At 49.6% G+C, this 230,686-nt stretch carries 207 protein-coding genes, 4 pseudogenes, 1 CRISPR repeat array and 1 riboswitch (1 of these 213 cut by a window edge); of the genes and pseudogenes, 12 read left to right on the forward strand and 199 right to left on the reverse strand.

All coding sequences use genetic code 11. The features are described from left to right. The 6 genes from AC50Y5_RS22605 to AC50Y5_RS22630 all read right to left on the reverse strand — a co-directional run. Positions 1-13,116 (reverse strand): non-ribosomal peptide synthetase (locus AC50Y5_RS22605; RefSeq protein WP_494863887.1); only part of this gene is annotated, 13,116 nt, incomplete at its 3' end. A 680-nt stretch (positions 13,117-13,796) separates the two neighbouring features. Continuing rightward, positions 13,797-14,381, reverse strand: a complete 585-nt coding sequence (locus tag AC50Y5_RS22610; RefSeq protein ID WP_494863888.1) for a hypothetical protein — start codon at positions 14,379-14,381, stop codon at positions 13,797-13,799. A 118-nt stretch (positions 14,382-14,499) separates the two neighbouring features. Further along, a complete protein-coding gene (locus AC50Y5_RS22615; RefSeq protein ID WP_056037837.1) occupies positions 14,500-15,468 on the reverse strand; it encodes an EamA family transporter in 969 nt (322 codons plus the stop codon). Between the two features lie 273 nt (positions 15,469-15,741). Continuing rightward, positions 15,742-16,989 (reverse strand): MFS transporter, encoded by a 1,248-nt coding sequence (locus AC50Y5_RS22620; RefSeq protein ID WP_494863889.1) that lies wholly within the window; start codon positions 16,987-16,989, stop codon positions 15,742-15,744. A 137-nt stretch (positions 16,990-17,126) separates the two neighbouring features. Beyond that, complete coding sequence (locus tag AC50Y5_RS22625; RefSeq protein ID WP_063892601.1) at positions 17,127-17,576, reverse strand: GNAT family N-acetyltransferase; 450 nt, start codon at positions 17,574-17,576, stop codon at positions 17,127-17,129. Between the two features lie 34 nt (positions 17,577-17,610). Continuing rightward, positions 17,611-18,357 (reverse strand): RNA polymerase sigma factor, encoded by a 747-nt coding sequence (locus tag AC50Y5_RS22630; RefSeq protein ID WP_056037841.1) that lies wholly within the window; start codon positions 18,355-18,357, stop codon positions 17,611-17,613. Positions 18,358-18,548: 191 nt separating this feature from the next. On the opposite strand from AC50Y5_RS22630, the gene clpP reads away from it, so the two are divergent. After that, the gene (gene clpP / locus AC50Y5_RS22635; RefSeq protein WP_056037843.1) at positions 18,549-19,133 is read left to right on the forward strand and encodes an ATP-dependent Clp endopeptidase proteolytic subunit ClpP; all 585 of its coding nucleotides are present in this window, start codon (positions 18,549-18,551) and stop codon (positions 19,131-19,133) included. 426 nt (positions 19,134-19,559) lie between these two features. On the opposite strand, the gene AC50Y5_RS22640 is transcribed toward clpP, so the two are convergent. The 19 genes and pseudogenes from AC50Y5_RS22640 to AC50Y5_RS22730 all read right to left on the reverse strand — a co-directional run bounded on the left by AC50Y5_RS22640 (position 19,560) and on the right by AC50Y5_RS22730 (position 37,029). Then, entirely contained in the window at positions 19,560-20,072 is a 513-nt protein-coding gene (locus tag AC50Y5_RS22640) for an acyl-CoA thioesterase (protein ID WP_046233197.1), read from the reverse strand. Positions 20,073-20,142: 70 nt separating this feature from the next. Next, complete coding sequence (locus tag AC50Y5_RS22645; RefSeq protein ID WP_494863890.1) at positions 20,143-21,102, reverse strand: nucleoside hydrolase; 960 nt, start codon at positions 21,100-21,102, stop codon at positions 20,143-20,145. Positions 21,103-21,269: 167 nt separating this feature from the next. After that, positions 21,270-23,000: a biosynthetic-type acetolactate synthase large subunit gene (gene ilvB / locus AC50Y5_RS22650; protein ID WP_056037849.1), complete on the reverse strand. Its 1,731-nt coding sequence runs from the start codon at positions 22,998-23,000 to the stop codon at positions 21,270-21,272. 807 nt (positions 23,001-23,807) lie between these two features. Beyond that, positions 23,808-24,587, reverse strand: coding sequence for an ABC transporter ATP-binding protein (locus tag AC50Y5_RS22655; RefSeq protein ID WP_494863891.1), 780 nt, complete (start codon positions 24,585-24,587; stop codon positions 23,808-23,810). Between the two features lie 38 nt (positions 24,588-24,625). Next, the gene (locus tag AC50Y5_RS22660; protein ID WP_056039024.1) at positions 24,626-25,408 is read right to left on the reverse strand and encodes an ATP-binding cassette domain-containing protein; all 783 of its coding nucleotides are present in this window, start codon (positions 25,406-25,408) and stop codon (positions 24,626-24,628) included. A gap of 66 nt (positions 25,409-25,474) precedes the next feature. Next, the gene (nikC, locus tag AC50Y5_RS22665) at positions 25,475-26,344 is read right to left on the reverse strand and encodes a nickel transporter permease (RefSeq protein WP_056037855.1); all 870 of its coding nucleotides are present in this window, start codon (positions 26,342-26,344) and stop codon (positions 25,475-25,477) included. Further along, a complete protein-coding gene (gene nikB / locus AC50Y5_RS22670; RefSeq protein ID WP_200931652.1) occupies positions 26,341-27,282 on the reverse strand; it encodes a nickel ABC transporter permease in 942 nt (313 codons plus the stop codon). Before nikB ends, nikC begins: the two co-directional genes overlap by 4 nt. Positions 27,283-27,286: 4 nt before the next feature. Further along, a complete protein-coding gene (gene nikA / locus AC50Y5_RS22675) occupies positions 27,287-28,888 on the reverse strand; it encodes a nickel ABC transporter substrate-binding protein (RefSeq protein WP_494863892.1) in 1,602 nt (533 codons plus the stop codon). Positions 28,889-29,284: 396 nt separating this feature from the next. Continuing rightward, positions 29,285-29,791: a hypothetical protein gene (locus tag AC50Y5_RS22680; protein ID WP_056037863.1), complete on the reverse strand. Its 507-nt coding sequence runs from the start codon at positions 29,789-29,791 to the stop codon at positions 29,285-29,287. Then, positions 29,688-30,098 (reverse strand): YdeI/OmpD-associated family protein, encoded by a 411-nt coding sequence (locus AC50Y5_RS22685; protein WP_494864012.1) that lies wholly within the window; start codon positions 30,096-30,098, stop codon positions 29,688-29,690. Before AC50Y5_RS22685 ends, AC50Y5_RS22680 begins: the two co-directional genes overlap by 104 nt. Positions 30,099-30,128: 30 nt before the next feature. Beyond that, positions 30,129-30,284, reverse strand: a pseudogene (locus tag AC50Y5_RS22690) (IS110 family RNA-guided transposase); the annotation flags it as partial. A gap of 134 nt (positions 30,285-30,418) precedes the next feature. After that, positions 30,419-30,904: a MarR family transcriptional regulator gene (locus tag AC50Y5_RS22695; protein WP_056037865.1), complete on the reverse strand. Its 486-nt coding sequence runs from the start codon at positions 30,902-30,904 to the stop codon at positions 30,419-30,421. A 36-nt stretch (positions 30,905-30,940) separates the two neighbouring features. Further along, on the reverse strand, positions 30,941-31,855 hold the full coding sequence (locus AC50Y5_RS22700) for a DMT family transporter (protein WP_056037869.1): 915 nt from the start codon (positions 31,853-31,855) through the stop codon (positions 30,941-30,943). A 101-nt stretch (positions 31,856-31,956) separates the two neighbouring features. Continuing rightward, positions 31,957-33,456: a monooxygenase gene (locus AC50Y5_RS22705; RefSeq protein WP_056037873.1), complete on the reverse strand. Its 1,500-nt coding sequence runs from the start codon at positions 33,454-33,456 to the stop codon at positions 31,957-31,959. A 17-nt stretch (positions 33,457-33,473) separates the two neighbouring features. Next, positions 33,474-33,878: a RidA family protein gene (locus AC50Y5_RS22710; RefSeq protein WP_056037876.1), complete on the reverse strand. Its 405-nt coding sequence runs from the start codon at positions 33,876-33,878 to the stop codon at positions 33,474-33,476. Between the two features lie 494 nt (positions 33,879-34,372). Continuing rightward, positions 34,373-34,732 carry a hypothetical protein gene (locus AC50Y5_RS22715; protein WP_056037878.1) on the reverse strand — a complete coding sequence of 120 codons (360 nt, stop codon included), beginning with the start codon at positions 34,730-34,732 and terminating at the stop codon, positions 34,373-34,375. Beyond that, on the reverse strand, positions 34,732-35,058 hold the full coding sequence (locus tag AC50Y5_RS22720; protein WP_494863893.1) for a hypothetical protein: 327 nt from the start codon (positions 35,056-35,058) through the stop codon (positions 34,732-34,734). The genes AC50Y5_RS22715 and AC50Y5_RS22720 overlap by 1 nt, the downstream gene beginning before the upstream one ends. A 31-nt stretch (positions 35,059-35,089) precedes the next feature. Further along, positions 35,090-36,079, reverse strand: coding sequence for a carbon-nitrogen hydrolase family protein (locus AC50Y5_RS22725; RefSeq protein WP_056037884.1), 990 nt, complete (start codon positions 36,077-36,079; stop codon positions 35,090-35,092). A 170-nt stretch (positions 36,080-36,249) separates the two neighbouring features. Then, complete coding sequence (locus tag AC50Y5_RS22730) at positions 36,250-37,029, reverse strand: IclR family transcriptional regulator (protein ID WP_056037887.1); 780 nt, start codon at positions 37,027-37,029, stop codon at positions 36,250-36,252. Positions 37,030-37,310: 281 nt separating this feature from the next. On the opposite strand from AC50Y5_RS22730, the gene AC50Y5_RS22735 reads away from it, so the two are divergent. After that, a complete protein-coding gene (locus tag AC50Y5_RS22735) occupies positions 37,311-38,039 on the forward strand; it encodes an alpha/beta fold hydrolase (RefSeq protein ID WP_056037891.1) in 729 nt (242 codons plus the stop codon). Positions 38,040-38,380: 341 nt separating this feature from the next. Here the strand turns inward: AC50Y5_RS22735 and AC50Y5_RS22740 are convergent. Together AC50Y5_RS22740 and AC50Y5_RS22745 are read right to left on the reverse strand one after the other, a co-directional pair. Continuing rightward, positions 38,381-38,611 (reverse strand): annotated as a pseudogene (locus tag AC50Y5_RS22740) (metal-sensing transcriptional repressor); the annotation flags it as partial. After that, a pseudogene (locus tag AC50Y5_RS22745) lies at positions 38,578-38,673 on the reverse strand (IS30 family transposase); the annotation flags it as partial. The pseudogenes AC50Y5_RS22740 and AC50Y5_RS22745, both read right to left, overlap by 34 nt. A gap of 354 nt (positions 38,674-39,027) precedes the next feature. Here AC50Y5_RS22745 and AC50Y5_RS22750 point away from each other — a divergent pair. Both AC50Y5_RS22750 and AC50Y5_RS22755 read left to right on the forward strand, forming a co-directional pair. Then, positions 39,028-39,675, forward strand: coding sequence for a metal-dependent hydrolase (locus AC50Y5_RS22750; RefSeq protein ID WP_056037893.1), 648 nt, complete (start codon positions 39,028-39,030; stop codon positions 39,673-39,675). Between the two features lie 72 nt (positions 39,676-39,747). Then, complete coding sequence (locus AC50Y5_RS22755; RefSeq protein ID WP_494863894.1) at positions 39,748-40,287, forward strand: GNAT family N-acetyltransferase; 540 nt, start codon at positions 39,748-39,750, stop codon at positions 40,285-40,287. A 140-nt stretch (positions 40,288-40,427) separates the two neighbouring features. Here the strand turns inward: AC50Y5_RS22755 and AC50Y5_RS22760 are convergent, their stop codons facing one another. The 20 genes from AC50Y5_RS22760 to AC50Y5_RS22855 all read right to left on the reverse strand — a co-directional run bounded on the left by AC50Y5_RS22760 (position 40,428) and on the right by AC50Y5_RS22855 (position 60,597). Beyond that, entirely contained in the window at positions 40,428-40,970 is a 543-nt protein-coding gene (locus tag AC50Y5_RS22760; RefSeq protein WP_494863895.1) for a histidine phosphatase family protein, read from the reverse strand. Positions 40,971-40,998: 28 nt separating this feature from the next. Continuing rightward, complete coding sequence (locus AC50Y5_RS22765) at positions 40,999-41,769, reverse strand: metallophosphoesterase (RefSeq protein ID WP_494863896.1); 771 nt, start codon at positions 41,767-41,769, stop codon at positions 40,999-41,001. A gap of 251 nt (positions 41,770-42,020) precedes the next feature. Further along, positions 42,021-42,443 carry a VOC family protein gene (locus AC50Y5_RS22770; RefSeq protein ID WP_494863897.1) on the reverse strand — a complete coding sequence of 141 codons (423 nt, stop codon included), beginning with the start codon at positions 42,441-42,443 and terminating at the stop codon, positions 42,021-42,023. A gap of 86 nt (positions 42,444-42,529) precedes the next feature. Next, positions 42,530-44,752 carry a heavy metal translocating P-type ATPase gene (locus tag AC50Y5_RS22775; protein WP_494863898.1) on the reverse strand — a complete coding sequence of 741 codons (2,223 nt, stop codon included), beginning with the start codon at positions 44,750-44,752 and terminating at the stop codon, positions 42,530-42,532. A gap of 183 nt (positions 44,753-44,935) precedes the next feature. Then, entirely contained in the window at positions 44,936-45,445 is a 510-nt protein-coding gene (locus AC50Y5_RS22780; protein ID WP_056037910.1) for a GNAT family N-acetyltransferase, read from the reverse strand. A 33-nt stretch (positions 45,446-45,478) separates the two neighbouring features. Next, positions 45,479-45,844 carry an ArsR/SmtB family transcription factor gene (locus tag AC50Y5_RS22785; RefSeq protein ID WP_056037911.1) on the reverse strand — a complete coding sequence of 122 codons (366 nt, stop codon included), beginning with the start codon at positions 45,842-45,844 and terminating at the stop codon, positions 45,479-45,481. A gap of 145 nt (positions 45,845-45,989) precedes the next feature. Continuing rightward, entirely contained in the window at positions 45,990-46,664 is a 675-nt protein-coding gene (locus AC50Y5_RS22790) for a ThuA domain-containing protein (RefSeq protein ID WP_494863899.1), read from the reverse strand. 39 nt (positions 46,665-46,703) lie between these two features. After that, positions 46,704-47,756 (reverse strand): adenosine deaminase, encoded by a 1,053-nt coding sequence (add, locus tag AC50Y5_RS22795; RefSeq protein ID WP_056037918.1) that lies wholly within the window; start codon positions 47,754-47,756, stop codon positions 46,704-46,706. Between the two features lie 202 nt (positions 47,757-47,958). Then, positions 47,959-49,188, reverse strand: a complete 1,230-nt coding sequence (locus tag AC50Y5_RS22800; protein WP_494863900.1) for a pyridoxal-phosphate-dependent aminotransferase family protein — start codon at positions 49,186-49,188, stop codon at positions 47,959-47,961. A gap of 2 nt (positions 49,189-49,190) precedes the next feature. Then, entirely contained in the window at positions 49,191-50,441 is a 1,251-nt protein-coding gene (gene allC / locus AC50Y5_RS22805; RefSeq protein WP_494863901.1) for an allantoate deiminase, read from the reverse strand. A gap of 1 nt (position 50,442) precedes the next feature. Beyond that, the gene (locus AC50Y5_RS22810) at positions 50,443-51,882 is read right to left on the reverse strand and encodes an allantoinase (protein ID WP_494863902.1); all 1,440 of its coding nucleotides are present in this window, start codon (positions 51,880-51,882) and stop codon (positions 50,443-50,445) included. A gap of 30 nt (positions 51,883-51,912) precedes the next feature. After that, positions 51,913-52,284 carry a hydroxyisourate hydrolase gene (uraH, locus tag AC50Y5_RS22815; protein WP_056037929.1) on the reverse strand — a complete coding sequence of 124 codons (372 nt, stop codon included), beginning with the start codon at positions 52,282-52,284 and terminating at the stop codon, positions 51,913-51,915. Then, the gene (pucL, locus tag AC50Y5_RS22820) at positions 52,281-53,249 is read right to left on the reverse strand and encodes a factor-independent urate hydroxylase (RefSeq protein ID WP_494863903.1); all 969 of its coding nucleotides are present in this window, start codon (positions 53,247-53,249) and stop codon (positions 52,281-52,283) included. Before pucL ends, uraH begins: the two co-directional genes overlap by 4 nt. 51 nt (positions 53,250-53,300) lie before the next feature. After that, positions 53,301-53,795: a 2-oxo-4-hydroxy-4-carboxy-5-ureidoimidazoline decarboxylase gene (uraD, locus tag AC50Y5_RS22825; RefSeq protein ID WP_056037935.1), complete on the reverse strand. Its 495-nt coding sequence runs from the start codon at positions 53,793-53,795 to the stop codon at positions 53,301-53,303. Continuing rightward, on the reverse strand, positions 53,792-54,310 hold the full coding sequence (locus AC50Y5_RS22830) for a (2Fe-2S)-binding protein (RefSeq protein ID WP_494863904.1): 519 nt from the start codon (positions 54,308-54,310) through the stop codon (positions 53,792-53,794). The genes uraD and AC50Y5_RS22830 overlap by 4 nt, the downstream gene beginning before the upstream one ends. Beyond that, positions 54,307-56,589: a xanthine dehydrogenase subunit D gene (pucD, locus tag AC50Y5_RS22835; protein WP_494863905.1), complete on the reverse strand. Its 2,283-nt coding sequence runs from the start codon at positions 56,587-56,589 to the stop codon at positions 54,307-54,309. The genes AC50Y5_RS22830 and pucD overlap by 4 nt, the downstream gene beginning before the upstream one ends. Before the next feature lie 50 nt (positions 56,590-56,639). Next, a complete protein-coding gene (locus tag AC50Y5_RS22840) occupies positions 56,640-57,557 on the reverse strand; it encodes an FAD binding domain-containing protein (RefSeq protein ID WP_056037940.1) in 918 nt (305 codons plus the stop codon). Next, positions 57,544-58,197, reverse strand: coding sequence for a nucleotidyltransferase family protein (locus AC50Y5_RS22845; RefSeq protein WP_494864013.1), 654 nt, complete (start codon positions 58,195-58,197; stop codon positions 57,544-57,546). The genes AC50Y5_RS22840 and AC50Y5_RS22845 overlap by 14 nt, the downstream gene beginning before the upstream one ends. Continuing rightward, positions 58,079-59,200: an XdhC family protein gene (locus AC50Y5_RS22850; RefSeq protein ID WP_494864014.1), complete on the reverse strand. Its 1,122-nt coding sequence runs from the start codon at positions 59,198-59,200 to the stop codon at positions 58,079-58,081. The genes AC50Y5_RS22845 and AC50Y5_RS22850 overlap by 119 nt, the downstream gene beginning before the upstream one ends. Positions 59,201-59,271: 71 nt before the next feature. Continuing rightward, entirely contained in the window at positions 59,272-60,597 is a 1,326-nt protein-coding gene (locus AC50Y5_RS22855; protein ID WP_494863906.1) for a 5'-deoxyadenosine deaminase, read from the reverse strand. Positions 60,598-60,977: 380 nt separating this feature from the next. Here AC50Y5_RS22855 and AC50Y5_RS22860 point away from each other — a divergent pair, with 380 nt between their 5' ends. After that, positions 60,978-62,042: an NAD(P)/FAD-dependent oxidoreductase gene (locus tag AC50Y5_RS22860; RefSeq protein WP_235533216.1), complete on the forward strand. Its 1,065-nt coding sequence runs from the start codon at positions 60,978-60,980 to the stop codon at positions 62,040-62,042. Positions 62,043-62,238: 196 nt separating this feature from the next. Here the strand turns inward: AC50Y5_RS22860 and AC50Y5_RS22865 are convergent, their stop codons facing one another. The 17 genes from AC50Y5_RS22865 to AC50Y5_RS22945 all read right to left on the reverse strand — a co-directional run bounded on the left by AC50Y5_RS22865 (position 62,239) and on the right by AC50Y5_RS22945 (position 81,573). Continuing rightward, the gene (locus AC50Y5_RS22865) at positions 62,239-64,212 is read right to left on the reverse strand and encodes a copper amine oxidase N-terminal domain-containing protein (protein WP_494863907.1); all 1,974 of its coding nucleotides are present in this window, start codon (positions 64,210-64,212) and stop codon (positions 62,239-62,241) included. A gap of 110 nt (positions 64,213-64,322) precedes the next feature. Then, positions 64,323-65,732, reverse strand: coding sequence for an MDR family MFS transporter (locus AC50Y5_RS22870; protein ID WP_494863908.1), 1,410 nt, complete (start codon positions 65,730-65,732; stop codon positions 64,323-64,325). Positions 65,733-65,771: 39 nt separating this feature from the next. After that, positions 65,772-66,020: a hypothetical protein gene (locus AC50Y5_RS22875; protein ID WP_056037956.1), complete on the reverse strand. Its 249-nt coding sequence runs from the start codon at positions 66,018-66,020 to the stop codon at positions 65,772-65,774. A 321-nt stretch (positions 66,021-66,341) separates the two neighbouring features. Then, positions 66,342-67,745, reverse strand: a complete 1,404-nt coding sequence (locus tag AC50Y5_RS22880; protein WP_494863909.1) for a cobyrinic acid a,c-diamide synthase CobB — start codon at positions 67,743-67,745, stop codon at positions 66,342-66,344. A 157-nt stretch (positions 67,746-67,902) separates the two neighbouring features. Continuing rightward, complete coding sequence (locus AC50Y5_RS22885; RefSeq protein WP_056037960.1) at positions 67,903-69,036, reverse strand: cobalt-precorrin 5A hydrolase; 1,134 nt, start codon at positions 69,034-69,036, stop codon at positions 67,903-67,905. Further along, positions 69,033-69,812, reverse strand: a complete 780-nt coding sequence (gene cobM / locus AC50Y5_RS22890) for a precorrin-4 C(11)-methyltransferase (RefSeq protein WP_046233158.1) — start codon at positions 69,810-69,812, stop codon at positions 69,033-69,035. Before cobM ends, AC50Y5_RS22885 begins: the two co-directional genes overlap by 4 nt. After that, positions 69,809-70,519: a precorrin-2 C(20)-methyltransferase gene (gene cobI / locus AC50Y5_RS22895; RefSeq protein ID WP_046233157.1), complete on the reverse strand. Its 711-nt coding sequence runs from the start codon at positions 70,517-70,519 to the stop codon at positions 69,809-69,811. Before cobI ends, cobM begins: the two co-directional genes overlap by 4 nt. Then, positions 70,512-71,729, reverse strand: coding sequence for a precorrin-6y C5,15-methyltransferase (decarboxylating) subunit CbiE (cbiE, locus tag AC50Y5_RS22900; protein ID WP_494864015.1), 1,218 nt, complete (start codon positions 71,727-71,729; stop codon positions 70,512-70,514). The genes cobI and cbiE overlap by 8 nt, the downstream gene beginning before the upstream one ends. A gap of 72 nt (positions 71,730-71,801) precedes the next feature. Then, positions 71,802-72,893 (reverse strand): cobalt-precorrin-5B (C(1))-methyltransferase, encoded by a 1,092-nt coding sequence (locus AC50Y5_RS22905; protein WP_494863910.1) that lies wholly within the window; start codon positions 72,891-72,893, stop codon positions 71,802-71,804. Positions 72,894-72,898: 5 nt separating this feature from the next. Then, a complete protein-coding gene (locus tag AC50Y5_RS22910; RefSeq protein WP_056037965.1) occupies positions 72,899-73,549 on the reverse strand; it encodes a precorrin-8X methylmutase in 651 nt (216 codons plus the stop codon). A gap of 40 nt (positions 73,550-73,589) precedes the next feature. Further along, on the reverse strand, positions 73,590-74,357 hold the full coding sequence (cobK, locus tag AC50Y5_RS22915; protein ID WP_494863911.1) for a precorrin-6A reductase: 768 nt from the start codon (positions 74,355-74,357) through the stop codon (positions 73,590-73,592). Positions 74,358-74,360: 3 nt separating this feature from the next. Beyond that, positions 74,361-75,521 (reverse strand): sirohydrochlorin chelatase, encoded by a 1,161-nt coding sequence (locus AC50Y5_RS22920; protein ID WP_494863912.1) that lies wholly within the window; start codon positions 75,519-75,521, stop codon positions 74,361-74,363. Between the two features lie 24 nt (positions 75,522-75,545). Further along, on the reverse strand, positions 75,546-77,387 hold the full coding sequence (gene cobJ, locus AC50Y5_RS22925) for a precorrin-3B C(17)-methyltransferase (RefSeq protein WP_494863913.1): 1,842 nt from the start codon (positions 77,385-77,387) through the stop codon (positions 75,546-75,548). Between the two features lie 165 nt (positions 77,388-77,552). Next, positions 77,553-77,702, reverse strand: a riboswitch (cobalamin riboswitch). A 136-nt stretch (positions 77,703-77,838) separates the two neighbouring features. Next, complete coding sequence (locus tag AC50Y5_RS22930; RefSeq protein WP_046233152.1) at positions 77,839-78,108, reverse strand: hypothetical protein; 270 nt, start codon at positions 78,106-78,108, stop codon at positions 77,839-77,841. Positions 78,109-78,132: 24 nt separating this feature from the next. Then, positions 78,133-78,606: a DUF6376 family protein gene (locus AC50Y5_RS22935; RefSeq protein WP_056037975.1), complete on the reverse strand. Its 474-nt coding sequence runs from the start codon at positions 78,604-78,606 to the stop codon at positions 78,133-78,135. A 217-nt stretch (positions 78,607-78,823) separates the two neighbouring features. After that, a complete protein-coding gene (locus AC50Y5_RS22940; RefSeq protein WP_056037977.1) occupies positions 78,824-79,147 on the reverse strand; it encodes a hypothetical protein in 324 nt (107 codons plus the stop codon). A gap of 185 nt (positions 79,148-79,332) precedes the next feature. Next, entirely contained in the window at positions 79,333-81,573 is a 2,241-nt protein-coding gene (locus AC50Y5_RS22945; RefSeq protein ID WP_494863914.1) for an MMPL family transporter, read from the reverse strand. A gap of 135 nt (positions 81,574-81,708) precedes the next feature. Here AC50Y5_RS22945 and AC50Y5_RS22950 point away from each other — a divergent pair, with 135 nt between their 5' ends. Then, positions 81,709-82,323, forward strand: coding sequence for a TetR/AcrR family transcriptional regulator (locus AC50Y5_RS22950; protein ID WP_056037982.1), 615 nt, complete (start codon positions 81,709-81,711; stop codon positions 82,321-82,323). Positions 82,324-82,481: 158 nt separating this feature from the next. On the opposite strand, the gene AC50Y5_RS22955 is transcribed toward AC50Y5_RS22950, so the two are convergent. Next, the gene (locus tag AC50Y5_RS22955; protein ID WP_099520601.1) at positions 82,482-83,270 is read right to left on the reverse strand and encodes an undecaprenyl-diphosphate phosphatase; all 789 of its coding nucleotides are present in this window, start codon (positions 83,268-83,270) and stop codon (positions 82,482-82,484) included. Positions 83,271-83,477: 207 nt separating this feature from the next. On the opposite strand from AC50Y5_RS22955, the gene AC50Y5_RS22960 reads away from it, so the two are divergent. Then, entirely contained in the window at positions 83,478-84,011 is a 534-nt protein-coding gene (locus tag AC50Y5_RS22960; RefSeq protein WP_056037986.1) for a hypothetical protein, read from the forward strand. On the opposite strand, the gene AC50Y5_RS22965 is transcribed toward AC50Y5_RS22960, so the two are convergent. From AC50Y5_RS22965 to AC50Y5_RS23060, 20 genes are all read right to left on the reverse strand, one after another. Then, positions 84,006-85,292 carry a hemolysin family protein gene (locus AC50Y5_RS22965; protein WP_494863915.1) on the reverse strand — a complete coding sequence of 429 codons (1,287 nt, stop codon included), beginning with the start codon at positions 85,290-85,292 and terminating at the stop codon, positions 84,006-84,008. The two genes, AC50Y5_RS22960 and AC50Y5_RS22965, sit on opposite strands and share 6 nt — an antisense overlap. A 158-nt stretch (positions 85,293-85,450) precedes the next feature. Further along, positions 85,451-85,810, reverse strand: coding sequence for a Lin0512 family protein (locus AC50Y5_RS22970; protein ID WP_056039034.1), 360 nt, complete (start codon positions 85,808-85,810; stop codon positions 85,451-85,453). A 64-nt stretch (positions 85,811-85,874) separates the two neighbouring features. Next, entirely contained in the window at positions 85,875-87,017 is a 1,143-nt protein-coding gene (locus AC50Y5_RS22975) for a DUF3900 domain-containing protein (protein WP_081418922.1), read from the reverse strand. 2 nt (positions 87,018-87,019) lie between these two features. Further along, positions 87,020-88,126, reverse strand: a complete 1,107-nt coding sequence (locus AC50Y5_RS22980; protein ID WP_494863916.1) for a nitric oxide synthase oxygenase — start codon at positions 88,124-88,126, stop codon at positions 87,020-87,022. Positions 88,127-88,329: 203 nt separating this feature from the next. Further along, a complete protein-coding gene (locus tag AC50Y5_RS22985) occupies positions 88,330-88,782 on the reverse strand; it encodes a disulfide oxidoreductase (RefSeq protein WP_056037989.1) in 453 nt (150 codons plus the stop codon). A 32-nt stretch (positions 88,783-88,814) separates the two neighbouring features. Then, a complete protein-coding gene (locus AC50Y5_RS22990) occupies positions 88,815-89,507 on the reverse strand; it encodes a DsbA family protein (RefSeq protein ID WP_056037992.1) in 693 nt (230 codons plus the stop codon). Positions 89,508-89,614: 107 nt separating this feature from the next. After that, positions 89,615-91,714 (reverse strand): HelD family protein, encoded by a 2,100-nt coding sequence (locus AC50Y5_RS22995; RefSeq protein WP_494863917.1) that lies wholly within the window; start codon positions 91,712-91,714, stop codon positions 89,615-89,617. Positions 91,715-92,026: 312 nt separating this feature from the next. Further along, positions 92,027-92,320, reverse strand: a complete 294-nt coding sequence (locus AC50Y5_RS23000) for a DUF1294 domain-containing protein (protein WP_056037997.1) — start codon at positions 92,318-92,320, stop codon at positions 92,027-92,029. A 46-nt stretch (positions 92,321-92,366) separates the two neighbouring features. After that, the gene (gene hrpB / locus AC50Y5_RS23005) at positions 92,367-94,892 is read right to left on the reverse strand and encodes an ATP-dependent helicase HrpB (protein ID WP_494863918.1); all 2,526 of its coding nucleotides are present in this window, start codon (positions 94,890-94,892) and stop codon (positions 92,367-92,369) included. Positions 94,893-94,916: 24 nt separating this feature from the next. Next, positions 94,917-95,741, reverse strand: a complete 825-nt coding sequence (locus AC50Y5_RS23010) for a hypothetical protein (protein WP_056038003.1) — start codon at positions 95,739-95,741, stop codon at positions 94,917-94,919. A 66-nt stretch (positions 95,742-95,807) separates the two neighbouring features. Beyond that, a complete protein-coding gene (locus AC50Y5_RS23015; RefSeq protein ID WP_494863919.1) occupies positions 95,808-97,397 on the reverse strand; it encodes a cobyric acid synthase in 1,590 nt (529 codons plus the stop codon). Further along, positions 97,390-98,502, reverse strand: a complete 1,113-nt coding sequence (gene cobD / locus AC50Y5_RS23020; RefSeq protein ID WP_494863920.1) for a threonine-phosphate decarboxylase CobD — start codon at positions 98,500-98,502, stop codon at positions 97,390-97,392. The genes AC50Y5_RS23015 and cobD overlap by 8 nt, the downstream gene beginning before the upstream one ends. An 18-nt stretch (positions 98,503-98,520) precedes the next feature. Continuing rightward, positions 98,521-99,330, reverse strand: a complete 810-nt coding sequence (cobS, locus tag AC50Y5_RS23025) for an adenosylcobinamide-GDP ribazoletransferase (RefSeq protein ID WP_494863921.1) — start codon at positions 99,328-99,330, stop codon at positions 98,521-98,523. Continuing rightward, complete coding sequence (gene cbiB, locus AC50Y5_RS23030) at positions 99,312-100,292, reverse strand: adenosylcobinamide-phosphate synthase CbiB (RefSeq protein WP_494863922.1); 981 nt, start codon at positions 100,290-100,292, stop codon at positions 99,312-99,314. The genes cobS and cbiB overlap by 19 nt, the downstream gene beginning before the upstream one ends. Then, the gene (gene cobU / locus AC50Y5_RS23035; RefSeq protein WP_056038018.1) at positions 100,289-100,894 is read right to left on the reverse strand and encodes a bifunctional adenosylcobinamide kinase/adenosylcobinamide-phosphate guanylyltransferase; all 606 of its coding nucleotides are present in this window, start codon (positions 100,892-100,894) and stop codon (positions 100,289-100,291) included. The genes cbiB and cobU overlap by 4 nt, the downstream gene beginning before the upstream one ends. 11 nt (positions 100,895-100,905) lie before the next feature. Further along, positions 100,906-101,970, reverse strand: coding sequence for a nicotinate-nucleotide--dimethylbenzimidazole phosphoribosyltransferase (cobT, locus tag AC50Y5_RS23040; protein WP_494863923.1), 1,065 nt, complete (start codon positions 101,968-101,970; stop codon positions 100,906-100,908). Positions 101,971-101,974: 4 nt separating this feature from the next. Next, positions 101,975-102,775 (reverse strand): ABC transporter ATP-binding protein, encoded by an 801-nt coding sequence (locus tag AC50Y5_RS23045; RefSeq protein WP_056039046.1) that lies wholly within the window; start codon positions 102,773-102,775, stop codon positions 101,975-101,977. Between the two features lie 8 nt (positions 102,776-102,783). Beyond that, positions 102,784-103,818, reverse strand: coding sequence for a FecCD family ABC transporter permease (locus AC50Y5_RS23050; protein ID WP_494863924.1), 1,035 nt, complete (start codon positions 103,816-103,818; stop codon positions 102,784-102,786). Between the two features lie 3 nt (positions 103,819-103,821). Continuing rightward, positions 103,822-104,799: an ABC transporter substrate-binding protein gene (locus AC50Y5_RS23055; protein ID WP_235533217.1), complete on the reverse strand. Its 978-nt coding sequence runs from the start codon at positions 104,797-104,799 to the stop codon at positions 103,822-103,824. A gap of 193 nt (positions 104,800-104,992) precedes the next feature. Continuing rightward, on the reverse strand, positions 104,993-107,263 hold the full coding sequence (locus tag AC50Y5_RS23060) for a heavy metal translocating P-type ATPase (protein WP_494863925.1): 2,271 nt from the start codon (positions 107,261-107,263) through the stop codon (positions 104,993-104,995). Positions 107,264-107,737: 474 nt separating this feature from the next. Continuing rightward, positions 107,738-108,103: a CRISPR direct-repeat array (repeat unit 32 nt; unit sequence GTCGCACTCTATGTGAGTGCGTGGATTGAAAC). Between the two features lie 377 nt (positions 108,104-108,480). Here AC50Y5_RS23060 and AC50Y5_RS23065 point away from each other — a divergent pair. Continuing rightward, on the forward strand, positions 108,481-108,783 hold the full coding sequence (locus AC50Y5_RS23065) for a BLB8/JUQZ-1 family protein (RefSeq protein WP_155973307.1): 303 nt from the start codon (positions 108,481-108,483) through the stop codon (positions 108,781-108,783). Positions 108,784-108,981: 198 nt separating this feature from the next. Here the strand turns inward: AC50Y5_RS23065 and AC50Y5_RS23070 are convergent. The 10 genes and pseudogenes from AC50Y5_RS23070 to AC50Y5_RS23115 all read right to left on the reverse strand — a co-directional run. Next, positions 108,982-109,743: pseudogene (locus AC50Y5_RS23070) on the reverse strand (Rpn family recombination-promoting nuclease/putative transposase); the annotation flags it as partial. An 85-nt stretch (positions 109,744-109,828) separates the two neighbouring features. Continuing rightward, entirely contained in the window at positions 109,829-110,137 is a 309-nt protein-coding gene (locus tag AC50Y5_RS23075; protein WP_046233130.1) for a rhodanese-like domain-containing protein, read from the reverse strand. A 114-nt stretch (positions 110,138-110,251) separates the two neighbouring features. Continuing rightward, the gene (locus AC50Y5_RS23080) at positions 110,252-113,263 is read right to left on the reverse strand and encodes a VWA domain-containing protein (RefSeq protein WP_494864016.1); all 3,012 of its coding nucleotides are present in this window, start codon (positions 113,261-113,263) and stop codon (positions 110,252-110,254) included. Further along, complete coding sequence (locus AC50Y5_RS23085) at positions 113,253-115,238, reverse strand: VWA domain-containing protein (protein WP_494863926.1); 1,986 nt, start codon at positions 115,236-115,238, stop codon at positions 113,253-113,255. The genes AC50Y5_RS23080 and AC50Y5_RS23085 overlap by 11 nt, the downstream gene beginning before the upstream one ends. Before the next feature lie 59 nt (positions 115,239-115,297). After that, positions 115,298-116,335, reverse strand: a complete 1,038-nt coding sequence (locus AC50Y5_RS23090) for a DUF58 domain-containing protein (protein ID WP_494863927.1) — start codon at positions 116,333-116,335, stop codon at positions 115,298-115,300. Next, entirely contained in the window at positions 116,332-117,321 is a 990-nt protein-coding gene (locus AC50Y5_RS23095) for an AAA family ATPase (RefSeq protein ID WP_056038039.1), read from the reverse strand. The genes AC50Y5_RS23090 and AC50Y5_RS23095 overlap by 4 nt, the downstream gene beginning before the upstream one ends. A 16-nt stretch (positions 117,322-117,337) precedes the next feature. Next, positions 117,338-119,086: a DUF8809 domain-containing protein gene (locus tag AC50Y5_RS23100; RefSeq protein WP_494863928.1), complete on the reverse strand. Its 1,749-nt coding sequence runs from the start codon at positions 119,084-119,086 to the stop codon at positions 117,338-117,340. A 38-nt stretch (positions 119,087-119,124) separates the two neighbouring features. After that, positions 119,125-120,018, reverse strand: a complete 894-nt coding sequence (locus tag AC50Y5_RS23105; RefSeq protein WP_056038045.1) for an ABC transporter permease — start codon at positions 120,016-120,018, stop codon at positions 119,125-119,127. Next, complete coding sequence (locus AC50Y5_RS23110; RefSeq protein WP_494864017.1) at positions 120,015-120,947, reverse strand: ABC transporter ATP-binding protein; 933 nt, start codon at positions 120,945-120,947, stop codon at positions 120,015-120,017. Before AC50Y5_RS23110 ends, AC50Y5_RS23105 begins: the two co-directional genes overlap by 4 nt. Before the next feature lie 73 nt (positions 120,948-121,020). Next, positions 121,021-123,402 carry a DUF8725 domain-containing protein gene (locus AC50Y5_RS23115; protein WP_494863929.1) on the reverse strand — a complete coding sequence of 794 codons (2,382 nt, stop codon included), beginning with the start codon at positions 123,400-123,402 and terminating at the stop codon, positions 121,021-121,023. 359 nt (positions 123,403-123,761) lie between these two features. Here AC50Y5_RS23115 and AC50Y5_RS23120 point away from each other — a divergent pair, with 359 nt between their 5' ends. Then, entirely contained in the window at positions 123,762-124,967 is a 1,206-nt protein-coding gene (locus AC50Y5_RS23120) for an MFS transporter (protein WP_494863930.1), read from the forward strand. Positions 124,968-125,191: 224 nt separating this feature from the next. On the opposite strand, the gene AC50Y5_RS23125 is transcribed toward AC50Y5_RS23120, so the two are convergent. From AC50Y5_RS23125 to AC50Y5_RS23155, 7 genes are all read right to left on the reverse strand, one after another. Next, the gene (locus AC50Y5_RS23125) at positions 125,192-125,317 is read right to left on the reverse strand and encodes an S-layer homology domain-containing protein (RefSeq protein WP_155973309.1); all 126 of its coding nucleotides are present in this window, start codon (positions 125,315-125,317) and stop codon (positions 125,192-125,194) included. Between the two features lie 99 nt (positions 125,318-125,416). Further along, positions 125,417-125,599, reverse strand: coding sequence for an S-layer homology domain-containing protein (locus tag AC50Y5_RS23130; RefSeq protein WP_081418950.1), 183 nt, complete (start codon positions 125,597-125,599; stop codon positions 125,417-125,419). Then, complete coding sequence (locus AC50Y5_RS23135; protein ID WP_056038055.1) at positions 125,571-125,804, reverse strand: S-layer homology domain-containing protein; 234 nt, start codon at positions 125,802-125,804, stop codon at positions 125,571-125,573. Before AC50Y5_RS23135 ends, AC50Y5_RS23130 begins: the two co-directional genes overlap by 29 nt. A 46-nt stretch (positions 125,805-125,850) precedes the next feature. After that, a complete protein-coding gene (locus AC50Y5_RS23140; RefSeq protein WP_155973312.1) occupies positions 125,851-126,009 on the reverse strand; it encodes a hypothetical protein in 159 nt (52 codons plus the stop codon). A gap of 9 nt (positions 126,010-126,018) precedes the next feature. Continuing rightward, positions 126,019-126,312 (reverse strand): hypothetical protein, encoded by a 294-nt coding sequence (locus AC50Y5_RS23145; protein WP_494863931.1) that lies wholly within the window; start codon positions 126,310-126,312, stop codon positions 126,019-126,021. A gap of 550 nt (positions 126,313-126,862) precedes the next feature. Beyond that, on the reverse strand, positions 126,863-128,653 hold the full coding sequence (locus AC50Y5_RS23150; protein ID WP_494863932.1) for an ATP-binding cassette domain-containing protein: 1,791 nt from the start codon (positions 128,651-128,653) through the stop codon (positions 126,863-126,865). Further along, on the reverse strand, positions 128,650-129,519 hold the full coding sequence (locus tag AC50Y5_RS23155; protein ID WP_494863933.1) for an ATP-binding cassette domain-containing protein: 870 nt from the start codon (positions 129,517-129,519) through the stop codon (positions 128,650-128,652). Before AC50Y5_RS23155 ends, AC50Y5_RS23150 begins: the two co-directional genes overlap by 4 nt. A gap of 125 nt (positions 129,520-129,644) precedes the next feature. Here AC50Y5_RS23155 and AC50Y5_RS23160 point away from each other — a divergent pair, with 125 nt between their 5' ends. Further along, on the forward strand, positions 129,645-130,274 hold the full coding sequence (locus AC50Y5_RS23160) for a biotin transporter BioY (RefSeq protein WP_235533218.1): 630 nt from the start codon (positions 129,645-129,647) through the stop codon (positions 130,272-130,274). Positions 130,275-130,416: 142 nt separating this feature from the next. Here the strand turns inward: AC50Y5_RS23160 and AC50Y5_RS23165 are convergent, their stop codons facing one another. From AC50Y5_RS23165 to AC50Y5_RS23270, 22 genes are all read right to left on the reverse strand, one after another. After that, on the reverse strand, positions 130,417-130,908 hold the full coding sequence (locus AC50Y5_RS23165; protein ID WP_056038065.1) for a YlbF/YmcA family competence regulator: 492 nt from the start codon (positions 130,906-130,908) through the stop codon (positions 130,417-130,419). Between the two features lie 76 nt (positions 130,909-130,984). Next, on the reverse strand, positions 130,985-132,574 hold the full coding sequence (gene miaB / locus AC50Y5_RS23170; protein ID WP_056038068.1) for a tRNA (N6-isopentenyl adenosine(37)-C2)-methylthiotransferase MiaB: 1,590 nt from the start codon (positions 132,572-132,574) through the stop codon (positions 130,985-130,987). Positions 132,575-132,828: 254 nt separating this feature from the next. Continuing rightward, positions 132,829-133,404 (reverse strand): phosphate propanoyltransferase, encoded by a 576-nt coding sequence (locus AC50Y5_RS23175; protein WP_056038071.1) that lies wholly within the window; start codon positions 133,402-133,404, stop codon positions 132,829-132,831. 219 nt (positions 133,405-133,623) lie between these two features. Then, positions 133,624-133,884 (reverse strand): stage V sporulation protein S, encoded by a 261-nt coding sequence (locus AC50Y5_RS23180; RefSeq protein WP_025335291.1) that lies wholly within the window; start codon positions 133,882-133,884, stop codon positions 133,624-133,626. Between the two features lie 139 nt (positions 133,885-134,023). After that, positions 134,024-134,818, reverse strand: a complete 795-nt coding sequence (locus AC50Y5_RS23185) for a TIGR00282 family metallophosphoesterase (protein ID WP_494863934.1) — start codon at positions 134,816-134,818, stop codon at positions 134,024-134,026. A 77-nt stretch (positions 134,819-134,895) separates the two neighbouring features. Then, positions 134,896-136,437 (reverse strand): ribonuclease Y, encoded by a 1,542-nt coding sequence (rny, locus tag AC50Y5_RS23190; RefSeq protein ID WP_046230788.1) that lies wholly within the window; start codon positions 136,435-136,437, stop codon positions 134,896-134,898. 231 nt (positions 136,438-136,668) lie between these two features. Beyond that, positions 136,669-137,298: a RecX family transcriptional regulator gene (locus AC50Y5_RS23195; RefSeq protein ID WP_494863935.1), complete on the reverse strand. Its 630-nt coding sequence runs from the start codon at positions 137,296-137,298 to the stop codon at positions 136,669-136,671. Positions 137,299-137,417: 119 nt separating this feature from the next. Beyond that, positions 137,418-138,479, reverse strand: coding sequence for a recombinase RecA (recA, locus tag AC50Y5_RS23200; protein ID WP_056038078.1), 1,062 nt, complete (start codon positions 138,477-138,479; stop codon positions 137,418-137,420). A 260-nt stretch (positions 138,480-138,739) separates the two neighbouring features. After that, complete coding sequence (locus AC50Y5_RS23205; protein ID WP_056038082.1) at positions 138,740-139,987, reverse strand: competence/damage-inducible protein A; 1,248 nt, start codon at positions 139,985-139,987, stop codon at positions 138,740-138,742. Between the two features lie 158 nt (positions 139,988-140,145). Further along, a complete protein-coding gene (gene pgsA, locus AC50Y5_RS23210; RefSeq protein WP_056038085.1) occupies positions 140,146-140,721 on the reverse strand; it encodes a CDP-diacylglycerol--glycerol-3-phosphate 3-phosphatidyltransferase in 576 nt (191 codons plus the stop codon). A gap of 221 nt (positions 140,722-140,942) precedes the next feature. Beyond that, positions 140,943-141,434, reverse strand: a complete 492-nt coding sequence (locus AC50Y5_RS23215) for a YajQ family cyclic di-GMP-binding protein (RefSeq protein WP_046230783.1) — start codon at positions 141,432-141,434, stop codon at positions 140,943-140,945. Between the two features lie 37 nt (positions 141,435-141,471). Then, positions 141,472-142,371: a helix-turn-helix domain-containing protein gene (locus tag AC50Y5_RS23220; RefSeq protein ID WP_056038088.1), complete on the reverse strand. Its 900-nt coding sequence runs from the start codon at positions 142,369-142,371 to the stop codon at positions 141,472-141,474. 20 nt (positions 142,372-142,391) lie between these two features. Beyond that, positions 142,392-143,159, reverse strand: coding sequence for a DUF3388 domain-containing protein (locus AC50Y5_RS23225; protein ID WP_046230848.1), 768 nt, complete (start codon positions 143,157-143,159; stop codon positions 142,392-142,394). A 197-nt stretch (positions 143,160-143,356) separates the two neighbouring features. Further along, a complete protein-coding gene (locus AC50Y5_RS23230) occupies positions 143,357-143,608 on the reverse strand; it encodes a DUF3243 domain-containing protein (protein ID WP_056038091.1) in 252 nt (83 codons plus the stop codon). 106 nt (positions 143,609-143,714) lie between these two features. Further along, positions 143,715-144,443, reverse strand: coding sequence for an elongation factor P 5-aminopentanone reductase (gene ymfI, locus AC50Y5_RS23235; RefSeq protein WP_056039063.1), 729 nt, complete (start codon positions 144,441-144,443; stop codon positions 143,715-143,717). A gap of 14 nt (positions 144,444-144,457) precedes the next feature. Next, positions 144,458-145,744 (reverse strand): EF-P 5-aminopentanol modification-associated protein YfmH, encoded by a 1,287-nt coding sequence (gene yfmH, locus AC50Y5_RS23240; RefSeq protein ID WP_056038094.1) that lies wholly within the window; start codon positions 145,742-145,744, stop codon positions 144,458-144,460. 5 nt (positions 145,745-145,749) lie between these two features. Then, positions 145,750-147,024: an EF-P 5-aminopentanol modification-associated protein YfmF gene (gene yfmF, locus AC50Y5_RS23245; RefSeq protein ID WP_494863936.1), complete on the reverse strand. Its 1,275-nt coding sequence runs from the start codon at positions 147,022-147,024 to the stop codon at positions 145,750-145,752. 169 nt (positions 147,025-147,193) lie between these two features. Beyond that, positions 147,194-147,982: a spore cortex-lytic enzyme gene (gene sleB / locus AC50Y5_RS23250; RefSeq protein ID WP_056038100.1), complete on the reverse strand. Its 789-nt coding sequence runs from the start codon at positions 147,980-147,982 to the stop codon at positions 147,194-147,196. Positions 147,983-148,092: 110 nt separating this feature from the next. Beyond that, positions 148,093-150,918 (reverse strand): FtsK/SpoIIIE family DNA translocase, encoded by a 2,826-nt coding sequence (locus tag AC50Y5_RS23255; protein ID WP_494863937.1) that lies wholly within the window; start codon positions 150,916-150,918, stop codon positions 148,093-148,095. 87 nt (positions 150,919-151,005) lie between these two features. Then, entirely contained in the window at positions 151,006-151,224 is a 219-nt protein-coding gene (locus tag AC50Y5_RS23260; RefSeq protein WP_473759297.1) for a YlzJ-like family protein, read from the reverse strand. Next, positions 151,224-151,970, reverse strand: coding sequence for a ClpP family protease (locus AC50Y5_RS23265; protein WP_494863938.1), 747 nt, complete (start codon positions 151,968-151,970; stop codon positions 151,224-151,226). Before AC50Y5_RS23265 ends, AC50Y5_RS23260 begins: the two co-directional genes overlap by 1 nt. Positions 151,971-152,126: 156 nt before the next feature. Further along, positions 152,127-153,440, reverse strand: coding sequence for a molybdopterin molybdotransferase MoeA (locus AC50Y5_RS23270; RefSeq protein ID WP_494863939.1), 1,314 nt, complete (start codon positions 153,438-153,440; stop codon positions 152,127-152,129). 463 nt (positions 153,441-153,903) lie between these two features. Here AC50Y5_RS23270 and AC50Y5_RS23275 point away from each other — a divergent pair, with 463 nt between their 5' ends. After that, a complete protein-coding gene (locus tag AC50Y5_RS23275) occupies positions 153,904-155,145 on the forward strand; it encodes a nitrate/nitrite transporter (RefSeq protein WP_056038115.1) in 1,242 nt (413 codons plus the stop codon). A gap of 82 nt (positions 155,146-155,227) precedes the next feature. On the opposite strand, the gene AC50Y5_RS23280 is transcribed toward AC50Y5_RS23275, so the two are convergent. Next, complete coding sequence (locus AC50Y5_RS23280; protein WP_056038118.1) at positions 155,228-156,907, reverse strand: ribonuclease J; 1,680 nt, start codon at positions 156,905-156,907, stop codon at positions 155,228-155,230. Positions 156,908-157,034: 127 nt separating this feature from the next. On the opposite strand from AC50Y5_RS23280, the gene AC50Y5_RS23285 reads away from it, so the two are divergent. Then, positions 157,035-157,355 carry a hypothetical protein gene (locus tag AC50Y5_RS23285; protein WP_494863940.1) on the forward strand — a complete coding sequence of 107 codons (321 nt, stop codon included), beginning with the start codon at positions 157,035-157,037 and terminating at the stop codon, positions 157,353-157,355. A gap of 53 nt (positions 157,356-157,408) precedes the next feature. On the opposite strand, the gene dapA is transcribed toward AC50Y5_RS23285, so the two are convergent. The 74 genes from dapA to sucC all read right to left on the reverse strand — a co-directional run. Beyond that, a complete protein-coding gene (gene dapA / locus AC50Y5_RS23290) occupies positions 157,409-158,299 on the reverse strand; it encodes a 4-hydroxy-tetrahydrodipicolinate synthase (RefSeq protein WP_494863941.1) in 891 nt (296 codons plus the stop codon). 182 nt (positions 158,300-158,481) lie between these two features. Then, positions 158,482-159,693 carry an aspartate kinase gene (gene dapG, locus AC50Y5_RS23295; RefSeq protein WP_494863942.1) on the reverse strand — a complete coding sequence of 404 codons (1,212 nt, stop codon included), beginning with the start codon at positions 159,691-159,693 and terminating at the stop codon, positions 158,482-158,484. 67 nt (positions 159,694-159,760) lie between these two features. Next, positions 159,761-160,795 (reverse strand): aspartate-semialdehyde dehydrogenase, encoded by a 1,035-nt coding sequence (locus AC50Y5_RS23300; RefSeq protein WP_046230766.1) that lies wholly within the window; start codon positions 160,793-160,795, stop codon positions 159,761-159,763. Positions 160,796-160,842: 47 nt separating this feature from the next. Further along, positions 160,843-161,436, reverse strand: a complete 594-nt coding sequence (locus AC50Y5_RS23305) for a dipicolinate synthase subunit B (protein WP_046230765.1) — start codon at positions 161,434-161,436, stop codon at positions 160,843-160,845. Further along, on the reverse strand, positions 161,433-162,332 hold the full coding sequence (gene dpsA / locus AC50Y5_RS23310) for a dipicolinate synthase subunit DpsA (RefSeq protein WP_494863943.1): 900 nt from the start codon (positions 162,330-162,332) through the stop codon (positions 161,433-161,435). The genes AC50Y5_RS23305 and dpsA overlap by 4 nt, the downstream gene beginning before the upstream one ends. A gap of 103 nt (positions 162,333-162,435) precedes the next feature. Next, positions 162,436-162,879 (reverse strand): dUTP diphosphatase, encoded by a 444-nt coding sequence (gene dut, locus AC50Y5_RS23315; protein WP_056038128.1) that lies wholly within the window; start codon positions 162,877-162,879, stop codon positions 162,436-162,438. Then, positions 162,860-164,125 carry a M16 family metallopeptidase gene (locus AC50Y5_RS23320; RefSeq protein WP_494863944.1) on the reverse strand — a complete coding sequence of 422 codons (1,266 nt, stop codon included), beginning with the start codon at positions 164,123-164,125 and terminating at the stop codon, positions 162,860-162,862. The genes dut and AC50Y5_RS23320 overlap by 20 nt, the downstream gene beginning before the upstream one ends. Before the next feature lie 43 nt (positions 164,126-164,168). Then, a complete protein-coding gene (locus AC50Y5_RS23325) occupies positions 164,169-165,173 on the reverse strand; it encodes a polysaccharide deacetylase family protein (protein WP_056038133.1) in 1,005 nt (334 codons plus the stop codon). Positions 165,174-165,465: 292 nt separating this feature from the next. Further along, positions 165,466-167,547, reverse strand: a complete 2,082-nt coding sequence (pnp, locus tag AC50Y5_RS23330; RefSeq protein ID WP_494864018.1) for a polyribonucleotide nucleotidyltransferase — start codon at positions 167,545-167,547, stop codon at positions 165,466-165,468. A gap of 188 nt (positions 167,548-167,735) precedes the next feature. Beyond that, positions 167,736-168,005, reverse strand: coding sequence for a 30S ribosomal protein S15 (rpsO, locus tag AC50Y5_RS23335; RefSeq protein WP_046230760.1), 270 nt, complete (start codon positions 168,003-168,005; stop codon positions 167,736-167,738). A gap of 177 nt (positions 168,006-168,182) precedes the next feature. Next, entirely contained in the window at positions 168,183-169,124 is a 942-nt protein-coding gene (locus AC50Y5_RS23340; RefSeq protein WP_235533232.1) for a bifunctional riboflavin kinase/FAD synthetase, read from the reverse strand. A 61-nt stretch (positions 169,125-169,185) separates the two neighbouring features. Then, a complete protein-coding gene (gene truB / locus AC50Y5_RS23345; RefSeq protein WP_494863945.1) occupies positions 169,186-170,085 on the reverse strand; it encodes a tRNA pseudouridine(55) synthase TruB in 900 nt (299 codons plus the stop codon). Positions 170,086-170,088: 3 nt separating this feature from the next. Then, positions 170,089-171,078, reverse strand: a complete 990-nt coding sequence (locus tag AC50Y5_RS23350) for a DHH family phosphoesterase (RefSeq protein ID WP_494863946.1) — start codon at positions 171,076-171,078, stop codon at positions 170,089-170,091. Further along, on the reverse strand, positions 171,075-171,431 hold the full coding sequence (gene rbfA, locus AC50Y5_RS23355) for a 30S ribosome-binding factor RbfA (RefSeq protein ID WP_046230756.1): 357 nt from the start codon (positions 171,429-171,431) through the stop codon (positions 171,075-171,077). Before rbfA ends, AC50Y5_RS23350 begins: the two co-directional genes overlap by 4 nt. Before the next feature lie 7 nt (positions 171,432-171,438). After that, positions 171,439-174,006, reverse strand: a complete 2,568-nt coding sequence (gene infB / locus AC50Y5_RS23360) for a translation initiation factor IF-2 (RefSeq protein ID WP_235533233.1) — start codon at positions 174,004-174,006, stop codon at positions 171,439-171,441. Positions 174,007-174,046: 40 nt separating this feature from the next. Further along, positions 174,047-174,394 (reverse strand): L7Ae/L30e/S12e/Gadd45 family ribosomal protein, encoded by a 348-nt coding sequence (locus AC50Y5_RS23365; protein ID WP_056039066.1) that lies wholly within the window; start codon positions 174,392-174,394, stop codon positions 174,047-174,049. Next, positions 174,387-174,701 (reverse strand): RNase P modulator RnpM, encoded by a 315-nt coding sequence (gene rnpM, locus AC50Y5_RS23370; RefSeq protein ID WP_046230754.1) that lies wholly within the window; start codon positions 174,699-174,701, stop codon positions 174,387-174,389. The genes AC50Y5_RS23365 and rnpM overlap by 8 nt, the downstream gene beginning before the upstream one ends. A gap of 46 nt (positions 174,702-174,747) precedes the next feature. After that, entirely contained in the window at positions 174,748-175,851 is a 1,104-nt protein-coding gene (gene nusA, locus AC50Y5_RS23375; protein ID WP_056038147.1) for a transcription termination factor NusA, read from the reverse strand. Positions 175,852-175,988: 137 nt separating this feature from the next. Continuing rightward, the gene (gene rimP / locus AC50Y5_RS23380; protein ID WP_046230752.1) at positions 175,989-176,450 is read right to left on the reverse strand and encodes a ribosome maturation factor RimP; all 462 of its coding nucleotides are present in this window, start codon (positions 176,448-176,450) and stop codon (positions 175,989-175,991) included. A gap of 212 nt (positions 176,451-176,662) precedes the next feature. Next, on the reverse strand, positions 176,663-180,973 hold the full coding sequence (locus tag AC50Y5_RS23385; protein ID WP_494863947.1) for a PolC-type DNA polymerase III: 4,311 nt from the start codon (positions 180,971-180,973) through the stop codon (positions 176,663-176,665). Between the two features lie 503 nt (positions 180,974-181,476). Further along, positions 181,477-182,925: a proline--tRNA ligase gene (gene proS / locus AC50Y5_RS23390; protein WP_494863948.1), complete on the reverse strand. Its 1,449-nt coding sequence runs from the start codon at positions 182,923-182,925 to the stop codon at positions 181,477-181,479. 6 nt (positions 182,926-182,931) lie between these two features. Continuing rightward, on the reverse strand, positions 182,932-184,197 hold the full coding sequence (gene rseP / locus AC50Y5_RS23395) for an RIP metalloprotease RseP (protein WP_099520654.1): 1,266 nt from the start codon (positions 184,195-184,197) through the stop codon (positions 182,932-182,934). Between the two features lie 86 nt (positions 184,198-184,283). Beyond that, on the reverse strand, positions 184,284-185,423 hold the full coding sequence (locus AC50Y5_RS23400; RefSeq protein WP_056038161.1) for a 1-deoxy-D-xylulose-5-phosphate reductoisomerase: 1,140 nt from the start codon (positions 185,421-185,423) through the stop codon (positions 184,284-184,286). A 54-nt stretch (positions 185,424-185,477) separates the two neighbouring features. Then, the gene (locus AC50Y5_RS23405; RefSeq protein ID WP_494863949.1) at positions 185,478-186,272 is read right to left on the reverse strand and encodes a phosphatidate cytidylyltransferase; all 795 of its coding nucleotides are present in this window, start codon (positions 186,270-186,272) and stop codon (positions 185,478-185,480) included. A 28-nt stretch (positions 186,273-186,300) separates the two neighbouring features. Continuing rightward, positions 186,301-187,065 carry an undecaprenyl pyrophosphate synthase gene (gene uppS, locus AC50Y5_RS23410; RefSeq protein WP_056038167.1) on the reverse strand — a complete coding sequence of 255 codons (765 nt, stop codon included), beginning with the start codon at positions 187,063-187,065 and terminating at the stop codon, positions 186,301-186,303. Between the two features lie 157 nt (positions 187,066-187,222). Then, positions 187,223-187,777: a ribosome recycling factor gene (frr, locus tag AC50Y5_RS23415; RefSeq protein ID WP_056038169.1), complete on the reverse strand. Its 555-nt coding sequence runs from the start codon at positions 187,775-187,777 to the stop codon at positions 187,223-187,225. Continuing rightward, positions 187,777-188,505, reverse strand: coding sequence for a UMP kinase (pyrH, locus tag AC50Y5_RS23420; RefSeq protein WP_046230744.1), 729 nt, complete (start codon positions 188,503-188,505; stop codon positions 187,777-187,779). Before pyrH ends, frr begins: the two co-directional genes overlap by 1 nt. A 121-nt stretch (positions 188,506-188,626) precedes the next feature. Beyond that, entirely contained in the window at positions 188,627-189,277 is a 651-nt protein-coding gene (tsf, locus tag AC50Y5_RS23425) for a translation elongation factor Ts (protein WP_056038172.1), read from the reverse strand. Between the two features lie 112 nt (positions 189,278-189,389). Then, positions 189,390-190,088, reverse strand: a complete 699-nt coding sequence (gene rpsB / locus AC50Y5_RS23430; protein ID WP_046230742.1) for a 30S ribosomal protein S2 — start codon at positions 190,086-190,088, stop codon at positions 189,390-189,392. Between the two features lie 197 nt (positions 190,089-190,285). Next, positions 190,286-190,888: a hypothetical protein gene (locus AC50Y5_RS23435; RefSeq protein ID WP_494863950.1), complete on the reverse strand. Its 603-nt coding sequence runs from the start codon at positions 190,886-190,888 to the stop codon at positions 190,286-190,288. Further along, entirely contained in the window at positions 190,881-191,438 is a 558-nt protein-coding gene (locus AC50Y5_RS23440; RefSeq protein ID WP_494863951.1) for a hypothetical protein, read from the reverse strand. The genes AC50Y5_RS23435 and AC50Y5_RS23440 overlap by 8 nt, the downstream gene beginning before the upstream one ends. Positions 191,439-191,456: 18 nt before the next feature. Continuing rightward, a complete protein-coding gene (locus AC50Y5_RS23445; RefSeq protein ID WP_056038180.1) occupies positions 191,457-191,780 on the reverse strand; it encodes a hypothetical protein in 324 nt (107 codons plus the stop codon). A gap of 38 nt (positions 191,781-191,818) precedes the next feature. Beyond that, positions 191,819-193,225: a flagellar assembly protein A gene (locus AC50Y5_RS23450; RefSeq protein WP_056038182.1), complete on the reverse strand. Its 1,407-nt coding sequence runs from the start codon at positions 193,223-193,225 to the stop codon at positions 191,819-191,821. A gap of 14 nt (positions 193,226-193,239) precedes the next feature. Continuing rightward, positions 193,240-194,010, reverse strand: a complete 771-nt coding sequence (locus AC50Y5_RS23455) for a FliA/WhiG family RNA polymerase sigma factor (protein ID WP_046230737.1) — start codon at positions 194,008-194,010, stop codon at positions 193,240-193,242. A gap of 5 nt (positions 194,011-194,015) precedes the next feature. Next, the gene (locus AC50Y5_RS23460; protein WP_056038187.1) at positions 194,016-194,462 is read right to left on the reverse strand and encodes a hypothetical protein; all 447 of its coding nucleotides are present in this window, start codon (positions 194,460-194,462) and stop codon (positions 194,016-194,018) included. A gap of 6 nt (positions 194,463-194,468) precedes the next feature. Next, positions 194,469-194,963, reverse strand: a complete 495-nt coding sequence (locus AC50Y5_RS23465) for a chemotaxis protein CheD (RefSeq protein WP_056038189.1) — start codon at positions 194,961-194,963, stop codon at positions 194,469-194,471. Further along, a complete protein-coding gene (locus AC50Y5_RS23470; RefSeq protein WP_046230734.1) occupies positions 194,960-195,580 on the reverse strand; it encodes a chemotaxis protein CheC in 621 nt (206 codons plus the stop codon). Before AC50Y5_RS23470 ends, AC50Y5_RS23465 begins: the two co-directional genes overlap by 4 nt. Positions 195,581-195,582: 2 nt before the next feature. Continuing rightward, a complete protein-coding gene (locus tag AC50Y5_RS23475) occupies positions 195,583-196,044 on the reverse strand; it encodes a chemotaxis protein CheW (protein ID WP_056038192.1) in 462 nt (153 codons plus the stop codon). Between the two features lie 12 nt (positions 196,045-196,056). Beyond that, positions 196,057-198,150: a chemotaxis protein CheW gene (locus tag AC50Y5_RS23480; protein ID WP_494863952.1), complete on the reverse strand. Its 2,094-nt coding sequence runs from the start codon at positions 198,148-198,150 to the stop codon at positions 196,057-196,059. Positions 198,151-198,190: 40 nt separating this feature from the next. After that, positions 198,191-199,519, reverse strand: coding sequence for a protein-glutamate methylesterase/protein-glutamine glutaminase (locus tag AC50Y5_RS23485; RefSeq protein WP_494863953.1), 1,329 nt, complete (start codon positions 199,517-199,519; stop codon positions 198,191-198,193). A 26-nt stretch (positions 199,520-199,545) separates the two neighbouring features. Then, positions 199,546-200,418: a MinD/ParA family protein gene (locus tag AC50Y5_RS23490; protein ID WP_494863954.1), complete on the reverse strand. Its 873-nt coding sequence runs from the start codon at positions 200,416-200,418 to the stop codon at positions 199,546-199,548. Then, complete coding sequence (flhF, locus tag AC50Y5_RS23495; protein ID WP_056038204.1) at positions 200,411-201,637, reverse strand: flagellar biosynthesis GTPase FlhF; 1,227 nt, start codon at positions 201,635-201,637, stop codon at positions 200,411-200,413. The genes AC50Y5_RS23490 and flhF overlap by 8 nt, the downstream gene beginning before the upstream one ends. Then, positions 201,634-203,667, reverse strand: a complete 2,034-nt coding sequence (gene flhA / locus AC50Y5_RS23500; RefSeq protein WP_494863955.1) for a flagellar biosynthesis protein FlhA — start codon at positions 203,665-203,667, stop codon at positions 201,634-201,636. Before flhA ends, flhF begins: the two co-directional genes overlap by 4 nt. Positions 203,668-203,688: 21 nt before the next feature. Further along, positions 203,689-204,780, reverse strand: coding sequence for a flagellar biosynthesis protein FlhB (gene flhB / locus AC50Y5_RS23505; protein ID WP_056039068.1), 1,092 nt, complete (start codon positions 204,778-204,780; stop codon positions 203,689-203,691). A gap of 20 nt (positions 204,781-204,800) precedes the next feature. Further along, positions 204,801-205,589: a flagellar biosynthetic protein FliR gene (gene fliR, locus AC50Y5_RS23510; RefSeq protein ID WP_494863956.1), complete on the reverse strand. Its 789-nt coding sequence runs from the start codon at positions 205,587-205,589 to the stop codon at positions 204,801-204,803. A 15-nt stretch (positions 205,590-205,604) separates the two neighbouring features. Next, positions 205,605-205,874 (reverse strand): flagellar biosynthesis protein FliQ, encoded by a 270-nt coding sequence (gene fliQ / locus AC50Y5_RS23515; protein ID WP_056038213.1) that lies wholly within the window; start codon positions 205,872-205,874, stop codon positions 205,605-205,607. Between the two features lie 23 nt (positions 205,875-205,897). Further along, the gene (gene fliP, locus AC50Y5_RS23520) at positions 205,898-206,653 is read right to left on the reverse strand and encodes a flagellar type III secretion system pore protein FliP (protein WP_056039070.1); all 756 of its coding nucleotides are present in this window, start codon (positions 206,651-206,653) and stop codon (positions 205,898-205,900) included. Beyond that, on the reverse strand, positions 206,643-207,275 hold the full coding sequence (locus AC50Y5_RS23525) for a flagellar biosynthetic protein FliO (RefSeq protein WP_494863957.1): 633 nt from the start codon (positions 207,273-207,275) through the stop codon (positions 206,643-206,645). The genes fliP and AC50Y5_RS23525 overlap by 11 nt, the downstream gene beginning before the upstream one ends. Positions 207,276-207,287: 12 nt before the next feature. Beyond that, entirely contained in the window at positions 207,288-207,650 is a 363-nt protein-coding gene (locus tag AC50Y5_RS23530; protein ID WP_046230724.1) for a response regulator, read from the reverse strand. 22 nt (positions 207,651-207,672) lie between these two features. Next, positions 207,673-208,893 carry a flagellar motor switch phosphatase FliY gene (gene fliY / locus AC50Y5_RS23535; protein WP_056038219.1) on the reverse strand — a complete coding sequence of 407 codons (1,221 nt, stop codon included), beginning with the start codon at positions 208,891-208,893 and terminating at the stop codon, positions 207,673-207,675. Further along, complete coding sequence (fliM, locus tag AC50Y5_RS23540; protein ID WP_056038221.1) at positions 208,883-209,884, reverse strand: flagellar motor switch protein FliM; 1,002 nt, start codon at positions 209,882-209,884, stop codon at positions 208,883-208,885. The genes fliY and fliM overlap by 11 nt, the downstream gene beginning before the upstream one ends. 38 nt (positions 209,885-209,922) lie before the next feature. After that, a complete protein-coding gene (locus tag AC50Y5_RS23545; RefSeq protein WP_056038224.1) occupies positions 209,923-210,387 on the reverse strand; it encodes a flagellar basal body-associated FliL family protein in 465 nt (154 codons plus the stop codon). A 2-nt stretch (positions 210,388-210,389) separates the two neighbouring features. Beyond that, positions 210,390-210,611, reverse strand: a complete 222-nt coding sequence (locus tag AC50Y5_RS23550) for a flagellar FlbD family protein (protein WP_056038226.1) — start codon at positions 210,609-210,611, stop codon at positions 210,390-210,392. Positions 210,612-210,673: 62 nt separating this feature from the next. Beyond that, positions 210,674-211,492 carry a flagellar basal body rod protein FlgG gene (flgG, locus tag AC50Y5_RS23555; protein WP_056038230.1) on the reverse strand — a complete coding sequence of 273 codons (819 nt, stop codon included), beginning with the start codon at positions 211,490-211,492 and terminating at the stop codon, positions 210,674-210,676. A gap of 94 nt (positions 211,493-211,586) precedes the next feature. Then, positions 211,587-211,964 carry a TIGR02530 family flagellar biosynthesis protein gene (locus tag AC50Y5_RS23560; protein WP_056038235.1) on the reverse strand — a complete coding sequence of 126 codons (378 nt, stop codon included), beginning with the start codon at positions 211,962-211,964 and terminating at the stop codon, positions 211,587-211,589. Then, positions 211,961-212,509, reverse strand: a complete 549-nt coding sequence (locus tag AC50Y5_RS23565; RefSeq protein ID WP_063892604.1) for a flagellar hook capping FlgD N-terminal domain-containing protein — start codon at positions 212,507-212,509, stop codon at positions 211,961-211,963. Before AC50Y5_RS23565 ends, AC50Y5_RS23560 begins: the two co-directional genes overlap by 4 nt. 49 nt (positions 212,510-212,558) lie before the next feature. Further along, positions 212,559-213,959 (reverse strand): flagellar hook-length control protein FliK, encoded by a 1,401-nt coding sequence (locus AC50Y5_RS23570; RefSeq protein WP_494863958.1) that lies wholly within the window; start codon positions 213,957-213,959, stop codon positions 212,559-212,561. A 17-nt stretch (positions 213,960-213,976) separates the two neighbouring features. After that, positions 213,977-214,888, reverse strand: coding sequence for a MotE family protein (locus AC50Y5_RS23575; protein WP_056038241.1), 912 nt, complete (start codon positions 214,886-214,888; stop codon positions 213,977-213,979). Positions 214,889-214,927: 39 nt separating this feature from the next. Then, entirely contained in the window at positions 214,928-215,374 is a 447-nt protein-coding gene (fliJ, locus tag AC50Y5_RS23580) for a flagellar export protein FliJ (protein ID WP_056038243.1), read from the reverse strand. Positions 215,375-215,382: 8 nt separating this feature from the next. Further along, positions 215,383-216,708, reverse strand: a complete 1,326-nt coding sequence (gene fliI / locus AC50Y5_RS23585; protein ID WP_056038246.1) for a flagellar protein export ATPase FliI — start codon at positions 216,706-216,708, stop codon at positions 215,383-215,385. Further along, on the reverse strand, positions 216,698-217,546 hold the full coding sequence (locus AC50Y5_RS23590) for a FliH/SctL family protein (protein WP_327204929.1): 849 nt from the start codon (positions 217,544-217,546) through the stop codon (positions 216,698-216,700). Before AC50Y5_RS23590 ends, fliI begins: the two co-directional genes overlap by 11 nt. Then, positions 217,530-218,543, reverse strand: coding sequence for a flagellar motor switch protein FliG (gene fliG / locus AC50Y5_RS23595; RefSeq protein WP_046230712.1), 1,014 nt, complete (start codon positions 218,541-218,543; stop codon positions 217,530-217,532). The genes AC50Y5_RS23590 and fliG overlap by 17 nt, the downstream gene beginning before the upstream one ends. 11 nt (positions 218,544-218,554) lie before the next feature. Next, entirely contained in the window at positions 218,555-220,144 is a 1,590-nt protein-coding gene (gene fliF, locus AC50Y5_RS23600) for a flagellar basal-body MS-ring/collar protein FliF (protein WP_056038252.1), read from the reverse strand. A 45-nt stretch (positions 220,145-220,189) separates the two neighbouring features. Then, the gene (gene fliE, locus AC50Y5_RS23605) at positions 220,190-220,477 is read right to left on the reverse strand and encodes a flagellar hook-basal body complex protein FliE (protein ID WP_081418951.1); all 288 of its coding nucleotides are present in this window, start codon (positions 220,475-220,477) and stop codon (positions 220,190-220,192) included. 53 nt (positions 220,478-220,530) lie between these two features. After that, entirely contained in the window at positions 220,531-220,980 is a 450-nt protein-coding gene (gene flgC / locus AC50Y5_RS23610; protein WP_056038258.1) for a flagellar basal body rod protein FlgC, read from the reverse strand. 3 nt (positions 220,981-220,983) lie between these two features. Next, positions 220,984-221,391: a flagellar basal body rod protein FlgB gene (gene flgB, locus AC50Y5_RS23615; protein WP_056038261.1), complete on the reverse strand. Its 408-nt coding sequence runs from the start codon at positions 221,389-221,391 to the stop codon at positions 220,984-220,986. Positions 221,392-221,615: 224 nt separating this feature from the next. Continuing rightward, positions 221,616-222,386: a GTP-sensing pleiotropic transcriptional regulator CodY gene (codY, locus tag AC50Y5_RS23620; RefSeq protein ID WP_056038264.1), complete on the reverse strand. Its 771-nt coding sequence runs from the start codon at positions 222,384-222,386 to the stop codon at positions 221,616-221,618. Positions 222,387-222,413: 27 nt separating this feature from the next. Beyond that, positions 222,414-223,817: an ATP-dependent protease ATPase subunit HslU gene (gene hslU / locus AC50Y5_RS23625; protein WP_494863959.1), complete on the reverse strand. Its 1,404-nt coding sequence runs from the start codon at positions 223,815-223,817 to the stop codon at positions 222,414-222,416. 15 nt (positions 223,818-223,832) lie between these two features. After that, complete coding sequence (hslV, locus tag AC50Y5_RS23630) at positions 223,833-224,381, reverse strand: ATP-dependent protease subunit HslV (protein ID WP_056038270.1); 549 nt, start codon at positions 224,379-224,381, stop codon at positions 223,833-223,835. Between the two features lie 69 nt (positions 224,382-224,450). Then, entirely contained in the window at positions 224,451-225,791 is a 1,341-nt protein-coding gene (trmFO, locus tag AC50Y5_RS23635; RefSeq protein ID WP_056038273.1) for an FADH(2)-oxidizing methylenetetrahydrofolate--tRNA-(uracil(54)-C(5))-methyltransferase TrmFO, read from the reverse strand. Between the two features lie 168 nt (positions 225,792-225,959). Beyond that, positions 225,960-228,059, reverse strand: coding sequence for a type I DNA topoisomerase (topA, locus tag AC50Y5_RS23640; protein ID WP_056038277.1), 2,100 nt, complete (start codon positions 228,057-228,059; stop codon positions 225,960-225,962). A 27-nt stretch (positions 228,060-228,086) separates the two neighbouring features. Next, positions 228,087-229,208 carry a DNA-processing protein DprA gene (gene dprA / locus AC50Y5_RS23645; RefSeq protein WP_494863960.1) on the reverse strand — a complete coding sequence of 374 codons (1,122 nt, stop codon included), beginning with the start codon at positions 229,206-229,208 and terminating at the stop codon, positions 228,087-228,089. A gap of 163 nt (positions 229,209-229,371) precedes the next feature. Beyond that, positions 229,372-230,307 (reverse strand): succinate--CoA ligase subunit alpha, encoded by a 936-nt coding sequence (gene sucD, locus AC50Y5_RS23650; protein WP_056038283.1) that lies wholly within the window; start codon positions 230,305-230,307, stop codon positions 229,372-229,374. A gap of 38 nt (positions 230,308-230,345) precedes the next feature. Beyond that, a protein-coding gene (sucC, locus tag AC50Y5_RS23655; protein ID WP_430162054.1) for an ADP-forming succinate--CoA ligase subunit beta crosses the window boundary here: on the reverse strand, positions 230,346-230,686 show its 3' end. Its footprint extends 820 nt past the window's final position; the window shows 341 of its 1,161 coding nt (coding positions 821-1,161); its start codon lies off the right edge, out of view; it ends in the stop codon at positions 230,346-230,348.

Genomic DNA, 230,686 nt, shown 5'->3' on the forward strand with positions numbered 1-230,686 from the left:
GTAGCTTTGCTGCCAGACCGCATAATCTTTATACTGCAAACGCAGCGGCTTCAGTTCTTCTCCTCCGTACAGCTTCGTAAACTCCTGCACAAATATACTCATCGACGTGCCATCAGAAATAATATGATGCATATCGAACAATAGCAAATGATTCGCTTCGCCCATACGCACCACCGTCGTCCGCAGCAGCGGCGCTTCGCTGAGGTCAAACGGACGAAGGAAGGTACGAACGCGCTCCTGTGCTTCCTCCTCCGTCGCCTCCTCGTAAGTTACCGCGAACACGGGAGACGCCGCAATACGCTGCATCGGCTCCCCGTCAACTACTGCAAATCCTGTCCGCAGCGATTCGTGGCGGGCCACCAGCGCTTGCAGCGCCCTTTCCAGCCGCTGACGATCCAGCGGTCCCGACAGACGCAGAGCGGCTGGCATGTTATAACTAAGCTCCGCTCCCTCTAACTGCTGTAAAATGTACAGGCGCTTTTGCGCTGAGGACAGCGGATACGCCTCCTGAGCCTTCACAGGCACCAGCGCTTCAAATTCGCGCTCGTCGGCTATTTCTAGTACAGCCGCCAGGCCTTCGACCGTAGGCGAAAGGAATAACTGCCGCAGGGGAACCTCGGTCTCCAATACCTGATGAATGCGCGATACGAGCGTCATCGCTCGGAGCGAATGGCCGCCAAGCTCGAAGAAGTTGTCGCGAATGCCGACGCGCTCAAGCCCCAGCACCTCCTGCCACAGCAGAGCCAGCTTTGTTTCTACTTGCGTCCGTGGCGAGACGTAATCGCCTTCCGCCAATCTTTCCGTCGGCTTCGGCAGCGCTCTAAGGTCAATTTTTCCGTTACGCGTAACCGGCAGCTCTGCAAGCTGCACGAAATAGGCCGGTATCATATATTCCGGCAAGATCGTTCTAAGCGCTGCATGCAGCTCAGCAAAGGTATATTCACGCTCACCTGCCACATAAGCGCACAGTTCATTGCTGCCGCGTTCATCTTGCAGTGCAATTACAGCAGCTTCTCGAATCCCGTCCAACTCCAGCAGCTTGGTTTCGATCTCGCCCGGTTCGATTCGGTATCCTCTAATTTTAACCTGATGGTCGATACGGCCTAAATACTCAATGCTTCCGTCGGCCAGCCAGCGGGCCTTATCCCCCGTTCGGTACATCCGGGTTCCGGGTGACCATGGATTAGAAAGGAACTTCTCACTTGTCAAAGCAGGCTGATGCAGGTAACCTCTGCCGACACAAGCTCCCCCAATATACAGCTCGCCAGCTACGTTGATCGGTTGCAGCTGCCCCAGAGAATCGACAATATAAACAGACGAATTGCTAATCGGTCTACCAATCGGAGGCAGCGCAACCATCGGCTCTTTCGGTATTATCGTATACGTCGTAGCCACATGCGTCTCGGAAGGACCGTAATGATTGTGCAGCGTTACGCCCTGCTCTCGCAAAAATTGCTGTAGTGTATGACCAACAATTAGCGCCTCTCCCGCTGTAATCAAATGCTTCACGCACTTCGGCCATACCGATTCATAAGTCGGATCGTTCCAGACGAATTTGACAAACGACGAAGGCAGAAGCAAGGTCTGAATGCCTCGATCCTCCACATAACGGAAAAGCGCAGTTGCATTTTGGCGCATCTCCTCCTCGATCAAGTGCAGCGTTCCTCCGGCAAGCAAAGTCGAGAAAATTTCTTGATAGCTCACATCAAAGCTATACGAAGCATACTGCAACACATCCTTGTCAAACGGAATATAAGTATGCTCATATTGATGCATAATCAAGTTGATGAGGTTGCCGTGTTCAAGCATGACACCTTTCGGATTGCCTGTCGTACCCGATGTATAGATGACGTAGAGCAACCGGCTGCTTTCGGTCGCTGCCGGACTTTGAAGCTGCTCATGTGAAACCTCAATTGTATCGCTGAAGCTTATTGTCGCAAGAAGCTGCTCGATGATTCTCGTTTTGCTGCGATGGACAAGGCGATCATGCGTTTGGGCGGAATCCGAATCCACCAGTAGGCAAGAGACTTTAGAATCTTCCAGTATGAACGAAATTCGTTCCTCAGGGTAGGAAGGATCAAGCGGAAGGAAGGCCGCTCCCGTTTTCAAAATGCCAAGCAAACCGATAATCATTTTGGGAGAACGCTGAGCCATTAGCCCTACAATGCTTCCGTCTCCGATCTGCTCTTGTCGCAGAGCAGCAGCCATTTGATCCGATAAACGGTCAAGTTCCCCGTAAGTAAGCATGGTATCGCCAAATACGAGCGCAGCCGCTTCCGGTGTTTTCTCCGCCTGCTTATGGAATAACTGATGCACATTTGTGTCTTCGAGCTTCTTCACAGGCCCGTCCATCCACCGATGCAGAGTCATCAAATCTTGTTCATTAAGCAAGTTCGCCTTGCCGAGCATGACGTCCGGCTCAGCCACGGTATGCCGAAGCAATGCGATAAAATGATCTTTCCAACGTTCAATGGTACTCGCCTCAAACAGCGATGTTGCATACTCCAAGCTGCCGTGCAACTCATCTGCGGACTCGTTGACAAACAAAGACAAATCAAATTTTGCCGTCGGGTTTTCCATCGGGACAGGAATGATCTCGACATCTGACATATGCAGAACAGATCGTTTCATATTTTGCAGAGCGAACATCGCATCAAAGACCGGATTCCGGCTCACATCCCGGTGTTGAACGACTTGATCGACAATTTCCTCAAACGGGTAGTCCGCATGTTCAAACGCCGCCAAAGAAATTTGCTTGATTTCCTCCAAGTAGTCCCTGAATGTTTTGTCTACAGACGGCATTGATCTAATCGCTAACGTGTTCACGAACATCCCCATCATATCGGACAGGTCGACATGAGGACGACCGGCAATCGGCGTGCCCACGATAATGTCATCTTGACCTGAAATTTTCGCTAGGAACACGTTGTAAGCAGCAAGCAATACCATAAATAAAGTAGTCCCTGTGTCTTGCGCCAGTTGTTTTACATGGGTGCTCAATTTTGCATCTATGACAAAATCCAGCCGACTTCCCGCAAAGCTTTTTATAGCTGGACGGGGGAAATCCGACGGCAAATGAAGAATCGGGACATCACCGCCAAGCTGCTGCACCCAATATTCTTTTTGCTTGACATACGTTTCCGAGTGTTTGTTAGCTGCAAGCCATACCGCATAATCCTTGTAATGAAGGGATAACGGCTCTAAACGTTTGCCAGCGTACAGCCTTGTCATCTCCTCGATGAAAAGACTTATTGAAGTCCCATCGGAGATAATGTGATGCATATCAAACAGCAGCAGATGCTGCGTATCGGTCAGCTTCGTCAACTGAATGCGCAGCAGCGGAGCCAGGCCCAAATCGAAAGGACGCATAAACGCCCGAATCATTTCTTCTATTGGTCTGTCTCCCGCTTCCCGGTAAGACAAATTGAAATCAACCTCTGCGCTAATTTTTTGAACTGGCTCGCCATCAAGCATCTCAAAACTGGTCCGCAGCACTTCGTGGCGGGCGATAAGCTCCCTAAAAGCGCGTTCCAGTTGGGCAAACTCCACCCGTCCATTGAATAGCAGGGCCGCAGGCATGTTATAGCTCATTTCCGCACCTTCAAGCTGGTGCAGCACGTACATCCGCTTTTGCGCGGAAGACAGCGGATAGTAGTCACGCGGAGCGGAAGGCTGCAAGCCTTCAAACAGGTCTTTCGCTCCCTGTTCTACTCTGAGCGCCAGCGCTTCAAGAGTCGAAAAACGGAATATGTCACGAATCTCCACTCGCACATTCATCACTTGATGGATGTGCGAGGCCAGCGTCATCGCGCTTAGCGAGTGCCCTCCCCGTGCAAAAAAGTTATCTCGCGCTCCCACTTGCGACGTCTGCAATACATCCTCCCAAATTGCCGCTAGTTGAGCTTCCGTCGTTGTACGAGGAGCCACATATGGCGCAGTTGCCGCTGCATCGTATGCAGGCGCAGGCAATGCCGATCGATCCAGCTTCCCATTTCTCGTAAGCGGCAGTTCCGTAAGCCGAATGTAATACTCAGGAACCATATATACAGGCAGAGCTGTGCTCATCATATATCTCAATTTTGAAGGATCTAACATACCGTCGCTAACATAATAAGCGCAAAGCACTTCGTTTCCAGGTGTATCTTTCCGAATGACGACTGACGCTTGACGAATATCGGCGTGCACCAGCAGATGCGCTTCAATTTCGCCCAGTTCAATCCGGTATCCCCGAATTTTGACCTGCTGATCGATTCGGCCCATATATTCGAGGTTGCCATCAGGCAGCCAGCGCGCCAAATCCCCTGTTGCATACATGGTTTTACCTTCAATAAACGGATCAGACTTGAATTTTTCCTTCGTAAGCTCAGGCTGATTCCAGTAGCCTTTGGCTACACCGGCACCTCCGAGGTGCAGCTCTCCCGGTACGCCAACGGGAAGCATCTGACCGCCAGCGCCCAGCACGTAGGCTGTCGTTCCGCCAATCGACCGTCCGATCGGAATGCTCGTCATCCCGATCGTCTCACTGAGATGGAAAGCAGTCGAAAACGTAGTGTTCTCCGTCGGCCCGTATCCGTTCCATATCGTGATGGACGGGCTAGCCTTCTGAACAGCGTGAACAGGCTTCGGCAGCAATATTTCTCCACCCATGATCAAATGCTGAAGCCCAGCAAACATTCCCGCTTCCTCATTGGCCAAGTGGTGAAATAGCGATGTTGTCAAAAACATGACCGTAATGCCGTTTGCTGCAATAAAATGTCCTAATCGTCTCGCGCTCAGCAGTACGTCTTTTTCTACCGGGTACAGCGCTCCGCCATGAAGCAGCGCGCCAAAAATTTCAAATGTTGCCGCATCAAAGCTGACCGAGCCGGTCTGCGCATAACGATGATCGCTATGAAACGGCACATACCCGCCTCCTGTCACCAGGTTGACGACATTGCCGTGTGTGACCAGCACGCCTTTTGGACTGCCTGTTGTGCCAGAGGTGTACATAATATAGGCAGGATCATCGCTGCGGGTTTTACGGATCGTGCGCAATTCCCCGTTGTCCTCCAGACCTTCCTCCAGAAGCATATCAGCATCAAGCCTGATTACCGATCCCTCATACCGTTCCGGCACGCGCAAATCGCCAACAACAATCAGGCAGTCCGCACCGCAATCGTTCAATATATACATGTGACGGTCATCCGGAGCCTCCGGGTCCAAAGGTACGTAAGCGCCGCCCGCCTGCAAAATGCCCATGACTGCAACAACAAACTCGATGGAACGCTCAGCCAAAATGCCAACAGCCGCTTGAGGCAGCAGCCCTTTTCTAAATAGCTTCCCGGCTACAGCTAAGGACTGGCACTGCAACGCCTCGTACGTAAGCTGCCGCTCGCCGCATACAACGGCCAGTCGTTCAGGATGATGATGGACGATTTCTTGAAAACGCTCTGTAATAGACACTTGCATCACAGGCGACACAGGTAGCCCGCTATAGGCCATAAGCTGTTCATGTTGCTCTTGCTCACGAAGCAACCTCGCTTCGGCAAGCCGCGTATCCGGTTCAGCGACTACATGATGCAGCATGTCCGTAAAATAGCGGCACCAGCGCTCTATCGTTTCACGAGCAAACAATGCCGTGGAAAACTCCATGGAGCAGTAGTAGCCGTCCTGATGCTCGTTAACCTGAAGCGTGAGGTCAAACTTCGCCGATGTTTCGGCAAACGGATACGATTCTACGCTCAAGTCAGGTAGCGCAATGGGCAACAAATCGGTATTTTGCAGCACAAAAACGGCATCGAACAACGGATTGCGGCTCATATCCCGCTCTCTGACAACCTGATTTACAACATCCTCCAAAGGATAATCCCCATGCACTAAAGCATCCAGTGTCGTTTGCTTGATTTCCTCTAAAAATTGGGCAAAACCCTTTGGTCCTGAAGGGAATGTACGCAAAGGCAGCATATTAACAAACATCCCCATCATGGATGACAAATCTGCATGCGGACGTCCAGCAACAGGGGAACCAATGATGATCTCATCCTGGTTGGACAGCCGCGACAGGAACGTGCTGTACGCCGCCAGCAGCACCATGTACACAGTGGCCCCTTTATCCAGCGCGAGCTTTTGTACCGCCTCCGACAACGCATTGTCTAGCTTGAAATCGACTCGGTCCCCCGCAAAACTGCGCAATACCGGACGTGTGTAATCGGAAGGAAGATGCAGCACAGGCAATTTTCCGCCCATATGCTGGAGCCAGTAGCCCTCTTGCTCCATATACACGGCACTTTGGGCGTATTTCTGCTGCCATACGGCATAATCTTTGTACTGCAGCCGCAGCGGTTCCAATTTTTCTCCAGCATACAGTTTCGTAAATTCTTCTACAAAAATGCTCATTGACACGCCGTCAGAGATCATATGGTTCATGTCGAGCAGCACATAGTGCAGCTGTGCTTCCACGCGCACAACCTCCACGCGAAGCAAAGGAGCCTGTCCAAGATCGAATGGCCGTACAAACTCCGCGATTACGGCATCAAGCTGCTGCTGTTCCGCCTCCCGGTAGGCTGCGGCTATCTGCACATGCTCATGCACTTGCTGTACGGGCTCGTTGTCAATGAATGCAAAGGATGTTCGCAACGCGTCATGACGCAAAATGAGCTGCTGCAAGGAGGACTCAAAGCGTAATGGGTCCAGCATGCCTTCCATCCGCAGAACGGCGGGCATGTTGTAGCTGACTTCTGCTCCTTCCATTTGTTGCAGCACGAATAGCCTTTTTTGCACGCTCGTAAGCGGATAATAGTCCATCTGCGTCGCTAGCTCCAGAGCATCGAATATTTTCATCGACCTGGATGCGATCACTTCTGTCATCGACTCAACGGTCGGGTATTGGAACAGATCCCGCAGCGTAACGTCGGCCTGAAGCTCTTTTTGCATGCGAGCAACTACAAACGTGGCCTTTAACGAATGCCCGCCTCGTTCAAAGAAATCATCCCGAATCCCGATCGGACGTACGCCCAGCACTTCCTGCCACACTTCGATCATCTTTCGTTCTGCCTCGGATCTCGGAGCCAAGTAGCTGCCATCTTTGGTCAGATTGCTGCTGTCAGGAAGCGGAAGCGCTCGGCGGTCCAATTTGCCATTGGCAGTCAGCGGCATTTGCGGTATTTGAACAAAATAAGACGGCATCATATAAGACGGCAATGCCAAGCCAAGCAGCTGTCTTAATTCCTTCACTGCGTATTCCCGCTCCGCTACAAAATAAGCGCATAAACTGGCGTTGCCCTCTGATTCCTCGATCACAGTGACGGTTACCTCATTCATTTCTGGAAGCGTTAATAGATGCGCCTCAATGTCGCCGAGTTCAATCCGGTTCCCCCGAATTTTCACTTGATGATCCATTCGTCCCAAATACTCCAACGTGCCATCGGGCAACCACCGGCCCCAATCGCCTGTTCGGTACATACGTTCGCCCTTCACGAAAGGATCAGCCGTAAACTTGGATGCCGTCAATTCCTGTTGATTCATATAGCCCCGGGCCAAGCCGGCCCCGGCAATGCAAAGCTCGCCCGGTACACCGAGCGGATTCAGCATGCCTTGTGCATTCAAAATATAAACCCGCGCATTCGGTACGGGGCGCCCAATGGTTACAGCCGTCTCTTCCGTTAGTTCCACTGCTGTCGTCACGACGGTATTTTCGGTTGGACCGTATTCATTCATCAGCTGCATATCGGAATTCATAGCCTTCAGTCGACGAATTAAAGGCAGGCCAACCGCCTCGCCGGCTACTACCGCACTTCGCACCGAGCGCCAATCCTTATGCATCATGCTTTCCAGCATGGCAGAGTAGAAGCTCGGAGGGCTTTGCAAATGGGTAATTTGATGGTTCACGATCGCTTCGCGAATGGCTGAAGCATCTTTGCTGCCTTGATCACTCAAAATAACAACGGCTGCCCCTGAGACGATAGGCCCAAAAAAGTGAGTCACAAACGAATCAAAAATAAAAGGATTCAACATCAACGCTCTATCTTGCGGGCCAAACGAATAGTGGCGTTTTTTCCACTGTATCGTGTTCGCCAAGCTGCCGTGTTCAATCATAACGCCCTTAGACTTCCCTGTAGTACCCGATGTGTAGATGACATAGGCCAAGTGTTCTAGAGCGAACGAGCGTTTTACTTCCTTCACTGGGATCTGCCGTAGCGGGTGGTCCTCAAAATATAAAACAGAAATGTCCTGATGGAGTTCCGCTACGAGCGGCTCATACGTTCTGAACGTAAGCAGCACTTGAGGGAGGCTGTCCTCCAGCATATACCGGATGCGATCGATCGGAAATTCAGGATCGATCGGAAGGTAGGCACCCTCTGCTTTCAAGACCGCTAGTATGCCTACCGCCATTTCTAACGAACGATGAGTCATAACAGCGACAATCGTGTTCGCTCCCACTCCCTGCCTCCGCAGCTCAGCGCCGAGCTGCTCTGCCCACTCATTGAGTTGCCGGTAGCTCAGCTCGTCCTTTTCCAAAATGACCGCCGGTTGGTCTGGAGTTTCCACAGCTTGCTGCTCAAATAACGTTAGCACCGAGGTTGCTGGGCCATAGTTTTTCTTAGTCCCGGCAAATTGGCCTAACAGTTGCTCTCTTTCCTGACCCGTTACTATATCGTATGTCCCTAGCTTCGCATCCTGGGAGCGAGCAGCCTGAACCAGCAGCTCATGGAAGCAATCGCTCCAGCGTGTTATCGTACGATGTCCAAACAAAGCGGAGTCATACTCCCAACTCAATGAGAAGCTTTCCTCCCGCTCCGTCACGGTGAGCGTCAAATCAAACTTGGCGGCCGTATAATCCAATGCGTACGGAGTAACATGGACATTGGCCAGCTTAAACTCCTCGTGATCCGCATGCTCCACAACGAGCATCGCGTCAAAGAGCGGATTGCGACTTAGATCACGCTGCTGAACAATGCGCTGGGCCAATTCCTCAAACGGGTAATTCCCATGCTCAAACGCAGACAATGCCGTCTGCTTCACTTCTCGCAGATAGGCGGCAAACGTTTTGTCGCCTTCCGGGTACATGCGAAGCGCCAAGGTGTTGACAAACATACCTAACATGCCTGACAGATCCGCGTGCTGACGCCTTGCAACAGGCGTTCCGACAACGATCTCCTCTTGCCCGCTGATTCGCGACAACAGCGCGCTGTATGCTGCTAGCAGCACCATGTATACGGTGGCACCGTTCTTGCGAGCCAGCTCCCGGACCGCTGCTGCAAGCTCGCCCCGAAGCTCGGCGTCTACTCGGTTTCCTTTAAAACTGCGTACTGCCGGGCGAGGATCGTCGGTCGGCAGCTGAAGCACAGGCACGTCCCCGGCAAACTGATCCAGCCAATAGGCTTCCTGCTTGGCGTAATCTTGTGTGTACTTGTAGGCTTGCTGCCATACAGCGTAGTCTTTATATTGCAGCTGTAACGGCTCCAGCGTTTCTCCGGCATAAGATGCAGCTAGCTCTTCGGTCAAAATTTGCACAGAAATACCATCCGAGATAATATGATGCATATCAAACAAGAGCAGATGCCGTTGCTCCCCAATACGTACAATCTTTGCCCGCAGCAGCGGAGCCATGCCAAGGTCAAACGGCCGGATGAAAGTCGAAATTTGCTCGTATGCCTCTTTTTCCTCTGCTTCCTCATAAGGAAGGGAGAAGACAACCTGCTGATGCACATGCTGAACAGGCTCTCCATCTACAACTGTAAATGAAGTGCGCAAAGCGTCGTGCCGAGCAATAAGGACGCCCAATGTTGCCTCCATCTGCTGCTTGTCCAGCGGCCCTTCCAAATGCAAGACAGCTGGCATATTGTAGCTAAGTCCCGAAGCATCCAATTGCTGCAGCATAAATAGCCGTTTCTGCGCAGATGACAGCGGGTAATACGGCTGATGTGGCGCAGGCATAAGCGACTCGTAAATATATTCGGTGGCTGAGCTGACCGCCTCGGTTAAATCTTTGAGCGTAACGGCCTGAAAAATGTCCCGCAAGCCGAGCTCTATCTGAAATTCCTGATGGATGCGCGTCAGCAGCGTTATGGCTTTCAGCGAATGGCCTCCAAGATCAAAGAAATTGTCTTCCAGCCCGATCCGTTCTTGACCCAGCACCTCCTGCCATAACACAGCCATCCGCTGCTGCGCATCTGTAACTGGACGTATGTATAATTTGGAGGAAACTATTTCATCCAGTGCAGGCAAAGCTCTGCGATCCACTTTGCCGTTTGTTGTCAAAGGCAGCTTCTCCAGCTTCTTAAAGGCAGCAGGCACCATATAGTCCGGCAGCATCGAAGACAAAAATGCTCGCAGTTCGGCCGTTTCCAGCGCTGCTTCTGCTGTGTAATATGCGCAAAGCACCAGCTCTCTCTGGCGATCTGGCATGACAGCAACAACTGCCTCGCGGATGGATTCAATATCTAGCAGACGCGCTTCAATCTCGCCCGGTTCGACCCTGTAGCCCCGAATACTGAGCTGGTCGTCCAAGCGCCCGAGAAACTGCAAATTTCCGTCCGGCAGCCAGCAAGCCTGATCCCCTGTGCGATACATGCGCCCATCTTCAACGAATGGATCTTGAGCGAAACGCTCGGCCGTCAGTTCCGGCCTGTTCAGGTAGCCCCGAGCTACGCTGGCTCCGCCAATGCACAGCTCCCCTGGCACGCCGACGGGCTGTAAGGTTCCACCCTGACCTAGCACGTAAAGATTGACATGAGGAAGCGGCCGACCAATCGGTATACTTCCTTCCTGAGGCAGCATGCCCCCCATCCCCACTTCATAATAGGACGCATCAATACATGCTTCCGTTACCCCATAACTGTTGAGAATGCGCATGGCAGAGCCGAAACGCTCGTGCACCCTCTGAAAGTCTTTCGCAGGAAAGCGGTCAGAGCCCATAATTAACAAACGCAGTTGCCCCGTACTTAAATCATTCTCATATATATAATCCATCAGCGGTACAAGCAATGCTGGCGTTGATTCCAGCAGCGTAATGCCGTATTCGACGATAGCGGCATGGAGACGAGGCAAGCTGAGACGAGCCTCGTCCGAACATAAGACAAGCAGCCCTCCACTGAGCCATGCTCTGGCCAAATCGCCAGCAAATACGTCAAAAGAAAAGCTCGCCAATTGCAGGAGCCTTACCTCCATAACTTCCAGTTTATATTCATGGCCCCAAGACCTCGCTGTTTCAGCCCAACTGAGTTGATCGACCATAACCCCCTTCGGTCTGCCTGTAGTTCCAGACGTGTAGATGACATACGCAAGCTGTTCAGCAGAACAATGATGTAGTAAATTGGCCCCATCCTCGGCATAGCTTGCCTCTTGTCTCAAATCAATGACTTGGCAGTCATCAGGAATAGCCATAATGACATCATCTGCCGTAAGCAGGATACGTGCTTCACTATCCGACACCATATAGGCCAGCCGTTCAGCAGGCAGCGAATTATCCAGCGGAACGAAAGCCCCGCCTGCTTTAAATACAGCAAGAACAGCGGTCACGATGAGCGGAGATCGTGTTCCCAAAATGGCCACAGGTTCCCCTTGGCGTATGCCTTGTTGACCCAATGTTCTCGCCAACTTGTTAGCTCGCTCATTCAATTGACGGTAGGTCAGCGACGAGCCGTCAGATCCCGCAACAGCGGTACGATCTGGTGTGTTTGCAGCATGCGCCTCGAACATTTCGTGCAATAAAAGCTCTTGTTGGTGCTTAATTCGCTGTCCAAAGCTGTACGAGCTCAGTACGTCCTGCAGCTCCCAAGGAGGCAGAATGTTAAAACGTCCTATCACTTGCAAAGGATCAGATATGGCTTCTCTGATCACATGCAGCAAGCGTTGAATCAAAAGGTCAATGTCTTCGCGTGCAAACAGGTCTGTTAAATAATCGATTTGAATAGCCATTTCGCCTGTTTTTACATGTTCGCGAATGTGCACCGTCAATTCGTTATCTTGATGATCATTTCCGAGCGGCTTCGTCTCATATTGGAAAGGTGCGTCAGCGGGCAGCGCATCCCACTCCATCGGATGGTAATTGAAAAATACAGGCAGCAGCGCATCAGTAAAGCCAAATTGGTTGCGAAGCTCAGGTACAATCCGGTTAAACGGGTATTTCTGATGCCGAATCAGTTCGCTTTGCTTGCCTTTCACCTGTTTCAGGAAATCCGCGAACGACCATGAAGTATCCAGCCGCATACGGAAAGGCGTCGTGCTGACCAGCATCGCCACCATCGCTTTCTGTTCTCGTGATGTCCGATTGGCATACATCGTTCCGAGCACGATCTCCTCATCTCCGCAAATTCGCGACAAATACAGACAAAGAGCAGCCACGAACAAGTTAAATGGGGAAACTTGCTGTTCCTCACAGAAAGCATGGATAACGTCGCCTTCGGATGCAGCTATTTCATAATGTACACAGCTTGCCGAACTGCTCGCTAGCTGCCTCGCACTTTGGGAAGTATCAATCCGTGTAATTGGGGGAAGCGTGCTGAACTCTTCGTCCCAGAAGGCTTTATCTTTCAGAAAGCGGGAAGATTGCAAATATTGTTCCTCACTTTGCAGCAGCCCCGTACAAGCAGGCGCCGGTTCCATAGGAAGCTCCTCATGACAAAGCAAGGCCTTATAGCCGCTAATGATTTCATTCCCTATCAAATTGAGCGAATAGCCGTCGGCAATAATATGATGAATGCTCAAAAACAATCTGGCTTCCTGTTCTCCAGTCCGAAGCAAGGTGAACTTAAATAACGGGGAATCAAAAAGAGAGAACGGCTGACGCGACAGAAAATCGACGTTTTCCCGCCATGCTTCAGCTTCACTTTCTCTTAAATCCACAACATTAATGTCAAATGGTTTATAAAGCACAACATAGCTGAGAGGCTCCTCCCCCTCCCTATACTGCAATTGCATGCGCAAAGCTTCATGACGAATTGCAAGAGTTTGCAGCACTTCCAGAATCAAATTCTCTTGTATCGTCCCCTTGATGGTAAGCAAGCTGTTAAGTGTGGCTACCGTGGTATGGGGATTCAGCAGCTCCATATACCATATTCTTCGCTGTGCTTCTGTAAGTACGTAAACAGCGCCTTCATTTTCTTGAAGTTGCAAATTGGTTTCACTCATTGACATGGAATAACCCTTCTTTCCTTTGACATATTTATTCAATCTCTATTGGCTTGCGAAAAATTTCCTGCATTGTTTCAGACATAAGTGCGGAGGACTCTACAAAGGTACCCGACAAAAAATGCACATCATGGAGAAGAAACTCGAATCGCTGGATTATATTACCTTTTCTATACCGAAAGCCAAACTCCTCTTTATCAAAATGTAAAATTTTATTTAAATAAAAATAAATTGTAAATAAGGATTATTTTGATATCTCTACAAAATGCCTGTTCTCCGATTCCAGAAGGGAATCCCTTACAGTACCAACTCGATAACTTAGCCCAGCCTGCCCTCACCAAACTGCATGTACTAAAAAGACTACAACGAAAGCCGGGGATCTTCATCCCCGGCTTTTCGTTACTTATTTTTCAATTAAAGTCAAAGTGTTCATTTATAGATAAATACTGATGTATCGGGAATTCTGATCAAGTAAAGGGACTTAATAGCGTTCCTCCTTGGCCTTAGGAGCGCAGCCGCATGATTTTCGCAAGTGAAAAATGCAGCGTTTTGGCTAGCAAATGTCGACTGCACTTGCTAGCCAAAAACTTTACTGCACAATGCAGTAGTAGAAAATTCTAAAAAACAGAAAAAGCCTGATTGCTCAGGCTCTCTCCTTCATTATGGCAGTATCGCATTGCGATCAATTACTTGTTCCGTCTGCCGTAGCGAAGATAAACGATCACTCCTACCAAAATAACCAGCACCAATAATGCGATACCCATCCCAATCCTGCTTGATGAGCTGCTTTCTAGATTCTGACTACTCTCCACATTCCTCTCGGATATAGGCGAAGTCAGCTGTTTAGCTGCCGATTCTTGAGCTTTAAGATCTAATTCCTTGTCCTTCAGAAAAGCCGCCATTTCCTTGCTGACTGGCGTTGTCACGGAAGGCGCGCATAGCGGATGCTCCCACTTCCCGTCCTTCTCTTTTAGAAAAAAGAGATACTCCACGCCCTCTTCACTCGGACCATTTAAAGCTCCCCAGGTCGGGTTTTCCGACGCCGAAATGGTGCGCGCTTCAATTCCCTTATAACTCTTGCTTACGGTTAGAACAATTTGGTTGTCATCGGAGAATATAGACTTATACTGTTCATTTACTTTCGCAATCACAATGCCGTCATACCACTCATAAGCCTCAGCTGGTGTTCTCATTTGTGCGCAAGATAGCGCGGACACCTGTGATGGGAGCAGCCACAATAGCAGCAGCGACAAAATGAGCCATTTTTTCAAAGCTTACACCGCCTTTATACTACAGACGGAAAATTCAACTAAATGTTTCAAAGGTTGATGATAAAGAAGTTATGCCCTGTGAAAAGCTGCATCTTTTCAACAAGAAAGCAAGCGCTAGTTAAGCAGCCATTGTGCGCTGTGAACGCCCTTTAAAGCGTTTCAGCTCCGGCAGCAAAATGCCCGCCAGCACGACGGCGACGCCCAGCCATTGCAGCATGCTCACATGCTCATTCAATATAATTGCCGACATCGTGACAGCTACAGGAAGCTCGGCTGCGCCTAATACGCCAGCCATGCCTTCACCAATATGCGGCACTCCGATTGCGAACAGGACAGGCGGGATAAACGCCCCGAACAGCCCTAGCAGGAAACCGAATACGAGCAGCTGTCCCCATATCAAACCATTAAACAGGAACATTGGCGGGAATAAAATAAACACGAGCAGCAATCCGCCAGTAATCATCCACGCACTGCGGTAAGCCGGGTGCACGGCTGGCACCGCTTTGCCGCTAAACAAAATAAACAAGGAATAGCTCACGGCGGACAATAAGCCGAAAATAATGCCGATCCAGTTGAACTGGGCTGCGCCATCCTCCATAATGCCGGCAGCGAGAAGCGTGCCTCCGAATAATACGATCAATGCCAGCATCATAATGCCTTTAGGGCGTTGGCGCTTGCTGAAAGCTTGAATCAATACGCTGATCCATGTGAATTGAAATAATAATATAATCGCCAGCGAGGCTGGAATATAACGAAGCGAATGATAATACAACAAGCCTGTTATAGCTGTGGGCATACCCGAAAGCATCAGCAACACTCTGCTTTTCCACGTCAGCTTAGAGGCAAGCGTTTTGGCAGCCTCTGCCGCTCGAGTAATTGAAGAAACTGTGTTTGGGGCTGTACGGGCTTTGCGCTGTTCCCGCCATTTTGTATAAAAAGCCAGCATCCAGGCCAAAATAAATCCCGTCAGCAGCTGCGTTCCAACTACTTCACCTAATTGGTAGCCTTGACCATATGCCAGGACTACGATTGTAGATAACACACCGTAACTAATCGCACCGAATAAAACCGATAATAAATACTTCATTTGTGCCTTTAAACCTCCTTGATTGTCTCTCTAAACGTGCCCAGACAACACAAAAAATCCTAACCACATAGCAACGACCAATACAGCTTGATCCTTGTTATCGTAGTTAGGAAGTAAAGGCTTCCTGTAGATACCCCCGACCTGTTCTTATATCCAGCTGCAGCTGAATACGGCTTACGAGGTTATACGAAAAAATATATGGTTTGATGCCCTGCTGTCATCTGATGTTAGATCGTAATTCATTTTACATGTTACATGACAAGTAAGGTCGTGTCAATTGTTTTTCATTGAAATGTTTTGGGAGACCGCTTCCGGCTTGCTCCAGCCCCGCTTTTTATTTTTTGCAGCCGCCGTCATGCTAATGATCATGTATACGAGCAAAAAGATAATCATGACGCCAGCAGCGCAGCGATACATCGTTTCATAGCTCGTTGCTGAGGCAATAGCGCCTAACAAAATAGCACCTGTAGCTACGCCAAGATCGGTTGCATTGTAGAACATGCTGTTCACAGCTCCATGCTGCTCCGGACTTGAGCTGCGCAGCATCCAAGCTTGAATCGTTGGCTGGACAGCGCCGAATCCTAGACCATACAGCAGGGCCGATACGATCAGCAGCGAAATGGAAGTTGTAAACGATAGCACCGTCAAGCTTGCAATGACACATAATGCACCAGGAATAAGTACCGCGGCATGCCCTTTGCTGTCAAACAGTTTGCCAGAAATCGGACGAACAATAATAATCGTCACCGCATTAAACAAGAAAAACAAACCGATTTGATTGATCGCAAGCTTTTCTCCGTACAAGGCGATAAAGCTTAATATTCCGCTGTATGTAATCGACAGCAGTATATTTAATAGCGCTGGAAACACGAGCTGGAAATTAAAAGGCGGCTTGCTCGCGGCAGCCCGTTTCCGCTCTTCCTGATTAAGGCGCGGAGGCTCTGGCGGAAGCGGACGAAAAACCAAAAGAATCGGGATAATCAGCAGTATAGCTGCCGTCCCCGTTATGCTTAACGCCTCAAATCCGAATTGCTTCCAAATATTCAGCCCAATCATTGGTCCAATGGACATCGCAATGCTGGTGGATAAGCCAAAATAGCCAATTCCTTCGCCGATTCTTCCAGCGGGAATAATTTGCGATACGAGCGTTGGTATAATCGTACTGGCTATGCCAAAGCCAATGCCATAAAATACACGCATGATAAGCAAGGAGCCTACGGAATCTGCCGCGATATATAGGGCGGTAAATAGGGCCGCAAGCACAATGCCTGTGTACAAAATGGCCGATCGCGGCATTCTTTTCATCACAAATGCCGTCATAAAGCGCGTCAAAATAGCAGAAACAGCAAACACGCTCGTCACGAGGCTGACCGATACGTCGCTTGCCATAAAAGTGCTTTTTGTATAAGCCGTAAGCGGAGATAGAAGAAGCTGCAAATTAAAGAAAACTAAAAAAGAGCACACGGTAAGCGTAATAAATGCAGTAGTCCATAAGCGCGGGCGTTGTTCTTGAGACAGCATGCCGTTCCCCCTCATTGATGCAAAAGCAATATAGTTGTCTTGAACAATTATATTTCAGACAACTATTACTGTCAATGAAAGTGGCATGACTTGGATCGCTTGTTAGACACTGGACTGCACTCGCTAATTATCAGTAATTAATTACCTAATTCATGCATAGTTAGCTTTTTCACAAACCGATAGCCCGTAATATCAAAGCCACGGGCTTCATAAAAAGCATGAGCCTTCTTGCGCGATTCTTTAATTCCGCTCGTTAAATAGAGCGCACTTGCGCCCCTTTCCCTCGCCCATTGCTCTGTATATGCAACGAGCGCAGTGCCGATTCCGCTCCCTTGCTCCGATTGCTTTGTTACAAGCAGGCTGATTTGGACGACCATGCCATCCTCCTCATAATAGAAAATGTCACGGCAGCCAATCATCCCGACCGCTTGCCCATCTCGCACCGCAACAAACGTATAATAAGACGGAATGGAAGCTATTTTTTCCATACGGGCGCTGAGCGCTTCTTTATTCGTTGGGTAGCCCAGATCGGCCATGAGCTCGATAACTGCCTCCACATCCTGCTGCTCATATGAACGTATGAACATAGTTGATTTTCCTCCTCTGCTATCCCATAAACGATTAGGCTGCATTGTGTATAAAAGCATATTCCAGCTCCATATTCCTCGCTTCTGCTGGAACCGTCTGGCGCCGTGATGAAAGGCGCCCCAGCTCATGCTGGGCCATATGGATGGCCAGCTCTGGATCATTTTCGCTAAGCTGCATTAAAGCGGCAACTGTCTTCATATTGCCTAACAAATAGGCGGAGGCCAGCGCCCGTACATAGGTTTTCATATGCTCCTCCTGCGGCTGGGGCAGCCCATCCTGAAGCAGCTGCTGGCGCACAGCTATAAGCGCTTGCCTGGCACGGTGAAGCGCCGCTTTTACCGCCCCATCCGTCATCCCCAATATTTCCGCAGCTTCGATGCTTGAGCATCCGTATACGTCCCGCAGCATAAAAACAGCCCTTTGCGCAGCTGTCATATGCTTCACCAGCACATGAAAAACAATCTCAAGCTCGCTAGCATCTTGATTATTTATTGCGTTTCCCTGCTGATGCAAATGCAGCATTTCTCCGCTTATTTTTTGCCAGACCGCTTTTCTGCGGCTTTGGTCAATCCAGCTATTTTTGGCAATGCGCCGCAGCAGCGCTTCGGGATTCTGATGGCTGGCGGCATCTACAACGGGGCTCGCTTTCAGCCACGATTCCTGCGCCAAATCATCGGCATCCCAGCTTGAGCCTGTCAGCGAGATGCTGTACTTGCGCAGCGATACCAGCTGCTGACCGGTATATTCGTTCGGTAAGGCGGCTTTATTTTTCAAATGCATGGGACACGCTCCTCTTTACCAGATTCCGGGCGAAGACGCGGCAGAACCGTTTATTTTATAAACGAATGAAGCCCCTAATAAGATACGCGGATGAGCAAAAAAAAGCTTGCAGCGCTGCATATCCTTTTGGCCCCCGATAATCGTTTACTAAGTGAAAGCAAACATCAAACGGAATAAATGGAGGTAAACCTATGACCAATTATGTGCCTTACGTAGTGGAGCAAAGCGCGCGCGGCGAAAGATCCTATGATATTTATTCACGACTGCTGAAAGATCGCATCATCTTTCTCGGCTCAGCCATTGACGACCAACTCGCGAACAGCATCGTTGCCCAGCTGCTGTTTCTCGCGGAGGAAGACCCGTCGAAAGACATCAGCATCTATATTAATAGTCCGGGCGGCTCTACTTCAGCGGGCTTCGCCATCTATGACACGATCCAATATATTAAGCCGGATGTCAGTACGATATGTGTAGGGCTTGCAGCATCCTTCGCCGCTATTTTACTGCTTGCGGGTGCTGAAGGCAAGCGCTTTGCCCTGCCCAACAGCGAGGTAATGATCCACCAGCCGCATGGCGGCGTCCAAGGCCAAGCAAGCGATATTGCGATTTCTGCCAATCGGATTATTCGCATTAGGGAGCATCTCAACCAGATCGCCGCCACGCGAACCGGCCAGCCGCTGGAGAAAATCCAGCTGGACATGGACCGCGATTATTTCCTCTCCGCAGAGGAGGCTGTTCAATACGGCATCGTGGATCGCGTCATTACGACCTTATAAGAAAAACGCCTGGCGGCGTCCTTTCTATGAGACGCCATCGTTTTGGCGAAACGTATAGAGAAAGGATGAGAACATTCATATTCTTACCCTATACGTCAAGCGTAAACGGCAATAGACAGCAACGCCCCTTTCGGCTTATCGGCTCGAAGGGGCGTTGCTGCTATTCTGATTCTATTTAACGGTTCTGCCATTGCGTCGCCATGACATTCACTCTCATCTGCTTTATAATATAGAAAGAATTGATGAAAGTTGGTGTCCATGTGAGCGGCAAAAAAGCAGTTTATATCGTTTTAGGCATATGTACAGGCCTCGCCTTGTTTGTATACACATGCATTCAGTACGTCCTGTCCTTACGACCTTAATCGCAGCAGCAATACGAACCACCGCAAGCACGATCTATTACACTCTGACAGCTATCATTCACACTCAGTCCCAAGGATGCTTAACCGTCAAAAATTCAGCAAAGCGTTTACTCTGCTCGCGGCGGGTACGGCGCATTTCCGCCCGCTGCTCTGCTGTCTCAAACAGCTTAAGCTCCTCTTCCGTTTCGGGAACGACCGCTGGCACAGCTACCGGACGCCTGTCCGAATCAAGGGCAACGAACGTCAGAAAGGACGTCGCCGCCACTTCTCGCTCTCCGCGCAGCAAATCCTCTTTCACCACTTTAACGAACACTTCGATGGAAGAACGGCCCGTCCAAGTAACGAACGCTTCTAGACATACGGAATCCGTTGGGCGGATGGGGTATAGAAAATCGACCGAATCCGTCGAAGCGGTAACGACGGAACGGCGGCAATGCTTCGTTGCCGCAATGGAGGCAATATCATCGATATAGGCCATCAGTTTTCCGCCAAACAGCGTATTATGATTGTTCACATCGGTTGGAAACACCCTTGCTGTTTTATAACATCTAGATTCCCGCGAAAAACGCTGCTCCATCTGCCAAAATCCTCCCTTAATTACGTACACTTAACTTAACTTAACTTAACTTATCTTTCATTCTCTTGCTTTATTCGCTCCAGAATACCGACATCATTTGGCGAATCGCTCTGGCCGAATCCACCTCAACGCAAAATTCCACACTTCTGCCCACAGATGGACGTGGTCTTCTGTCTGTTACAATCATACCCGCTGTCAGCCCGCTGCTGCAATCAACGACGGCATTAAATTTTTGTGTCGTAACGAGCGACGGATTAAGCGCTACAAGAACAGCAAGCGCATCATGCATTGGACATTCCTCAATGAAATAGTTCACCTTCCGGTAAAACTCAAAATAAACGCCCAGCGATTCATTCAAAAAGCGGATGATAGCTTGCTTATGTTCCGGCGCGTAGCGGACAAGCTTCTCCAGATCAGCTCCAGTAAGCCTTGTGGGAACAGTTACATCCAGCCCGACAATCGTGAGTGGAACATTCGATGCAAAAACAGCCGCTGCCGCTTCAGGATCGGCATAGATGTTAGCTTCTGCAACTGGCGTGACATTGCCGGGTGCAAACAGCGTCCCGCCCATCGTCACCACCTGTTTCAGCTGCCCCGCAAGCTCGGGCGCTTTTTCCAGCGCAAGCGCCAAATTCGTCATCCTGCCCGTCGTCACCAGAGTGAGCTCTCCTGGATTTTCCGCAGCTTTGCGAATGATGAAATCGACCGCATTTTCCTTCAGCGGCTGTTGGGAGGAAGGCGGCAGTACAGCATCCCCAATACCATTATGCCCATGAATATGCGCATCCGTACCACGCGAAGGCCTTACGGTAGGCGCTACCGCCCCTGCTGCAACTGGCACCTCGTAGCCGCAATTGGCAAGCTGCACGACTCTTAGCGTATTATCTGTAGCTTGCTCCACCGTCGTATTTCCGTACCCTGTCGTAATGCCCTCCACCTTAATTTCAGGAGAAAGCAGCGCGTATAAGATCGCGATGGCATCATCGACCCCAGTGTCTACATCGAGTAAAATTCTTTTTCTGTCGCTCATCGCAAGTCTCCCCTTACTCATTGTGTCGAAGCAGCCATGCTCAGGCTCGGCACCCGCTTCATTCCTCCTCATTGTAAACGATGAAAGCTGACACTGACAAAGCCTATCTGCACAAAACGACAGTATTTATTTAACCACATAAAATAAATGGCTGCTCAGCCGCTTTATTATTCAAAATCTCCCATAATCATCTGATCCAATGTCGTTCCGGCTAAAACCATCGGATATACATTCTCTTCGGTCGGCACGACAAACTCAACAAGCACAGGTCCTGGTGTGTGCAGTGCCTCCTCCCAGACGCGAATGGCCTCTTCTTTAGTGCTTGCTCTTAGCCCCTTAATGCCATACGCTGCAGCAAGCTTAACGAAATCAGGGCTGCCGGCAAGATCGATCTGGCTATAGCGCCTTTCGTACATGAGCTCCTGCTGCTGCTTAACCATGCCAAGCACTTGATTGTTAATAACGACGATTTTAACGGGAATCTGGTTGATCGCACATATCGCCATCTCTTGCGCACACATTTGCATGCCCCCGTCACCGTTTATGGAGACAACCAGTCGGTCTGGGTTTCCGATTTGAGCACCGATAGCAGCGGGGAAGCCAAAGCCCATTGTACCTAGGCCTCCGGAGGTAATGAGCGAGCGGGGATGCTTGAATTTATAAAATTGCGCGGACCACATTTGATGCTGCCCCACGTCCGTCGTAATAATCGCATTTCCTTGGGTCGTCTCATGAATCATTTCAATAACAAATTGTGGTTTAAGCTCCGTATCGGAATCCTTGTACCTCAATGGATACAGCCTTTTATTTTGCTGCACTTCAGCAATCCAACTGCTCGATTGCGAGCTTACCGCGAGCGAATTGGCATATTGCAGCACAGCCTTTATATCTCCGATGCATGCAATATCCGTTTTAATATTTTTGCCAATTTCAGCTGGATCGATATCGATATGGGCAATCCATTTTGCTTGCGGAGCGAAGCCATCGAGCTTCATCGTCACCCGGTCATCAAATCGTGAACCTATTGAAAGGATGAGGTCAGCGTTTTGGATAGCCATATTCGCCGCATACGCGCCATGATGGCCTGGCATACCCAGCCATAAATCATGTGCACTTGGGAACCCCCCCAAACCAAGCAAGGTCGTGGCAACTGGAATATTGGTTTTGTTCGCAAATGCGATAAGCTCATCGGAAGCATTTGAATAAACGACGCCACCACCCGCTATAATAACGGGTTTTTGAGCTTGGGCAATCGCCTCGATTAATCGATCTATCTCCGCATGATTCGGAATCGGATTGCCGTGATAACCGCGTATATGAATAGGGCTAGCAGGCTTAGCCGGCATTTTCTGATTTGATACATCTTTTGGGATGTCGATTAAAACCGGACCTTTCCGCCCCGTGCTTGCGATATGAAACGCTTCATGGATAATGCGCGGAAGCTCCTGTGCGTCACGAACCAGATAACTATGCTTCGTTATTGACATCGTCATGCTAACGATATCGGCTTCCTGAAAGGCGTCCGTACCCATAACCGCTGTTGAGACATTGCCCGTAATAATAACTAATGGCACAGAATCATAATAAGCAGTCGCAATGCCGGTCACTAGATTCGTCGCGCCTGGACCAGAGGTTGCGATGCAAACGCCCACTTTCCCAGTTGACCTCGCATAGCCGTCAGCCGCATGAATAGCCCCTTGCTCGTGCCGGGTCAAAATATGCTTGAAAGCCCGATTATGAACCATTGCATCATAAATATACAGGACATTTCCGCCCGGGTAGCCAAATACACAATCTACCCCTTCCATCAGCAAGCCGCTTAATAGCATTTCCGATCCGGTTACCCATCTCTGATCCTGCTGCTGTAATTCGCTCGTAAGTATAGTTGATTTAACCATGTGACTGCCTCCTTAAAATATAAATAGCCCCTCTCATCCGCAAGCGACGGCAAACTTCTGCCATGCTTAAGGGACGAAAGGGGCAATCATTTCGTGGTACCACCCTGATTCACTGAAATCCTGCGATTTCAGTCTCATGAGATAGGGCCATGCCCTACCTGCCGCACAGTAACGTGTGCCATTCCGTTTGAGTCTACTTACGGGGCCCAGCGCACACAGGCTCCGCTTTCCATCAAAAGCTCCGAGATGACGACATACAAGAATTATGGCAAAGGTCTCAGCACTCCCCCTGCTCTCTGAACATAATCGCTAATGCATGTTTTCTCTTCCTCGCTTTTCCTATTTTCGGAAATAGAAAAACCCCTCTCATCCGCAAGCGATAGCAAACTTCTGCCATGCTTAGGGACGAAAGGGGAAAGTTTTCGTGGTGCCACCCTGATTCACTGGAATCTTGCGATTTCAGCCTCATGAGATAAGGCAATGCCTTACCTGCAGCACGATAACGAGTGCCATTCCGTTTGAGTCTACTCACGGTAGCCCTTGTGAACACAAGCTCCGCTTTCCATCAAAAGCTCCGAGACGACGGCATACAAGGATTACGGCAAAGGTCTCAGCACTCCCTCTGCTCTCTGAACATAATCGCTTTCGTATGTTTTCTCTTCCTAGCTTTTTAAGATGGTTTTGATAATAGCACAGTTTCTAAAATGTTTCAAATTATAATTTTCTGACAAATTTGATAACCAGCAAAAAAGCCTATTTTTGTTCCGTAGCTCTACCCCGTTTTCTATGCTGTTTCAGACAAGACGGCTAGCTCGCCGCCTCCACCAACAGCTTGGTGTAGAGATGCCGCTCTTGGTGTGTCAACTCGGAGCTCGCAAACTCGTCAATCATTTCTCCATCCTTCATGACAATCATTCTATCGCTCATATATTGGACAGAAGCTATGTCATGGGAAATAAACAAATAGGACATACCCAGCGTTTGCTTCAAGCTTTTGAGCAGCTGCAAAATTTGCGCCTGAACGGATACGTCGAGGCTTGAGGTTGGTTCGTCACAGACGAGCAGCTTCGGGTTCAAGCTGATCCCCCGCGCAATGGCAACCCGCTGCCGCTGCCCGCCGCTGAGCTCATGCGGATAACGGGCCAAATGATCCATAGGCAGGCCGACCAGCTCTAACAGCTGCGCCGCCAAACCGAGCCTATCTGAGCGATCTCCCGTCAGAAAAGGCGGCATTACCTTTGGAAAATTATCAAGCGGCTCCATGATCGAACGCCAAATGGGCATTTTGCTGTTAAGCGCGGCGTTCGGGTCCTGAAATACGACCTGCACATGCTGCCGCTGCTCTCTAAGCGCTGCCCCCTTTAGCTGAAGCAGGGGTACATCATCCAGCCATACTTCACCGCTATCCGGTCGCTCCAGCGCCAAAATCACTTTGCCTAATGTGCTTTTTCCGCTGCCGCTTTCGCCAACAACGCCAAGACATTCTCCCCTGGCAATTTGCAGCGAAATTTCTTTCAGCGCATAAACCTGCTCCTTCGATTTCATAAAGGTTTTACATAAACGCTCTACACGCAACAAAGGCTGCACCTGCTGTTCACCTCCTGATTTCCCGTACGTTAAGTCATTTATGTTATATAAGGCCTTGCATTCAATAGCTGCTGCGTATACTCGTGGTGGCAGTGATACAAAATATGCTCTGCTGTATCCAGCTCAACAATATGCCCGTCCTTCATGACGGCTATCGTCGAAGCTCGCTTCACCACATGCCGCAGATCATGTGAAATGAGCAGTACCGCGCAGCCCGTCCGCTTCTGAAGACTGGCCAGCACATCCAGCACCTTTTCGCCCGAAAGCACATCCAGCGCCGTTGTCGGCTCATCTGCTATAAGCAGCGAAGGCTGAAGCATCATCGCCGCAGCGATGGCAGCCCGTTGAAGCTGCCCGCCGCTCAGTTGGAACGGATAGCTGCTGTAGACACGCTCCGCGGGCAGCCCTACCTGCTCCAACCATTCCAGCGCATGCACCTTCGCCTGCCGCCTTGTCAGCTTCTCATGAGAACGCAGCGTTTCATTCATCTGCTTGCCAACCGTAATAAATGGCGTAAAGCTCTCCTGATAATTTTGAAAAATAAATCCAATTTCGCGTCCACGCAAACCTCGCCGCTTCTTATCCGCCCACTCTAGAACATTGTCGCCGCGAAACCGAATTTCCCCACTGCTTATGCCAAGTGAGCTAGACATCAAGCCAAGTACAGCGCTTGCGGTTACACTTTTGCCGCTGCCGCTTTCCCCTACGAGTGCAAGTGTCTCGCCTCTAGGGATGACGAAGCTAACACCATGAACGAGCGGGCGCTGCTGCTTCCCCTGGCGTGTGAAAATTTGCAGCTGTGAAACCTCCAGCACTGGCATTTCCTTTTCCATTAATTGCGGTATCAGGTCATACGCCTCCTTTCCCTAGCTATCGTTGAATCAATATTAGCGACTGCGGACATCCAGCGCTTCGCGCAGCCCTTCACCGAGCAGATTGCAGGCAATGACGATCGCCATAATGGCAAGTCCCGGATAAATCATGAGCTGCGGCGCAGATTGAAAATAAGGTCGGCCATCATTGAGCATGGCGCCCCATTCCGGCGTTGGCGGCTGTGCGCCAAGTCCCAGATAGGAGAGCATCGAGATGATCATAATGATTTTCCCAATATCCAGTGCCGCCAACACGATAACAGGAGAGATTATTTGCGGCAGCAAGTGGCGGCGCAAAATCGTCCACGTGCTGCAGCCCGCAACCTTTGCCGCCAGCACATATTCCTTCTCGCGCTCAGATAAGGCGACGCTGCGCACAACCCTGGCGTAGCCGATCCATTTCACCAGCACAATGGCAAAAATCAAATTAGGCAAGCTTGGCCCGAGAAAGCCGGCAAACGCGATAGCAAAAATAAATTCCGGCAGCGCCCCCATGCCATCTACAAGCCGCATAATAATCGAATCGAAGCGTCCGCCGATATAGCCCGAAATAAGCCCCAGCGGTACACCAAGCGCGATTACCGTGACAATGACAATGGCTGAGATGCCTAATGTGAGCTGCGCACCTATAACAAGCCTTGTGAAGATGCATCTTCCGAGATGATCCGTTCCGAGCGGGTATTGCCAGCTTGGGGAGAGCAGCCGTTCTCCCATTTGCACAGTTAAAGGATCATTCGGCACAATAATCGGTCCGAACAGCGCAAGCAGCACGATAATTCCAAGCAAGCCCATGCCCAGCATCATCGTACGGTTATGCAGCATTTGCCGGCCTGTTTGGCTCCGTCTTAGCGGCAGTGAAAGCTCAGCGGTTATTTTCCCATTCATGAGGCGGCTCCCTTCCCTAAGCGAATTCGCGGATCAAGCAAGCTGTAGCTAAGATCAACTAGCAGATTGACGATGACAACGAATAGCCCCGTCGCCAGCACATACCCTTGAATAATCGGATAATCCCGTTCAAAAATCGCTTCAAGCGCCAAGCTGCCAAGGCCTGGCCAAGCAAATAGCGTTTCAATGACGACAGAACCTGCGAGCAAATTTCCGAAGCTGACGCCGAACACCGTAATAACCGGAAGCAGCGCGGCACGCAGCGCATGTCCCATCAATATGCGCCGTTCAGCTAGCCCACGTGCCCTTGCTGCTTTAATATAATCCTGGGACAGGCTTTCCAACAGCCCAGAGCGCAGCAGCCTTGCATAGACAGCAGCCATTGCAAAGCCGAGCGTAATGGATGGCAAAATCATATGTGCGAAGCTGCCCTTGCCGCTTGTCGGCAGCCAACCTAGCTTTAAGGAAAATAAGTAAATGAGCAGCAGTCCCATCCAAAAGCTCGGAATCGACGCACCAACAAGTGCGAGTATGCGGGACACGTGATCCGGCCAGCGGTTAGGATAGCGCGAAGCGATTAGGCCGAGCGGGAGTGCTATGGCTACCATGACTGCAAGGCCGCTAGCTGTCAGCTGAATCGTCGCCGGCAGCTTATCCAGCAGTTCATCCAGCACCGGACGGCCTTTTAAATATGAAGTGCCAAGATCAAGCTGGATTAGCCCGAGCATCCATTTTCCGTATTGCACAAGCACGGGCTGGTCGAAGCCAAGCTCCTCGCGGAGCGCAGCTTCATCGGACTGTGTAATCGACATTTCATCGGCATGCAGCAATGTAAGCACCGGGTCGCCAGGAGCGAGCTTCATCAGAATAAAAATAACTAAGGATAAAATAAAGAGTACAAATACCAGTTGAATCAAACGTTTTTTTATGAGCTGCAGCACGTTAAGACACATCCATCTTGTTTGTAACTAAGTAATATTCTTCAGGTCCTGCCGTCCAACCCGTCACCTTCTTGTTCATGCCTACAATTACGTTTGGATAGACCGCATAGGAATGCAGAGCCTGCGCTTTAATTACCTGTACGGCAGCTTGGGTAAGCTTTACGCGCTGCGCTGCCTCACCCGTTGCATTCAGCTGTGCAATGATTGCGCTCAGTTCGTCGCTGTTAATATTAGCCGGATTAAGCGAACCGCCCACTATAAACGCCGAGTTTAGGAAAAAGCCTCCGTCCCCGCGCGGTGCTGTCAAATTGCTGTAGGTGGCCAAATCCCAATCGTTATTTTCGCGCAAATACGTATCTACATTTTCAACGTTCTTTATCGTTAACGTTACGCCAATTTTAGCGGCATCGGATTGCAGGAGCTGAGCAATGAGCGGAAGCTCAGGCCGGCCTTTATAAGTAACGAGCTCAAGGGTCAGTGGGTTCCCATCCTTTTCCAGCTTGCCGCTGCTGCCTGGTGCATAGCCAGCTTGTTCGAGTAGTTGCTTCGCCTTTTCCGTATCGAGCGGTTGGACCGCCTCCTTGCTGCCAAAAGGCAAACTCGCGTTAAATGGACCATTGGCAGGAGAAGCATTGCCCAGCATGACGTCCTTCGCCATGCTTTCACGGTCAATGAGCAAGTCCAGCGCCTGTCTGACCAGTACGTCTTTTAAAGCAGGCTGCTGTTGATTGAAAAGCAGGAAATGCGCACGCAAGCCAGCAAGCGACTCTATTTTCAACTCCTGATTCTGCTTAATGACGTCGACCATTTCGGCTGGAAGCTGAAAAGCCAGATCGGCCTCCTTCGCCTGAAGCGCCAGAGCCCGTACATTGCCGTCCTCATTAAATTTGAACGTAATTTCTTCAAGCTGTGCGGCACCATCCCAATAGCTGTCATAACGGGCCAGATTTATTTCCATATTCGGCGTGAAGCCTTTTACTTGAAAAGGGCCTGTACCGACTGGCGCTTTATTGAACGCTTCGGTGCCCATTGCTTGCTCAGCCGCCACATCGATAATTCCGCTATATGGATTTACAAGCTCGGATGGAAAAGCTGGCAGAGGCTCCGTAGTCGTAACGGTAAGCTCTTGGCCTTCCGCCTTCATAGAAGCGATCTTAAGTGTCGTGTCCAGCGCCTTGTTCACGCCTATGCCGCGTTCAAGCGAAGCTTTAACAGCGGCCGCATCAAGCTTGGCGCCATTATGAAAGGTAACACCTTCACGGATTGTAAAACGCCACGTTGAGGCATCTATCGACTCCCATTTGGATGCTAGCCACGGCTGAAGCTCCAGCTTATCATCCATGCGTACAAGCGTTTCAACAACGCCCGCTTTCAAAACAATATAATCATTATGCGGATCCAAACTTCCGCTCTTAAAATGGTAGAGCAGCGTCAGCTTTTTTCCCGCTTTATTTTCCGCAGTAGCAGTGTTTTGACCAGCATTTCCAGTCTCCGAAGATGGATTTGCAGCTTTTCCGCAGCCTGCAATGACCATGGACAGAATGAGCAGCAGGATGGTCATAAAAAATCGTTTATTCCTTTTATTCTCTTTCCATAACAGCATAACCAAGCTCCCTCTCCCTTTCGGGCATGTCTTTCGCTATAAATATATGTAATCATTACGATTAGCATCCAAAGAAAAAACGAACACTGTAGCTCGTTATCTATTCGTAATATTTACTATCAGGAATGATACCATGGCCTTCATTAATGTGTCAATCGATTGCAATTAACTTTTTTGCTGAAAAACAAGCGTAAACGGCTGTCTCCATCCTCTGGCGGCAAAGCTTCCGTTTCGAGGTTGAAGGATAAGCCGATTATAGGGGGTAGCTTATAAATGCTTATATTTAAAAAAGCTGCTATGCATAATTGCATAACAGCTTCGCTTGCAGCTATTCATCAAGTCCAGAGTTAGGGTTATGTGTTCCTTGGCTCGAAAGCCCTGGATTCACACTCTGGTTTACGGGATATATTGCTGAACAATTTTCACAATTTCCCCGTCTTTAATCGTAACGTGATAAGGGAAATTTTTCAATTGAAAAGGATCATCGGAATTCATAATCGAGACAAATTTGTCTACAGTGATTGGCTCATTCCATTGAATGTCCGCTTCTGCTGCGTTGCCCGTGCGATTGTAAATTTGCATGAATACTTCAGCATCTGCTGCAATCGGCAAGTCGTGAAGCTGAGGATCGTCATTAACAATGTAGTAGCCGTCTGGGGCATCCGTCATTTCAGCATCTTGTTCATGCTGGCGGAACTGGACGCTAGCCGCCTCTCCTTCGTACCACTGAATTTCATCATATGTAACAACGAAGGCATTATTTTGTTTGATTATATGATCCATATAGACGGTTGTCTGATTAATCGGGCTGGTGGATGCATTGCCTTTGCCATTGTCTACGGCCAAACCAAGTGTTAATAAACAAGCGATGGCGAGTGCTGCGCTGAGAATTGCTTTTTTCATTTTGTACCGCTCCCTTACTCGTTTCTATGCTTATAACTATACAACGCAGATGCGGCGAAAAGTGTTGCAAAAAAGAAACAAAATTAATTTTTTCTTTTTTGACGATTGGCGTAAATTGCTGTAGGGTACGTCCGCTGGCGGAGTCTTCAATCAAGGTGCGAAGCCGCTTGCTGCGCGTCTCCTCCTTCTTGGCGCTGATCACCCACCATAGGGCCGTTTTCTGATACGTTGCACGCTGCTCCTGAAAATAGCTCCATGCCGCTTCCTGCTCCCTGAAAGCCGCTTCCTCCTCTGGTGCCAGTACAATATGCTCCGGCTACTGCTCATACGCATATACGTTACTAAATGAGAGATGTCGATTCGAGAGCACGATTTCCCGAAAATTCGTAGCTTGCACCACATGAGTTTCTTTAGCCATATCGATACCTACAACAAGATGAGATGTGCTAATTCGTTCAATTCGTTGTTTTTGTAAATCCCCCTCGGTATTCATTCTGAGGAGGATTATCTTATAGGCAGTGAAGGGGACGAAGATGGGGAGGACTTGACGCTTACTTATTGTCCTCAGACAAAAAAACGGCATCTTGTTTTAAGCTGCCGTTTTTGTTCCTACACCGTACAAATTGCTTAATAATCCCATTCCGTCAAGTCTTGCATTAGGTTTCTCGCAAAATTGAGCTGTTCATCTGTGTATTTATCCAAAAGCTTCATAAAGCGCTCTTCAATTTCATGATGGATTCGATTGTGAATAAGATGAACTTTTTTGCCTTTTGGAGTCAATCTATAATAAACTTCTTTTTTATTATCGTTAATCTGCTGTCTTTTTACCAGTTCAAGCTTCAATAGCTTTTTACTAATTCTTGTGATGGAGCCTTTCGTTAATCCGGTTTTTTCGGAAATGGAGGTTACATTGATCGGGGAGAAATCTCCGATACATGCGATTAGGTGAATATCCGACAGAGTCAGATTGCTCTTTTCGCCAAATTCCTTTTCGAAATTTTGCAATTCTTCGCGCATTCGGACTGCGAACTTGCTATCCCTCATCTCCTGTTGGCTAACAAGATTTATAAAGTTTTTGAATATCCACTGTTTAGATAGATCCGTTGGCTGCATCCGTTTCGTCTCCTCTATGCATGACTCTCCTCTCCATTATACATGATTGTTTTGCGTAAAACATTCGGGGCGGCTTGATTTCGGAGTCCTCGTCGACAAGATAATCCCGCAAATGGTGACAAGGGCGCCAATTAGCTGAGCCGTACCTATTCTTTCGCCCGATAAGGCAGATATGGCCATCGTTGAGATGGGAACGATATTAAAGAACAACGACGTTTTATTAGCGCCGATACGTGATATACCTTGATTCCACCATAAATAAGCTAGTACAGAACAGAATAAAGCCATAAAGATCACGGCTAGCCATGCTTCCATGACCTTAGCTGAAGTCGCTTCCCCCGTAGTAATAGAAGAGTAAGGCAGAAAGAACAATGCACCTACTGCCATTGTTATGGCGGTTGTTGCAAGAGGCGAGCCGTTGCCGACATATTTTTTGCCGAGGATTCCATACAAAGACCAGAGTGTAGTGGCAAGCAATACGTATAAGTCACCTTTCGAGATCAATCCCAGTTCAGTCAGCAAACCATTCGTAAGAACTAATAACACTCCCAAGAAAGAGATCACGATTCCTCCAATTTGGCGAAAGTTAATTTTCTCCTTTAATAAGAAAACAGACAGGCAAATCGTAAGCATCGGATTGGTAGCCGTTATTAATGATGTGTTGATGGGGCTTGTAACCTCTAATCCTTTAAACAAGAAAATATTCATTAAAAAGATCCCGACGATCCCCATTAGGAGATAAATCAGAGCATAGGGTTTGATCAATGACCAGGTGGGTCGCTCCTTTACCCAGTACAAAGCAAGAATGACCACACCAGCTATAATAAATCGCCAAGCTGCCACTTGTGTCGGACTCATCACTTCTACAGCAATCTTTCCGGCGTTAAAGTTTGCTCCCCAAAAAATGGCCGATAATGTGAGCGTAATGTAAACAACTGGAACTTTCTTCATAAGGACTCCCCCAAATAAAAAGCTTCTGCCCGGAAAGCTTTGGTTAAAATGCTTCCGGGCAGAATATTGTTTTTCCAAAAACAATATAGGCAAAGAAAGGTTTAACCTCTGCTGATTTGCTTAATTCCTAGCTCCATTCGGTTAATTAAATCGGCTTCGGCTGCAGAGATTGCCCATGCAATATATCCGTCCGGTCGAATCAATGCAGTGTGCACATTTTCCCAGCCTTTGGCTTGTTCAGCCAAAGTTGCACTTACGAATTTGAAATGTTGGTGCTGCAGATTACTAACGATGTCTTCTGTAATTTTATCCGAAGCTAGATTCAATAATATATATTTACCATCACGGAACAGCTCATAACTGCTGAAGACATCGCCATTCTGTGAAAGTAATTTAATCTCTGCAAGTCGGCTGCCATTTAGAAGATGTGACGATACATTCTCTTGTTCGTTGTAATGAACATCCATGGCCGCAATTTGACAGGCTAAGCGATAGTTTGCATCCGGACTTTGTAACAAATCCGAAATCATTCTGCGAAGGTGAATCGTTGTAGGTGAAAAATCGGTGCCGAACAATAGGGTTTGTACTTTTGTATTCCAAAGTAATGCCGTATTAACGGGGAACCGTTCCGCATGGTAACTGTCCAGCAACACCTCGGGAGCCCATCCCTTCACTTCGGCAGCTAGTTTCCATCCAAGATTCATGGCTTCTTGCAAACCCACATTCATTCCTTGTCCGCCGGCTGGGAAATGAATATGTGCGGCGTCCCCCGCAAGGAACAGTCTTCCTTCCCTATAGCGCTCCGCTTGACGGGTTGCATTGCCGAAACGAGTCATCCAGTAAGGATCAGAAATCCCGTAGTCATCCCCTAACATGCGGATCATACCCGAGCGCAGTTCTTCCAAAGTAACGGGCTCGTCCTTAGGTATTGATTTTCTTTCCGGATCGATAAAGACGACACGGTGCAACTCCTTCGAGACGGGTACAATCATGATCATTCCATTTTCATTAAAGCTTGAAACGACGCTCGTTTTCGGCGGATTTTTAAAAACGACATCTCCTTGAACCGCAGTAAGTGTTGCATCCGTTCCGTTAAAGGCAATCTTGGCCTGCTTTCGTACAATACTGCCTGCTCCGTCGGCGCCAACCGCATAAGCTGCCGTTAATGTAATTTGACCGCTAGCTCCGGAAGCAATAACCTCGACAGAATCAGAGCTCTGAGTTACCGATAATACTTCCATTCCGCGGCGAATATCAGCGCCAAGTTCCTTCGCTCTTTGTTCTAGCACCTTTTCCGTTTCCGACTGGGCGATAAACATGGAATAATTAGAGGAAGAGTCGATGACTGTAAAGTCCAACCGAGTTTCCAAGCCTGCAAAATGGCCAGTAGGGAGAGGTTTTCCAATCTTCAACAATTCCGATTTCAATCCCCGCAAGTCCAACATCTCTAATGTACGGGGATGGATGCTAAGAGCCCGCGAGTAAGGCGTAGTGGCTTCTAATTTTTCCAATACGCAAACCTTAACATCAGCCAATGCCAGTTCCTCAGCCAACATCATTCCAACAGGTCCTCCACCAATTACAATAACGTCATAATTCATTCTTATTTGCTCCTCTCTTAGTGTGAAATGGCTACGATAGCATCGACTTCAACTAACCATTCCTCAAAGCCAAGCGCCTGAACGCCTATAAAGGTGCTTGCCGTAAGCGGCCACTGGTCGCCGAATACTTCAAAGCCTGCTCTAAAGATCGAATCAACCAACTCGGGCTTATGGTTCACGACATGAATTTTCATTTGTACGATATTCTCCGGCCCGGTCGCAATTGCTTCCAATGCGAGCTTTACGTTAGTAAACACTTGCTTTGCCTGCAGCCCGTAGTCCCCCTCTCCGATAAGCTCTCCCTTTTCATTTAACGCGACTTGCCCGGAAATAAAGGCTAGCTGAGAAACGGGAGCAACGACGATTTGAGATATCAGACTCGTCACTATACTCGTAAGGGTGTCGGGATTTATTTTCTTCATATGAAATCCTCCAATTTTATTTTGTGCAAAACAAAATTTTTTTCATGAAATTTAGTTTCGTGGGAAACAATTAAATATGAACAACACGTCCTATACATTGCAATAACAATTATAATAATAGTTTATTACAAAATAATATTTCTCTGAAAGGAATGAAACTCATCGTTATTTTCAATCCTTTTGTCTATCCAAAGTTCAAATCTCCAATTTATCGTTATAGCAAATAAGTTAAATCCTGTTCCACCGTAAACTGCCTAACCATAAAATACTGATTATCCATCTGTTGCCAGACGTAATGATGAATGGCTTGCTCCTCTCCCTTAACCATCCGATATAAGAGCGAACAAATGTCTCCATATTCGGATATGCCTAATAATTCGATTTTATTCAGACCGGGAAGTGACAACTTCTGTTCTTTCAAACATTCGTACGTCGAGTTGAATGCTCGCAGTAAAATAATCCTTCATCCTATCCGTAACATTCTTGTTTATCATTTATTCTCCCAGAGAGCGATCGAGTACTTTAGAGCGCATATCTCGAAGCACCCAGGTTAAGGAATTATCGGGGATCAGGTATCCCCCCACTCCGTCTGTAAACAAGATGTCATAGATACGGCGGCAAGCAGCATCCAATGCCTCATTGCTCGTATCTTCCTCTACCGGCGATGGAAGGAGAATCGTAATGGTATCCGGTTCTTGGGAGATAATTTCAATTCGAAATTCCCCTTCAGGTACCGTGCCTGATCCAAAATACTCATCCAATCCTGCTTTTGGACCGGTCATTAAGCGCTGGCGGGCAGCTTGATCTCGTTGAAGCAATCGGTAATGACCGGTAAAAATATCATGTTGATCCATTAGGGGTTATTCCTCCTGTAGCTTTGTCGCATCGCCAAGAGTTGTACTTTCAGCTTCTGAGGCATGATCCAGACGAACAACTCGGCACTCTGCCACAGATCCATTTGATTAATGACCGTATCGGCCTTTTCCGGTTCCTCTGAATAAGGCGGAATAACGTAGTATAGGGTGTCTCTCCTTTGCCTCCGAATGTCAAGATTAACATTTTCGGGCACTTCTACCCCTATTTGCGCCAGCGCTCGATGCGGATCCGTTTCAATCATTTCAGCAAACAAAGGGTCTCTCCATGCGAGTTCGGTAATTTTCCGTTCAAGACTGCTATTCATGGTTTTAATTAGTCCTCTCCGACAATTGTTGTTAGCTATTTTGAATAGCTTCGTAACCGATAACATTTGGCTTCGATTCGCCGATCACCTTTACGGGCTCATGAACGGATTTATCGAAAGTTAAGCTTAAGAAGCCGGGAGTGGAATAATGTCCCGCATGATCGATCAGGAATTTACCGGGAATGATTTGTTTGAGGTCGATGTCCGCATACACGATACCTTCCTCATCATGCTCTAGCGTATTGCTGATCACATGACCGTTCGGCGCGATGATCTTCGCGAAGCCGTATCCAATCTTCATATAATTTCTTTGGTACTCGGTTTCTCCGAGCATATCTCTCATTTCTTCTGTCCAAATCTGGGAAGCCAACAGACAGAAGGTTTGATTAGATATCGCGTAGTACTTCGTTGCAATTTCGCACACCTCGATGCTGAACAAATGACCATCATATGGCAATCCTGTTGGCCAGGAGGCAACATGCAATTGTTCATTCATGGATGCCATTGCCGAGAGATTTAGTGGGATGAGGTGCTCCCAACATTGCAACCCGCCGAGATTGCCATACTCCGTCTCGAACACGGACATCATGCTTCCATCGCCGTCGCCCCAGATCATCTTCTCCGCATTCGTTGCTTTTAATTTACGGTGTTTGCCGATTAAGTCGCCTTTAGGATTAAACCATAACTGCGTCAGATATAAGGAACCGCGATCTTTCTCGGTGACCGATACGCAGAAATAAACCTTGTTGCGTTTGGCGGCTTCAGATAACTTCCGAATGGATTTGCTTGGGATTTCAACGGAGTTCTCGAACAGCCTAATGTAGTGCTTCATTCCATAGTCGGCATTGCCAAGCCATATCCACCAAGGGTATCCCGGTACGAATGCTTCCGGAAAAGCAATAACCTTAGCACCGTTAGCTGCGGCCTCATCCACGAGCCTGCACGTTTTGTCGATTGTTGCATCCAGATCCAAATAGACGGCTGCAGCTTGAACGGCAGCTGCTTTGAAAGTTTGATTCACTTTTGAACAACTCCTATTCTTTAGTTTTTAATTAGTTCACTATTAGTGTACAGTGTACACTAATAGTGATTTTAGCCCATTATAATTTAACTTTGTTTCTTATGCAAGGAAAAGTTACATAAAAAAAAAGACACTGCGGTCGATGTCGATGAGCGCAGTGTCTTTTTTCCCTATGTCAGTTGATTGGTTATTTGATTAGCTTTCTCCTTGAGCTTGAGTACATCTATTGAGGATGGACTAGTGTCGATTTCGCCAGTAAATCCGATGAGACAAAGTGCGGCAACCATGTTTCCCGTATAGTCAAAAATCGGACTTGCTACTGACATGCTCCCGGGTATTCCGCCAAACAGCGTATTTCGAAAGGAAACTCGTTCCTCTCGAATCGTCTGCAATTCCTGCTTCACCATCTGCTCGTCAAGTTGATAGTTGTCGATCTCCCGTTGTATTAATGGTTGAACCTGGGAGAACGGAAGAAAAGCGGCAAAACACTTACCAAGGGCCGTCATCAACAGTGGAAAGCGATAGCCGGCTTGAATTTCGACCTGTATCGGTTTGTCGCTTCGTTCGTATTCAGCAATTATCGGCCCTTCCTCGCTCCAGATGGCAAGCGCTACGGAGTGATTGATTTGTTTGCTGAATTCGCGGATATGAGGTTTGGCGATTTTAGCAACATCGAATTGTTGGAGCGCGACCAAGCCTAACTCGATTAGGGATGGCCCCATGGCGTAAGACGAGTCTTTTTTATTCTGAATAAGAGCGCCGACTCTTGTAAAACTAACCAGGTATTTATGAATTTTATTCTTCGGCATATCCATTCTTTTGGACAGTTCCGATACGGACAAGGGAGCTTTCGCCTCTTTGAAACATTTCAGTATGGAAAAAGCGATCTCTAGAGATTGGATTCCCTGAGAGGAGGAAATTAATCGAGTTGGAGCTTCCATCTCTTTCATGCATTCACCCTGCCTTAAAGTAGTGTTCTAGCCCATACATTTGTTGATGTTATCTAAATAGTAATAGATTTGATATTTTTTCGCAAGGAAGGGACAAGGATGTTTATCTAGGCCACGCGCGGTATGTTTTTCACCCCCTCTCCTTTCTTTGTAAATTAAGTTGACATCTGTTCTGAAAATAGTTGCAAAATTGATAAACATCGTTATAATGATGTTTAAAACATTCACAAATAGTGAACATATACACTAATAGTGAACAATAATAGGAGGGTGAGCGTACTATGTTTTACGATGCAGAGATTTCAGAGAATCCATCAGTTGTCCTCATTCATGGTTCTTGGTTAGGGGGATGGAGTTGGAGAGAAGTCGCCAATCAATTGGCTGCCAAAGGGTATCGTGTTCTGGCTCCGACTTTAACTGGGCTTGGCGAACGCAAACATCTGCTGACTGGGGACATTAATTTATCCGTGCATATCGAGGATATTGTAAATCTTATATTGTTCGAGAACATGACGAACGTTGTGCTGGTCGGTCACAGCTATGGAGCAATGGTTGCTGCGGGAGCCGCAGATCGTTTGTTCGGTCGAGTCAGTTGCGATATCGTAATTGTAGACGGTTTTATTACCGAATCAGGCGAGTCTGTCGTGGACCATTATCCAGAAGTATATTCCCTCATGCAGCATTTCTTGTCATCGAACCCCTCCTTAGTTGAACCGCCGCCTGTAGAGACATTTGGATTAAACGATACCAAAATCTCTGCAGCCATTACTCCCTTTTTAACCAGAATGCCGCTATCGACACATATGGAGAAACTCAACTACTCCTTGGAAAAACAAGCACAAATGTCCCGTTCTTATATTTGTTGCATGGAATTCCCCATGTTTCATCAAACGGCTTCTGAGGCAGCTAAACAAGGTTGGCGCAGTTTTGAAATTAGCGCAGGTCATCTGGCTCCAATTACTCATCCGAAACAAATTGCTGATTTAATCATTGCTTCAATCCAACCATAACATTAATTTCCTTGGATAAGAATCACATAAAGCACGTTTAGCTTTACGTCTGACGCTTGTCAAGAGGACATTGTCGTCAATCGAGGACCACAGTAAACTATGCAAGTTGTTGTCCTCAATCGGATAACGATGCAAGATCTTGTCCTAATTACAGGACAAGATCTTGCATCGTTAAAATGAAAAAACCGCGCAGCGCGCAGATCCTAATGAATGTATTAAACTGTTACCCCGGGTGAGGATGTAATATAATTCCCCCTGATTCATTCTCACTAATTGGCCCAAGTTAACAAACAACAATAAGAGCCCCGTTTTCGAGGCTCCGTATTGTTCCGACTATATGAACGACTCCTTACAAGTAGCTCGATTGCTTCCTTCACGACTTTATTAGTATCTCTTCCTGATGCCTGTTCTTCCAGAATACATCGCTCTCGGTTTTCCGCCACGATCTGCGCAATGGCTTTATCCGCAGCGTTGCGTACTGCCAAAAGCTGTCTCACCACGTCTTTGCAGTTCTTGCCTTCCTCCATTAATTGAAGGACCCCGCGTAATTCGCAATGACTCTCGTCAACCACCCCAGTCGATGCAGCGTCTCTAGTTGCCCACGTTCAATTATGCTGAGATGGGAGTAGCTCATGTTGGATTCTCCTGTAAAATATCACAGTTATTTTTAATTCAAACCCATTTACTTGGCAATGGCAAGAGGATTGATTCTGTACGCTAGTCCAGTCAAGCTAACCTATATTCTCCCTTTTTATCATCTGACGGATCATTTCATAAGGATGAGCCTTATTTTACGTATACAGTTGTATAAATATTCATTTTTCAGCAATTATGAAAGATTATTCTCATATTTTCTGAAACTTTTCTCAAAAATTATGACGTCACACGGATGCGTACTCTTGTTCCCTTCGGCTGTTTCTAGTATAATAACATAGCGAACATACGTTTGAATACACAACTGGATAATAGCCAGGCATTAGGAGGAACAATGAAAGGCACGACACATCTTACGATTGGCATGGCTATTGGAGCCGGTGCAGCAGCTTATTATTCCTTTACCCCTGCGAATGCGGCTGCTTATGTAGCCGTTGCCGCGATCTCCGCCTTAAGCGCGGATCTGGATGGCCCCAGTATTTTGAGCAGCAAGCTCGGCAAAGTGTCCAAGCTCATTCATGATTTGCTCATTTGGGGCGGCGTTATTATGATTGCGATTGTCAGCTATTTGTATGTGGTCAATCATACCGTTGGCTGGAAGCTGCTTGTTGCTTCCGTTGGCGTCGTGCTGCTGGGGCTCGTTGCGAAACGCGGCGTCATCCGCAATGCACTTGTCAGCGCTATCGGCGGAGCCTTTGTGTACGGGGGCTTCTGGTTCGGCATGAACTGGCTTATCGGGCTAGGTGCATTCGTGGCTGTGGCGCCTTGGCTTAAGCATCGCGGCATGACCCACACGGTATGGGCTACCGCGGCATGGGGCGCAATCGCCTGGGGACTGGAGCAGCAGCTTCATCTTGAAGGCATTATGCGAGTTGCCATTATCGGATACTTATCCCATTTATTCGCAGATACGTTGACGCCGAGCGGGGTCAAATGGCTTTATCCGCTATACAAGAAGCCTTTTAAGCTTAGCATTTTTTAATTGCCCGCCTCTATCCCCGTTGGCCGCACCTTCGATTTCAGGTGCGGCTATTTTAGAAAGGAGTACCGATAGATGACAATAAAGCAGAGTATTTATTTGAAGCCCCTCGAGCTTGCTGATGCTGAGGCCATGCTTGTACTTAGATTAAGCAACCAAGCCTTTCTCCAGCCTGTAGATCCCGTTCGCCCCGATAACTTCCTCACCTTGGAAGGCCAGCAGGAGCATATTAGTCTTGGCATACAGAAACAGGCTGAAGCTGCTTCTTATCCTTTCGGCATTATGCTGGAGCAGCAATTAATTGGCCGAATTGAGTTGTCTAATGTAATAAGGGGACCACTGCAAAATGCGAATGTCGGTTATTTTCTCGATCGCGCTCATCAAGGCAACGGTTATGTATCGGAGGCTGTTCGCTTGGTCACCGCTTATGCTTTCGAGCAGCTCGGTCTGCATCGCTTGCAAGCCGGGGTAATGCCGAGAAACACCCCTTCCATTCGTGTTCTGGAGCATGCCGGCTTTCGCCGCGAGGGCCTAGCCCTTCGCTATTTACAAATTAATGGGGTTTGGGAGGATCACCTCCTCTTCGCCTTGACTGCTGAGGAATATAAGTCCTGAAAGTCATGACCATTCTCAGCCAAGCGAGACGCATCGCATACTCAGCTTCTTTTAGCGAGTAGACGATGCGTTTTTTGCAATAGAAAAAAGCAGCTCATTTTCCTCATAAGGATAAGCTGCTTACGGTATCTTTTATTTTGCTAATCGGCCATCAATGTTTTGAATTCAAATGTCTTGTAGTCCCCATTAGCTGATGAGTACCTCGTAATATTTCCATCATCCGGTATGCCATTGAAGTAAGCACCGATACAGCCTGTTGTACAAGCATGTCCGGATATTAAAATATTAACCTCTTTGCCTTCATTCTTCGCTTCGAGCTCACTCATAAAACTAAAAATTCGCTCGGCAAAATGATCGGTTTCTTCCACTCCTTTATAGACGCTTGAATCAGGAGTAAAACCTTTCATTTTCACTTCGCTTGCTTTTAATTTATCCGCTTCCCCTAAATCGAAAGCATCGAGCCTTGCATCAATAATGGCAGTAGCGCCGGTTGCTATTTCAGCTGTTTGTACAGCCCTTTCCTGTGGTGAGGAAAATACAAAATGGAAGGTGACATCCCGCAGTCTCTCTCTTAGCTGCTCCGCTTGTTTTATCCCCTGCACATTTAATGGCAGTCCCGACCTTCCTTGCATTCTTTGTTCCTTGTTAAAATCGGTTTGCCCATGTCTCACTACATAAATCATCGGTAAGCTCCCCCTTTGTTATAGCCGCCTACAACTGATGCACCGTCACTTCACTGCGAATGAGGAATCTCGCATTGGGCTCGGTCTGGCTAATGCCTTTGGAAATATAGAAGGTGCCGTTGCTCCATTTATGCTGGCCTTTATAAATGCCGGAAGCAGCAAGCTTGCCCTTGTTAATAAACCGGAACAGGAACGGAACATTAAACTGCATGCCATGAAAATGGCCCGCCATGAGATAATCATAGGAATGCTTAATATGCAGCACCGTATTCGGATCGTGTGCGAGCACAATAATAGGCTTTGACGGGTCAACGTGGAGAAAAGCTCGTCCCGGCTTGCTCTTTTTGCTGCTCCAATCGTCAATGCCAACCAGTTGAAATGCGCCTAAATCGATGCTCTCATTAATGAGAACGGTAACGCCTTCCCGCTCCAGAAGCTTCTTCAGCTCGCGCACTCCGGAAGGCTTTATTCGATGGTCGTGATTGCCATACACCGCATAAACCGGAATGCCGCCCGCGCAAATCGCCTTCACATACTTCCTGACCTTCGGTAAATAACGCAGCTTCTGGGTAAAGTCTCCGGTGAGAAATATGTATGCCGGCTGCTCCCTTGCAATCAGCTTCTGGATTCGCCTTGGGCTGATGCGAATATTTTCAACATGCAGATCACTAATTTGCAGCACCTTGAGCCCTAATCCCGCTTGATAATGGCAACGCTCCACTTTAAACCACTGCGTAGGCAATATCAAAAATAAATAAAACAGCAGCGCAAGCGCTGCAATGCCAATAACAACGACCATGCAACCCCTCCTTACTACTAAAACCGCTAACAAGGTGAAACGGCTGACTACGTCCATTAGCGGCGCAGCGCGTTTCAGTCCGAGAAATGTAGAGAAAGGATGGCGACATCATATCCTTTCCTATATTTTAAAAATAGCGGCCCGCCTTCATAATGGGAGGCCATAAGCCGGAACAACCGAAGGCATCGCCTTCGGCCGTCGCAGCATTTTTGACATAAGATGATGATTCTTGCTTATAGCCTGCCGATTGCTTACAGCTGATTTTCACCTGTGCTTTGGAAAAACTCAATGATTTCGCCGTTCAAGCCTTTAACGAATGCGATTTTCACTGGAGTTGGCGGATTGTCGCCGAGTACAACTTCCTTCGTCTCTACCGTTACTACTGCGCCAGCAGCTACTGCTGACTGAACCGCCAGCTCTATATTTTCGGAGCGGTAAGCTAAATGGAAATAGGAGCCTTCGTCCGCCACCAGCGCTTTGCCGCCAGCGAATACTTCGAGATAGTTGCCATCGCCGCTATCGAGCATAATAACGCGGCCATCTCCTTCACCCCAGCTATGTCTTGGCGTAAAGCCGAGTCCTTCTGTATAAAATTTCACGGTTGCTTCAAAGTCAAATGCGCGCAGCGCAATATGATGAAGGCCGCCGCCGCCAATTTTTGCATTTTTATTCATTGGATGCTGTCCTCTCCCAGAAACGAAATGAAGTACCCTTTTAGAATACCCGATTCATAGGCGGACGGGCAACCCTGCCATTAGCATCAGCCTTTGATTTTCATCCGCTGCAAGCGCAGCGCATTGAGTACGACCGATACGGAGCTAAGCGCCATCGCCGCCCCCGCCAGCCAAGGAGCAAGCAGGCCCGCTGCCGCTATCGGAATGCCGATGACGTTGTAGGCCAGCGCCCAGAACAGGTTTTGCTTAATGTTGCGCATCGTTTTTTTGCTCATCGTTATGGCATCGACAATGCTGTTAAGATCGCCGCGCATAAGTGTGACATCTGCCGTCTCCATGGCAACATCCGTTCCTGTCCCCATCGCCATGCCGATGTCTGCTGCCGCCAGCGCCGGAGCATCATTAATGCCATCACCAGCCATTGCTACTTTCATGCCAGCCGCCTGAAGCTTCTTAACCTCCTCGGCTTTTCCTTCCGGCAGCACGCCAGCAATGACATGCTCGATACCCGCTTCGCTCGCAATAGCCGCCGCTGTACGCGGATTATCTCCTGTAATCATCATGACCTTAATGCCAAGCTCCTTGAGCCGGTCAATCGCTTGCTTGGATGAAGGTTTAATCGTATCGGCAACCGCAATCATGCCTGTATATAGGCCATCAACAGCCGTCAGCATAACCGTCTTCCCAACTTCCTCCAGCTTAGCCATTGGCGCTTCGCTGTTGTGTGCAACATCGTAACGCTCCATTAAAGCACGGGTTCCGACAACAACATCGCGGCCCGCTACAGTTGCCCGAATGCCAAAGCCCGGAATAGCTGAAAATTCAGTCGCTTCGGGAAGTGCAATGTTCCGCGCTTCAATTGCGGCTACAATAGCTTCGGCGAGCGGATGCTCCGAGCGTTTCTCGGCTCCGCCAACGAGGGCCAGCAGTTCCTGCTCCGGTATATTCCCTTCGACAATAACATCGGTCAGTGAAGGTTTACCTTCCGTCACCGTTCCTGTTTTATCGAGCAGCACCGCTGTAACGCGATGGGTTGATTCTAAATGCTCTCCGCCCTTGAACAAAACGCCGACTTCTGCCGCCCGGCCCGATCCCGCCATAATAGAGGTCGGTGTCGCAAGTCCTAGCGCACATGGGCAAGCGATAACGAGCACTGCGATAGCTTTCTCCAGCCCTTCAGCAAACATGCCTGGCTCGAGCCAGAAGTACCACAAAGCAAAAGCGAGTAGGGCAATTCCTACAACGATGGGAACGAATATGCCGGAAATACGGTCTGCTATTCGCTGAATCGGCGCTTTGGAGCCCTGCGCCTGCTCGACAATGTGAATAATTTGCGCAAGCGTTGTATTTTTGCCAACCTTCGTTGCCTGAATGCGCAAGACGCCATTTTTATTAATAGTCGCCCCAAATACTTGATCGCCTGACTGCTTGTCAACCGGCAGGCTTTCGCCAGTCAGCATCGATTCGTCGATCGCAGAGCTGCCGTCCAGGACAATACCGTCGACCGGAATTTTGCCGCCCGGCTTCACAATAAGCTGATCGCCAATGACCACCTGTTCGACCGGGATGCTCATTTCGGAGCCGTCACGCACGACAAGCGCTGTTTTCGCTTGCAGTCCCATGAGCGAGCGAATCGCTTCCGATGAACGCCCTTTAGCGAGCGCTTCGAACCATTTTCCAAGTAAAATCAACGTAATGAGCAAGGCGCTTGTCTCATAATACAGCTCCTGCATAACGGGCATATTAGCCATCCCTACATGCTCTTCAGGCTTCAACGTCAAATACAGGCTGTAAAAATAGGCGGCCGATGTTCCAAGCGCTACCAAGACATCCATATTCGCGCCCCCACTCCGCAGCGCATTAAATGCCCCTTTATAAAAGGGCCAGCCGATTATGAATTGCACAGGAGTCGCCAGCGCTAATTGAAACCACGGATTGAGCAATAAATCCGGCACCCATATAAACGACGTAAATGAAAAATGTGCCGCCATTGCCCACAGAAGCGGCAGCGACAGTATCGCCGATAAGATGAACTTCAGCTGCTGCTTGCGGATCTCGTCACGCCGGCGATCCCCACCTTGCTTCTGCTCCACCTTCTCCTCAGCTGTAAAGCCAAGCTGCTCTATCCGCTTGATGACTGCAGCCAAATCGATCGTATCCGCACGATATTCGACATGGCTCGTCTCCATCGTAAAGTTGACCGTCGCTTGCGATACGCCTTCCAGCTTATTTAAGCCTTTCTCTATACGATTCGCGCATGCCGCACATGTCATACCCGAAATTTCCAGTGTAGTCTGCCTGTTCTCCATTGTAGTTACCACCTTTTCATACCCTATGGGGGTATCTCTTGTTGTTTTCATCATATAATACCCCATGGGGGTATGTCAAGGGTTGACCCAATCTATGCCAAAAAAAACGACCCAAGCGCTGCGCGCCTGAATCGGTCTGGTTACAAATTGCAATTTAAAGTTCGTATAATACGATAAGTACGCTTATGTAACGCTCGCATCCATATGTACCGTTTGCCATTCATCCTGATCTTCAGCCGTAATAGCAAAGCCCTGCCGCTGCCAAAAATCGACGGCTCCCTTAAGAAAACGATGCGTATGCAAATACGCTACGCTATAGCCCTGCTCTGCAATAAAACGTTTGGCCTCTGCTGTAAGCAGCGAGCCTACACCGCTTCTGCGGCTGCTTGCAGCTACATAACATTTCACTATTTCTGCGGCTGGCCGGTTCGCTTCATACTTAGCCGTCTCAATTCGGTTATCATAGGGCTGCACACCGATGCACCCCCATATTTCTCCACGCTCCGAAAGCGCCAGGAAAAAACCAGCTCCCTCCTGGTGCAAATAATGCTCGGAGAAATTCACGAGATCCGGCGACAATCCATTTACCGCAAACATCGGCATAACCTCTTCACGCACTTGAGCTGCAAAAGCGACAGCATCCGCAATATGCTCCTCGCGAGCCTGTATAATCACTGGCGACACTACTGTCACGTCTAGATCCTCTCCTTAATATGGACGCAACACCTAGCTGTGATGCAAATGCTGAAGCGTCTGGATGAAAATTTCCTTTACATGATCATCGTCCAATGAATAATAGACGGTTTTCCCGACCTTGCGGCGCTTAACAATTCGCACATTGCGCAAGTAACGCAATTGATGCGAAATAGCCGACTGCGCCATATCCAGCACGACGCATAAATCATGCACGCACAGCTCTTGCGACAGCAGCGCATAAATCATTTTAACCCGCGTCGGGTCGCCTAGCGCCTTGAACATTTCAGCCAGATCAATGGCCGTCTGCTCCTCGACCTTTGCGGTCAGCAGATCTGCACCCTCCTGCTTCGTTCCCATACATGTGTCGTCACATTGCTCATCTATTACTTTGTCCATTCGGCTACACCACCCTCTAATCGTAATGCTTATGATCTTATTATAGCAGACAAAAGCGCAGTTCCTCTATTATTTGCAGGAACCGCGCGTTTCAAGCGTTATAAGGCCTTAAATCTTAAATGATCGTTTATAAAAAATACCAATGCTACGCCATGCGGGCGCACCACTGCACACAGGCATTTACCAGCTCGCCCAGCACCGGATGCAGCAGGCTTTCGCGATTATGCGCAGGCGTCAAACAACATACGCGGCCTTCCCCATAAGCATGGGACCATCCGCCAATCGACTGCCCATCCTCGGAATACGTCCGCATAAATACCGTTGTTGACGCTTCATCACAATCGACAAAATAATGCTCATCTACCGTTTCGAATGCTTGGTCTGCCGCTATATTGACATGCTCCTCGCCTGAACGCCCAGCAGGCTCAACCGTTATGGAACGCACGAGCTTCTGCTCCGGATGATGCTGAAAATAACCCCGCGTCATCTGTACATAGCCACCTTCTGCCGGATACGAAGCAAGCCCGGAATGCCAGGCGAGCCAGCCTCCGCCCGCCCTTACATACCGCAAAATCGCCTGCTCCGTCTCGTCGCCAAGCCATTGCTGCACTTGTTCATCAGCGGGATTGATATTATTATCTTTGTACAAAATGACGGCATCCGGCTTCGCCGCCAGTTCCTCGGCCAAATATTTGACTGTCGTATAGCTGAGCTCGATGTCCCCTGACGCCATTAATGGCGCCAAGCTTTGCTGCAAGCCTTCGGCAATCGCCTCCGCAGGATGATAATAATCCCCAATTACGGCTAAAATGGTTCGCATACGTCACTTCCTCCATTGTTTCCGAATCAGGGACTCTCCTTATACGGCAGGCTTCACTCCCGCAGCTGCGAGCCCCTGTTCAATATCGGCAATCAGCTGCCGTTTTTCTTCCTGCTCCAAAAAGGCCGCATAGGCGCTGTTCAAAATCAGCCTGCCGATTTCCTCCAGCGTTACGCCGCATTTTTCCATCAACAGCTCATATTCCAAACCAATCGTCGTACCTGAAACCGTCAGGTTATCCGTGTTAATGGTCGCCCGAATGCCTGCTGCCAGAAAGGCTTTAATCGGATAAGCCTCCCAGCCGCTAACGGCCTTCGTCTGGATGTTGCTCAGCGGGCATAGCTCCAAAGGCGTGCCTGTACGGCGTACCATTTCCATAATAGCAGGATTTTCCGTAATGCGCACGCCATGGCCGATACGTGTGGCGCCCAGGCTTTCAATCGCCTCCTGCACATTTTCCGCACCGCCTGCTTCTCCAGCATGAATCGTAATCGGCAGCCCCTTGCTAGCAGCGAGGTTAAATAAGGAACGATGCAGCTCTGGCGGGAAGGAAGCTTCATCACCAGCCAAATCTACCGCTGCGATTCCATCGCCATGCAGCTTGGCAGCGGCCAGTATGACCTGTTCATTGCGCTCATAGGCATCATGGCGCAGGCAGATGGCGATACCGCGCGCTTTCACGCCGAAATCCCGTTCTCCACGCCGCAAGCCACGAATGGTATGGCGCATCGCCTCCTCCAGCGACAAACCTCCTTTAATATGCAGCAGCGGCGCAAATCGCACCTCGATATAACGGCAGCCTTGTGCCGCCGATTGCTCAACCACTTCATAAGCTACGCGATCCAGCGCCTCTGGCGTTTGCAAATAGGGCTCCACAAACGCAAACTTGCTCAAATATTCTTTTAGGCTAGTGCAGCTCTCATCTGCAAGCATCCACGGGGTAAGGTCGCTGCCTTCCTCAACGGGCAGCTCCTTGCCTTGCTCCTTCGCCAGCTCGCGAAGCGTATTTGGCAAGACGCTGCCATCCAAATGCAAGTGCAAATCGATTTTGGGAAGCTTTTTCAATTGCTCCCGCACCACTATATCTTTCATCGTAAGCACTCCTTTAAATTTAAAATAAAAGCAAAAGCTATAGCAAACCGCCGAACCAGGTTAAACGGCCGAAAGCCGTCCTCTGGCGGCGTGGCGCGTTTCAGTCCGAGAAATATAGAGAAAGTATGGCGAAATCGTATACTTTCCTATATTTCCAGGAAAAACCCGGGCGGCGGTATAAAATAGCATTAGTTAATCGTCCTTAGTTCTCATACACAGCCAGTGCCGCCTGCAAGCCTTCTCCAGCTGGCACAATTGCGCCATTCCGAATCAGTACGGCTTCAAGCGCACCAAGCACATGCAGCACATTTTTCTGACTGCAGCTGTAGCCCATCGTGCCGATGCGCCAAATTTTCCCTTTTAGCACACCGAACGAACTGGCGATTTCGATGCCAAAGCTGTTTAGCAGCATGCTGCGAACAGCTTCTCCATCCACGCCTTCAGGAATCGTCACGCAGGTGACAACCGGAAGCTTGCAAGCCGGATTGCCATACAAGGTTAATCCCATCGCTGCAAGTCCTGCCATTAGCGCCGCTTCATGTCTGCGATGTCTCGCGAATCGCTCCTCAAGTCCTTCAGCGAGCAAAATACGCAGACCTTCGCGCAAGCCATACAGCATCGAGGTCATCTCCGTATGATGATTGAGCCTTGCTGGCCCCCAATAATCCTGAAGCTGGCTCAAATCCAAATAGTTGCTCTGGATTGTTGGACGCCGGTTGCTGCTTGCGGCATCGCCAGGAACGAGCAAGCCCCGTTCGACCTTTTTGCGGGCGGCAATTTTCCGCTCTGCCCTGTCGTTGTACGTAATAGGGGCCATGCCCGAAGGAACGGATAAACATTTTTGCGTGCCGCCAATGACCGCATCGATACACCAGGCGTCCGTCTCAACGGGAACGCCGCCGATGGTCGCAACCGCATCAACGACAAACAGAATGTCTTGCTCCCTGCACGCTTTGCCAATCGCATCCAAAGGCTGAATCCGGCCTGTGGACGTTTCCCCGTGAACCATTAGCACAAGCGCCGGACGCTCATGCGAAATAGCGGCGATGACTTCATCCGGCTCAAAAACTTCGCCCCATTCCTTCTCCAGCGCCACAACCTGCGCACCGCAGCGCTCGGCAATTTCATAAAGCAGATTGCCGAAACGGCCATAAATCGGAACCAGCACTTTGTCACCCGGCTCAATTAAGCTGTTAAGTACCGCTTCAATGCCTGAACGCGACGTTCCATCTATTGGATAAGCCCAGCGATTGTCCGTTTGGAACAAGCTGCGCAGCATCTCCATCGTATCATTCATAAGTGCCGTAAACTCGGGGTCAAACTGACCCAGTATAGGATAAGATAACGCACGAAGCACGCGCGGGTCAACCTCAACGGGGCCAGGTGTCATAATCGTGCGGGGGGAAGGCGACAGTTCTCGGTAGCTCTTCATCATCATTTCTCCTCGTAAGCAAGTTCATATAACAAAGCGGACAACATCTCCGCCCCTGCTGCCAATTGGTCCGGCGACGTATATTCCTCTGGGGAATGGCTGATGCCGCCGCGGCTCGGGACGAATAACATCGCTGTAGGACATATGCCTGACAGCAGTTGGGCGTCATGTCCCGCCCCGCTCGGCATGACCGTATAAGGCAATGACAATTGCTTCGCAATACGTTCCAGCCGGACACGCAATTGTCCGTCCATCGGGGCAGGCGCGGCCTCCATCCATTGCTCAATCGTCACATGCAGCTCCCGCTCGCCGGCGATTTCTTGAAACTGCTGAAATACCGTTTGGCAAAATTCACGAATGGTCGGCTCATCAATATGGCGTACATCGACCGTAAAGCTAACGGAACCGGCAATAACATTCGGCGTATTAGGCGTTGCCGTCAGTTTCCCAACCGTAGCAACGAGCGGCGAGCCCGTTAAAATAGCTTCCGTCTCCAGCTGCACAATCATTGCAGCCGCTCCAGCCAGTGCATCGCGGCGCAGCGGCATCGGCGTCGTCCCGGCATGATTGGCTGTTCCGCCCACCGTTACCGTATAACGATGCTGCCCGACGATGGCCTCGACAATGCCAACGCTGAGCTGCTGCCGTTCCAGAACAGGCCCTTGCTCAATATGCAGCTCCACAAACGCTGCAATATCTGATCGGCGGACAGCATGCTGCTCCGCTTTGCCGAAACCGCAATGAAGCATCGCCTCTTGCAGGCTAGTTCCGGCTGCATCATAGCGCTCCGCACCTTGCTCTAAATCATATAGCCCGGCCATATTGCCCGAGCCCCAATACGTAAGCGGAAAACGGCTGCCTTCCTCTTCGCAGAGCGAGACTACCTCAAGCGTTTTTACAGGCTGCCCATACGTTTCCTTCAAATGCGCCAAAGCGGCAATTCCGGCAGCGACACCATAAGCCCCGTCATAAATGCCGCCCGATTGCACCGTATCGATATGGGAGCCCGTCATAATAACCGGACCTTCTCCCGAACTGCCTTGCAGCCTGCCGAATAAATTGCCTACTCGGTCAAAATAAACGTCCATGCCCAGCTCTTGCATCTGCTCGGCTAAATATTGCTGCGCCTCCAGCCACTCTGCCGTATAAAGCAGCCTAGTCACACCACCGCGCGGATCAGCGCCGAACTGGGATAATTCCTCCAGCAGCTTAGGGACGAAGGAGGCGAGCTGCGATTTGCTTGCCATTGTCATATCAAACACACCCCTTCATCATACCCTTTTCCGAGCCCGCCTCAAACGGTAGCAGCAACTTGCCCGAAGCTGGCTGTGCAAGGCCGCCGTCAACTGTATATACAACGGTTCCTCGAACGAGTGTCGCCACGACTCGGCAGGCCATTTCTTTCCCCACATAAGGGCTATGCTTGTGCCGATAAAACAAATGTTCCTCCCGCAGCTCATAGGCCGCATTAACGTCTATAATAGCCAGGTCCGCGTCAGAGCCGATTGCGATAGCTCCCTTGCGCGGATACAGCCCGAAGCGCTGCGCAGGTCCTGCAGACATCAAAGCGGATAACAATGGCAGCGGCAGCCCACGCTTGATCCATCCTTCACCTAGCACCAGCTCCATACTGCTCTGTGCCCCGGATATGCCTCCCCATGCCTCGAAAAACGTTTTAGAAGCATCCTCCTTCATCGAAGTCGGACATGGCGAATGATCGGAAGCGATGACATCCATCTTACCTTCGCCAATCATTCGCCACAACCCCTCCCGCTGCACCTCGCTGCGCAGAGGAGGCGCGCATTTGGCAACTGCTCCAAGCGCCGTCATATCCTTCTGCGTCAGCAGCAAATAATGCGGACAGGTTTCCACCGTCACCGGCAAACCGCGCCGCTTCGCCCGATCAATCAGCTCCACCGCGTCAAAGCTGCTTATATGGACAAAATGAACTTGGCAGCCCGTCTGCTCCGCAAACAACAGCGCCTTATTCACCGCCTCCAGCTCGGCAATAATCGGACGCGAGGCTGCGAATGCCTCTGCATCATGGCGGCCGACTGCTAGAGCCGCATCAGCCAGTTGGGACGTAATGGCGTCACTCTCGGCATGAAGGGCGACAAATCCGCCAAGCGCGGCGATTTTTTTCATCCCCTCATACAGCGTCCAGTCATCAACCTCGCGAAATCGCCCCTCCCCTTCGCCACCGGGATTGGACATAAATGCTTTAAAGCCGACGACGCCCGCTTCGAACATAGGGGCAAGCTCATCCAGCTTCCCTGGGACGAGTCCGCCCCAGAACGTATAATCAACAGCTGAATGGCCTTCTGCCTGGCCTGCTTTCAACGCAAGCGCCTCGGTCGTAACAGTCGGCGGATTGCCATTGAGCGGCATATCAGCGTAGCAGGTTGCACCTCCGGCAGCTAGTGCGGCAGAGCCGCTCACAAACCCTTCCCAATGCCCCAAATTCGGCTCATTGAAATGTACGTGAATATCGACCATGCCGGGCAGCACATACTGCCCCTCCGCATCGATTCGAGAGCCAGCCTCGGCACCTGCGAGAGACGGCTCCAAGGCGGCAATGCGGCCATCGCGAATGCCAATATCCAGCTTTTTCACTTGGTCAGGCAGCACAACAAAACCATTCATCACGATACAATCATAGTAGGAAGCCATGCGCATCCACCCCTTTTTCCCCATAACATAAGCCTGCGTGTTTACTCTGATCTTCTAAGTACCGCGATAAGTGCTATAGCCCCCCGGCGCAACCAGCAGCGGAATATGATAATGCGCCTGTGCATCCTTAACGCGAAATCGAATCGGTATTTGCTGAAAAATAAATTCAATAGACGACTCCCGCGCAGCGTCATTATCGCGTGACAAAAAGCTTCCGGCATTAAACACAAGCTCATAGACGCCCGGCTGCATATTCTCGCCAGCAAGCATGGGCGCATCGAGCCGTCCATCCGCATTGGTGGAAGCGGCCTGAAGCAGCCGCCGTTCCCCAGTCTCCTCGCTCAACTGCCACAGCTCTAGCCCCATCCCCGCCGCAGCCTTCCCCGTAGAAATGTCGAGCACATGCGTCGTTATTTTGCCGCTCATGACGAAGCTTCCTCGTTTTCCAAATCCTCGCGGTTAAGCGTGAAGCCTTGGAAGCCGAATGGCGGACGCGGCTCGGTGTAGACAGCGGCTGCATCCTCCTCCGTATGGTCAACCACCGTTTCCCATGTCCGGTTATTCGATTCAAACCGCACCTCCGCCAATTGCGGGAAACGGGTCAAAATACGCAAGCCGACTTGATAAATTAAATATTGAATCGATGGCGTTTTATATTCGTGGAACACATTGTGGGTAATATCCCGGATATGCTCAGCCGCAACGTATTGTCCGAAGCCCGTATCTACCGCATGTTCAACGTCTGCATAGCTCCAATAAATGTTTAGAAAAATAAAGAGCGGCCGATCATAGCTTTCCGGCAGCGTCGTATATTCATCACGGACAAATCCATAGAAGGAGCTGCCGCTTACTTTAATCAGCTGCAAATCAGTAATAGCGCACTCATGCTCGACGATAACCGGAGCGCCCTCTTCGCCGTCGCGGACAAGCTTCATCGAAGCGCTCGCATGATCATTATGGGAACGGCGGTACACAAGCGGGCTATCGACCAGCCCATCGCTGCCATCTGCCACTTCAAGCGTATGGAACGGGATGCGGTCCGCACTCAGCTCGATAGCTTCAATATGCGGATAGCGGCTCAGGAATTGCTTGCTGATGAACGCAAGCAGCCCTTCTGTCGTGCTCCCCTCAAAGTCGGCCGTTTGCCGCAAAATAAAATTTTTCATCGAATCTGTCGCCACAACCTGCGTATTGTCTCCTTTAGTGAAGGAGGTGAGCAATGTCTCGCCGCTTACGGCAAATGTAATATTATGGGCAAAAATAACGTTCGTATCGCCGGTAAAAGCCGATTCTGGGATGGACTTCACCGCCAGTGGCGCTGCATAGGTCCGATAAGTCAATACATCCCCTTTGCCATAATAAAGTGTACGTCCGCTGCCAAGTTTCAACATGTATACCCTCTCCCTTTGCTCTATATCAATTTTGGTATGATTTTTTTAGTCTCACTCTTCTATTAAATCGTTCAGGCGCAAAAAGGTGATGCGGGCGATTTGCCATTTTGCCTCCTCCAGCTCCTCCTGAAGGCTGTTGCCGATTCGCGCTGCCATCGCTTCCTTGATATCGGCTTTGCTTTTGCCACGAACCGCTAAAATAAATGGAAAACCAAACTTCTCCGTATACTGGCGGTTCATCGCTGCAAACTGCTCAAATTCCTCAGGCGTCAATTGGCTTAGTCCCGCGCCCTGCTGCTCTTTTGTGGAATATTCGCCAATGCTGATTCGAGTTGCCAGATCGGGATGTTCGCGAATAAGCACCAGCACCCGTTCTTCTCCCGCTGTATAAGCTGTGTTCACCATGCTCTCATGCAGCTGCTCAACTGAGCGGAAGGGTTTATTCTCCCATGCCAGCTCCGCCACCCAAGGCGAATGTTCAAAAATAGCGCCAAGCGCTTCCGTAAATGCCTCACGGCTCATCGTATTTAATAAGTCCAATTTCATGGCGCGTTCCTCCTCCACTCTATCGCCCGCTCTACAGCCCGTTTAATGCCTCCGTAGCCGGTGCAGCGGCAAATATTGCCGGATAGTGCTTCTTCAATTTCATCCTCACTCGGGTCAGCATTTCGATCCAGCAGCGCCTTGACCGAAATAATCATGCCAGGCGTGCAATAACCGCACTGAAAGCCTCCCTCTTCTAGAAAAGCGCGCTGCACAGGGTCAATTCCACCATCAGCCGCCCCTATACCTTCAATTGTCGTAATCTGTTTGCCCGCGCATTGGTAGGCCATCGTCAAGCAAGCGTTAATTGGCTTGCTATCCACCAGCACCATGCAGGCGCCGCAGCGGCCAATTTCACAAGACCGCTTCGTCCCTGTAAGGGCCAAGTCATCGCGCAGCATATTCAGCAGCCGTTTGGAGCCCGCAACTTCAAGCTTCATTTCTTCGCCATTAATGGTACAGGCCAGCTCCGACTGCCCAGTGCCCCGCGTCACTCCCAGCATTTCATGCTTGCTCATCTTTCGCTCACCGCCTCTCCTGCAAAAGCGAAAGCCATTTGAAGCAGCTCTGGCTCAATTGGCAGCTTCTTCACGCGGATGCCCACCGCCTGATGAATGGCAGCTGCAATCGCCGGAGCCAGCGTAACCGAGCCTACTTCGCCAATGCCGCGCGGACCATAGCTATCTCCTTGCGGCAAATGCTCAATCGGCTCAACGGTGACCGTACCGCGATGCTCCGCAATCGTTGGCACCAGATACGTATCTAAATTTTTCGTCATATATTGCCCCTGCTGCATGACCGCATCTTCCGTTACCGCAAAACCAAGCGCCATGCTGCTGCCGCCTTCGATCTGCCCAAGAAAGCCCTGGGGATTCATGACAGGCCCTGCCGCTACCGCATGATACTGGTCAAGCACCTTCACTCGTCCTGTCAGTTGATTGATCTCAACCTTCACAACAACGGCCGCATACGTATATAAAAAATGGGCTCCTGTTCGCGGGGTATCTGATGTAGGGAACTGAAAGGCAGTCGAACAGCTGATCGGCTCCCCTTCCGCCTCCGCCAGTTCCTTATACGTCAGCAGCATGGAAACGCCTTCTGCCTCATAAATGCCTCCTGCTCCCATAACGAGCACATCGGCTGTTTTTCCCAGCAGCTTCGCCGCCCGCTCCAGCATTTGCGATGTAAACGGCGCTTTCAGATTTTGCAGCGTCTTCCACATCATGCTGGTTGCTCTTGAAGCTGTTGTAGAGCCGCTGTCGGACACAAGATCGGTATCCCCGATAATCATTCGGATATCGGATTCAGCCAAGCCGAACTGTTCAATCAGCATCAGCTCCAGCGTAGCAAGCAAGCCTTGCCCAAATTCCTCGTAGCCGAATATGGCTTCAATTCGGCCATCGGCCGCCAGCGAGAGCCTGCCGCCTGCCGGATCAGGAATACCTACACCAAGCCCGCCGCCGTGCATGGTAAAGGCTGAACCAATGCCCACCTTTATCCACGGCTCGCGCTCCTCAGCCCTATCCGGCATCCCTCTTTCCTGCCACAAGCCACTCGCTTCAGCTGCATTCCACACCTGCATGGCGCCTTCGGTTACGACGATCGGCTGGCCGAACGGGCCTGGATCATCCGGCATACGCATATTGATCCGCCGCAGCTTCCAAGGGTCCATGCCAAGCTTTTCTGCCAGCCGATCAAGCTGCCCTTCCAGTGCGAAAATCGCCTGATTTCCGCCAAAGCCGCGGAATTCACCGGACATTCCGTTGTTCGTATAGACGGAATAACCGTCTACTTCCACATGATCGTAGCGGTATGGTCCAAGTACATGCTCAACGGCAAAGTTAAGCACCTCTGCTCCCAGCGTGGCGTATGCGCCAGTGTCGGCGATGATCCGTACTTGATGGGCAAGCAGGCGGCCACTGGCGTCTGTACCGGTTTTCATCGAAATTTTCATCGGATGACGTTTCAGACCGGCGCGGACTGATTCCCATCTAGAATGATGTAGCTTGACGGGGCGGTTTGTTTTTAGCGCCAGCAGCGCGCCATAAGGCTGCACATTCAATTCGTCCTTGCCGCCGAAGGAGCCGCCAATCGGGCTTGAGACGATGCGGATTCGCTCCTGCTTCATCGCGGCAATCCGCGACAATTGCAGACGATCCATAAATCCATGCTGAGTAGGCGAATATACCGTCAACCGCCCATCCTCCTCGGGCACGAACAAGCCGCCTTCGGTTTCCATATAGGTGTGCATCTGTCTCGGCGTGAAATAAGTTTCCTCTACAATATGGGCACAGGCGGCGAACCCGCTGCCTAGCTGCCCTCTATTAAACTGACTGCGGTGAAGCACATTGCCCTGCGGATGAAGCAGCGGCGCATCCTGCAAAAGCGCCTGCTCGGCATCGTCAACAATCGGCAGCAGCTCATAATCGACCTCAATAAGAGAAAGAGCATACTCGGCTAGTTCAGCCGTCTCTGCAGCTACAGCTGCCACCGCGTCACCGACATAACGAACTTTATTTTCACAAAAGACAGGCTGATCCTGATGGGCAATGCCATAGCGATTCAAACCGGGCACATCAAGATGCGTCAGCACGGCATGGACACCTTCCAGCTGCAACGCCTTCTCGGTACAAATGCTGAGGATAAGGGCATGAGGGTGGGGACTTCGCAGAACCCGGCCATAGAGCATGCCCGCTGCCGACATATCCGTCAAATACGCAAGGCGGCCTGTTACTTTCCCCAGCCCATCCGGCCTGATTCGCCACCGCTTTCCACTTGTCTCGCGGTTCAACAGCATCGCTATCACCACTCCCCTATGAACGATAAGCTTGCTTGCTTATTTAATTATCATTTGAACTGCATGGCTTTCCACAGCTCTGACACAATCAGATTGGCAGCGGTTTTCTGGCGATAGCTTGCCGAAGCGAACACATCGCCTACCGGATGAAAATGTTCCAAGACCGACGTATAACAAGTCTGGAGCAGCGAATGGTCAAGCTTGCCGCCCTTCAGCAATCGCTCTGTATGCTCAAGCCGCTTTGGCATCGTCTGCCCGCCCCCAACCGCAAGGCGCAAATCAACGATATGCCGCTCGGCACTTACAACGGCGCTTATCGCAACAGTTGCTATCGATGGCGTGAATACTTCGCGGCGGCCAACCTTGTGATAAACATCCAGCCTGTATTGCCCCTCCTGTTCCGATAGATCGACTGGCGGCAAAATAATGGCGAGCAGCAAACGATTTTTCCATGCGTGATTGGCCTGCGCTTCCAACAGCCATTCTGCAAGCGGCTGCTCAAACGCTCCTTGCCCATCGTGCCAGAGGAGCATGGCCTCATATACGATTAACGCTGGAAGTGCGTCGCCTACGCGGGACAGCACATTGCCGCCTAGCGTAGCCAGGTTCCGAATCGATGGGGCAGCGATATTTTTCATCGCAGTTGCCAGCAGTGAATAATGAGTGCGTATATGAGAGTCATTTCTGACCTCTGACAGCAGCGCCGCCGCCCCGATCTGACAAATTTGCCGATCATGACTGCTGGAAGCAAGCGTAATCGGCTTTTGCATGCTGGAAATACCGCTAATATCGATCAAATGACCAGGCATACGGGCAGTTCCCGCTTCCCACCACGTACGAAGCAGCGTACCGCCAGCAACGAAAACGCCTTCCGCGCCAAGCTGCTGTTTAAGCGTGCAAGCTTCCGCAGCATTACTTGGCTGCCATACGACGGGAGACTCCGGCTTCGTTTGTTTATCCATGGCCATCGCTCTCCCTCCTGTTCCAAAAACCTATAGCAGCCTGCAAGCTGTCCTCATCATCTATATCATGAAGCGCAAAATCTTGTTCCCCGTTTAAATCTAGTACTGCCCCTTTATACTTGCCTGTGGAGGCAAACAGCCGTCTTGCGCCTTGGTCACCCTCAAGCTCCTCCAGAGCGGAAAACATCGTTGCTCGCAGCAGCGCCGGAGGCATCGTTGCCGATCCATCGCTGTATGCCGCATAATCAAGCGTGGAATTGTGCTCCAGCGCCTCAACCAAGCGCACTGCCATCCTTGCCGTCACAAAAGGCTGGTCAGCTAACGCAATCAGGACGGCATCCGTATGTGGATATAGAGTAAGCAGCGCTTCAAGACCACTGCGCAGCGAGCGGGACATTCCCTGCGCCGAAAGCGGGCATTCTTGCTTGTGCAGCTGTGCTGCGCGGCAAGCCCGCTCCAGTTCAGGAGTGTCCAGCCATTCCAGTTCGTCGTTGCTTCGGTGAACGACGATCCAGCTTTTAATGGCACTATTTAATAGAGCATGAAGCGCCTGGCTGCCAAGCATTGCTCCCGGCGATAAAGGGAGCCTCAGCTTCGGCTGCTTCATCCGGCTGCTGAGGCCAGCCGCCAAATAAATGCCTGACACCTTCATCGCGAATCGCCTCCCTACTTTTCGCACGATACGCTGCCCGTACCTGTATAAGCTCGGAAACGATGCTTAAGGCAATTTCGTATGGTCCCTCTGCCTGTATCGAAAGTCCGATCGGTGCATAAACATTTTCAGGAAGCGTCCCTTCGCCAAATAACTGCTTGATCCGCTTACGCGAGCCCATAACGCCGATGTATATCGGCTGTGCTTCCAATGCCAGCTGAATCAGTTGATAATCGTAGTGGAGCTGATGGCTGCATACGATGAAAAAGTCATTTCTATTAAATTGCAGCTTGGAGGCAAGCTCCTCAGGCTTTCCAGTTACTCTCGCCACGCTAAACCAGCTATTATCCTCACTTTCCGGGCTTATCTGTGTACGCCAATCCGCCACAACCACATGAAATCCGCAGCCTGGAAGCATCGTGCAAAGCGCCTTCGCATCTGGTCCTGCCCCAAACACAATCGCCCGTGGTCGCGGCTCCAGCTTCGTCGAAAATGTCCCCGCCTCTTCTATAAGATCAGCTCCAGCTTGCCAGCTATTGCGAGATTCGCTTGCCGCTGAGGCAGGCCCTAATCTATAAACGATGCCCGTGCAATTGCCATTGCCAGCCTTCGGCCAGCTTCTATTCACAACAACCGCTTCTCCTGCCCGAAGCCTCTCTCTTGCTTGAAGCAGCTGATCTCTGAGTGCTGTCGTTACAGGCTCCAGCAGCACATGGATAATGCCGCCACATCCGATCGTATCGCCCCACATGATGTCCTCTTCCGGCTGCATATTATAGATAATGATTTCAAAAGCTTCGGCAGAGCACACGCGGCTAACCCGCTCCTGTAGATCTGCCTCCAGGCAGCCTGGGCTGATACTGCCCGTCTTCGTTCTATCCAGCCTCAGCAGCATGGCTGCCCCTTCCTTGCGGTAAGCATGGCCCTCTACTCGTATAATCGTTGCAAGCGCGGCCGGCTGCTCAAGCTTCACAATTGAATCCAGCACTTCGTGCATATCCACAAGCAGCCACCGCCTCTTTTTTAAAACGTTATGATGAAATGAAGTTCTGGCCTACAGCCTAAATGCTACAGCCTTGCCAGCAGTCCCTTAAGCGAACGGTCTGCTTCCCGCAGCACAAGCGGCTTGTCAATCGTCTTCATTATGCGTTTCTCCATGACGATTTGTCCGTCAATAATGACGGTATCCACGTCGCCGCGGGTTGCCGCATAAACAACACGCGAGAACCAGTCTGCATCATAGGACGGATACACATGAAAGTCTTCCAAATCAAGCATTTGCAAATCCGCTAGCTTGCCTTCCTCTAAGCTGCCAATATCCTCTTCCATGCCAAGCACCTTTGCCCCGCCCATCGTAGCCATCCGCAGCACCGTGTGCGCATCCATGACCGTTGGGCCATGCTTCACCTTCTGAATAAAAGCGGTCAGCCGCATTTCCTGATACATATCCAAATTGTTGTTGCATGCTGCGCCATCTGCCCCGATGCCAATATCGATGCCTTCGCGCAGCAGCTCGGGAATTTCCGCAATGCCCGATGCCAGCTTCATGTTGGAGCCGGGGCAATGGGTAACTTTAACGCCTCGCTCCTTAATAATCCGCTTCTCTTCCTCATCGAGCCAAATACTGTGGGCCAAAATCAAATTCGGCCTTGCCAGCCCGATATGATCCAAATAAACGACGTTGCGCTTGCCGCGTTCCGCTTCTACAATCGCGATTTCTCCCGTATTTTCGGAAGCATGGGTATGCACCTTGACCTTATATTGCTCGGATAAATCGCGTACCCCAATGAGCAGCTCCTCTGTACAAGACACAACGAACCTTGGGCAAAAAGCATATTGGATGCGGCCGTCGCCAGCGCCATTCCATTTCTCAAGCAAGTCGACGCTTTGCTGCAGCGATTGCTCTGTATTTTCCTGAAGCGCCAGCGGCACTTCCGTGCCATGGTCCATCATCACCTTGCCAGAAATGGCGCGAATGCCGCTCTCTAATATCGCCTGGAAAGCCGACTCGGTATGATGCACCGTCTCCATATCCAAAATCGTCGTCGTCCCGCTGCGGATCAGCTCGCCTATGCCCAGCATCGCGGAATAATAAACCGAATCGGGGCTGTGAGCTGCCTCTAGCGGCCAAATCCGCTCACGCAGCCATTCAATTAAAGCCAAATCATCTGCACGCCCGCGAAATAACGTCTGGCATAGATGTATATGTGTTTGTACGAAGCCCGGCAACACAACTTTGCCATCAGCCTCAATGATCCGATCTACTCCATCCGCCGCGATCTCCCCGCCAATCTGAGCAATACGCTTGCCGCGAATGAGCAAATCACCCGTAAAAATATCGCCACGTTCATTCATCGTCATTATCGTTGCGTTGCGAATAAGTATAGTTGTCATTGAATTGCCCTCTTTCAAGTTTGAGTCATGTTTTATAACATAATAAAGCACCAAACCCGATTTATCAATAGTATATGTAATTAAACTTAACATGTTGTCGTGGGTGAATGCCTGAAATACACTAAATACACCGCTTTCAAAGTAAAATATGACATGAGCAAGCTTCTATCGTTCCAAATTCCCCTTACAATTAACTGAAAAACACGCGCTATCGTTCGCCTTTTCAAGTATAATCAGCAATCGCCACTCCATCGCCTTCCATGCGAGCCTATTGAAATAAACAGATTGATCCCCTATTATGTAACGTTCTGCCGCATAGTTCTCTCGATTCTTTATGTCTACTATAATTAACTGAAATACAATGCTTATGTTAAAATAGGATGAAAAAGGGGGCGTCACTGCTGGAAAAACAAAAAGTAGTAATTATAGGAGCAGGAATAGTCGGAGCCTGTATGGCCTATCAACTAGCAAAACGAAATCAGGATGTAACCGTTATTGAACGACACACTACCGCAGCTCGTGAAGTTACAGAAAAATCATTTGCCTGGATACATACAACACATAGGGTGGCTCCGCAGTACAGACATTTGTATGACAGTGCTTCAGAAGAATACCTTGCACTGCAGCAAGAGCTATCCGAATTACAAATTCAATGGCATGGAGCATTAACGTGGGGCGATTCGAGCCTAAATGAACAAATCCACCTTCAAAAATTAAACCGAGAGCAGATTGAGGCATTGGAACCGAATCTGAAGGAGTATCCGAACGATGCGATGTTTGCCAATGATGAAGGAGCAGTAGATCCGATCGGATTAACGGAACTATTGTTAAGAAAAGCACAGGAATACGGAGCAAAGGTACAGTTTGATACCAACGTTACACAACTGCAGCAAGAAAATTCACGCTTAATAGGCGTACATACATCCAAGGGGTTTATGGAGTCTGATATTGTGGTATTGGCTGCGGGTACAGGCGTATTCGAACTTTGCAATCCGTTAGGTTTCCCCATACCAGTAACGCCGTCACCTTCCATTCTGATTCGGATGAAGACCTCGAGTAGATTAATACACACACTAATCTCGAATGCGCAGTTTGAAGCGCGTCAGCTAACCGATCATTCATTGCTAGCTGCGGAAGATTATATCGATGATTCGGAGGAAAATGGGCCCGAGGCCGTGGGCAAACGTGCCTTCGAGACGCTGCGTCGCAGCCTGAAGGGTGGGGAGCAATTGGAGCTGGAAAGCATCAAAGTTGGGTTGAGACCAATGCCAGAGGACGGCTATCCGATTGTAGGCTTTCATAATCAGATGAAGGGACTTTATGTGACGGTGATGCATTCTGCCATTACTCTGGCTCCGCTAATTGCGCGTCTAGCTGCAACTGAAATAATCAATCGAGAATCAAGATGCGAACTAGAGTCTTGTCGTATTTCCCGATTTAAGTAGTAGGGTTGTAAAATTGCCAACTTATATTCATTTATGAATTCAACATCAAGACTCATTACCCAAAATCGACGAGCTATCATAAATGTTCAGATGCTGCCTAATGTTCGGAAATTCCTAATCGCAATAAAAAAAGCATCTTTGTGTTCAAATTTGTGAACACAAAGATGCTTTTGCTTGAATTTGCTTGCTGCATTCGCTAGCTTTTCTTCTCTGGCATTGGCATAAACAGCAAATTGATTGGCAAGTTGCTGCCGGATGCCGGCGAGAATACAATCGTTACCGCTTCTGATGAGCTGCCCGTCCGGTACAGAACACCCGCCTCACCATTGTTCGCTAGGAAGGAATTATTCGTCGTCAGAACAACATTGTTGTTAACGAGGAAGGCACCGCCGTAATGTCCGCCACGCGGGTTCAAGGCAATGAGCGTATTAGGCTGAACATTGAACAGCTTCACGACGTATACGACGCCATAATTTCCTTCATTGTAAATCGTTGCACCTGTAAGCTTATCGATCGTTGTAAGGCGTGTATCCACTACTTTATCGCCAAATACCATACGGCCTGGCTGTGCGCCTACTGGCTGGGTCAGGTTGATCGTACGATCAGCCTTTTCGAATGTGCCGCGAATGTGAATGCCATCCGGTTCCAAGTATGGCAGCAGTGGAAGTTCGGACAGAACATCCTTGCCGTCATCAATAATGACGTAGCTGAATTTGATTGGACCTGAGGTCGAAACATCCGCCATCATCGTCAATACGCGGTCCGGCGAAATTTTCAAATCGCTGAGCTGCTTCAAAATAAGACGGCTCTCGCCCGCTGGAATCGTTGTAATATCGTTCATGACCGGATTCATGCGCGAGGTCAAATATTTGCTAATGGAAGATTTGCCTGTTGCCGATACATACAGCGCAGGACCGCCAATACCGACGCGCTGTGTCTGAACCGTCGCTTCCTGATTGGTCTCGTTCGTAGCAACGATGTACATGCGCACATTGTTTAAACGGTTGTTTACATTATGCGACATCAAGCGAACGTTGCCTGAAGCCGAATCCGTATAATACACGCCTTCATTGACAATTCGCTCTGGACTGTTGCTGCGAAGCAGCGTCTGCTGTCCATACTCTGTCAATGAATAAGGAATGACATCATAATTCAGAACGGAAGATCCATTAATCGAGAAGCGCTCTCCCGGTGGCGTAAATAACATGCCAAAATCCTGCTTGGAATATAGCTCCTGATCTTCAATCATAATGGAGAGCGAATATTCATTGCTTGCCCCATGCTTGTCCGTTACTTTCAAGGAAATGGTCTGCGGGCCCGGCTCGAAAAAGCCTTGCTCCTTATTCGTCCAGCTGGTGCTCGTAATCGCATTTTCTTCGTCGCTGCTGAGGTCGGTATATTCAATTGGCTCGCCCATCAAGTAGCTCGTTTTGTTAGTGACGAACTTCGCTACTGGAGGCAAATTCGGTTGAAGCACTTCAAGCGTTACCGAATATGGTTCACTCCAGACGCCATCCGAATCTTGAACCCAATGGGTTACCGTATACATGCCCGGCTGGTCAAACATCGACAAATTGCCTTCCCAGCGCTCGTCCACAATGGGAGTGCTGCTGCTCGCCTGGTTCGTATAAGTCACCTGTGTTTCATTTGCATAAATGACTTTAGGACTTACTGTAAATGTTGCGACTGGCGCAATCTTGAACGTCCAAGCCAGCGTAATTTTTTTCTCCGCCTTGTTCACCTTCATCGTGATGCCCTGCGGCTGCAGCAGCGTACGAAGCGGAATCATCAGCGTTCCCTTCAAGTTATAAGGAGCTCCAGTAAACGGCTGTACCGCTCCATTCACATTGTAGGAGGATTTGCCAATGGCATAACGAAGCACGTTTTTTTCTGTCGTCAGCACATACTCCTTGGCTACCTTGTCGTATACGATTTTGCCGCCGAGCCGCTCTGCGAGCGAGCGCGCCGAAACGTACGTCGTGCCTTTCAGCTCGGTTACCGGCTGCGTAGCTGTATACAGCGTGCCATTGTGATACATTTTATTCGACTTTTGAAGCAGAACGAGCTGCTCTTGACCTAGGACATTTTGCGCTGCTTCCGCCTGAATCGGCACAGCCAAGGTAAAGACAAAAAGGAATACGAGTGCAAATAAGCTGACTTTTTTAAGCATGTGAATCTCCTTTTCCAAAATAAATTGCGATTTCTCTACATATCCGCCAAAAGTTTGGACGCAATATAATCTGAAAAGTTGCACTCCGCCTATTATTTATGACAAATATTTTAAGAAGCGTGCTTCGTTTCCTGTCGTTCTGCAGAAGAAATACGTGGTAATGCTAGCGATACTGCACCGACGACGAGGGACAAAACGACCACAATCGTAAAGATCTGGTGCAAGCTTTCCTCCAGCAATAGCGGATCAATAATGTTCGTGCTGCCAGTGTGCAGCAGCAGGCCGAATAAAGCGATTCCGATTGTCTGGCCGAGCGTGCGTATAAAGTTATTCGTTGCAACCGAGGCACCGCGCATTTGCCGCTCTACAGCGGATGACACGGATATCGTACAACTGGTTAGCGCAAGCCCAAAGCTTAAGCCCGTTAAAAACATATACAGCATAAACCAAGCAATCGGCGTCGTGGCATTCAGGAACATAAAACCCAAACTTCCCAATAAGAGGGAAAATGCGCTGATTAGCGTTATGTTTCTAAGCCCAATTCGCGAAATCCATGTGCCTGCGAGAATCGAGCCGAGCGGCCAGCTGACCGAAAGCGGAATCATCGCCAAACCGGAATAGGTAGCGCTTTTTCCATATACGCCTTGCAGCCAGAGCGGCAAATAAAAAATAATAACGACATTGACGACGCATAGCAAAAAGCTGAGCAAATTCACCATGCTGATGGTGCGGTTTTTGAACAAAACAAGCGGTATCAGCGGCTCCTGCACACGCTTCTCAATGTAGAAGAATAGCGTCATCAGCACCGCAGCCCCTGCAAAAAGCAGCCCGATCTCCGTATAGCTGGCACCCTGCTCGCCCGTCTCTGAACGCAGCAGTGTCAAGGCATAGAGAAAACAGAACATCCCTACCGCAAACGTGCCAATTCCGCCATAATCAATCGATCGCTTCCGCTTCTCATAGGCTTCCTTCAAAGTAGAGCCCAGCAGAAACATCGCCACAATGCCAAATGGCAAATTCATATAAAATATCGCCCGCCACGAGACAAAATCGACTAGCAGCCCGCCCAGCAAAGGACCCGATATACCAGCTATTCCCCAAATGCTCGACATCCAGCCCTGCACCTTCGCTCGCTGCTCAAAAGCATATAAATCACCGATGATCGTATAAGGAATCGTCGTGAGCGCACCAGCTCCCAGCCCTTGAATCGCGCGAAAAATAATAAGCTGCGTCATCGTCTGCGCAAGGCCCGACAGCATTGAGCCGCATAAAAAAATTGCAGCCCCGATCATAAACATATTTTTGCGGCCGAATAAGTCTGACAGCTTGCCGTAAATCGGCGTCGTGACGACCGTAGCTAGCAAATAAATCGAAATAACCCAGCTATACTGCTGGGTTCCTTGCAGCTCTCGCGTTATGCTCGGCATAGCCGTACTGACGATCGTCCCTTCGATCGCTGCCAGAAAGGTCGCAACGAACAGCGCGATAGTAATGCTGCGTGTATTGCCTGTTTTGATCATAGTCGCTCTGCTTCCTTCCCTTAACAACAAACACGCCCCTTATGAAGTTTTCATAAAGGAGCGCATCTGTGATTGATTTAAATAAGCATTGCTTGCGATCCGAAAAATATACCGATCCCTGGCTGAATCAGACGTTTTCCAAAACTGCTCGTCTGCAAACAGGCGCATGAGCAGCCATTCCGCCGCTTTCGCCGCCTGCTGTTCGTCCTGTAATAGCTTTAGGCATATCGTGTAGCATATAGACTCGCTTTGTCTTAAACGATTTATTTTATATTGAAAATCCATCATAGTAATTGGACATCCCCCGGTTATATGTTTAGGTCACTCATCGTTACTATGATAGCGGAAACAATACGTTTAAAAGTTACGAAATGTTTAAAATGGCCAAGCGTAAACGGCTGTCGCCGTCCTCTGGCGGCAAAGCTTCCGTTTCGCGTAGAAATATAGAGAAAGGATCGGAAAATCATATGCTTTCCTATATTTCAAGCGTAAACGGCTGTCGCCGTCCTCTGGAGGCAAAGCTTCCGTTTCGCGTAGAAATATAGAGAAAGGATGGAACAAGCATATCCTTTCCTATATTTCCAAAAAGTGTAAGCGCTTCAGCGCAAATTATGCTTTACGGGCAGCATAGGCCATACATGCAGCAATCCAGCGCTCTGCCATCAGCGGATTTGAGGCAAAATGAAAGTGCGTATAGCCTGCGACCAGCTGCGCGAGCTGCGCCCCTTCCTGCTTCACGCCGCGTCTGCCCTTTGTCTCGTAGGCCGGCTCCAGTCCTTCACTATCGGTACTGGGCACATAAACCGAATAATGAAATTCATGTCCACGCGCCTCGTCGCCTTCCGGCAGCAGAAAATTAGCGCCCAGCCCCTTTGCCTCCCGATAGCCTAACGCGGCAAGCTTGCCTTGCATGACTACGCTTCCTGGCAGCACGCCGGCCATCGCATAGCTATTGCCGCTCGTATCGGTAAGCTGCTCCGTTAAATACATATAACCGCCGCATTCGGCAAGCGTTGGCATGCCGCCAGCAATAGCGTCCTGCACCGACTGATGAACGTGCTGCTGCCGCGCCAGCTGCTCGGCAAATTCCTCTGGAAAGCCTCCGCCAATATACAAGCCCGACACTTCATCCGGCACAGCTTCCCCTGCAAGCGGCGAGAAGTATACAAGCTCGGCACCATACGCCTCCAGCAGCTCAAGATTATCCGGATAATAAAAATGAAACGCCGCGTCCTTGGCAACCGCCATTCGCACGCTGCCCTCGGGATTTCTCCTCTCGAATAAGGAAGTACCCGCTGCTGCTCCACGAATGACCGGCGCTTCTGCTAGCGCAAGCACGTGTTCAAGATCAACCGACGCTTCGCACATCGCCGCCAGCTGGTCAAATAACGGCGACAGCTCGCCCCGCTCAATCGAAGGGACTAAGCCCAGATGACGCTCAGGTATATGAAGCTCGCTGCTGCGCTTGAAATAACCGACGACTGGAATGCCGCACTCCTGCTCGATGGCCGCTTTCACAATCTCATAATGGCTGTCGCTGCCCACCTTGTTCACAATGACGCCGACGATGCGCACATGGTCATCCAGCGCCTGAAAGCCCTTCACAATGGCTGCCGCACTGCGAGCCATGCTTTGGCAGTTGACGACCAGCAGCACGGGACAGTCCAGCAGCACGGCAAGCTCAGCGGTGCTGCCTTCGTTCGAAAGCGGATTTTTGCCATCATATAAGCCCATCACACCTTCAATGATTGAAATATCCGCCGTGCTCGCAGCACGCGAATATATTTCCTTCACCGTAGCGGGCGGACACATCCAGCTGTCCAGATTGCGTGACTGCCGTCCTGTCGCCGCCGTATGATAGGTCGGATCAATGTAATCGGGCCCGCTCTTGAAGCCTTGTACCGCTAGTCCTCTGCGCGCTAAAGCAGCCATCAGCCCGACGGTAGTCGTCGTTTTGCCAACTCCGCTGCCCGTTCCGGCAATAATGATTCTTTTTTGCGTTGCTATCGTCATAACGTGTGAATTCCTTTCTTTAAGGACTTGTGGCAAGGTGAAACGGCTGTCGCCGTCCTCTATCTAGCGGCACAGCGCGTTTCATTCGAGAAATATAGAGAAAGGATCGAGCAATCATATACTTTCCTATATTTTAAAAAAAGCAGTGCTGCACGGCTTATGCGAATGGAATAAGCCCAATTGAAATCGTGACATTGCCGGATTTTTGCTTGCCCAGCAGCAGCTCATTGTTTTTCGTATAACGCTTTACCGCAGGCTCGCTTACTCCGTAAGCTCCAGTAAATTTAAATACCGTTTCGGAGGGCTCGCTGATTTCCTCTTCGTTCAGCTCCGCAGGCGTATACGTCACCAGCGGCCAGCCGTATTTGGCGCATACCGCAAGCAGACCTTCTTCATCCTTTTTGAGATCAATGGTGCAAATCGCCTTGACGCTCCGAATCGAAGCCCGAATGCCTTCCAAAGCAGAAACGATAACCGCCTCGATTTCCTCTGCTGGCGTTCCCCGATTGCAGCCCACGCCAAGCGCCAGCACCTTCGGACGATAAAGCACGCCGTTATCCAGCAGCTTCTGCTCATCTGCCTCCAACAGGCGGTGCGTGACTATGAGCGCCGCATTAGGCGCGGCCGCCTCCGCTGCGGCAATGGAGTCGTAAATAACTAGATTAGGAGGCATCGGTGTATCATGCATCCACCAGTTCCGCTCGCCTGACTCCTGCACAATGGCAACGGGCTCTTCATTGACGACAGCAGCGCTGACAGGTGTCAGCTTTGCATCGCTTTCCCACTCCCAGCCAAAGCGCCGCCCGAACAAATCGACTGGCAGCGTACGCTGTACATCCGATGCCGTCGTCAGCACTGGACGCGCGCCAATAGCTGCTGCCGTCTCCCGCGTCAGCTCATTCGCTCCGCCGAGATGGCCGGACAGCACGCTGATGACATGCTCCCCCTTATCATCAATAACGACGATGCCGGGGTCCTTCTTCTTGTCCTGCAGCAATGGAGCAATCATTCGCACAACTGCGCCAAGCGATATGATACAAATAATTCCTTTATATTTCGGAAACAATGCAGGAAACAGCATGCGCACCGAGCCATTAAACAGCTGAATGCCGCGGCTTTGTTCATCGCCTGCTTCGAATTTGCCCATATAATACAAGTCGACTGCGCCCATATTTTCCAGCAGCCGTCTGCCTGTCTGCACGCCATGCTTCGTAATCGCAACTACCGCATATTCGTGCTTCTGGCGAATTTCCGGGATGACGCCTTCTTCCAGCTGAATGATCGCGCTCATTCCGGCTTCACTCCTCTGCGGAAGCGGTGCGTGAACGTTTTGTCATACAGCTTCGAACGGTGCGCGTCCTTGTTGTGCAGCTCCGGATCAAGCGCCCAGCCGGCCAAAATCATCGCATGCGCACGAATGCCATGCTCGCGCATCGCATTGTCAAGCTCCGCAAGCGTTGTGCGGATAATTAATTGATCCGGCCAGCTCGCTCGGCGAACGACAGCGATTGGCGTCTCGTCTTCCCAGCCGGCATCTTTAAATTCCTGCACCACTTTGCGCGTCAGCGTAGCGCTGAGGAAGAGCGCAATCGTACAGCGATGCGCCGCCAAATCCTTCAGCTTCTCCAGCTCAGGCACAGGTGTCCGTCCTTCTGCCCGTGTCAAAATGACCGTTTGCGTCAGGTCAGGTATCGTCAGCTCAGCCCCAACCGCAGCAGCGGCAGCGAATACCGAGCTAACGCCCGGCACGATTTCACAATGGATGCCTTCGCGTTTAAGCAGCACCATCTGCTCCAAAATAGCCCCATACATCGCTGGGTCGCCAGTATGGATGCGTGCTACGCTTTTCCCCTGCTTTACCCGGTCTACGATGATGCCAACCATTTCGTCCAAATCCATGCCGGCGCTTTTCAGCACCTCGGCTTCGGGCTTGGCTTTCGCAATCAGCTCTTCATTAACAAGCGAATCGGTATACATAACGACATCTGCCGCTTGCAGCAGCTTGAGCCCTTTTACTGTAATGAGATCGGGATCGCCGGGACCCGCTCCAATAATATGTACGATCATTTTCTCACCACCATTAATGTCAAGTATTCAAGCTCGCGCCCTTGCAGCTCTTCGACATCCATCCATACCTGCTCCTCGGATGATGTAACCTTCGTCAACACATAAGCGTTCTTAACCAGCTTCAGGTCGCGCAATACGGTCAGCATCAAGTCCAGCACTTTCGCCACTTTAATGAATACGACGCAGTCATGGCGCTCAATTGCCGTACGCATCGCTTCATAGCTTGGCGTTGCCGGAACAATCGCCACATGCTCATCGCCGTCGGCAAGCGGAATGCCAAGGCGGGAAGCCGACGCATTAAACGAAGAAATGCCGGGAATCGCCTGCATTTCCACTTCTGGGTGGCGCTCGCGCATAAGCCGCATCAGGTGGATATAGGTGCTGTAGATCATCGGATCACCTTCCGTAACGAACGCCACATCGCGGCCTTCGCTAATCGGCTGCCATACCTGCTGCACCGTCTTCTCCCACTGGCGCTCCAGCGATTCGCGATCCTTCGTCATCGGAAAGGTCAGTCCGAGCATTTCCTTCTCCGCTGCATTTACATACAGTTCAGCTATCGTCAGCGCGTAGCTTTTGGCGCCCATCTTTTTACGCGGGTACGCGATAACCGGGCATTCCTTCATAAGCCGAAAAGCTTTAACCGTAATCAGCTCCGGGTCCCCTGGTCCAATTCCAATTCCATATAATTTGCCGAGCTTAGTCATTGCTGCTTTCCTCCTCGGTGAGTGTCTCTGGCTGCTTCCAAGCCGTAATTAGAAAAATCGGATTAAGCGCATCAAAACGCGTCAAATCGAGTATCGGTTTGCTGCGCGACAGCTGCGCCAGCGTAATATCGGTTTTAAAGCCTTCATCCTCAAAAGCGCTCATCGCTTTGCCCATCGTCTCAATCGTTGCCGCATTCACGACGATGCGTCCGCCTTCCTTGAGCCGCGTGCAGCAAATATGCAGCAGCTCGCGCAGCTCGCCGCCGCTGCCGCCGATAAATACAGCATCGGGATCAGCGAATGTGTCCAGACCAACAGGCGCGCGTCCCAGCCGCGTCGTCAGGTCGGTTCTGAATTTCCGGGCATTCTCCACACAATTGGCAAGATCGCCTTCGTTCTTCTCAATGGCATATACATCGCCTTGGCGGGCAATCCGTGCAGCCTCAATCGCCATGGAGCCTGTGCACGTGCCAATATCCCAAACCGTGCTCGTCTCCCTGAGCTGCATAGCCGCAAGGCTAAGCACGCGGATTTCACGTTTGGTAATTAGCCCTTTGTCCGGCTTCCGCTGGGCAAATTCGCTATCAGCAATACCTAGCGGCCACGAAGGGCTCGGCCCTACACGCTTCAAAATCAATACATTCAGCGGAGAAAATTCCGCCTCCGCAAGCTCGCCCAGCTCATACCACCCCGTGCGCTCATCCGCTCCACCTAAATTTTCAGCCAAAAAAGCTTTATATTCAGTCATGCCAAAGTCGAGCAAGTAGCGGGCAATAACGCTGGGGTTGTTCTTATCGTCGGTCAGCAGCGCAATCTTCGCTTTGCCGTCGATACGCTGCGCCAGCCCCTTGATGCTCTTGCCGTGAACGCTTGTCAGCAGCGCATCATGCCAGCTTTCGCCCATTCGCGCAAATGCAAGCTGCACCGAGCTGTGCGCCGGATAAATGTCCAGCTCCACCTTGCCGGCCAAATAACCGCCAATGCCATAAAACAACGGATCGCCGGAAGCGAGAATGACCGTCCGTCTGCTCTCCGCCTGCAGCTGCTTTGCCAGGTCAGCCAGGCCGCCTTTAATGACCATTTTCTCGCCCGCATATTGTGGAAAAAAGGCTAAATGGCGCTCGCCGCCAACTAGTACTTCACTCTCTTGAATCCAGCCTTCATAAAGCGACGGCAAGCCTGACGCTCCGTCATCGCCAATGCCGATCATTTTGATTTTGTTCCCCAAGCCTATCTCCCCCGATCCTTTGCTGCCGTGCAGCTTAAATGCAGCTTAAAAACGCTATTGTTCAGCTCTTCCTAACAGCTGGGCTTTCATCGATATAATGACCGTCTCGACGATAAGCTGCCCGCCAGCTTCCTTCTTGCTGTGATAGCAGCACAGCTCGCTCATCCGTTCGAAAAAAGCATCGATGCCGCGCTCCTGCATCATATCTCCAACCTGTGAGGCGGTGTTCGCGCCGCGAATTTCTTCCAAAAGGCCTTCGGGAACAGCTGCATATTCTGCTATTTCAGCGAGAAAGCCAAAGTCGACAGGCGCGCTTTTGGAATGCACCATCATGACGCCCTGTGCCACCTTCGAAAACTTGCCCATCATGCCGACTAGCGTTACTTTGCGAATATGCTTGTTTCGGGCCATTTTCAGCGAAAAGCCGATAAAATCGCCCATCTCGATAAAAGCCTCCTCCGGCAAATCGGGATACAGCTCCATCCCAAACTTTTCCGTTCGGCCACCTGTCGATAAAACAAGATGGTCGCAGCCGCTGACGGCTGCGACATTAATCGCTTGCGCGACGCTCGCTTTATATGCTGAGGTCGAGAATGGCACAACGGTGCCTCTCGTCCCGAGTATGGAAATTCCGCCTAAAATGCCGAGGCGCCCATTTAACGTTTTGAGCGCGATCCGCTCGCCTTCCGGCACAGAAATGACGACGCTTACGCCCCGCCCCTCCAGCTCGAAGCAGCGCAGCACCTCTTCCACCGCTTCATGAATCATGCGGCGCGGCACCGGATTAATGGCGGCTTCGCCAACCGGCACGGGCAGGCCAGGCTTCGTTACCCGTCCAACCCCAATGCCGCCATCTAGCAAAACACCTTCGCCGTCATGCCATTTGACCTCCGAAAAAATGCTCGCGCCATGCGTAGCATCCGGATCATCGCCGCCATCCTTAATAACTTCTGCTATTGCGGAATCTCCGGTCAGCTCACAGCTTACAATGGTAAAAGTGACCCGCTCGCCAATCGGCAGCACAATTTCCGACTCGGTCTGCTGCTCGCGCAAAATCAGCGCTGTCAGCGCCGCTTTCGTCGCGGCAGTCGCACACGAGCCTGTCGTATAGCCATGGCGAAGCGGCTTATCCTCTTTCTTGTCCACGCTTTTTACACTTGGCGCTCTGCCAGCAGGGAAATCGCGTTAACCGCAGCCACGGCAACCGGGCTCCCGCCCTTTCGTCCGAGATTCGTAATGAACGGAATGTCCAGCTTGGCAAGCTCCTCCTTCGATTCTGCTGCCGATACGAAGCCGACAGGCACGCCAACGATAAGGCCAGGCTTGGCTTCGCCATTTTTCACCAGTCTAATTAGCTCCAGCAGCGCCGTAGGTGCGTTTCCAATCGCATAAATACCGCCGTCCGCTTCACGAATCGCCTTGCGAATGGAAATAATCGCCCGCGTCGTATTGAGGCGCTTCGCCTCCTCCATTACATCTGCATCCGATATGTATACGCGCACGTCGCCGCCAAACTTCTCAATGCGCGGCTTGCTGATGCCAACCTGAACCATCTGCACATCGGCAACGACAGGCTTGCCCGCAAGGATCGCTTTAATGCCCGCCTGAACCGCATCCTTATGGAACATCATGCTGCGCCCCAGCTCAAAGTCTGCCGAAGCATGAATAACGCGCTGGACAACGGCATATTGCTCATCCGTGAACGGGTGCTCCCCAAGCTCCTCGGTAATCATTTCAAAGCTGCGTGCTTCAATTTCCTGCGGCTGTACAGTAAGCGGTTTAAAATCCGTCATAAAATCCATGTTTTTCGCTCAGCTCCTTCAATCTTGATCTAACGTTTATTTATTTCAACATTTCCTTTAATGTATCACTTATTTCGTCAAAGCGCGAAAAAACATGCCCATAGGCAAGCTTAGGGCGCCCAATAATAATCGTCTCAATACCCATTTCAAGCGCAGCTTCCAGCTTCTCGTCCACAGAGCCAACTTTGCCGCTCTCCTTCGTAATCATCAGCGTCACGCCGAATTGCTCATAAAGAGCGCGGTTGAGCGCTTTGGAAAATGGACCCTGCATCGCAACGATATGCTTTTGCGGCAGTCCCAGCGCTTCGCATTTCTCCATATTGTCAAGGCGCGGCAGCATACGGGCGATTAGCGTAACGTCAGGCAAGCCTAGCAGACGCTCGGTAAAAACCTGGAGCGTTTTGCTGCCTGTCGTCAGCATCACGACGCCGCCCTTGGCAGCCGCCATTTCGGCTGCTTCGGCATAATCATCCGCATACTGAATCAGCGGCTGTCCATCAAAGGTCAGGCTCTCGCGCTCATAGCGAATATATGGCACCGATGCTTGCTCGGCCGCCGCCATCGCATTGCGATGCGCCTCCTCGGCAAAAGGATGGCTGGCATCAACGACAGCCTGTACCTGATTTTCCTTCAGGTAAGCGGCCATCTCGTCTGCGGTCAGCCGACCTACTCGCACGTCAAGTCCGGCTTCCTTCAAGCTGCTTGCCGCACTGTCGGTCACAACCGAAGTCAGCACGCTATAGCCCTGCGCCTTAATTTGCACGGCGAGCTCCCTCGCATCGCTTGTTCCACATAGCATAAAAATCATCGCTTAACCCTCCCCGACAAGCGTAGCCGCCTTGGACGGATCATTTTTCTTCTGCGAATCTTCCTTGGCATCATCGGCAGCAAGCTCACCGATTTCAAGATGCTCGTGCTCGTGGTGATCATGGTCATGTTGGTCATGATTATGCTCGTGCGTATGGCCCTCATGATGCTCGTGATCATGCGCATGGTGATCATGATCGTGACGATGGTCATGGCCGTGATCATGCGCATGGTGATCATGATCGTGACGATGGTCATGGCCGTGGTCGTGTGCATGGTGTTCATGACCATGGTCGTGATCATGATGATCATGGTGGTGGTCGTGATGGTCGTGATCGTGATCATGGTGGTGGTGATGGTCATGATCTTTCATCGCTTGCAGGCGGAACTGGCACATATCGCAGTTCATCTTCACTTCGTCCTGCAGCGCTTCTGCTGCGCGGTCTTTCAAAATCTCTTTAAGCAGCGGGTGGAAGCCGAAATATTCTGCAAGCACAAATTCCGTATCCGGATATGCAGCCGTATATTGCTCCATCGCCGCTTCCATCCGTTTAATTAAGACACCGGTAAACAGGAAATAAGGCAGTATAATGACTTTGCGCGCGCCCAGCTTGAGGCAGCGCTCTACTCCTTCATCCATCAAAGGTGCCGTAACGCCAATAAAGGCGGTTTCGACCCATTTCACTTTTAGACGCTCCCAGAACAAGCGGGAAATTTTGAATAGCTCACTGTTCGCATCCGCATCGCTGCTGCCCCGGCCGACGATCAAAATGGCCGTATCCGCAAGCTCGCTTTCCTCTGCGGCAACCGCTTCGCCAAGGCGGGAGGTCAAAATTTCCAGCACCTGATCGTGGACGCCAATTGGCCGTCCATAAATAATATTTACAGCTGGGTAACGCAGCTTTGCCTCATCAATTGCTGCTGGCATATGCAGCTTTGCATGCCCTGCCGAAAATAACGTAATCGGAATGACGGCGATCCGGGTCGCCCCTTTTGATACGCAAATATCAAAGCCCTGCTTCATCGTCGGCGTGACAAACTCCAGAAAGCACAGCTCTACCAAATCTGCTTTCAGTGTTGAAGCTACAGAGGCGACAAACTCGCGTACCTCTTCATTGCCTCTCTCATCCCGGCTTCCGTGCCCTACAAACAAAACCGCATCCATCTTCCTTCATCTCCCTTGCTGTCGCTAGTCTCCGCACAATGCGTCTTCGATATGAAAAACAGGCAGCTCCTGATAGCGATAGCCTTCTATTTGACCCATTCGTTTGAAAAATTTATGAAAGCGCTCATTCGGATGGCCTTCCGATTTATAAAGCGCAATAATGCGTTCAATCAGTGGCACGATTTCGTCGACGGCAATGCCTTCGGCAACCGGCTGCGCGGCATGCGCGTTGCGGCCGACGGTTTTGCCGCCGAGGAACAAATCGAATTTGCCACGGCGATACACGATGCCGATATCCTCGTTAACTGCGCCATAACATGCCATGCCGCAGCCATTGAACCCGACACGCAGCTCCTTCGGCATTGCCATGCCGCCGATCTTGTCTTGCAGCTCATCGGCATAAGGCACCGATTCCGCCTTCTCCAGATTGCAAAAATCGCAAGCCTTCAATTGCAGTACATCACCGATTGGAGCTAGGCTGAGCCCATCCGCGCGCAGCTTCGCCGTCACACTGTCCGGGTCCGATGTTGGAATCCGCACCAGCAAATGATGATGCGGCGTATATTCAATCGAACCCTTCTCGCCAACAGCCTGCGCCAATGCTACGAGCTGCTGGGGCGTGAAGTTTTTTGTCGCGACACCTGGGCTTACGGCAAACTCAAGTACCGATTGCTGCGCAAACACAGGCATAGGGCTCGATACTGCGCCAAACGCCGCACTAGGCTCGATCCCCTTGCTGCGATCATTCAGGAGAACCGCTTCCATCGCCAAATGCAGAGGCGATACTGCAGGTGCCGGGGCAGCCTCTGCCCTCATTGAAACGGCTGTATTTATTGGGGCTGGGGCCGGCTTCACGGGCGCAACCGGGGGGGCTACTGCAACCGCCACTCCGCCGCCCTGTCCATTATCATTTCTCGGTTCATCTGGCGCAACCGCCTGCGGCTCCTCCCGCTCGAGCAGCTGGTCCGTCGCGTCATATTCATCCGCACGATAGCCCCCGTCCGCTGGAAGCTCAGGCATTCCTGCCGTATGAAGCGCCCACGGCTCATTCTTCTCTTGCAGACGCTGGTGGGGCTTCAAAGGCTGCGCGCCTTCGCCAAGCGTATATTTGCGCTGATAGCCGCGCGGCGTAATCATTAGCCCGTCATAATTGACGGTCGTCGAGTTGCCGATGACGACTGTTGTCAGCATGCCGATATCATGGTCAAGCATACGGGCAAGCGTCGTCACGACAATGTCTTCACGGTCGCGGTACGCGCTTTTCACAATGCCTACCGGCGTATCTGGCGAGCGGTATTTGAGCAAAATCCGCTGAGTCTCCACGATTTGCCGCGTTCTTCTGCCGCTGCGCGGGTTATAAAGCGCAATGACGAAATCCGCTTGTCCGGCCGCTTCTACCCTGCGCGCAATCAGCTCCCAAGGCGTCAAATGATCGCTCAGGCTGATCGTGCAAGCATCATGCATTATCGGCGCGCCAAGCAGGGATGCTGTCGAGTTAATGGCAGAAATGCCGGGAATCACTTCAACCTCTACCCCGCCATTACGCTTCCAGCCTTTCTCAATCAGCACCTCATACACGAGTCCTGCCATGCCGTATACGCCCGCATCGCCGCTTGATATAACGGCTACCTTCTTGCCGTTCTCCGCTTGGCGCACCGCTTCCTGCGCCCGGCTGACCTCCTCTGTCATCCCCGTACGCACAATCGCCTGATCGCTGATTAGCTCCCGAATCAAGTCGACATACGTGTTGTAGCCGATGACAATATCGCTCTCCTGAATCGCTTCACGGGCGCGTTTCGTAATATGCTCGAAGCTCCCTGGGCCGAATCCGATAATTAACAGCTTGCCGACGCCTGCTTCACTCATTGATGCCCAACTCCTTCTATGTAGCAATTTACAATTTCTATCCAACAAAAAAAGCACCTCTAACGATATGTGTTAGAAATGCTTGAAAAGACCAATGTCCTTGTTAAACGCAGACAGCGAAGGGCCATCCAATCTCTAACACCTTCCTAATATCCACGTAGGTTTACAGTGTCGTTGAAATAAGCAGGTCTCCTGGCTTTGAAGCGTTAGGACGCTTCATACAGTGGCGGGTCCGCGCCGGTCTCTCACCGACTTCCCTATTAAGTCAACTTGGGCGCTTTGGCGCCTGCTGACACTTATTCCCTTCCTATTAAATTGTAATCTTAATGATAACATTAGATTGTATGATCGACAAGTGCGTTTATGCCATCAGCCTTGGCGCAAATAGAGCCGGCGCAAGCACGGACAGCATGTCCAGGCTGACACCAGCTCTATTTTTTACCGGAGCTATTTATTTCTTCTCAAGCGTTTCCCAAGCTGCATTCACGAGGGAATCAAACAGTTCATCGTCCTCTTCCAGCTCATCCTCAACCGCCAAAAGATCTTCTTCCTTGCCCGATTCATTCAGAAAAAACAAACCGTAGCCCCACTCTGTCGCCTTGCGGCTATGAAGGGTAATTTCGTATTGGTTCGTCTGGCCCTCTACTTCAAAATGAACCTTGCCTACGAAACCGGATTCCTTGGAGTTCGTCATGCTAGCATGCAAAATATTTACTTTCATCTTCCACTCTTCCTCTCTTTACCGTTACGATACCAGCTGCTGAAGTTGATTCACTTGATTTAACAGCTCGTTGATTTTGTTAATCGTATTTGGAATTTCCGTTGCGTCAATCAATGCTTTGCCGTCTTCGATCTGCTTCAGCACCGCATCAATGCTTTCCTGCAGCTTCAAATTATAATCGACCACGGACTGATGGACGTCCTTGGCAAAATCCGGCGCGTGCAGCTCGCCAAACTGCTTGATGGACTCCTGCACAGCTACCAGCTGTTCTTTATAATCAGCGCGTGCACTCGCATCGTTTACGGCTTGCTCCGCAAGCTGCGTCGCCTGCTCGCTGAAATTTGTCAGCGTCTGCATGTACGTTGCTGCTCCCGTCACATATTCGGCCGAGTTTGATACGGAATTGACCGTCTGCTTGGCTTCCTCAAATAACGAGCATCCTCCTAATAATAACATTCCAATGATTAAAAGTATGCTTTTTCCTGAACGAATGGCCATGTTTAATCTCTTCCTTTCCGCCTGTCTTACACAGAGCACTACTTATACGGCAGATGCGTCCAAACGGTTGCATTTCGTCTTATCATTAAGCTTGTCCATCATTTAATAGAAAAATAAAACATGAGGCCGCAGATAGCTAAAATGCACGCTGGCTATTGTTCGCGTCTGCGGCATAACGATGCAGCCCTATCATTAAGCTGCGCCACTCCTTTGGCAGCTAACGCTTCGACTTGAAAGCATGCTGGCGCCATATGACGACGATAATGAGAAATAAAGCAATGACACCTGTAAGCAGCCACCCGGCCTGCTCATCGGTCAACTGATCCCCGGGAGCGGTTGCAGCCGGATCTGGAGCCTCATGACCCGCATGTTCATTACAGGGGGAGTCGGTTGGCGATGAGGCGGCAGCATTCGTCTGCTGCTCATTATTTGCAGGAGTACAGACATCTGCTGCGGACACGGATAGCGATGCGGAACTCCAGAGGCTTATTCCAATAAACAGGACTACGATAAATATTAGACGAAGGAACCTCTTTCTCATTTTGGCGAACCTCCTTTGCGCTTTTCGTTTCCCCTCATTTTATTCCTGTGCGCCCAGAACGGAAGCTTGGCCTATGGAATTTTCACACCTGTACATATATTAGCAGCAAAATAAAAAGCGCCTTTCCCTCCTGGTCATGCCGACCAGACAGAAAGGCGCTTTGCTGCTGCAAATAATAATGCGATTTAAACGATTTGCCTATGCTTGCCAGACTTGCTTTGTTCTTCTCCCACTAGCTCTGCCCTAGCCGGCCAGAAGGCTCTATTGCCAAGCAGCGTTGTAATGGCCGGCACGAGGAACGGTCTCACGATGAACGTATCCATCAGCACACCAATCGCTGTAATTACGCCGAACTGCACCAATACTTGAATAGGCAGCGTCGCTAGCACTGCGAACGTAGCAGCAAGGATCAACCCTGCGGACGTAATGACGCCGCCAGTCTCTGCGACACCTTCACGAATGGCTTGCTTGAGCGGCATTTTCGCTTTTTTCTTCCAAATGCTCGAGATCATAAAAATGTTATAGTCCTCGCCAAGAGCAATGAGGAACACGAAGGCGTACAGCGGAATCGCTCCTTGAATCGCTTCTGCCCCCATCCCATAATGCAATACAATCCAGCCGAGGCCTAAAGCAGAGCCAAATGACAATAACACGGTGGCGATTAAATAAAGGGCTGCAACGATGGAGCGCAAATAGACAATCAGCAGCACTAAAATCATCCCAATAACGAGTGGGATAATAACTTTATTGTCCCGATCGGTCAACAGCTGGGAGTCATGCTGCGTTGCTGTCTGTCCGCCTACCCACACTTTAGACTCCGCATCCGAAACTCCTACTTTATCCAATGCTTCCTCCGCCGCTCCGCGAAGCAGCGGAACCAGATCCATGGCCTCCTGTGAATAAGGATTAATGTTTAGCGTAACCTGAACGGACTGCAAATTCGGGTCCTCTTCACTTTGAACCGGCTCCGATACGGAATCAACGAGATCCATATCCGAAAGGCTGGCGACAAGCTCCACTGGCTTGCCATCGGTTTGAGCCGCCACGGTTATAGGAGCCAATTGGCCTGGTGTGAAAGCTGTTGAAATCGTATCAAAACCTTCACGCGACGGCATAGCTTTCGGAAAGGAAGACAATAAATCATACGTAAACTTAACCTGTGGAGCAAAACCAGCCAGCGCACCGAGAAAAATAACGCTCGCGATAACAACGGTCCAAGGCTTCGCCACGACTAGGCTTCCTACTGCTGTGCCTAGCTTGCTGCCTTGGCGACGCGGGCGAAACGGCTTGCTGCGCTTCTCTGCCCGCTGCTGCTGCATTCCTTCGGTGCGAGGAATGAACGGGAAGAAAGAAGCTCTTCCCATAATCGACAATAGCGCAGGCACGAGTGTCAGGCTCGCAATGCCCATAATGAAAATCGACAAGCTGAATGGGATAGCAAAGCGCTGGTAAGCACCATATTTGGCGGCAAGCAGCGCCAGCAAGGACAGAACGACCGTGAAGCCGCTCATCGCAATCGCTCCTGATGCATCACGGAAAGCGATTTTGAGCGCCGTCATCTTATTGTCTTCCCGCTCCAGCTCTTGGCGGAAATGTGCAATAAAGAACAGGCAGTAGTCTGTGCCTGCACCAAACAACAGCACCGTCATGATCGAAATGGCTTGGGCATCTACTGTAATCCAGCCCTCTGATGCAAGCCAGCCGAGAATGGGGCTCGTAACCAAATAAGCGAACCCTACGCCTACAATCGGAACGACCGCTAAAATAGGCGAACGATAAATAAGCAGCAATAGAATAAGTACAATCAGCACCGTAGCAATAAGCAGCGATACATCCGCTCCTTTAAATAATGCCGATGCGTCCACCTGAATGCCCACAGGACCGCTGATTCTTGCACTCAGCGCGTCAACACCAGTTGTTGCTGCGTCAAACGGGCTCGTGCCGCCTGCCGCTTCTTTAACAAGCCCTTGCAATTTCTCCAAATTGCTGCGCAAAATTTCCGTATCCGCATTTTCTGCAAATGTAATCGGTTGAACAAGCGTGCCTCCGTCTTCCGATGCCAGCTTTGAGAGCGCAGGAGCCGGCATTTGATGCAGCGGCAGCAATTCTCCTTGTTCTGGCAGCGGCTGCTCGCTGAGGAGCTGCGACGTTTTCTGAATGAGTGCATAATCCTCTTCCGTAAGCCCGGCATCCCTATGCCATACGAGCAGGGCGGGCACACCAGCCCCATTCGGGAATTTATCCTTCATTAATTGATCTGCAAGCACGGACGGGCTGACTGTTTCCAGATTAGGCGCATTATTTTTCTCTTGCCCACCAACAGCAGGAAGCCACATTGTTAAAGCCCCTGCAAGCACGATCCATACGATTACGGTGATCCAGCGTGTACGGCGGCCCGCAACCGCACTGCCTAATTTCTCTAGCATTACTCCCATCCTCCGTTTCACATCTTCAGTCATTTGGTTTAAAATAGATTTTGTAGACTAAATTAATTATATATACTCGAAGGTTAATTAATCAACTGCTTTTATTACAATTACATGAACATGGAGGGTCACGACATGGTAAATGAACAAGAAAAGCGCAAACCTGGCCGTCCAAAAGGCAGCAGCACCGCTCAAACGATGGAGAAAATTTTATTTACGGCATCGTATCAATTTATGGAGCTTGGCTTCGAGAAAGTATCGCTCGACGGCGTTGCCAAAGCATCCGGCGTTACCAAGGCAAGCGTCTACTACTATTTCAATAATAAAGCGGTGCTTTTTACCGAGGCGATTTTATTCGTCTTAAATATCGCTTATCAGCAAACGCGTAAAATCATTACCGGTCCCGGAGAGCTTAAGGACCGACTGCTTATTGTCGCTGAACGGCATATGGCGAACGCCCATGTCGACTTTGAAACGATGATGCGCGAAGCGGCTTCAGGCCTCACAGAGGAGCAAACGTTATCAATCCGTGCCGGAGAATCACGGCTCCATGAGCTGCTCGCTGACATTTTTCAAGAGGCAATGGATAAAAAAGAGCTGGTTTCAGGCAATCCGCTGCTGCTGGCCCACGCCTATACCGCAATGCTGAGCATCCGCAACCGTAAAAAAGTTGTCAATGATGAAGCTTCACTCAAGCAAACGGCGCGTGAGCTTGTAGAACTATTCTGGCATGGCGCCGCCCCCCATTAGTACGTGCGCCAGCTAGGAGGAGCTAGGCGGGCGTTTTCACGATCATTCAGCTATACGCAGACGCTTGCCGCGAAACCATAAAAAAAGACTCCCTTCAGCCTCCAAGGGCCAAAGAAAGTCTTCTAATGATTTAAGCTGCTGCTTTGTCCTGGCACCGGCTACAAAATAATAAAAGCAAACACGATGGCAAGCGCAAAACGGTAGTAGGCGAACCAAGATAAACGCAGCTTTTTGATTAAATTAATAAAGGTAACGACAGCAATGAGCGCTACGATAAACGCGGTAATGAAACCAATCAAAAACAACGGCATATCCGCCATCGTCAGAAATTCACGGCTTTTAATCAGATCAATTCCGCTTGCTCCCGCCATCATCGGCACCGATACGATAAACGTAAATTCTGCAGCTGCCTTCTGGCTCGCCCCGAAAAACATGCCCCCCGATATCGTCGATCCGGAACGCGAGAAGCCCGGCCATAGCGCCAGTACCTGAAAGCAGCCAATCGCAAGGGCCTGCTTGTACGACAGGTCATCCAGCTCTTCAGCTGTTACTTTCCGCTTAATCCGGTCAGCGAAGATCATCAGAATACCGCCTGCGACGAGACCAACCAATACCGTAGTTGTACTAAACAAATATTCTTTAATAAATCCATGAAATACGACACCGATTAGACCTGCCGGAAGCATAGCAAGCGCAATATGCAGCGCGTTCATCCCGGATGATTTGGAGAAGTTGAAGTTCAATAGCTTCAAGAACCTTTTGCGATAAAGCACCAGCACGGCCAGCACCGCTCCAAATTGAATGACGACCTCAAAGGTTTTCGCACGGTCTCCTGTAAAGTTAAGTAAATCCGCGAGTAAAATGAGATGCCCTGTCGATGATACAGGTAGAAACTCCGTCAAGCCTTCCACGATTCCCATCAGAATCGCATTTAATAAATCCACCATTCTCCTGCCTCCTGCATCCTAATCTCTAATTTCTAATTTCTAATCTCAAATAAACTCTATTATTGTAACACATGACTTCCGCCAAGTCTTGCTCAGCAAGTCCCAGATTTTCGACAACGAAAGCTTGGTTTTTGCAACTAGTTGTAAGGGCCTTCCGTATTAGTGGTGTGATATTTTCAACGTATGCCAAGAAGGGAGCCTGCACTATTGAATCAACAAGAAAACATGCCAAATAGCCCACTCCATAAAAGAGAAGGCGACCCGCTCGCGCTCACCAAGAGCGAAGTGATTATGCAACCGGATATTACCGCTCAATTAAGCGGCACATGGAAAAAGCTCTCGTTTTGGATAAAAATGACGGCTGCTCTAACGATGCTGTTCGGCTTGTTTCAAACGTTCGCCAGCCTGCTGCAATTTGGCCTCGGAACGATTGCTGGGCTGCTGGAAATCAGCATCGCCGTCGTCTTGTTCCTGCTAGGGAAACAGGTAAGCAAGCTTGCTGGCCATTCGGATGAAAATGCGATGCTCAAGCTGGCGCAGCGGCTGCTGCTTTATTTTCGGCTGCAAGCCGCCTTTATCGTTACGTTCGCTATCGTCTTCATCATCATTGTCGTGACCGTCATTCATTTTCTCGTGGACTGGGACTGGGCCATTAACCTTATGCAGCACGGGCGAAAAATGAACAAGCTGCTCCTGCGGCTGGAAAGCTTGTATAACACCGTTGCAGGCTGGTTCTCATAACGAACTGGAGACGATAATTTCGATTTTGCGAATGCGATGCGTCTCTTTTTCGCGAATGATGAATGTCAGCTCCGCAAACGTCCACGCCTCCCCTACAGGGAGGTCGGGCATTCGGTTAAACAGCCAGCCGCCAATGGAATCCACCTCTTCACTTTCTAAATGGCTTCCCGTCGCTGTATTCACCTCGCTAATGAGCGCATTGCCATTTACCATGAACCTCCCCTCCCCTAGCTGGTCGATTTCCTTCACTTCATCCGCATCAAATTCATCGCGAATTTCGCCTACGATCTCCTCGATAATATCTTCAATCGTAATCAGCCCCGATGTCCCGCCATATTCATCGAGCAAAATCGACATATGCACCCGTTCCGTTTGCATCGTTCGCAGCAGCTTTTTAATTGGCATAACCTCCGGCATAAACATGACCGGCTGCATGAGCGAGCTTACCTCGGTCGTCTTCTGATCCACATAATGCATAAAAAACTGCTTCGTATTAATGACGCCGATAATATTATCCTTGCTCCCCTGTGCCACTGGAAAACGCGTATATTGCTCGCGTTTGATGGTCGCAACATTTTCATCATGCGGCTTATCGCTATACAAGCACACCATGTCGGTGCGCGGCACCATAATTTCTCTCGCCAGCCGCTCGTCGAATTCAAAAATCCGATTCACATAGCTGAGCTCGCTTTTATTGATTTTGCCGCTTTCGTAGCTTTCGGACATAATCAGGCGGATTTCCTCTTCAGAATGGGCTTCATGCTCCGTAGCAGGCTTAAAGCCCACTAATCGCACCAGCCCATTTGCTGACCCATTCAGCACCCATATAAACGGAAAAAACAGCCGGTAAAACCAAATGATAAGCGGCGCCGTGAGCTGGCTAATTTGCTCAGACTTAATAATGGCCAGTGTCTTCGGCGCAAGCTCGCCAAGCACGACATGCAAGTAGGTCACAAGACTAAAGGATACGATAAAGGACAGCACATCGGCAAAATCACCCACGACGCCCCAATGATGCAGCAGCGGATGCAGCACCTCATGAATCGTCGGCTCACCGAGCCAGCCAAGTCCGAGCGCTGTAATTGTAATCCCTAGCTGGCAAGCAGATAAATAGCCGTCCAAATTGTTAATGACCTTTTCTACCGCAGCCGCGTTTTTCGCGCCTTCGGCTACCATCTGATGCACGCGGCTTGCCCGTAAACGGACGACAGCAAATTCAGTCGCCACAAAAAAAGCGGTGAAAATAAGCAAAATTACGAATACCGTCAGCTTCCAAATCATGCCGAATCTCCTCTGCCATTTTGGACTATGCCCTATTGTTTCCATGAACGGCGAAAATCATTACAAATGGCTCGGCTGAAAAGAAAAAGCCCGCAAGGCAAGCTGTAAAGCTACAGCTGCCTGCGGGCTTTTTATAAGAAGCATGGACTAATTTCGGACTAATATCCTACCTCAACGGATGCATTGACAATGTAGATCAAATCATTGCGGTCCGCCTTGTCCGGAAGCACAATGCCGCTTGTCGTCAGCATGCCGCCGTCCACAAGCTCCACAGTCACCGTCCCATAAGGGAGCACCGCTTTCACTTGCTCGATATCCAGCAGCTCCTTGTCGCAAGGAACAGCAAGGCGCACTCTGACCTTCATCGCATCCAGCGTTCCGCCAGGCAAAATTTCAAGCAGGCCAGGCATCGAATTGTGATGAATCGCATTTTGCACAGCCCGTACCGCCGCTTTCGTAACGTCTTGACCATGCAGGTCGCAGCCCATGCCGATTTCAATAAACAGCAGCTTTTCCATCGTTGCTCCTCCTTTATATTCCTTATTGCTTATTCCATATAGCTTGCCAATATGGCTGTAAATGTTATTCGCCTTCGTAATTCGGATCATTCGCTAGATCATCTGCATAACGCTGCAAATCCTCAATTGCGCTGCTCTCTTGCTTATGCGTCCCGATCTCCGGCAGCAGCTCCATCAAATCCGGCGGCTGAAGCAGCTCGATCGGCGACATCCCTTTATCAAACTGGAACGAATCCCCTTCAATGACGACAACATAACGGCCATTATGCTTGGCAAAATGCAGCGCTGTACCGAATTCGGCCAGCAGACCCTTAACCGTTACGCTGTCCAGCTTGAACGTGAATGGCAGATCTGGCTTTTGCTCCACAAGCGCTGCCGATGCCAATGTTACCTGCTCCTGTGACCAGTACTCATGAATATCGCGTTTCTCGCTGTGGGCCCATACTTCAATTGCATTTTCTTCCTCGTGGCGTTCAGTGCTCTCCGTCACGCCCTCCCACTTGTCATCCATATACTGCTGCACCATGTCCAGCAGCTGGTCGCTCATCACTTCCGGAAGCGGCTTCTCATAGGATACGTATTTGAGAAAATCCTCAAAATAGCGGGCATGCGACGCCTGATGAATTTTAAGCTCCCAATGCTCCAATATTCCCTCCTCGGGCATATGCGGATATTGAATCGACTTGATGCTGCGGGCGCTAATCGCCATTTCCACTTGCGAAATCAAATTGCGCTCATCGGAGATGCGGGCGATTTTCGGCTCAAAGTCACATTTTAGAAGGAATAAAAAGGGCTCATCAAAAAAAGTATTCAGCTTGGCTCTTGCAATAATAAAAGCACCGCCGCGCACCGCGCTCGTATCCATATAAATATGCACCAGCTCGTCTGCAATGCCAATGTAACGCTCCTTGTTGTCCGCATCACGCAGCCGCTGGAACAAATTATAGTTCTGATTGCTGCCCAGCTCATAGCCAGGCTCGACCATGAAGCGGCCGATCTTAGTCGGCGCATTTTCCGAATTCGGGTTGCGCTCTACTTTGCGCTTGACGATGCGGGCAAACTCCCCGTCCAAAAATCGCTTAATCTCACTATCTTCATAATCCTCTTCCTCCAGTGTCTGATAATGCTTGTACCGCTTGGAGGAGCTGCTGTCCTCTCCCTCAGTAACAATGACGAAAAAGGATAAATATTCCATTATAAAATCCACGTTTATGACCCTCCGCTTGTATACGCCTTTTCCTGATATAAATAAGCCGGCTTTAATTCCGTATCATCATAGCTCCGATGCCATACTGCTGTCGTTGCCGGAGACATCGGCGGTATAAGCCATGACCAGCGGCCTGTAACCGCACGTCCCTGTTCCTTCTCCTGCTTCTCAAAGCGCGTAAACTGCTCGGCAGCCGTATGATGGTCAACGATGCTGGCGCCATGCTTTTTGAACGAATGAATGACGGCCGCGTTCAGCTCTACCAGTGCACGATCTTTCCAAAGGGACGTATTCGTCGTCATATCTAATCCCATTAATCTCGCGACGACAGGCAGCTGATTGTATCGGTCCGTATCTGCCAAATTGCGCGCCCCGATTTCCGTTCCCATATACCAGCCATTAAATGGCGCTGCTGTGTAAGAGATTCCGCCGATTTCCAGCTGCATATCTGCAATGAAAGGTACCGCATACCAACGCAGGCCCAGCTCCGCAAACGACTCCAGCTCCGGATGCGACAGTGGAATTTCCAGCGCCAGCCCTTCCGGAAGCTCGTACAGCTTCGGTTCTTCTCCCTGCTTCTGAATAACAAGCGGCAGCACATCGAATCTGGTTCCCGCACCTTTCCAGCCCAATGCCTCGCAAGCCTTCGTAAAGGACAGCGATGCAGGATCGCCAATGACACCGCCAGTTCCGTCCTCATAGCCCGCATAACGAACAAGCTGATGGTTCCACAGCCGGATTTGGTACTTCTCCTGCTTCGCTGCAAAAATCGTAATCGCCGGCCGGACTTTGCCGCCATTCGTCGCATAGCGAATATGCGAAAATATCGCGTCTGCAATATCGTCTTCCTGCTGCAGCGAACGGGCGTCAAACACCTCCATCGTATGCCAAAAAAGACGGCCAATACAGCGATTGCTGTTGCGCCACGCCATTTTCGCCCCATGCTGGAGCTCTTCATATGTATGCTCATAAATACCTGTACGCTCTACTTCGGACCGGATTTCAGCAAGCCGAAGCACAACCTCCGCTTCACTTTTGCCAAGCTCTGCATAACAGGTAAAGATGAACTGCTCTGCTTCTCTATATAGCTGCTGCTCCACTTCGATCATGGTGTTCCCTACTCTCTTTATGCTTTGACATCGCTTCTTTTAAGATACCCCATTTTGCCTTCATTCGCTAGCTGATTGCTAGGAGATTAGACGATCGGTCCGACGTTTGTTCACGGCGTTGTCACTTATGCTGCATCCCGAATATGCAAAAAGCAAAGCTCCGTTTGGCGTTGTCAGCCTCGGAGCTTTGCTTGGGAATACAGCTAGTTTTCGTTTGCTTCTTGATCATTGCTTTGGCGAGCCAACAGCAGAAACACGATAATAAGCACAAATGCGATCATGGACATCATCGGAATCGTCAGAAAGCCAAACCAGTTCAAATAATCAAAATTGCACGGGATGCCAGAGCGGCAAGGCACCAGCTCGCCCACCTTCGGAAACCAAATCTCGAAGTTATGGAAAACGGAAATTGCCAGGCCAATTATATTAATCGGCAGTAAGTATTTAACAATATTTCGGTCTCCGCGATACGTCGCAATACCTAAAATGATGACCTGCGGATACATGAATATACGCTGATACCAGCATAAATCGCAAGGCAGAAACCCTTTAATTTCACTAAAATACAAGCTTCCGCCCGTTGCGGCTAACGTAATAATCCAGGCGAAATATAAAGCGTAACGTTTCAACCACGATTCATAGGGTGGCGTTGTCATTTTTGACCGGGCTCCTTTTTAATCAAGGCCCCTTATTTTAGAGCTGCCTCGATTGTTGATTTGAGTGTTGCGTAATCGAGACTTGAAACCGCCTTGCCGTTAATAAAGACGGTAGGCGTTCCTCCGATATTCAGCGGACGAACGAGCGAATTATCGCGGTCTACCTGCTTTTGATAGGTTTTGTTCTCGATGTCGCTCTTCAGCAAATCAAAATCGATAGGAAGTTTGGCATCCTTTGCAAGCTGCACCAAATGTTCCGGCGTTGCCCATTCGATATTTTCATTCTGTTGATTATCATAAATCGCTTGGTTATAAGTCCAGAAGGCGTCATTATTTTGCTGATAGACCGCTTCCGCCGCGAGTGCCGCTGTCACGGAGTCTTTGCCGATGAACGAATAGTTCGCAAAATAAAAGGAGGCTTTGCCTGTTTCAATGTAATCTTTCTCCAGCTGAGGTTTGATTTGTTGCGAAAAATCACGGCAAACCGGGCACTTGTAATCGCCAAACTCAACGATTTTGACAGGTGCATCTACACTGCCCTGCACAGGCATTGCGGCATAGTCAAATTCAAACGGCTTGTTCTGGTTGTTAATGCCGAGTACGATGACGATGATAACCGCCAAAATACCAATCGTCAGAAAAATAAGCGAGCTGCTCGAATTTTTCTTCGGCTGCTGCCTTTGCTGCTGATTGCTGCTAGAACCTTTTTTCTTTGTTTTCGTCACTACCGCTCAAATCCTCCTCAAAAAAATACAGGTATATACATCTTGTAGCAATTTTAGTTACAAGGCCTGCTAAAGTCAAGAATTTGCGGCAAAATGCCTTAATACTGTCATAATTCTTGCACGCCTTCCGCAACGTCCGCTACTAACGTGGTAAACGAGCCTTGATAAACTAATTTTAGCTTATGAAGCGCTCTCGTACAACCAACATATAGCAGCTTGGCGTCCTGATCGGTATAAGCAAGCGCCCCGGCATCGGCAATGAGAACCGCGTCAAACTCAAGTCCTTTGGACAAATAAGCCGGCACAACGGACAAGCCGCCGCTGTATTCAGGCTGTCCTCGTTCTACGAGCGATGCTTCCACCCCCGCAGCATTCAAAGCCGCATGGATAACGGCACATTCCTCCGTCGTTCTTCCAATTACTGCGATCGTTTGATAGCTGCCGTCTGCCTGCCATTCTCGAACCGTTTGCTCCAGCATATCCATCCACTCGCTTGGCTGTGCTGGCGCAAGCTCCACGGCATCTCCGCTCCGGAATACAGGTACTGCTGCCTTGACGCCCGCCCCCATTGCACCAAGAATCCGATTGGCGAATGCGATAATTTCCATCGTGGAACGATAGCTGCGGTTCAGTTCAAAAAATCCGGTCTGTTCTTCGTCATACAGCGCCGTAAGCTCCTGCCAGCTATGAATGCCTGCATAGGCGTGGATGCCCTGCTGCAAGTCGCCCAGCACGGTCAATGACGGCGTTTGCTGGCAAAGACGCAGCGCTTCCAGCTGGAACGGCGAATAATCCTGCGCCTCGTCAATGACGATATGGTCATAAGGCGCTGTTTGCAGCCCAAACAGGCGCAAATGAATATAGGCGAGCGGCGCCAAATCCTCTGGCGCAATCTTTCCCGCTTTCAGGCGGGCAGCCGTTGCTGCCGCTATTGCTTTTGGCACCAGGCTCATCGCCTGCTTGCCTTGAAAGAATGACGCATATAGCTTCGGCGCGGTATAGGCCGGAATTTTTTTCGCTAATGCATTTAAGCGGGTCAACGCCTTGGCCCGTACTTTTTTATCATGAATGCCGCGCATTTTCAGCTCGGATTCCAGCCATCTGCGAATACGGCTGACGAATCGCTCGCGCTTGCGCATCAGCGGCTCCTCGCCATAATCGGTGCGATACCATTCAAGCATTTGCTCCGGCATAAGCACCAGCTTGTCTACAGGCTCAAATGGCTGCAAAGGCACGATGCTTTGTTCAAGCTGCTCCAGCCGCTCGTCAATCGCCTGCTTAAAATCAAGCGAGCCTTTCAAGCGTCCGGGCGCCTCCGCAATTTCCTCCGCGCTGCGATAATGCTCAAACCAATATTCTAGTGTATCGGTTTTATCATCCATTCGCACTTCAAGCTCCAATAGATCCAGCGCCCAGTCGGCAAACGTCGTTTGCTGAATATCGCCTACGCCCAGCTCCGGCAGCACGCCGGAAATATATTCGAGAAACATGCGGTTAGGCGCAAAAATAACCATACGCTCCGCCCGCATCCGATCGGCATATTGATAGAGCAAAAAAGCGAGCCGGTGCAGCGCTACCGTCGTCTTGCCGCTTCCCGCCACGCCCTGAATAAACAGCGCCTTGCTCCGTCCTGAACGAATGATCGCATCCTGCTCCTGCTGGATCGTCGAGACGATATCCCTGAGCCGATTGTCTTTATTTTCACCAAGTCGATAGAGCAAAAACTCGTCGGTGACCGATTCTTCTTCCTGACCACGGGTGAAGCTGTCTACCATCCTTACAAGCTCGCCCTGGCGAACCATCAGATTGCGCTTTAAATAGACGATCCCTTCGATTTCGCCATCAGGAGAATCATAGGTAATCGCCGCTTCACCGCCTGTAAAAGAATAAAACAAGCTGGCAATTGGGGCACGCCAGTCAATAACGATTAGCTCCTTGCCGCCCTCTCTAGCTACGCCTGCCTTGCCAATATAGAGCTCCTGCTTAGCGTCACCCGGCAGCTCCTGAAAATCAATTCTTCCAAAATACGGCTCGCGGAAAGCAATTTCCAGCCCCCGCTTCCGTTCCTCTCGTTGCAAATCGAGCATTTGCTCCGTAAAATCATCGCCTGTGTAGCGCGGGCCTATCGCGCTTAGCTGTGATTGTATTTCATCAAGCGAGCGTGCCAGACGCTCTTGCTCTTCTTGATAGGCACTTTGAACCGTCATATCAGCCAGTTACCTCCTAAGAATATAGTGGGAAAACGAACTGTCAATATACCATAGGAGAATAGCGGGAATCAACTTCTGATTTCCAATTAAGCAAAAACGACTTCGTCGTCCTTCTGGGACGTGCGAAGAGCTTTGCCCTAGAATTCTAAGCGGATATAAGGATAAAACTTATAAATTCTTAGAATTCAAGGTGAAACGGCTGTCGCCGTCCTTTGGCAGCGCGGCGCGTTTCATTCCGAGAAATATAGAGAAATTATGGCGAAATCATGCTTTCCTATATTTTAGAAAAAGCTAGCTGCGCCCGTTGAGCTATTTGAAAATCGAGATGTCGAACACATAGTGGAATACCGCTGCAAATAGAAGCAAATTCAACATGACAAGCAGCGGTATGCCAATAACGAAGGAGCGATGCTTTGTCTTGTGGCGCCATGCCCGCATTCCGGCATAGGCGCCAATAGCGCCTCCAAAAGCGCTCAAAGTAAACAGCCGTTTCTCTGGGATGCGCCTTTGCTGGCGGCGAGCGCTCTGCTTGTCGAGATACATGAGCGTAAACGTCCAGCAGTTAATCGCGAGTATAAATAAAATAAAAAGCTGCATCGACATTTTCTAGCCCTCTTTTCCTTGTTGCTATCGTTATGAATCCTGCAAGCTACTTGCGCGGCTTTACCCGATTCGTCGGCTGCGCCGCGTAAGGGTCATCCGGCCAATAATGCTTCGGATAGCGTCCTTTTAAATCCTTCTTCACTTCAAAATAAGCTTGGCTCCAAAAGCTGCCCAAATCGCGCGTCACCTGAACCGGACGCTGCGAAGGAGATAGCAGATGAAGCGTTAGCGGCAGTTTGCCCCCAGCGAGCAGAGGCGTGTCCTTCATGCCGAACAGCTCCTGAAGCCGGACAGCGATGAACGGCGCTTCCGGGTCATTGTAATCGACCGGAATGCGCGAGCCGCTTGGCACCGCTATATGCGTCGGAACCTGCTTGTCCAGCTCCTGCCGCTGCGTCCACGTGAGCATGCCTTCCAGAAGCTGCTGCATGCTGAGGCGCTGCAGGTCGGATTTGTTCTTCATCCCTTGAATATGCGGCAGCAGCCATTCGGCGAGTGATGACGTGGACAGCAGCCCCTCATCAGATACATCCGGCCAGCTGCTGTCATAGTGCCTCATCAGCCGCATACGGGCGAGCAACTGGGCTGCCTGCTTGGACATCGGCAGCAAGGCCAAGCCCTCCTGCTGCACACCCTGTGCCAGCGCCGCAGCGACGAGCTCCGCATCCGGCTTCGGCAGCGGTTTTTCCTGCAATAGGAGTGCGCCAAGCCGGACGCGCTCACGCGCCCTTACCGCTTGGGCGGACGCATCCCATTCCACGATGCGCTCCTGCCGAATTTGGTCGCGGGCCGCCGATGCCAGCTCGCCCTCCGTCAGTTCAGCCGCCAGCCGGATACGGCTTTCCGTTCCGGCGTCGTCGAGCTCCGCCGCAACCAGGTAGGCTGCGCGCGACAAGGGCTGGGCTTCCGGCAGCGCCGCGCCGCGGCCGTTCGCCAGCAAATATCTGCCGTCGCTGCGCCGCTGCGCAATGCGATCGGGATAAGCGAGCGCCAGCAGCGCGCCGCAGGACATCGCGGCGTCCTGCTGGCCCGCTCCGGCAGCCGCTGCTACGCACGCGGCCGATCCTGCTTCGCCGGCTGCTGCGCTAGCCAGCAGCCGGCTCCATTGCTGCGCCTGCGAGCGAATTCGCTGCACGGCGCCGCGATCCACCTCAGCACCGTCGCCGCGGTGCAGAGCATCCAGCCGCAGCTGCACATCCGCGCTGCGCTGCTGTGGCAGCAGGTCGCGCTCGCTTAGCAGCGCGGCCAGCTCGCAAGCACGCTCCACCGCGCCATACTGCTGCGCGCGGAGCAGCATATATCCGAGCCTCGGATGAAGCCCGAGCCTCACCATTCGCCGGCCCGACTCCGTAGGCCGGCCTAATGAATCAACAGCCTGCAGCAGCTCAAGCAGCTGCAGCGCCTGCTGATACGCGCCGATCGGCGGCGGGTCCAGCCAGCCGAGCTCCTCCGGCTGCTGGATGCCCCATACCGCAAGCTCCAGCGCGAGCGGCGCAAGATCGGCCTCCAGCATTTCCGGCTGGCTGAAGGGCTGCAAATGCATTTGCTCCTGCTCCGTCCACAGCCGGTAGCAGACGCCCGGAGCAAGCCTTCCGGCGCGCCCCCGGCGCTGGTCGGCTGACGCTTGCGATACCGCTACCGTCTCCAGCCGCGTCATGCCGGTGCGCGGTGAAAAACGCGACACCCGCATCAGCCCGGCATCGACGACGATACGCACGCCTTCAACCGTCAAGCTGGATTCGGCAATTGCCGTCGCCAGTACGACTTTACGCTTCCCCTCAGCGGACGGCTGGATCGCCTGATCCTGCGCATCCAGCGGCATCGTGCCATAAAGCTCCGCCACCTTAACGCCCTTCATCCGCTCTTCACTCGCAAGCAATGAAGCGACGCGCCGAATTTCCCCAACGCCTGGCAGAAAGACGAGCATATTCCCTTCATCAGCAGCAAGCGCCTGAAGGATCGTACTGACAACACTCGGCTCGATGCGCCCTTCCACTTTCGAGGAACGATAGATCGTCCGCACCGGAAATACTTTGCCGGCGCTCTCAATGATCGGCGCTCCGCCGAGCAGCTCCGCAACGGGGCCCGCTGCAAGCGTCGCCGACATGACGAGCAGCCTCAAATCGCTGCGCAGCAGCGCCTGCGACTGAAGGCTCAGCGCCAGCCCCAGATCGCCATGCAAATGGCGCTCATGAAATTCGTCAAATATAATAACGCCAACGTCCAGCACAGCTGGGTCCTCCTGAAGCATGCGGGTCAGCACGCCTTCCGTCACCACTTCAATGCGCGTCCGCGCACTCACCAACGCATCCAGACGAACGCGGTAGCCGACCGTGTCGCCTACCTGTTCTCCGAGCATCGCCGCCATATATTTGGCGGCAGAGCGGGCTGCAAGCCTGCGCGGCTCCAGCATCATAATTTTACGGCCGTCCAGCCAGGCCGCATCCAGCAGCGCAAGCGGCACGCGCGTCGTCTTTCCGGCTCCTGGCTCGGCGACCAGCACGGCGCCGCATCCAGCAGCCAGCACCTCAAGCAGCTCCGGCAAAACCGCATCAATCGGAAGTTGATTCATCTTTTTCTCCTCAATAAAACCGTCTTATTTCATAATGCGCAGCATTTGCACAACGGGACGGCTATCGCCTTGAAGCGTCGCCTCCGCGCTGCGCAGCTGCGAGGAGCCGTCACCATCGAGAAAGATGCCGCCGGCAAGCTTGTTGTCGCCAATCTTTTCGATAACAGCTTCGCGAAAAGCAGGCAAGCTCCCCTTCGTGCTGCTGACTACCAAATAAATATTGCCCAGCTGATCGTATACCGCAGCAGACCTTAACCGCGCGTCATCGGGAAAAGGAGCATTTTCCTGTTCCGCCTGCGCCAGCCAGCCCGCATCATTGCCGATGCTCATGCTAATGCCGCCCTGCGCCCAGAAGCGTGTATGATCCTGAACTTTAAGCTCGGATGCCTTGCTCGCGATTTGGACGCTTAGCTGATCCTTAACGCCATCCCAAACGAGCGTACCGCGGGCATATTTGGCATTTTCGCTGCCGGAGCCATATTCGCCCTGCTCTTCATTGACTGCAAGGCTGTTGACCACGGCAATGCTGAGCAGCGATTTTTCATAAAAAAATCCGCCATTTATGCCATAATACGGCGTTAACGCCACATTATTTTGCACCAATTGAGGCTTTACGTTGGCTGGCCGGGTTTTCAGAACATGCAGCATGAAGCCATTTGCCGCTTCCACAGCCGCATAGCTGTAATTAACAGGCTGCTGGGTGCCGTCGCTTGCCGCTCCGCCCTTTTGCTGCATCGACTGAATCATTCCGTAAAGCAGCAGCGCGCAAAAGGCAAGAAACGCCAGCATAATGCCTGCGATGATCCAGCTTTTTTTCTTTCCCAAACGCTGCGCAGCTTGCTCCTCCATGACCTCGCCCACTCCCTTTTCCGCTCTTTGTCTAAAGATTCCATCCTACTAGATCTGAAACGTAAGCTAACTACCCAGTTCCCCGCCCGCAGCAAGCACCTTATAAACGAGCGGCATATTCAAATGCTGGCGTGTATGCTCTGCAAGACGATCAAACGCCTCTTCGCGGTTTTCACGAAAACGAAGCTCTGCCGCAAGCGGCTCCCAGCCGCGCGCTATACGAATGTCATTCAGCCACGCCCGGCGCAAATCATCATTATGTAAAATGCCATGTATAAACGTGCCCCAAAGCCTGCCATCCACCGAGCATGCTCCTTCGCCTGCATAATCAAGCTCGCCATCTTGCAGCGGTTCTACACCAGCCAATTGGCTTCGAATGGCAAAGGGCTGGCGCAGCACGCCATGCTGGAAAATTTCTCCCATATGAATTTCATAGCCTTCAACAGGCAGCTGTTCGGTCAGCCAAGCTGCGGCAGCGCGGGCATGCCCCTCTACACGAATCGTTTTCTTCTCCCCTGCAAACTTTACGTCAAAAGGAAAAAAGCCAAAGCCCGGTGTTTCCTTATGCTCAGACTCCACACCTGCCGGATCAAGCAGCATCGCGCCAAGCATTTCATAGCCCCCGCAAATGCCAACGAGATATCCACCCTTCTCAGCGAACGCGGTTATTTGCTGGGCAAGGCCCATTTCGCGAAGCCACAGCAAATCCTCGACCGTATTTTTGCTGCCTGGCAAAATAACCGCATCAGGAGTGCCCCATTGCTCAGGCCTGTCCACAAAACGCAGCATGACGTCCGCTTCAAAGTAAAGCGGATCAGCATCGGTAAAATTGGATATGCGCGGCAGACGCAGTACGACAATATCAAGTGTATCAGGCCGCTGTTTTACTTGCTCTTCCAGCTTGCGGTCCAGCGACAGCGAATCCTCATCCTCCAGCGCAAGTCCCGGTAAAAAAGGCAATACGCCAAGCACCGGCTTGCCCGTCCGCTCCTCCAGCCAATCGACTCCGGGCTGCAGCAGTCCTACATCGCCGCGAAATTTATTAATAACGAAGCCGCATACGCGCTCGCGCTCATGCGGTTCAAGCAGCTCAAGCGTACCGACAATCGAAGCAAAAACACCGCCCCTGTCGATATCTGCCACCAGAATGACGGGCGCATCTGCCCAAGCAGCCATGCGCATATTGACAATGTCGCGATCTTTCAGATTAATTTCCGCAGGGCTGCCCGCGCCTTCCAGCACGACAATATCATGGCTGCTGCGCAGACGGGCGAGCGCCTCCCGCACGATAACGCCAGCCTGCGGCAAGTAGCTCTCCCGATATTCACGCGCGCTGAAATCGCGCAGCGGCTTCCCATGAACGACGACCTGTGAAGACATCTCCTTCGTCGGCTTCAGCAAAATCGGGTTCATATCCGTCGTCGCCAGCACGCCGCAAGCATCGGCCTGCATCCCCTGCGCCCGTCCAATTTCCTTGCCATCCCAGGTAACGTAGGAATTAAGCGACATATTTTGTGATTTGAAGGGAGCGACGGTATAACCATCCTGTCTAAAAATCCGGCACAATGCGGCTGTCACCAAGCTTTTTCCAACATCGGAAGCGGTGCCCTGCACCATAATTGTCAGCCCGGCATTGTTTTCTGATTGCTTACTCATGCTTATCCCTACTATCCTCTTTAAAATCTTCCAGGCATTGTGCCAGCGCCTCGAGCAGCTTTTCATTATCGCTGCGGAGCTTGATCGCAAAGCGGCAGTACCGGTCATCAAGTCCGACAAAATGGGAAGCATCGCGAATAAGCACCCCGCGGCTGCCCATTTCCTGCTGCAAAGCAGCAGCCGTTAGATGAGGCAGAGACGGCAGCCTTACGAGCACATAGTTGGTTTTGCTTGGCGTTACGGAAAAGCCAAGCCCCTCCAGCTGCGAAGTGAGCCAAGGCCGCTCCTCTTTAAGCCATTTCAGCGTCTCCTCTGCATATTCCGCATCCTCCAATACGCCCTCTCCAATGAGCTGCGCGAGCGAGTTGACGCTCCAAGGAACCTGCAGCAGCCGCAGCGCTGCAATCCGCTCTGGCGTACTGACCACATACCCGAGCCGAATGCCAGGAATCGCATAAAATTTAGTCATAGAACGAATGACATACAGCCTGTCATTGCTGGCAGCTTCCTTCACGAGCGAATAATCCGCTTCTTCAGGCACAAAATCCATGAAGGCTTCATCCACGACCACCGTAGCGCCGCCAGCCAGCAGCTTCTTGATGAGTGCCGGTTGAACAAGCCGGCCCGTCGGATTATTGGGCGAGCCCAGCATATAAAAAGGCTCTTCCATCTCGGTCGTCATGCTTTGGATCGCCTCTTCCGTCAGCTCAAAGCCATTTTCCGGCTTCAGCATGATCGGGGCAATGCCGCTGCTAATTTTATGAACGGCGTCGCCATATTCGCTGAAACATGGAAACGCAAGGCTCGTAATAATAGGATTTACAGCACGAACGGTCAGATCGATCAACTCTGCCGCACCATTTCCAATTAATATGCACTGCTCGTCAATGCCGTGCAGCTTCGCAAGCTTCGCCCGTAATCCGCGTACCGCAGGGTCAGGATACTTGCCAATCTGCTGGGCATAAGATAGCAGCACCCTATGAACCAAGGGGGGCGGGCCTAACGGATTCATATTGGAGCTGAAATCGACAAACTGATCAGCTGGCCGTCCGAAATTTTCCTCTGCCGTACGCAGGTCACCGCCATGTCCGTATCTTTCAAGCATGGTGCGTATTCCCCTCTTCTAATGAGTTGTCAATAATAGCAGTGCAAGCAACAATATAGCTTCAATCGCTTCATTCATGGCGCCGTAGGTGTCGCCAGTCAAGCCTCCCAGCTTGCGGACGAGCCAGAAAGACATGAATGTCCCTATCGCCATCGTCACAGCAGCAGCACCTGCCGCTGTGAAAGCTGACGTGCTGAGCGGCAATCCGAATGCCAGGCCGATCCCACAGGCTAGCAGGAAGGTCAGCACAAAACCCGACCATACATGCCGCAGCGAGGCCGCTTGGAATAAAGCGCCGATCCCTTCTCCCTCACGGGCACTCGGCCAAATGACAATCGCCGCCGCCATCCACCAGCGGCTCCACGCCGGTATTGTGACCAGCAGTGGAAGCACATAAATAGACTTTGTATTATAAAGAAGCTCATATAACACGGTGAATTTGAACAGCACCAGCAAAACCGCGGCAAGGACACCCATAGCGCCTACCCGGCTATCCTTCATAATTTCCAGCATCCGCTCTCGCGAGCGATGGCTCAGCACGCCGTCTGCCGTGTCCATCCAGCCGTCCATATGAAGCGCGCCGCTAAGCGAGAGCCACAATGCGAGCAGCAATACAGCTCCCGGCCCAGCAGGCAGCCAGCTCTGCACAGCAGCAAAGCCTAGCATAATCATACCGCCAATCATGCTTCCCGCAATCGAAAAGTAAGATGTGCTGCGGGACAGCACCTGCGGCTCAAACGGGACGGTTAACGGTACTGGAATTCTCGTCAAAAATTGAATAGCGGCGACCAGCGCCTGAGCATGCAGCTTTAATGAACGAACAGCCATAATGCCAGCACCCCGACTACAAGTAATAGACTTACCAAATACAATAATCTAGTTGTGAAAATGATATCCCGCGCAGACAATGGACGCAAGGGCTCTCCCATACGTGCACGTTCGCTAGGCTCTCCAAAATAATAATTGAGTCCGCCCAGTTCAATACCGAGCGCACCAGCAACGGCCGATTCGGGAATGCCGCTGTTTGGGCTCGGATGGCGATGGGCAAATTTGCGAATCGCAGCGACCGAACGGCCGGCAGACATGCCCGGCAGCAGCCACGCCGAGAACGCGAGCAGAGCTCCCGTCAACCGCGCTGGTATATAGTTGAGCACATCATCGGTTCGTGCCGAGCACCAGCCAAAATCAATATACTTATCATTGCGGTAACCGACCATAGAGTCAAGCGTGTTTGTCGCCCGATAAAGCATAGCAAGCGGCGCTCCGCCTATTAATGCGAAAAAAATAGGCGATACGAGCGCATCGACTGTATTTTCCGCCACCGTTTCCACAGCAGCACGGGCAGCCTCTGATTCACCCAGCTTGTCCGTGTCCCGTCCGACAATGTAGCCGACATATTTGCGTGCATCCTCAAGGTTTCCAGCTGCAAGTGGGGTATAAACGAGCATCGCTGCCTGTTTTAACCCTTTGACCGCGATAGTCGTTGATATAAACCATATGGTCACCGCATAGCCGAGCCAAGAATGAATAAGCGAAGCGGCCGCGACAATTCCCCACATGACGCCATATGAAACGGCCAACGTTATGAGCATCAACAAGACGCCCTTTAGCTTGAGGCGCTTGGAGGATTCTTTCTTATCGCTCCTTCGCAGCCTCTGCTCCAGCCAAGCAATGAACCTGCCGATCCAAATGACAGGATGCGTAGGCCATTTTGGATCGCCAACGATCCAATCCACGACAATAGCTGCTGCAATCAGCCACAGCATGTCCGGCAAGGAATAGAAAATCATAGCTGCTCCCAGCGGAAAGCCGCTGCCTTAAGCTCAATGGGAATGCCCGCCGTTACGAGAAACACTTTATCGCAAACCGCAGCCACCCGCTGATTCAGCCTTCCTGCCTCATCGCGAAACTTTCTGCCCATTGGATAAGCAGGCACAATACCAGCCCCTACCTCATTTGTTACTAATACGAGCGGATATGGATAGGCGGCAATCGCTTCAATGAGCATTTCCGTCTGGCGATGCAGCTGCTCGTCTGCTTCTTTGCCGGGTTGTCCCGCCTGCTCCTCCGCTGCCATTAAAGCGTTCGTCAACCAAAGGGTTAGACAATCTACGAGCACAACCGGCGGCTGTTCTCCGGCTGACGCCACAGCTGCCGCAGCCTGTGCCTGCTTCTCCAGCAATTCGGCCAGGTCAAGCGGCTCCTCAACCGTCTCCCATTCAAAAACTCCCGCGCCGCGACTCTGCTGATGCCTATTTACGCGTTCAGCCATTTCTTCATCCCAAATGCGGCTTGTTGCTATATAAATGCCTTTTTTGCCAAGCCTCATCGCGAGCTGCTCAGCGAATAAGCTTTTGCCGCTGCGCGTACCGCCTGTTACTAACATTGCCATTTCAGCTTCACCTACGCTTTCGATACCCCTGCACTTTCAAAAGTGGCCATTTCCTGCATGAGCTTTAATGCAGCATCGATAAAATGGAAGCATAATACCGCACCTGTGCCTTCGCCAAGCCGCATATCCATATGAATCATTGGGCTTAATCCAACGGCTTTCAATAGCTTCGCATGACCCTGCTCATAGGAAAGATGGGACGCAATCATGCTTGGTTTTGTCTTATCAGAAATACGCGAAGCTACTAACGCTGCGACAGAGGAAATGTAGCCGTCTATAACGACCGGACAGCTGTTCGCTGCCGCTCCAATAATAACGCCTACCAGTCCAGCAATTTCAACTCCGCCCAGCTTCATCAGTACGTCGAAGGGATCCAGCTCATCAGGTGCATTAACCGCAATAGCCCGTTTAACAACCTCGACTTTATTTTTCCAAGCCTCATCATTAATGCCTGTTCCTCTGCCAACCGTTTCTTCGGGCGGAAGCCCTGTCAACACCGTCGTAATCGCAGCGCTAGCCGTCGTATTGCCGATGCCCATTTCACCTATGGCAAAGGCGCGGTAGCCTTTTTCGTAAAGCTCATCCACGACTTCTACCCCTGTCAAAATCGCTCTAATGGACTGCTCTTTCGTCATCGCAGCCTCTTTCGCCATATTAGCGGTTCCGTACATGATCTTGCGGCTTAGAAGCTTCGGATGCGCAAGCTCTGCGTTCACCCCAATATCAACGCAAAACACGTCAGCTCCCGCCTGACGGGCAAGTACGTTGACTGCTGCGCCGCCATTCAAGAAATTCAGCACCATCTGAGGGGTTACCGCTTGGGGAAATGCACTGACCCCCTCCTCGCACACCCCGTGGTCGCCAGCCATAATAATGACCGCTTTGCGCTCCATATCTGGCCAGCGCTCGCCCGAAATTCCCGCAAGCTGGCAGGCAACATCTTCAAGCTTGCCCAAACTGCCCGGCGGCTTCGTCAATTGGTCGGAATGGCGTCTTGCCGCCTCCGCTTCCTGTTCATTAAATGCCGGGATTCTCCCAATTGCGTTCGCCAGCAGCATGCAAAATTCTTCTTTCATCTTTTCATTCCAGCTCCCCATTGTTTATTCGCACATTGGGCGCAAGCAAAATTTGCGGCACCCCTGTTAACGGATGATTCATTATTGAAGCTTCAGCGCCGTATACCTCGCGAATAAGCTCCGTCGTATAAATATGCTGCGGCTTGCCCAGAGCTGCAATACTCCCCTTATGCAGCACCAGCACTTCATCGCAATATAAAGCGGCTAAATTTAGATCATGCAGCACGGTTACAACGGTAATACCCTGCTCACGCTGCCAGCTCTTTACCGTATCCAGCAATTGAATTTGGTAGCCAATATCCAAATAGGTCGTTGGTTCGTCAAGCAAAATGACATCCGCTTGCTGCACGATCACTTTTGCCAGCGCCACGCGCTGCCGTTCACCGCCGCTTAGCTCAGCCATTGTACGCTGCTCCAGGTTCTCAAGCCCCATTGCAGCAATCGCTTCATTAATAATTGGCGAGCTGTCGCCGGGCTCATTGCCGAACCAATTTTGATACGGAAAGCGTCCCATTTCAATCACTTCACGCACCGTAAAACCTACCGGAGGGAGTACGCCCTGCTGGAGCACCGCAAGCTTGCGCGCAGCCTCCTTGCGTGAATAGGCGGCAATGCTGCGCCCTGCCAGAAAAATATCACCTTGCGAAGGAGGCAATACGCCGGAAAGCAGCCGCAGTAAAGTGGATTTTCCGACGCCATTGGGGCCGATAATGCCGTATGTATACCCTTTTTCAAAGGAAAAGGTTAAGTCATTCAGCACATTTCTCCCGCGAATCGTCGTCCCGAGTTGACGCGCTTCAAGCATGATAGCCATCATCCCCCTCTTTCCAGCCGCTTGCGCCGATGCAGCAAATAAGCGAAAAATGGCGCACCGATCAGCGCCGTTACTACGCCTAGCGGAATTTCCTTCGGACTAAGCGCCATACGAGCAAGCGTATCGGCCCAGAGCACAAATATGCCGCCGCCAAATGCAGATAGCGGAATAAGCAAGCGGTAATCCGGCCCAACGATCAAGCGAATCACATGCGGTACGACGAGGCCAACGAAACCAATGACGCCCGCTACCGATACGGCAGCCGCTGTGAGCAGCGTCGAGCAGGCCAGCACGACCAGCTTCGTACGCTCTACCCGAATGCCCAAATGCGCCGCCTGCCCCTCGCCAAGCAGAAAAACATTCAAATGCTGCGCATAAGCGATCAGCACAATGACGCCAATAATGAGGAACGGAATCAGCATATAGACGTTCGCCCAGCTTTTCATCGCCAGCGAGCCCATGAGCCAAAATAAAATCTGGTTCACTACGCTGTTGGACAGCGAAACCATAAACGATACGAAAGCTCCGAGGAACGCCTGGATAATAACGCCGGATAATATAAGCGTTTCCAACTGCAGCCCCTCAGAGCTGCGCGCCAGCCAGAAAACGACCAATAACGTCGTAATTCCGGTTATGAAAGCGACGATTGGAATGGTCCAAATGCCAACTGCCGCCTGATAGCCGAATAAAATCAATGCCGCAGCGCCAACCGAGCTGCCGGAAGCAACCCCGAGCGTATAAGGATCGGCCAGCGGATTGCGCAGCACGCCTTGAAAACCGCTGCCTGCCAGTGCCAGACATGCGCCTACAAGCACCGCAAGCAGCACACGGGACAGCCTGACCTGGGTCACAATTGCAATTTCTCCTTCACTCCAGCTAACGGGCTGATCTCTAAGCCATGGCAGCTGGTGCAGCAAAATACCCCACACATCGGTAAAGGAAATGCCTGCTGAGCCAATCGACAAGCTCGCGATAATAGAAACAGCAAGAAGGAGCACTGCTGCTCCTCCATAGCCTAGCCATTGATGTCTCATCCGCTATTTAACGAGGTCTGGATGAACAGCCTTCGCCAGATCAAGCAAACCGTCGGCAAGCCGCGGTCCTACACGCACGAGCGGATCTTCCGCAACCGCGATAACCTGCTTGTTTTTCACCGCGTCAATGACGTTCCAGCCTGCCCGGCTGTCCATCGCTGCAACGATGGGGTTCGGTTTTACCTTCATATCCGGATAGATGATGATTTCCGGATTTTGCTTAACGATCTCTTCGGCGCTGACTTCATACCAGCCTTCTTTCGAGCCGGCCACATTGGTACCGCCTGCCATCGTCAGCAGCTCATCCAAAAACGTACCCGATCCTGCTGTATAGCCAGGGCTGAACTCCAAATACACCTTTTTCGCAGGCGCATCCTTCACCGCATTCATAACCTGATTCATGACGTCGCGCATATGTCCCGCAACGGTCTCGGCATCCTTCACCCGGTTCAAAATTTGGCCGACCGCCTCAATATGGGCAATCGTTTCGCCATACGTTTTCGGATCGGAGGCAAATACCGGAATATTCAATTCACGCAGCTTGGCAATCGCATCGCCATTCATGCTGGAGGATGCCAGCACAAGGTCCGGGTTCAGCTTCACGACAGCTTCTATATTAGTCGTCATATCGCCAATTTTCTCAATATCATTCGCTTCTTCCGGATAGTTGCTGTACTGATCCACGCCGACTACTTGCTTGCCTGCTCCTACAGCAAACACAACTTCGGTTTCGCTTGGCACAAGCGTTACAATTTTTTCAGGCGCTTGCTCGAAGGTCAGCTTAGTATCCATTCCATCGGTTACGGTGAGCGGATATGCGGCGCCTGTCTCGGCGGATGGAGATGCAGAAGGTGCGACAGATGGTGCAGCAGATTCCTTATTATTGTTTACCGCACTGCCGCAAGCGGCAAGCAGCGTTAGCGTTGCTATAAGCCAAATGGCAAGGCTTGTTTTCAGCATATGGTTCATTTTAACTTTCATTAATCGTATACACTCCTCTAAAATGGTATGTTCTCTCCATGCGGAGGGATGCTTCAGGCAAATCAGGCATAAAAAAAGCATTCACGGCAGCTGTGCCGAAAATGCGGTATCCCTGCTTGGCGCTGGCCCTCATCATTATGTAGGTTAGACGTAGTAACTATACCATCGTTTTTCCGTATTTGTCCACCTCACGCTAAGCAGCAAGCTGCTTGTGCCGCCGCAAAATATAGCTCAGCCGCATCGCATTTCCAACTACAGACACGGAGCTCAGCGCCATCGCTGCCCCTGCCATCCATGGTTCTAGCAGACCGAAGGCGGCAAACGGCACAATACTGCTGTTATATAGGAAGGCAAGCAGCAAGTTCTGCTTAATATTGCGCACCGTCAGCCGGCTGATGCCCAGCGCATCAACAATCGCGGTCATACGCGGCTGAAGCAGCGTTAAATGTCCGGCGGCGAGCGCCGCTTCCGTGCCATTGCCCATCGCAATGCCCACGTCGGCAGCAGCAAGCGCAGGTGCATCATTCCAGCCGTCGCCAGCCATGCCGACACGTTTGCCCGAACGTTTAAGCTGCTCTACCAGCTCCAGCTTCTGCTCTGGCAGCAATCCGGCGAATACTTGCGTAATGCCTGCTTGGCGGGCTGCATTATGAGCAGGACTTTGGTGGTCGCCTGTTGCCAGCATCACTTGCAGTCCATAACGTTGAAGCTGCTGAACGGCAGCAAATGAATGAGGTTTAACCCGATCTGCAAGCGAAATAGCCCCGATGAGCAGGCCATTTGCCGCTACATATAGCAGTGTTTCTCCTCTTTTTTCCCGTTCTGTGCAAAAAGCAGCTAAAGCTGCGGCGACCTCCGCATTCGCTTTCCACTGTTCGGCTTTGGCAAAGGTTGCATTTCCGACGGTTATTCGCCTTCGCTCCACTACCGCTTGAACGCCTTTGCCGGGAAAATAAACCATTTCTGACCCGCTTGGCGGCGTCAACCCGATTCGCCCCGCTTCACGCCCTATCGCTTGCCCTAGCGGATGCGTGGAACCTGCTTCAGCGGCAGCGGCCAAACGCAGCACGGCTGAACGCGTCTGATTTGGCGCAGCCCATACGGCGCTAACCTGCGGGCTACCCTCGGTGAGCGTACCGGTTTTGTCCAGCAGCAGCGTATTAAGCCGGGCGAGCCGCTCCAGCGCCCCGCCTTGTTTCAGCACAATGCCCTGCTTCGCCAGGCGGCCAGAAGCAATGACCAGTGAAATAGGCGCGGCCAGACCTAGTGCACATGGACAGGCGGCGAGCATAACGGCGACCCCGCAGCGGAAAGCTTGATGCCAATTGCCGGGGTCCAGGAGCACCAGCCAAAGCATGAAGGTGAAAGCCGAAAGGGCGAGCATCGCCGGAACAAACCAAGCGGCCACCCGGTCCACCTGCTGCTGAATCGCAGATTTGGAGCGCTGCGCCTGACGAAGCAGCTCGCTAATCCGGCTGAGCAACGTCGCATGTCCCGCAGCGGTTGTACGGATGCGTTGCATCGCTCCCACATTCGTTGTTCCTGCCCAAATTCGGTCTCCCGCCCGTTTAACGACCGGCAAGCTTTCTCCTGTCAGCAGCGATTCATCCAATTCGGTTTCCCCGCTCGTTAAAACGCCGTCAACCGGGACCGTCTCACCTGTGGCAATGCGCACGATTTCGCCTTCCCGTACGAAAGCGGTCTGTACATTAACCCACTGGCCTGCCCGTTCTACAGTTGCGGTTTGCACCTCCAATTGGCTGTACCCGCCCGCCTCATCCTGCGCCCGCGATGCAGCTGTCATCTCCAAATATTTGCCGAGCAGCACTGCGCTGATAACGACAGCAGAGGTTTCAAAATAAAGCGGCAGCGTATGTTCAGCAGCAAGCGTTTTTCCAGTCGGAAGGCTGGAAAAAACAATATAATGGCTGTATAAATAAGCGGCAGACGTTCCTGCCGCTACCAAAACGTCCATATTCGCTGCACGCGAACGCAGCGCTTGGTAAGCTCCAATATAAAAAGGCAGCCCAATGACGAATTGAACGATGGTAGCTAACGCGAGCTGCAGCCATGGATGCAGCAGCCAAGCCGGAATGGGGAGCCCGCTTAACAGGGGCAGATGCTGGGTCATTCCAGCAAGCAGAGGCAGTGTAAGCAGCAGCGAGATCATAAGCCGGAGGCCAAGAGCGCTGCGTTCCTGCTTCCACTGTTTTTTGCTGTGCTCAGCTGCCGAAGCTTGAAAGCCGATGTGACCGATTTTCGCCATAATCTCCTCAGACCGCAAGCTTTCAGGCACAAATTGTACCCAAGCCGATCTTGCGGGATAGCTGACCGCGACCGATTGAACACCCTCCATTTTGCCCACGGCTTTCTCGATTCGCGCGGCGCAAGCTGTACAGCTCATGCCGCCCACTGCATATTGCAAAGTCACACTATTTTCACTATCATTATTCCGCTGCTCCAATCGCACACCCGCCCTTTCGCCTTTCAATTACACCAGCCGCCGCCATATTCAAAGATCATTTCATATTGATTTATAGCCTTTGTATCATCATATGTTCGGGAGGGGGCTGACATGTGTACAGGCAGAGGTTAGCCATATGGATCAAGCGTAAAGAGGGTGTGAGCAGGTATGAGCAGGCGTTGCCGACTTTTGACGACAGCTCTTATATAGGGTAGAGATAGAAGCTATATTATTCGCGTAAATAAGTATTCTTGTTTCGTTCTATAAGCCTAATTATCCGTGGCTGTATTTTTGGTGCGAATGTAAAGCTCACATAAAAACCCTAGGTCACTCGCACCTCATATTTTGTCGATTCAAGTCGAAAACGTGCTATTCAAGTAAAAGTCAATACCTCAGTCCATTATTCTTGCTTTGTTTTTATTGAAAAAATGCAGCATTAATGCCATTATGGAATTAATTATGCATTTTTTCGCTGTCGCACTCTATGTGAGTGCGTGGATTGAAACGCCTGTGTGATTGTCATACCTGCTGTTACATCCGTCGCACTCTATGTGAGTGCGTGGATTGAAACAATGCGCTCTAGGTGGGCGCTGCCGCGTTTTACGTCGCACTCTATGTGAGTGCGTGGATTGAAACGGTCTGCTGGTTTAGCACCAGGTGGGTCGGTGATGGTCGCACTCTATGTGAGTGCGTGGATTGAAACGTCAGCTGGTCGGGACACAATGATCCGGCCAACTGTCGCACTCTATGTGAGTGCGTGGATTGAAACACACGACTGGCCTGCGATAACTGGATATACCATTGACGAGTCGCACTCTATGTGAGTGCGTGGATTGAAACATTTATTAAGCTCCGCTGCGGTGGGGCTATTTTAGTCGCACTCTAGTGAGTGTGTGGATTAAAACTTGCCAGTTCCACATAAAAGGTGATTGCCTTGCTCGTCGCACTCTATGTGGGTTCGATGATTAAAACATATTGGCTTGAGTTATCTTGCCAAGCAAGCTTTGTCGCGCTTTTGGTGGGCGTGTATATACAGCGCCTAATGTAGCCTCTTTAAACACAGTCGCACTCAACTATACAGAAACAAACGTGCTAGCAATTAATAGTCTTAATACGACAATTTACACCTCTATGCAAGCAGAAACTACTATTGTATGATTAAATTGGATTTACTTATTATTTCTATTTAAGTAAATTAATTGAAATAGGAGGTTCAAATGAAAAAATCCATTCAGAAAACTTTTCTCGCCACCACCTTAGCCCTTGCATCCTTTACAAGTTTCGCATTACTAGCTCCAACAACGGCTTCAGCAGCTGGAACAACCTTTATAACTTTGAAAAAAGGAAATTCTACGTCACTCTTTGGTGCGAATAGCTATGTTGTTGCATCAGGAACATCTATTGTTTCCGTATCTTCATCTGGATGGCTAACTGCTTTAAATACGGGCAGCGCAACAATTCGTGGCTACAGTTCCAGCGGGGTCCTTCTCTCGACTTGGTTTGTTACTGTAACCTCATAAATTTATCTATCAGACCGCCACACAAGGCGGTCTGTATTTTTTTATACAGTCCTCCTATTCAACGCTGCTGTATTACTGTTTTTGCTCATGACGTACTCTGTGTGAGTGCGTGGATCAATTGACGATTTTTTTTGTAAAAACATCCCCTTAAAGACAAAACGAGCCGACCGCAATGGGGCGGCTCGTCTCTATTTTTTACTATAACGACTTTAAATCAATTATTTCTTTCTCAGTTAGACCGGATGCTTCGACGATAACGGAAAGCTCAACTCCAAGAGCAAGGAGCTTTCTGGCAATTTCCTTTTTCGCCTCCGCCTTTCCTCTTGAGTTAGCTGCTTCATACATCGAAGCTTCATCATGCAAATACTTCTGGCGATCTTCATACTGTCTTCGTGCTTCTAAATCCTGACTCAAAAATTCCAGCGTATCCATGGCCTTTTTTAGTACCGGTTCATTCATCGTTAGCACCTCCCATTTGGATTGATCTGCACCTTTCAGAAATAACAGCCAGTTCACAAGTCCGCCTTCCTCAATTGAAATGGCTTGTTCGTCTAGCTTCGGCAGCTCCAGAAAGTGAAATTCAATATCGTCAATTAGTGAAATTCCGGTTCGATCTTCCCGCAGATGAAATACGTTATGATACAAATCATTTGGCAGCAAGGCGTAGTTCAAAATATTAATAGTCACGCACCGTTTCAGTTGGCTATAAGGGTGCCCTTCCTGCAATTACCCAGAGTATTGCTTACTCCAATAGAAAAGCGTTCTTTTCTCAGTGTCATATTTATTAAAAAGCTGCATTTCAACATTAATTATTTCGCCTTCAGTTGTCCTGGCTCGAATGTCCAGAATGGATTGCTTGTCGCGCGGAGAGTCCTTATCTGTATAAGGGTTGAGCAAAATAATCTTTTTCAATGGGGGCCTTCCAGCCTCATCAAATGTTCGGTTTAAAAAGGTTAATAGTGAAAACCAACCTACAAAATCAAAAGCAGCCTAGCAATCCGCCAACAAGCGGTTGCAAGGCTGCTTTTCTTTTTAACTAACTATACTACGCTCCAGTCACAATGGCTCCCGGCCAAGCGAGCATGCCGCCCGTCATATTAGTGACGGAGTAGCCCTGTGGCGCGAGGAAGCCGCATACTTTGCCACTGCGTCCGCCGCTGCGGCAGACGAAAATAATATTTTCATCCTTAGGCAGCTCATCCAAACGCTCCTGAATTTCAGACAATGGCAAATGCGCTGCTTCGGCAATGTGTCCCTCTTCCCACTCGTCAAGCTCACGAACGTCGATTAAATGAAACTTTTCCTTATTATTCAGACGCGCCTCTACTTGCTCCGGCGTGATTTCGTTATACATCGTTACGTCAGCTCCTCAGAAAAAATCTTTTATGTGCATTGTAACTTTCGACGCCGCCATTGTCCATTCCTCTAAACAAAACCAACATTCTAGCCTAGCAGCTTGTCAAAAATGCTACCGCTTGCCGCGCTTCTTCGCGGCAAGCAGACGATTGAGCGTCGCATGGCCGTCAGCTGGGTTTGTCTCTGAATTCGCAGGCGGAGCTAATGGCTGACTGCTTGTGCCTACTGATTTAAACTGCTGGTCGTCTCGCTGTTGCTTGCTTGCCTGACCTTGTCCCTCCGGCCGCACAGCTTGGGCTCGATTTGAGCCACTAGCAATCTGCGACGAATGGATCGCAGCTCGCTGCACGCCAGCAAGGTCTGCACCAGCACCCTTCGCCTGACCAGATGCTGGCGAGGCGGAAGCCGCATCACTTGTGCCCGCGCGCTCGCCATAAAAGCCTGCGGTGCGGCTTTTACGCTGCTGCAGCCTGCTCACTCCTGAAGGTGCAGCGGCGTCTGGCTCTTTCCTCTGCAAACGTCCGCCCGCTAATCCGAGCCTCGTCAAAAGCATTCGCCCGATTCGCTGCCAAGGCAGCGACAGCCGACGCAGCAAAATGTCGAGCAGCCACAGCGCCAAAATCAATAGGAGCAGCTCACGAGTCCAATCATAAGGCTGCCTGGACTCTACTGGAATGAAGCGGTAAACCTCCTGCGGCGCGTCCAGCGACAGCAGGCGTCCGCCAGTAGCGTTAGCAAGCTGCTGCAGCGCTTCTGTTCCATTTTCACCCGTCAATCGATACTCAGGCGAATATGGAATGACAAAACCCGTTGTCGTGCCACTACCCGTATTTGGCGTTTCCGCTCCGCCCGCAGCAGCGGTCTGTTCATTCACTTGCATTAAATACACGCCCGGCTCAGACACCGGAAGGCTTGCCGCATATTCGCCCGGAGCCGCGGGAAGCGGAGAAAGCGTCGTGCTTTTGCCAGCTTCGTCCGTGACCACAGCTGACAGCTTCGCTGCTGTATCACTGCCCTCGGTGCGCAAGCGCAGCATCGCCTCTCGACCATCCAGCTCAGCTGTTGCGGAATACGGCGTGCTCTCAAATTGGGGAAACGTCCATTTAATCCACTCGGCGAGAACATTAGGCAAGGCGGACCACTGTACCCAGTCTCGTGACCATTTTCCAGTCAAGTCGCTCGTCCAGGCTACCGTTCGTCCTGAGCCATAAGCCCAGCGTGCCAAAATCGGATCGCCTTGTGGGGATCGCAGCGCGACCTCTGCCGTTTCCTTCGCTGTCGTTGCGATGTACGCCTGCAAAACCGGCAAGCCATTTTGCCACATCGTCGCCCAGCTTCCGGCTTGCCCGATGAGCGGCGGCGCATTTTGCTCCACAATATACGTTCGTGACATTAACACCGTCTCACGGCTGAAAATAGCCGGAAGCGTGCTTTCATCATTTGTAAAATAAAACCGTCCCTTTGCCTGCTTCGCAAGCTGCTCCAGCATCACCTGATCCGCACCGTCTCCTACTGCAACTGTAGACATCGTCATTTTATTGTCGACCATGCCTTGTGTCAGTGCAGCATATCCCGGATTAGAAGCCGATTGGCCATCGGTGAGCAAAATAATATGCTTGCGCTGGGCATCCATTTCCAGCAGCTTGTTGTAAGCGGTATCCAGAGCCGGGAAAATTTCCGTGCCCCCATCAGCCTGAATGCCTTGGATTTTAGCCAAAACATCGTCGCGTTCCGTCAGCTTGGTCGGCTCCACGATCCACCATGGCGTCGAGTCGAAGGCGACTACGCCTACCGAATCCTCGGGACGCATCAGCTCAATCGTTCGCATCGCCGCTTCCTTCGCGAGCTCCAGCTTGCCGCCAGACATACTGCCGGAACGGTCAATTACTAATATCAAGCCGAGCGACGGAAGCTGTCGCTTGCCCTTCAAATCCATGTAAACCGGCAGCGCCTTCTCGATAGGCGTTTGAAAATAGCCGCCCAAACCAAAGCTGTTGTCGCCCCCTAGCATGACTAGGCCGATGCCATAATCGCTGACCGCTTTGCCGAGCCACTCCATCGGTTTTGCCGCAATGCGGGTTGCCGGAACATTATTTAAAATAATGCTGTCATAGGCAGCATATGAAGCCAGCTGTACAGACAGCCGCTCAGGCGGAATCGTCTCGTAACGAATGAGCGAGGCTTTCAAAGCTGCCTCCACATTTCCCGATGAGCCCGGCACGCCTTCGACAATAAGCACAGCGGGCGGGCCGCTAACTCTGCTGAACGCATAAGCCGTATTGTTCTGCTCGCGTTCATCCCCTTCGGCATATAGCTCGGCCCGGAAACGGTGAAAGCCCGGTTCCAGCGCAGCGCTTTGCAGGGCAAAACGATTTTCGCCCGGCTCCAGCACGATATCACTTGTCGAAAGCTCACGGTTATCTTCATAGATCCTCAGCTTGGCCGCACCGGATGATGTGCTGTTAATCGTAAACTCAAACGTAAACTTCTCGCCCTGACGCAGCGTTTGCGGTACGTCCATCGCTTCGAGCGAAGCGTCCACCCGCTGCGGGGCAGCTATCGGAACGACATCCACCTCAATGCCAGCATGCTTTAGCAGCTCCGCTTGGCGCAGCATGCTTCCGGCGTTTTCAGCGCCATCGGAGAGCAGCACGATTTTGCCGCCACCGGCTTCATGCAGCATGCCAGACGCAAGGCGGAGCGCTTGAGACAGATCCGTGAAATTTTCATTCACACCTGAACGGAACGTATATCGTTCCGCACTTGGAAGCTCATCAGGCGAAAGTACCTTATCGATTGCCGCATCCAGTCCGATGGACACAATTCCGCTTCGGTCCTCTTCGTCTTTCGCCGCCGAGGCTTTGGCAATCCACTCGCCTAAAGAGGCATCGGCATTGACGGACGCGGAGCGATCCGCTACAAAAATAACGTTTCGCTGCTCGACACGCCAGTAAGGCTGCACGCCAGCAGCGATCGCAATGACCAGTAGCAGGATGAGTCCACGCAGCGCAATGGCTATCTTTTTACGAGTGCCCTGCAGCCGCAGCGTACCTCGAATCATCCACCACACCGCCGCAGCCCACGGGATAAGAAGAAGGAGCGCCCAAGGTGAATCAGCCTGCATTCCCACGCCTATACACCTCCCATTCCACCAGCATCAGCGCAAGCAGTGCCAGCGCGAGCCATGCGGCAAAAGCATTTGCAGCATTTGCCGTCTCCACGCTGCCCGCAGCACTTCCCGCATCAGCCTGGTTTTGACTTGTCTCAGAGGAAGCAGCTGCAATCGGCTTAATATCGGCAGTTGCAGACATCGATGCACTTTCGGCGGAAGCCGCATTTACAGCAAGCATCCTCTGGCCGATCGTTTCTCCTTCTGCGTTTTGCTCCATTAAACGGTACAAGCCCGGAACCGCTGGGGCGATAGCCGGTTCTTGCGAAGCAAGCGCCGCAGACAGATTGCTGTCAGGCAGCGATTTTTCGCTATAGCCGCCTATAGTTTCAATCATTTCCCACTTGGCACTTACTGTCTCATTTAAAAAAGCAAGCTGTAGCGCACTTCCGGCATCCGCCGTCCCTAGCTGAGCCCGACTGCCACCGCTCATCCAGTCCGCAGCCTGTACAATTAGCACGGGAAACTCCGGCCGCAGCGGCAAATCGCTGCTTTGCATATCAAAGGTAAAGCGCAGCTGCGGCCTGCCTTGCACCGAGCCTGCATAAATAGCAGGCAAGCCGCCATAGGTGACAATGGCATCTCCCCAAGTCCCCGCATCCTTCGCCTTCACCATCCGTCCAATATGGGTATCTTCAAATGAAAGATAGGCGGTAACGGGATGGTCGGCTATCGCCACCCTGCTATTCGCAGGCGAAGCCGTCTCTTCCTCGGTCGCTTCTGGATGATCAATATACCAGACGGGCTTGGAGGCAAACAGCTCCTGCCAGCTTTTGTCCGTACGAAGCTTCGCTGTGTCTCCATCCATAATGACCCAGTCGATGTCCTTAACATGCTCCTTGGAAGGAACGTATTGTGCTGGATCAACCTTTATCGTTTTTACCCCAGCGAGCTGGAGTGCTTTTTCCAAAAACAAGTTGCCGGATGTAGCCAAAAGCACCTGCTGCGCTTTAGATACAATCGGAAACTGATAGGCGATATTGTCCGCCGCATAATCATCGGTCGCTCCGCTGATTTTGGCTGTATAATAGCTTGCCTCTTCCGGCAGGCCAATCACATCTACGCTCGTCCAGCCTCCAGACTCAAGCTTGACCGATTTTGTCGCCGCAGGCTCCGATTCCTTGTCCGCATAAACAGCAAGCTGGATCTGCTTGGAAGCAGCGCTGTCATTGCGAAGCGTCACTACGCCTGCCCGCTTGCCATCCTCCCCAACTGCCGCATGAATTCCAAAATACAAAATAGCACTATTATTGCTGCCAGCTTGTGGGGCAGAAAGTTTGAATTGCTCAAGCTTTGCATGAAGCGTGAGCAGGTTAACGGAGTCCGCATCCTGCCACCTGCCATCGGTTAAAAGCAAAATCTGCCCGCCTTGTTCATTCGCAAGCAGCGAGTCGGCTAGTGATAAAGCCGCTACGTTGTCCTGAGTACCGAAATCTGGCGTTATGGCTTTCAACTGCTGCAGCACGAGCTCATGGTCCGTTTCCTTGGACAAAATAATGCGAGGCTGCTCGCCCGTTACAAGCAAAGTAATGAGCTCCCCTTTCGGCTGCTCGCTCAGCCACAGCTCCGCCTGCTGTACAGCGGCGTGCAGCAAGCTGCCTTGCGAGCTTCCTCCGGGCATAGCCGCTGTCATGCTTGCGGAGCGGTCAAGTACGATGACGGTATGACTGCCGCTGCGGCTATCTGCCGTGAGATACGGCTGCATGAGCGCCAGCACTAATACAGCAGCTGCGAGCAGCTGCAACAGCATTAGCGGGCGGGTGCGCAGCTTTTGCCATGGACGATTCGCCTCCTGCTCGCGCAGCATGCGATTCCACAGCATGTGGCTCGCGATTTCGGTATCCATATACGTACGCTTGAATAAATACATTAATACGATGGCTGGAAGCGCCAAGCCGAATAAAGCCGATAGCGGCGATAGCAGCTGCATTTCTCCTCCTCCTTTCACCCAAGTTGCAAGTTTCTCCTCACATCAGTTCCCGTTCAAACTTAACTATGACTGTGCAGCACACCAGCGCGCAGCAGCGTATGCTGAACCGTTTGCTCCATCGGCTTGCTCGTATCAATAAAAATATAAAGCGCTCCGCGCTCTGCGCAAAGCTTCTTAAGATGACTGCAATAATCGTTAACTGTAACGCAATATTGTTCGAGCAAACGGCTGCCTAAAGCAACCTCCTTGCCCGTGCCGAGTTCACTGTCGAGCAAATTCAATTCACCTGTCAAAGCTGGGTTTAGCTCCTCTGGGCTCAATAAATGGAGAAAGACAACCTGCTGCCGGGCAGCAAGCAGGCTGAGCAGCGTCTCTTCAATGCCCGCTTCATACATCGCATCGGATACGACCCAAGTGACGCCCGTACGATGCGGGAGCTGACCAGCCTGCTGAATAGCTTCCCTCATAGACAGGGCTGCCGCCTGTTGTTCCATTGCTCTTCCTAGGCCCGTCATAGAAGGCTTAAGCTCCTCGCCCTGTTGAAAAGACGGCTGCTCCATTCCCCGTTCCAGAGCCGCCGCCAAAAAATGAAATAAACGCGCAGTGGAGCCCCTGCCGCGAAGCGAGGGAAGCTCTGCCGGAGCTGTGCCGCCAAACAGCTTGACCGCAACGCGGTCCTCGCCTGACAGCGCAGCGTATCCGCCGCTGGCCGCCAGCTGCAAGGCGCAGCGCAGCTTATTAGCCTGTTCGCCGCCGAAGTTCATCGATGGAGATACATCAACGTACACATGCAGCGTAAGCTCCTGCTCATCCCAATATTGCCGCATATACGCTCTGCCCGTTCGGCCGTATACATTCCAATCCAAGCGGCGAATGTCGTCGCCGGGCGCATAAGGACGATAGTCTGCAAATTCCTGCGAGCCGCCGAGGGTGCTAGAGCGGCGCTTGCCAGCCATCGAACCCTTCACCCGGCTGCCCGCAGCCACTTTCATCCGCTCCAAACGATGCAGCAGCGAGGAATCGGGAAAAAGCTTGGCTAAGGCACCGCTGAACGCTGAATGCTGGAATCCGCTTCCAGAACCGCTGTGCCCATTCATCTTGTCAGCTCCAATGCGCTTAGGATGGATTCGGTCATTTGATCCGTCGTTATGCCTGCTGCCTGTGCCTCGTAACCGAGCACAACCCGATGCCGAAGCGCTGGCACAGCTACCTCGCGAATATCGCTCCACGATACGTGCAGCTTTCCGCTGCAAAGCGCCCTTACCTTGCTGACCGCCACAATCGCTTGCAGCGCCCGCGGTCCGGCGCCAAATCTAACATATCGCTTCACATCATCAGGAGCATCTGCTTCAGCGGGATGCGTCATCATCACTAGCCTGACCGCCAAGTCCAGCACATCATCAGCGACCAAAATATGCTTGGCATACAGCTGCAACTCGGTCAGCTCTTCCCCGTTCATCTTCACTTGGGCGCGGGGCTGAGCAGCCGCCGTTGTGCGCAGCACAATTTCTTTGAGCTCCTCGCGCGTCGGATAGCTGACGCCGATTTTGAGCAGGAAGCGGTCAAGCTGCGCTTCCGGCAGCGGGTATGTCCCTTCCTGCTCGATAGGATTTTGCGTTGCCAATACAAAAAAAGGACGCGGCAGCTGGCGGGTTTCTCCGCCAGCTGTCACCGTGCCTTCCTGCATCGCTTCGAGCAATGCGCTTTGTGTTTTTGGCGTAGCACGGTTAATTTCATCGGCCAGCACCAAATTGCCGAAGATCGGTCCGGGCTGGAAGCTGCGTCCCGCTGCCCCCTGCTCGGTAAAATCGATCAGCGTCGTTCCCGTAATATCCGCAGGCATTAGATCGGGCGTAAATTGAATCCTTGAATATTGCAAGGAAATGGTATCCGCCACCGTGCGGACAAGCATTGTTTTCCCAAGACCGGGGATGCCTTCCAGCAGCGCATGTCCGCCTGCCAGCAAGCACCACAATAGCTGCTCGACTACCTTTTTTTGCCCTACAATGACGCTCCCAATTTCCGCTTGCAGCGCAGCTATACGCTCAGCCGCTTGTGTAATCTGTTCCTTGGATTCTATCATTTGACCACCCCGCTCCTTATCGATTCGGCTGTATGTTGTCGAAATATTGCTTTACTTTATCCTGCATGGCCTGTGGCAGCTGGGAGCGTCCAAGCGCTTTTTTGGCTTCGGTCGCATATTCGCTGTACACTTCCTCGTAAGGGCGTGTCGTGCCGTCAATCATTGGAGACTTGCCGCCCGTTTGCTCTTGGCCGCCAGTAGATGGTCCGCCATCCTCCTGCACATTGCCCTCACCCGCCATCGTGCGCGGCGTTGTTACAAGCGTTCGTCCGCCCGCTCCAGTACCGCCTTGCAAGCCTCCTTGCCCACTGCCCGAGCCACTGCCAGCACCTTGGCCGGCCCCGGCGCCTGTACCTGAGCCAGCACCAGCTCCTGCTCCAGCACCGGCCCCAGCACCGCTGGACGAAGGATCGCCGCCGCTGCCAGAAGCGCCGGAGCTTCCCGGCGCGGCGCCCGATCCGGGCTCGCTCGGCGAGCCCGATGCTCCGCCAGCGCTGCTGCCGCTAGGCGAGCCATTGCCGGAGGCCGCCGCTGCCCAGCTCGGCGGCACGGTACCGCCGCTGGCAGCCAATTGGCCCGCAAGCGGCTGTCCGCTTTGTCCAAGCTGGCTCGCCATTGCGCTAGCCAACTGCTCCAGCTGTGCCTGCGACAATTCGCCGGCCAGCGCTTCTTCCAGGGCGGCGAGGCCATCGCCGCCCTCCGTTTCGCCCGAAGCGTCATCACCCGCTTCGGAATTGCGCGCTTGCTCCGCGGCTTCTGCCAATGCGGACGCGAGCGCCTCCTTGTCTTGCGGCAGCTGCTCGGCAAGCTGCTCCAGCGCCTGCGCAAGCTGCTCCTTCTGCTCAGGCGTCAGCTTCTGCAGCTCCGAGCGCATATCGCTAATCGCTTCGCGCATGCCCGATTCCAGCCGGTCCTGCAGCGCAGCTCCCAGTTGCTTCAGCGCAGGCTCGCGCTGCATCGCTTTCGCAGCCTCATCAAGCTGCGACGCCGTTTGCTTCGCCAGCTCCGCCGTCTGTTCAAGCTCGCGCATCGCCTCGGCCAGCTCGGCAAGCGCCGCTTCCATGTCGCTGTCGTTTTCCTCCAGCTTGCTGCGCAGCTTCTCAAGCGGCTCGGCAAGCTGCTGCTTCGCCTCCTCAGGCACATCTGCCTGCTCCGCTTCCTCCGCGAGCGCAGCCGCTTCTTCCCGCAGCGCTTCGAGCTGCTGCCGCTCAGCAGCCCGCTCCTCCGCCAAATGATCCAGCGGATTCGCCCATACGAGCAAAAGCGCGGAAATAGCCCATACCGCGCTAACCCCCAGCACGGCCCGCTTCCACGCTGGCCATGCGGGCCAAGGCAGCCGCTTGCTCAGCATAGCGGCATAAGCTTTCGCTGCAGCGATAGCCTCCTGCCGCTGCAGCATAACAATAGCAGATGGCTGCCCAGCCGGGCGCAGCCATCCATCAAGCGCGGTCGACACGGCATCATCCGTGTCATGCCGATCCATCGCTCTCGCCGCATCACGCAGCGAGGCGCGCCGCCAAAGCCCATACAGCAGCCCCGCCAGCAGCCCCGCCGCCGCCAAAATCACAGCCGCTGGCCGCGCATGTAGCAGCGGCCACAGCCTGCTTGCGACCAGCAGCAGCAAGCCTGCCGAGCTGCCTATAAGCAAGCCTTTCAGCCCATACTTGCACATCGTGAACATCGTCAATCTCAGGCGCACCGGCAATAGCAGCTCAGGAAGCTGCTGCTGTTCTTCTTTAGCCCGACTGCTTCCGCTTGGCTCCATTCGTGTTCCCTCCTGATTTAATACCGACTTCTCATCCCTTATTTCCGGTTTTGCTTCATGCGAGGACGCAAGTAACGAATACTTAACCAAATCGCTAGAGCGGCTAATACTAGATAAATGAGCATGAACTCCTGCCATAGCTGCAGGAACGGTTCAGATGCTGTTGCACCAGATCCCGAATAAACGATTTCTCTGGTTATATTAGGGTCCAAAATGCTGTACATCGCCACCGCTGGATTCCATGCAAAAATATGAGCGATCCATTCGTTAGAAGAGCTGTTTCCTGAAACCTGCATCGATACCATTATCGCTACATAACCGATGAGCGCCGTGCCCGCGTACAAAAACAAGGTCACGCCATACGTCAAAATGACAGCAATCATCGTCCGCTTGACGAGGGTGGAAAACAAAACGCCGAATGCTCCGATTACGATCATCAAAAATAAATAAAAGCAAAAGACGAGCAGCAGTTGCACAGGCGATATGCCGCCGAACAGAAACATCATGCTGTATATGGGAAGTGTACTTATGACGATTAAAATCATAAAGCTCAGGGAAGACAGCAGCTTGCTTAAAATAATCGTTGTCGAGCTTTGCTGCGTCGTAAGCAGCAGATTAAGCGTCTGCCGCTCGCGCTCCCCACTTATAACGCCAGCCGTCAAGCCCGGAGCCATAAAGGAAATGAGGCCGAGCTGTACGAAGCTGAGAAAATAAAACAATATCCGGCTTTCACTCGGATTAAAGGAAGCAGTATTGCCCGAGCTCATATTGAGCAAATAGATAGAGCTAAGGGCAAACAGCCCAATGGCGAATAAATAGGCAAGCAGCGTCCACATCGTGCGCGGCGTCCGCATCCGCAAGCGGAATTCCTTATCCAGCACCGGATTGATCAACTTGCTGCGCCAGTCTTTGCTTACTGTATCGTTTCTCATTCGAAGCCGTCCCCTCCTCTCGTAATTTCCAAAAAGACATCTTCCAAATTCGTCTGCCCTTCACTGAACGAAATAATGCGATAGCCCGCAGCAATCAGTTCGCCGACCAGCTCAGCCTGTTCGAGATCCTGTCCGCTAAAATGGACATGAATGCCCCGTTCATCGCGCATCAGGCGCGTCACATGCGGCTGCTCCTGCAAAAACTGCTCAGCCTCGTCCAGCCGCTCCAGCAGACGAATATATAAAATCCGCTTCACCCGCAGCCGATTCTGGATATCCGACACATTGCCCTGAGCGATCATCTGTCCATGCTCGATGACGCCAATTTCGTCGACCATCTCGGCAAGCTCCGGTAAAATATGCGAAGAAATAATGATCGTTTTGCCCATTGCCTTCAGCTCAAGCAATATTTCCCGCATTTCGATTCTCGCCCGCGGATCAAGCCCGGAAGCTGGCTCGTCGAGTATGAGCAAATCGGGATCATGTACCAGGCAACGTGCCAAGCACAGCCGCTGCTTCATGCCGCGCGACAGCGTATCGACATAAGCGTCCCGCTTGTCACTGAGATTGACCAGCTCAAGCAGCTGCGGAATGAGCTCTTCCCTTTCCTTTTTGGAAATCCCATAGCTCGCACCATAAAAATGCAAATATTCGACCGCTTTAAACTGATCGTACACACCGAAAAAATCCGGCATATATCCAATGCGCTTTCTCACTTCTGCCGGATGCTTCGTCACATCAAAGCCATCTACTTTGGCATAGCCTGATGTGGGAGACAGCAGCGTAGCCAAAATGGACATCGTCGTTGATTTTCCTGCTCCATTCGGCCCTACAAAACCAAACACCTTGCCTTTGGCAATCGTCAAATCGAGCGATTTTAAAGCATGAAACGAGCCGAAAGACTTACTTAGTCCTTTAATTTCAATCATAGGAACGGCTGCTTGCTCCTGGTCGGGCACAAGCCCCGCTTCCTGCTCCATTTGTATTTCCGCCTGCTCCGCCTTATTCATGCTTCGCCACCTCGCCTTCCACTGCAACTTGCGGCATTCTCGTCTCGAGATCCGTGTTTACGATCAGCTTCATCCGCAATTTGAAGCCGTCAATGAGATAGCTCGAAGGATCGTCCATTTCCGCTGCTACTTTAATCCATTTGCCTTGCGCTTCATCCCAAATGAGCCACTTCAAATTTTGCCCGGATTGGGAAGGATCGAGGTGAATGTCCAATTGGTCGTATGTCAGCTGTTCACGCTCAGGGAAGCTGTATTCCAGCACCAGCTCACCTTGCCCAATTGAAAAAGTTGAGTTTCCATAATTTTCTATTCGATTGACGCTTTTCTCAATAATAACAGGATTCACGAATCCTGCCGGCACGACAAGGCGGCCGTTTTCATCCGGCTCCATCTCGCCCAAGCTCTGCACCCACATCGTCAAATTAGCAGCTTTTACTTTATTGTTATTAACAGTAAACAATGCGTCTTCATTTTCACTGAATCCGATAATGACCGGACCATAAATCATCGGTATTGTCGAAGAACTGTAGTTCATATTAAAATACGTTTCGACCAGCGTGCGCTGCCTGCTGAACGTATCCTGATTGCCGCTCTGATACGGGAATATCATGCTGCCGTAATTAAAATATCCCATATTCGTGTTGGGATTGTTGGAGATGAGCGCAGAACCTTCTTCGCCTTGCTTTAAATCACCGATTGAATAGCTGCTGCCGTTCATCACCACAACCACATCATTTAAATCGTTCAAGGTGTCATTTTTAATGATATACTCCATTTGCCCGTTGCTGTTCTGGTAGGACACCTTGAATTGTCCGACCTGCTCCTGCATGGGAACATTTTCAAACACGGCTTTGCGTGTCGACCAATATTCCACATTTTTCCATTCAGCTGTCGTTTGTCCTTCTATGCTCACCACTCTGCTGTCGCTGCGCAAATTCAAGTCGCCCGTGCTGCTGCCTGATGCATAAGGTGTGAGGGGAAGCATTTCATCGAAGCGGGCAACAACTTCGCCGCCATTCGGAACGAAGATCGAAAATGCCCCGGTTTTAACCCCGTCGCCTTGGCCAGATAATTGCACGGTTTGAACCGTGTGGGTAGACATAAAACGTTTATTTTCAGCACCGAAGAAGAAAATAGCAACAGCGCAAATAATGGAGATGAGCGGAATGAGCCACCACGACCACTCCCGCTTGTCTGCCTTGCGCAGCACCAAATACAGCACCGGAGCTACAATAATCATATAAATGATAAACATGACGAGTAGTAGGCCAAAATTAGGCGGTGTAATCGAAGGAAATTGATCTACAATTTGTTGAAAGCCCCAATACGCATTGTTGCCGCTCATATAGCCCTGCTGCATCGGAAATAACGAGCTTTGCAGCCAATTTGCATATAACGTGGCACTTCCCGACCAAGAAGCAATGGGCTCCAGTGCGGGATCAAAAGCAATGTACAGCACCTTGCCAAGTCCCAGCTTGCGCTCAACCGCAATCGGCGTTTCCCCGCCTATCAGCTTTGTTGCCCCAGCGGCAAGCTTGCCTGTCGACAGTGTCATATCACCTGCACTTGCGCTTTTTGCTTCGCCGGCGTTCACCATTTCAGGCGAAATCGGCTGTGACACCGTCCCGCCATCCGGCTCAACTGGCGCAATAGCTGCAAAAGCTTTCGCTGTTTTGCTGTAGCCTGCGCCTCCAGAGAGAATAAGCGTGCCTCCCTTGCTGATCCAGCCAGTAATAGCCGCCACCTGCTGCTCGCTCCAATCCGAAGTCGCAACATCATTAATGGCAAGGACATCAAAATAATCGAGCAGCGAAGCTTCGTTCGGCAGTTGCTCCCGCGTCAGCGGCATTACGGAAATTTGATAGCCTCGCACATTCAGCGAAGGCATGAAATTTAACGTATCGGGATCGCTTGCAAGAACCCCGAAAGTGTAATCGGAAGTGCCATTGCTATCCAAAAAGGCTTTGCCAATGAAAGCTACTTCCTTCCCTTTGGCTGATGCGCCTTCAAAAAAGCGGATTTTGTTATTGTCTTTGCTCAGCTGCGTGCCTGGCAATGAAACCGTCAGCTCGACGGGCGTTTCTTTCGGCAATTCGACCGGCACGACATAATCGGTCGTCATCCCGCCATAAGGCGAAATAATCGAAATGACAACCTCGCCCTTTAAGTCGGCATTCGTCCGATTCGTCAATGTGAGATGGGCAGGCATTCTTTTATCCACTTTCACACTGCCCTGATAGCCTGCTTCTGCTTTCAGCTCAATGCCTGCCGTTTCGGCAAACGCTTTCGAGCCTGTTGCTCCAAGGTCCGCACATAAACTGGCGATCATAATCATCATGACAAAAAGCTTTAATTTAAACCCTAATCGACTCACAGACAGACCCCTCCCTATTTTTTTATGTACTCATCCAAGTTTCTAACGCAAAATACGACGAAAATGTTTCATAATTTTACATAATTCATCCAATGCAGGAAAAAGAAAAGCCTTGTTCGCATAAAGCGACCCAAGGCTTAAGCACAATCTCATTTATTTACACTTGCTGGATAAATCCATAATCGGCAGAAGTTCGCCCCTTCGGGACCACACTGCGGCTTCACGGTACTAGCAGCATTTATCTTATGCCAAAAATATAAAACTCGTCATTCCCATTTATTTGAAGAAACCAACCATATTTGTGGGTGACAAAGAGCCGGATCGTAGGCTAAAGTAGTGATGAAAGGGGTTTTATAAAGATGTCTACTGCTTTGTCAGCTTCTGAACCAGCTCATTCTACTGCTTCACAGCGCTTGTTGTTTACGATTGTTACGCTATTATACTGGACTTCAATGTACGTTTACGTACCGACGTTATCGCCTTTTTTGAGCGGCCGCGGCTTGTCGATGCAGCTGATTGGCATTGTGCTTGGCAGCTATGGCTTTGTTCAAATGCTCGTCCGTTTCCCAGTTGGTGTCGCTTCTGACCGCTTCGGCAAACGCAAGCCTTTTATTATACTGGGCATGGTGACTGCTCTGTTAAGCTGCCTGATGTTTCTGGTGCCAGGACACTGGCTATGGCCGCTCGGAGGCCGGGCAATGGCAGGCATATGCGCCTCAACGTGGGTTGCTTTTACAGTCATGTATGCCAATTATTTTGCCGCAGAAGATGCTGCGAAGGCGATGGGAAGCATCAGCGTGATGATCGTTAGCGGCCAAATGCTCGGCATGCTGATGAGCGGAACAGTGACCGATATGTGGGGAGAAGCAGCACCATTCATTACTGGGGCTGTTATCGCTGGGGTAGGGCTGCTGCTAGCCCTAATTTTAAAAGAACCGCAAAAACAGCTGCATGAGCGCATCGGCATGACACTCGCGATGGCGCGCAGCATTATCGGCACGAAGCTCTTGCTTCAAGTATCGCTGCTCTCCATTCTCGCACATGGCGTGCTGTTCATAACGATGTTTGGCTTCACGCCACTCAAGGCAGAGACGCTGGGCATTACCGGGTATGGGCTGACTTTCATTGTTTTTGCCTTTATGCTGCCGCATGCGCTCGCTTCGATGTTCACCGCCAAATGGTTCGCACCGCGTTTTGGCAACTGGGTCACGATTGGAATTGGCTTCGTGTTAAGCGCAATATGTACGGTGGCCATTGCCTATACGGATTCGTTCGCTATGCTGGTACTGACGCAAGCGATAAACGGCTTCGCTCAAGGCTTGCATTTGCCGCTGCTGCTCGGGCTCTCGATTCGTGACGTCCAGCCTGCTGGGAGAGCTACTGCAATGGGCCTTTATCAGGCCGTGTATTCGATTGGAATGTTCTCCGGCCCTTTTCTAGCCGGTTGGCTCAACGACAGCTGGGGCATGAATAGCGGCTTCTGGTTCGGCGGCATGCTCGGCGCTGCCGCAGCGCTGCTTAGTGCGTGGTGGTATATGAAGGAGCTCAGAGAAAAAGGGCGTTGAGTTGTAAGCGTGCTGAAACAACGGTTCGTTCGTGATGAAGATAGCCGTTTCCCAAAAACGAAAAATAGCGCCACAGGTGTAAGTGCCTGCGGCGCTATTTTTGTAATTTCAGCAGAGGGTCTCAAAGGTTGTCGTTCATTTCTGCCCTTTATATATCCGCCCAATGTATTCATTCACATTTCATTATTTGCTTTACGCATCCAGGATCCGCTAATCCATCCAATTTATTTATTCTTCTGTGCCAGCATGTTAAGCAGCACCGTAACTGCCTCAGCTCTTGTCGCAAGGTCTTGAGGGGCGAAATCATTATCTCCTTTTCCTTTTCCTTGCATTAGACCGGATTGCTTCATAATAAGCAATGCTGCCTTTTGCCCATGCCGGAATTACCGCTTCATCTGCAAACCCAGTTGCAGCACTCGCTGCGCTTGTATGGCCTAATGCAATCGCGATCATTGCTGCCATCTAGCACGTGTAATTTGTGCGTTCGGACGGAAGCTTCCATCCTCGTAACCGTTAATAATGCCAGCTTGCAAGGCTTGACCGACTGCTTTATGAGCCCAGCTGCTAATATTCGTTGTATCTGTGAAGGTTAGAGCCTTTCCATCATCTTGCGGCTTCAGCGTATAGCGTATTCATCAGCATCACAACAAATTCCGCTTGAGAAACCATTTTACCCGGTTTAAAGGTGCCGTCTGCATACCCGTTCACAATGCCGCTGCTGACTGCTTGATCAACATTTGCCTCCGCCCAATGCCCGGAGATGTCACAAAAATTAACATTAATTGGATGAATATCCACAACTAATACCGCAAACTTCGTAAAGGGATTGACATCCACTGTGATTTTATTGCCGCTTATTTTGCTGCCTACGTATCTACTGTCGTTACTGGAATTTCCCCAAAGACAGGCACCCAGGCACCGTTATTCCCGGTATCGCTGTTTCAGCAATTACCGCTGCTGTTGCTGGGAATATCGCTGTTACAACTCCTGAATCCGTTTCATTTGATGCTGCTGCTTCGAAGACATCCAAGGAATCTTCCATTCCTCCTGTTTATGTATATCCGTTTTTCGGTGTAATGGTAATGGTTGCTGTATATGCTGTATTGACAGCAAATGTGCTATGCGCAGGCAACCAGCCAATAGTAGCTGTGTAATCGGTCGTATCCGCTAGAACCGTTACTGGCCTTTCGCCAACTACTGGCACGTTTTTTCCAGCAATTGAAGAGCCTGCAATTGTGACAATCTTGATATTCTCGCTTACTACCACCAGCACTTGTTCATAGGATGCCGGTTTGCCCGTGGTTGCCGCTGTTCGGACATAAATTTTAGCTCCTGAGACAGGCATACTGCTCCTTGCTTAGCGCTTATTCCAGGAAAAACGCCTCTGACGCTTCAAGGCTTGGAAACTACAGCCTTACAGCCTGCGATTGTTGCTCGGATCACTATTGCTGAGAACACAATTGCTGAGATTACTGTGGCTTGGAACACGAAACTCTGGACCCTCACTCCCTTTTTGGCGGACTAAGGATCCGCTATTCTTACTTTTTCTCCGATTTCAGGCCGCACGCGGACAGGAGATCCGCTATTGCCCTCCTCATCCTGCCAAAATGGCGATGGGCAGCATATTAGCGGCTTCTGAGTCCGCAGCCTGTCCCAAAACCCATGCTTCGATTGAAATAGCGGCTGCTGTGTCCTCCAAAGACACCTTTGTGCAGGGAATAATGTAAACACTTGAAATTAAGAGCATGGCGCTACCTTTCAAGGCGTATGCTCACAATTAGACGGCAGCATTCCCGGTAGTAGAGGGATTAAGTACAGGGTTCGAATGTCAGTGAAGCCAGCTTGCTTCCTCGAAAAATACGAAAAGAACGCTAAACCTTCGTCATCCTGAACGTTTAAAATAATGCTACCATATACAGCAGAGCCGCTCCGAAAACCGCCCCGGCAAGCAGCAGCACATCCTGACGGCCAAATCGCAAGCGAAAGCCTTGTGTCGAACGAATCTCACTGTTGCCAAACCCTCTCGCCTCCAGCGCCTCTGCCATTTGCTCCGCCATTCGCAAAATCGAACGAATGTAAGGGATAATCGCCGATGCCAGCATCGAGGGCGGCAATGAGCCGACTGGCGTAATTGCCTTCCCTCGCGCATGCGCGATTTTCGCAAACCGCTCCCATTCCTTAAGCAGCAGCGGAATAAATCGAAATATTAAGGTCACGGTCAACGTAATCGCTGAGATCGGTACTTTAAACCGGCTCAGCCAGCCGAATGTTTGCTCCAGCGCCCGCTGAATTCGCAGCGGCGTCATAAGCAGCAGCATCGGCAAGCCCAGCAGCATGGCGCAAAAAAGCGTCGCCAAGCGGAGCATCGTTCGTGCTGATTGCTCCCAATCAAACGATAAGGGCTGGATCTGCGCTCCGGCTACTACACCGAAGAGCAGAATGATTAAGGCGTAGGCTCGAATAAAGCCGAGCCAAGGCCGCATTTGAGCGCGCAGCGGCAGCCATATGGCGGCTGCAAGCGCTCCTGCCAGCAGCAAGCCGCTCCAGCTATGCTGCATGATGATGGTCGCCGCCAGCAGCATGTAGGCGGCGATAAGCGCTCTTGGATCGAAGCGCGTCGCCAGGCGCTGCGCTTCGGGCTGCGCCGGCGGGAGTTGCCGGCGCTTGGTTTTAGGCAGCGGCGGCGAAGCGTTCGCCGCTGTGGGCTTTGCGCCTGGCGATGGGCGAAGCTCCATCGCCGGAGGCGCCTGCGGCGCGGCGAGCGGCAAAGCCGCCGCGCCAGGCAGCGCCGCTGCGGCCGGGGCATCCGCCCGGCCGCTTTGCGGCTGCGCGGCGGCGGCATGGATCGCCGCCGCAAGCGCCTTTGGCGCCGGCCATACGGCGGCGCCACCGCCCGGCGGCTGAGCCGCGAAGCCGCGCAGCTTCGCCAGCGCGCGCAGCGCCTGCGGCGCAGCTGCATCTGCAGCGTGTGCGTTCGCCCACGCCGATGCAGCGACCGCTTCGCGGACTGAGCCGCCCTCGACCACGACGACTTCGTCCGCAAGCGGCAGCAGCGCTCCCGGGTCGTGCGTTGCCACGACCGCTCCGCGCCCAGACGCCTTGTGCGCCGCTAATACGGCGCACAAGCGGCTTATGCCCTCGGCGTCCAGCCCCGCCGTCGGCTCATCCAGCAGCAGCCATTGCGGTTCGCAGGCCAGCAGGCAAGCGAGTGCGAGCCGCCGCTGCTGTCCGCCGCTGAGCGACCAAGGATCGCGGGCAAGCAGCTCGGCAGGCAAGCCTGCTGCTTGCAGCGCATCATGCAGCCGCCGCTCCTTCTCCGGCGGCTCCAGCTTATACGGCTTCAGTGAATAAAGGAGCTCCTCCTTCACGGTCGCCGCAAACCATTGCGACTCCGAATGCTGGAGCGCGATGCCCGTATTCTGCACAACGCTGCGACTGAGACGTCTGCGTCTGCCCTTTTTCATCCAAAGGTTATCAGCGCCAAGCGCAATTTCGCCTTCGTTCAGCCTGCGAAGCCCTGCCATTGTTTCCAGCAGCGTGGATTTGCCCGCACCATTGCTGCCAATGAGCAGTGTAATCGTGCCTTCTTTAAAAACGAGCTTTTCTTTAATAGTCAGAAGCGTCTTGTCTCGTTCTCCCGCAGCACAGACGCGTATCTCTTCCAGTCTCCAGCTAAGGTCGGTCATCTTTGCAGCGCCTCCGCAAGCCTGTCTACGGTCAAAGGCAAAGGCTTTAAAACGATACCCAGCTTCTCCAGCTCCCAAGCGGTCTGTACCGCATAGGGGGCTTCAAAACCGAGCCGCTCGCACCAGCTCCGCCCTCCTTCTTCACTCCCCGTACTCGCCGCATCTTTTACAATAGCACTACGCTCATAAAACGACTCCGTAGTCCCGTCAAAAACGATTTGGCCCTGTTCCATCACAACGACTCGATCACCATGTCGAAGCTCAGCCAGCTTTTGCGTAATCCATATGATCGTTCCTCCTGCGGCATGAAGCTCCCGCACTTGCTCCCCAATAGCCAGGCTTGCTTCAGGATCAAGCATTGCCGTGGCTTCATCGAGCACCAGCACAGGCGAGTTGACAGCCAAACAGCCAGCAATAGCTGTCAGCTGCTTCTGCCCGCCCGACAAGGTGCCGACAGCTTGGTCCTTCCGTTCCAGCAAGCCGGTTAAGCTAAGCGACTGTTCTGCCAATGCAGCTATTTCATCGCTAGCAATTCCATGCTGCTCCAGCATCAGCACAACATCCTCCCAAGGTGTTGCGCCAAGCATGGAAGCCTCGGGCTGCTGCATCACAATTGGAATCGGCTTATTGTAGGCAGCAAGCTTTCCCCCCATTAAATAAGTCCCGCTTTTCTCGCCTACAGGAAATCCGGCTATGACCTTAGCGAGCGTACTTTTGCCACTCCCATTTCTCCCTAGCAGCGTCAACCAATCCCCTTCCTTCAGGGCAAGACTGACACCTCTTATTATTGGAAGCTGCTCACTCGCCGCATCAAAAACGCGTGGCTTAACCGTAAGCCCCTCAACCCGTATTAAATAATCGTTCAAAAAAATTTCACCTGCCCTCTTCCCCAAAGCGCCGCTCTGTGCTACAATCCATTTTGTTAACCATAAACAAATGATAATTGGTTAACATTATAAAAGCAATCATCATTTTAAAGGAGACGATTTCATTGATCAAAAGCAGTACGAATATTCGCAGCATGGTGTACATAGCCTTGTTCGCTGCCTTATTTATTGTCATGAGCAGCCTTCAATTCAAGTTTGCCGCTTCACCCGTACCGATTACCCTTCAAACGCTCGCCGTTGCCCTCGCAGGACTATTCCTCGGTGCACGCAATGGATTTTTCTCTATTTTGATTGTCGTTGTACTGGCCACGATCGGACTTCCGCTTATTAACGGAAATGGCGGCTTCGGCATGATAGCTGGACCTACCGGCGGTTTTCTCGTTGCCTTCCCCTTTTGCGCTCTGCTTGTAGGCTTCTTCACATCCAAGCTGCTTCATAGCTCTTTTGCAGCAAAAAATCGGGTCGCAACTGCTATTTTGCTATTTGTCATTTTCGAGCTGTTTAGTTCTTTTTTTGCTTATGTCATCGGCATCCCTTGGCTCATGCAAGCAACAGGCCTCTCGTTTCAAAAAGCAATGATCAATGGCTGCTACCCATTCCTCCCCGGCGATGCTGCCAAGTCCGTACTGGCCGTCATTATAACGCTGGCGTTAAAGCCTTATATTTTGCGGATACAAGCTTCAACTAGCAATAAAAACGCCGCTCCTGCTGTTCCATTCACAACAACACCATAAATTCCTTCAAATTCATTACACTCTTTACCTTCAACAGTTACAAAAAAAGGGGCTGCAAGCAATGGTATTCCACCATTGCACAGCCCCTTTCCTGTTTCATTGCACTTGCCCGAATTCCACTGGTTCAACCTCAAGCAAGTTGTTAGTCGCACTCAGCAGGCGCTTCCTCAGCTCCTGCCTCCACATTGATTTTCTCAGAAACCGTATCCCGTACAATGGAAATAACGAGCTGCAGCAAATAGTTGATGTCGGACTGGCTTTGCTGGAATTCCGTTACAATCGGAATGCCGTCCAGCTCATCCTGCAGCACTTCCATTTCCTGCTCGATTTTTTTGACCATCGTTTCGTTTTTGAAAGTTGTCTCAAATGCGACTAGTTCCTTCTGCTTTTTCTTTACAGTCGCAATTAATTCCTGAATTTTCGTATTGCCTTGAATTTGGCTTTCCGCACGGCGGTAATGCTGTACTTCCTCAGAAGTATAAATCAGGTCAGCAAGCTCCTTCGCCTTCTTCATAATGTCTTCGCGAATTAGCAAATCACGCGTATCAAACTTTGGAATGCCGCATCCTTCACCATGCTCATGATGGTGATGGCCATGCTCCGTATTGCCTTGGACCGTTTGTTGCTCAGACATATATCATCTCTCCTGTTATTTAGTTTCAAGTGTAAACGGCTGAAGCCGTCCTTTGGCAGCAAAGCTTCCGTTTCGTTTAGAGTACAACCGCTTCGCGCAGCTCCGTTCCTGTAGGCTCTGCTTTAATATACCAGGTTTTCGCTTCTGTTACTTTCGCTTGAATGAGCTGGCCAATCCATTCCTGTGGGCCTTCCAAATGAACGAGCTTGTTCGTACGTGTACGTCCAGCTAGCACATTTGCGTTATTTTTGCTCTCACCTTCAATCAGCACCTCGATTGTCGTGCCGATCATCCGTTCATGACTCTCCAGGCTCATCTGCTTCAGCAAATCATTCAGACGCTGCAGCCGACGTTTCTTGACATCAAGTGGAACATTATCCTCCATACCGGCAGCTGGCGTGCCCTCACGCGGCGAATAGATGAAGGTATAGGCTGAGTCAAAGCCCACCTCGCGAACGAGCGAGAGCGTATCCTCGAACTGCTCATCCGTTTCGCCAGGGAACCCGACGATAATATCAGAGGTCAGCATAGCATCCGGGATAGCCGCCTTAATTTTACCCACAAGCTCTAAATACATTTCACGCGAATATTTACGGCTCATCCGTTTAAGCACTTCCGTGCTGCCCGATTGAACAGGCAGATGAATATGCTCGACCAGATTGCCCCGCTGCGCCAGCACCTCAATGAGATGATCATCAAAATCTCTAGGATGGCTCGTTGTAAACCGAACACGCGGAATGTCGATTTTAGACATGTCGTTCATGAGGTCGCCAAAGCGATACGCTATATCTTCAAAATCTTTGCCGTAAGCGTTCACGTTTTGCCCAAGCAGCGTCACTTCCTTGAAGCCTTGTCTTGCCAGCTCCCTTACTTCGGCGATGACGTCCTCCGGACGGCGGCTGCGTTCCTTGCCTCTTGTATAAGGCACAATGCAGTAAGTGCAAAATTTATCGCACCCATACATAATGTTAACCCAAGCCCGCATGCCTTCACGTTTCTTCGGCATGTTTTCGATAATGTCGCCTTCTTTGGACCACACCTCGACAACCATCTCTTTGCTGAAATAGGCATTTTGCAGCAGGAACGGCAAGCGGTGAATGTTATGCGTACCAAAAATCATATCGACGAAGGAATGTTTTTGCAAAATACGTCCGACAACCGATTCCTCCTGCGACATGCAGCCGCATACGCCGAGCAGCAAGCCCGGCTTCTGCTGCTTCAGCACCTTAAGATGCCCAAGCTCCCCGAACACTTTATCCTCGGCATTTTCCCGGATCGCACATGTATTCAGCAGCACCACATCCGCCTCAGTCCGATCCTCCGTCGCCGTATAGCCCATTTCCTCGAACATGCCCTTCATAACTTCCGTGTCATGCTCATTCATTTGGCAGCCGTACGTTTGAATCAAATAAAACTTGCCTTTGCCCAGCGTCCGGAATTCCTCCGGTATGGAAAAATCATAATGAACCTCTATATCCTCTTTGCCCCGTTTTTTCTCTTCCTTGTGGTTCGGAGCAGCATTGATTTGAATATTGCGTCCTTTGATTCGATAGGTGATTTTGCCGTCTTCCTCGCTAAGCACCTTCGCATCAGAGAAATCAAAATATTTCGAGTAATCCCTATCTTTATTAGCGGCTTTCAAATCCGCTGAATTCCCCTTTGTCATGCTTTAGTCACATCCTTATATCCTTGTGCTCACCCGTGTTTAAACATCAATAAGAAATTATAACACATATAAGTCCATCGAATCCATTACTGTTGCTGCTAATGCTCTATTTTTTCCAACAAATCTTGAAAACGCCTTCTTATTTGCTTGAAAAAATCAAAAAACGAATAGCAGCGAAGGAGCTGCTATCCGTTTCAAAAATGAGAAAAACCTATTACAGCTTCTTCACAAGCTGTATCTTGGAAAAAGGATGATTAGCCTACAATTTCAGCTGTATCCCCGTTTTTAATGCCTGCGGCATTCGCTTCATCCGTATCAATATGCATGTCCAATGCGAAATCTGGGGATACACGGGCGATCACTTCCTCAAATACGACGCCACGATCTCCGCCAAAACGCACTTTCAGCTTTTGCTTGTCGGCAATGCCCCATTTTTCAGCATCGCTCGTGTGGAAATGAATATGGCGGGCTGCAACGATAACGCCTTCTTCAATCGTCACTTCGCCAGCCGGCCCTTTCAGCGTAATGCCAGCCGAACCGCTAATATCACCGGATTCTCGAACAGGCGGGTTTACACCAATCGAGAAAGCATCCGTGCGGGAAACTTCAAGCTGAGTCGCCTTGCGGACAGGCCCAAGAATTCTTACTTTAGGAAAAGAAGATTTCGGTCCGATTACGGCAACCGTTTCATTTGCTGCATATTGTCCTGGCTGTGAGAGAGCTTTCGCCTCCGTCAGCTCGTAGCCTTCTCCAAATAAAATCGCGACATGCTCTTGAGATAAATGAATATGGCGTGCCGATACCCCTACAGGTACTAGTTTTTGTGTCATTGCATTTACTTCCCTTCGCTTATTGATCTGCTTTCCTTGCAACAAGGATCATGTGCCCTAACCCGCAACATGCTAGGGCAATCATAACATTTATTTGTTTTATCCCACAACAACATATGTCACTATAAAGCAAAAAACCTGCTTACGCGATTGTAGGCAGGCGTTACATATGAACTTTTTTCTACATTTCTCTAACGACTTAAGGCTTCGTTTAAGCGCTTATCTAGGCTCAACAATGAGCTTAATCGCTGTCCGATCCTCGCCATCAATCACGATGTCTGTAAAAGCCGGTATACAAATTAAATCCACCCCGCTGGGAGCAACAAATCCTCGCGCAATCGCAACTGCCTTAATTGCTTGATTTAGTGCACCCGCCCCGATAGCTTGTAATTCAGCGGCGCCGCGTTCACGTAAAACTCCGGCCAGCGCACCTGCAACGGAATTTGGATTGGACTTTGCTGAAACTTTTAATACATCCATAAAAATGTACCTCCTCGGGAATGATGGATGGATTCCACTACTAGCAATAGTATTCGAGAGAGGTAGAAAAATTCCTGCTTTTATTGCCGAAATTAACAAACTGTTCTGAATTGTCTAAACTTTCAATAAAAAAAAGCTGCTACATGAGCAGCCAATCTTCTTCTACAAGTCTAATTTTTTGGAATTTGGTCGTTTCGCCTGTCGCATCGTCGATTTGGATCGACACGCCATGCAAATGCCATTTGCCTTCATCCACGACAAAACGTGTAGGCATTTGGGTCATAAACCGATGCAGCACCGCATTGCGCTCCATCCCCAGCACACCGTCCTTCGGCCCCGTCATGCCAACATCCGTCAAGTAGGCTGTGCCGCCTGGCAAAATCGTGTCGTCATTCGTCTGAACATGTGTATGTGTCCCTACAACGACAGAAGCATGTCCAGCCAAATGCCAGCCCATTGCAATTTTTTCCGAAGTCGCTTCCGCGTGAAAATCGACCAAAATATTTTTCGTTGTTCCATGCGCCTCCTCGATTAGCTCATCCGCTTTGCGAAACGGACAATCAATCGGCGGCAAAAACGTTCTTCCCTGCAAATTTATAATGGCGAGCTGCTTGCCGTTCGCTTTAATAATCGCCATGCCTTGTCCTGGCGTTCCTTCCGCGAAGTTCGCAGGTCTTACGATACGAGGCTCATCATCTATCCAGTCAAAAATATCTTTGTTATCCCAAGTATGATTGCCCATCGTAATCCCATGAACACCGCATTCAAACAGCTCATTGACAATGTTCTTTGTAATGCCCCGGCCTGCCGCTGCATTTTCGCCATTTACGATAATAATATGCGGGTTGTATTTCGATTTAAGCGCTGGAAGCACTTGCTTAACGGCTGCACGCCCTACACTTCCAACAATATCCCCAATAAATAATACGTTCATTGCTGCTCACTTCCTTTTACCTATTCAGACAGGAAAAGTGGCTGCAGGGCAGCCACTTTTCCGCGTTGCTATGCTGTTTACTTCGCGTATTCCACAGCCCGTGTCTCACGAATAACGGTGACTTTGATGTGGCCTGGATAATCAAGCTCACTTTCAATCTTCTTCGTAATGTCGCGAGCGAGTCGGAATGCTTCTGTATCGTCAATCTTCTCAGGCTGTACCATAACGCGTACTTCACGGCCGGCCTGGATGGCATACGATTTCTCAACACCATCGAATGACTCCGAAATATTCTCCAGCTTCTCCAGACGCTTGATGTACGTTTCGAGCGTCTCACGGCGTGCGCCTGGACGTGCTGCCGACAAGGCGTCAGCTGCACCAACCAGCATTGCGATAACCGAAGTGGCTTCACAATCGCCATGGTGGGAAGCGATACTGTTAATAACAACAGGATGTTCTTTGTACTTCTTGGCTAATTCAACGCCAATCTCAACGTGCGAGCCTTCAACCTCATGGTCAAGTGCTTTACCGATGTCATGCAGCAAGCCTGCACGCTTCGCGAGAGTAATATCCTCGCCCAGCTCGGCAGCCATAAGTCCAGTCAAGTAAGCAACCTCCATGGAGTGCTTGAGCACGTTTTGACCGTAGCTTGTCCGATACTTGAGTCTTCCCAAAATCTTAATCAAGTCAGGATGCAAGCCATGCACACCCACCTCAAAAGTAGCTTGCTCACCGTATTCACGGATACGCTCGTCCACTTCCTTGCGTGATTTCTCAACCATCTCTTCAATACGAGCAGGATGGATACGTCCGTCAGCGACAAGCTTCTCAAGTGAAGTTCGGGCAATTTCACGCCGGATAGGATCGAAGCCGGACAGGATGACCGCTTCCGGTGTATCGTCGATAATGAGATCGATACCGGTCAATGTTTCCAGAGCGCGGATATTACGACCTTCGCGTCCGATAATGCGGCCTTTCATTTCCTCATTCGGTAAGGAGACGACTGATACAGTCGTTTCTGCTACGTGATCAGCCGCACAACGTTGGATAGCGAGCGATATAATATCACGTGCTTTTTTATCTGCTTCTTCTTTAGCCTGCTGCTCGATTTCCTTGATCATCTGCGCTGTCTCATGTCGTACTTCCTGTTCAACATTAGACAAAATAATCGATTTCGCACCTTCCATCGTCAAGCCGGAAATTCGCTCCAGCTCGCTAAGCTGCTGCTTATAGATGGTATCAATCTGTTCTTGGGTTTCATCGATCCGTTTCTCTTTGTTGGCAACTAATTCTTCTTTGCGTTCCAGCGCTTCTAATTTTTTATCCAACGACTCCTCTTTCTGGAGTAAACGTCTGTCCTGTCGCTGAACCTCATTACGACGTTCACGAATGTCTTTTTCAGCTTCGGTACGAAGTTTGTGGACTTCATCTTTCGCTTCCAGCACCGTTTCCTTTTTCTGCGCTTCTGCTTCTTTTTTCGCATTTTCTACGATTTGGATAGCAGCCTGCTCAGCACTGGAAATTTTGGCTTCGGCAATCGACTTTCGAATAAAATAACCAACTCCAAAGAAAATAACGCCAACAACGAGACTGATCAAGATCGTCCAAATAGGATTCATCCTCTTGTTCACCTCCTCGTTGCATTCACAAAAGCAAACGCTTGGAATGATATTTGATTTTAGTCGGTTTCCATACCGTTTTCATCTTCTAACAACTTGCCGAAAATAATCTTCTCAAATCAATTTTTGGAAGGAAAATAGATTTGATGTGGAAGGAATACAAATTCATTTTATCTTTTGGTAAAATCAATTGTCAAGCAAAAGCCCAACGTGATCTTTTTGCTTTATTGATTATGCATTCTCTTCCGCTGATTTTACTGCGGCTTTAATAATGTCTACAGGAAAGCCCCTTCGTATTAAAAAAGCTGCCAGCTTGCGTCTGCGCTCAAACGGCTCGCCTTTTATAGTTCGCCATTTTTTGGAAGCGGTAGCAATAGCTGTTTCAAGCTCCATCTCACTGTCAATTGCCGAAGTAGCGGCAAGCGCAGCTGTTTTGGACACACCCCGCTGCAGCAATTCCTGCTGAATGTAACGCCTGCCCTTCTGGCTGCTTTTCATTCGCTGAGCAGCAAATTGCATCGCATACTGTTCATCATCCACAATATGTTCCTTTTCTAAACGCTCAATGGTGTAATTAATATGATCCTCAGCAATTAGTTTCCGTTTCAGATACTGCTTTATTTGCTTGCTTGTCCGCGGCTTAAAACCCAAATAATAAACCGCCATCGCATAAGCGCGATAACGCTCGTCCTCGCTGCCAATTTCCTCTATTTGCGCCTCTGTAAGAAGTTGTCCTTTAAACAGTGTATGGCGGATCAACAGATCCTCATGAACCGATAAAATCGGCTCTTCGCCTTCCGCGAATATAAGATAGCGGCTTCGATGCTTGCTGTCTTTCTCAACCGCTCTGATTTCAATCATAGGCCCTCCATGTTACGTTTTGCAACTAGTTATAAATGCTAAATAAAACAAGTTCGCCGTCCCTAGAAAGGAACGGCGTCATCATCATTCTTTATCCATTTCGCTACTAATTGAGCGTATTAGTCCAATTCAGACTCATCAAAATCGTCTTCATCCTCTTCTTCTTGACCAAGACCTGTCGCTTGAGTAGCAGTCGCTACCAAGTTGCTGGCATCACGAATTTGCTTATCAATGACGTCTGCAATATCTTCATGGTCTTTCAAAAACTGCTTAGCATTTTCCCGGCCTTGACCGAGGCGCTCGCCATTGTAAGAGAACCATGCACCGCTTTTTTGTACAATATCGAGTTCAACGCCCAAATCAACGAGCGTACCCTCTTTGGAAATGCCCTCACCGTACATAATGTCAACCTCGGCTTGCTTGAACGGCGGAGCCACTTTGTTTTTGACAACTTTAATACGTGTACGGTTACCAATCATATCATTGCCTTGCTTCAGTGTCTCAATCCGGCGGACATCAAGACGTACGCTGGAATAAAATTTCAAAGCGCGTCCACCTGGTGTCGTCTCAGGGTTACCGAACATAACGCCGACTTTCTCACGCAGTTGGTTAATAAAGATCGTAATCGTCTTCGATTTGCTGATGGCTCCGGATAGCTTGCGAAGTGCCTGTGACATTAGGCGTGCCTGCAAACCAACGTGCGAGTCACCCATGTCGCCTTCGATCTCAGCCTTAGGTACAAGTGCTGCAACAGAGTCGATAACAACAATGTCAACCGCGCCACTACGAACGAGCGCTTCTGCAATTTCCAGCCCTTGCTCCCCTGTATCTGGCTGGGAAAGCAGCAATTCATCGATATTAACGCCCAGCTTGCTTGCATATAACGGATCAAGTGCATGCTCCGCATCGATAAAGGCAGCTTGTCCGCCTGCACGTTGAACTTCTGCAATCGCATGAAGCGCAACGGTCGTTTTACCAGATGATTCCGGTCCATATACTTCAATAATACGTCCTCTCGGGAAACCCCCGATTCCAAGTGCGATATCTAAAGCAAGCGAGCCGCTCGGCACGACCTCCACTTGCATATGTGTTGATTCCCCTAGTTTCATGATAGAGCCCTTGCCGAATTGTTTCTCAATTTGACGCATAGCCATATCTAACGCAGCACGACGATCAGCCAATCAACTCACATCCTTCGTTATTTATAATATAATGATAACCTTTTTCCGACCCTTTGCCAAGCACTTTTTCGAACATACATTCGTTTTTTTTGTGAAGCCGACGGAAGGCATGCAACTTTTAAATATCTGTAACTAAACAAAAAAAACCGCAGCAAAGTTATCTTCGCCACGGTTCTTCCGTAAGTTGAGTTCAGTATACGCCCGTTTCCGGCAAAAAGCAACACCTTTCGCCAAATTTTGGTCGAAGAACTCTTATATAGTTAGTTTTGAATTGCAAGCCACAAACGGTACAGCAATGTTTTTACAGCGCGAACGCGAATAATCGTCCGGCTGCCGCTTAATTGCAATGGATAAACCATCGTCTCCTTGCCACGCTCGGCAATAGCTATATAAACAAGCCCTACCGGCTTGCCTTCACTCTCCGCAGGGCCAGCAACACCTGTTATAGACACGCCGAAATCGCTGTCTGCGAGCTGCTGCACCCGCTCAGCCATTAGCGCAGCTGTCGATTCGCTTATGGCGCCAGGAGCCCCTTCGCCCTCTAGCTGCGCAAGAGGTATGCCTAGCAGCGCATGCTTCATTTCATTCGTATACGTTACAACACCGCCCGTGTATTCCCCACTGCTTCCAGGTACGCTCGTAATCAACTCTGCTAGCAGACCGCCGCTGCAGCTCTCAGCACTAGCTAGCTTGCGTCTGCTAGCGCGAAGCAGTCTTATGACCGCCTCCTCCAGCGGAATGTCCTCTTGGGCGTATAGATGCTCTCCAATGCGTTCAATAATCTGCTCCACTGTCGCATCAATCTTGCCATCAGCCTCTGCCTGTGTGGCCGCCTTCGTCGAAACGCGAATAGCTACCTCGCCTTCCTTCGCATAAGGAGCAATTGTCGGGTCAACCTGAGCCTCGATTAGATCGAGCAGTTTAGCCTCCAAATTGGATTCCCCAATGCCTGCAAACTTCAGCAACCGCGAATAAAGCGGCTGCTCATGCCCGAGCAGCGTCCGCAGCCATTCCTTGCCCGGCCCGTCGATCATCGGCTTCATTTCCCGTGGAGGTCCCGGCAGCAGCATATAATGCGTGCCATCCTCCGTCAGAGCGTTGCCTACCGCAAGGCCCGCCGCATTGTGCAGCGGTACGCTTCCATCGATAGACAATGCCTGTCTGCGATTGCTTTCAACCATATGTACGCCTCTTGAGCTGAACAGCTCTTCGATTTTATCCATGGAAGGCTTGTGCAAGGACAAACCACGGCTCAAATAAGCAGCCAGCACATCCTTCGTCAAATCATCAAGCGTGGGCCCCAAACCGCCTGTAAACACGAGCAGGTCAGCGCGTTCTCTCGCTGTCACAATTGCTTTGCGAATACGCTCGGGGTTATCCCCGACTACGGTTTGAAAATAAACATCAATGCCTAGCGCGGCCAGCTCTTGGGACAAATACTGTGCATTTGTATTTACAATCTGTCCGAGCAGCAATTCTGTACCTACTGCAATAATTTCTGCTTTCATGCTATTCATCCTCCTTTAGGTAATGGCAGCGCCATTTCGCGATGAAATATAAGCCCATTATAGGGGTGTAACTTATAAATTTCTTATATTTTAAGCAAAAGCATCCTTCCCGAAACAGGAAAGATGCTTTTCAAAAAACGGCAAAGCGCGTTTCATCGTTATTCAACCGGTATTAGATGTTTATTTTTCACAAAATAATCAATTCCGGAATAAAGCGTAATCGCAACTGCGACCCAGCTTGCAATCAAATCAAATGGAAATGAGATGAAAGCAAATGGGAAATTGTTAAGCAAAAGCGAGATAATCATCGTAATTTGTATAGCTGTTTTCCATTTGCCCCAGTTGCTGGCCGCCATAACACTGCCCTCAAGCAGCGCAATTTGACGAAGTCCCGTAACGGCGAATTCACGGCTAATAATCAGGATGGCAATCCAGCCAGCCAGCTTATCCATCTCCACAAGGGAAATCAGAACCGCAGCCACAAGCAGCTTGTCAGCGAGAGGATCGAGAAGCTTGCCTAAGTTGGTTACGATTTTGTTCTTACGGGCGATATACCCGTCCAAACCATCCGTACTCGCTGCCACAATAAAAATAATCGCCGCAATAATCTGGTTATATGTAATGGAATAGTCATCAAATACAACTGAGCCCACATTCATATTAACGAGTAGGAAAACCATAATAATCGGCACTAAAATAATTCTAACCAGCGTGATTTTATTGGCGAGATTCATACCTCATCCTCCCCGAATAAAACAAAATCCGTCCTGCCATTGCCTATCATTGCAATCACCTGTTCTGTCATCTGCGTCTCCCCAGATCCCTTCCGCGAAACTATCTTATCAAGTATAATACATTGTTTAATCTGGTGTCAAAATGAAGAAAAACAGGTTTAACAAAGCCCCCTTCTCCCGCCAAAAGCGAAAAAAGAGGACTTCAATACCGCCACATGCGGTTAACGATAATTTGTAAATTGCAGCTCAATCGGCAAGTTAGCACCGCGCAGCAAATTCATAACAGCTTGCAAGTCGTCACGGCTTTTGCCGCTTACGCGAATTTGATCGCCTTGAATCAGGCTTTTCACCTTAAGCTTCGAATCGCGAATCAAAATATTAATTTTTTTGGAATGCTCCTGATCAATGCCCTGCTTAAGCTTTACATGCTGACGAACAGTATTCGCCGAAGCCGACTGAATTTTGCCGTAATCCATATTTTTGATCGGCACGCCGCGTTTAATCATTTTCGATTGCAAAATATCAATTACACTGTTCAATCTGTACTCATCATCAGAGACGAGAACCAGCTCTTCATTTTCCAGCTTAATGCTGCTTTTGCTGCCTTTAAAATCAAAGCGCGTCTCGATTTCACGCTCCGCCTGCTGAATCGCATTGTTTAGCTCCTGCATGTCCACCTTGGACACAATATCAAATGAACTTTCTGAAGACATGTAACTCCACTCCCCTATAAAATAGCTATTATCCGTGTTATGGCGTAGCCGAACCGGTCGCTTCCGGGCTGCCTGCATTCGCCGATGCCGCCGGATTCAACTGGATTTTTTTTGAGCCTGCACGGTCCCCATCGGGAACAAGCACGCCATCAACTGAAATCGTGACCAGATCGGCACGGCCCACATTGATATATAACGGCTGAGTCAATTCAAAGTTCAATGTCGAGCCGTCATTTGCATTTTCCGATAGCAGCGCGCTGCCTTTTGAGCCGCCTTCACGAACTTCCATCCAGCTTTTCCCGCCAGCAACCTTGATTTCCAGCTTGTGCACGGCTGTTCCTGGACCTACATCATAATGGTCGACTTTGCCGATTTTCGATGAAAAAGTAACCGTCACATCCTCCTGAATCGTCGGTGTAGGAGATGGTGTAACCGTAGGCGCAACAGCACCCGTTGACGCTCCAGCTTCCGGCGTTGGCGTAGGTGGTGCAGATTCATCGGTAATTTTCGTACCTTGATCAACCATATCAGAAGGTTTGTCTTTTTGATTAATGACAAAAATCCATACGACCGCCACAATCAAAATCAAAAATGACCACATCATCACATTAAAGCCGAGCTTGCCAATACGGTCAGAGCCGACAGACTGTACGCGTCTGGGCGGCCTTGTGGTAACAGGCTCCGTTAATGTTTCTGTAATCGTATTCGGTACTTCCTTCTCGTGCAGGCGCAGCACCTCTTCGGTATCAAGCCCTACAGCTTCGCAATAATTTTTCACAAAGGCCCGCAAGTAGAAGCTTCCCGGCAGCACGCTGTGATCGCCGCTCTCGATAGCTTCGAGGTAGCGTTTGCGAATTTTCGTCGTTTCCTGAATATCGTCAAGCGTCAGCCCGCGTTCTTCACGCGCCTTGCGGAGCAGCGCTCCAAGATTAGACATGCCTGCTTCCTCCTTTCAACTTAAAAATCATCCGAGTAATTTGCAGTAAACGATTCGTACGTAATTTCCTCATCCGGCGTATTGCGCAGCTCTATAATAATATCAAAATGGCTGTGATCGTATTGGGACTCTTTAATAAAAATATCGGGATGCTCAATGACCTTCGTCGAAGGCATAGCCATAATTTCCTGCAGCAAGGCATGATGGCGCTCATTGGAACGAATCGTGCTCACAATGCCGTCAATAATAAAAATATTATTTTCGTTCATTTCTTCTTCCGACAGCTGGCTTCTTACCGTTTGGCGGAGAAGCGTTGAAGAAACGAACGCCCACCGTTTATTTGAGCATACGCTGCCAGCGATGATGGATTCTGTTTTCCCTACGCGCGGCATGCCACGTAAACCTATTACCTGATTGCCTTCACGTTTAAACACTTCGCCAAGAAAGTCAACGAGAATACCCAGTTCATCGCGGGTAAAACGGAATGTTTTGCGATCGTCAGAATCCCGTTCGATATATCTTCCATGGCGCACAGCTAAAATATCTACAATAGTTGGCGTCCGCAGCTTGTTCACTGTAATATTATCAACTTTTTTCAGCATTTTGCCGAGCAGCACGATTTTTTCTTCATCATCGGTTTGCAGCAGCATGCCGCGCGTCCGGTCTTCTACACCGTTAATCGTCATTATATTAACTTCCAACATACCAAGCAAAGAAGCTATGTCGCCGAGCAAGCCTGGCCTGTTCTTATGTATCTTATATTCCATATACCATTGTTTTGATTCCAGCCTAATCACCATCCCAGCACATTGTTGACCGTACATTTCCTGTTGTCCGTCAAAATCTTATTCTACAATTTTCGCCACAATCCTGCAACCTCACATCAAAACTATTGAAAAGATAGCGGCCGGTGCTTGCGGTTATGATTCATATTCGCAGAAAAGCCTCCGTGCGGGAGGCTTTTCTGCGAATAACATGTAGCGGATTACGCCTTTTGTACCAGCTTTATCATGAGGCAGGCTAGAACTTTACGCTCGGAATCGTCGCCTGCATCCCACAGTTCCTTCAATACGCGCTGCTCCTCATTTTTCGGATCGACCTTTTCATCGAGAAAAGAACCGATTTCGAAGGCCAGGCTGGTGATGGCCTCATCATTCATTCCGATTTGCTTCGCATGCTGCACCTTGTCAGCCAAAAACTGCTTCCACGTATCGAAGTTTGTAAGAACGGTTGACATTTTTCTTCGCCTCCTTGTTTTGTGAAGAATCATCAACAGTCATTATTTTGCTTCGATACGAGGCAGATTATGCGGATCATTTGCCATCAAAAAACAGCATTTTTCCTTACGTATGCCAGCCGCCATTCGGACTTATGACTTGACCTGTAATGTAGGAAGATTCCGGCAGGGAGAGAAAATAAACGAGCGAAGCGACTTCATCCGGCTGGCCGAGGCGGCCCAGCGGAATTTCCTGCTCTAATGCTGTTTTCTCATCCTCATTGAATCCATCCATCATTTCGGTGTTTACCGCTCCAGGAGCAACCGCATTGACTGTAACGCCCGACGGCGCCAATTCCTTAGCCAAAGCTTTCGTGAAAGCGTTCATCCCTCCCTTGGAAGTGGAATACAGCACTTCACAGGAGGCGCCTGATATTCCCCAAACGGAGGAAACATTAATAATTCGGCCGAAACGATTTTCAATCATGGGCGGCATAAAAATCTGGCTGCACAAAAACATTCCCTTCAAATTGACAGCCATCAGGTCGTCCCATTCTTCCTCCGATACGTCCATGAGCATGCCATAATGCGCAACACCGCCATTGTTAACGAGTATATCAGGCATTCGGTTATGTGCCTCAAGCTTGTCTCGCATGCGCAGCAGCTGCTCCTTGGAGCGCAAATCAGCGGTAATGGTCATTGCATCTCCGCCAAGCTGCAAGCATTCCCTTGCTGTTTCATTTGCCGCCTCATGGGCGTTTAAATAATGGATGACGACATTCATGCCTTCCGCCGCGAAGCGCCGCGCAATTGCGGCGCCGATGCCACGGCTTCCCCCTGTTATAAGCACAGTCATCTCCCCCAGCGTCTTCACGCCTCAGGCTTCTCCACTATTGATACCGCCAGCTGATTAAAATCGAAATGCTCGCGCAGGCGCTCATTTGCCTGCTCAAGCGTACAGCTTTCATACAACGGCAGTACATCAAACATATCGCTGTCGCGGAAGCGGTAGCGTGTAAATTCGCCTGCGATGGATTCAGGGGAGTTCAGCATCCGCAAGTAACCGCCGATTTTTTTTCGTTTTGAGCGTTCAAAGGCGATTTCATCGAGTCCACTCTCAAGCGCTTGCTCAATAGCAGACTTAACACGAGCTAGCAGCTGCTCTGGATTTGGCGTATCTCCGCCAAGCACCGAAAACGCATAACCCGGATTTGCATTATATTCGGTTCCAAAGGAATCGGAAATAAGCTGGCTTTCATATAGCTCTTCATACAAAGCGGAGCTTGGCCCGAACAATACGTCCAGCATCAGCTTGGAAGTAACTTCCTGACGCAGCAGCTCTTCGCTGGATAGCCCTGTGTTTTTCTCCTTAAAGCCAAACATGCATTTTGGCAGCGATACCGGAAGCTTCGTTACTTTATGCGGCGTTTTGACCGAAGTCGGCTCATCCTCAAATAAACGACGTATTTCACCCTGCGGCTTGAAGTTTTTAGCCGCTTGATTGCGCCTTACAAGCTCAAATACTTCCTTCGCATCTACGCCGCCAACGACGAACAGCAGCATATTGGATGGGTGGTAAAAGGTTTCATAGCACTGATACAGCGTTTCCTTGTCAATTTGATAAATCGACTCTACAGTGCCGGCAATATCAATATGAACCGGATGGGTGTGGTACAGCGCATCAATAAGCCCAAAATAAACGCGCCAATCGGCATTATCCTTGTACATATTGATTTCCTGTTCGATAATGCCTTTTTCCTTGTCCACATTCGTATCGGTGAAATAAGGATTTTGCACGAAATTAATGAGCGTCTCTAAGTTGGCAGGAATTTGCTCCGTCGCTGAAAACAAATAGACAGTACGGTCGAAGCTCGTAAAAGCGTTCGCTGAAGCGCCTTGGGAAGCAAACGTAGCGAAAATATCGCCAGTTGGCTCCTCGAACATTTTATGCTCCAAAAAATGGGCAATACCGTCGGGAACTTTGACCGCTTCCCCATCGCCGACTGCAAACCAATTATCTACGGAGCCATATTTCGTCGAAAATGTTGCGTAGGTTTTATGAAAGCCCTCTTTAGGCAGCACTATGACTTCAAGCCCATTATCCAGCACTTCACGATAAAGCGTCTCCTGTACGCCCTTATACTCCAATGGTTGCACGATGGTTACGCCTCCTTCCGATCACGCAAATAATAAATCGTATCGAGCTGCACATTTTGTGCGACTCTGACAATATCAGCAGCAGTAACGGCCTGCACCTGCTCAAGCAGCTTCTCGGCACTTCTTTCCTTGCCGGACAGCACCGCATTAAAATCGTAAGCAATCATTTCATAAGCGGAATCCTGCAGCTCGCGCAAATGATTCGCTATCATCGCTTTCGTCTGGCTCATTTCAAGCTCGGACAGCTCGCCTTGACGCATGCTCTCAAGCTGCTCGCGAATAATTTTGACCGCTTTCTCATAGTTCTCGATTTCGATGCCTGACTGCACCGTGCATATGCCTTTATGTCCATCAAGACGGGAAGCGGCATAATAAGCCAAGCTTTCCTTCTCACGCACATTTAAAAATAGCTTGGAGTGCGGATATCCGCCCAGCACACCATTATACATAAGTGCTGCTGCATAATCATCATCGCCATAAGCGACGCCCGTACGCAGGCCCAAATTAAGCTTCCCTTGGGTCACATCCATCCGTTCAACAACCGTATGAACCTCGCGCACCTGGTGAGTAACGTCTGCCTTTGGATAATTTGCCGCTGCTCCGTCTGTCAGCTTGAATGCATCACGTACATAAGCTGTCACTTCCTCAAGCGTAGTATCGCCTACTACGTACAAATCGAGCGCCGCTTCATCAAGCCACTTCTTATATTGCTTGTAGAGAGATTCCGGGGTTATCTCGTCAATTACAGCCAGCTTGCCAAGCGGATGCAGCCTATAAGGCTCATTCGCGCACATTTCTTCAACGCAGCGCTCAGCGGCATAGCGAATTTTATCATTGACGATGGACTCCAGCCGCTTCGTGAGCGTCACTTTCTCCGCATCGACGTATTTGCGGCTGAATGCGCCATTTTCCAGCAGCGGCTCAGTCAGCACCTCGCCAAGCAGCCCTAATGACGCAGCAAGCAGCGGCGTGCCCGAAGATACGAATTGATCATTAATCACATCCATGCGGAATTGAACGATTTGAGAATCGCCACGCTTATATACATCAAAGCCGAAGCCGGCACCGTACAAATCATCGAGTCGCTCGCGAAATGCTTTCGTCTCAGGCGTCGCCGCCGTCCCTCTGCGCAGCACAAAAGGAATAAGAGCTGTCTCTGTAACCGTATCTTCTGCAAGCACGCGCCCGGCAAACAAGGAAATCGCGAACGTCTTGAAACGCTTAGTTGGCAGCACATGCAGCCGTATTCGACCAAATTGTCCTCTTTCGAAAAGTGTCACCTTCGCTAGCTCCTTCCAAACTAAATTCTTATGCCTACAAAAAGCATAACGTTCTATGCTTCAAGTAAATGTATTCCAATTTCGAGCTTCCTATACCATTCTAACCGATGCGAAAAGGAAGAAGCAACCAGAGCTGCGTTAAGGCAGAACGGTTGCTTCTTTACAGGCTCTACATGCAAAAAATATGCTTGCCTATCGTTTTCACTTGAGGCCTGGTCCATATCCACTTCGAGGTTGCCGTTTCCGGATTAAAATAATACAAGCAGCCATTTGATGGATCCTGGCCATTGATGGCATCCATGACCGCACGGCTGGCTGTTTCATTTGGCGTCAGCCAAATTTGGCCATCCGCTACCGCGGTAAAGGCACCCGGCTGAAAAATAACGCCCGAAATCGAATTCGGAAAGCTCGTCGATTGCAGTCGATTTAAAATGACGGCTGCAACGGCTATTTGCCCTTCGTAGGGCTCGCCTCGGGATTCGCCGTAAACGGCGTTGGCCATCAGCTTCAAATCATTGGCGCTGAGGCCCAGCTTATTGCCCTTGGAAAGCGAGCTTCCACCTCCGCCGCCATTGCTAGGGGCAGCTGTATTACCCGAGCCAGCTTGTCCAGATGAAGAATCTGCTGCTGTCGGCTTCCAGGCTTTAGTCGCTTCCCAAAGCTTCAGCTTTGTCGATGCCCCAACTACACCATCGGCCTTCATTCCAAATTTCCATTGGAACCAGGTAACGGCATTTTTCGTGCTTGCTCCAAACTGTCCATCCACTTTGCCGCTGAAATATCCAAGATGCTTCAGCCTGCCTTGCAGCTCGTACACATCATTGCCCGAGGAACCAACCTTGAGCGTAGCATTACTGAACGTCTCCGAAGTCTTGACTTGATGCATATGCCGGAGAGAGTAGGAGCCAAACAAGACGAAAACGAGTACTGCTGTTATGACCATTAGTCGCTTTTTCATAGAAGGATCTGCCTTTCTCTTACAAGATAGTACGCTAATTAGCAGCGTTGCCTAAGTCTAGTATGAGAAATCAGTGCAGCTTCTATGCAAAATTTTTCGCTGCTGGCATTTTAAGAACTGATTCGTCCCGCTTCGAGCTGATCTATTGTAAGCAGCACCTCACGCGGCTTGCTGCCTTCGTATGGCCCCACGATATGACGGGCTTCCATCTCGTCAATAAGCCTTGCAGCCCTTGTGTAGCCAATACGCATGCGGCGTTGAAGCAAGGATACCGACGCCTGCTTTGCTTCGACGACGATCTGAACGGCCTGATCATACAGCTCGTCCATGACCTCGTCAGAGCTAGCCGTCTCCTCCTCAATTTCCGGTACAAGATCTTCTTTGTACTCCGCTTCTGCCTGTCCTCTGGCATAACCGACAAGCGCCTCTACTTCCTGATCGGAAAGGAATGCGCCCTGTACCCGCGTCGGCTTGGAGGTACCCATCGGCAAGTAAAGCATATCGCCGCGGCCGAGCAGCTTTTCCGCTCCGACCATGTCGAGTATCGTTCGCGAATCGACCTGTGAGGAAACGCCAAAAGCAATCCGCGATGGAATATTCGCTTTAATGACACCGGTAATGACGTCAACAGACGGACGCTGCGTTGCAATAATAAGATGAATGCCTGCCGCACGGGCCATTTGCGCGAGTCTGGCAATGGCATCCTCGACATCATTAGCCGCTACGATCATCAAATCGGCAAGCTCATCGACGATGACGACGATGTAAGGCAGAACCGCTTTCGGATTGTCTGCCATTAAAGTGTTATAGCCTTCAATATTTCGCGTTCCCGATTTGGAAAACAGCTCATAGCGTTTTTCCATCTCGACTACGATTTTCTTAAGCGCAAGCGATGCACGACGCGGATCGGTTACAACAGGCGCCAGCAAATGCGGGATACCGTTGTATACGTTTAGCTCCACCATTTTTGGATCGACCATGAGAAACTTCACTTCATCCGGCGTTGCTTTGTACAAAATACTAGTAATAATTCCGTTTATACAGACTGATTTACCGGAGCCCGTCGCTCCCGCTACAAGCAAATGGGGCATTTTCGCCAAATTGCCCACGATTGGCTTGCCCGCAATATCACGGCCGAAGGCAATCGACAGCTTGGAAGGAGAATCATAAAATTCCTTTGTTTCCATTACTTCGCGCATCGTAACAATCGATATTTCCATATTCGGCACTTCAATGCCGATGGCCGATCTGCCTGGAATAGGCGCTTCCATCCGAATATCCTTAGCTGCAAGCGCAAGTGCAATATCATCAGTCAAGCTGACAATTTTACTAACCTTCACGCCCGATGCCGGCTCAACCTCAAAACGGGTAACGGCTGGACCGATAACGGGATCAAGCACCTTCGCCTTCACGCCAAAGCTTTCAAGTGTGCGCTCCAGCTTAAGCTTCGCCTCCATGGAACTGGAGCCAATGCCGCCTCTAACCATATGGCTAGGCTTGGACAGCAAAGTAAACGGCGGTAAAACGTATGGCTTGACTAGCGGTACGTTTGATGCGGCTAGCGCCGGCTTGCTTTCGGCTGCTTGTTGGTTCGCTTCATGGCTGCCAGCGTTTGAGCCAGGAACAGCAGCAGCTTCCAAATGATCTTCTGCCACTCTCTCTCTATCCATTAAAGGCTCATCATATTCATCGTCACCTTGTTGAACAGCTTGCTCCCCAAATGCACCATTCGCTTGCTCATCTGCGTCATACTCCGAATCTTCTGTTTCATTTCCTTCTATATGTACCAGCTCTTGCTGCTCCTGCGTTACTTGCGGTCTCCATGGCTCTGACCATTCCTGTTCATCGGTTATGCCGGGGTGAGCGTACGGCTGGGCATCTTTAGCAGCCAAATTCTCCTGCTCACTAGGCCATAAGCTAGCGCTTGTCTCTGGCAGCGGAACTGCAGCAGCTGTTGATGAAGCAACTATGCTGGGCGCTGTTTGGGCAGCAAATTCATCCTGCTCATTGTCCCAGTCCTGATCCCAATCTTCCGCCCAATGCGGTACTGCCGCGCCCTCTTCGCCACGACCAGACTCACCGTGAAGCGGATCATCCTCCAGCTCCCATTCGTCATGGCTGGCGGCAGCCTTCGACTTATCGGATTGTCGCCAGGAGAAAAACAATGACTTTTTGTTTTTGACTGGACGTGGTGCAAAATCCTCTTCATCATCGTCAATCGTATTGTCCGAAGTAAGCACGGTGCTTGCTGACGTTACCACGCTTGCATTTCTAGATGATTGTGCTGCAGCCCGCTCGGCGGAATAATCCGACCATTTGGCTGCGAGCAGCTTGAGCATACGGACAAAGCGGGTACGCAGCGTCTTGAACAGCTCCACATACGACTTCCCCGTTATGAGCATAATGGAAATTGCGATCATGACAAGCATGAGCAACTGAGCTCCAATTTTCCCAAATAAGGTGAAAAGTACGGAATATTGCAGCGCTCCAACATAACCACCGCTAATAGCCTTGTCCTTAAGCGGGCGCAAATCCTGCGGATTGTAAGTAAGCAGCTCTCCCCTTAAGTCGCTGTCCAACTGATTCAAAATCACTTTGCCAGACAGCAGTGTCGTATCCCCAAGCTTGCGGTCGATTTCCGCAATGGAGCTCCACAGCGTAAAGGCAAGCACCAGCACAAGCATGCCTGTTTTCCGATTGGACCAGCCTTTCGGCCACATCCGTTTGACCATCACGACCAGCCCCACATATATGCCAATCAGTGCAATCACAAAATAAAATTTACCCAGAAAGAGGCCGAACAGTTTGGACAATGAACGTCCTACCGTCGCCTCTCCCGATAAAGCAATAATCGATACCGTAATGAGTAAAATACCGTAAACCTCATATTTCAAATTTGCTGCGAGCGATTTCTTGCCCCTTCTTTTCTTAGCCAACGTTCGTCACCCCCGGTAAAACATTATACCATAGGTGGACAAATGTTCCTATTCGTTCGATAGTCCCTTAAACGGCAAAATCCTTTATCAATATTTGACAACAGCTCCTGGCGAAAGCTGCGGATTTAAATAATCATCCAGCCCGCAATGAATGAGTCGAATGACTTTGCCCATCCCTGGCGCAATTGGCTCTACCTGCATATATACGCCATCCACCCAAACTTCGCGGCCCTGATTAATTTTCTCCTCCGCTTGCCAGCCCGCCAGCACTTCTTCCAGCGGAACAATCGTATATAGAACAGACATTAGTTAAACACCCCCGGCATTCCCGTCTGCCTGCGTTCCTCTACTAGCCGCTTAAGCTCCCGAAGCGCATCGCCAAGACCGCCTACCGCATCAATCAAGCCATGGCGAACCGCGTCTCCGCCAATGACTGTTGTTCCGATATCGCGTGTCAGCTCTCCTGTTTTAAACATCAATTCCTTGAAAGTCGCTTCCGACACTTTGGAGTGCATCGTAACGAAGCGAACGACGCGCTCCTGCATTTTATCCAAATACTCGAACGTTTGGGGAACGCCAATCACGGTGCCATTCAAGCGAATCGGATGTATGGTCATCGTTGCTGTCGCAGCAATGAAGGATAGGTTGCCCGCTACTGCTATCGGAACGCCGATCGAATGTCCGCCACCAAGTACGAGCGTAACTGTCGGCTTTGACAAAGAAGAAATCATTTCAGCAATAGCGAGCCCCGCTTCCACATCACCGCCAACTGTGTTGAGAACGATCAGCACACCTTCGATTTTTTGATTTTGCTCGGCTGCGACCAGCTGTGGAATCAAATGCTCATATTTTGTCGTTTTATTTTGCGGCGGCAGCACCATATGCCCTTCAATCTGTCCAATAATCGTCATGCAAAAAATATTGGATTCGGCCTGCGGAATGTTTACCTGGCCCAACTGCTGCAAAGCGTCAAGCGCCCCAGCCGCCTTTTTCTTCTCTTCGTCATACGGCTCAGGTTGTTCTCCTGTTAAACTCATTGAATACGGCCACATCGGCGAATTCCCCCTCTTGAACAAGGCTAATACCGTTTTGGCTGAACCTACGGCTCGTCATAGTATGGGAATGTCGCGTTTATTTATGCCCCTGCTCCTGCAAAACGTCACTTTACGGCCGAATTATTGTAAAATCGCCAACATGGCAAACGCTCGTTAAGTCAAACTAAGAAATGCGGCCTGCCTTCCTGCCTGAAGGCCTTCACTAGGAATCGCTGCCAATGCATTTGCCCCGGCAAAAGCAGCAATATTTCCCGATTTATCGTTCGGCAGCGGCCTAACCCGCCATTCCCCCTCCTCCATCCACACAAATGCGCGAATATAACGGGGATACGGCGAAGGCTTATCCACATCGTCCATTAATATGGCTTGCTTCCACCCCGCCTCACTTCCATCAAGCCCCATCCCATGTTTTACGATTGGCTTCACCAACAGCACAAGCCCTGTGTAACATGCTCCAGGATTGCCAGACAAGCTGATCAGCAGCTTGCCTTGATTTATAAATGCTGATGAATGCGGCCCAGGACGCATCATCACTTTCGTGAACAAAGGCTCAAAACCAAGGCAGTCTGCCGCATGAGCAACGCAATCGTAATCACCTACCGAAATGCCTCCAGTTGTAATAACCAAATCCGCCTGCTCCGCAGCTAGCTTAATCGCCTTAGCAATTAATTCGGCATCATCCTTAATGGGCAAGGAACGAATAACCGATGCTCCCTGCTCCTGTAGAAAGGCTTCCACGGCGAAGCCATTGGCATCATAGATCCGATTAGGCTGCAAGGGCTGGCCTGGAAGCAGCAGCTCATCTCCAATAGGAAGGATTGCAACTATCGGCCGAGCGACTACAGAAGCGTGTTCCTGTCCAAAAGAGGCGAGAATGGCGATTTCCTTCGAACCAAGTATGGTGCCTTTTTTAATGACGAGGCTGTTTTCAGCTATATCTTCGCCTGCTTCGGCAATATTTTTTCCCAGCTGCACGGGCTGATTGATTTGAATTTGCGACATGCCCAGCGCTAAGGCATCCGATTGCTGTCCATGCAGGCTCGGTTGCGACTGAATCTCCTCCTGCCTAATCACAGCATCAAAACCACCGGGTACAGGGGCTCCAGTAAAGATACGTACTGCCGTCAGCTGTTCATTAATGAGAGGACGGCTGCCAAAGCCCGTATGCCAAGCTATTTCTCCCGCCCCCGCCTGCACCTCGCCAGTTACAATAAGCCGAATCGGGTTGCCAGGTGAAGCCGTCTGCGTAAAAGCAGCATGGAGCGCATATCCATCCATCGCTGCTCGACGAAAAGGCGGCATTGGAAAAGGGGAGTAAAAATCCTCGGCAAGCACTCGCTGAGCAGCTTTCTGTAAAAGCACTTGCTCCACCTTTCCCGGCAGCGTATGTTCGAGTAAACAGCGAACCGCTTCGTCAACGCTAAAACCTTTTTTTATATCAACACGATCTACACGGGCAACTGCCATGCTCGACTCCTCCTTCTTATAGCTGAAAATAAGCATAAAAGCCCGTTCCCTGTCTGCAGGGAGCGGGCTTCATTGCCGGTGGGCGGCGGCACACCATTGTGCGGCCTTTTATGTGGATTATGATGAGCATAAAAGAATTCGACATTCATGTCAATATATATGACGCAAATTAAGCGTATAGAGAAAAATTAAGTTTTGTGTAATATTTGTTGACATGAATTAGTCGATATTCTATAATTCAGCTTGAGTTCACAATGAGGTGAGCAACTATCGTCCGCACAGAGTCGTGCTGGCGTTCGGCAATGAGGCCGCAATCCGTCCGAGCTTTAGCTTGGGGCAGACTGCGGCCTTTTCTTCATATGACAGCTGGAATTGCGGTGCGCCATGCACCCCGGGAATGCGAAAACCGCCATCACCCATGCTGACTGAGCACGTGAAAATCAATCATAGAGGAGATAGAGACATGTTAGATAAAAAAGCGTTTTGGAAAAGTGGACATAAACCATCCTTGTTCAGTTCTTTCTTGTATTTCGATATCAGCTTTATGATTTGGATTTTGATGGGGCCGCTCATTGTCGTCATCGCCAGCGATTATCCGATGGATGCTGCACAAAAAGCGAAGCTTGTAGCGCTCCCGATTTTGGGCGGCTCGGTGCTCCGGCTCGTGCTTGGTTTCATGACAGACCATATCGGTCCAAAAAGAACAGGCCAAATCGGCATGCTCGTCACTATGATTCCGCTTATTTGGGGCTGGAAATTCGTTGACTCGTTAACTGAGCTCCACTTTGTCGCTTTATTGCTCGGTGTAGCTGGAGCATCTTTTGCAGCAGCGCTTCCGCTCGCCAGCAGATGGTATCCGCCACAATATCAAGGACTTGCGATGGGTATTGCTGGAGCCGGAAACAGCGGTACGGTTTTGACAACGCTTTTTGCGAACAGGCTGGCACAGCATTTTGGCGGCTGGGAAGCCGTATTTGGACTTGCCCTCATCCCTATTGCAGTCGTATTTGTAATATTCACGATTTTTGCAAAAGAAAGTCCGAATCAGCCTGCTCCTAAAAAACTTTCCGAATATGCGCAGGTTCTTAAGCAAAAGGACGCTTGGCTATTCTGTCTTTTATACAGTGTAACGTTTGGCGGCTTCGTTGGCATGTCGAACTATTTGACGATTTTCTTCAATACGCAGTATGGACTTTCCGCCATACAGGCGGCAGATTTTACAACGATTTGTGTCATTGCCGGAAGCTTCTTTCGACCAGTAGGCGGCTGGCTCTCTGATAAGCTGGGGGGTATTCGCGTCCTGATGTCGCTGTATGTTGGAGCTGGTGTTATGCTAGCTTCCATCTCCCTGCTGCCTCCACTCTATGTAGTAAGTACCTTGTTGTTCCTTGGCATGATGTGTCTCGGCGCAGGCAATGGCGCTGTATTCCAGCTCGTACCGCAGCGCTTTGGTAAAGAGATTGGCATAATGACCGGCATCGTTGGCGCAGCAGGCGGTGTTGGCGGTTATTTCCTCCCCCTTATTCTCGGCAGCCTTTATCAATCGACGGGCTCCTACACGCCAGGCTTCCTCATTCTCAGCAGTATCGCCCTGCTCAGCATGCTCATGCTCGCGTTCATTCAAAAGGAATGGAAGCGTACCTGGATTGGCAGCGGCGGCAAGGCTAAAATCGACAGCAGCGCTACTATAGCAGCAAAATCCTAATCTGCTGCTCTGTTTCAACGATAAAAAGGAGTGGCGAACGTTCCGGCTATCCGGGCGTCCCTCACTCCTTTTTATTTTTAAACTACACTTCCATAATAATCGGCAAAATCATTGGCCGACGACGCGTTTTCTCATAGAGGAAACGTCCCAGTGCATCCTTGACATTCGTTTTTAGCGAAGCCCATTCGTTCACTTTATCGTTCATCAGCTTCAGCAGCGTAGCAGACACAATTTTGTTCGCTTCATCGAGCAGACCTTCCGATTCACGTACATAAACGAAGCCGCGCGAAATAATATCAGGTCCAGACACAATGGTGCCCTCCTGCTTCCGCAGCGTCACTACAACGACGAGAATGCCATCCTGAGACAACAGCTTGCGATCCCGCAGCACAATATTGCCGACATCGCCAACGCCAAGACCATCAATCAGCACATTGCCTGCTGGAACCTTCGAGCCTCTGCGCGCCTTGCCCCCCTGCACCTCTACTGTGTCGCCATTTTCCATAACGAAAATATTGGATTTCTCAATGCCAACCGCCTCGGCCAGCAAAGCATGCTGCCGCAGCATCCGATATTCACCATGAATGGGAATAAAATATTTGGGCTTAATCAGATTAAGCATCAGCTTCAGCTCTTCCTGGCTGCCGTGACCAGAAACGTGGACTCCAGATACCGAGCCTGGACCATAGATGACGTTCGCTCCAAGACGGAACAACTCGTCCACTGTCCGCCCTACATACCGCTCATTACCTGGAATGGGCGTCGCTGCAATAATGACCGTATCTCCCGGCAAAATATCGACTTTACGATGCGTCGAGCGCGCCATGCGTGTCAAAGCTGACATGGGCTCTCCTTGACTGCCGGTACATAAAATAACGACGCGATCCGCGGCCAGCTTATTCACGGCTTCCGGTTCAACAATCATGCCGTCTGGAATGTTCAAATAACCTAACTCTCCAGCGATTCCGACCACATTGACCATGCTGCGTCCTACTACAGCAATATAACGATCCGTAGCAATAGCTGCGTTGATGACCTGCTGGATACGGTGAACGTTGGAAGCAAACGTTGCAACTACGACACGCTGCGGCGATTTGCGGAATATATCTTTGAGCTCTTCCCCTACATTTTTCTCTGAAGGCGTATAGCCTGGACGCTCCGCATTCGTGCTGTCAGACAGCAGAGCAAGCACGCCCTTTTGCCCGATTTCCGCCATCCGCTTAATGTCAGCATATTGCTCATTGACTGGTGTATGGTCAAACTTGAAGTCGCCTGTGTGCACGACGACACCTTCTGGCGTCTCCAAGCACACGCCTACGGAGTCAGGAATGCTGTGGTTCGTTTTAAAAAAGGATACATGGATGCTGCCCAGCTCTATCTCCGAATCCGCATTAATCAGTATTCGCTTCGTTTCGCCCAGCAGCCCTGCTTCCTTCAGCTTGCCTTCAATCAGTCCCAGCGTAAGCTTCGTGGCATATACCGGAACGTTAAGACTGCGAAGCATATAGGAAAGCCCGCCGATATGATCCTCATGTCCATGCGTTATGACAATACCGCGCACCTTCTCGCGATTTTCCTTCAAATACGAAATGTCCGGAATAACTATATCTATGCCGAGCATATCCTCTTCCGGAAACTTAAGCCCCGCATCTACAATTACAATATCATTGTCATATTGAATGACGTACATGTTTTTACCAATTTCACCAATACCGCCTAATGCAAAAATCAACAGTTTATCCTGCACATTTTTTTTGGACAATGACTATCCCTCCTTTTTCCAACCTGATGAGGTCATGTTTTTTTCCTGTTAAACAAGAAGGAAGCTGCTCCATTCTTAGCTTAATTTGCAAATCATTTCCGCACCCGATCACTTGAACTTATTATACATGATGAAAAAGATCGAATACAAGGCTGAGGGGCTGGGTGCGGGAAAAGAATGGGTGAGGTTGGGGCGCTGCGGGAAAGGTTTGGGGGTCGATCGCCATTCCCCTGTGATTTCTCCAATCTGTAAAAGCTTTAGCGGTAAAAATCACAAGGAAAAAGCGAACGCTCGCGCTTCTCACTCCCAAACCTTTCCCTCCGCTTCTTCCTCTTCACCCATTGCTTTTAAAACCGCTTATTGCCCGCATCACCGGCTGTATATGAAAAATAGGGAGTACAAATGTAATAGGAATAACATGAAAGTTCATGTTGGAAAAATAAAGTGAATAAAAAAAGCTGGTGCCTAGGCACCAGCTTAATGATTTATGAAGAGCTTGAATTAAAATGCGGTTGATGAATCGACGAGGTTTTGCAAAAATTCAGCTTCCGATTCGGTAACGCCTACCAATGGAAGTCTAACTCCGCCAACCGGGAAGCCGCTCAGTCCCATTACATGCTTCAGAGCAACCGGGTTCGGTACCGGATTCGGACATTCGAACAAGCCCTTGAATACCGGGAAGCATTCAGCGTTTAGCTTGGCCGCCAAAGCAACGTCTCCACTCACATAAGCATCGATAAGCTGCTTCATTTTTTTGCCGATAACATGGCTAGCTACACTGATAATGCCATAACCGCCTACTGCTAAAGTCGGGAGCGTTGCCGCATCGTCGCCACTGTAAACCTTAAAGCCCTCTGGAGCGCCTGCTACAAGCTGAATAATCTGTTCCGATGACGCACAATCTTTTGTAGCTACAATGTTGCTAATCGCCGCTAGGCGCAGCGTCGTTTCAACCGAAATATTCACGACTGTACGGCCCGGAACGTTGTACAATACAACCGGAAGCTTCGTCGAATCTGCAATCGCTTTAAAATGCTGATAAAGGCCTTCCTGGCTTGGCTTGTTGTAATAAGGAGCAACAAGCAGCACCCCGTCAACTCCACACGCCTCTGCCACCTTTGTCAAATGGATGGAATGTGCCGTATCATTGCTGCCTGTGCCTGCGATAATTTTAGCCCGTCCAGCAGCGCGCTCTACCGAAAAACGAAATAGCGCTTCTTTCTCCGCATCCGTAAGTGTAGGAGATTCCCCCGTCGTACCGGATACAACAAGACTCTCGCTAAGCTGCTCTTCAATTAAGTAATCGATTAATCGCCCAGTCGCATCCCAATCAATTTCGCCAGCGGCATCGAATGGGGTGACCATCGCCGTAACTAACCTTCCATATTCCATTTTGACTCCTCCTTAAAGTTTTGCGGAGCAAAACTTACTTCGTAAGCATAATCTTAAAGTTTTGCGGAGCAAAACTTACTTCGTAAGCTATCTACATTCAAGTTTCGCAAAGCAAAAGCTTCTTCGCAAGCTCAGGCCCAAAGCTTTGCTTCGCAAAACAGGTCTATTGCCTGTGTTTCCTGCTACAAATGAAGCTCGAACTTGGCATGAAGCGCACGCAGCGCAGATGCCATATCCGCATCTTTAACCAGTACCCAAATGGTCGTATTGGAGTCCGCCGCCTGCATTATAGCAATTCCCTGCAGTGTAAGGGCTTCTACAATACGGGCCATAATGCCTGGAACACCGTTCATGCCGCCGCCAATGACAGATACCTTTGCACAGCCGCTAATCGCGGTCGGTGCATAACCGCAGTCCGTCAGTACGGCTACAGCCTTAGCTGCATCGTAGTCAAATACGGTGTAGACGACTCCGCTTGGCGTCACATTTATAAAATCTACGCTAATATGATGACGGGCCATCGTTTGAAAAACTTGCAGCTGGACGTCCGCCTTGCCTTCTACCGTCTGCACCGAAATTTGAGTAATGCCCGCTACATGCGCAATGCCTGTTACATGACGGTCACTTACCATTCCGGTAGCATGGAGCGGGCTATCCGTTACTAACGTTCCTTCATCGAGCGAAAAGGTCGAGCGCACACGAATCGGTATTCTGGCTTGCTGGGCAATTTCAACAGCACGCGGGTGAATGACCTTAGCCCCTTGACGAGCCATATTGCAAATTTCTGCATAGCTGACGACAAGAAGCGGTTTTGCATCTTTCACAATTCGCGGATCAGCTGTCAAAATTCCGTTAACATCGGTATAAATATCTACTCGCTCTGCACGCAGCGAAGCGCCAAGTGCAGTCGCCGACGTATCGCTCCCGCCGCGGCCGAGCGTAGTCAGCTCCCCACTTTCGGTACCGCCTTGAAAACCGGTAACGATAACGACTTTATTTTCACCAAGATTCGTTAAAAGCTGCTCCGGACGCAAGTCGGCAATTCTCGCTTGGCCGAAATGCCCGTCCGTTATAATGCCTGCCTGATAGCCGCTTAAAATAGTAGTGGGAATGCCCTTTGAACAAAGCAAGCTGCATAAGACCGCGGCAGAAATCATCTCACCACAGCCCAGCAGCATATCCCGCTCACGCAGCGGAAGCGAGTCACCATTGCTTCGTACTAAATCAAGCAGCGTATCCGTAGCATAAGGGTCGCCTAGGCGACCCATAGCCGAAACGACAACGACGAGCTGAAAACCATTTTCGCGTTCACGCTTAATATGCTCCAAACAATGATTTCTGGCAAAATCGGATGATACCGAGGTTCCTCCAAACTTCATAACGAGAGTTCGCATAAGCCTCTTCCCCCATCACCGAAAGGCAAGATGCCGCCAGCTATCAAGTCCTTACACCGTTTATTCGTTAAGCCTGTGCGATGTGCTCGGCGATTTGAACCGCATTCCATGCGGCCCCTTTAAGCAGGTTATCCGATACGATCCATAGGTTAAGCCCATTTTCATGGCCAAGATCGCGTCTCAAACGTCCGACAAATACTTCCGGCTTGCCGGCTGCTTCCGTTGCGAGCGGGTAAAGCTGATTCGCCGGATCATCAACCAGCACGACACCCGGGGCGTCAGACAACAGCTGCTTGACATCTTCCAAATCGTAGTTATTTTTCAGCTCAACAAAAACCGATTCCGAATGGCCGTAAACGACTGGAATACGTACGCAAGTAGCAGTAACCTCAATGGTCTGGTCATCCAAAATTTTCTTCGTTTCATTGACCATCTTCATCTCTTCAAGCGTGTAGCCGTTTTCTTGGAACTTGTCGATTTGCGGAATCGCATTAAAGGCGATTTGATGCTTCACAGGCAGCGAGCCTACTGGCAAAATAGCCGGATTGACCGCTTCGCCGTCAAGGGATGCACGCGTCTGGCGCAGCATTTCCTCAATGGCTTTCGCACCTGCTCCAGATACTGCTTGATAAGTCGATACGATAATGCGGTTAATGCCGTATTTGTCTTGAAGCGGCTTAAGCGCAGCTACCATCTGAATTGTCGAACAGTTCGGATTCGCAATAATACCTTTATGCTCGCTTACCTTGTCAATATTCACTTCAGGCACAACAAGCGGCGTATTTGGGTCCATACGGTAAGCGTTCGTATTGTCAATACATACCGTTCCATATTCAACTGCATGCGGCGCGAGCGCCTTCGTAACGTCTCCACCAGCGCTGAATAATGCTATATCAATGCCCTTAAAGCTTTCCGGCTTCGCTTCCTCCACCGTCACTTCCTGGCCTTTGAATGTGATTTTCGTACCAGCAGACCTCGCTGAAGACAGAAGCTTCAGTTCCTTAATAGGGAAGTTTCTCTTATCGAGCAAGTTTAGTATTTGTTCCCCTACTGCGCCTGTTGCGCCAACTACTGCAACGTTAAACAATTTTTGATTTGACATTTGCCGTAATGCTCCCCTCGGTCTTATAAAAACTCAGAATAAAAAACTTAATAATTAAAACGCTCAATAATGAGCGGTTGTAACTGTTTGCCTTGCAGCGCCGCCTCGCATGTTTCCAGTGCCAAATCCATTCTCGCTACGAGCGAATTGGGCTTCTGTACCGGATTATCTTGGCCGAACGGCACAAAATAAATATTTTTCGTTACGATCAGCTTCGCAATATTCGCCAAATTAAGGCCAAGGCCATCATTCGTAGAAATTGCAATGACGATTGGCCTTCCATTTCGCATTTGCGATTTGGATGCCATGAGCACCGCACTGTCAGTCTGCGCATTAGCCAGCCTGCTTGTTGTATTGCCCGTGCATGGAGCAATGAGCAGCACATCAATAAGCTTGGATGGGCCAAGCGGCTCCGCTTGCACGATCGTCGAAATAATTTCATTGCCAGTTATCGCTTTGAGCTGTGTCTGCCACTGCTCCGACGTTCCGAATCTCGTATCCGTCGTCATAATCGTCTGCGATACTATAGGTACTACGTTCGCGCCTGCGTCTACAAACCGCTGGATTTGCGGCATAACCTCGGCAAACGTGCAGTGAGACCCTGACAATGCATACCCTACCGTAAGTCCGGACCAATTCATTCCCCATTCCCCCGATTTATCAAGTCGTCCATAATCAATTGTGTTAAACAATCGGCTATGATTCGTCCAGCAGTTCTGGGTGCGACGATACCGGGGAGTCCGGGCGCGAGCATCGCCTTAATAGCCCGTTTCTCAGCAAAGCGGAAATCAGTTCCGCCAGGCTTCGAAGCCAGATCAATAATGACGCTTCGCGAAGGAAGATTTGCTATAATTTGCGCTGTGACTATCATAGTCGGAATTGTGTTAAAAAGCAAGTCAATATTGCCCGTATATTGCCGCAAATTGCTGGTGTAGAAAGGCTCGAAGCCCATTTCGAGCGCTCTTGCAAAATGCTCTCCCTTGCGTACTCCGACAAGCACATTCGCCCCTAAGCCCTTTAACGTCCGCGCCAATGTGAACCCCGTTCTTCCGAACCCGAGCACCATGCAGGTGGAGCCATGAATCGTAATATCGGTATGTTGAATCGCCATCATTACCGCACCTTCAGCTGTCGGAATGGAGTTGTAAATTGCGACATCGTCGCGCTCAAATAACTCTACCAATTCCAGCTGATGCTGCTTGCAAAGGTCGCTTAAATATGGTTTTGCCATACCAGCGTATACTTTGCAGTGCTTAGGCAAGCGTGCCATATGGCGCTCTTCCAGCCTGATCTTGCTATCGCTGAATACAGCGCTGATGACGCCCTGGTCATCGGTTCCGACGGCAGGCAGTACTAGTGCGTCAACCCCGTCAAACAGCCGTTCATTATATTCAGCCTGAACCGCTCCCTCTGGCGTCAACTGCAGGCCGTCAAAGCCCGTTATGACTACGGTCGCATCCAGCTCCGCCAGTTTGCGGATCACCTCAAGCTGCCTGGCGTCGCCGCCGATAAGCAGCACTTGAACGCCTGTTAGCATCGGCTTCACTCCTCTCTTGCGCATGTAGATATAGACTATCTTATGCCTGGGCCTAGAATGGGTGAAAAAAAAGACCGGAGCATCTGCTCCGGTCTTCTAATCCTTAAACGCCAGTATGTCCGAACCCGCCGCTGCCACGCACGGTATCCGGCAATTCGGATGTCTCTTCAATGGTGACAACCGGAACTTGCTGGAACACCATTTGGGCGATGCGCTCGCCGCGTGCAATCGTGAACGGCTCCTGCCCCAAATTGACGAGCAGCACCTTCACTTCGCCGCGGTAATCGGCGTCGATCGTTCCTGGGGAGTTCAAGCATGTAATGCCATGCTTGTAAGCCAGGCCGCTGCGCGGGCGGATTTGCGCCTCCAGCTCGGCTGGCATAGCCATGGCAAAGCCTGTAGGAATAAGCTTTCGCTCTCCCGGTGCCAGCTCAACAGGCTCTGATACAGCGGCCTGCAGGTCGAAGCCTGCAGCCCATTCGGACATTTTGCAAGGAAGCTTGATGTCTTCGTTGCCCTCTACTCTTTTAAACAGTACGCGATACAAAACGATCCCTCCCAAGTTTAGATGCAGCCCTTTCACTCGAACCTACCATCGCCACCGCAAAAGGTGCTGCAAGCAAACGCTCTGTTACGCTCCTCACATCTTCCATCTTCACGGAATCAATGCGCTCAAGCAGCTCATCGAGCGTGTAATGCCGGCCCAGCATCAGCTCATTTTTCCCAAGACGGGTCATTCGGCTGCTCGTGCTCTCCAGACTGAGAATCAGGCTGCCCTTCAACTGCTCTTTGCCGCGATGAAGCTCAGCATCCTCAAGCCCCTTGGAAGCAAGCTCCTCTAACTGCTCCATCGTCAAATCAAGCACTTCCTTCGTTTGCTTAGGCGCCGTACCCGCATACAAGGTGAACAGGCCGCTGTCCGCATAAGAGGAGTGATAGGAATAAACCGAATAAGCAAGACCGCGTTTTTCGCGAATTTCTTGGAACAGGCGCGAGCTCATGCCGCCGCCAAGCGCATTATTGAGCAGTACCATCGCATAAAGCTTCTCATCGGAAATCGAACAGCCCTGAAAGGACAGGCAAAGATGATTTTGCTCGGTTTTCTTTTTATAGAAAATATAATCGCCGCGGAAATCCGGCGCCTCCACCAGCTGCGATGTACCTTTACGGTCAAACTTGCCAAAGTACTTCTCCAGCAGCTCCAGCAGCTTGCCCTCTTCCACATTGCCGGCGACACTGACGACGGTGTTGTCAATCGTGTAATAATCGTTCATATACGCGCGCAGTGTATCAGGCGTCATTTCGGCAAGACGCTCCTCTAGGCCCAGAATCGAATAAGCGAGAGGGTGATCGCCATAAGCGGCACGCGAAGCTTCATCATGCACCTTGTCATCTGGCGTATCCTCATACATCGAAATTTCTTCTAAAATAACATTCCGCTCTTTCGCCAAATCCGCCAAATCCAGCTTGGAATTGAAAAACATGTCCGAAAGCGCATCAACAGCGAGCGGCAAATGCTCATCCAGCACCTTGGCGTAATAGCAGGTATACTCTTTGGAGGTAAATGCATTTACATTGCCCCCAATACCATCGAACAGATCGGCAATATCTTTAGCCGTCCGCTGATCTGTCCCCTTGAAAAGCATATGTTCGATAAAATGGGAGATCCCGTTATTTTCAGGCGTCTCATTGCGGGAGCCTGTTTTGACCCAAATGCCAAATGAAACCGAACGGCAGGTTGGGATATATTCAACTACGACTCTTAAACCGTTGCTAAGCGTATATTTTTTCACGTAGGGTCCTCCTGTAAGCATGAATGTTAACACTATATCAAAATTATGGTTGCGGCTCAACAGCAGCAGGTATCCGCGCCTCCGAAAGCGTCTCGCTAACGGGGCCAAGCGCATAGCCCTGGCGTTTAATTTCACGAATCATTCCGGTTAAAGCATCGCGCGAGGACGCTGTCGGGTGCATCAGAATAAGTGCGCCTGGCTCCAGCCGCGACGAAATGCGCCGAATGATCCAGTCTGCTCCCGGCTTGGTCCAATCGACCGTATCGATTGTCCATAACACCGTGCGAAGCCTCTGCTCCGCCGCCACCTGTACCGTCATTTGGTTAAAATCGCCCGAAGGCGGGGCAAACCACTTATTCGTCACGCCAAGCGTCGATTTGAGCAATTCCTCCGTACGGGAAATTTGCAAATAAGCATCATTTCGGCTGAGCTCGCTCATCTTCGGATGCGTATACGCATGATTGGACATTTCATGCCCTTCCGCTTGAATTTGCTTGGCGATTTCCGGATATTTCTTCAGCCACGAGCCATCTAGAAAAAAAGTTGCCTTTACCTCTTCCTTGTTCAAGGTTTCAAGGATCGGCGTTATGTATTCATTGCCCCACGCAACATTAATCATTAGCGATACCATTTTTTTGTTTGGATTGCCTTTGTATACCGGAAGCGGCCCTAAATCCGCAAGCTTAATACGAGGAGGCGTCTCCTTGTATACATATAAAATCGGCGAAAGGGAGCCCGATGCAATCGTCTTCTCCACCGTGGCGTCGACATCCACCTCCAGCCCATTGTAGCCGGGAATAGCCTTCCATACGCGGTCAATCCGGGCATCGATAGGCTTAATGGAGCGGCTCTCGGCTTCGGCTACGACAGCAGCGCGCAGCTTTGCTTTATTTTCATCCAAAACCGACTCTTGCAGCTGCGTCATCATGCCTTTTTCCTGTTTAATTGCGCTGATATAGTCCGCCGTACCTCCTCCATTCGCCCGAATGAACACCACCATAATCAGCATACAGCCTATGGCTGCCCCTATTTTTCTCAGCACCTTCATTCACCCCGTCCCTCATTGCTCCATATGTATGAATATTGGGACGAGATTATGTTAGGGAGATAATGGTTGCCTTATATAAGCAGGGGATTTTTGACGGCAAAATAAAAAGAGACAGATGGAATCTGGCTCTTTGCTTCGAGTATAAAAAACAAGTGTAAACGGCGTTGCCGTTTTTTTGCGGCAACAGTCCGTTTGGCGTAGAAATAGACGCGTAAATATAAGAGAAAATCTCTGCATTCTTATATTTTGAGAAAGCACCTTGCGGTGCCCCTACCATGTAACGCTGCAGCCGTTATTGTGCTGGTACAGTTGGCGTCAATACAGCTTTACGGGACAAGTTAATACGGCCCTGCTGATCAATTTCCGTTACTTTAACTGTAATTTGGTCGCCGATTGCAATGACATCTTCCACTTTAGCGACACGTTCGTTCGCCAGCTGGGAAATATGCACAAGACCATCTTTGTTCGGTAAAATTTCAACGAATGCGCCGAACTTCTCGATCCGTTTTACTGTACCTAAATAAATTTCACCAATTACAACTTCCTTCACGATACCTTCGATAATCGCTTTGGCTTTTTGGTTCATCTCTTCGTTCGAAGAAGCAATGTAAACCATGCCATCCTGCTCGATATCGATTTTCACGCCAGTTTCCTCAATAATCTTGTTGATGATTTTACCGCCAGAGCCGATAACATCACGGATTTTGTCCGGATTAATGCGAAGCGTGAGAATTTTAGGCGCATACTCAGAAAGGTTAGGACGAGCTTCCGAAATAATCGCTGTCATTTTACCTAGAATATGCATGCGTCCTTCACGTGCTTGCTCAAGCGCCTGCTCCAAAATCGAACGATCGATACCGTCAATTTTGATATCCATTTGAATGGCAGTTACACCTTCTGCTGTACCCGCTACTTTAAAGTCCATATCGCCGAGATGATCTTCCATCCCTTGAATGTCAGACAAAATGGAGAAATGGTCGCCATCTTTAATCAGACCCATTGCAATACCTGCAACCGGAGCTTTAATCGGAACGCCTGCATCCAGCATTGCAAGTGTGCTTGCACAAATACTAGCCTGCGAAGTCGATCCATTGGATTCGAGCACCTCGGATACAAGACGAATCGTATACGGGAAGTCAGCCTCAGATGGAATAACTTTCGACAAAGCGCGCTCGCCGAGTGCACCATGTCCAATTTCACGACGGCCTGGAGGACGAAGTGGTCTTGCTTCGCCTACGCTGAATGGCGGGAAATTATAGTGATGCATAAAACGTTTCGTTTCTTCCGGGCTGATGCCGTCAAGAATTTGCACATCGCCAAGCGGTCCAAGCGTACAAATGCTGAGTGCTTGTGTTTGTCCACGTGTGAATAGTCCAGATCCGTGTGTACGCGGCAATATCGCCACATCACATTCGATTGGACGAATTTCTTCAGGCGCACGGCCATCAGGACGGATTTTTTCATGTGTGATCAGGCGGCGAACTTCTTCTTTAACGATATCATAAAGCACTTCTTTGACATCGCCAAGCAGTTCAGGCGTCTCTGCATATACTTCTTCAAAATGCGCAACCGTGTCCGCATTAACGGCATCAATGGCATCTTGACGCTCATGCTTCTCGGGAATGCGAATCGCTTCTACCAAACGAGCAGATGCAAATGCGCGAACAGCTGCATTTACTTCTTCGTTGACGGCATGAAGCGTTACTTCCATTTTTTCTTTGCCGGCAATGGCCTGCAGTTGCTCGATTGTAGCAACGATTTTCTTGATTTCATCATGCCCGAACATAATCGCTTCCAGCATAACGTCCTCAGGAACTTCATTAGCTTCTGCTTCCACCATCATAATGGCATCTTTCGTACCAGCAACTACAACGAAAATATCGCTTTTCTGCTCTTGCTCAACGGTTGGAATGATCACGAATTGACCATCAACACGACCTACGCTCACGCCGCCGATTGGCCCGTTGAATGGCACATCAGAAATGGCCAGCGCTGCGGAAGTACCAATCATTGCAGCCATTTCAGGCGAGCAATCTTGGTCCACGCTCATGACGATATTCGCGATTTGAATATCATTACGGAACCCTTCAGGGAACAACGGACGAATCGGACGGTCCGTCAGACGGCTGGACAAAATCGCTTTCTCACTTGGACGTCCTTCACGTTTAATAAATCCACCAGGGATTTTACCAACTGCATAAAGACGTTCTTCATAGTTCACCGTAAGCGGGAAAAAATCTAAATCCTTCGGACCTTTGGAAGCGGTCACTGTACAGAGTACAACGGTGTCGCCATAACGAACAGTTACAGCAGCATTCGCTTGCTTCGCAAGTCTGCCTGTTTCCAATACAAGCTTCCGTCCACCCAAAATCATTTCAACTTGTTGCAAACGTATCCCTCCTGTATTTCAAAAATTAATTTAAACGATTGACAAACATAACCTTCGCCAGCAGGACCTCTATATCCTGCTTAACCCTCGCATATTACAAAAAGCAACCCGATTTTGCCAAGTCCGTAATGCCGGACAGCAAAACAACCAGGTTGCTTCTCTTGAAACATGTTTTAGCGGCGAAGGCCGAGTTTTTCGATCAATGCGCTATAACGGCTAACATCTTTGTTTTTAAGGTATCTCAACAGCTTACGACGTTGACCTACCATCTTGAGCAAACCACGACGGGAGTGGTGGTCTTTCTTGTGCTCCCGGAAATGTTGCGTCAAGTTAACGATGTTTTCCGTTAGGATAGCTACTTGAACCTCCGGTGAACCCGTATCGCTCGCATGCGTTTTGTGCGTATCAATCAATTCTTGTTTACGCTCTTGTGTAATTGCCATCCTAAAGTCACCTCCTTGAACTTATATTCAATAATCGCCATTAGCCCAGGCGCCGTCGGTGAGAGCGGACATCCAAGCTAAGGTTCCAATTGCAGCTGCGTATTCTGACAAAAAGTAGAATCGCAACGTGTTTCAGTATATCACAAGCCTGTAGCAAAAGTAAATGCCGACCGGCATTTATTCGACGCCAAACTGCCGCTTCGCCTGCTCGGCATCCGCATGGATTTGCCGAATAAGCTCATCTACACCGCTAAAACGCTGCTCAGGACGAATAAAAGAATGAAATTGCAGTTTAATTGGCTCGTCGTAAATAACTTGATGAAAGTCAAATAAATGGGCTTCCAGCACAGGACGAATATCTTCTTTATTAAAAGTAGGTTTCATTCCGTGATTTAATACGCCATAATACGACTTGCTGAGTACGACTGCTGAAATGCCGAAAACGCCGAGGCGCGGCATAACATATGGCAAGGAAACATCCACATTAGCTGTCGGGAAGCCAATGCTGCTGCCTCTGCCATCGCCATGCACTACTGTCCCTGCTAGCTCATAGGGCCGGCCAAGCAGCTTCGTAGCAAGCTCAATATCACCGTCGCTAAGCGCCTGCCTAATGTAAGTACTGCTCACCTTCAAGCCATTATCGTATAACGGTTCAACGATTTCGACCTGAATGTCCGGCTCGCATAACGCCTTCATTGTGGCAGCATTTCCTTGGCCCTTGTAGCCAAAATTGAAATCAAAACCAACTACAATTTGGGCTGCACCTAAAGGGCGAAGCACTTCATCAACAAACTGCTCCGGCATAATCGCTGCAAAATCATGGTCAAATTTGACGACTAGCACCAAATCGACACCTAATTCAGCAAATAGCGATTGCTTGACGGCAAGTGGCGTCAAACAATTGTAATATTGATCGCCACGGCCCAGAACTTCCTTTGGATGCGGGTTGAACGTCATAACCGCAGACAATCCTCCGGTTCTCTTGGCAGCGGCAACGACTTGCTCAATGACATTGCGGTGTCCGCGATGTACACCGTCAAAATGTCCAATTGCAATAGAAAGCGATTTGTTTCGCAGCTGTTCCGGCAGCTCAATTGCCGGATATTCCAATGAAATCATTTCCAACGCTGATGCACCTGCAATTCCTATATGACTTTCCGATAACCGAGTATGGGCTCAGTTACGAGAACACCTTGATAGGCTTCAACACTGATAAAGCATGATCGGCCTCGAAAATACCAATAAACAAACCATTTTCATCAAAAAGACGTACCGGCTGCTCCGTTTCAAGCTTTTCAGCAAGCAAGCGAAGCGGAAGCTTTTGTCCTTTCAGGGCAAGCGAGGCCGAATGAGCATCGACCGTAACGCGAGGAAAATGCTGGATACCCAGCTCAGCAGGCAAAATAAACGGCCCGATTCCCTCCGTGCCAAGAGCTTCAATCTGCTCTAGGCTTACGCATTGCTCCTTCGTAAAACCACCGGACATCGTCCGGGTGAGCTCCGCCATCGCCGCTGGAACACCCAGCGCCTGGCCGATATCTACACATAAAGTGCGGATATACGTTCCTTTCGAACAGACAACCGAAAACGAAAAACGCGGAAACTCCAAATCAAGCTCAAGATTGATCAGTTCAATTTGATGAATCGTTACTTTCCGTGATTTGCGCTCTACCGTCTTGCCTTCACGTGCCAGTTCATACAAACGTTTTCCATCTACCTTTACAGCGGAGAACATCGGCGGAATTTGTTCGATAACGCCCACGAAGCTGCGCAGCACGCGAATAATATCTTCACGCGTTACCTGCACACCTGTTTGCTCCTGCGTAACCGAGCCTGTCAAATCCTCTGTATCCGTTGCAATGCCAAGCTGGATAACAGCTTCATATGCCTTGGGACGCTCCTGCACGTATTCAACTACACGAGTAGCCCTGCCGAGACATAGCGGCAGAACACCTGTCACCATCGGGTCCAGTGTCCCCGTGTGGCCGATACGCTTCATCTTCAGCAGTCTCCGCACCTTGGCTACGACGTCATGCGAGGTCCAGCCAGCGGGCTTCCATACTGCGATAATACCGTCCATCTGTTAGCTCAACGCCTTTCTGACCGCATCGACCAATTGGGCGATTGCTTCTTGAAGCGGCGCATCAATTCGGCAGCCAGCAGCGCGTACATGTCCACCGCCGCCAAAGGATTGGGCAATCGCGGCAACATCGGCCGTTCCTGCTGATCTTAAGCTGGCTTTCACTCCGCCATCTTCTGTCTCTTTAAACATAATGCCGACTTCCACGCCGTCAATGTTCAGAGCATAATTGACGATGCCTTCCATATCTTCCGAAACAGCACCTGTCTCAGCAAAATCATCCTTATTGACATAAAGCCAGCCAATTTGCTGATTATCGCTAAAAGTAAGCCTGCTAAGACAACGCTGCAGAAGCTTCAGCTTTGACATCGTCATCTTTTCGAGCAGCAGATCGGCTAATTTGTGACCCGGTACACCAATCGACAGCATGCGGGAAGCAATATTCATCACATGAGGTGTCGTATTTGAGTAGCGGAAACCGCCAGTATCTGTGATCAAGCCTGTATATATAGCCGTCGCGCATTCCAAATCAATCGAAATGCCCGCACGTTCAATTAAATCATATAAAATTTCAACCGTAGCTGCTGCATTCGGACGAATCAATTGAACCGTACCAAAGCCGTCATTAGTCGGATGATGATCGATGTTAAGCAGTTCCACGCCTGCAGCAAACAAACTTTCCACTTTGCCCATCCGGCGATAATCCGCACAATCGACTGCAATAACGCGAGCAAACGATTCTGATGGCTGTACTTCAGCATAATTAATAATCGTATCGAATGAGCGCAAATGAGCAAGTCTTGAGGGCAGCTCACTTTCGTTAATCAGCTTGGATTTTTTCCCAAGCTTCTCCAGCAGCCAGCCGACGACGACCGTCGAGCTAATGGCATCGCCATCTGGTTGAACGTGGGAGACGACCAAAAAGTCGTCCCCATCACGCATAAAAGCAAGTGCATCATCCAACTGCTGCAAATAGGTCGCAGCAGCCGTCATGATCCTTTGTTCTCCCCATTAATTTCCTCGAGGATTCCTTCAATACGGCTTCCATACTCAATGCTGCTGTCGAATTTAAAGATCAGCACTGGCGTATGACGCAAACGCATCCGCTTGCCTAGCTCAGAACGGATAAAGCCTGTTGCGCGGCCGATTGCTTTGAGCGTTTCTTCCTTTTGCTCTTCGCTGCCCAGCACGCTCAAATATACTTTGGCTTGGGACAAATCATTACTCGTTTCAACGCCGGTCACTGTAATAAAACCGACGCGTGGATCTTTGATTTCTGTCTGGATAATTTGGCTAAGCTCTTTTTTAATCTGCTCGCCTACCCGACCTACACGAATTTTAGCCATGCTTTATTCACCTCTCTACTGACTCCATTACGAAGGCTTCAATAATATCCCCTTCTTTGAAGTCGCTAAACCGCTCAAGCGTAATTCCGCACTCGTAGCCTTGAGCAACTTCCTTGACATCATCCTTGAAGCGTTTGAGCGTATCGATTTTTCCTTCGAAAACAACGATGCCGCCGCGAACGATCCGCGCTTCAGAAGAACGAGTGATCTTGCCGGAAGTAATCATGGAACCAGCGATAGCTCCAACTTTGCTTACTTTAAATACGTTACGGACTTCAGCATGACCAATAATTACTTCTTTGAAGATTGGATCAAGCATCCCTTTCATCGCTTGTTCAATCTCTTCAATTACGTTATAAATAACGCGGTGCATACGAACATCAACTTTCTCCTGCTGTGCAGCCAGATCAGCCTGCGGCTCAGGACGAACGTTAAAGCCGACAACGATTGCATTCGAAGCAGAAGCCAGGTTGATATCCGATTCGGTAATCGCGCCTACACCGCTATGAATGATTTTGACACGTACGCCTTCGATGTCAATTTTCGCGAGCGAGCCTTTAAGCGCCTCTGCCGAACCTTGAACGTCGGATTTAATAATAACGTTGAGATCCTTGATCTCTCCATCTTTAATATGCTTATACAAATCGTCAAGCGTTACGCGGGAGTTCGCGCCAAGCTCGGATTGACGGTGCTTAATCGCACGGCGATCAGCGATTGCTCTCGCTTTACGCTCGTCTTCAAACACCATGAACGGATCGCCAGCAAGTGGAACCTCTGTCAAACCAGTAATTTCGACTGGTGTGGAAGGTCCAGCTTCTTTTAAGCGGCGGCCCTTGTCATTAACCATTGCCCGAATACGACCGAAGCAGTTACCTGCAACGAAGGCATCTCCGATTTTGAGCGTACCATGCTGTACGAGTACACGAGCAACCGGACCTTTACCTTTATCCAGTTCAGCCTCAATGACCGTACCGCGTGCACGCTTGTCAGGGTTAGCTTTGAAATCATTTACTTCCGCTACAAGCAAAATCATATCGAGCAGTTCTTCCAGACCAATACGCTGTTTCGCTGAAACGTTAACGAAGATGGTATCTCCGCCCCACTCTTCCGGAACCAGCTCATACTCTGTCAAAGCTTGCTTGATTTTATCTGCATCAGCATCTGGCTTATCAATTTTGTTAACCGCAACGATAATTGGAACGCCCGCTGCCTTCGCATGGTTGACTGCCTCTACCGTTTGCGGCATAACGCCGTCATCGGCTGCAACAACGATAATTGTAATATCCGTTACTTGCGCACCACGGGCACGCATCAGCGTAAACGCTTCGTGACCAGGTGTATCGAGGAACGTAATCTTTTTATGGTTAGCTTCGATTTGGTAAGCACCGATATGCTGGGTAATACCGCCAGCTTCTCCGCCTGTTACGTTCGTTTTGCGAATTGCATCCAGCAAAGTTGTTTTACCATGGTCAACGTGACCCATGATCGTTACAACAGGAGGGCGAGGCAATAGATCAGCTTCCTCATCCGTTTCTTCAACCGTTTCGAACGTATCTTCTTCAACCGGAATTTTCACTTCTACTTCTACGCCATATTCACCGGCAAGCAGAAGGATTGCATCCATATCGATCTCTTGGTTAATGGTAGCCATTACGCCAAGAACGATCAGCTTCTTAATAACTTCGGAAGCATCTTTATGAAGCAATTTTGCCAATTCGCCAACGGTCAACGTACCACGTACGATGATTTTCTTAGGCGTATTGTCGATTTTCTCACGGAATACTTGCGGCTGATTACGCTGGTTGCGTCCTCTGCCACCGCGATTATTGTTATTGTTGCGGCCAAAACCGCCTGGTCTTCCATCTTCAAACCGTTTTTGCCCTTGGTTTGCGCCTGGTTTTCTTGCACCTGGCTTATTATTCGCATTGCCGTTTGTGCTTCTCGAAGCATCGCCTGACGGACGGGACGGACCTGTTCCAGATGGGCGATTAGCTCCTTGTGAAGCTGGTGGACGCGATGGTCCGCCACTGCTTGGACGGTTGCCTTGGCCTGATCCTTGGCTAGGACGGCTGTTTTGCGATTGGCCACCTTGACTTGGACGGCTATTTTGCGTTTGGCCGCCTTGGCTAGGACGGCTGCTGCTTTGCGATTGGCCAGAACCTTGCGCTGGACGGCTGCCGCTAGGTGCTGCGGACCTGTTGTTGCTGCTTGGGGACGATTGGGACGGACGTTGCTGTTGGTTGTTTTGCGTTGTCGTTTTAATAGAATTCATAGGCTCCTGTCTATCTTGCGTAATTTTTTTATTGTTTAATCCGGAAGCTTCGAGCTCCGGTTTAATGGCTTCTTGCTGTGATACTGGTTGTTGCTTCGGCTGAACAGGCTTAGATGGCGCTTGCGAAGTGGAAGATACGGTTGCTCCGCTTGACTCTTTCGCCCGCTTTGCTGCTGCGTTAGCTTTAATATCGCGGAAAAAGCCTTCCACTTTATTAACCATTTCGTTTTCCATCACACTCATATGGTTGTTAACGGGCATATCCAGCCGTTTAAGAATCGTTATAATTTCTTTACTGCTCATGCTGAGGGATTTCGCATATTCGTATACACGCAGCTTATCTTTATTGTCCTTGCTGTCCTGTGGTTTGTTCAATATGATCCACCTCCGAATTTTGATTCAGATGACCCGCAATCATTTTTCCGAACTTTGCGTCAGTTACCGCCAGTACGACTCGGTCCAGCTTTCCTATAGCTTTTCCAAGTTGATCGCGGTCGAACGCTTCGGCGAGCTCTACCCCATAGGTGCTGCATTTATCTTGAAACTTTTTTTTCGTATTTGGAGATGCGTCACCCGCAATAATGACGAGATGCACCTCTCCCTTACGTACCGCCTTGAGCACGATTTCATCGCCAGTAACCAATTTTCCAGCCCGCATGGCCATGCCGAGCGAGGACAAGCCTTTATTCATCTTCATCGCTTACCCGCTCCTTTTCTGCCAGAAACTCTTCCTCTACCGCAATGAAATCCTGTTCAAGCTGGTCGTAAATAGCTACGCCAACAGGTTGCTTCAAAGCTCGATCCAGTGCTTTTGTCTTTTTGGCCAGCTTAAAGCAGCTGACTTTCCCGCACAAATAGGCGCCCCGACCGGCTTTTTTGCCAGTAAGATCAATTAGAATTTCCTCATCAGGCGTTCTAACGACCCGAATAAGCTCTTTCTTCGGTTTCATTTCCTGGCAGGCTACGCATTTGCGCAGCGGCACTTTTCTCGGTCTCATCGCACATCCCCCCTTTACCCGTTGATGAACGCAGCCGATATATTAGTTAAGCCAGATCAATGGAAACCGAATCTTGCGGCATAACTGCCGTCATCGTTTTCGGACGACCGTACTCCTGCTCAGCTTGCGATTCACTCTTAATGTCGATTTTCCAGCCAGTCAGCTTCGCCGCTAGACGAGCGTTTTGCCCTTTAATCCCGATTGCAAGCGAAAGCTGATAATCCGGTACAATAACACGGGCCATTTTTTCCTGCTCAAAAACGATAACTTCAAGCACTTTAGATGGGCTCAGCGCATTCGCAACGTATTCTTCGACATTTTCAGACCAGCACACGATATCAATCTTCTCGCCTTTCAGCTCGCCAACAATAGTCTGCACACGCATTCCTTTCGGACCTACGCATGAGCCTACAGCGTCAACTTCGTCATTGCGCGAAAAAACGGCAATTTTCGAACGGAAGCCTGCCTCGCGCGCAACCGAGCGAATTTCAACGACTCCATCGTAAATTTCCGGAACTTCTAGCTCAAATAAACGCTTAAGCAGACCTGGATGCGTACGGGACAAAATAATTTGCGGACCCTTAGTCGTATTTTCCACTTTCGTAATATACGATTTCACACGGTCTCCGTGCTTGAACTTATCAGTTGGCATAAGCTCTGTCAGCGGCATTACTGCTTCTACTTTACCCAAATCGATAAAAAGGTTGCGAACGTCCTGGCGCTGCACGATACCATTCACAATATCCTCTTCTTTGTCGATAAAAGCATTGTAGATCAAGCCGCGTTCAGCCTCGCGAATGCGCTGCGTTACGACCTGCTTCGCGGTTTGCGCTGCAATACGGCCAAAATCACGAGGCGTCACTTCAATGTCCGCCACATCGTCAAGCTGGTAATGCGGATTCACTTCACGAGCCGCTTCTACTGTAATTTCCAAACGGGGATCAAGCACTTCGTCCGTCACCGTCTTGCGGGCATATACTTTAATAACACCCGTATAGCGGTTAATATCGACACGCACATTTTGCGCAGCGTTAAAGTTCCGCTTATAGCTTGAAATCAGCGCTGCTTCGATCGCATCAATCAGCACTTCTTTGGCTATCCCTTTATCCCTCTCTATTTCCGATAATGCTTCAATAAAATCCATGCTCATTGGAACTCTGGTCCCCCCTTCAATTATAACAAACGTTGTTCAAGATGAAACGGCTGTCGCCGTCCCTTGGCGGTGCGGCGCGTTTCATTCCGAGAAATATAGAGAAAGGATAACGAAATGATATACTTTCCTATATTTTAAAAAACGATGGCGAGGCGTGCTCCCGCCACTTTAGCATAAGGAATGGCATGCTCTTTCTTGCCGACTTTGACTACAAGCTCTTCTCCATCGAACGAAATGAGGTCACCTTCAAATTCCTTGGATGCGTTAATCGGCTCATAGGTCGTGATGTATACGTGCTTGCCGACGGCTTTGCGCACATCTTCGGCTTTCTTAAGCGGCCTTTCGGCGCCAGGCGACGACACTTCAAGAAAATAAGCATCCGTTACCGGATCGTTCTTGTCCAGTTGTTCACTTAAAAATTCGCTAATACGGCCGCATTCGTCAATATCAATGCCGCCTTCCTTGTCTACTGAAACCCGGAGGAAGAAGTTGCTTCCTTCCTTGACGTACTCAATATCAACAAGTTCAAATCCATTTTCGCTTAGAAATGGTGTTACCATTTCTTCCACGACGGTTTTGATTTTGGAAATGCTCAAATTGCTGCTACCTCCCGTTCGGTCCAAACGATTGATTTGGCCTTTCAGACCCTTAAAGACCCGAAAACAAAACGTAAAGAGTGGGTTTCCCCACTCTTCTGCATCAAACGCTTATCAACATCATTGCCACGAAAATTATAACATAACCGCATAAGTAGTGACAAGAAAACTTTTCAAGTTGAAATGCTGTACAAATGCCGATATACCACGTTCTAAAACAACGAGAGCTGGTTCGATTCCGGCAATCCTCGGAAACAGCCCATCCCGTTCAGCACCTCGACAATCGTTTTACTCGCCTTCGATCTTTGCTGGAAATCCTCAATCGACAGGTACTCGCCATCATTACGGGAAGCGGCAATATTGCGTGCGGCATTTTCACCAATACCCGGAATCGCTGCAAACGGAGGCACGAGCGAATCGCCATCGACTTGGAATTTTGTCGCATCCGAACGGTAAAGATCAATCGGTTTAAAAGAGAAGCCGCGTGCTGTCATCTCAAGCGCCATCTCGAGCAGCGAGATGCTCGCTTTCTCCTTAGGCAGCGCCGCAAAGCCTTTTTCTTCAATTTCTATCAGCTTGCGTTTGATTGCATCGTAGCCTTGGCACAATATTTCAAGGTCAAAATCTTCCGCGCGAACGGTAAAGTAAGTCGCATAATAAGCAATTGGATAATACAGCTTGAAGTAGGCTGTCCGCACCGCCGAAATAACATAGGCCGCGGCATGCGCCTTCGGAAACATATACTCAATGCGCAAGCAGGAGTCAATGTACCACTGCGGTACTTTGCAGCGCTTCATCTCTTCGATCCATTCGTCAGAAAGTCCCTTGCCCTTACGCACGCTCTCGGTAATTTTGAAGGCCAGACCTGCATCCATGCCCGCCTTGTAAATTAAATAAAGCATAATATCATCCCGGCAGCCGATAACGGTTTTGATATTGCAGGTTCCCTTCTTAATGAGCTCCTGCGCATTGCCGAGCCAAACGCCGGTTCCGTGGGACAACCCGGAAATTTGCAGCAAATCGGCAAAGGAAGACGGCTGCGTCTCCTGAAGCATTTGCCGAACGAACTTCGTACCCATCTCGGGAACGCCATATGTGGCTACTGGCGTACGAATTTTCTCTGGAGAAACATCAAGCGCTTTGGTCGAATTGAACATGCTCATCACTTTAGGATCGTTCATCGGGATCGTTGTTGGGTCAACATCAGTCAAATCCTGAAGCATCCGCATCATCGTCGGATCATCGTGTCCGAGTATATCGAGCTTGAGCAAATTCGTCTCAAAGGCATGATAGTCAAAATGGGTCGTCTTCCATTCTGCATTTACGTCATCAGCCGGATATTGAACTGGTGTTACATCCTCTACTTCGATGTAATCCGGCACAACGACGATACCGCCCGGATGCTGACCAGTACTACGCTTAACGCCCGTTACACCGGCAGCCAGTCTGGACAGCTCGGCACCGCGCCATTTTTTGCCATTTGCTTCTTCATATTTCTTGGCAAAGCCGAAGCCCGTTTTCTCCGCTACCGTACCTATTGTCCCGGCCCGAAATACAGCTTTTTCCCCAAACAGCACCTTTGTGTAGTTATGCGCTATCGGCTGGTATTCACCAGAGAAGTTAAGATCGATATCGGGAACTTTATCACCTTTGAAGCCAAGGAATGTTTCGAACGGGATATCCTGCCCTTCGCCCTTTAGCGGCTCTCCGCATTTTGGACAAGATTTGTCGGGAAGGTCAAAGCCGCTCGGAATGCTGCCATCGAGAAACCATTCGCTATGCTTGCATGCTGGATTTTTGCACATATAATGCGCTGGCAGCGGATTAACCTCGGATATGCCGAGAAACGTAGCTACAACAGAGGAACCAACAGAGCCCCTGGAGCCGACCAAATAGCCGTCCTCATTCGATTTTTTCACAAGACGCTCAGAAATTAAATAGTTCGCGGAAAATCCGAATTTAATAATCGGCACGAGTTCTTTCTCCAACCGGTCAATGACGACTTGCGGCAGATCCTCGCCATAAAATCCTTTAGCTGTATTGTAGCAGGTGGTGCGGATCTCCTCTTCTGCTCCCTCCATAATCGGCGTGAACAACTCCGGAGGAAACAGGTCAAACGGCTCAAAGCGTTCGGCAAGCTGCACCGTATTGGTCACAACGACCTCATACGCCCGTGCTTCTCCAAGGAACGCAAATTCCTTAAGCATTTCATCGGTCGTACGGAAGTGGGCATCCGGCTTGCGCATGTCTTTCAGCGGACTAAAACCCGTAATGCCATGGATCGCAATGTCGCGGAACAGCTTATCCCGAGGATTCAAATAATGGACATTGCCTGTCGCAATAACTGGCTTGCCCAGCTCATCAGCAATTTGGCACACACGGCGGTGTGCTTGCTCGATTTCAGCACGGCTGCCAACGAGACCTTTGTCCACTAAATGCATGTAAAAATCAATCGGCTGAATTTCCAGTACATCATAGAACCGCGCGACTTCTACAGCTTCCTCATACGATTTATTCAGCACCGTTTCGTAAAACTCGCCTTTTTCACATCCGGATATGACGAGCAGCCCTTCGCGCAGCTCCACTAGCTTCGTCCGCGGGATGCTTGCTACCCGTTTAAAATGCTGCGTATGGGAGAGCGATACGAGCTTGTATAAATTTTTCTTGCCGACTGCGTTCAGTGCATAAATACAGCAGTGAAACGGGCGGCTGTTCGATAAATCGATACCGACATAATCATTTAATTGATGCAGGCCTGTAACATTGCGTTCAGCCGCATCGCTAATCAAGCCGAACAATACCCCGCCCAAGGCGATGGAGTCATCAATCGCACGGTGATGGTTTTCCAGGCTGATTTTGTATTTAGCTGACAGCGTATTGAGACGATGATTTTTCAAGCTTGGATGCAAAAACCTTGCCAGCTCCAGTGTATCAAGGACCGGGTTTTTAATTTCCGGCAGGCCAAGCGATTTACAGTTTGCTTGCAAAAACCCGATATCAAAGCGGGCATTGTGGGCAACAAGTACGGTATCGCCAATAAATTCGATGAATTCGCGCAGCTTTGGCTCAAGCTCCGGCGCATCCTGTACCATTTCATCATTAATATTCGTCAATTGCTGAATATGATAAGGAATTTTCTCATGTGGATTAATGAAGGTGGCAAATGTCGCCACTTCTTTGCCATCTTTCATTTTCACGCCGGCAAGCTCGATAATTTTGTTATTAATGACCGAAAGTCCCGTCGTCTCGATATCGAAAACGATGTATTCGGAGCCAGCGAGCGGCTGCTCCCGCGGATTAAGCACTATCGGAACCGCATCATTTACCACGTTAGCCTCTAGGCCAAATAATAGCTGAATGCCGTTCTTTTTCGCTGCTTTCGCTGCTTCCGGGTAACATTGCACGTTGCTGTGGTCAGTGACCGCCATTGCTTTATGTCCCCATTTGGCTGCCATCTTTACATAAGCATCAATGGGAGCCACCGCATCCATCGCGCTCATTGTCGTATGCAGATGAAACTCTACCCGTTTCTCCTCCGCATTGTCTTTGCGGTCTGCTGGTGCATGAACCTCATGCAAATCATTCGGCATCATGACAAGCTCCGGCTCCTGCATAAACCGGTCATATTCGACTCTGCCACGCGCCTTCACCCATTTGCCGTTGGACAATAGATCCAGCACTTTGACATCATCTTTTGTTTTGGCGAACATTTTTAGGGACAAGGAATCGGAGAAATCGGTCAAGTTGAAGGTAAAGAGCGTGCTTCCGTTGCGCAGCTCCTTCTTATCCAGACCGAATACGGCGCCTTGCACCGTTATTTTCTTCTCTTCCTCGCGAATGTTCATCAATGGAACCGGCTCTTCGCGAATGTCATATCCGACCGCCAGTCTTGCCGGCGGCTCGCCATCATCGCCCAATTCCTCAGCTGCGGCGCTAGCCATAATTTGCTGAATGACCTCGCGCTCCTCCGCTACCCGCCGCTGCTCGAACTCTTCGTATACCTCTGCTTTAGCTTCGCCAACGGCAAGCTTTACTTTATAGCTTCGGCTGAATTGCCGCTCATAAAAGCGGGTAATTTCTTCATCCATCCGTTTTTTGCGCGCCAGCTCCAGCCCCATTTCATCGAGCATCAGCAGCGTAATAACATCGCCTTCCGTCGTAATCGTTGCTTTGAGAAGCCAACCGTTAACCGAAGCAATTTCCTGCTGCGCCCACTCTTTGAAAAGCGGCCAATATTCGCTCGCAAGCTCTTCTGAAGAAAGCTGCTCATCGTATATAAATTGGAAGGAGGTATCAGCAATATGGGCAAACTTTTGCTTGACCGCCTGGCATAATCCACTATAGGCCTTATAAGGGACCAAAGACGTTTTGCGTATGCAAAACGTCCACTTGCGGTTGTTCTTGGCGACTACAACCTGATCTATATAACCATCCTGAAAAAAGGATTGTATCATTTCCTGCGGTAATTCCGACTGCTGCAGCAGCAGCTCAAAGCGCTGCCTTTTGTTGTCGGTTTGGCTCATGATTTTATCCACTCCTAACGCTCGCTGGCTTATTTTCGCTGTTGCAATGGGGATGGTCGGCTCGGTTAAGGGGGATCGGCGCTGCGTGAAAGGTTTGGCTTACGATCGCCATTGCCCATACATTTCCTCGAAATAAGTCGTTAAACGGCAGAAATGTATAGGCAAAGCTTATGCTTACGAAGCTGCTTTCCTTCGGAAAGCTTTAACGCTAACGCTTCTCCAGCTTAAACCTTTCACTCCACTTGCCCCCTAAACCTCGCTCTCTCCACCGCAAAAACCGTTGTATAAGCGCTCGCTAAACCAGCACTTCTCATAGAAGCAGGGAAATGGCTGATTCCATTTCCCTGCCTTGAAATTGCTTTGTAATCAGCATAACACATCAAAACTCAATGCAGAACAATAAAATACAAATTAAAATTAAAGAAAAAGCGAAAGATTCTGTTGCGTACAATGCACTTCAAGCATTCGAACGAAGACGCTCTGTTGCTACAGGAGAGCCCGTTCTAGTAAGCGCGAGCAAAAACAACTGTATGCTCGGCGGCGTCGCCGCAAACGAGGCATGTGCTCTTTTTCTCGGCAGGCTCGAATGGAATGTTGCGGCTTGTTGCTCCCGTCTCTTCCTTGACCTGCTTCTCGCATGCTTCCGAGCCACACCAGCCCGCAAGCACAAAGCCGCGCTGCTCCTCTTGCGATGCCTTCATTTCATCCAGCGTATCTACCGAATAGAAATGATCCTCGCGGAACTGCTTCGCTTTCTCAAACATTTCATTATGGATTTGCACAAGCATCGCTTCTACTTCAGCGACGAGATTAGCCTGCTCGACTACCTTCTTCTCGCCGCTAATGCGGGATACGAGTACAACTTGTCCATTTTCCATATCACGTGGCCCCAGCTCCAGACGAAGCGGAATGCCGCGCATTTCATATTCATTGAACTTCCAGCCAGGGCTTACGTCCGAACGGTCATCCACCTTGACGCGAACACCCGCTTTTTTAAGCTCGGCATACAGCTCATCTACCCGGCCGACAACTTGGTCGCGCGTTTTCGCTGGACCGATAGGAATCATAATCACTTGTGTTGGAGCGACTTTAGGCGGCAACGCAAGGCCACGATCGTCACCATGCACCATAATCATAGCGCCAATGAGACGGGTACTCACACCCCATGAGGTCGTGTGGGCAAATTGCAGCTGATTTTCACGGTCCAAATATTTAATATCAAATGCTACGGCAAATTTCGTTCCCAAGTAATGAGAAGTTCCCGCCTGTACGGCACGGCCATCCTTCATCATCGCTTCAATCGAATACGTATCTACTGCGCCCGCAAAACGCTCCGAAGGCGTCTTTTGTCCAACAACGACCGGAATCGCCAGAAATTCCTCGACAAAGTCACGGTAAATGCCGAGCATTTGCATCGTTTCTTGACGAGCTTCCTCTTCATTCTCATGCGCTGTATGGCCTTCCTGCCATAGAAACTCACTTGTGCGCAGGAAAGGCAGCGTGCGTTTCTCCCAGCGGACTACATTCGCCCATTGGTTAATGAGCAGCGGCAGGTCGCGGTACGATTGAATCCATTTGGCATACATATGCCCGAACATCGTCTCCGAAGTTGGACGAATAGCAAGGCGCTCCTCAAGCTTCTCGCCTGCTGCTTCTGTTACCCAAGGAAGCTCAGGATTAAAGCCCTCGACATGCTCCTTTTCCTTCTGGAAAAAGCTTTCTGGAATAAAGAGCGGGAAATACGCATTGCGATGGCCGGTTTCTTTAAAGCGGCGGTCCAGATCACGTTGAATATTTTCCCATAGCTCATAACCTTCCGGGCGAAAAATAATACATCCGCGCACCGGCGAATAATCCATAAGCTCGGCTTTTTTAATGACATCAATATACCATTTCGAGAAATCCTCGCTTTGCGGCGTAATTTCCGAAACAAATTTTTTATCTTTAGACATAAAAGGTTAAGACTCCCCTCGCACCAATCGCAAAATATCGTTATAGGTTACTACCAGCATCAGCAGCATAATGAGCGCAAAGCCGACGAAATGAACCATGCTTTCCCGGTTCGGGTCAATCGGTCTGCCGCGCAGCGCTTCCAGCCCGAGAAAAATAAGTCTGCTTCCATCCAGTGCTGGAATGGGCAGCAAGTTGAAAATCCCCAAATACAAGCTCAGCATAGCGGTCCATCGCGTCAATTCGGCGATGCCCTGCTTGGCAATTTGACTGGTTACCTCTGCTGTACGCACAGGCCCGCCCAAATCATCCAGCTTAAAATCACCGGTGACGAGCTTCTTAAAGCCTTCAAAAATGATAACGGTCATCTGCTTCATCAGCTTGCCTGCACCCGTTACCGTTTCTGTAATCGTTGCCGAGCGCGTCTTGTAAGCAGCCGTGATCCCGACTTTACCGACTCCTTGGTCATCCGGAGCTGGCGTCAGCTCGATCTTCTGCGCTACGCCGCCGCGCACAATGTCCATTTGAATCGGTACGCCAGGCGAACCGCCAATAATCTCAATCATTTTATCATAATCCGTACCAATTGGCGTACCATTAATCGCTTGAATCATGTCGCCGCTTTGCAATTGGGCCTTTTCTGCCGGCATCCCCTTGCTAATCGAATCCACGAGCAAATTTTCCGGTGTACCCGCGAGTTGAATATAAGCGCCACACAATACAAACGCCAGCACAAAATTCATAAACGGACCGGCAAAAATAGCCCGTGCCCGCGCAGCTACCGATTTGCTGCCAAACTGTCTGTCCAGCGGGGCAATTTGCGTTTCTTTGCCTTTGCTAATCATCAATGCTTGTGGATGCAGCGCAAAACGTTCCTTCTCGCCTTCAATGTCGAGCGTAACGAACAAATCCCTTTCCAGGTCGATCTGAGTCACTTCGCCACGAATGACGCCGCTACGCTCATCTAGACGGTCCAGGTACAATCTCGTTACCTTATCCTCTTTAAGCTTGATGGCAATTGTCTGCCCAGAGGCAACGTCCACAATTTCCGGGTCCTCGCCTGCCATACGGACGAAGCCACCTGCCGGAACGAGGCGAATGGTAAATCGCGTCTCGCCGCGCTTAATGGAAATGAGCTTAGGTCCAAAACCAATGGCAAATTCCCTAACCAATATCCCTGCTCGTTTGGCAAAATAATAGTGGCCCCATTCGTGGATAGTCACGATTACAAAAAACACGAGCACGGTTAATAAAACAATCTGAATCGTCTCCATATAGAGCCTCCTGTTCGTAACGGCCTGTACATAGATTATCATTATTCTCCTACCCGTTACAAGAGAACCGCGAGGCAGCGCACAAGTTACACAGTAGCAGCCATTCGACGTGCCCAGCTGTCGACTTCAGCGATAGCTTCAAGAGTATCAACCACCGTTACAGGATGGCGAGTGAGCACTTCCTCAATCGTGCGCTCAATATCCAGAAATTCAATTTCGCCAGCAAGAAACCGGGCCACCGCTACTTCATTCGCCGCATTATATACCGTTGGCGCCGATTGTCCCGCTTTGCCGCATTCGAAAGCGAGACGCAGGCACGGATACCGTTCAAAGTCCATCTCTCGAAAATGAAGCTTGCCAATGGCAGCCAAATCAAGCCGGCCGGTAGGCGTTGGATAGCGATGCGGATACGTAAGCGCATATTGAATCGGAACGCGCATATCAGGCAACCCTAGCTGCGCAATGACGCTATGGTCAGTAAACTCCACATAAGAATGAATGATACTCTCTGGATGAACAAGAACATGGATTTGATCGTATGTAACATCAAACAGCCAATGGGCTTCAATAACTTCCAGCCCTTTATTAGCCATTGTGGCAGAATCGATTGTGATTTTAGCACCCATGGACCAATTAGGATGATTCAGCGCTTCCGCCACTGTAACACCTTTCAATTGCTCGCGCGTGCGATCGCGGAATGAGCCGCCTGAGGCAGTCAGCGTAAGCTGGCTAAGCGATCTGCGATCTTCTCCATTCAGGCACTGAAAAATAGCCGAATGCTCGCTGTCAATCGGTATAATCGAAACACCCTTCTGCCTTGCCCGTTCCATTACAATATGGCCCGCCGTTACGAGCGTCTCTTTATTCGCAAGGCCAATCATTTTGCCCGCTTCAATGGCAGCAAGCGTTGCAGGGAGCCCTCTGCTGCCCATAATCGCCGTAACGACAATATCGGCTTCCGTCTCTCCAGCAAGCTCAATTAAGCCCTGCTCTCCATAAATGACCCGAGTTCCTGCAGGCAGCGAAGAGGCAACCGCTTCAGCCGCTTCCTTCGTTGACAAGCAAACGATGGATGGCTTGAAGCGGATCGCCTGCTGAATCAGCAGGTCCGTATTGCTGCCCGCCGATAAGCCGACAACCTGAAAACGCTCCGGGTCGTTTGCAATAACATCCAGCGTTTGCGTGCCAATGGAGCCTGTTGAGCCAAGAATCGTTATTTTTTTCATCTCAATCTCCTCTGACACTCGGATTAGACATGTACTTTTTGCATCTCTTACAAATTACATGGGAAGCAGACCAGAGAGCACGATCAACGGAAATACGATAATCCAGCTGTCGCAACGGTCCAGAACGCCGCCATGCCCAGGCAATATGCGGCCTGTATCTTTGATATCACGTACTCGTTTGTAAGCGGATTGAATTAAATCGCCAAACTGTCCGGCTACAGCGGCCAGCAGCCCAATAAGAAGCGCTTTGCCAAATACGATGACGTCGGGGAAGATAAAAGCTCCGATAGCTGCCACAACAAGCGACAGCACAACGCCTCCGAGCGCCCCCTCAATCGTTTTATTCGGACTAATCGATGGCCAGAGCTTGTTTTTGCCAAATGCCTTCCCGGCAAAATAGGCGCCAATGTCTGAGGACCATATGCAGCCAAGAAGCAAAAATGTCCAAAACAAGCCATGATCATCCATCTGTCTTACCGCATTCATCGCTCCAAAGCCCATCCCAACGTACAGCGCACCAAGCAGCATAAATGCCGCATGATCGATCGTTGTTTTGTTTTTGGTCAAGACCGTTAGAGCAAGCAGTAAAAAGGCCAGCACCCACGTTACAAACATGAAGGATGGCGTTTCTACCCCAATTAAGTTCCATGGTAGCACAAAAAACAGCACACCCGCGTATCCGAGCAATGAAGCCGGATGAGCCCAAGCTTGGCCGTTCATCTTGACATATTCAGTAAAGCCTACCATCGCGAGCAAAACGAGCAGACCAGCATATAGCCAGCTTCCCGCTACTGCAAGCGCAATAAAAAATGCGCCTGCTACTACTCCCGTCACTATTCGCTGTTTCAATGTATAGGTCACACTCCGTTATCGAAGCTTATAGTCCGCCATATCGCCGTGCGCGCCGCCCATACTCCTCAATCGCTTCTTCGAAATGGGCCTCTGAAAATTCAGGCCAATAGACGTCCGTAAACCACATTTCGCTATAGGCAAGCTGCCAAAGCATAAAATTGCTTAAACGCAATTCTCCGCTCGTGCGAATCAGCAGATCAGGATCCGGAAGGTCGCGGGTCAATAAATGCGAACTCATCACATGATCATCTATTTGGTCACAGGTGAGCCGTCCTTCTTGCACATCCGCTGCGATCTCCTTGATCGCTTCAAGCATTTCCTTGCGGCTGCCATAGTTTAGCGCAAAAGTAAGTACGAGTCCCGTATTATTTGCCGTCTTGCTCATTGCTTCGTCCAACGCTTTAATCGTAAAGGACGGGAGATCCTCCCTGTGCCCCATGACGCGAACCTGAACATTTTTTTGCATCAAATCGTCTATTTCAATTTCTAGAAATTGCTGAGGGAGCTTCATTAAAAAATCAACTTCGTCTTTAGGCCTTTTCCAGTTTTCCGTCGAAAAAGCATAAAGCGTTAAATATTTAACGCCGAGCCGGTCTGCTGCCATCGTAATGCGTCTGACCGCTTTCATCCCGGAATGATGACCCGCTATTCGCGGTAATCCACGGTCTTTGGCCCAACGCCCGTTTCCATCCATAATAACAGCAACATGTTCAGGCACGTTGTCTAATCGTGGCGGCGCTGCCGGACGTGGGGACGATTTGCTAAATTTAGCCCAAAGTCGACTGATCATCTTCGTTCCTCCAACCCGGATTTAACAAGCGTAAACGGCTGCCACCGTACCCAATAGAAGGCAGCTTGCGTTTCGCGATGATATATAAGGCATTTCAAAAAAAATAAAAGCCTTATATTTAAACCAAACCCCACCTAACGGAGGGGCTTTAGTGAAATTATACTTCCATAATTTCTTTTTCTTTAGCTACTAATACTTTATCCACTTCTACGATAAAACGGTCTGTCAGCTTTTGAATGTCATCTTGATGACGACGGGACTCATCTTCTGAAATGTCCGTTTTCTCCAGCTTCTTCACATCATCATTCGCATCGCGACGGATGTTGCGGACAGCCACCTTCGCTTCTTCACCGAATCTTTTCGTCATTTTGACAAGATCGGTACGACGCTCCTCGGTCAGCGGCGGAATCGAAATGCGAATCGTTGAGCCGTCATTAGCTGGCGTCAAACCAAGATCCGATTTCATAATCGCTTTTTCAATAGCTGCAAGGGAGGTTTTATCCCACGGCTGAATCATCAGCGTCCGGGAATCCGGCGTGTTAATGTTGGCCAGTTGTGCAACTGGTGTCAATGCGCCGTAATATTCAACTTGCACACGATCAAGCAAAGCTGCTGATGCGCGGCCTGCACGCAGGCTGGCCAAATCGCGGCGCAGTGCACCGATTGCTTTCTCCATACGTTCTTCGGCATTTTTCTTAATAGCTTGAGGCATTATTTCGCACTTCCTCTCACAATGGTGCCAATTTTCTCGCCCAGCACGACCCGCTTAATATTATCCTGCTCTGTAATTGCAAATACAACGAGCGGAATATTGTTGTCCATGCATAGCGAAGATGCTGTCGCATCCATAACACCAAGATTTTTATTTAATACTTCCATGTAAGTAAGCTCTTCGAACTTAACTGCAGTTGGATCTTTGAATGGATCAGCAGAGTATACGCCATCCACTTTGTTTTTAGCCATCAAAATGACTTCTGCTTCAATCTCAGCAGCACGCAAAGCAGCTGTCGTATCTGTTGAGAAGAACGGATTGCCTGTGCCAGCAGCGAAAATAACGACGCGGCCTTTCTCCAGGTGGCGAATAGCACGACGTCTAATGTACGGCTCAGCGATTTGCTGCATAGCAATCGAGGATTGTACGCGGGTTGGCACTTCAATTTGTTCCAATGCATCCTGTAGAGCAAGAGAATTCATAACTGTAGCCAGCATACCCATGTAATCCGCCGTTGCGCGATCAATCCCTTTAGCAGTTCCTGCAATTCCGCGCCAAATATTACCGCCGCCTACAACAATGGCAACTTCAACACCGAATGCTACAACTTCCTTTACTTGCTCAGCAATAGAAGCAATTGTCGAAGCCTCAATACCGTAGCCGTTATTTCCTGCCAACGATTCGCCGCTAACTTTTAATACTATACGTTTAAACACGGGTTTTTCCAACGTTGCTTACCTCCATGAATGAATCTAAAGCTCTTAGATTGCATCCGGTTATCAAAATATAAAGTTTCTCCGCTTACGAAAGCAGGCGAGGCGGACGCCCCGCCCCGCCTTTGCGATCGGTTTACAGTTTAGCTTGCGACATAACTTCTTCTACGAAGTTATCAACTTTTTTCTCAAGACCTTCGCCCAGCTCATAACGAACGAAACGACGGATTGAAATGTTTTCACCAATTTTGTTGATTTTATCGTTAAGAAGCTCCGAAATCGTTTGGTCTGGGTTTTTGATGAACGTTTGCTCAAGCAAGCAATATTCTTCATAGTATTTGGAAATACGGCCTTCAACCATTTTATCAACGATTTTCTCAGGCTTGCCTTCGTTAAGTGCTTGTGCACGCAAAATTTCGCGTTCTTTTTCAAGCTCATCGCCAGGAACTTCTTCGCGGCGAACGAATTTAGGGTTTGCAGCAGCGATTTGCATCGCGATATCTCTTGCAAACTCACGGAATTGGTCTGTTTTAGCAACGAAGTCTGTTTCACAGTTAACTTCAACTAGAACGCCAATACGGCCGCCAGCGTGAATGTAGGATTCAACAACGCCTTCTGTTGCAATACGACCAGCTTTGTTAGCTGCAGCAGCAAGGCCTTTCTCACGAAGGAATTCAATCGCTTTCGTGATATCGTTGTCTGTATGATCCAAAGCTTTTTTACAATCGAGCATTCCTGCTCCTGTTCTTTCGCGAAGTTCTTTTACTGCGCTCGCACTAACTGCCATTTTGAGCCCTCCTGAAGGTTTCGATTTATTTAATTAGGTATTCGTGAAAAAAGGGCGGTGAGAGGCTTTCACCTTCTGACCGCCCTTCGCCTAATAGCTTACGTTTATTGAATTAAGCAGTTGTTTGCTCACCTTGGTTAGCTTCAACAATTGCATCAGCCATCTTGGACGTAAGCAATTTAACCGCACGAATTGCATCATCATTACCAGGAATGACATAGTCAATTTCGTCTGGATCGCAGTTTGTATCAACGATACCTACGATAGGAATTCCAAGTTTGCGTGCTTCAGCAACAGCGATACGCTCTTTACGAGGATCGATGATGAACAAAGCGCTAGGCAACGATTTCATGCCTTTGATGCCGCCAAGGAATTTTTCCAAACGGTCTTTTTCTTTGCGAAGAATAATAACTTCTTTCTTAGGAAGAACTTCGAAAGTGCCGTCCTCTTCCCATTTCTCCAAAGTTTTCAAACGGTCGATACGTTTTTGAATCGTTTGGAAGTTAGTCAGCGTACCGCCGAGCCAACGTTGGTTGATGTAGAAGTTGCCGCAACGCTCAGCTTCTTCCTTAACGGAATCTTGAGCTTGCTTCTTCGTGCCGACGAACAGCATAGTGCCGCCCTCTGCAGCGATCGAGCGAACGAAGTTATAAGCCTCGTCAACTTTTTTAACTGTTTTTTGCAAATCGATAATGTAAATTCCGTTTCTTTCAGTGAAGATATAACGATCCATCTTCGGGTTCCAACGACGAGTCTGATGACCGAAGTGTACCCCAGCTTCAAGTAGCTGTTTCATGGAAATAACCGCCATTTCTCCAACACCTCCTGATAATGGTTTTTTTGTAGTGCCCTCCGCCGACGTCATCTTTCGTTAAAACTTCCACCTAAGCAGAAGCACCGTTAACGAAATTAATCAGCGTGTGTTTTTAACACCGTCAATTAATATACCATAACTGCATGCCGTACGCAACAATCTCCGAGCGAAAATTACCGCATTCCGCCATTTTATTACGAATTAAAAGCTTTTACTTCCTCTGGTGTCATCGGCTGTGTCGTAATGGTTGTAATAACTTCCTCAAGCGAAGGATTCCCGGTAAACAAAAAATAACCGGCGCGAACCAGTTTCTTTTCTTGCTTCATTTTGCGGATAAATGCCGCTTTATCACTAATCAGCTTCTCCTTGGCCAGCAGCTCAGACGCCGCAGTCAAATTCGTTCCTGCCTGAATGCGAACCATTTTGCGAATGGTATTTTCATCCGTGTCCGCAGCAGCTGAAGAATTATCCGTTGGCACTGCTGATGCCTTTGGGGAAGCTGGGGCGGAGGCTTGCGGAGCAGCGCTTTCAGAAGGCATTTGTTTAGGCGAAGCGGTTGGTGAAGGCACTGCCGCTGCTTCGCTTTCTTCCTTTATGCTGCTCGTTGCCCGCTGCGCTTCAACAATCGCATCGACTTCACTTTGCGAATATATCTTTTCCTCTTGCCCAGCATCTGCATTGTCGCGGTTACTGAGCTTTTGCTGGCTGGATTCGCCAATCATCATCATTTGGAGCAATAATGCGCCGATAATAATGCCAAGGCCAAGCCCGGTTAAAAAAACACGGTTTTTAAACACGGGCACCCTCCTCCTGTTTCGCAAGCTGAAGGATAAGCTGAACCTCGCCCTTGTTCATGTTCATTTTTTTTGCAATTGCCTCAATAGACTTGCCTTGCTGATGAAGCGCAAACAAATCGGCATAACGCTCTTGAATCGATTGCTTCACTGGCGGAGCTGGCTCTTCCAGCTCTTCAGGCTCTTCCTGTAGCGCAGCTGGAGCGGGTGTAATGGGAACGTCAACCTTGACCGGCATCACCTGGGCAGCTTGCACCGACACTGCGGAAGCCTTCTGCTGCTCAAAAAGCTGCTCCATAGCGCTATATTTACGCTCCAGCTCGGCTAAACGCTCCTCGCTGCGCTGTGCCTTGGCACGTGCTTCCTCTTGTGATTGCACGATAAGTGCAGTAAGCTCACGATTGTCCTGCTCCATGTTTTCCATAAACTGTTCCAGTGAAACTTCCATATTATTGACGGCTTGCGCGGCTGCGGGCTGTTTCCTTCTAGGCAAAAGCAACCCAAAAACAACGACTACAGCGCCAAGCAAAACTATGTATTGCCAGTTAGACATGCTTGCTCCCACCTGCCTTTAAAGCGAAATATCTACATGATGTCCCTTATAGGGATGCACAGGGGGATGGCTTTCTTCATGCTTGTCCTGCCCATCCTGTTTTTTGTGTTTGCCCTTGCGTTCATCAGATTGCTTGCTTGTTTCTTGATCCTGACGAACGTTCAGGCCTACGGAATGCTCAACTTCCGTATTTTTGTGGCGAACAAGCTCGGTCTGCGCAGCTTGCTGCTCGGCAAGCTTCGTCTGGTCCGACATCGGCTTATGATTCATATGGCTTTGAAGTCCGCTGGACTCCGGTGTGCGAGGAACCGATATTTGCAAATCAATAGGTTTGAAAGCCATCTTGATTACCTCCCTATTGGGTCAGCTTGCTCAAGTTTTTACGAACGGTAACTCACCTGTGAAATATCTCCATCTAAATACTGAAAGGAAACACGCTGCAGCGGGTCTTTAATATATTTCGTATATCGGCCAATTACAATTTTGATTCCGCCATAAATAATGTTATTGACGTCAACCCCAGCTTGCTCGCTATCTTCAAGCGTGCGCTCAATATCCAAAATCCGTTCACGGAACTGCTCAACCTCTGTCAGCGACTGCCGTTTGGTCGCGCTTAGCTTAATGCGCATGGCCATTTTGTCATCTGTTAGCTGCCCAATTGCAGCCAATTGATCCAAAATCACAAGCGCTTTATCCGCCTTATCCATGCTCTCGTTATGCTGCTTGAGTTTTGTGCGCAATTCCAGCAGCTCCGAGCGATGCTCTGGCTTTACACCTACTTCAACTACTGTTGCAGTAGACATCGTATTGCCGATTGTACGAGCTTTAACCCGCTCGCCCGCTTGAATAGTCCCGCCAACAATCAGCCCCTTGGCCCCTGAACAAATAACATTTTTACCAGCGCGAACATTCGAATGCATAATGCTTTGCGATACGAGCACATCATCGCCGGCAATAACGTTGCCGTCCTGGATAAAGGAGCATTTCACATTTTTTCCGGCTTTGACAAAACCTTTGTTGCCAGCCATAATGCCGCCTGATATTTCAATAGAGCCTTCAGCGTCCAAATCGGCGCCCTCAACTCCGCCAATGATGCGAATATCCCCGGCAGATTTGACGCGGAAGCCGCTTAGCACATTCCCTCGGATGACTACGGTACCGACAAAATCAATATTTCCTATTTTATAATCTACGTCGCCATTCACTTCGTAAATAGGAAATACATTGATTTTATCCTTATCCGTCATCGTAATGAGTCCGTCCAGTGCCGCATACATTGCGGTTTGCTCATTGTTCAGCACGACATTTTTTCCTATTTTAAAACGCGCCGCCTTGCCTTCTTTCGATGCAACCTCATTCCCGGTTACCGTCATGCCCGGTTCGCCAGCAGCAGGTTCGACCAGTTCAGCAATCAGCTGGCCGCGCGTCACATTTTTCAACTGCGTCATTTCCTTAAAATCTACGGTGCCATCTTCATTTTCAGCCGGGCGCCGCTCTTTGCTTTTCATATCGTAAATAAATTGAACAAAGCCGTCCTTGCCAACTTCAGCAGGCTTTCCTTCAGCAATTAAAGTTTGCTCTTTATAAAAAGCGAGCGGATTGTTACAAATGTTTTGAAGGACGCCGGGCACAATTCCAACGCTCACTCCGCTACTTTGCACAAACTGCTCTAATTGTTCAAGCGAGCATTCAAAATCATCCGTCAAACGTTTGAATGTCAAAAAGGCTGACATTTTATCTGCAGATATTTGAACGCTCATAATGGTATCTAATGATTGACCTTCCATTACACGCCTCCACTCTAGTACTGCATTAGTTGATCTTTATGCTTGGATAAAGCTCCTCTAAGACGTAAAATAGCTTTGGAATGGAGCTGCGAAATTCGTGACGGCGAGAGCGACATGACGTCTGCAATCTCACTTAAAGACAGCTCTTCATAATAAAAAAGGGAAACGACGATACGTTCCTTCTCCGTCAGCTTCTCTATTCCATTAACCAATGAATCTTTCAAATATACTTCATGGACTTTATGGTCAGGATTTTTTGCCCGTTCATCCACGAGCAGCGAAAGTCTTGTTTCCGACTCTTCCTCACGAAGAGGATCCTCAAGCGAACATACAGTCGTTACCGCAATCTCTTGAAGCATCGTTGTAAACTCCTTTTCCGTTATGTTCAGGTAATTGCTAATTTCAGCATCGGAAACCGAGCGTAAATACTGTTGTTCCAGCTTTTGATAAGCCTCTTCCACTTTTTTCGCTTTCTCTCTCACGGACCGCGGAACCCAGTCGCCTTGACGGAGACCATCAATAATTGCGCCGCGAATGCGCCAGGATGCATAGGTCTCAAACTGCAGCCCCCGGCAATAGTCAAACTTCTCTATTGCATCAATTAAACCCATAACGCCATTGCTGGCAAGGTCATCCTTGGATACGTTTTTAGGCAGGCCAATAGCCATACGATTGGTCACATAATCAACAAGCGGCAAATATTGCTCAATAAGCCGCTTCTTCGCTTCAATATCCCCTTCTTCTTTCCAAGCTTGCCACATCGGAATGTTTAAAGAAGCAATCATATTTTTCACCCTCCTGTCAGGTGACGTACTACTTTAGCCAGTTCTTCCGGTTCTTTGTTTTGTGCAGACACGAGCTGTGGCGGCGCTAATGGCCGAAACGGCTCTTGCTCTTGTTCCATTGGCTGCTTGCTATCTGCCTCATCTTGCGCTGGGCGAATATCCAGCCCGTCTTTCAACAGCTGATTTAAATCTTCGCTTTCATCCGGCGTAGTCAAATTAAACTGTGTTCCTATTCCATCTTCTTCTGCAGCGCCGTTATCCAGCAATGCCGGCGGCTTCAAAATAAACGTAAGCACTGCACGCAGTATAAACGCAATGACAACAAAGGCGATGAATGCATATACACTGCGCAGCAGCATGACTGTGACCGCATTTTTACCGAGTGAGAAAAGAATCGTTAATATAACACCCGTTAGTCCTAATCCGACATTCCATCGCCAATTTCCGATCATAATAATTCAAATCTCCTTTATTCCAAGCTGTACGCTGCGAATGAGTAACAGACCGCTTCCGCTGTCGAACTCAATGGTGCGACCATAATTGCCGCCTGTATCCTGTGCAAACACAGGAATTTTGAACTTGTTGACGATCTCAAGGCAAGATTCGACATTTCGCGGACCAATACGCATAGAGTCCGATTGACCTGAAAAGGCGAACATTTGAGCGCCTCCAGCCATTTTCGCTACAAGGCGATTTTGCTGCGCCCCCACATGCTTCATCCGTTCAATAAGCTCAGGAATGGCCGTATCGGCATATTTCGCCAAGTTAATCGTCGCCTCTCTTGCAATTTCAGAGGAAGGCAGCATAACATGGGCCATTCCGGCTACTTTATTAACCGGATCATAAAGCGTAAGTCCTACACAAGAACCAAGCCCTGTTGTTTTGAGGACGGAACCCTCAGTTGCAATATTTAAATCAGCCATTCCAACCTTAATCAAATTTTGCTGTATCATTCGACATTTACTCCCAGAGCGCGGAAAATTTTTGTAAATGATTCAGGGTCAGGTATGAGGAAAAAATGGCCTTCCAGGTCTTGGCAGTCTTCGAGAAATGTCGTCTCTATCAATAGCGCGGAATCGCCCATTTCGCCATATTGCAGCAAGCCATAGCTTAAAATAGCTCCCGCCATGTCCAGCGCAACGGATGGAACCGATGGAGCCATCGCCAAATGGGTAAAATCAGCCAACGAAGACAGATACGAGCCGGTCAAAATATTTCCGATTTCGCATAAAGCCGACAGCTCCATTTCGGAATAGCCGTTCTCATCATCATGAGGCAATGACAGCAGCTGAGTCAGCAAACGCTTCGCTGCGTCCTCCTGAATGATAAAAAACATATTGCCCGGCGCTTCGCCTTCCACTCTTAAAAACACCGCGATGACGACCTGCTCCATTCCGCCTACGCGATCGGCAATTTCTTCGAAGGGCAGCAGGCTGACCTTCGGAACACCCATATCGACTGGCTTGTTAAGAAGACGAGACAATGCAGTAGCTGCATTGCCCGCGCCTATATTGCCGACTTCCTTTAGTACGTCAAGCTCAAAAGCTTCAAACTTGCTGAACTGTGCCACTTCTATCCCTCCAGTTGCATGAGCTGTTCGATCTCGTTTTTATTCAGCACCTCAACTAGATTTAGCATAATAAGCAGTCTGCTGTCCCCGAGCTTGGCAATACCGTGCAAGTACTTCGCTTTAACGCCGCCTACGATTTCCGGTGGAGAATCGATGTTGTCCGTATCGATATCTATGACATCATTCGCGGAATCGACAATAAATCCTACTTCAAGATCATCTACCGCTACTACTATAATTCGCGAATTATCTGTCGGTTCCTGCTCAGGTAGGCCAAAACGCCCACGAAGATCGACAACCGGCACAACAACACCGCGCAAATTCATAACGCCTTTAATAAAAGCGGCTGTTTTAGGCACGCGGGTAATCGGCGACATCCGCTCTATTGTTCTAACTTTATCTACTTCAATACCGTATTCCTCATCAGCTAGCGCAAAAACAATGACCTTCAATTCTTCTCCCATTGTGAAAACCTCCTATTTGATTAATGCGTTAGGATCAATAATTAATGCGACCTGGCCGTCACCTAAAATCGTCGCTCCAGAAATCGCCTCGATATTGGTCAAATATTTGCCAAGCGTTTTGAGCACGATCTCGTTTTGGCCGATAAACTCATCGACGGTGACTGCCGCCCATTTTTCTCCCTTGCGCACCACTACAATTTCGGTTTCTTCCTCGGCGCTATCATTAAAGTCAGGTGTCTCAAGCACACGGCTCAGCGATACAAGAGGAATAACGGTATTGCGGAATTCAATCATTAAATTGCCATGAACGTTCAAAATTTGCGATCTGCGGATAATGCTGGTCTCCACAATGGAGGACAGCGGAATCGCATATTTTTCCGAGCCCAGCTTGATCAGCATCGCCGAAATAATCGACAGCGTCAGCGGAAGCTGTACCGAGAATTTCGTTCCTCTGCCAAACACCGAGTCAATGGTAACATTTCCACCAAGCGACGTAATTTTGGAACGTACAACGTCCAGTCCTACACCGCGTCCGGAAATATCCGATATTTTCTCAGCTGTACTAAAGCCTGCTGCAAAAATCAGCATATTGATTTCGTCGCTGGACAGCTTTTTCGCCTCATCTTCGGTAACGACGCCGTTTTTGATCGCCGTCTTCAGCACGCGCTCTTGGTTAATGCCGCGTCCATCCTCTTCCACTTCAATAAAAACATGGTTGCCGCTGTGGTAAGCGCGCAGGAAAATGGTACCTACTTCTGACTTGCCTGCCGCAATCCGTTCTTCCACCGTCTCGATGCCATGATCGACAGAGTTGCGGAGCAAGTGAACGAGCGGATCGCCAATTTCATCAATAACGGTACGGTCAAGCTCTGTATCCGCTCCAGTAATGACCAAATCGATTTTTTTATCAAGCGACTTCGCCAAATCGCGAATCATGCGAGGGAAACGGTTGAATACCGAATCGACGGGAACCATGCGCAGCTTGAGTACGATATTTTGCAAATCTGTGCTGACACGCGTCATATGCTCAACCGTCTCAGTCAAGTCATTGCGTTTAATTTCGCTTGAAAGCTGCTCTAGTCGAACGCGATCAATGAGCAGCTCACTGAACAGATTCATCAGCGTATCCAAACGGTCGATATCAACGCGAATCGTCCGATTAACCGCCGCTGGCGCTGCTTGAGCAGGCGAATCTTTACGAGGCGCAACCGCTGCGGGAGCCTTGGCTGCCTCTTCTTTTTTCTCGACGACTGCAATTGCTGCTGCAACCTCTTCCTTCGCTTTCTTCACCTCAGCCTCAGCTTGCTGATTCGCTGTTGGCGTGCTTAGCAGATGTAGCGATTCCTCATCCAGCAAAGTTATAACTGCCGTCTCCACTTCGGATACATTCATAATTTGCGTATGCAGTTCTTCCAGCTTCGTCTGTGTAATGGTAAATACAGTAAAGGAACGATCGAATTTTTCCTGTTCCAAATCCTGTACAGAAGGTTCCGATTTCACAATCTCTCCGTGTGCTTCCAGCAGGTTGAATACCATGTAGGCACGAACTGCTTTCAGCAAACAGTCCTCGCGAATCGTTACATGAATATGATAAGCCTGATGTCCGCTATCAATGGATTGCTTAATCACCGAAGTCTGGTACTCGTCCAGCAGCAAAATAGGCTTGTCCGCATTGGAAGAATCGCCTTCCGCTGCAGCCTTTTGATCCGGCACCGATAGTTTATGCTCTCCGCTAAAAATCGACTGCAAGGCGGCCACAATTGATGTCACATCCGCTTTACCAGTACCACCGTTAACGATATCCTGCACCATTGCCTCCAGCGCATCAAGACCCTTGAAAAGCGTATCAAATATAAAGCTGTCCATCTTGAGCTTGCTATTGCGAACAAGATCAAGCACATTTTCCATTTCATGTGTCAAGGCAGCCAGATCCTCATATCCCATCGTAGCCGACATGCCTTTCAAAGTATGAGCGGAGCGGAATATATTTTGAACAATTGATAGATCTTCCGGCTCGCCTTCCAGTCGCAATAAGTTTTCATTCAAGGTTTGAAGATGGTCGTTAGATTCGTCGATGAACATCGACAGATAGGCATTCATATCCATTGTATCGCACCTCCTGCTAGACTTGTGATTGCTTCAATCGTTATTTAAGTACACAGCTTTCAATACGTGCAGCGATTTGTTGCAGCGGGAGCACGGTCTTAACTGCCCCGCTTTCGTAGGCGCTGCGCGGCATGCCGTAAACGATGCAAGTTTCCTCCGCCTCGCCTATAGAAGTTACTGCACCGCTCTCAACAAGCTGTTTAAGACCTTTCGTACCATCGCTGCCCATTCCGGTCAGGATGACCGCGTGACGCTTCAGCTCCTTGAAAGGAACTAATGATTCATACATCACATCTACCGATGGACGATGCCCATTGCGCTGCGGCTGCTCTGTTAAATGAATATAATAACCGGAACTATCTTTGCCAAGCTCTAGATGATAGCCTCCGGGAGCAACATAGACAACGCCGGGATGAACCCGGTCGCCTTGAGCTGCTTCAACGACATGCAGCGCACTGAAGCTGTCGAGGCGCTGAGCGAGCGATTTCGTAAATTTCGGCGGCATATGCTGGACAACTAGGACAGGTGCGCCTAGATCGCCAGGCAAAGCGCTAATGACCGTATGCAAGGCACGCGGCCCTCCCGTTGAGGCGCCGATTGCGACAATATGCTGAAACGAAGTAGACTTCGGCAGCTCTTTTTTCGGCGGAGCGGGATCTTCCGTTTTTTTGCTCGCTATAATCGGCGGAGCGGGATCTTCCGTTTTTTTGCTCGCTATAATCGGCGGAGCAGTTGGCTTATATGTAGAGGAAGGCGCCACCGCTTTGACTGCCGCTGGTTGTTCCGGCTTTTTGTTCATGCCAGGCGGCTTTATTGGTGGCGTAATTTCCGGTTTCTTCTTCGCCATAGAAGGTGCAGCAAGCCGTGACGCTGCATTTGTTGTTGCTTCGGTTATTAGGGGCTTTTTCGTATCTAGCGCCTTCACTTTAACCGGCGGGTCCATCTTCTCCTCAATGAACGAAGGCTTCCTCGCCAGTACAGCTGTTTTTAGCTTCTCAATCAATTGCTCGCCAACCTGGATAATATCATTCGTTGCAATGCCTGACGGCTTGCGTATAAAGTCAAAAGCTCCAAACTGCAATGCTTTGATCGTATCCCTCGTGTTATCCTCACTAATGCCAGACAGCATAATGACAGGCGTCGGGTTTTGTTTCATAATCTTTTGCAAAGCCTCAAGTCCATTCATTTCAGGCATTTCCAGATCGAGCGTTACAACATCGGGCTTCCATTTCTCCACCGCTTTTACAGCTTCGGCCCCATTGGTTGCAGTCGCTATTATTGAAAACATTGAATCCTTTAAAATTAAGTCACTAAAAATTTTTCTCATAAATGCAGAATCATCTACAATGAGTACACGATAAGGAGCCATCTTTTCCCCTCCCCTAATTAAAAGGACTATCTCGTTAGCTTGAATAATTTATGCAAGAATCCCTTTACACCGTTTTTAGCATCAGATTCCGGCCTCTTTATTTCTAGAAAACGAACTGCAATTTCATGCATAGCTTTCGATGCTTCACTGCTTGGATAAGCGATGGTGAAGGGAATCTGGCGTTTTACCGCCTTGCCTACATGAGCATCATCGGGTACGAGCCCGAGAAATGGCAAGGAGGCTTCTAGGAAGCGCTCGGCAGCCAAATTGATTTTATCTGCTGTCAATCGGCCTTCCCGCTTGCTGTCTGTCCGATTGACGATAAGTCTGAAATTCGGATGGATGCCCATTGCTTTTACCATTTTTATTAAGGCATATGCATCGGTTATAGAGGTCGGCTCTGGCGTCGTTACAACGATCGTTTCCTGTGCTGCGGCGATAAATTTCGCCGTTTCCTTGGAAAGTCCTGCACCAGTATCAAACACGATGACATCGTACAGCCCTTGAAGCTTTGAAACCTGCTCTGTGAACAAGGTCAGCTCTTTCTCTGACAGCTCCAGCAAATCTTTAATTCCCGATCCGCCTGCAATAAAATGCAGTCCTTCAGGCCCTTCCTGAACGACATCCCAGATCGTTTTGTCCTGCTTGAACAAATGATATAAATGGTAGGAGGAGCGCACGCCCATCAGTATATCGATGTTCGCCATGCCAATATCAACATCAAAAACGAGAACCTTCTGACCAAGCTTCTGAAGCATCAGCGCAAAATTGAGACTAAAGTTGGACTTTCCAACGCCGCCCTTGCCGCTGGTGACAGCTATAATGCGCGTTTCGCGCTTGCCGCCTTCGCTGCTGCTTGCCTTTACCATATGTCGCAGCGCTTCGGCTTGATCATTCATCGTCCGCTTCCCCCAGCAAATCATTCATATAAGCAGCAGCGTTAAAGCGATCAATGTCATCCGGCACCGTCTGCCCTCTTGCCACATAAGTCGGCGTTAAACCGAACTTCATCACAAGGTTAAAAATAGAGCCATACACCGCCGTTTCATCCTGCTTCGTAAACAACACCTTCTCGATGCCGTATTTCACAAAGTTTCCGGCTACTGACGTCATATCTTTCGTTTTGCCGGTAAGGCTCAGCACAAGCACCGTTTCATTGCGGTCATGCGATTGAAGCAGGCTGTTTACTTCTGATACATTTAGCTCATTGCGGAAGTTGCGGCCAGCCGTATCCATATAGATGAGCTCTCTATCTTCGAGCTGCTTGAATGCCTTCGGCAAATCCATAGGAGAAAAAACAACCTCCAGCGGAATGTTTAAAATATTAGCGTACGTTCTAAGCTGGTCAACGGCAGCAATTCGGTACGTATCTGATGTAATGAAGCCTACTTTTTTGTTATGCTTAATCGTTTGATTAGCCGCAAGCTTAGCAATCGTTGTCGTTTTGCCTACGCCCGTCGGACCAACAAAATGAACGATTCTGGCCTGCTCATCGATCATGCCAGCTGCATAAGGGGCCATCCATTCGAGCAGTTGCCGTTTGGCAAGCTCCCACACTTGCGTACGTGTCAATGGCTCCCTTTGCTGCCCTTCCTGCTCAGAGATGATCGCCATAAGCTGGTCGATCCATTCCACTTCGAGCTCCTGCTCTTGAAGGCGGTCATGAAGGGCTTGTGCAGCTTCTGATAATGAGTTTCCCGCTTTTTGCGAAGAAAGCTGCAGAAGGGATTGCTTAATCCCTTTAATTTCATCCATCAGCTGATCGTTGACTGGAGAAGCCGCCGCAACTGGCGCAGGCCTTGCCGGCGGCTCAACCGTAGCTGTAGCAGCAGCGGTTGCCGCTGCTGCACGCTGCTGCTTCTGCATCGTCTCCGTAATGGCAGCCATTACGGCACTGACATCATCCGGCGCCTTGCGCTTCTGCGGCGGATTTTCCGGAGCCGCTGCATTCGACTCGATAGCGGCAATAACTTCCATCTTCTTTTTGCGGAACATGCCCATGAAGCCGCCGACTTTGACTTCTTTCGTATTCAATATAACGGCATCCTTGCCAAGATCGCTTCGAATCATCGGCAGCGCTTCGGGAAGGGCATTGACTACATAACGTTTCACTCTCATAAATTCACCACCCCTACGCTCTGAACTTCAACGTTAGGTTCAAGCTCACTATAAGAAATGACCGGAACCTCCTGCATCGTCCGTTCCACAATCTGGCGCAAATACATGCGGATTGTAGGGGAAGTGAGCACAACAGGCTGCTGTCCGGACTGAATTTGCCGGGTCACCTGCTCATTCAGCTTGGAATAAATTTGTTGAGTGACGATCGGGTCAAGCGCAATGTAACTTCCCTGATCGGTCTGCTGTACGGACTCAGCGATTTTCTTCTCCATCGCCGGACCGACTGTAATCACTTTAAGCTTGTCTCCCGTTGCTGCAAACTGCTGGGTAATTTGCCTTGACAGCGCCTGTCTGACATATTCCGTCAGCACATCGGGATCTTTCGTGTAATGTCCGTGATCAGCCAACGTTTCAAAAATGGTCACCAGATCGCGGATCGAAACTTTTTCACGAAGCAGCTTGGCAAGCACTTTTTGCAAATCGCCAATGGATAGTACAGCAGGAATGAGATCGTCGATAAGCGCTGGATACGATTCCTTGACATTTTCTATAAGCGCCTTCGTCTCTTGACGGCCGAGCAATTCATGCGCATGACGCTTAATAATTTCTGTCAAATGCGTAGCGACAACCGAAGGCGGATCTACGACGGTATAACCCGACATTTCCGCTCTTTCCTTCATCTGCTCGTCAATCCAAATGGCTGGCAGTCCGAATGCCGGCTCTGTTGTTTCAATACCAAGTACCGATTCATCATCGAAGCCTGGGCTCATTGCCAAATAATGATTGAGCAGAAGCTCGCCTTTCGCAACGGTATTCCCTTTAATTTTAACGACGTATTCATTGGGCCTCAGTTGAATATTGTCGCGGATCCGAATGACTGGAACGACTAGCCCCAGCTCAAGCGCGCATTGCCTTCTGATCATAATGATACGATCCAGCAAATCTCCGCCCTGCTGCGTGTCTGCCAGTGGAATCAGACCGTAGCCAAATTCGAACTCGATTGGGTCCACCTGCAGCAAGCCAATGACACTTTCCGGATTACGAACCTCTTCAATTTGCTGCTCTTCCACAAGCATCTCCTCTTGCTCCACTTGTTTCTCCTGCAGCTTTTTCATTCTCCATGCGCCAAATGCGAGCAATGCCGCAAAAGGGAGCGTGCGCATAACGCCGATTGGCGAAACGAGACCAAGCAAAGCTATTGTTCCTGCAACTATGTATAAAAGATTAGGGTATTTAAACAACTGTGCTGTCAAATCCTGTGCAAGATTGCCGTCCGATGCAGCTCTTGTAACGATCAAGCCTGCTGCTACCGAAATAAGCAATGCTGGAATTTGACTGACGAGACCATCCCCGATGGTTAATATCGAATACGTTTCGAGTGCCTCGGCAAAGGGAAAATCATGTACCGCCATCCCGATTATAAATCCGCCAACCAGGTTAATAATGAGAATGATAATGGATGCAATCGCATCCCCTTTTACAAACTTGCTGGCACCATCCATAGCTCCGTAGAAATCTGCTTCTCTTTCAATCTTGGAACGCCGGTCCCGTGCCTGCTGTTCATTAATGAGTCCCGCATTTAAGTCGGCATCAATACTCATTTGCTTGCCGGGCATCGCATCGAGGGTAAACCTTGCTGCTACCTCGGCAACCCGCTCAGAACCCTTCGTAATAACGATGAACTGAACGACGACGAGAATAAGGAAGACGATAAACCCGATTGCGATTTGCCCGCCGCCCACCCATCTACCGAATGTTGCGACAACTTCCCCCGCTTCCGCATGCTGCAAAATGTTTCGGGTGGTAGAAATGTTGAGTGCTAATCGGAATAAGGTCGTAACAAGCAAAACTGCGGGAAAGATGGAAAACTCCAGCGCTTCCTTCGTATTCATCGCAATAAGCATTATCATTAAAGCGATGGAAATATTCAGAATAAGCAAAATATCCAGCAAAAGAATAGGGATGGGAATAACCATCATGAGCACGATGCCTATGATCCCGATTAACACGATAAGATCTTTTGGTTTCATGACGCTTCCTCCTCCCTTAAATTACGATGATTTGACACGGCCTTTCAGCTTGTAAACGTATGCGAGCACCTCCGCCACAGCCTGGAACAAATCTGCCGGTATGGCATCTCCGATTTCGGCGCGTTCGTATAATGCTCTGGCAAGCGGCTTATTTTCCATCGTAATAACGCCGTGCTCTTTGGCGATTTCCCTAATGCGCAGCGCCACATGATCCATACCTTTGGCAATAATAACGGGCGCCTCCATATTAGAGGAATCATATTTCAAGGCGATTGCAAAGTGCGTCGGGTTGGTAATGACGACATCTGCATTCGGGATTTGCTGCATCATCCGCTGGATGGCCATTCTCCGCTGCTTTTCTCGGATGCGGCCTTTAACGAGCGGATCACCCTCTGATTTCTTATGCTCGTCCTTAATGTCCTGCTTGGACATCTTCATGCTTTTCTCCTGCTCGTACTTCTGATACAAATAATCCGCAAAGGCGAGTATAACAAGCGCAGCACCAATTTTGATCCCCATGCTGACCGTCAGGCCAGCTGCAAAGGCGAAAATTTGCTCAACAGACAGGTCCGAAAGAGAAAGCAGCCGGCTCCAATCGCTTGCAATCGTCTGGTATACGAGCACTCCAATAATCAGCAGCTTGAGCAAGCTTTTAAGCATTTCAACAATAGAGCGCATGGAGAAGATCTGTTTCAATCCTTGGAGCGGATTTAGCTTGCTGATCTTCATCTTAAGCGGCTCTCCTGTAAGCAAGAAGCCAAATTGCGCAACGTTACCGATAATGCCTACTAAAATAGCTACCGAAAATATAGGCAGTAAAAAGATGAGCATTTCGGTTACGAGCGTACCGAACAAGTTAAAAACATTTTCAGACGTAAGCTCCATAAGCAGCCAATTTTCGAAAATATCATCAAACATATTCATAATTCGCTGCTTGTAAAAGCCGCCAAACATCGCAAAGCCAGCAAACGTAAACAGCAAAATCAAGGAGCTGGGAAAGTCAGCCGATTTGGCTACCTGACCCTTCTTACGCGATTCCGAGCGTTTTTTGGGCGTCGCTTTCTCCGTCTTCTCTTGGCTGAACAGCTGCAGGTCGAGCTTTAAGCGGTACATTTGCACGATTACAGCCTCCTTTACCCGTCCGGCCCTTTGAAAATGGCGAATAGCTGCTCCAAGTTGTCAAACATGATGGCAATGAGCCGCTCATACAGACCAGTTAGCCCCGGCATAAGCAGTACGAGCAAAATCGTCCCGATAATAAGCTTAAGCGGTATCCCAATTACGAAAACATTGTATTGAGGCGCTGTTTTGGCTAAAAATGCCAGTCCGACATCCGTCAGAAACATAGCAATTACTAGCGGAGCTGCGACCTGTAAAGCTAGCAAAAACGTATTTCCAACGGCTTTCGTTAAAAACTCGCTAATGCTGCCACTGCTGATTCTCGCAAAAAAGTCTCCAGCAAGCGGCATCCATTTGTAACTGTCCATGAGCCCTCGAAGCAAGTAGTGATGACCGTTCAAGGAGAAAAAAATGACAATAAGCATCATGTATTTAAAATTACCTAGCAATGGCACGGAAGTACCCGTCAATGGGTTGACGACGTTCGCCATCGCAAAACCAATTTGCAAATCCATTAATGCCCCTGCCGTCTGCACGACTACGAAAAACAAATACACCACGAAGCCGAATAGCAGGCCTATCAATATTTCCTGTACGACATAAAGCACGTAGCTGGCATCTGTCGCTACCGTCTGATTAATGCCATACGTGAGATACACGATAAAAGAAATAAAAAAACTTAAACCGATTTTCGCAATATTCGGCATCATTTTCCCCGAAAACATCGGAGCTACGACGAAAAATGATGTAATTCGACAAAAAATCAACAAAAAAATAGGAAAACCTTGCTCGATAAGCTCCATCGCTGCGATTCACGCCTATCCGATATATTTATGCAGGTTGTTCAGCAGATTATAAGTGAAATCGACGATCGTATTTAGAATCCACGGCCCGAACAAAACAACGGATGCAAAAACCGCTACAATTTTCGGAACAAATGCTAAGGTTTGCTCTTGTATCTGGGTAGTCGCCTGAAAAATACTGACCAAGAGCCCAACAACGAGAGCAATAAGAAGCATTGGAGCACTGCTTTTTAGTACGGTAAATACAGCCTCGCTGGCCAGACCGATAATAAAATCGGCGCTCATTGAACATCCCCCCTATACAGTCGTCAGGTATTAAAGCTTAATAACAAGGATTTGACTATCAAATACCAGCCATCTACCATGACGAACAGCAAGAGCTTGAACGGCAATGAAATCATTACTGGCGGAAGCATCATCATCCCCATCGCCATTAACGTACTGGATACAATCATATCAATAACGAGAAACGGTATGAATATAAGGAAGCCCATTTGAAAAGCTGTCTTGATTTCACTAATCGCATACGCCGGAATCAAAACCGTCAATGGGATATCCTCGTAAGTTTTCGGCTTTTCCGTCTTCGTATAATCCATAAACAGCTTTAAATCCTTCTCTCTCGTCTGCTTGAACATAAACGCCTTCATCGGTACAGACGCTTTCTCGAAAGCTGCTGTTTGGGAAATTTCCCCTTTCAAATATGGCTGCAAAGCTACCTCATTTACTTGAGAGAAGGTAGGGGCCATAATAAAAAAGGTTAAAAACATAGCAAGTCCGATTAGTACCTGGTTCGGCGGCATCATCTGCGTACCGAGCGATGTACGAACGAAGCTAAGCACGATAATAATGCGTGTAAAGCTGGTCATCAATACTAGAATAGCAGGCGCTATGCTTAGCACGGTAATCAGCAGCAAAATTGATAACGCGCTCGGGTTCGGCTGATCGCTGCCCGTGTTGCCAAAGTTAATTTCTACGTTCGGCAGCGGTTCAGCAAAAGCATGCGATTGAAATATTAAACCGGCTAACTGCACCGCAACAAGAGCTATCCACCATTTATTTTTCATGATCATCATTCAACCGTTCATTAGGGTTAGGGTCTTTGAGGAGTGCTTCGAGCTGCTGCTTGCGATCCGCCTGACGATTCATCTTGTCTTTGAGGACATTCTGAAACGATGAAGCGTCGTTCCACTGTTCATTCTGCGGTTCCTGCTCGCCAGAGCCTTGACGAAAGCGTGATATTAAGCCCGTCAAAGTACTCGGCGACCAGCCACCTTGCACTTGCCTCTCCATTGCCTCAATAATCGCCTCAGCTTGCTTCTCATCATCAATCTTGTCCAATAGGGTAATGTTTTCTCCAACCCCTACAACATATAGACGGCCTGACAGCTCCACAACTTGAAGCGAATGATTTTGACCTAAGGAAATGCCCCCGAGCGAACGAAGCGAACGATTTGTTCCTCCGAACGCCCGGTTGCGCCGCGAGAGCCATTTAATAACAACAATGATGAGTCCAATAATAAGGAGTAGAGAAAAAATAACCCATACTACACTGCCTGCCATGTTGGACGAACTAGTGTATGGCAATTCAGGCTGGCTCGTCTGAACTGCTTCCGCTAAAGCGGCGGCAGGCAGAACGGCCATTCCTGAAAACAATAAAAGCGTTACACGAGCTTTAAGTTTGACCATCGCATACAACCGTTAGCCCAGCGTTTTCTTGATTGCTTCAATAACACGGTCCGCTTGGAAAGGCTTAACGATGAAATCTTTCGCTCCAGCTTGAATGGCGTCAATAACCATTGCTTGCTGTCCCATTGCAGAGCACATAATGACTTTTGCATTCGGGTCGATTTTTTTAACTTCTTTCAGTGCTGCAATGCCGTCCATCTCAGGCATCGTGATATCCATCGTAATCAGGTCTGGCTTAAGCTCCTTGAATTTCTCCACCGCTTGTGCGCCATCAGGTGCTTCACCAACTACTTCGTAGCCGTTTTTGGATAAAATATCGCGGATCATCATGCGCATAAATGCTGCGTCGTCTACGATTAGAATACGGTTTGCCATCTTTTTTCTTCCTCCTAGGATGCTATTGTAATTTTTGAATTCGGTCCCATTGGCTTACGATATCGGTTACACGTACGCCGAAGTTCTCATCGATAACGACAACCTCGCCTTTTGCGATCAGCTTGTTGTTAACCAGAATGTCTACAGGCTCACCAGCAAGCTTGTCCAGCTCGATAACAGACCCTTGCGACAATTCCAAAATATCTTTAATCTGCTTCTGGGTCCTTCCTAATTCTACGGTAACCTTCAGTGGTATGTCGAGCAGTAAATTGAGGTTCGTCTCTTCGCCTTGAATATATGGCGCATTATTGAAATTAGCAAACTGCACAGGCTGAACATTCACATTGCGATTGGCTGCATGGCCATATGTATTCGGGCCAGGCGGCTGCATCATCGGCGCTTCATTATATCCCGCTGGCGGTTGTTGTTCTTGCTTCTGCAACGATGGAGCCGCAGGCTGCGCAGGAGCACTTTGTGGCGCTTGCGGAGCCACTGGCGGCGCTTCTACTACTGGAGGTGCTTCAACTGCTGCAGCAGTCTCTTCAACCGTCTCTTCGCCCATAAGAATAGCTACCATTTGCTTTGCAAAAGAAACAGGCAGTAGCTGCATAATTGTCGAATCTATCAAATCTCCAATTTTAAGCCGGAAAGAAATTTTGATGAATACATCTACCGGAGGCAGATGTCCCATTCCCCCACCGTTGTCTACATCGAGAATATCGATGCCTGGCGGCGATATATTAACAAAACGATTGAAAATGGTTGACATCGACGTTGCAGATGACCCCATCATTTGATTCATCGCTTCCTGAACGGCGCTAATATGAATTTCATTGAGCTCTTCTTCTGTAGGATTGCCTGAGCCGCCGAGCATCAAATCGGCAATAATTTGTGCGTCTCTCGTCTTAATGACAAGCGAATTTATGCCTTGGAAGCCATCTACATATTGAACACTTACAGCAACATGAGGCTTTGGAAATTCATCTGCCAGCTGATCTCTGCGAATAAAGGTAACTTCCGGCGTTGTAATATCCACCTTCACGCCTAGCAATGTAGACAAGGCAGTTGCTGCGCTTCCGAACGTAATGTTACCAATTTCGCCAAGCGCGTCCTGTTCCATAGCTGAGAGGAAATCTGATAACTGAACATCATCGGCAGATGGCTGTTCAGCATCCGTACTGCCAGAAGATTGATTTAGTAACGCATCAATTTCCTCCTGCGACAAATAATCTTTACTCGTCATATTCTTCTCCCGCTCCTTCGTTCACAACTTCATCAAGCTGAATAGCCAACCGATCTTTCACGGAGCCTGGACTGCCGATGAACTTCAATTTATCGCCTACCTTGATATGCAGGCCTTCCCCTACTGGCTTGTTGAGTGAAATGACATCTCCTACATTAAGACCAAGAAACTCCTGAATCGTAATGGAAGATTCACCAAGCTCGGCAACAATCGGCAGCTTCGCTTTGCTTACGCGCTGCTCCAGCATTTCAACTTCCTCTGGAATACGCTCCTTTTTCTGCGAAACGAACCAATGATGCGCCGACAAACGAGGCATAACGGGCTCAATGACAACATGGGGAATACAAAGATTGATCATCCCCGTCGTTTCACCGATTTTCGTACTTAAGGATATAAGCGCGATTGTTTCATTCGGTGATACGATCTGCATAAATTGAGGATTCGTCTCAAGTGCTTCCAGCCGTGGTGATATATCAATGATTGTTTTCCACGCCTCTTGCAAACTCTCAAACGTCCGGCTAAAAATCTTTTCCATAATAATCGTTTCGATTTCAGTCAAGTTATTGATTTTGGAAGGCGCAACGCCTTGCCCGCCAAGCATACGATCCAGCATCGCGTAAGCGATATTTGGATGCACCTCCATCACCATGCGTCCTTCAAGCGGCTCCGCCTCAAAAATATTCAATATCGTCATCTTCGGAATCGAACGAATAAACTCATCATAAGGAAGCTGCTCGACCTGAACTACACTGATTTGAACGAAAGTACGAAGCTGCGCTGAGAAATAGGTTGTCAAATATCGCGCGAAGTTCTCGTGTATGCGAGTCAAGCTGCGAATATGATCCTTCGAAAATCGAACAGCACGTTTGAAATCATAAACTCTGACTTTTTTCGTTACTTCTTCCTTTTTTAAATCCTCGGCATCCATCTCGCCAGAATTAAGGGCCGCCAGCAGCGCATCTATCTCATTTTGCGATAAAACATCAACCAAATTTTCTCACCCCCTTCAAGGAATGTCGCCAACCAGCATTAAATGTTGGTCATGATAAAAGCTGTTATTTCTACCTTGACCAGCTTCTGCTTTTTATCCAAAATTGGATTAATTTCATTAAGCAGCTTCGATTCCAGCAGATCCTCGCCTTTAGAGCCATTCAGCTCTTCAGCCGTCATATCTGCAAGCGCCCGGTTAATAATAGGCTTAACTTCAATTTCGATGATTTTATCAAAATCTTCCTTCGTCTTCTTGCTGTCCAGCTGGAAAGCGAAGCTAACGACAACGACTTTGTTCGAATCTTTCAAGTTGCGCTTAAATTCTTTAAGCTCAGACGTTACTTCTACACGCTCATCGGCGGTAAGATGCTTGACTTCAACCTCTTTGTTTGTTGAACCATCAGTTGTACTTCCCATAATTTTCGGCCACATAATCACAACCACAACGGCAATCAATACAATCGACAGCAGTATAGTTACTAACCATGGCAACATTTTTTTCATCTCTATGGACCCTCCGTCTGTTCACTCTTCTGGGCCGCCGCATATACGCCGATCGTACGAAGATAGTTCTGGATCAGCAGCAAAAGCTCCTCCGAGCTTTCTACCACTATGAATTTTTTACCAGTGGTCAAGGTAATAATGGTATCGGGCACTTCCTCCACCACTTCAATCAACAGAGCATTGATCATGAGCTTAGTACCATTAATACGAGTCACTGTAATCATAAACTGCCCCCTCACATCGCGGGGGAGGCGCTATGGCCCCCCACCTGCGTTATGCCTAACGATTATCGTTTCAGGTTGACAACCTCTTGCAAAATTTCATCGGAAGTCGTGATAATACGTGAATTCGCTTGGAAGCCGCGCTGAGCCACGATCATTTCTGTAAACTCGCCTGTCAGGTCAACGTTTGACATTTCAAGCTGTCCGGCCACGATTGCGCCCGTTCCAAGCTCTGCATCTCCAGCGACCGTTCTGTAAGCCTCAATGTCTCCATCTGGGTTAGCATTGTTGGTCATTCTGTACAAATTGCCTCCCATTTTCTCGAGTCCACTTGGGTTAATGACTTTGACTACACCAATCTGCGCGACTTCTTCTGTTGCATCCGCCGTAACACCTGTAATCGTCCCATCTTGCCCGATTGTGAAGGAGGTGACCTCTGCTGGCAAAGTAATAATACCACCACCACTATCTAATACAAACAACCCGTTTGCGTTTACAAGCTGTCGGTTCGCATCGAGCACAAAGTTGCCGGCTCTTGTCAAAAATGATTCTTCACCATCTGCTGCGGTAACTAGAAAAAATCCATCGCCATCAATGCGAAGATCGGTCGGTTGGTTTGTAGTCATTGCGCTTCCTGGCGTATGAACGGTATCAATAGAAGCAATGCTGACACCAAGTCCGATCTGCTTCGCATTCACACCACCCTGCTCGCCTTCTACCGGAGCGGTAACACCTGCTGTTGTTTGGCTCAAAATATCGCTGAACATGACGCGGCCGCCTTTAAAACCCACCGTATTAACGTTCGCAATATTGTTACCGATGACATCCAGCTTCGTTTGGAAGCCGCGCATACCTGACACACCCGAGTACATTGATCTTAGCATAGTATTTAAGCCCTCCTAATTTAGGTTTATCCTTTTGGTTAGTTGGCTGCCTCTGTCGGTCAGCAGCCTGAAGAGCCTCCGTATTGGTCCGGCTCTAGCTTAAAATAACGGCGCTGTCTATATGCGTGAATACATTGCTTTGCATTTGCTTGCCATCCATTGCAGTAACTACTGTACGGCTAGGCACATTCACGATCATCGCAATATCTTTAAAAACGATTAAAGAGTCAATGGCGCCTTTGGATGCCGCTTCGTCCACAGCATTCACAATTTTCGTTAATGAATCCGCTTGAAGCTGAATGCCTCGCTGCTTCATCCGAACTTCAGCATGATGGCTGAATTTTAATACTTTCGAATCCAGCAAATCTTGAAATTCGCTAGGCTGCTGGGATTTTGCCCCCACCGTCTTCGCATTGTTTAAGGGCGAAGATTTAAGCGGAAAATAATGCCCAATCTTTACGCTGTCGCTCATGAGGTTTGTTCCTCCCCGCTGTCAGCAGCGGATTCTTCATCAGGCGTTTCAGCATCCCCAGCACTTTCAGCTGAAGCATCCGTTACAGGCTCCTCCGTCTCTGCCGGAGTCTGATCAGAAATCGTAACGATATCACTTACTTTAATCATCGTGTTATCTTCAAACTTGGCATACAATACCCCGTCTGTTGCTACAATCGACTTTACAACATCCGTATACATGACGGTGCTACCTTTATCATCAAGCTCCTGCCATGTTACGCTTTTGCCAATCATTGTAGATGCACTGCCGATGTCCGAGTTCAGCTGTGTAAGCTGCTTATTCATATTCATCAGCTGCTCGACTGAAGTGAACTGCGCCATTTGGGCAATAAACTCCGTGTTGCTCTGCGGGCTTAATGGATCCTGATTTTTAAGCTGTGTGACGAGCAATTCGAGAAACGCGTCCTTACTTAGCGATGTTTTATCATCCTCGGTCTTTCCTGCTGTTTTAACGTTTGCCTGATCATAATTCGGCCAGACCACTTTATTCGTAACGACTGCCAATTCCATCACCTCCATCCCGCAAATGATTGCTTAAGTCCATAACATCCTTTTAGACTGTAGCGTTAACCGCCCGTCCGTAGCCCATATCCTGAATGGCAATTTGCTCGATTACATCTGCTTCAAAAGCAGCTTCATCCGCTCTGCTTCCGCCCTTGCCGTTGTTGTTTCGATTCGTAAATTGTTGATTGGAGCCTTGTCCCTGTTGGCCATTAGACAGCTCTGATGCAGCTTGCCCCTGGGTCACTTCAAGCTTGTCAATCGTTAAGCCTTGGGATTGCAATGCCAGTCTCAATTGCGACATTTGGTTATCCAGCATATCTTTCGCCATGACCGTATCCGTATGGAATAGTGCCGTCAACTGGCCGTTTTGCATCGTGATCCGAACATCGACCTGGCCCAGCTGTTCAGGGAACAGCATGATTTTAGCTTCGTGCTTGCCATTTAATGAAGAAATATCAAACTTCTGCACGATAAGCCCCGTCATGGATTCCGCAAATTCGTCTGCTAATACGTAAGGCTGGGCGACTGCTCTCGCTGCCACGCTACTCGTTGCCTGCTTAAGCGAATGAGAAAAGTTTGCATTTAAATTGCCGGCCAGAACGGACTCATCATCGGCTGTATCTGCCGTTTCTTCAACCAATGTATCAGCTGATAAAGCTTCTGCCACTGCGCTTTTCAGGGCAATTGTATGCTGGGATTGCTGATTCAAACGCTGAAGCCATGCTGCTGTTTGCTGTGGAGCAGCCTCGCCTGCTGCAGCTGGTTCAAATATCGCTTGAACATTGCTGTTATTACGCTCGGCCGTGCCTGCTTCCTTCTGCTTTTGCAGCAGTTTCTGCAAAGCTTCCAGCTGCTGTCCAATCAACTGCGATGGCTCTTGCTGCTGAACGCGTTTCGCAGATCCCTGCTCAAGCACATTAGCCAGCTGAATCAACGCATTTTCCAAATCATGCTTCACAAGCGCAATTTGTGCTTTCACTGCCTCATGTCCATTGCCTGCATCTGCTGCTTGAACAACTTCCTCTGAGGATAGCTGCTCATCAGGCTGCTTCAAAGTGAGAAGCGGGGAACCTAGCAGTGCTAGTAAAGCCTGCATTTGCTCCAGCATCGCTTGCAAATCTGCCAATTGGGCTTGTGCAGCCTCATCCGTGTCCGCAGTATCCAATTCATCCATTTGCTCTAGCAGTCCATCAATAGCCGCAAGCAAATCCTGATTGTTCGTTTCTCCGAGCAAGCCAGCTGTATTGAGAGTAGTCATCCGAATCGTTCCGAGTGCTGCTGCATCCGCAGTGTTCGCAGTTGCTGCTGTGCCTGCTCCCGCTTGGCCATTATTCAATTGACCATTCAGCGTTTGAGCAAAAGCCGCATCTCCCGTTCCCTTCGCTTGGGCATTTCCGCCAGTGGAAGGAGCCGCCGGCTGCGAAGCTGCTGGTGATGATAAAACATCCATTTATTTTCACCTCCCCTCTATTTACCCGCCATCAGCTTCGAAACGATCTGAGCTGTAACTTTATCATTCAATGTCGACATCTCGCCAACGATATTGGATCTTGTTGTATCATCTACCGCATTCAAAATACGCAGCACCTTGCTGGCACTTACGTCAGACATCGTCATCAGCAGTTTGGCCGCACTTTTCGCATCCATAGCTGCAAATGTTGCTCCTAGCTGCGTCGAATCCAGTGTCGAAGACGTTGTAGTCGTTGTCGCTGTAGTCGACTGGGCATTTTTGAGCTGCGATTGCAGTGCCGCAATTTGCAAGTCTTTCGCCGAAACGGTATCCTTCAGCTTCAGCGTTGCATCAGCCGCTGTTTTCGGCGTCATTTTCTCCAAAATTTTCACACGATCATTTGGAGCCATCGCATCGAGTACAAGCACCATTTCATCAAGCGACATGCTTTCTAAAATGGGTGCGGCCTTATTCGGTGCAATTCGTGCATACATGCTGGCGAGCTCTTTAATTTTGGCCGTGTATGCCTCATCTTCAAGCGCCTGTGTTGCATTTGACTTCTTCAACTGCTCAATTTGGCTTTTCAAGCTTGCAATTTCTTTTTCCTGATCCGTTTTAAGAGTGGACGTTTCCGTCAGCTGGCCCTCTTTCTCCGTCAGTTGAGCTTGCAGCTCGGAAATTTTACGAGTCATATTTTCTGCCTTGAGCGTTTCATCTGTGCTTTCACCGCCAGTTGACTGCGGATTCGGCAGCACATCTTTGAGCAATGGAATCGAATTTCCGACGGTGAGCGCCTGATTTCGCATATCGCTATTAAGAAGGATCAGCAATATGCCCAGCACAACAATCGTAAACAACACCGGGGTCATAAAAAACATGGCCCGCTCAAATCCACTATATCCTTGTTTCTCCACATCTGTATCTGCCACTGATTTCACTCCCTCTAGCCTTGCGCTGCAGCCGGATATTTACGGCACGCTTACCATGAAACGGACAGTTGCCATTTCATCCAACTCGTTTTGCTCCTTAAGCTGCATCGCATACCGGAAACGTTCCTTCTCGTTATCCTTTGCCTTCAACCATACTTTCTCGTCCTGCATTTTATCCGAAAGCTTGATCCGATTTTGCTCGACGACCTTTTGCGCCCGCTTCACTTCAAGCCGTTTTGCTTCAATACAGGAGTCCAAATAATCCACATATTGTTGAATGGTCTGAAGCTCAGCCAAAGAAACGCCGGATTGCGAAGACTGATGCTGCTTCTGCTCCCATTCTGCACGGCTTTCACGCAATTGCTCGACGGTCAACTCGGCAGCCTGCAGCTCTCCAATGGAAGAGGACAGTATCCATTCTGCCTGCGTTTTTTCACTTGTCTTCAGATCAACGATTTTTTGGTAGGAATAACGAAATGCTCCCATTCAACGCTTCATCTCCTGTAAAAATCAATTATTAGCCGCTCCTGAGCTTCTTCCAAGGTGACTTTTTCATTTGTTTTTTGTCTCGTGAACTGATGAATCGAATCAATGAATTGCATCGCCAAATCAATTTCTTCATTAGAACCGCGTTGGTACGCCCCAATATTTATAAGGTCTTCCGAATCTTTATAAATAGATAATAGGCGCTTCAACTGATTAGCCGCATCCTGCTGCTCCTCCGTAATAATTTCTTTCATAACCCGGCTCACGGATTGCAAGACATCAATGGCTGGAAAATGTCCTTTATGCGCAAGATGCCGGCTCAGAACGATATGGCCATCCAAAATCCCCCGGACTGCATCCGCAATAGGTTCATTCATATCATCCCCATCTACTAGAACGGTGTAGAACGCGGTGATTGAGCCTTTTGGACCAGTTCCTGCTCGTTCTAGCAATTTAGGCAAATTCGCAAATACGGAAGGCGTATATCCTCTCGTTGCAGGTGGCTCGCCGATCGCCAGACCTACTTCACGAAGTGCCATAGCGTAACGTGTAACGGAGTCCATCATAAGCATGACGTTCAGACCACGATCGCGAAAATATTCAGCAATGGAGGTGGCGATTAGTGCCCCCTTCATCCGAATGAGTGCTGGCTGGTCCGAGGTAGCGACAATGACGACCGAACGGGCTAAGCCTTCAGGTCCCAAGTCCTTCTCAATAAACTCTAGTACTTCACGACCACGCTCGCCGATTAATGCAATGACGTTGACGTCGGCCGAGGTGTTTCGGGCAATCATGCCGAGCAGGGTACTTTTCCCTACCCCAGATCCGGCAAATATACCTACACGCTGGCCTCTGCCAACCGTCAGCAAACCGTCGATAGCTCTAACGCCAATGCCCAGCGGCTCCAGAACACGAGGACGCATAAGCGGATTGCTTGGTTCATTATGAGTAGAATAATGCTGCATTCGGCTTGGTAAAAAAGACCCATCAAGCGGCTGGCCGAGGCCATCCAGCACTTTTCCAAGCAGCTCGGAGCCTACCTGCACACTAAGCGGCTTGCCTGTTCCTACAACATCACAGCCTGAGCTGATGGAGTGCAAATCGCCCAGCGGCATTAGAATAACTTTATTGTTCCGAAAGCCTACAACCTCAGCCTTAATCGGCTTTGCCGCTTTATTCGGATAGATATAGCACACATCACCGATACTTGCATCTGGCCCTTCCGATTCAACGGTAAGCCCGATGACCTGGGTGACCTTTCCATTCACACGTATGGGATCAATTGCCTGCAAATGCTCGACATATTTGCCCGCCTGCAATGAACTATTGCTCATCAGCCTGTCCTCGCTCGTCCCTTGATTGATGAGCGAACTGGACCAGCTCGCGTTTTAATTCTGACAGCTGTGTATCGATACGGGCATCAATGCTTCCGTATGCGGAACGAATAACGCAGCCAAAATCTTTAACCGTCGCATCCGGCAAAATTTGCAGCTCGGCTTGCGAGTCGACTGCCAAATTCAGCTCTTCTTGCGCAGCTTGGACGAAAGCCAACTGACCAGGTGCGACGCACAGCGTAATAACACCTTGCTCGCGTCTTCTTGCAAGCGATTTTTTAATTAATTCAATGACCATTTCTGGAGCTTGCTCCAGCTGTTGGCCGATTACCTTTTCCGCTACCGCGCAGCTTAGTTCCACCAAAAACGGTTCCGCTTCCTGAATGATCTGCTCACGCATTGAATAAGCGGAAGATAAAATCGCATTCGCTTCGAACAGCTTTTGCTCCCATTCCTGCTTGGCTAGCATATTCGCTTGCTCGATGCCTTCCGCAAAACCACGTTCATAGCCTTCGCTGCGGGCAGCTTCTGTCGTCGCTTCATCCTCGAGTCTTTTTTCCAACCACCAGGCTTCCACATTCGCTTCAGCCTCGGTCAGCATTTGCTCGCATTGAGCTCCCGTTTCCCGCAATCGTTCTTCTGCAAACTGCCTGGCATCAGCAATAATTTGATCCCGCAGCGTAATCGTTTCTTCATCAGGCTGTTCTTCCTCTGGAGCTTCAGCTTCACCATTCGCATCTGCTGCGAGTGCTGCATGCTTGTTCTTCCAGTAAAGCTCTCTTAGTTGATCGATAGAAACAACGCTTGTGGATTTAATCAAATTAGACAATGATATCATCTCCTCCGCCACGGGCGATAATGATTTCACCTGATTCCTCTAATCTGCGAATCGTTGCGACAATACGGGTCTGCGCCTCCTCTACATCACGCAATCGGACTGGACCCATAAACTCCATTTCTTCCTTGAATGTTTCCGCCATGCGCTTCGACATGTTTTGGAAAATGGCATCCCGCACTTCTTCGCTAGCGACTTTAAGCGCAAGCTGCAAATCGGCATTTTCGATATCGCGGATAATCCGCTGAATCGAACGATTGTCGATGTTGACGATATCTTCGAAGACGAACATCCGCTTCTTGATTTCTTCTGCAAGTTCAGGATCTTGAATTTCCAGAGAATCAAGAATGGTGCGTTCCGTACCGCGGTCAACACCGTTCAAAATTTGAACGATAGAGTCGATACCGCCAGCATTTGTGTAATCTTGAGTGACGGTAGCTGAAAGCTTCTGCTCCAGCACACGCTCCACCTGCGATATAACTTCCGGTGAAGTGCTGTCCATGAGCGCAATCCTTCTTGCAACTTCCGCCTGCTTTTCTTGTGGAAGAGAGGACAAAATGTGCGAAGATTGCTCCGATTGGAGATAGGACAACACGAGTGCAATCGTCTGAGAGTTCTCGTTTTGAATAAAGTTGAGTATTTGCATCGGTTCTGCTTTGCGGGCAAAGTCGAATGGCCGTACTTGCAAAGTAGCAGTCAATCGATTTATTACTTCTGCCGCTTTGCTCTCACCTAGCGCCTTCTCCAAAATATCTCTGGCATAAGTAATACCGCCTTGCGAAATATATTCCTGAGCTACACAGATTTGATTGAACTCTCCTAAAATCGTTTCACGCTCTGAGCTGTCCACTTTACGCACATTGGCTATTTCAAGAGTTAACTGTTCAATTTCATCTTCTCTTAAATGTTTAAAAATTTGAGCTGACACTTCGGGACCTAGTGTAATTAGCAGTATTGCCGCTTTCTGCCTTCCGGTTAGCCCATTCATCGATTTACTCATGCAAACGACCTCTATTCATCGACAAGCCAAGTCCGAAGTAAATTAACAAATTCATCCGGCTTGCGTTTGGCGAGTGTCTCAAGATTTTTACGTGCTTGGCTGTCATTGCTTAAGCTATCAAAATCAAGGGTAGGATATTCTACAGCCGTTGATGCTACAACCGCTTCCTGTGCTTCAGCTGCTGCTGCTTCTGCCGCTTGCTGTCTGCGTCTGCGAACGAGCAAAATAATCAAACCGGCAATAATCGCAAGTGCTGCTGCTCCAATTCCGATTGCCCATCCCATTGATAAGCCGCCAATCGTGTTTGTAGCGGTGCTTTCAGCAAATGTTTGCCCAATAAGTGAAACCTTTTTGTTGATTAAATCGTCATTATTAACATCTTGACCTGAATCAGCAAGCTGTGCACGTACCAAACCTGTCAAGAAGGTCGTAATCTCTGTACGAGATTCTGGAGTGAGTCGACTTGCTTCAACACCGATGCTAATGGATAGATCTTTAATTACGAAAGGCCCTGAAATCGTGGTACGATTAATTCTTCCAAAATCGTAATTAACAGTAGAAGAGCTTTCTTCCGAGGTAGAGTTTCCAGCGGCATCCGTTGCAGTATAGCCCGGAACATCCGTTTCTCCCGTTCCTGCTACACCGCCTGCACTGGAGCTGCCACCTGTAGAAGAACTGGTCTGATCGGACTGGCTAACAATAATTCCGTTATTATTATTGTCAGGCAGCGGCACAACCTGCTGTTCCTCTGTCTTCTTATTATCGAAGTTCAAGCTGCTTCCGATGCTGATGACTAGATTTTCGGAACCGACAATCGGTCCCAGAAACTGTTGAATATTCTTTTTCAATTCCGCTTCATATTTGCGTTGAATTTGGAATTGGCTGTCAACCGCTTCCGCTGTGCCTGCAATCGTGCCCCCTGCTTCGGAGGACATCAGCTCGCCCTGCGGACCAGAGATGGTAATGTTGTCTATTGTCGTACCTGGAACTGCCGATTTTACCAGATTGTAATAACCGTCAATTTCCTTTTGAGTTGGACGATAGCCAGCCATAAATTCCAAGGAGATGGCAGCCGTTGCTTTGTCTTTCTCTTCAGGAGTTAGAAACACGCTTTCTTCTGGCAAGTTCACAAGCACTTTAGAACTTTTCACGCCTTGCATGCGATTCAGCAATTGTTGGATCTCGCCGTTCAAGGCGCTTAAATATTTGACATTAAATTCATTTTCTGTTGTGCCGAAGGTCGAAGAGCTTTGTGTAAAAGCTTCAAAGCCAATTGATCCGTTCTGCACAAGACCAAGTGAGCCGATCGTTACCTTAGTACGTTCGGCTACAGCGCTTGGTACAGAAATACTAGTTCCGCCACTCCCTAGTTCATAAGGGATACCATTGCTATCCAGGTAGTTCATAATGGCTGCTGAGTCTGTTGTATCCAAATTTTGAAAAGCCAATTCATAATCCGTTCTTGTAAAGATTACAGTAAGAAGAATTATAGATAACAACAGTACGCCTACAGAAGCCCCCAAGCCTATTTTCTGTTTTTTTCCCATTTGACTCCAGAATTGCGAAATTCTCAGTCTAAATTGGGCGATTTTCTCGTTCACCTTGTCACCTCACCCAAATTCTTTGCCAGGTTTTTTTATCGTTCATTATACCTGCATCCGCATTATTTCTTGATATGCCTCTACAACCTTGTTGCGGATTTGTGAGGTTAGTTGAAGACTAAGCTGCGCTCTTTCGCCAGCAATCATGACCTGAGAAACATCAACTTCACCAATTAAAAACTTATCGTTAAGCTTATGTACATTTTGTTCCTGGGCGCTAACACCCTCAATTGCGTTATTTAAAAACTGGCTAAATGTTTTTGTAAGTTCTGCCGGAGTAGCTTGCTCTACAGGCGCAGCTGTCATCGTCTTTAAAGGCTGCAACTGGTTCATCGAAATGGCTTGAATCACTATATTCCTCCTCGGCTATTGTTTAATGGTTGTTGCTACTTCCCAATTTCCAATGCTTTTACAAACATCGCTTTAGAAGAATTAATGGCTGTGACATTCGCTTCATAAGAACGCGAAGCTGAAATCATATCAACCATCTCTTTCGCGACATCTACATTCGGCATATTTACATAGCCGTTTGAATCGGCATCAGGATGGGTAGGATTATATACAAGCTTCGTTGGGGCTGTGTCATCAATGATTTTGGCAACCTTTACCCCACCAGTTGTTGTACTTTTTCCCATTTTGGCATTCAGCGCATTGGAAAAGCTTGATTTCAACGGCTCCAAAACGACCATTTTCCGTTTATAAGGCACGAATTGTCCATTCTCATAACCGGCACGCGTCGTTTCCGCATTCGCAATATTTGAAGAAATAACATCCATTCGCAGGCGCTGTGCGGTTAGAGCAGAGGCGCTCGCATCAAATCCGCTGGAAATTTTCACTCTTTAACCTCTCCCTTCTATTGCTGTTCGCATCATTTTGATTTCATGATTGACTTGCTGCAAATAAGCGTTATAGCTCAGCTGATTTTTCGCAAGCAGCGACATTTCCCGATCAATATCCACATTATTCTCATTATTGTTCATGGCGGTTTCTTTATCGCTTATGACTTGAGGCGTAGGATTGACCGGCCCACCTATAGGAATATGCCTTGCATTCGTAAGCTTTCCTTTCAGCTTAGGTGAGCTATTACCCATTTGTTGTTCCAAAAGCTGTTCAAATTCAACCTCTGACCGTTTAAAATGCGGGGTATCCACATTGGCTATATTATTCGAAATGACATTTTGCCGCATTTCTGCTGCATGAACTGCCCCCTCTAGCCTTTGGAATGAAGATCCGCTTAATAAGTTCACTTTATTATCACCACTTTCGATAATTAAAAGATCCTAATATAAGGTATTCAACACACTTCGTAGCATTCCTGCTTTGTTCGACATTAAATTATTAAAAAAATGAGATCATGCTGTCGATATTTGCCGACATGTTTATATTCAACAATTCTCCAAATTATTACAATAAGAAAAAAGCCCTATCTTTAAAATAAGATAGGGCTTTTTTAGTCGTTTAGACTCATATTTTATGATTTAATTTTTTCCAGCTCTTGAAGTAGCTGGTGATTTAATATCTTAATGTAAGTTCCCTTCATTCCGAGTGATCTAGTCTCAATGACCCCCGCACTTTCTAATTTTCTTAGGGCATTTACGATTACAGACCTAGTAATACCGACCCTGTCAGCAATTTTTGAGGCTACAAGCAGCCCCTCTTTTCCTTCCAATTGCTCAAAAATATGCTCGACTGCCTCAAGCTCGCTGAACGATAACGAACCAATAGCAACCGACACGACAGCGCGACTGCGTGCCTCATGCTCAATTTCTACCGAACGCTCGCGTAAAATTTCCATGCCGACAATCGTAGACCCATATTCTGCAAGCACTAAATCATCGTCGTCAAAAGCGCCTTGGTGCCGTGTCAAAATTAGCGTGCCTAAGCGATCTCCGCCACCTGTTATCGGGACAACCGTCATAATTTCCTGCTGCCCTAGCGACGGGAAAGTCTCATAAACACCAGCATACGGCGCCACATTCGTGACCGATTCCGTCATTTCAAGAAATTGCTCGTTGCTTTCCTGCGGGAAACGCAGCTCTTCTGCCGACATGGAACGCAGCGAGTCATGATCATGCGGATTCACAGCTGCACAACCGAGCACCTTTCCCCTGCGGCTTACGACAAATACACTCGTTTGAATGGTGCTGGTCAGCACCTCCGCCATTTCTCTGAAAATAAGCGGTTTGCCAGCCGCCCGCTGCAGCAGGCGGTTTAGCGTCCTTGTTTTTGTTAATAACGTCATGCCATTGCCTCCTAAAACTCATACCAACTACAATATATATTGACTCAAATCTTTATTTTGCGCAATGCTTCCCAGCTTTTCACGAACATATTCCGGCGTGATCAGCATATGGTCCAATGTAATATCAGGCGCTTCAAAGGAAAGATCCTCAAGCAGCTTTTCCAAAATCGTATGCAGCCTTCTCGCTCCGATATTTTCAGTATTCCGATTCACTTCTGCGGCAATGGATGCCAGCTCATGAATGGCCTCATCTGAAAATTCGATTTCAATGCCTTCGGTTTGCAGCAGTGCTGTGTATTGCTTAGTCAGCGCGTTTTTCGGTTCCTTCAAAATGCTCACAAAATCATCAAGCGTAAGCGAAGTAAGCTCCACCCGAATCGGAAAACGGCCTTGCAGCTCGGGAATCAAATCGGATGGCTTCGCAATATGGAATGCACCTGCGGCAATAAAGAGCACATAATCCGTTTTTACCGGACCATATTTGGTCATAACCGTCGAGCCTTCAACGATTGGCAAAATATCACGCTGCACGCCTTCACGCGAAACATCTGGGCCATTTCCACGCGAGGAGCTCGCAATTTTGTCAATTTCATCGATAAAAATAATGCCTGACTGTTCCGCACGTGTAACCGATTCTGAAATGACATCATCCATATTGATCAGCTTGTTTGCTTCTTCCTGAATAAGCACTTTACGCGCTTCCTTAACCGGCAGCTTGCGGCGCTTCGTTTTTTTCGGCATCAGCTGTCCGAACAGCTCCTGCATATTCATGCCCATGCCTTCGGGACCTTGGCCGCCTGCGAGCATGTCCAGCATATTCGGAGCAGCATCTTCAACTTCTACCTCAACCATTTCATTTTCCAGCTTGCCAGCAGCAAGATCTGCCTGCACCTGAGCCCGTTTTTGCACAATCGTCTGATCCTGCTCCGGTTCTTCTGCTTGCAGATTGTCATTTTGCTGGTTGCCAAAAAGCATCTCGAACGGATTTTTTTGCGTCTTTTCCTTTATTTTCGAAGGAACAAGCAGCGTCACCAGCAATTCGTTTGCCAGCTTCTCCGCTTTATCTTTAACCTGCTCGGTTTTTTCCGTTTTCACCATGCGGATCGCTGTTTCAACCAAATCGCGAACCATGGATTCAACGTCGCGGCCTACGTAACCTACCTCGGTGAATTTAGTTGCCTCAAGCTTTACGAAAGGCGCTTTTACAAGCTTCGCCAATCTGCGGGCAATTTCTGTTTTACCAACGCCTGTAGGACCGATCATTAAAATATTTTTCGGCACGACCTCATCACGCAACGATTCATCAAGCTGACTTCTGCGATAACGATTGCGCAAGGCGATTGCGACCGAACGTTTCGCAGGCTTTTGACCGACAATATACTTATCCAGCTCCGCTACGATCTCTCTTGGTGTTAACGCTGCATTTGCCATATTAATCTCCTCCGTTTAAGAGCCGATTTCTTCGACAATAATATTGTGATTCGTGTAGACGCAAATATCTGCTGCAATTTCTAGCGCCGAACGGGCCATTTCCTTCGCATCCAGATGAGTGGCATGGCGCTTGAGTGCTCTAGCTGCGGACAAAGCAAAGCTGCCGCCCGAGCCAATGGCCAAAAGACCATCATCCGGCTCAATAATTTCGCCATTTCCTGAAATCAATAAAAGTCCCGTCTGATCCATGACCAGCATCATCGCTTCCAATTTGCGCAGCACACGATCCGAGCGCCATTCCTTCGCCAGCTCTACAGCCGAGCGCTGCAAATTGCCATGATGCTCCTCAAGCTTTGCCTCGAACTTCTCAAAAAGCGTAATCGCATCAGCAACCGAGCCAGCAAAACCAGCAACGACTTGCCCGCGATACAAGCGGCGTACCTTTTTCGCTTTATTTTTCATCACCATGCTGTTGCCGAACGTTACTTGACCATCCCCTGCAATCGCGCCTTTTCCCTCGTGACGGACTGCACAAATCGTCGTTGCATGAAATTCCATTTCCATCTCTTCGCCTCCTCTATGCAAATGCGCCTGTACTGATCCAAACCTTCAAAAATAGCTGCATGACCGTAATTAGTTGTTTACCAAATGCGTGAAATGCTCCTGCTTAAATTGCTCAATGCCGGCAAGCGCACGGCTCGCAATCGCTTCATTCTTTTCCTTCTTGCTCTTCAATCGTTTCTCAAGCGGCGGGAACAACCCGAAATTCGCATTCATAGGCTGAAAATGCTTGAAATCCGCCGTCGTAATATACTGTGCCATACTGCCCAGCGTCGTGTCTCCAGGAAGCACAAGCGGCTCAAGATTGCGTGCGAGACGAGCGGCGTTGAAACCGGCAATTAACCCGGAAGCCGCTGATTCTACATAACCTTCAACACCCGTCATCTGGCCAGCAAAAAATAAGGTAGGGCGATTTTTAAGCTGATAGGTCGGCTCAAGCAAACGTGGCGAATTGATGAACGTATTGCGGTGCATAACACCAAAACGCACAAACTCGGCATTTTCTAGTCCTGGAATAAGCGAGAATACCCGCTTCTGCTCGCCCCATTTCAAATGCGTTTGAAACCCAACCAAGTTATACAGCGTACCAGCCGCATTGTCCTGACGCAATTGAATAACAGCATGAGGCAGCTTGCCTGTATGCGGGTTCACAAGACCAACTGGCTTCATTGGTCCAAAAAGCACCGTTTGCTTGCCGCGGCTTGCAATAACTTCAATTGGCATACAGCCCTCAAAATATACTTCCTTTTCAAAATCTTTTATTTCCGCTTTCTCGGCATTAACGAGCGCGTCATGAAAAATTTCGAATTCCTCTTCCGTCATCGGGCAGTTCAAATAAGCGGCTTCGCCTTTATCATAGCGGGAAGCGAGATAAACTTTGCTCATATCGATAGAATCTTTCTCCACAATCGGTGCAGCAGCATCGTAAAAGTAGAAATATTCCTCGCCCAGCAGCTCGCGTACTTGCGCGGACAACGCAGGAGCTGTAAGTGGACCTGTCGCAATAATGACGATTCCGTCCGTTGGAATTTCCGTTACTTCCTCGTTGCGGACTTCAACGAGCGGATGCTCGTGCAGAAGGCGCGTTACTTCGCCGGAAAACCCATCCCGGTCAACAGCAAGCGCACCGCCCGCTGGAACTGCATGACGATCCGCGCAGCCAAGAATGAGTGAATCCAGCTGACGCATTTCCTCTTTAAGCACGCCTACGGCATTTGCCAGTCCATTTGCACGCAAGCTGTTGCTGCATACGAGCTCGGCAAACTGGTTCGTGTGGTGGGCTGGCGTTTTCGTCTCGGGCCGCATTTCATAGAGTACGACGGGTACGCCTTGGGATGCGATTTGCCAAGCGGCTTCGCTGCCGGCCAGGCCAGCTCCGATAACGGTTACTTTTGGATAGGATGATGATGACAATGAACTTACCTCCAAATCATAATACGCGCTTCGCGCAAATAAATATCATTTTTTTGCTGGGATTGCGGGGTAAACCAACAGAACGGATAAAACACAGCTGTCCTCCCTATTCAGGGAGGACCGGGTCCACTCACATGTGGAGCTGTGCACAGCATCGTAGATGCCGCTTTATGCTTCTTCTTGTTCTTCATCCTGCAGCTCTTCGGAATAATCACATGTAGGACATTGCAGCTTTGCTCCGCTGCGATTGCGTTTTTCTACGAGCATGCTTTCGCATTTCGGACATGGCTTGCCTGAAGGCTTATCCCATGAAACATAATCGCAAGCTGGATACGTATCACAGCCGTAGAAAATCCGGCCTTTTTTACTTCTCCGTTCAATAATTTTGCCTTCCTCACATTTCGGACAAGGCACGCCGATATCCTTAACGATCGGCTTCGTATTGCGGCAATCCGGAAAGCCGGAGCAAGCGAGGAATTTGCCGAAGCGCCCCATTTTATAAACCAAATGACGGCCGCATTTTTCGCAAATTTCATCGGAAACCTCATCTTGAATTTCGATTTCCTTCATTTCCTCTTCCGCTACTTCCAGACGCTTCTCGAACGAGTCGTAGAAGGTCGCAAGTACTTTGACCCAGTCCTGCGAGCCTTCCTCCACATGGTCGAGATCCCCTTCCATGTTGGCTGTAAATTCAGCATTCAGAATTTCCGGAAAAAACTCTTCCATTAGCTGGATAACAAGGTCGCCAAGCTCAGTCGGCATAAATTTCTTCTCTTCTATCGCTACGTATCCGCGCTTCTGAATCGTTTCCAGCGTAGGCGCATACGTACTTGGCCGTCCTATGCCGAGCTCCTCAAGCGTTTTCACGAGTCTGGCCTCCGTAAAACGCGGCGGCGGCTGTGTGAAATGCTGTTTAGGCTCAATGGCTTCCGCAGGAATCATATCCCCTACTTCAATTGGCGGTAGGAATTTATGCTCCTCTTCTGCCCCATCATCATTGCCTTCCACATATACTTTCATAAATCCGGCAAACTTGACCTTGGATCCATTCGCACGGAACTTGACATCGCCAGATATCATATCGACGGTCATCGTATCGAGAACGGCTGAAGACATTTGGCTGGATACGAAACGTTCCCATACCAGTTTGTACAACCGGAATTGATCGCGGCTGAGGAACGGCTTCATCGTATCCGGATCACGCATAATAGCTGTCGGCCTGATCGCCTCATGCGCATCTTGGGCATTGCTGTTCTTTTTCGCATAAATGCGAAGCTGCTCTGGCATATAAGGAGCGCCATAGCGTTCCGTAATGTATTCCTTTGCTTCTTCCTGCGCAATCGGGGATATACGAGTGGAGTCCGTTCTCATATATGTAATTAGACCGACCGTGCCTTCCTTGCCTAGCTCTACACCTTCATAAAGCTGCTGGGCAACGGACATCGTCTTAGACGCCCTGAAACCAAGCTTACGGGCGGCTTCCTGCTGCAGGGAGCTCGTAATGAATGGAGGTGCAGGATTGCGCAAACGCTCCTTCTCCTTCACTTCCGCCACTTTAAAATCAGAGCCGCTTTCCATCGCATCCAGCACGGCTTGCATTTCCTGCTCGTTGCCGAGCTCGCGCTTCTCGCCGCCAATGGAATGGTATTTGGCCTCAAATGGAACGCCGTTTTGCGATACCTTTGCAGTAATCGACCAATATTCTTCCGGCACAAATTCATCGATCTCATTTTCGCGGTCAATAATCAGCTTGACGCATACCGATTGAACGCGGCCAGCAGAAAGGCCCTTCTTGACCTTTTTCCACAGAAGCGGACTGATCTTGTAGCCGACAAGACGATCTAGAATACGTCTCGCCTGCTGCGCATTAACCAAATCCATATTGATTTTGCGCGGCGTCTTAAAAGCATCCTTAACCGCTTGCTTCGTTATTTCATTAAATACAACGCGGCAAGTATCCGAGGCATCCAGCTCCAAATAATGAGCCAAATGCCATGCAATAGCTTCCCCTTCGCGATCCGGGTCAGCCGCCAGATAAACATGCTTCACTTTTTTGCTGGCGCTTTTGAGTTCTTTCAGTACGCTGCCTTTGCCGCGAATCGTAATATATTTTGGATTGAAATCATTTTCAACTTCGACGCCAATCTGACTTTTCGGCAAATCGCGAATATGGCCCATGGAAGCCTTAACAATATATTTGCTGCCTAAATACTTCCCTATTGTTTTCGCTTTGGCTGGTGATTCGACGATAACTAATGAGTCTGCCACGTTAGGCGCCCCCCTCTCTACTGCTTACTACAATGCTATATATAGCGATCCAGACTGCTGCTCGATCCTACGTTTTATACATAAATTTATCAGAAGAGCGCTTAAATGTCCAAAAGGAACAGCTATCAGCTGGTGTAATTCATTAATGGATAATGGACGCTCTCGCAGCAGTGCGATAATTTTTCGTTCATCAGCGGACAATTCCTTGTCCGATTGGCGCTGTGAAAAGGCAGAAGAATTCGACTGTTTCAGCCATTCATCGCCAAGCCATGTGTATTCTTCAAAAATATGCTCGGCCGCGCTAACCAGCTTTGCTCCTTGGCGTATAAGCGAATTAGGCCCTTCACTTTTAGGAGAAGAAATCGGACCCGGCACAGCGAATAAATCACGGTTCATATCCAGCGCTTGCGCTGCTGTAATCAAAGAACCGCTGCCAATTGCCCCCTCTATGACGAGTGTGCCAAGGGAAAGCCCTGCAATAATTCGGTTGCGCAGCGGAAACATGCCGGGATGCAGCGGCGTACCGATTGGCGTTTCCGAGAGCAATAGCCCCTCTTCCGCTATATGGCGATACAAAGTTCTATTCTCTGAAGGATAACAACAATCTACGGCGCATGCAAGCACGGCTATCGTGCTACCAACTCCTCGCAGAGCGGCCTCATGCGCCTTGCTATCGATTCCACGGGCTAAACCGCTCGCAATAGTCATCCCGCCTGCCGAAAGCTGCTCAGAGAGCATAGAAGCAGTATGACGGCCATATGCGGTAGGATTGCGCGTTCCGACGATTGCTATGATTGGGCGCTTCAACAGCTCCAGACGGCCAATCGCATACAACACCCATGGCGGCTGCGGAATTTGCAGCAAATAGTTTGGATAGGCTTCATCAAACGGTGTAATGACACTAGCTCCAAGCTGAACGGCCTTTTCATAGGAAGAGCCTGAAGCAACGAGTCCTTGCCCTATTCGCTTAACAGCCGACCGTGCCTGCTGGGTGCTAAAACCGGCCTTAACATAGGCTGCTTCATCCTGACCGCTGCCCTCTCGCCACGCGCCGCTCGCTACTGCCTTCTGAATCGTGCGCCAGCCAATGCCTGGCACTTCGCTAAGCATCATTACGATTTGCCTGCATTCATCATGATCACGTTCCATATCGTTCGGCCTCCATTATAATGAGGCACGCCCTTACATTCTTTCCTATTGTGCGTTACATGGCTGAAGAATGCAAGTCGCCCTCTCATCTTCATAAAAAAAAGCAACCTTTCAGCTCCCGCTAACGGGAATCGAAAGGTTGCTTACCTTTTTCAAAGCTTTATTATTTTGCAACAGTTGTGCATTTTTCCAACAGGCCTTGCTCTTCAAGCACCGATACGAGCGTGGAGCCCATATCCGATGGAGTAGGCGCTACTTTAATTCCGCATGCTTCAAGCGTAGCGATTTTTTCAGCAGCTGTTCCTTTGCCTCCGGAAATGATCGCGCCAGCATGGCCCATACGTTTGCCTGGAGGCGCTGTTGCGCCGCCGATAAAGCCTACAACCGGCTTTTTCATATTGGCTTTAACCCATTCTGCCGCTTCTTCTTCTGCTGTACCGCCAATTTCACCGATCATAATAACCGCGTAAGTATCAGGGTCATCATTGAAACGGCTCAAAATGTCGATAAACTCGGAGCCTTTCACTGGGTCGCCGCCAATACCGACTGCAGAGGATTGTCCAATGCCGCGAGTCGTCAGCTGGTGAACCGCCTCGTAAGTCAATGTTCCCGAGCGGGAAACAACGCCTACATGGCCTTTCGTGTGAATGTAGCCTGGCATAATGCCGATTTTACATTCGTCTGGTGTAATAACACCTGGACAGTTAGGTCCGATCAAAATCGATTTGCTGCCTTCCATATAACGCTTAACTTTGACCATGTCTAGTACCGGAATGCCTTCCGTAATACAGATAACAAGTTCAAGTCCAGCGTCAACGGCTTCTAGAATAGAATCAGCTGCAAATGCTGGCGGCACATAAATAACCGAAGCTGTAGCGCCAGTCGCTTTTACCGCCTGCTCAACAGTGTTAAACACTGGAAGCGATACCGTTGAACCGTTTTCAAGAGTGATATCGACGTTAGTTCCGCCTTTACCCGGCGTTACTCCGCCTACCATTTGCGTACCGTAATCGAGTGCGCCTTTCGCGTGAAACAAGCCAGTTGCGCCCGTAATCCCTTGCGTAATCACTTTTGTATCTTTGTTTACCAAAATGCTCATCGAATCTCACATCCCCGTCCATGAATTCATACGCGTATTTATTTCACGAGAGCGACAATTTTTTGTGCGCCGTCTGACATAGAGTCCGCTGCTACGATGTTCAGTCCCGACTCGTTCAGCATTTTTTTACCCAATTCAACGTTTGTGCCTTCCAGTCTTACGACAAGCGGACGATCGAGGCCAATTTCCTTCGCGGCCGCAATAACGCCATCCGCAATAACGTCACAACGCATAATGCCGCCAAAAATATTAACGAAAATCCCTTTAACATTTTCATCGGACAAAATGATTTTGAACGCTTCTGTTACTTTCTCTTTCGTTGCACCGCCGCCTACGTCCAGGAAGTTCGCAGGGTCGCCGCCATAATATTTGATAATGT

Source organism: Paenibacillus sp. JT22N7 (genome assembly GCF_059383875.1).

Excerpts from the sequence above, each read along its gene's own strand:
- AC50Y5_RS23350 (WP_494863946.1), bottom strand. The coding sequence starts at position 171,078 with ATGACGGCTGCTGCGACCTATTTGCAGCAGTTGGATGATGCACTTGCT.
- AC50Y5_RS23490 (WP_494863954.1), bottom strand. The coding sequence starts at position 200,418 with ATGAATGATCAAGCCGAAGCGCTGCGACATATGGTAAAGGCAAGCAGC.
- AC50Y5_RS23475 (WP_056038192.1), bottom strand. The coding sequence starts at position 196,044 with ATGGGAGAAGAATTGAAGGTCATTGTTTTTGCGCTAGCTGATGAGGAA.
- AC50Y5_RS23075 (WP_046233130.1), bottom strand. The coding sequence starts at position 110,137 with ATGTATAACGAAATCACGCCGGAGCAAGTAGAGGCGCGTCTGAATAAT.
- AC50Y5_RS22720 (WP_494863893.1), bottom strand. The coding sequence starts at position 35,058 with ATGAATAGCAGTCTTGAACGGAAAATTACCGAACTCGCATGGAGAGAC.
- AC50Y5_RS23590 (WP_327204929.1), bottom strand. The coding sequence starts at position 217,546 with ATGATATCATTGTCTAATTTGATTAAATCCACAAGCGTTGTTTCTATC.
- AC50Y5_RS22880 (WP_494863909.1), bottom strand. The coding sequence starts at position 67,745 with ATGACGATAGCAACGCAAAAAAGAATCATTATTGCCGGAACGGGCAGC.
- AC50Y5_RS23550 (WP_056038226.1), bottom strand. The coding sequence starts at position 210,611 with ATGATTACAGTGACTCGTATTAATGGTACTAAGCTCATGATCAATGCT.
- AC50Y5_RS23080 (WP_494864016.1), bottom strand. The coding sequence starts at position 113,263 with ATGCAGGCTGATTCACCTTGGGCGCTCCTTCTTCTTATCCCGTGGGCT.
- flhA (WP_494863955.1), bottom strand. The coding sequence starts at position 203,667 with ATGAAACCAAAAGATCTTATCGTGTTAATCGGGATCATAGGCATCGTG.
- AC50Y5_RS23400 (WP_056038161.1), bottom strand. The coding sequence starts at position 185,423 with ATGAAAAAAATAACGATTCTTGGCTCAACAGGCTCCATTGGCACGCAA.
- hslV (WP_056038270.1), bottom strand. The coding sequence starts at position 224,381 with ATGGAAATGGAATTTCATGCAACGACGATTTGTGCAGTCCGTCACGAG.
- AC50Y5_RS22680 (WP_056037863.1), bottom strand. The coding sequence starts at position 29,791 with ATGAAAAAAGCAATTCTCAGCGCAGCACTCGCCATCGCTTGTTTATTA.
- AC50Y5_RS23285 (WP_494863940.1), top strand. The coding sequence starts at position 157,035 with ATGATGAAAAAGATCGAATACAAGGCTGAGGGGCTGGGTGCGGGAAAA.
- cbiE (WP_494864015.1), bottom strand. The coding sequence starts at position 71,729 with ATGATCGGCATTGGCGATGACGGAGCGTCAGGCTTGCCGTCGCTTTAT.
- uppS (WP_056038167.1), bottom strand. The coding sequence starts at position 187,065 with ATGATCAGTCGACTTTGGGCTAAATTTAGCAAATCGTCCCCACGTCCG.
- AC50Y5_RS22830 (WP_494863904.1), bottom strand. The coding sequence starts at position 54,310 with ATGAGCAAGCATGAAATGCTGGGAGTGACGCGGGGCACTGGGCAGTCG.
- AC50Y5_RS23450 (WP_056038182.1), bottom strand. The coding sequence starts at position 193,225 with ATGGAAGGTCAATCATTAGATACCATTATGAGCGTTCAAATATCTGCA.
- AC50Y5_RS23175 (WP_056038071.1), bottom strand. The coding sequence starts at position 133,404 with ATGACACAAAAACTAGTACCTGTAGGGGTATCGGCACGCCATATTCAT.
- AC50Y5_RS22995 (WP_494863917.1), bottom strand. The coding sequence starts at position 91,714 with ATGACGGTTCAAAGTGCCTATCAAGAAGAGCAAGAGCGTCTGGCACGC.
- AC50Y5_RS23120 (WP_494863930.1), top strand. The coding sequence starts at position 123,762 with ATGTCTACTGCTTTGTCAGCTTCTGAACCAGCTCATTCTACTGCTTCA.
- AC50Y5_RS23145 (WP_494863931.1), bottom strand. The coding sequence starts at position 126,312 with ATGCCTGTCTCAGGAGCTAAAATTTATGTCCGAACAGCGGCAACCACG.
- fliR (WP_494863956.1), bottom strand. The coding sequence starts at position 205,589 with ATGGAGCTTATCGAGCAAGGTTTTCCTATTTTTTTGTTGATTTTTTGT.
- AC50Y5_RS23275 (WP_056038115.1), top strand. The coding sequence starts at position 153,904 with ATGTTAGATAAAAAAGCGTTTTGGAAAAGTGGACATAAACCATCCTTG.
- AC50Y5_RS23560 (WP_056038235.1), bottom strand. The coding sequence starts at position 211,964 with ATGAGCGACAGCGTAAAGATTGGGCATTATTTTCCGCTTAAATCTTCG.
- ymfI (WP_056039063.1), bottom strand. The coding sequence starts at position 144,443 with ATGACTGTGCTTATAACAGGGGGAAGCCGTGGCATCGGCGCCGCAATT.
- AC50Y5_RS22955 (WP_099520601.1), bottom strand. The coding sequence starts at position 83,270 with ATGGTGGATTTATTAAATGCGATTCTGATGGGAATCGTGGAAGGCTTG.
- AC50Y5_RS23095 (WP_056038039.1), bottom strand. The coding sequence starts at position 117,321 with ATGATAGAATCCAAGGAACAGATTACACAAGCGGCTGAGCGTATAGCT.
- AC50Y5_RS22865 (WP_494863907.1), bottom strand. The coding sequence starts at position 64,212 with ATGCTTAAAAAAGTCAGCTTATTTGCACTCGTATTCCTTTTTGTCTTT.
- AC50Y5_RS23065 (WP_155973307.1), top strand. The coding sequence starts at position 108,481 with ATGAAAAAATCCATTCAGAAAACTTTTCTCGCCACCACCTTAGCCCTT.
- allC (WP_494863901.1), bottom strand. The coding sequence starts at position 50,441 with ATGACAATGGCAAGCAAATCGCAGCTCGCCTCCTTCGTCCCTAAGCTG.
- fliQ (WP_056038213.1), bottom strand. The coding sequence starts at position 205,874 with ATGAGCGCCGATTTTATTATCGGTCTGGCCAGCGAGGCTGTATTTACC.
- ilvB (WP_056037849.1), bottom strand. The coding sequence starts at position 23,000 with ATGGTTAAATCAACTATACTTACGAGCGAATTACAGCAGCAGGATCAG.
- fliI (WP_056038246.1), bottom strand. The coding sequence starts at position 216,708 with ATGAGCAATAGTTCATTGCAGGCGGGCAAATATGTCGAGCATTTGCAG.
- AC50Y5_RS23215 (WP_046230783.1), bottom strand. The coding sequence starts at position 141,434 with ATGTCTTCAGAAAGTTCATTTGATATTGTGTCCAAGGTGGACATGCAG.
- AC50Y5_RS23385 (WP_494863947.1), bottom strand. The coding sequence starts at position 180,973 with ATGAGCCAAACCGACAACAAAAGGCAGCGCTTTGAGCTGCTGCTGCAG.
- AC50Y5_RS22855 (WP_494863906.1), bottom strand. The coding sequence starts at position 60,597 with ATGACAACTATACTTATTCGCAACGCAACGATAATGACGATGAATGAA.
- flgG (WP_056038230.1), bottom strand. The coding sequence starts at position 211,492 with ATGCTAAGATCAATGTACTCGGGTGTGTCAGGTATGCGCGGCTTCCAA.
- AC50Y5_RS22850 (WP_494864014.1), bottom strand. The coding sequence starts at position 59,200 with ATGCACGAAGTGCTGGATTCAATTGTGAAGCTTGAGCAGCCGGCCGCG.
- AC50Y5_RS23570 (WP_494863958.1), bottom strand. The coding sequence starts at position 213,959 with ATGGATGTTTTATCATCACCAGCAGCTTCGCAGCCGGCGGCTCCTTCC.
- pgsA (WP_056038085.1), bottom strand. The coding sequence starts at position 140,721 with ATGAATCTCGCCAATAAAATCACGCTGGTTAGAATTATTTTAGTGCCG.
- clpP (WP_056037843.1), top strand. The coding sequence starts at position 18,549 with ATGACCAATTATGTGCCTTACGTAGTGGAGCAAAGCGCGCGCGGCGAA.
- AC50Y5_RS22775 (WP_494863898.1), bottom strand. The coding sequence starts at position 44,752 with ATGGAGAACAGGCAGACTACACTGGAAATTTCGGGTATGACATGTGCG.
- AC50Y5_RS23000 (WP_056037997.1), bottom strand. The coding sequence starts at position 92,320 with ATGTCGATGCAGCTTTTTATTTTATTTATACTCGCGATTAACTGCTGG.
- AC50Y5_RS22950 (WP_056037982.1), top strand. The coding sequence starts at position 81,709 with ATGGTAAATGAACAAGAAAAGCGCAAACCTGGCCGTCCAAAAGGCAGC.
- dapA (WP_494863941.1), bottom strand. The coding sequence starts at position 158,299 with ATGGAATATGGAAGGTTAGTTACGGCGATGGTCACCCCATTCGATGCC.
- fliJ (WP_056038243.1), bottom strand. The coding sequence starts at position 215,374 with ATGGGAGCATTTCGTTATTCCTACCAAAAAATCGTTGATCTGAAGACA.
- AC50Y5_RS23055 (WP_235533217.1), bottom strand. The coding sequence starts at position 104,799 with ATGAAAGTTAAAATGAACCATATGCTGAAAACAAGCCTTGCCATTTGG.
- cobM (WP_046233158.1), bottom strand. The coding sequence starts at position 69,812 with ATGATCGTACATATTATTGGAGCGGGTCCCGGCGATCCCGATCTCATT.
- AC50Y5_RS22910 (WP_056037965.1), bottom strand. The coding sequence starts at position 73,549 with ATGGATTTTATGACGGATTTTAAACCGCTTACTGTACAGCCGCAGGAA.
- pnp (WP_494864018.1), bottom strand. The coding sequence starts at position 167,547 with ATGATTTTGGGTGGACGGAAGCTTGTATTGGAAACAGGCAGACTTGCG.
- AC50Y5_RS23530 (WP_046230724.1), bottom strand. The coding sequence starts at position 207,650 with ATGGCAAACCGTATTCTAATCGTAGACGACGCAGCATTTATGCGCATG.
- cobT (WP_494863923.1), bottom strand. The coding sequence starts at position 101,970 with ATGAAAGAAGAATTTTGCATGCTGCTGGCGAACGCAATTGGGAGAATC.
- sucD (WP_056038283.1), bottom strand. The coding sequence starts at position 230,307 with ATGAGCATTTTGGTAAACAAAGATACAAAAGTGATTACGCAAGGGATT.
- AC50Y5_RS22765 (WP_494863896.1), bottom strand. The coding sequence starts at position 41,769 with ATGGTCGTTGTTATTGGCATTGCAGCGCTTGCGCTGCTGTTTTATTTA.
- AC50Y5_RS22875 (WP_056037956.1), bottom strand. The coding sequence starts at position 66,020 with ATGATGGATTTTCAATATAAAATAAATCGTTTAAGACAAAGCGAGTCT.
- AC50Y5_RS23110 (WP_494864017.1), bottom strand. The coding sequence starts at position 120,947 with ATGATTGAAATTAAAGGACTAAGTAAGTCTTTCGGCTCGTTTCATGCT.
- AC50Y5_RS23195 (WP_494863935.1), bottom strand. The coding sequence starts at position 137,298 with ATGATTGAAATCAGAGCGGTTGAGAAAGACAGCAAGCATCGAAGCCGC.
- AC50Y5_RS22785 (WP_056037911.1), bottom strand. The coding sequence starts at position 45,844 with ATGGACAAAGTAATAGATGAGCAATGTGACGACACATGTATGGGAACG.
- add (WP_056037918.1), bottom strand. The coding sequence starts at position 47,756 with ATGAAAGATATAGTGGTGCGGGAGCAATTGAAAAAGCTTCCCAAAATC.
- AC50Y5_RS23465 (WP_056038189.1), bottom strand. The coding sequence starts at position 194,963 with ATGATACAGCAAAATTTGATTAAGGTTGGAATGGCTGATTTAAATATT.
- AC50Y5_RS23125 (WP_155973309.1), bottom strand. The coding sequence starts at position 125,317 with ATGAAGCAATCCGGTCTAATGCAAGGAAAAGGAAAAGGAGATAATGAT.
- fliG (WP_046230712.1), bottom strand. The coding sequence starts at position 218,543 with ATGAGTAAATCGATGAATGGGCTAACCGGAAGGCAGAAAGCGGCAATA.
- AC50Y5_RS22760 (WP_494863895.1), bottom strand. The coding sequence starts at position 40,970 with ATGATTTATGTAGTGAGACATGGGCAAACCGATTTTAACAAGGAACAA.
- rpsB (WP_046230742.1), bottom strand. The coding sequence starts at position 190,088 with ATGGCGGTTATTTCCATGAAACAGCTACTTGAAGCTGGGGTACACTTC.
- AC50Y5_RS23090 (WP_494863927.1), bottom strand. The coding sequence starts at position 116,335 with ATGAATGGGCACAGCGGTTCTGGAAGCGGATTCCAGCATTCAGCGTTC.
- AC50Y5_RS23340 (WP_235533232.1), bottom strand. The coding sequence starts at position 169,124 with ATGATTTCATTGGAATATCCGGCAATTGAGCTGCCGGAACAGCTGCGA.
- AC50Y5_RS22625 (WP_063892601.1), bottom strand. The coding sequence starts at position 17,576 with ATGTTCATACGTTCATATGAGCAGCAGGATGTGGAGGCAGTTATCGAG.
- AC50Y5_RS22705 (WP_056037873.1), bottom strand. The coding sequence starts at position 33,456 with ATGAATTATGACGTTATTGTAATTGGTGGAGGACCTGTTGGAATGATG.
- cobK (WP_494863911.1), bottom strand. The coding sequence starts at position 74,357 with ATGATTTTTATGCTATGTGGAACAAGCGATGCGAGGGAGCTCGCCGTG.
- AC50Y5_RS23440 (WP_494863951.1), bottom strand. The coding sequence starts at position 191,438 with ATGTCTAACTGGCAATACATAGTTTTGCTTGGCGCTGTAGTCGTTGTT.
- AC50Y5_RS22770 (WP_494863897.1), bottom strand. The coding sequence starts at position 42,443 with ATGAATAAAAATGCAAAAATTGGCGGCGGCGGCCTTCATCATATTGCG.
- AC50Y5_RS23185 (WP_494863934.1), bottom strand. The coding sequence starts at position 134,818 with ATGAACGTATTATTTATTGGGGATATTGTTGGAAGTGTAGGGCGTGCA.
- AC50Y5_RS22810 (WP_494863902.1), bottom strand. The coding sequence starts at position 51,882 with ATGGGGAAAAAGGGGTGGATGCGCATGGCTTCCTACTATGATTGTATC.
- uraD (WP_056037935.1), bottom strand. The coding sequence starts at position 53,795 with ATGAAATTGGACTTATTAAATACGATGAGCCGTGAGGCATTTACGGAA.
- rseP (WP_099520654.1), bottom strand. The coding sequence starts at position 184,197 with ATGGAGACGATTCAGATTGTTTTATTAACCGTGCTCGTGTTTTTTGTA.
- AC50Y5_RS23325 (WP_056038133.1), bottom strand. The coding sequence starts at position 165,173 with ATGAAGGTGCTGAGAAAAATAGGGGCAGCCATAGGCTGTATGCTGATT.
- nikC (WP_056037855.1), bottom strand. The coding sequence starts at position 26,344 with ATGAATGGGAAAATAACCGCTGAGCTTTCACTGCCGCTAAGACGGAGC.
- AC50Y5_RS23105 (WP_056038045.1), bottom strand. The coding sequence starts at position 120,018 with ATGAGAAACGATACAGTAAGCAAAGACTGGCGCAGCAAGTTGATCAAT.
- flhB (WP_056039068.1), bottom strand. The coding sequence starts at position 204,780 with ATGTACCGCTTAAAGCTCGACCTGCAGCTGTTCAGCCAAGAGAAGACG.
- AC50Y5_RS22840 (WP_056037940.1), bottom strand. The coding sequence starts at position 57,557 with ATGGCCATGGATAAACAAACGAAGCCGGAGTCTCCCGTCGTATGGCAG.
- AC50Y5_RS22800 (WP_494863900.1), bottom strand. The coding sequence starts at position 49,188 with ATGAAGAGCTACCGAGAACTGTCGCCTTCCCCCCGCACGATTATGACA.
- AC50Y5_RS22735 (WP_056037891.1), top strand. The coding sequence starts at position 37,311 with ATGTTTTACGATGCAGAGATTTCAGAGAATCCATCAGTTGTCCTCATT.
- infB (WP_235533233.1), bottom strand. The coding sequence starts at position 174,006 with ATGAGCAGTAAAGAAATTATAACGATTCTTAAACGGCTGGATATGCCC.
- miaB (WP_056038068.1), bottom strand. The coding sequence starts at position 132,574 with ATGACAAAGGGGAATTCAGCGGATTTGAAAGCCGCTAATAAAGATAGG.
- cbiB (WP_494863922.1), bottom strand. The coding sequence starts at position 100,292 with ATGATTTTCTATTCCTTGCCGGACATGCTGTGGCTGATTGCAGCAGCT.
- AC50Y5_RS22790 (WP_494863899.1), bottom strand. The coding sequence starts at position 46,664 with ATGCGAACCATTTTAGCCGTAATTGGGGATTATTATCATCCTGCGGAG.
- AC50Y5_RS23270 (WP_494863939.1), bottom strand. The coding sequence starts at position 153,440 with ATGGCAGTTGCCCGTGTAGATCGTGTTGATATAAAAAAAGGTTTTAGC.
- AC50Y5_RS22630 (WP_056037841.1), bottom strand. The coding sequence starts at position 18,357 with ATGCATTTGAAAAATAAAGCCGCCTTACCGAACGAATATACCGGTCAG.
- AC50Y5_RS23015 (WP_494863919.1), bottom strand. The coding sequence starts at position 97,397 with ATGAGTAAGCAATCAGAAAACAATGCCGGGCTGACAATTATGGTGCAG.
- AC50Y5_RS22920 (WP_494863912.1), bottom strand. The coding sequence starts at position 75,521 with ATGGATGCGGTTTTGTTTGTAGGGCACGGAAGCCGGGATGAGAGAGGC.
- codY (WP_056038264.1), bottom strand. The coding sequence starts at position 222,386 with ATGACGTTATTAACAAAAACAAGGACGCTAAACCGCCTGCTGCAGCGG.
- AC50Y5_RS22940 (WP_056037977.1), bottom strand. The coding sequence starts at position 79,147 with ATGAGAAAGAGGTTCCTTCGTCTAATATTTATCGTAGTCCTGTTTATT.
- cobI (WP_046233157.1), bottom strand. The coding sequence starts at position 70,519 with ATGACTAAGCTCGGCAAATTATATGGAATTGGAATTGGACCAGGGGAC.
- AC50Y5_RS23230 (WP_056038091.1), bottom strand. The coding sequence starts at position 143,608 with ATGTCAACCGTTCTTACAAACTTCGATACGTGGAAGCAGTTTTTGGCT.
- AC50Y5_RS23220 (WP_056038088.1), bottom strand. The coding sequence starts at position 142,371 with ATGTCTAATCTTGGAGCGCTGCTCCGCAAGGCGCGTGAAGAACGCGGG.
- uraH (WP_056037929.1), bottom strand. The coding sequence starts at position 52,284 with ATGAGCGGCAAAATAACGACGCATGTGCTCGACATTTCTACGGGGAAG.
- hrpB (WP_494863918.1), bottom strand. The coding sequence starts at position 94,892 with ATGAATCAACTTCCGATTGATGCGGTTTTGCCGGAGCTGCTTGAGGTG.
- AC50Y5_RS22620 (WP_494863889.1), bottom strand. The coding sequence starts at position 16,989 with ATGCTGTCTCAAGAACAACGCCCGCGCTTATGGACTACTGCATTTATT.
- AC50Y5_RS23205 (WP_056038082.1), bottom strand. The coding sequence starts at position 139,987 with ATGAAAGCAGAAATTATTGCAGTAGGTACAGAATTGCTGCTCGGACAG.
- sleB (WP_056038100.1), bottom strand. The coding sequence starts at position 147,982 with ATGAAAAAGCGACTAATGGTCATAACAGCAGTACTCGTTTTCGTCTTG.
- nikA (WP_494863892.1), bottom strand. The coding sequence starts at position 28,888 with ATGCTGTTATGGAAAGAGAATAAAAGGAATAAACGATTTTTTATGACC.
- AC50Y5_RS23300 (WP_046230766.1), bottom strand. The coding sequence starts at position 160,795 with ATGTCAAATCAAAAATTGTTTAACGTTGCAGTAGTTGGCGCAACAGGC.
- hslU (WP_494863959.1), bottom strand. The coding sequence starts at position 223,817 with ATGGCAAATGCAGCGTTAACACCAAGAGAGATCGTAGCGGAGCTGGAT.
- rny (WP_046230788.1), bottom strand. The coding sequence starts at position 136,437 with ATGAATCCTATTTGGACGATCTTGATCAGTCTCGTTGTTGGCGTTATT.
- fliY (WP_056038219.1), bottom strand. The coding sequence starts at position 208,893 with ATGACGAGTAAAGATTATTTGTCGCAGGAGGAAATTGATGCGTTACTA.
- AC50Y5_RS23485 (WP_494863953.1), bottom strand. The coding sequence starts at position 199,519 with ATGGCTCCTTATCGTGTACTCATTGTAGATGATTCTGCATTTATGAGA.
- AC50Y5_RS23545 (WP_056038224.1), bottom strand. The coding sequence starts at position 210,387 with ATGAAAAAAATGTTGCCATGGTTAGTAACTATACTGCTGTCGATTGTA.
- AC50Y5_RS22645 (WP_494863890.1), bottom strand. The coding sequence starts at position 21,102 with ATGAGCGACAGAAAAAGAATTTTACTCGATGTAGACACTGGGGTCGAT.
- pucD (WP_494863905.1), bottom strand. The coding sequence starts at position 56,589 with ATGCTGTTGAACCGCGAGACAAGTGGAAAGCGGTGGCGAATCAGGCCG.
- AC50Y5_RS23010 (WP_056038003.1), bottom strand. The coding sequence starts at position 95,741 with ATGGAGGAGCAAGCTGCGCAGCGTTTGGGAAAGAAAAAAAGCTGGATC.
- AC50Y5_RS22930 (WP_046233152.1), bottom strand. The coding sequence starts at position 78,108 with ATGAAAGTAAATATTTTGCATGCTAGCATGACGAACTCCAAGGAATCC.
- AC50Y5_RS22750 (WP_056037893.1), top strand. The coding sequence starts at position 39,028 with ATGAAAGGCACGACACATCTTACGATTGGCATGGCTATTGGAGCCGGT.
- flhF (WP_056038204.1), bottom strand. The coding sequence starts at position 201,637 with ATGAGAGTGAAACGTTATGTAGTCAATGCCCTTCCCGAAGCGCTGCCG.
- rpsO (WP_046230760.1), bottom strand. The coding sequence starts at position 168,005 with ATGGCAATTACACAAGAGCGTAAACAAGAATTGATTGATACGCACAAA.
- AC50Y5_RS22965 (WP_494863915.1), bottom strand. The coding sequence starts at position 85,292 with ATGATTTGGAAGCTGACGGTATTCGTAATTTTGCTTATTTTCACCGCT.
- AC50Y5_RS22980 (WP_494863916.1), bottom strand. The coding sequence starts at position 88,126 with ATGATCGAAGTGGAGCAGCAGCTATATAGAGAAGCAGAGCAGTTCATC.
- AC50Y5_RS22945 (WP_494863914.1), bottom strand. The coding sequence starts at position 81,573 with ATGCTAGAGAAATTAGGCAGTGCGGTTGCGGGCCGCCGTACACGCTGG.
- fliE (WP_081418951.1), bottom strand. The coding sequence starts at position 220,477 with ATGAACCAGTTGCAGCCTTTAAAGACGATGACAGCTGCGCCTGTAGAG.
- AC50Y5_RS23365 (WP_056039066.1), bottom strand. The coding sequence starts at position 174,394 with ATGAATAAAGGCTTGTCCTCGCTCGGCATGGCCATGCGGGCTGGAAAA.
- dpsA (WP_494863943.1), bottom strand. The coding sequence starts at position 162,332 with ATGCTAACAGGCGTTCAAGTGCTGCTTATCGGCGGCGACGCCAGGCAG.
- AC50Y5_RS23085 (WP_494863926.1), bottom strand. The coding sequence starts at position 115,238 with ATGCAGCTGCTATCGCCGCTATCGGCTTTATTCGGCTTGGCGCTTCCA.
- AC50Y5_RS22710 (WP_056037876.1), bottom strand. The coding sequence starts at position 33,878 with ATGAAGAAAATAAATCCCGACACCCTTACGAGTATAGTGACGAGTCTG.
- AC50Y5_RS23525 (WP_494863957.1), bottom strand. The coding sequence starts at position 207,275 with ATGGTCAAACTTAAAGCTCGTGTAACGCTTTTATTGTTTTCAGGAATG.
- AC50Y5_RS22700 (WP_056037869.1), bottom strand. The coding sequence starts at position 31,855 with ATGAAGAAAGTTCCAGTTGTTTACATTACGCTCACATTATCGGCCATT.
- proS (WP_494863948.1), bottom strand. The coding sequence starts at position 182,925 with ATGTCTAAAGATAAAAAATTTGTTTCGGAAATTACGCCGCAAAGCGAG.
- AC50Y5_RS22885 (WP_056037960.1), bottom strand. The coding sequence starts at position 69,036 with ATGAGCGCGATCATTCAGCTGGAAGAAGGCGTCATCCCGGAAATTCGC.
- frr (WP_056038169.1), bottom strand. The coding sequence starts at position 187,777 with ATGCCTCAAGCTATTAAGAAAAATGCCGAAGAACGTATGGAGAAAGCA.
- AC50Y5_RS23455 (WP_046230737.1), bottom strand. The coding sequence starts at position 194,010 with ATGATTGCTTCTTTAAACATTCCGATGTGGCAAGCTTGGAAAGAAGAA.
- AC50Y5_RS22935 (WP_056037975.1), bottom strand. The coding sequence starts at position 78,606 with ATGGCCATTCGTTCAGGAAAAAGCATACTTTTAATCATTGGAATGTTA.
- AC50Y5_RS22985 (WP_056037989.1), bottom strand. The coding sequence starts at position 88,782 with ATGACAACGCCACCCTATGAATCGTGGTTGAAACGTTACGCTTTATAT.
- AC50Y5_RS22615 (WP_056037837.1), bottom strand. The coding sequence starts at position 15,468 with ATGAAGTATTTATTATCGGTTTTATTCGGTGCGATTAGTTACGGTGTG.
- nusA (WP_056038147.1), bottom strand. The coding sequence starts at position 175,851 with ATGAGCATGGATTTTATTGAAGCATTATCGGAAATAGAGAGGGATAAA.
- AC50Y5_RS22970 (WP_056039034.1), bottom strand. The coding sequence starts at position 85,810 with ATGGAAAAGCTGCTGTTTATTGAAATCGGCATGGGCTGCGACCTGCAT.
- AC50Y5_RS22755 (WP_494863894.1), top strand. The coding sequence starts at position 39,748 with ATGACAATAAAGCAGAGTATTTATTTGAAGCCCCTCGAGCTTGCTGAT.
- AC50Y5_RS23265 (WP_494863938.1), bottom strand. The coding sequence starts at position 151,970 with ATGTGGCCGTATTCAATGAGTTTAACAGGAGAACAACCTGAGCCGTAT.
- AC50Y5_RS22695 (WP_056037865.1), bottom strand. The coding sequence starts at position 30,904 with ATGCAGCCAACGGATCTATCTAAACAGTGGATATTCAAAAACTTTATA.
- tsf (WP_056038172.1), bottom strand. The coding sequence starts at position 189,277 with ATGGCAGTTAGTGCGAGCGCAGTAAAAGAACTTCGCGAAAGAACAGGA.
- AC50Y5_RS23100 (WP_494863928.1), bottom strand. The coding sequence starts at position 119,086 with ATGGAGCCAAGCGGAAGCAGTCGGGCTAAAGAAGAACAGCAGCAGCTT.
- cobU (WP_056038018.1), bottom strand. The coding sequence starts at position 100,894 with ATGGCAATGTTAGTAACAGGCGGTACGCGCAGCGGCAAAAGCTTATTC.
- AC50Y5_RS23480 (WP_494863952.1), bottom strand. The coding sequence starts at position 198,150 with ATGGATATGAATGCCTATCTGTCGATGTTCATCGACGAATCTAACGAC.
- fliP (WP_056039070.1), bottom strand. The coding sequence starts at position 206,653 with ATGAAAAATAAATGGTGGATAGCTCTTGTTGCGGTGCAGTTAGCCGGT.
- AC50Y5_RS22660 (WP_056039024.1), bottom strand. The coding sequence starts at position 25,408 with ATGCCAGTGCTGGAGGTTTCACAGCTGCAAATTTTCACACGCCAGGGG.
- truB (WP_494863945.1), bottom strand. The coding sequence starts at position 170,085 with ATGGACGGTATTATCGCAGTATGGAAGCCCGCTGGCTGGACCTCGCAT.
- dprA (WP_494863960.1), bottom strand. The coding sequence starts at position 229,208 with ATGGAACGTGATCATGATGAATGCAGGCAAATCGTAATGATGCTTAGC.
- AC50Y5_RS22730 (WP_056037887.1), bottom strand. The coding sequence starts at position 37,029 with ATGAAAGAGATGGAAGCTCCAACTCGATTAATTTCCTCCTCTCAGGGA.
- AC50Y5_RS23150 (WP_494863932.1), bottom strand. The coding sequence starts at position 128,653 with ATGACCGACCTTAGCTGGAGACTGGAAGAGATACGCGTCTGTGCTGCG.
- AC50Y5_RS22860 (WP_235533216.1), top strand. The coding sequence starts at position 60,978 with ATGAAAAAGGGGGCGTCACTGCTGGAAAAACAAAAAGTAGTAATTATA.
- AC50Y5_RS23445 (WP_056038180.1), bottom strand. The coding sequence starts at position 191,780 with ATGGCTTTCAAACCTATTGATTTGCAAATATCGGTTCCTCGCACACCG.
- rbfA (WP_046230756.1), bottom strand. The coding sequence starts at position 171,431 with ATGGCTAAAATTCGTGTAGGTCGGGTAGGCGAGCAGATTAAAAAAGAG.
- rnpM (WP_046230754.1), bottom strand. The coding sequence starts at position 174,701 with ATGAGACCGAGAAAAGTGCCGCTGCGCAAATGCGTAGCCTGCCAGGAA.
- AC50Y5_RS23045 (WP_056039046.1), bottom strand. The coding sequence starts at position 102,775 with ATGCTTGAAGCGCGTCAACTCGGGACGACGATTCGCGGGAGAAATGTG.
- AC50Y5_RS23260 (WP_473759297.1), bottom strand. The coding sequence starts at position 151,224 with ATGTCTGTTCTATATACGATTGTTCCGCTGGAAGAAGTGCTGGCGGGC.
- AC50Y5_RS22640 (WP_046233197.1), bottom strand. The coding sequence starts at position 20,072 with ATGGAGCAGCGTTTTTCGCGGGAATCTAGATGTTATAAAACAGCAAGG.
- AC50Y5_RS23305 (WP_046230765.1), bottom strand. The coding sequence starts at position 161,436 with ATGAATTGGTCCGGACTTACGGTAGGGTATGCATTGTCAGGGTCTCAC.
- dapG (WP_494863942.1), bottom strand. The coding sequence starts at position 159,693 with ATGCGAACTCTCGTTATGAAGTTTGGAGGAACCTCGGTATCATCCGAT.
- AC50Y5_RS23180 (WP_025335291.1), bottom strand. The coding sequence starts at position 133,884 with ATGGATGTATTAAAAGTTTCAGCAAAGTCCAATCCAAATTCCGTTGCA.
- AC50Y5_RS23460 (WP_056038187.1), bottom strand. The coding sequence starts at position 194,462 with ATGATCGGAAATTGGCGATGGAATGTCGGATTAGGACTAACGGGTGTT.
- AC50Y5_RS22870 (WP_494863908.1), bottom strand. The coding sequence starts at position 65,732 with ATGATCAAAACAGGCAATACACGCAGCATTACTATCGCGCTGTTCGTT.
- cobD (WP_494863920.1), bottom strand. The coding sequence starts at position 98,502 with ATGCTTGAAAGATACGGACATGGCGGTGACCTGCGTACGGCAGAGGAA.
- cobS (WP_494863921.1), bottom strand. The coding sequence starts at position 99,330 with ATGGCTGTTCGTTCATTAAAGCTGCATGCTCAGGCGCTGGTCGCCGCT.
- pucL (WP_494863903.1), bottom strand. The coding sequence starts at position 53,249 with ATGTTGAAACTTGGCAGCGGACGTACACTTTATTATGGCAAAGGGGAT.
- AC50Y5_RS23050 (WP_494863924.1), bottom strand. The coding sequence starts at position 103,818 with ATGAGACATCAATGGCTAGGCTATGGAGGAGCAGCAGTGCTCCTTCTT.
- cobJ (WP_494863913.1), bottom strand. The coding sequence starts at position 77,387 with ATGAGTGAAGCAGGCGTCGGCAAGCTGTTAATTATCGGATTCGGCCCA.
- AC50Y5_RS23140 (WP_155973312.1), bottom strand. The coding sequence starts at position 126,009 with ATGGAAGATTCCTTGGATGTCTTCGAAGCAGCAGCATCAAATGAAACG.
- AC50Y5_RS22715 (WP_056037878.1), bottom strand. The coding sequence starts at position 34,732 with ATGGATCAACATGATATTTTTACCGGTCATTACCGATTGCTTCAACGA.
- AC50Y5_RS23165 (WP_056038065.1), bottom strand. The coding sequence starts at position 130,908 with ATGTCTGAGCAACAAACGGTCCAAGGCAATACGGAGCATGGCCATCAC.